This is a genomic window from Bradyrhizobium sp. BWA-3-5 (assembly GCF_032917985.1).
Lineage (GTDB): Bacteria > Pseudomonadota > Alphaproteobacteria > Rhizobiales > Xanthobacteraceae > Bradyrhizobium.
This window is the reverse complement of the sequence record NZ_CP136626.1, coordinates 1,391,564-1,613,742: the sequence shown is the minus strand read 5'-3', so window position 1 is coordinate 1,613,742 and position 222,179 is coordinate 1,391,564. Positions and strand designations below refer to the sequence as shown.

The 222,179-nt window shown below is 63.3% G+C and carries 226 protein-coding genes, 1 tRNA gene, 1 pseudogene and 1 riboswitch (2 of these 229 running past the window's edge); of the genes and pseudogenes, 100 read left to right on the top strand and 128 right to left on the bottom strand.

The features are described 5' to 3' along the window. Positions 1-124: the start of a glycosyltransferase family 1 protein gene (locus RX331_RS07865; protein WP_317256036.1), read on the bottom strand. 932 nt of this gene lie to the left of the window's left edge; 124 of the gene's 1,056 nt are visible here — the first part of the coding sequence; its start codon is at positions 122-124; its stop codon lies beyond the left edge, outside the window. 131 nt (positions 125-255) lie between these two features. Here RX331_RS07865 and RX331_RS07860 point away from each other — a divergent pair, with 131 nt between their 5' ends. Continuing rightward, complete coding sequence (locus tag RX331_RS07860; protein WP_317256035.1) at positions 256-1,653, top strand: TAXI family TRAP transporter solute-binding subunit; 1,398 nt, start codon at positions 256-258, stop codon at positions 1,651-1,653. A 117-nt stretch (positions 1,654-1,770) separates the two neighbouring features. On the opposite strand, the gene RX331_RS07855 is transcribed toward RX331_RS07860, so the two are convergent. Then, entirely contained in the window at positions 1,771-1,944 is a 174-nt protein-coding gene (locus RX331_RS07855; protein WP_317256034.1) for a hypothetical protein, read from the bottom strand. 458 nt (positions 1,945-2,402) lie between these two features. Between RX331_RS07855 and RX331_RS07850 the strand changes: the two genes are divergently transcribed. Further along, entirely contained in the window at positions 2,403-2,603 is a 201-nt protein-coding gene (locus RX331_RS07850; RefSeq protein ID WP_317258388.1) for a hypothetical protein, read from the top strand. 191 nt (positions 2,604-2,794) lie between these two features. Here RX331_RS07850 and RX331_RS07845 read toward each other — a convergent pair whose 3' ends face one another. The 4 genes from RX331_RS07845 to RX331_RS07830 form a co-directional block, all read right to left on the bottom strand. Further along, on the bottom strand, positions 2,795-3,007 hold the full coding sequence (locus RX331_RS07845) for a hypothetical protein (RefSeq protein WP_317256033.1): 213 nt from the start codon (positions 3,005-3,007) through the stop codon (positions 2,795-2,797). A gap of 1,635 nt (positions 3,008-4,642) precedes the next feature. Continuing rightward, positions 4,643-4,906, bottom strand: coding sequence for a GlsB/YeaQ/YmgE family stress response membrane protein (locus RX331_RS07840; protein ID WP_317256032.1), 264 nt, complete (start codon positions 4,904-4,906; stop codon positions 4,643-4,645). Positions 4,907-4,942: 36 nt separating this feature from the next. Then, the gene (locus RX331_RS07835) at positions 4,943-5,386 is read right to left on the bottom strand and encodes a YidB family protein (RefSeq protein ID WP_317256031.1); all 444 of its coding nucleotides are present in this window, start codon (positions 5,384-5,386) and stop codon (positions 4,943-4,945) included. Between the two features lie 155 nt (positions 5,387-5,541). Next, positions 5,542-5,796, bottom strand: a complete 255-nt coding sequence (locus tag RX331_RS07830; RefSeq protein ID WP_317256030.1) for a hypothetical protein — start codon at positions 5,794-5,796, stop codon at positions 5,542-5,544. A 315-nt stretch (positions 5,797-6,111) separates the two neighbouring features. On the opposite strand from RX331_RS07830, the gene RX331_RS07825 reads away from it, so the two are divergent. Both RX331_RS07825 and RX331_RS07820 read left to right on the top strand, forming a co-directional pair. After that, entirely contained in the window at positions 6,112-6,795 is a 684-nt protein-coding gene (locus RX331_RS07825) for a L,D-transpeptidase (RefSeq protein ID WP_317256029.1), read from the top strand. A 141-nt stretch (positions 6,796-6,936) separates the two neighbouring features. Then, complete coding sequence (locus RX331_RS07820; RefSeq protein ID WP_317256028.1) at positions 6,937-8,505, top strand: DUF4403 family protein; 1,569 nt, start codon at positions 6,937-6,939, stop codon at positions 8,503-8,505. Between the two features lie 139 nt (positions 8,506-8,644). On the opposite strand, the gene RX331_RS07815 is transcribed toward RX331_RS07820, so the two are convergent. From RX331_RS07815 to RX331_RS07800, 4 genes are all read right to left on the bottom strand, one after another. Next, positions 8,645-8,860 (bottom strand): dodecin family protein, encoded by a 216-nt coding sequence (locus RX331_RS07815; RefSeq protein ID WP_283032590.1) that lies wholly within the window; start codon positions 8,858-8,860, stop codon positions 8,645-8,647. 201 nt (positions 8,861-9,061) lie between these two features. Then, the gene (locus RX331_RS07810; protein ID WP_317256027.1) at positions 9,062-9,610 is read right to left on the bottom strand and encodes a PRC-barrel domain-containing protein; all 549 of its coding nucleotides are present in this window, start codon (positions 9,608-9,610) and stop codon (positions 9,062-9,064) included. 95 nt (positions 9,611-9,705) lie between these two features. After that, positions 9,706-10,083, bottom strand: coding sequence for a PRC-barrel domain-containing protein (locus tag RX331_RS07805; protein ID WP_283032588.1), 378 nt, complete (start codon positions 10,081-10,083; stop codon positions 9,706-9,708). Between the two features lie 234 nt (positions 10,084-10,317). Further along, on the bottom strand, positions 10,318-10,512 hold the full coding sequence (locus RX331_RS07800; protein WP_317256026.1) for a hypothetical protein: 195 nt from the start codon (positions 10,510-10,512) through the stop codon (positions 10,318-10,320). A 359-nt stretch (positions 10,513-10,871) separates the two neighbouring features. Here RX331_RS07800 and RX331_RS07795 point away from each other — a divergent pair, with 359 nt between their 5' ends. From RX331_RS07795 to RX331_RS07750, 10 genes are all read left to right on the top strand, one after another. After that, a complete protein-coding gene (locus RX331_RS07795; RefSeq protein WP_317256025.1) occupies positions 10,872-11,390 on the top strand; it encodes a transglycosylase SLT domain-containing protein in 519 nt (172 codons plus the stop codon). A gap of 184 nt (positions 11,391-11,574) precedes the next feature. Beyond that, a riboswitch (TPP riboswitch) is annotated at positions 11,575-11,718 on the top strand. Further along, the gene (locus tag RX331_RS07790; RefSeq protein WP_317256024.1) at positions 11,706-12,719 is read left to right on the top strand and encodes an FAD-dependent oxidoreductase; all 1,014 of its coding nucleotides are present in this window, start codon (positions 11,706-11,708) and stop codon (positions 12,717-12,719) included. (Overlaps the previous riboswitch by 13 nt.) Then, positions 12,710-12,907: a sulfur carrier protein ThiS gene (thiS, locus tag RX331_RS07785; RefSeq protein WP_317256023.1), complete on the top strand. Its 198-nt coding sequence runs from the start codon at positions 12,710-12,712 to the stop codon at positions 12,905-12,907. Before RX331_RS07790 ends, thiS begins: the two co-directional genes overlap by 10 nt. A gap of 320 nt (positions 12,908-13,227) precedes the next feature. Next, a complete protein-coding gene (locus RX331_RS07780; RefSeq protein ID WP_317256022.1) occupies positions 13,228-14,010 on the top strand; it encodes a thiazole synthase in 783 nt (260 codons plus the stop codon). Beyond that, positions 13,997-14,605, top strand: coding sequence for a thiamine phosphate synthase (locus RX331_RS07775; RefSeq protein ID WP_317256021.1), 609 nt, complete (start codon positions 13,997-13,999; stop codon positions 14,603-14,605). Before RX331_RS07780 ends, RX331_RS07775 begins: the two co-directional genes overlap by 14 nt. Positions 14,606-14,816: 211 nt before the next feature. Beyond that, positions 14,817-16,715, top strand: coding sequence for a phosphomethylpyrimidine synthase ThiC (gene thiC, locus RX331_RS07770; protein ID WP_317256020.1), 1,899 nt, complete (start codon positions 14,817-14,819; stop codon positions 16,713-16,715). Between the two features lie 383 nt (positions 16,716-17,098). Next, positions 17,099-17,332, top strand: coding sequence for a helix-turn-helix domain-containing protein (locus tag RX331_RS07765; RefSeq protein WP_317258055.1), 234 nt, complete (start codon positions 17,099-17,101; stop codon positions 17,330-17,332). A 26-nt stretch (positions 17,333-17,358) separates the two neighbouring features. Next, on the top strand, positions 17,359-17,673 hold the full coding sequence (locus RX331_RS07760) for a hypothetical protein (protein ID WP_317256019.1): 315 nt from the start codon (positions 17,359-17,361) through the stop codon (positions 17,671-17,673). A 239-nt stretch (positions 17,674-17,912) separates the two neighbouring features. Continuing rightward, positions 17,913-18,566: an SPFH domain-containing protein gene (locus tag RX331_RS07755; RefSeq protein ID WP_317256018.1), complete on the top strand. Its 654-nt coding sequence runs from the start codon at positions 17,913-17,915 to the stop codon at positions 18,564-18,566. Positions 18,567-18,851: 285 nt separating this feature from the next. Next, on the top strand, positions 18,852-19,952 hold the full coding sequence (locus RX331_RS07750; RefSeq protein WP_317256017.1) for an alkene reductase: 1,101 nt from the start codon (positions 18,852-18,854) through the stop codon (positions 19,950-19,952). A 229-nt stretch (positions 19,953-20,181) separates the two neighbouring features. On the opposite strand, the gene RX331_RS07745 is transcribed toward RX331_RS07750, so the two are convergent. The 9 genes from RX331_RS07745 to RX331_RS07705 form a co-directional block, all read right to left on the bottom strand. After that, a complete protein-coding gene (locus RX331_RS07745) occupies positions 20,182-21,924 on the bottom strand; it encodes an ABC transporter substrate-binding protein (protein WP_317258054.1) in 1,743 nt (580 codons plus the stop codon). A 127-nt stretch (positions 21,925-22,051) separates the two neighbouring features. Next, positions 22,052-22,378, bottom strand: a complete 327-nt coding sequence (locus RX331_RS07740) for a DUF2160 domain-containing protein (RefSeq protein ID WP_317256016.1) — start codon at positions 22,376-22,378, stop codon at positions 22,052-22,054. 9 nt (positions 22,379-22,387) lie between these two features. Further along, on the bottom strand, positions 22,388-23,194 hold the full coding sequence (locus RX331_RS07735; RefSeq protein WP_317256015.1) for a carbohydrate ABC transporter permease: 807 nt from the start codon (positions 23,192-23,194) through the stop codon (positions 22,388-22,390). Continuing rightward, positions 23,194-24,096 (bottom strand): sugar ABC transporter permease, encoded by a 903-nt coding sequence (locus tag RX331_RS07730; RefSeq protein WP_317256014.1) that lies wholly within the window; start codon positions 24,094-24,096, stop codon positions 23,194-23,196. The genes RX331_RS07735 and RX331_RS07730 overlap by 1 nt, the downstream gene beginning before the upstream one ends. Further along, positions 24,096-25,181: an ABC transporter ATP-binding protein gene (locus RX331_RS07725; protein ID WP_317256013.1), complete on the bottom strand. Its 1,086-nt coding sequence runs from the start codon at positions 25,179-25,181 to the stop codon at positions 24,096-24,098. The genes RX331_RS07730 and RX331_RS07725 overlap by 1 nt, the downstream gene beginning before the upstream one ends. A 12-nt stretch (positions 25,182-25,193) precedes the next feature. Beyond that, complete coding sequence (locus RX331_RS07720; RefSeq protein WP_317256012.1) at positions 25,194-26,324, bottom strand: ABC transporter ATP-binding protein; 1,131 nt, start codon at positions 26,322-26,324, stop codon at positions 25,194-25,196. After that, complete coding sequence (gene glpD, locus RX331_RS07715) at positions 26,321-27,865, bottom strand: glycerol-3-phosphate dehydrogenase (protein ID WP_317256011.1); 1,545 nt, start codon at positions 27,863-27,865, stop codon at positions 26,321-26,323. Before glpD ends, RX331_RS07720 begins: the two co-directional genes overlap by 4 nt. A gap of 203 nt (positions 27,866-28,068) precedes the next feature. After that, positions 28,069-28,452 (bottom strand): RidA family protein, encoded by a 384-nt coding sequence (locus RX331_RS07710; RefSeq protein WP_410708258.1) that lies wholly within the window; start codon positions 28,450-28,452, stop codon positions 28,069-28,071. 189 nt (positions 28,453-28,641) lie between these two features. Next, a complete protein-coding gene (locus RX331_RS07705; protein WP_317256009.1) occupies positions 28,642-29,472 on the bottom strand; it encodes a DeoR/GlpR family DNA-binding transcription regulator in 831 nt (276 codons plus the stop codon). A 251-nt stretch (positions 29,473-29,723) separates the two neighbouring features. Between RX331_RS07705 and RX331_RS07700 the strand changes: the two genes are divergently transcribed. After that, positions 29,724-30,176, top strand: coding sequence for a nuclear transport factor 2 family protein (locus tag RX331_RS07700; RefSeq protein WP_317256008.1), 453 nt, complete (start codon positions 29,724-29,726; stop codon positions 30,174-30,176). 40 nt (positions 30,177-30,216) lie between these two features. Here the strand turns inward: RX331_RS07700 and RX331_RS07695 are convergent, their stop codons facing one another. Next, complete coding sequence (locus tag RX331_RS07695; RefSeq protein ID WP_317258053.1) at positions 30,217-30,405, bottom strand: hypothetical protein; 189 nt, start codon at positions 30,403-30,405, stop codon at positions 30,217-30,219. A gap of 142 nt (positions 30,406-30,547) precedes the next feature. On the opposite strand from RX331_RS07695, the gene RX331_RS07690 reads away from it, so the two are divergent. Next, positions 30,548-30,982 (top strand): glycine zipper domain-containing protein, encoded by a 435-nt coding sequence (locus RX331_RS07690; RefSeq protein ID WP_317256007.1) that lies wholly within the window; start codon positions 30,548-30,550, stop codon positions 30,980-30,982. Between the two features lie 4 nt (positions 30,983-30,986). On the opposite strand, the gene RX331_RS07685 is transcribed toward RX331_RS07690, so the two are convergent. From RX331_RS07685 to RX331_RS07660, 6 genes are all read right to left on the bottom strand, one after another. Continuing rightward, positions 30,987-31,415, bottom strand: a complete 429-nt coding sequence (locus RX331_RS07685; RefSeq protein ID WP_317256006.1) for an acyl-CoA thioesterase — start codon at positions 31,413-31,415, stop codon at positions 30,987-30,989. Then, complete coding sequence (locus tag RX331_RS07680) at positions 31,412-33,505, bottom strand: 3-hydroxyacyl-CoA dehydrogenase NAD-binding domain-containing protein (RefSeq protein WP_317256005.1); 2,094 nt, start codon at positions 33,503-33,505, stop codon at positions 31,412-31,414. The genes RX331_RS07685 and RX331_RS07680 overlap by 4 nt, the downstream gene beginning before the upstream one ends. A gap of 2 nt (positions 33,506-33,507) precedes the next feature. Further along, entirely contained in the window at positions 33,508-34,791 is a 1,284-nt protein-coding gene (locus RX331_RS07675) for an acetyl-CoA C-acetyltransferase (protein WP_317256004.1), read from the bottom strand. Further along, positions 34,791-37,058, bottom strand: coding sequence for an acyl-CoA dehydrogenase (locus tag RX331_RS07670; protein ID WP_317256003.1), 2,268 nt, complete (start codon positions 37,056-37,058; stop codon positions 34,791-34,793). Before RX331_RS07670 ends, RX331_RS07675 begins: the two co-directional genes overlap by 1 nt. Positions 37,059-37,260: 202 nt before the next feature. Then, positions 37,261-37,527 carry a hypothetical protein gene (locus tag RX331_RS07665; RefSeq protein WP_317256002.1) on the bottom strand — a complete coding sequence of 89 codons (267 nt, stop codon included), beginning with the start codon at positions 37,525-37,527 and terminating at the stop codon, positions 37,261-37,263. 218 nt (positions 37,528-37,745) lie between these two features. Then, positions 37,746-38,996, bottom strand: a complete 1,251-nt coding sequence (locus tag RX331_RS07660; RefSeq protein ID WP_317256001.1) for an SMP-30/gluconolactonase/LRE family protein — start codon at positions 38,994-38,996, stop codon at positions 37,746-37,748. 253 nt (positions 38,997-39,249) lie between these two features. On the opposite strand from RX331_RS07660, the gene RX331_RS07655 reads away from it, so the two are divergent. Then, positions 39,250-40,560, top strand: coding sequence for a serine hydrolase domain-containing protein (locus RX331_RS07655; protein WP_317256000.1), 1,311 nt, complete (start codon positions 39,250-39,252; stop codon positions 40,558-40,560). Between the two features lie 23 nt (positions 40,561-40,583). Here the strand turns inward: RX331_RS07655 and RX331_RS07650 are convergent, their stop codons facing one another. From RX331_RS07650 to RX331_RS07610, 9 genes are all read right to left on the bottom strand, one after another. After that, the gene (locus tag RX331_RS07650) at positions 40,584-41,609 is read right to left on the bottom strand and encodes a L,D-transpeptidase family protein (RefSeq protein WP_317255999.1); all 1,026 of its coding nucleotides are present in this window, start codon (positions 41,607-41,609) and stop codon (positions 40,584-40,586) included. 111 nt (positions 41,610-41,720) lie between these two features. Continuing rightward, on the bottom strand, positions 41,721-42,341 hold the full coding sequence (locus RX331_RS07645; RefSeq protein ID WP_317255998.1) for a flavin reductase family protein: 621 nt from the start codon (positions 42,339-42,341) through the stop codon (positions 41,721-41,723). 120 nt (positions 42,342-42,461) lie between these two features. After that, positions 42,462-43,067: a TetR/AcrR family transcriptional regulator gene (locus tag RX331_RS07640; RefSeq protein ID WP_317255997.1), complete on the bottom strand. Its 606-nt coding sequence runs from the start codon at positions 43,065-43,067 to the stop codon at positions 42,462-42,464. Positions 43,068-43,086: 19 nt separating this feature from the next. Continuing rightward, positions 43,087-46,239: an efflux RND transporter permease subunit gene (locus RX331_RS07635; protein WP_317255996.1), complete on the bottom strand. Its 3,153-nt coding sequence runs from the start codon at positions 46,237-46,239 to the stop codon at positions 43,087-43,089. Positions 46,240-46,315: 76 nt separating this feature from the next. Continuing rightward, positions 46,316-47,422: an efflux RND transporter periplasmic adaptor subunit gene (locus tag RX331_RS07630; RefSeq protein WP_317255995.1), complete on the bottom strand. Its 1,107-nt coding sequence runs from the start codon at positions 47,420-47,422 to the stop codon at positions 46,316-46,318. 114 nt (positions 47,423-47,536) lie between these two features. After that, the gene (locus tag RX331_RS07625) at positions 47,537-48,847 is read right to left on the bottom strand and encodes an MFS transporter (RefSeq protein ID WP_317255994.1); all 1,311 of its coding nucleotides are present in this window, start codon (positions 48,845-48,847) and stop codon (positions 47,537-47,539) included. Between the two features lie 146 nt (positions 48,848-48,993). After that, a complete protein-coding gene (locus tag RX331_RS07620) occupies positions 48,994-49,512 on the bottom strand; it encodes a hypothetical protein (RefSeq protein WP_317255993.1) in 519 nt (172 codons plus the stop codon). A gap of 66 nt (positions 49,513-49,578) precedes the next feature. Next, on the bottom strand, positions 49,579-50,745 hold the full coding sequence (locus RX331_RS07615) for a winged helix-turn-helix domain-containing protein (protein ID WP_317255992.1): 1,167 nt from the start codon (positions 50,743-50,745) through the stop codon (positions 49,579-49,581). A 77-nt stretch (positions 50,746-50,822) separates the two neighbouring features. Beyond that, positions 50,823-51,053, bottom strand: a complete 231-nt coding sequence (locus tag RX331_RS07610; protein ID WP_317255991.1) for a hypothetical protein — start codon at positions 51,051-51,053, stop codon at positions 50,823-50,825. A 706-nt stretch (positions 51,054-51,759) separates the two neighbouring features. Here RX331_RS07610 and RX331_RS07605 point away from each other — a divergent pair. Next, positions 51,760-52,398 carry an OmpA family protein gene (locus RX331_RS07605; protein WP_317255990.1) on the top strand — a complete coding sequence of 213 codons (639 nt, stop codon included), beginning with the start codon at positions 51,760-51,762 and terminating at the stop codon, positions 52,396-52,398. A gap of 146 nt (positions 52,399-52,544) precedes the next feature. Here RX331_RS07605 and RX331_RS07600 read toward each other — a convergent pair whose 3' ends face one another. After that, a complete protein-coding gene (locus RX331_RS07600) occupies positions 52,545-53,804 on the bottom strand; it encodes a phospholipid carrier-dependent glycosyltransferase (protein WP_410708143.1) in 1,260 nt (419 codons plus the stop codon). 297 nt (positions 53,805-54,101) lie between these two features. Here RX331_RS07600 and RX331_RS07595 point away from each other — a divergent pair, with 297 nt between their 5' ends. Continuing rightward, entirely contained in the window at positions 54,102-54,776 is a 675-nt protein-coding gene (locus tag RX331_RS07595) for a FecR family protein (protein ID WP_317258051.1), read from the top strand. Between the two features lie 2 nt (positions 54,777-54,778). After that, entirely contained in the window at positions 54,779-55,885 is a 1,107-nt protein-coding gene (locus RX331_RS07590; protein ID WP_317255989.1) for a hypothetical protein, read from the top strand. 130 nt (positions 55,886-56,015) lie between these two features. Here the strand turns inward: RX331_RS07590 and RX331_RS07585 are convergent, their stop codons facing one another. The 9 genes from RX331_RS07585 to ggt form a co-directional block, all read right to left on the bottom strand. Continuing rightward, on the bottom strand, positions 56,016-56,504 hold the full coding sequence (locus RX331_RS07585) for a VOC family protein (RefSeq protein ID WP_317255988.1): 489 nt from the start codon (positions 56,502-56,504) through the stop codon (positions 56,016-56,018). Between the two features lie 33 nt (positions 56,505-56,537). Then, positions 56,538-56,969 carry a VOC family protein gene (locus RX331_RS07580; RefSeq protein WP_317255987.1) on the bottom strand — a complete coding sequence of 144 codons (432 nt, stop codon included), beginning with the start codon at positions 56,967-56,969 and terminating at the stop codon, positions 56,538-56,540. A 170-nt stretch (positions 56,970-57,139) separates the two neighbouring features. Next, entirely contained in the window at positions 57,140-57,559 is a 420-nt protein-coding gene (locus tag RX331_RS07575; RefSeq protein ID WP_317255986.1) for a VOC family protein, read from the bottom strand. Between the two features lie 210 nt (positions 57,560-57,769). Then, positions 57,770-58,789, bottom strand: coding sequence for an alpha/beta hydrolase (locus RX331_RS07570; protein ID WP_317255985.1), 1,020 nt, complete (start codon positions 58,787-58,789; stop codon positions 57,770-57,772). A gap of 153 nt (positions 58,790-58,942) precedes the next feature. Beyond that, positions 58,943-59,680 carry an enoyl-CoA hydratase/isomerase family protein gene (locus RX331_RS07565; protein WP_317255984.1) on the bottom strand — a complete coding sequence of 246 codons (738 nt, stop codon included), beginning with the start codon at positions 59,678-59,680 and terminating at the stop codon, positions 58,943-58,945. Positions 59,681-59,723: 43 nt separating this feature from the next. Continuing rightward, complete coding sequence (locus tag RX331_RS07560) at positions 59,724-60,239, bottom strand: cupin domain-containing protein (protein ID WP_317255983.1); 516 nt, start codon at positions 60,237-60,239, stop codon at positions 59,724-59,726. A gap of 126 nt (positions 60,240-60,365) precedes the next feature. Continuing rightward, complete coding sequence (locus tag RX331_RS07555; RefSeq protein ID WP_317255982.1) at positions 60,366-61,346, bottom strand: D-2-hydroxyacid dehydrogenase family protein; 981 nt, start codon at positions 61,344-61,346, stop codon at positions 60,366-60,368. 20 nt (positions 61,347-61,366) lie between these two features. Further along, the gene (locus tag RX331_RS07550) at positions 61,367-61,825 is read right to left on the bottom strand and encodes an FKBP-type peptidyl-prolyl cis-trans isomerase (protein WP_317255981.1); all 459 of its coding nucleotides are present in this window, start codon (positions 61,823-61,825) and stop codon (positions 61,367-61,369) included. A gap of 41 nt (positions 61,826-61,866) precedes the next feature. Next, on the bottom strand, positions 61,867-63,453 hold the full coding sequence (gene ggt / locus RX331_RS07545; RefSeq protein ID WP_317255980.1) for a gamma-glutamyltransferase: 1,587 nt from the start codon (positions 63,451-63,453) through the stop codon (positions 61,867-61,869). 205 nt (positions 63,454-63,658) lie between these two features. On the opposite strand from ggt, the gene RX331_RS07540 reads away from it, so the two are divergent. Both RX331_RS07540 and RX331_RS07535 read left to right on the top strand, forming a co-directional pair. After that, positions 63,659-64,411, top strand: a complete 753-nt coding sequence (locus RX331_RS07540; protein ID WP_317255979.1) for a rhodanese-related sulfurtransferase — start codon at positions 63,659-63,661, stop codon at positions 64,409-64,411. Next, a complete protein-coding gene (locus RX331_RS07535) occupies positions 64,404-64,619 on the top strand; it encodes a SlyX family protein (RefSeq protein ID WP_317255978.1) in 216 nt (71 codons plus the stop codon). The genes RX331_RS07540 and RX331_RS07535 overlap by 8 nt, the downstream gene beginning before the upstream one ends. 62 nt (positions 64,620-64,681) lie before the next feature. Here the strand turns inward: RX331_RS07535 and RX331_RS07530 are convergent, their stop codons facing one another. Beyond that, the gene (locus RX331_RS07530; protein WP_317255977.1) at positions 64,682-64,903 is read right to left on the bottom strand and encodes a hypothetical protein; all 222 of its coding nucleotides are present in this window, start codon (positions 64,901-64,903) and stop codon (positions 64,682-64,684) included. Positions 64,904-65,039: 136 nt separating this feature from the next. Between RX331_RS07530 and hemE the strand changes: the two genes are divergently transcribed. Further along, entirely contained in the window at positions 65,040-66,086 is a 1,047-nt protein-coding gene (hemE, locus tag RX331_RS07525) for a uroporphyrinogen decarboxylase (protein WP_317255976.1), read from the top strand. A gap of 131 nt (positions 66,087-66,217) precedes the next feature. Here the strand turns inward: hemE and RX331_RS07520 are convergent, their stop codons facing one another. Then, positions 66,218-67,831, bottom strand: a complete 1,614-nt coding sequence (locus tag RX331_RS07520; RefSeq protein ID WP_317255975.1) for a choline dehydrogenase — start codon at positions 67,829-67,831, stop codon at positions 66,218-66,220. Positions 67,832-67,991: 160 nt separating this feature from the next. Continuing rightward, positions 67,992-68,682 (bottom strand): annotated as a pseudogene (locus tag RX331_RS07515) (IS5 family transposase); the annotation flags it as partial. A 648-nt stretch (positions 68,683-69,330) separates the two neighbouring features. On the opposite strand from RX331_RS07515, the gene RX331_RS07510 reads away from it, so the two are divergent. After that, positions 69,331-70,527 (top strand): hypothetical protein, encoded by a 1,197-nt coding sequence (locus RX331_RS07510; protein ID WP_317255974.1) that lies wholly within the window; start codon positions 69,331-69,333, stop codon positions 70,525-70,527. 224 nt (positions 70,528-70,751) lie between these two features. Next, positions 70,752-71,138, top strand: a complete 387-nt coding sequence (locus RX331_RS07505; protein WP_317255973.1) for a tautomerase family protein — start codon at positions 70,752-70,754, stop codon at positions 71,136-71,138. Between the two features lie 73 nt (positions 71,139-71,211). Here the strand turns inward: RX331_RS07505 and RX331_RS38695 are convergent, their stop codons facing one another. The 3 genes from RX331_RS38695 to RX331_RS07490 all read right to left on the bottom strand — a co-directional run bounded on the left by RX331_RS38695 (position 71,212) and on the right by RX331_RS07490 (position 73,213). Beyond that, positions 71,212-71,547 carry a GNAT family N-acetyltransferase gene (locus RX331_RS38695; protein ID WP_410708257.1) on the bottom strand — a complete coding sequence of 112 codons (336 nt, stop codon included), beginning with the start codon at positions 71,545-71,547 and terminating at the stop codon, positions 71,212-71,214. Between the two features lie 452 nt (positions 71,548-71,999). Continuing rightward, entirely contained in the window at positions 72,000-72,776 is a 777-nt protein-coding gene (locus RX331_RS07495) for an enoyl-CoA hydratase (protein WP_317255971.1), read from the bottom strand. Further along, positions 72,773-73,213, bottom strand: coding sequence for a MarR family winged helix-turn-helix transcriptional regulator (locus RX331_RS07490; protein WP_317255970.1), 441 nt, complete (start codon positions 73,211-73,213; stop codon positions 72,773-72,775). The genes RX331_RS07495 and RX331_RS07490 overlap by 4 nt, the downstream gene beginning before the upstream one ends. A gap of 176 nt (positions 73,214-73,389) precedes the next feature. Here RX331_RS07490 and RX331_RS07485 point away from each other — a divergent pair, with 176 nt between their 5' ends. Genes RX331_RS07485 through RX331_RS07450 form a run of 8 tightly spaced genes read left to right on the top strand, consistent with a single transcriptional unit; the run spans position 73,390 to position 80,099 of the window. Beyond that, complete coding sequence (locus RX331_RS07485; RefSeq protein ID WP_317255969.1) at positions 73,390-74,115, top strand: GntR family transcriptional regulator; 726 nt, start codon at positions 73,390-73,392, stop codon at positions 74,113-74,115. Positions 74,116-74,163: 48 nt separating this feature from the next. Further along, positions 74,164-75,135 (top strand): ABC transporter substrate-binding protein, encoded by a 972-nt coding sequence (locus tag RX331_RS07480; protein WP_317255968.1) that lies wholly within the window; start codon positions 74,164-74,166, stop codon positions 75,133-75,135. 11 nt (positions 75,136-75,146) lie between these two features. Continuing rightward, positions 75,147-75,902, top strand: a complete 756-nt coding sequence (locus RX331_RS07475) for an ABC transporter permease (protein ID WP_317255967.1) — start codon at positions 75,147-75,149, stop codon at positions 75,900-75,902. Next, a complete protein-coding gene (locus RX331_RS07470; protein ID WP_317255966.1) occupies positions 75,881-76,678 on the top strand; it encodes an ABC transporter ATP-binding protein in 798 nt (265 codons plus the stop codon). The genes RX331_RS07475 and RX331_RS07470 overlap by 22 nt, the downstream gene beginning before the upstream one ends. 7 nt (positions 76,679-76,685) lie before the next feature. Next, positions 76,686-77,480 (top strand): ABC transporter permease, encoded by a 795-nt coding sequence (locus tag RX331_RS07465; protein WP_317255965.1) that lies wholly within the window; start codon positions 76,686-76,688, stop codon positions 77,478-77,480. An 11-nt stretch (positions 77,481-77,491) separates the two neighbouring features. Next, positions 77,492-78,157, top strand: a complete 666-nt coding sequence (locus RX331_RS07460) for a polysaccharide deacetylase family protein (RefSeq protein ID WP_317255964.1) — start codon at positions 77,492-77,494, stop codon at positions 78,155-78,157. Further along, entirely contained in the window at positions 78,154-79,023 is an 870-nt protein-coding gene (locus RX331_RS07455) for a fumarylacetoacetate hydrolase family protein (protein WP_317255963.1), read from the top strand. Before RX331_RS07460 ends, RX331_RS07455 begins: the two co-directional genes overlap by 4 nt. Before the next feature lie 35 nt (positions 79,024-79,058). Then, positions 79,059-80,099 (top strand): uroporphyrinogen decarboxylase family protein, encoded by a 1,041-nt coding sequence (locus RX331_RS07450; protein WP_317255962.1) that lies wholly within the window; start codon positions 79,059-79,061, stop codon positions 80,097-80,099. 122 nt (positions 80,100-80,221) lie between these two features. Here RX331_RS07450 and RX331_RS07445 read toward each other — a convergent pair whose 3' ends face one another. The 7 genes from RX331_RS07445 to RX331_RS07415 form a co-directional block, all read right to left on the bottom strand. Next, positions 80,222-80,827: a nuclear transport factor 2 family protein gene (locus tag RX331_RS07445; RefSeq protein ID WP_317255961.1), complete on the bottom strand. Its 606-nt coding sequence runs from the start codon at positions 80,825-80,827 to the stop codon at positions 80,222-80,224. Between the two features lie 6 nt (positions 80,828-80,833). Further along, positions 80,834-81,103, bottom strand: a complete 270-nt coding sequence (locus RX331_RS07440) for a hypothetical protein (RefSeq protein WP_317255960.1) — start codon at positions 81,101-81,103, stop codon at positions 80,834-80,836. Beyond that, positions 81,100-82,089, bottom strand: a complete 990-nt coding sequence (locus RX331_RS07435; RefSeq protein ID WP_317255959.1) for a DUF2778 domain-containing protein — start codon at positions 82,087-82,089, stop codon at positions 81,100-81,102. The genes RX331_RS07440 and RX331_RS07435 overlap by 4 nt, the downstream gene beginning before the upstream one ends. A 171-nt stretch (positions 82,090-82,260) precedes the next feature. Continuing rightward, the gene (locus RX331_RS07430) at positions 82,261-82,686 is read right to left on the bottom strand and encodes a DOPA 4,5-dioxygenase family protein (RefSeq protein ID WP_317255958.1); all 426 of its coding nucleotides are present in this window, start codon (positions 82,684-82,686) and stop codon (positions 82,261-82,263) included. A gap of 74 nt (positions 82,687-82,760) precedes the next feature. Continuing rightward, positions 82,761-83,321: a carboxymuconolactone decarboxylase family protein gene (locus RX331_RS07425; protein WP_317255957.1), complete on the bottom strand. Its 561-nt coding sequence runs from the start codon at positions 83,319-83,321 to the stop codon at positions 82,761-82,763. A gap of 25 nt (positions 83,322-83,346) precedes the next feature. Continuing rightward, positions 83,347-83,880, bottom strand: a complete 534-nt coding sequence (locus tag RX331_RS07420; protein WP_317255956.1) for a VOC family protein — start codon at positions 83,878-83,880, stop codon at positions 83,347-83,349. Positions 83,881-83,934: 54 nt separating this feature from the next. Further along, on the bottom strand, positions 83,935-84,732 hold the full coding sequence (locus RX331_RS07415) for a glucose 1-dehydrogenase (protein WP_317255955.1): 798 nt from the start codon (positions 84,730-84,732) through the stop codon (positions 83,935-83,937). 214 nt (positions 84,733-84,946) lie between these two features. On the opposite strand from RX331_RS07415, the gene RX331_RS07410 reads away from it, so the two are divergent. Further along, the gene (locus RX331_RS07410) at positions 84,947-85,978 is read left to right on the top strand and encodes a LacI family DNA-binding transcriptional regulator (protein ID WP_317255954.1); all 1,032 of its coding nucleotides are present in this window, start codon (positions 84,947-84,949) and stop codon (positions 85,976-85,978) included. Between the two features lie 57 nt (positions 85,979-86,035). Continuing rightward, a complete protein-coding gene (locus RX331_RS07405) occupies positions 86,036-87,004 on the top strand; it encodes a tripartite tricarboxylate transporter substrate binding protein (protein WP_317255953.1) in 969 nt (322 codons plus the stop codon). Between the two features lie 192 nt (positions 87,005-87,196). Here the strand turns inward: RX331_RS07405 and RX331_RS07400 are convergent, their stop codons facing one another. Then, positions 87,197-88,408, bottom strand: coding sequence for a cytochrome P450 (locus RX331_RS07400; RefSeq protein WP_317255952.1), 1,212 nt, complete (start codon positions 88,406-88,408; stop codon positions 87,197-87,199). A gap of 58 nt (positions 88,409-88,466) precedes the next feature. Continuing rightward, a complete protein-coding gene (locus RX331_RS07395; protein ID WP_283032512.1) occupies positions 88,467-88,676 on the bottom strand; it encodes a ferredoxin in 210 nt (69 codons plus the stop codon). Positions 88,677-88,829: 153 nt separating this feature from the next. Here RX331_RS07395 and RX331_RS07390 point away from each other — a divergent pair, with 153 nt between their 5' ends. Both RX331_RS07390 and nhaA read left to right on the top strand, forming a co-directional pair. Beyond that, complete coding sequence (locus RX331_RS07390; RefSeq protein ID WP_317255951.1) at positions 88,830-89,468, top strand: TetR/AcrR family transcriptional regulator; 639 nt, start codon at positions 88,830-88,832, stop codon at positions 89,466-89,468. Next, on the top strand, positions 89,465-90,649 hold the full coding sequence (gene nhaA / locus RX331_RS07385) for a Na+/H+ antiporter NhaA (RefSeq protein WP_317255950.1): 1,185 nt from the start codon (positions 89,465-89,467) through the stop codon (positions 90,647-90,649). The genes RX331_RS07390 and nhaA overlap by 4 nt, the downstream gene beginning before the upstream one ends. Before the next feature lie 29 nt (positions 90,650-90,678). Here nhaA and RX331_RS07380 read toward each other — a convergent pair whose 3' ends face one another. The 3 genes from RX331_RS07380 to nirB are packed head-to-tail and all read right to left on the bottom strand — an operon-like array spanning position 90,679 to position 96,143. Next, a complete protein-coding gene (locus tag RX331_RS07380; protein WP_317255949.1) occupies positions 90,679-93,339 on the bottom strand; it encodes a molybdopterin-dependent oxidoreductase in 2,661 nt (886 codons plus the stop codon). Positions 93,340-93,351: 12 nt separating this feature from the next. Then, positions 93,352-93,687: a nitrite reductase small subunit NirD gene (gene nirD / locus RX331_RS07375; RefSeq protein ID WP_317255948.1), complete on the bottom strand. Its 336-nt coding sequence runs from the start codon at positions 93,685-93,687 to the stop codon at positions 93,352-93,354. Then, entirely contained in the window at positions 93,684-96,143 is a 2,460-nt protein-coding gene (gene nirB / locus RX331_RS07370) for a nitrite reductase large subunit NirB (RefSeq protein WP_317255947.1), read from the bottom strand. Before nirB ends, nirD begins: the two co-directional genes overlap by 4 nt. Before the next feature lie 637 nt (positions 96,144-96,780). On the opposite strand from nirB, the gene RX331_RS07365 reads away from it, so the two are divergent. Then, positions 96,781-98,040, top strand: a complete 1,260-nt coding sequence (locus RX331_RS07365; protein ID WP_317255946.1) for an MFS transporter — start codon at positions 96,781-96,783, stop codon at positions 98,038-98,040. Between the two features lie 31 nt (positions 98,041-98,071). After that, positions 98,072-99,784, top strand: a complete 1,713-nt coding sequence (locus RX331_RS07360) for a protein kinase domain-containing protein (RefSeq protein ID WP_317255945.1) — start codon at positions 98,072-98,074, stop codon at positions 99,782-99,784. Between the two features lie 62 nt (positions 99,785-99,846). Here the strand turns inward: RX331_RS07360 and RX331_RS07355 are convergent, their stop codons facing one another. The 7 genes from RX331_RS07355 to RX331_RS07325 form a co-directional block, all read right to left on the bottom strand. Further along, entirely contained in the window at positions 99,847-101,283 is a 1,437-nt protein-coding gene (locus RX331_RS07355) for an NAD-dependent succinate-semialdehyde dehydrogenase (protein WP_317255944.1), read from the bottom strand. Positions 101,284-101,379: 96 nt separating this feature from the next. Further along, complete coding sequence (locus RX331_RS07350; RefSeq protein ID WP_317255943.1) at positions 101,380-101,943, bottom strand: ATP-binding cassette domain-containing protein; 564 nt, start codon at positions 101,941-101,943, stop codon at positions 101,380-101,382. A 92-nt stretch (positions 101,944-102,035) separates the two neighbouring features. Then, the gene (locus RX331_RS07345) at positions 102,036-102,737 is read right to left on the bottom strand and encodes an ABC transporter ATP-binding protein (protein WP_317255942.1); all 702 of its coding nucleotides are present in this window, start codon (positions 102,735-102,737) and stop codon (positions 102,036-102,038) included. Beyond that, positions 102,734-103,477: an ABC transporter ATP-binding protein gene (locus RX331_RS07340; protein WP_317255941.1), complete on the bottom strand. Its 744-nt coding sequence runs from the start codon at positions 103,475-103,477 to the stop codon at positions 102,734-102,736. Before RX331_RS07340 ends, RX331_RS07345 begins: the two co-directional genes overlap by 4 nt. Further along, complete coding sequence (locus RX331_RS07335) at positions 103,468-104,511, bottom strand: branched-chain amino acid ABC transporter permease (protein WP_317255940.1); 1,044 nt, start codon at positions 104,509-104,511, stop codon at positions 103,468-103,470. Before RX331_RS07335 ends, RX331_RS07340 begins: the two co-directional genes overlap by 10 nt. Positions 104,512-104,513: 2 nt before the next feature. Continuing rightward, complete coding sequence (locus RX331_RS07330) at positions 104,514-105,434, bottom strand: branched-chain amino acid ABC transporter permease (protein ID WP_317255939.1); 921 nt, start codon at positions 105,432-105,434, stop codon at positions 104,514-104,516. Between the two features lie 73 nt (positions 105,435-105,507). Next, complete coding sequence (locus tag RX331_RS07325) at positions 105,508-106,800, bottom strand: ABC transporter substrate-binding protein (RefSeq protein WP_317255938.1); 1,293 nt, start codon at positions 106,798-106,800, stop codon at positions 105,508-105,510. A 123-nt stretch (positions 106,801-106,923) separates the two neighbouring features. On the opposite strand from RX331_RS07325, the gene RX331_RS07320 reads away from it, so the two are divergent. Together RX331_RS07320 and RX331_RS07315 are read left to right on the top strand one after the other, a co-directional pair. Continuing rightward, a complete protein-coding gene (locus tag RX331_RS07320) occupies positions 106,924-107,760 on the top strand; it encodes a MurR/RpiR family transcriptional regulator (RefSeq protein WP_317255937.1) in 837 nt (278 codons plus the stop codon). 28 nt (positions 107,761-107,788) lie between these two features. After that, positions 107,789-108,613, top strand: a complete 825-nt coding sequence (locus tag RX331_RS07315; protein ID WP_317255936.1) for an SDR family NAD(P)-dependent oxidoreductase — start codon at positions 107,789-107,791, stop codon at positions 108,611-108,613. A gap of 14 nt (positions 108,614-108,627) precedes the next feature. On the opposite strand, the gene RX331_RS07310 is transcribed toward RX331_RS07315, so the two are convergent. Continuing rightward, on the bottom strand, positions 108,628-109,503 hold the full coding sequence (locus RX331_RS07310; RefSeq protein ID WP_317255935.1) for a phosphonopyruvate hydrolase: 876 nt from the start codon (positions 109,501-109,503) through the stop codon (positions 108,628-108,630). Positions 109,504-109,541: 38 nt separating this feature from the next. Next, positions 109,542-110,741, bottom strand: coding sequence for an adenylate/guanylate cyclase domain-containing protein (locus RX331_RS07305; protein ID WP_317255934.1), 1,200 nt, complete (start codon positions 110,739-110,741; stop codon positions 109,542-109,544). A 192-nt stretch (positions 110,742-110,933) separates the two neighbouring features. Here RX331_RS07305 and RX331_RS07300 point away from each other — a divergent pair, with 192 nt between their 5' ends. Further along, on the top strand, positions 110,934-111,905 hold the full coding sequence (locus RX331_RS07300; RefSeq protein ID WP_317255933.1) for a Bug family tripartite tricarboxylate transporter substrate binding protein: 972 nt from the start codon (positions 110,934-110,936) through the stop codon (positions 111,903-111,905). A gap of 28 nt (positions 111,906-111,933) precedes the next feature. Here RX331_RS07300 and RX331_RS07295 read toward each other — a convergent pair whose 3' ends face one another. The 3 genes from RX331_RS07295 to RX331_RS07285 are packed head-to-tail and all read right to left on the bottom strand — an operon-like array spanning position 111,934 to position 114,572. Continuing rightward, a complete protein-coding gene (locus RX331_RS07295) occupies positions 111,934-112,767 on the bottom strand; it encodes an N-acyl homoserine lactonase family protein (RefSeq protein ID WP_317255932.1) in 834 nt (277 codons plus the stop codon). Between the two features lie 41 nt (positions 112,768-112,808). Next, a complete protein-coding gene (locus RX331_RS07290; protein WP_317255931.1) occupies positions 112,809-113,192 on the bottom strand; it encodes a carboxymuconolactone decarboxylase family protein in 384 nt (127 codons plus the stop codon). Between the two features lie 27 nt (positions 113,193-113,219). Continuing rightward, complete coding sequence (locus RX331_RS07285; RefSeq protein WP_317255930.1) at positions 113,220-114,572, bottom strand: MmgE/PrpD family protein; 1,353 nt, start codon at positions 114,570-114,572, stop codon at positions 113,220-113,222. A 205-nt stretch (positions 114,573-114,777) separates the two neighbouring features. Here RX331_RS07285 and RX331_RS07280 point away from each other — a divergent pair, with 205 nt between their 5' ends. From RX331_RS07280 to RX331_RS07230, 11 genes are all read left to right on the top strand, one after another. Beyond that, entirely contained in the window at positions 114,778-115,671 is an 894-nt protein-coding gene (locus tag RX331_RS07280; protein WP_317255929.1) for an NAD(P)-dependent oxidoreductase, read from the top strand. 31 nt (positions 115,672-115,702) lie between these two features. Beyond that, entirely contained in the window at positions 115,703-117,100 is a 1,398-nt protein-coding gene (locus tag RX331_RS07275; protein WP_317255928.1) for an MmgE/PrpD family protein, read from the top strand. A gap of 62 nt (positions 117,101-117,162) precedes the next feature. Then, positions 117,163-118,098 (top strand): branched-chain amino acid ABC transporter permease, encoded by a 936-nt coding sequence (locus RX331_RS07270; RefSeq protein ID WP_283032487.1) that lies wholly within the window; start codon positions 117,163-117,165, stop codon positions 118,096-118,098. A gap of 2 nt (positions 118,099-118,100) precedes the next feature. Continuing rightward, positions 118,101-119,885 (top strand): branched-chain amino acid ABC transporter ATP-binding protein/permease, encoded by a 1,785-nt coding sequence (locus tag RX331_RS07265; RefSeq protein ID WP_317255927.1) that lies wholly within the window; start codon positions 118,101-118,103, stop codon positions 119,883-119,885. After that, complete coding sequence (locus tag RX331_RS07260; protein WP_317255926.1) at positions 119,872-120,579, top strand: ABC transporter ATP-binding protein; 708 nt, start codon at positions 119,872-119,874, stop codon at positions 120,577-120,579. The genes RX331_RS07265 and RX331_RS07260 overlap by 14 nt, the downstream gene beginning before the upstream one ends. Before the next feature lie 36 nt (positions 120,580-120,615). After that, positions 120,616-121,851, top strand: coding sequence for an ABC transporter substrate-binding protein (locus tag RX331_RS07255; protein ID WP_317255925.1), 1,236 nt, complete (start codon positions 120,616-120,618; stop codon positions 121,849-121,851). Positions 121,852-121,888: 37 nt separating this feature from the next. Continuing rightward, positions 121,889-123,124: an ABC transporter substrate-binding protein gene (locus RX331_RS07250; protein WP_317255924.1), complete on the top strand. Its 1,236-nt coding sequence runs from the start codon at positions 121,889-121,891 to the stop codon at positions 123,122-123,124. A 26-nt stretch (positions 123,125-123,150) separates the two neighbouring features. Further along, the gene (locus tag RX331_RS07245) at positions 123,151-123,531 is read left to right on the top strand and encodes a carboxymuconolactone decarboxylase family protein (protein WP_317255923.1); all 381 of its coding nucleotides are present in this window, start codon (positions 123,151-123,153) and stop codon (positions 123,529-123,531) included. A 12-nt stretch (positions 123,532-123,543) separates the two neighbouring features. Continuing rightward, positions 123,544-124,314, top strand: a complete 771-nt coding sequence (locus tag RX331_RS07240; protein WP_317255922.1) for an SDR family oxidoreductase — start codon at positions 123,544-123,546, stop codon at positions 124,312-124,314. 107 nt (positions 124,315-124,421) lie between these two features. Continuing rightward, on the top strand, positions 124,422-125,135 hold the full coding sequence (locus RX331_RS07235) for a GntR family transcriptional regulator (protein WP_317255921.1): 714 nt from the start codon (positions 124,422-124,424) through the stop codon (positions 125,133-125,135). Between the two features lie 27 nt (positions 125,136-125,162). Beyond that, positions 125,163-126,137 carry a tripartite tricarboxylate transporter substrate-binding protein gene (locus RX331_RS07230; protein ID WP_410708142.1) on the top strand — a complete coding sequence of 325 codons (975 nt, stop codon included), beginning with the start codon at positions 125,163-125,165 and terminating at the stop codon, positions 126,135-126,137. A gap of 296 nt (positions 126,138-126,433) precedes the next feature. Here the strand turns inward: RX331_RS07230 and RX331_RS07225 are convergent, their stop codons facing one another. Both RX331_RS07225 and RX331_RS07220 read right to left on the bottom strand, forming a co-directional pair. Beyond that, positions 126,434-126,658, bottom strand: a complete 225-nt coding sequence (locus RX331_RS07225) for a hypothetical protein (protein WP_317255919.1) — start codon at positions 126,656-126,658, stop codon at positions 126,434-126,436. A gap of 1,188 nt (positions 126,659-127,846) precedes the next feature. Continuing rightward, complete coding sequence (locus tag RX331_RS07220; protein WP_317255918.1) at positions 127,847-128,215, bottom strand: nuclear transport factor 2 family protein; 369 nt, start codon at positions 128,213-128,215, stop codon at positions 127,847-127,849. 183 nt (positions 128,216-128,398) lie between these two features. Here RX331_RS07220 and RX331_RS07215 point away from each other — a divergent pair, with 183 nt between their 5' ends. Beyond that, a complete protein-coding gene (locus RX331_RS07215; protein ID WP_317255917.1) occupies positions 128,399-129,286 on the top strand; it encodes a LysR substrate-binding domain-containing protein in 888 nt (295 codons plus the stop codon). A 174-nt stretch (positions 129,287-129,460) separates the two neighbouring features. Here the strand turns inward: RX331_RS07215 and RX331_RS07210 are convergent, their stop codons facing one another. From RX331_RS07210 to RX331_RS07200, 3 genes are read right to left on the bottom strand one after another with little or no spacing between them, the layout of a single operon-like run. Next, positions 129,461-131,722, bottom strand: a complete 2,262-nt coding sequence (locus RX331_RS07210; RefSeq protein WP_317255916.1) for a xanthine dehydrogenase family protein molybdopterin-binding subunit — start codon at positions 131,720-131,722, stop codon at positions 129,461-129,463. After that, positions 131,715-132,770, bottom strand: a complete 1,056-nt coding sequence (locus RX331_RS07205; protein WP_317255915.1) for a xanthine dehydrogenase family protein subunit M — start codon at positions 132,768-132,770, stop codon at positions 131,715-131,717. Before RX331_RS07205 ends, RX331_RS07210 begins: the two co-directional genes overlap by 8 nt. Next, entirely contained in the window at positions 132,767-133,264 is a 498-nt protein-coding gene (locus RX331_RS07200) for a (2Fe-2S)-binding protein (protein WP_317255914.1), read from the bottom strand. The genes RX331_RS07205 and RX331_RS07200 overlap by 4 nt, the downstream gene beginning before the upstream one ends. A gap of 237 nt (positions 133,265-133,501) precedes the next feature. On the opposite strand from RX331_RS07200, the gene RX331_RS07195 reads away from it, so the two are divergent. Beyond that, positions 133,502-134,152 (top strand): TetR/AcrR family transcriptional regulator, encoded by a 651-nt coding sequence (locus RX331_RS07195; RefSeq protein ID WP_317258050.1) that lies wholly within the window; start codon positions 133,502-133,504, stop codon positions 134,150-134,152. A gap of 112 nt (positions 134,153-134,264) precedes the next feature. Here the strand turns inward: RX331_RS07195 and RX331_RS07190 are convergent, their stop codons facing one another. Next, on the bottom strand, positions 134,265-135,239 hold the full coding sequence (locus RX331_RS07190) for a RelA/SpoT domain-containing protein (RefSeq protein WP_317255913.1): 975 nt from the start codon (positions 135,237-135,239) through the stop codon (positions 134,265-134,267). Between the two features lie 478 nt (positions 135,240-135,717). On the opposite strand from RX331_RS07190, the gene RX331_RS07185 reads away from it, so the two are divergent. Continuing rightward, complete coding sequence (locus RX331_RS07185) at positions 135,718-135,900, top strand: hypothetical protein (protein ID WP_317255912.1); 183 nt, start codon at positions 135,718-135,720, stop codon at positions 135,898-135,900. A gap of 160 nt (positions 135,901-136,060) precedes the next feature. Here the strand turns inward: RX331_RS07185 and RX331_RS07180 are convergent. From RX331_RS07180 to mnmA, 4 genes are all read right to left on the bottom strand, one after another. After that, positions 136,061-136,137 (bottom strand) — tRNA-Met (locus tag RX331_RS07180). Positions 136,138-136,249: 112 nt separating this feature from the next. After that, entirely contained in the window at positions 136,250-136,621 is a 372-nt protein-coding gene (locus RX331_RS07175) for a hypothetical protein (protein ID WP_317255911.1), read from the bottom strand. Between the two features lie 113 nt (positions 136,622-136,734). Beyond that, the gene (locus RX331_RS07170) at positions 136,735-137,373 is read right to left on the bottom strand and encodes a class I SAM-dependent methyltransferase (RefSeq protein WP_317255910.1); all 639 of its coding nucleotides are present in this window, start codon (positions 137,371-137,373) and stop codon (positions 136,735-136,737) included. A 22-nt stretch (positions 137,374-137,395) separates the two neighbouring features. Further along, complete coding sequence (gene mnmA / locus RX331_RS07165) at positions 137,396-138,598, bottom strand: tRNA 2-thiouridine(34) synthase MnmA (protein ID WP_317255909.1); 1,203 nt, start codon at positions 138,596-138,598, stop codon at positions 137,396-137,398. 365 nt (positions 138,599-138,963) lie between these two features. On the opposite strand from mnmA, the gene RX331_RS07160 reads away from it, so the two are divergent. From RX331_RS07160 to RX331_RS07125, 8 genes are all read left to right on the top strand, one after another. After that, on the top strand, positions 138,964-140,661 hold the full coding sequence (locus tag RX331_RS07160) for a flagellar hook-length control protein FliK (protein ID WP_317255908.1): 1,698 nt from the start codon (positions 138,964-138,966) through the stop codon (positions 140,659-140,661). Positions 140,662-140,672: 11 nt separating this feature from the next. Further along, positions 140,673-141,362, top strand: coding sequence for a flagellar hook assembly protein FlgD (locus RX331_RS07155; protein ID WP_317255907.1), 690 nt, complete (start codon positions 140,673-140,675; stop codon positions 141,360-141,362). A gap of 214 nt (positions 141,363-141,576) precedes the next feature. After that, positions 141,577-141,852 (top strand): DUF1153 domain-containing protein, encoded by a 276-nt coding sequence (locus RX331_RS07150; protein WP_002714638.1) that lies wholly within the window; start codon positions 141,577-141,579, stop codon positions 141,850-141,852. 168 nt (positions 141,853-142,020) lie between these two features. Then, positions 142,021-143,643, top strand: coding sequence for a flagellar basal-body MS-ring/collar protein FliF (fliF, locus tag RX331_RS07145; protein ID WP_317255906.1), 1,623 nt, complete (start codon positions 142,021-142,023; stop codon positions 143,641-143,643). A gap of 1 nt (position 143,644) precedes the next feature. Beyond that, a complete protein-coding gene (fliG, locus tag RX331_RS07140) occupies positions 143,645-144,736 on the top strand; it encodes a flagellar motor switch protein FliG (RefSeq protein WP_317255905.1) in 1,092 nt (363 codons plus the stop codon). Beyond that, a complete protein-coding gene (locus tag RX331_RS07135) occupies positions 144,736-145,362 on the top strand; it encodes a FliH/SctL family protein (protein ID WP_317255904.1) in 627 nt (208 codons plus the stop codon). Before fliG ends, RX331_RS07135 begins: the two co-directional genes overlap by 1 nt. A gap of 19 nt (positions 145,363-145,381) precedes the next feature. Next, positions 145,382-145,732 (top strand): flagellar motor switch protein FliN, encoded by a 351-nt coding sequence (fliN, locus tag RX331_RS07130; protein ID WP_065731301.1) that lies wholly within the window; start codon positions 145,382-145,384, stop codon positions 145,730-145,732. A 53-nt stretch (positions 145,733-145,785) separates the two neighbouring features. Further along, entirely contained in the window at positions 145,786-147,165 is a 1,380-nt protein-coding gene (locus RX331_RS07125; RefSeq protein ID WP_317255903.1) for a sigma-54 dependent transcriptional regulator, read from the top strand. A 76-nt stretch (positions 147,166-147,241) separates the two neighbouring features. Here RX331_RS07125 and RX331_RS07120 read toward each other — a convergent pair whose 3' ends face one another. The 8 genes from RX331_RS07120 to RX331_RS07085 form a co-directional block, all read right to left on the bottom strand. Next, positions 147,242-147,421 carry a hypothetical protein gene (locus tag RX331_RS07120; RefSeq protein ID WP_317255902.1) on the bottom strand — a complete coding sequence of 60 codons (180 nt, stop codon included), beginning with the start codon at positions 147,419-147,421 and terminating at the stop codon, positions 147,242-147,244. A gap of 70 nt (positions 147,422-147,491) precedes the next feature. Then, positions 147,492-148,082, bottom strand: a complete 591-nt coding sequence (locus RX331_RS07115; protein WP_317255901.1) for a flavin reductase family protein — start codon at positions 148,080-148,082, stop codon at positions 147,492-147,494. Positions 148,083-148,090: 8 nt separating this feature from the next. After that, entirely contained in the window at positions 148,091-148,936 is an 846-nt protein-coding gene (locus tag RX331_RS07110) for an ATP-binding cassette domain-containing protein (RefSeq protein ID WP_317255900.1), read from the bottom strand. Between the two features lie 9 nt (positions 148,937-148,945). Then, positions 148,946-149,752 (bottom strand): ABC transporter permease subunit, encoded by an 807-nt coding sequence (locus RX331_RS07105; protein ID WP_317255899.1) that lies wholly within the window; start codon positions 149,750-149,752, stop codon positions 148,946-148,948. After that, positions 149,749-150,912: an FMNH2-dependent alkanesulfonate monooxygenase gene (gene ssuD, locus RX331_RS07100; protein ID WP_317255898.1), complete on the bottom strand. Its 1,164-nt coding sequence runs from the start codon at positions 150,910-150,912 to the stop codon at positions 149,749-149,751. Before ssuD ends, RX331_RS07105 begins: the two co-directional genes overlap by 4 nt. Further along, positions 150,909-151,859, bottom strand: coding sequence for a sulfonate ABC transporter substrate-binding protein (locus tag RX331_RS07095; RefSeq protein ID WP_317255897.1), 951 nt, complete (start codon positions 151,857-151,859; stop codon positions 150,909-150,911). Before RX331_RS07095 ends, ssuD begins: the two co-directional genes overlap by 4 nt. Before the next feature lie 44 nt (positions 151,860-151,903). Next, positions 151,904-152,854, bottom strand: a complete 951-nt coding sequence (locus tag RX331_RS07090) for an aliphatic sulfonate ABC transporter substrate-binding protein (protein WP_317255896.1) — start codon at positions 152,852-152,854, stop codon at positions 151,904-151,906. A gap of 306 nt (positions 152,855-153,160) precedes the next feature. Continuing rightward, positions 153,161-154,366: an LLM class flavin-dependent oxidoreductase gene (locus tag RX331_RS07085; protein WP_317255895.1), complete on the bottom strand. Its 1,206-nt coding sequence runs from the start codon at positions 154,364-154,366 to the stop codon at positions 153,161-153,163. Positions 154,367-154,551: 185 nt separating this feature from the next. On the opposite strand from RX331_RS07085, the gene RX331_RS07080 reads away from it, so the two are divergent. Continuing rightward, complete coding sequence (locus RX331_RS07080) at positions 154,552-155,667, top strand: ATP-dependent RecD-like DNA helicase (protein ID WP_317255894.1); 1,116 nt, start codon at positions 154,552-154,554, stop codon at positions 155,665-155,667. A 97-nt stretch (positions 155,668-155,764) separates the two neighbouring features. Here RX331_RS07080 and RX331_RS07075 read toward each other — a convergent pair whose 3' ends face one another. Continuing rightward, a complete protein-coding gene (locus tag RX331_RS07075; RefSeq protein WP_317255893.1) occupies positions 155,765-157,468 on the bottom strand; it encodes a caspase family protein in 1,704 nt (567 codons plus the stop codon). Between the two features lie 265 nt (positions 157,469-157,733). On the opposite strand from RX331_RS07075, the gene msrA reads away from it, so the two are divergent. The 5 genes from msrA (at position 157,734) to RX331_RS07050 (ending at position 160,266) form a co-directional block, all read left to right on the top strand. Beyond that, positions 157,734-158,453: a peptide-methionine (S)-S-oxide reductase MsrA gene (gene msrA / locus RX331_RS07070; RefSeq protein ID WP_317255892.1), complete on the top strand. Its 720-nt coding sequence runs from the start codon at positions 157,734-157,736 to the stop codon at positions 158,451-158,453. A gap of 22 nt (positions 158,454-158,475) precedes the next feature. After that, a complete protein-coding gene (gene msrB, locus RX331_RS07065; protein WP_317255891.1) occupies positions 158,476-158,886 on the top strand; it encodes a peptide-methionine (R)-S-oxide reductase MsrB in 411 nt (136 codons plus the stop codon). Between the two features lie 114 nt (positions 158,887-159,000). Further along, complete coding sequence (locus RX331_RS07060) at positions 159,001-159,375, top strand: hypothetical protein (protein WP_317255890.1); 375 nt, start codon at positions 159,001-159,003, stop codon at positions 159,373-159,375. A gap of 217 nt (positions 159,376-159,592) precedes the next feature. Continuing rightward, a complete protein-coding gene (locus RX331_RS07055) occupies positions 159,593-159,757 on the top strand; it encodes a DUF3309 family protein (protein WP_317255889.1) in 165 nt (54 codons plus the stop codon). Between the two features lie 224 nt (positions 159,758-159,981). Continuing rightward, entirely contained in the window at positions 159,982-160,266 is a 285-nt protein-coding gene (locus RX331_RS07050) for a hypothetical protein (RefSeq protein ID WP_065731310.1), read from the top strand. 58 nt (positions 160,267-160,324) lie between these two features. Here RX331_RS07050 and RX331_RS07045 read toward each other — a convergent pair whose 3' ends face one another. Next, positions 160,325-160,864: a DUF4112 domain-containing protein gene (locus RX331_RS07045; RefSeq protein WP_317255888.1), complete on the bottom strand. Its 540-nt coding sequence runs from the start codon at positions 160,862-160,864 to the stop codon at positions 160,325-160,327. A gap of 585 nt (positions 160,865-161,449) precedes the next feature. Between RX331_RS07045 and RX331_RS07040 the strand changes: the two genes are divergently transcribed. The 5 genes from RX331_RS07040 (at position 161,450) to RX331_RS07020 (ending at position 163,187) form a co-directional block, all read left to right on the top strand. Continuing rightward, positions 161,450-161,644, top strand: coding sequence for a hypothetical protein (locus RX331_RS07040; RefSeq protein WP_317255887.1), 195 nt, complete (start codon positions 161,450-161,452; stop codon positions 161,642-161,644). A 6-nt stretch (positions 161,645-161,650) separates the two neighbouring features. Beyond that, complete coding sequence (locus RX331_RS07035) at positions 161,651-161,854, top strand: hypothetical protein (RefSeq protein ID WP_317255886.1); 204 nt, start codon at positions 161,651-161,653, stop codon at positions 161,852-161,854. Positions 161,855-162,191: 337 nt separating this feature from the next. Beyond that, the gene (locus RX331_RS07030) at positions 162,192-162,437 is read left to right on the top strand and encodes a hypothetical protein (RefSeq protein ID WP_317255885.1); all 246 of its coding nucleotides are present in this window, start codon (positions 162,192-162,194) and stop codon (positions 162,435-162,437) included. A 209-nt stretch (positions 162,438-162,646) separates the two neighbouring features. Then, complete coding sequence (locus tag RX331_RS07025) at positions 162,647-162,904, top strand: hypothetical protein (RefSeq protein ID WP_317255884.1); 258 nt, start codon at positions 162,647-162,649, stop codon at positions 162,902-162,904. A gap of 1 nt (position 162,905) precedes the next feature. Then, positions 162,906-163,187, top strand: a complete 282-nt coding sequence (locus tag RX331_RS07020) for a DUF6719 family protein (protein WP_317255883.1) — start codon at positions 162,906-162,908, stop codon at positions 163,185-163,187. A 62-nt stretch (positions 163,188-163,249) separates the two neighbouring features. Here RX331_RS07020 and RX331_RS07015 read toward each other — a convergent pair whose 3' ends face one another. The 4 genes from RX331_RS07015 to RX331_RS07000 all read right to left on the bottom strand — a co-directional run bounded on the left by RX331_RS07015 (position 163,250) and on the right by RX331_RS07000 (position 167,106). Next, complete coding sequence (locus RX331_RS07015; RefSeq protein ID WP_317255882.1) at positions 163,250-163,624, bottom strand: BA14K family protein; 375 nt, start codon at positions 163,622-163,624, stop codon at positions 163,250-163,252. A 149-nt stretch (positions 163,625-163,773) separates the two neighbouring features. After that, positions 163,774-164,427 (bottom strand): response regulator transcription factor, encoded by a 654-nt coding sequence (locus RX331_RS07010; RefSeq protein ID WP_317255881.1) that lies wholly within the window; start codon positions 164,425-164,427, stop codon positions 163,774-163,776. After that, positions 164,424-166,496, bottom strand: a complete 2,073-nt coding sequence (locus RX331_RS07005; RefSeq protein WP_317255880.1) for an ATP-binding protein — start codon at positions 166,494-166,496, stop codon at positions 164,424-164,426. The genes RX331_RS07010 and RX331_RS07005 overlap by 4 nt, the downstream gene beginning before the upstream one ends. Positions 166,497-166,683: 187 nt before the next feature. Further along, on the bottom strand, positions 166,684-167,106 hold the full coding sequence (locus RX331_RS07000; protein ID WP_317255879.1) for a DUF5413 family protein: 423 nt from the start codon (positions 167,104-167,106) through the stop codon (positions 166,684-166,686). A gap of 293 nt (positions 167,107-167,399) precedes the next feature. Between RX331_RS07000 and RX331_RS06995 the strand changes: the two genes are divergently transcribed. Further along, positions 167,400-168,641, top strand: coding sequence for a glycosyltransferase (locus RX331_RS06995; RefSeq protein WP_317255878.1), 1,242 nt, complete (start codon positions 167,400-167,402; stop codon positions 168,639-168,641). A 28-nt stretch (positions 168,642-168,669) separates the two neighbouring features. Further along, complete coding sequence (locus RX331_RS06990; protein WP_317255877.1) at positions 168,670-169,719, top strand: glycosyltransferase family 4 protein; 1,050 nt, start codon at positions 168,670-168,672, stop codon at positions 169,717-169,719. 77 nt (positions 169,720-169,796) lie between these two features. On the opposite strand, the gene RX331_RS06985 is transcribed toward RX331_RS06990, so the two are convergent. Continuing rightward, positions 169,797-170,915 carry a DUF2336 domain-containing protein gene (locus RX331_RS06985; RefSeq protein WP_317255876.1) on the bottom strand — a complete coding sequence of 373 codons (1,119 nt, stop codon included), beginning with the start codon at positions 170,913-170,915 and terminating at the stop codon, positions 169,797-169,799. A 652-nt stretch (positions 170,916-171,567) separates the two neighbouring features. Between RX331_RS06985 and RX331_RS06980 the strand changes: the two genes are divergently transcribed. Then, on the top strand, positions 171,568-171,843 hold the full coding sequence (locus RX331_RS06980; protein WP_317255875.1) for a hypothetical protein: 276 nt from the start codon (positions 171,568-171,570) through the stop codon (positions 171,841-171,843). Positions 171,844-171,943: 100 nt separating this feature from the next. On the opposite strand, the gene RX331_RS06975 is transcribed toward RX331_RS06980, so the two are convergent. After that, positions 171,944-173,551, bottom strand: coding sequence for a hypothetical protein (locus RX331_RS06975; RefSeq protein ID WP_317255874.1), 1,608 nt, complete (start codon positions 173,549-173,551; stop codon positions 171,944-171,946). A gap of 37 nt (positions 173,552-173,588) precedes the next feature. Then, positions 173,589-174,881, bottom strand: a complete 1,293-nt coding sequence (locus RX331_RS06970) for an adenylosuccinate synthase (protein WP_317255873.1) — start codon at positions 174,879-174,881, stop codon at positions 173,589-173,591. 457 nt (positions 174,882-175,338) lie between these two features. Between RX331_RS06970 and ybaK the strand changes: the two genes are divergently transcribed. After that, the gene (ybaK, locus tag RX331_RS06965) at positions 175,339-175,812 is read left to right on the top strand and encodes a Cys-tRNA(Pro) deacylase (RefSeq protein ID WP_317255872.1); all 474 of its coding nucleotides are present in this window, start codon (positions 175,339-175,341) and stop codon (positions 175,810-175,812) included. A 29-nt stretch (positions 175,813-175,841) separates the two neighbouring features. Here the strand turns inward: ybaK and RX331_RS06960 are convergent, their stop codons facing one another. Then, on the bottom strand, positions 175,842-176,033 hold the full coding sequence (locus RX331_RS06960) for a hypothetical protein (RefSeq protein ID WP_317255871.1): 192 nt from the start codon (positions 176,031-176,033) through the stop codon (positions 175,842-175,844). A gap of 366 nt (positions 176,034-176,399) precedes the next feature. Here RX331_RS06960 and RX331_RS06955 point away from each other — a divergent pair, with 366 nt between their 5' ends. The 3 genes from RX331_RS06955 (at position 176,400) to RX331_RS06945 (ending at position 179,645) form a co-directional block, all read left to right on the top strand. After that, positions 176,400-177,326 carry a DMT family transporter gene (locus RX331_RS06955; RefSeq protein WP_317255870.1) on the top strand — a complete coding sequence of 309 codons (927 nt, stop codon included), beginning with the start codon at positions 176,400-176,402 and terminating at the stop codon, positions 177,324-177,326. Between the two features lie 247 nt (positions 177,327-177,573). Continuing rightward, positions 177,574-178,389, top strand: a complete 816-nt coding sequence (locus tag RX331_RS06950; RefSeq protein WP_317255869.1) for an MlaD family protein — start codon at positions 177,574-177,576, stop codon at positions 178,387-178,389. 38 nt (positions 178,390-178,427) lie between these two features. Beyond that, on the top strand, positions 178,428-179,645 hold the full coding sequence (locus tag RX331_RS06945) for an alpha-hydroxy acid oxidase (protein WP_317255868.1): 1,218 nt from the start codon (positions 178,428-178,430) through the stop codon (positions 179,643-179,645). A gap of 3 nt (positions 179,646-179,648) precedes the next feature. Here RX331_RS06945 and RX331_RS06940 read toward each other — a convergent pair whose 3' ends face one another. From RX331_RS06940 to RX331_RS06930, 3 genes are all read right to left on the bottom strand, one after another. Next, positions 179,649-180,230 (bottom strand): amino acid synthesis family protein, encoded by a 582-nt coding sequence (locus tag RX331_RS06940; RefSeq protein ID WP_317255867.1) that lies wholly within the window; start codon positions 180,228-180,230, stop codon positions 179,649-179,651. Then, positions 180,227-181,093, bottom strand: a complete 867-nt coding sequence (locus tag RX331_RS06935) for a fumarylacetoacetate hydrolase family protein (RefSeq protein WP_317255866.1) — start codon at positions 181,091-181,093, stop codon at positions 180,227-180,229. The genes RX331_RS06940 and RX331_RS06935 overlap by 4 nt, the downstream gene beginning before the upstream one ends. 158 nt (positions 181,094-181,251) lie before the next feature. Further along, positions 181,252-181,953, bottom strand: coding sequence for a GntR family transcriptional regulator (locus tag RX331_RS06930; RefSeq protein ID WP_317255865.1), 702 nt, complete (start codon positions 181,951-181,953; stop codon positions 181,252-181,254). 112 nt (positions 181,954-182,065) lie between these two features. Here RX331_RS06930 and RX331_RS06925 point away from each other — a divergent pair, with 112 nt between their 5' ends. From RX331_RS06925 to RX331_RS06915, 3 genes are all read left to right on the top strand, one after another. Further along, complete coding sequence (locus tag RX331_RS06925) at positions 182,066-183,061, top strand: zinc-dependent alcohol dehydrogenase family protein (protein ID WP_317255864.1); 996 nt, start codon at positions 182,066-182,068, stop codon at positions 183,059-183,061. A 53-nt stretch (positions 183,062-183,114) separates the two neighbouring features. Then, positions 183,115-184,023, top strand: a complete 909-nt coding sequence (locus tag RX331_RS06920; RefSeq protein ID WP_317255863.1) for a VOC family protein — start codon at positions 183,115-183,117, stop codon at positions 184,021-184,023. A gap of 66 nt (positions 184,024-184,089) precedes the next feature. Beyond that, positions 184,090-185,100: a tripartite tricarboxylate transporter substrate binding protein gene (locus RX331_RS06915; protein ID WP_317255862.1), complete on the top strand. Its 1,011-nt coding sequence runs from the start codon at positions 184,090-184,092 to the stop codon at positions 185,098-185,100. 145 nt (positions 185,101-185,245) lie between these two features. Here RX331_RS06915 and RX331_RS06910 read toward each other — a convergent pair whose 3' ends face one another. Further along, positions 185,246-185,647: a DUF1330 domain-containing protein gene (locus tag RX331_RS06910; protein ID WP_317255861.1), complete on the bottom strand. Its 402-nt coding sequence runs from the start codon at positions 185,645-185,647 to the stop codon at positions 185,246-185,248. A gap of 284 nt (positions 185,648-185,931) precedes the next feature. On the opposite strand from RX331_RS06910, the gene RX331_RS06905 reads away from it, so the two are divergent. Next, complete coding sequence (locus tag RX331_RS06905) at positions 185,932-186,867, top strand: DMT family transporter (RefSeq protein ID WP_317255860.1); 936 nt, start codon at positions 185,932-185,934, stop codon at positions 186,865-186,867. A gap of 304 nt (positions 186,868-187,171) precedes the next feature. Further along, a complete protein-coding gene (locus RX331_RS06900; RefSeq protein WP_410708256.1) occupies positions 187,172-188,098 on the top strand; it encodes a Bug family tripartite tricarboxylate transporter substrate binding protein in 927 nt (308 codons plus the stop codon). Between the two features lie 143 nt (positions 188,099-188,241). Here the strand turns inward: RX331_RS06900 and RX331_RS06895 are convergent, their stop codons facing one another. Then, a complete protein-coding gene (locus RX331_RS06895) occupies positions 188,242-189,927 on the bottom strand; it encodes a methyl-accepting chemotaxis protein (RefSeq protein WP_317255858.1) in 1,686 nt (561 codons plus the stop codon). Positions 189,928-190,168: 241 nt separating this feature from the next. Here RX331_RS06895 and RX331_RS06890 point away from each other — a divergent pair, with 241 nt between their 5' ends. From RX331_RS06890 to RX331_RS06875, 4 genes are all read left to right on the top strand, one after another. Further along, entirely contained in the window at positions 190,169-191,212 is a 1,044-nt protein-coding gene (locus RX331_RS06890) for a C-terminal binding protein (protein ID WP_317255857.1), read from the top strand. 74 nt (positions 191,213-191,286) lie between these two features. Further along, positions 191,287-192,633: an ABC transporter substrate-binding protein gene (locus tag RX331_RS06885; protein WP_317255856.1), complete on the top strand. Its 1,347-nt coding sequence runs from the start codon at positions 191,287-191,289 to the stop codon at positions 192,631-192,633. 177 nt (positions 192,634-192,810) lie between these two features. Next, positions 192,811-193,767, top strand: coding sequence for a sugar ABC transporter permease (locus RX331_RS06880; protein ID WP_317255855.1), 957 nt, complete (start codon positions 192,811-192,813; stop codon positions 193,765-193,767). Next, positions 193,760-194,662, top strand: coding sequence for a carbohydrate ABC transporter permease (locus tag RX331_RS06875; protein ID WP_317255854.1), 903 nt, complete (start codon positions 193,760-193,762; stop codon positions 194,660-194,662). Before RX331_RS06880 ends, RX331_RS06875 begins: the two co-directional genes overlap by 8 nt. 131 nt (positions 194,663-194,793) lie before the next feature. Here RX331_RS06875 and RX331_RS06870 read toward each other — a convergent pair whose 3' ends face one another. The 6 genes from RX331_RS06870 to RX331_RS06845 form a co-directional block, all read right to left on the bottom strand. Next, positions 194,794-195,651, bottom strand: coding sequence for an energy transducer TonB (locus RX331_RS06870; protein WP_317255853.1), 858 nt, complete (start codon positions 195,649-195,651; stop codon positions 194,794-194,796). Further along, complete coding sequence (gene exbD, locus RX331_RS06865; RefSeq protein WP_317255852.1) at positions 195,626-196,069, bottom strand: TonB system transport protein ExbD; 444 nt, start codon at positions 196,067-196,069, stop codon at positions 195,626-195,628. Before exbD ends, RX331_RS06870 begins: the two co-directional genes overlap by 26 nt. A gap of 4 nt (positions 196,070-196,073) precedes the next feature. Then, positions 196,074-196,859, bottom strand: coding sequence for a tonB-system energizer ExbB (gene exbB, locus RX331_RS06860; RefSeq protein ID WP_317255851.1), 786 nt, complete (start codon positions 196,857-196,859; stop codon positions 196,074-196,076). 32 nt (positions 196,860-196,891) lie between these two features. Beyond that, entirely contained in the window at positions 196,892-197,404 is a 513-nt protein-coding gene (gene hutX, locus RX331_RS06855; RefSeq protein ID WP_317255850.1) for a heme utilization cystosolic carrier protein HutX, read from the bottom strand. 13 nt (positions 197,405-197,417) lie between these two features. After that, positions 197,418-197,753: an antibiotic biosynthesis monooxygenase gene (locus RX331_RS06850; protein WP_317255849.1), complete on the bottom strand. Its 336-nt coding sequence runs from the start codon at positions 197,751-197,753 to the stop codon at positions 197,418-197,420. Positions 197,754-197,886: 133 nt separating this feature from the next. Further along, positions 197,887-200,232, bottom strand: a complete 2,346-nt coding sequence (locus RX331_RS06845) for a TonB-dependent hemoglobin/transferrin/lactoferrin family receptor (RefSeq protein ID WP_317255848.1) — start codon at positions 200,230-200,232, stop codon at positions 197,887-197,889. Between the two features lie 280 nt (positions 200,233-200,512). Between RX331_RS06845 and RX331_RS06840 the strand changes: the two genes are divergently transcribed. Genes RX331_RS06840 through RX331_RS06825 form a run of 4 tightly spaced genes read left to right on the top strand, consistent with a single transcriptional unit; the run spans position 200,513 to position 203,568 of the window. Beyond that, entirely contained in the window at positions 200,513-200,707 is a 195-nt protein-coding gene (locus tag RX331_RS06840) for a hemin uptake protein HemP (protein ID WP_317255847.1), read from the top strand. A gap of 19 nt (positions 200,708-200,726) precedes the next feature. After that, the gene (locus RX331_RS06835) at positions 200,727-201,677 is read left to right on the top strand and encodes a hemin ABC transporter substrate-binding protein (RefSeq protein WP_317255846.1); all 951 of its coding nucleotides are present in this window, start codon (positions 200,727-200,729) and stop codon (positions 201,675-201,677) included. After that, positions 201,674-202,765, top strand: a complete 1,092-nt coding sequence (locus RX331_RS06830) for an iron ABC transporter permease (protein WP_317255845.1) — start codon at positions 201,674-201,676, stop codon at positions 202,763-202,765. Before RX331_RS06835 ends, RX331_RS06830 begins: the two co-directional genes overlap by 4 nt. Further along, positions 202,762-203,568, top strand: a complete 807-nt coding sequence (locus tag RX331_RS06825; protein ID WP_317255844.1) for a heme ABC transporter ATP-binding protein — start codon at positions 202,762-202,764, stop codon at positions 203,566-203,568. Before RX331_RS06830 ends, RX331_RS06825 begins: the two co-directional genes overlap by 4 nt. Before the next feature lie 281 nt (positions 203,569-203,849). On the opposite strand, the gene RX331_RS06820 is transcribed toward RX331_RS06825, so the two are convergent. After that, entirely contained in the window at positions 203,850-204,710 is an 861-nt protein-coding gene (locus tag RX331_RS06820; protein WP_317255843.1) for a hypothetical protein, read from the bottom strand. A 255-nt stretch (positions 204,711-204,965) separates the two neighbouring features. On the opposite strand from RX331_RS06820, the gene RX331_RS06815 reads away from it, so the two are divergent. Then, the gene (locus RX331_RS06815; RefSeq protein WP_410708141.1) at positions 204,966-205,637 is read left to right on the top strand and encodes an alpha-ketoglutarate-dependent dioxygenase AlkB; all 672 of its coding nucleotides are present in this window, start codon (positions 204,966-204,968) and stop codon (positions 205,635-205,637) included. Continuing rightward, the gene (locus RX331_RS06810; RefSeq protein ID WP_317255842.1) at positions 205,624-206,862 is read left to right on the top strand and encodes a DUF763 domain-containing protein; all 1,239 of its coding nucleotides are present in this window, start codon (positions 205,624-205,626) and stop codon (positions 206,860-206,862) included. The genes RX331_RS06815 and RX331_RS06810 overlap by 14 nt, the downstream gene beginning before the upstream one ends. A gap of 144 nt (positions 206,863-207,006) precedes the next feature. Here the strand turns inward: RX331_RS06810 and RX331_RS06805 are convergent, their stop codons facing one another. From RX331_RS06805 to RX331_RS06775, 7 genes are all read right to left on the bottom strand, one after another. Then, on the bottom strand, positions 207,007-208,686 hold the full coding sequence (locus RX331_RS06805; RefSeq protein ID WP_317255841.1) for a mucoidy inhibitor MuiA family protein: 1,680 nt from the start codon (positions 208,684-208,686) through the stop codon (positions 207,007-207,009). Between the two features lie 198 nt (positions 208,687-208,884). Further along, positions 208,885-210,474 carry a phosphoglycerate dehydrogenase gene (gene serA / locus RX331_RS06800; protein WP_317255840.1) on the bottom strand — a complete coding sequence of 530 codons (1,590 nt, stop codon included), beginning with the start codon at positions 210,472-210,474 and terminating at the stop codon, positions 208,885-208,887. 195 nt (positions 210,475-210,669) lie between these two features. Beyond that, positions 210,670-211,842, bottom strand: a complete 1,173-nt coding sequence (locus RX331_RS06795) for a phosphoserine transaminase (protein WP_317255839.1) — start codon at positions 211,840-211,842, stop codon at positions 210,670-210,672. 79 nt (positions 211,843-211,921) lie between these two features. After that, complete coding sequence (locus RX331_RS06790) at positions 211,922-212,116, bottom strand: hypothetical protein (protein ID WP_317255838.1); 195 nt, start codon at positions 212,114-212,116, stop codon at positions 211,922-211,924. Positions 212,117-212,414: 298 nt separating this feature from the next. Further along, positions 212,415-213,005, bottom strand: a complete 591-nt coding sequence (locus RX331_RS06785) for a glutathione S-transferase family protein (protein WP_317255837.1) — start codon at positions 213,003-213,005, stop codon at positions 212,415-212,417. Between the two features lie 82 nt (positions 213,006-213,087). Next, complete coding sequence (locus tag RX331_RS06780) at positions 213,088-213,912, bottom strand: outer membrane protein (protein ID WP_317258048.1); 825 nt, start codon at positions 213,910-213,912, stop codon at positions 213,088-213,090. Between the two features lie 192 nt (positions 213,913-214,104). Then, complete coding sequence (locus RX331_RS06775; RefSeq protein WP_317255836.1) at positions 214,105-214,962, bottom strand: outer membrane protein; 858 nt, start codon at positions 214,960-214,962, stop codon at positions 214,105-214,107. Between RX331_RS06775 and RX331_RS06770 the strand changes: the two genes are divergently transcribed. After that, a complete protein-coding gene (locus RX331_RS06770) occupies positions 214,883-215,098 on the top strand; it encodes a hypothetical protein (protein ID WP_317258387.1) in 216 nt (71 codons plus the stop codon). The genes RX331_RS06775 and RX331_RS06770 overlap by 80 nt on opposite strands. Before the next feature lie 191 nt (positions 215,099-215,289). On the opposite strand, the gene RX331_RS06765 is transcribed toward RX331_RS06770, so the two are convergent. The 3 genes from RX331_RS06765 to RX331_RS06755 form a co-directional block, all read right to left on the bottom strand. After that, on the bottom strand, positions 215,290-216,549 hold the full coding sequence (locus tag RX331_RS06765) for an MFS transporter (RefSeq protein WP_317255835.1): 1,260 nt from the start codon (positions 216,547-216,549) through the stop codon (positions 215,290-215,292). Positions 216,550-216,695: 146 nt separating this feature from the next. Then, positions 216,696-218,042, bottom strand: coding sequence for a phosphoglucosamine mutase (gene glmM, locus RX331_RS06760; protein ID WP_317255834.1), 1,347 nt, complete (start codon positions 218,040-218,042; stop codon positions 216,696-216,698). 214 nt (positions 218,043-218,256) lie between these two features. Then, entirely contained in the window at positions 218,257-218,454 is a 198-nt protein-coding gene (locus RX331_RS06755; protein WP_410708140.1) for a hypothetical protein, read from the bottom strand. A gap of 91 nt (positions 218,455-218,545) precedes the next feature. On the opposite strand from RX331_RS06755, the gene RX331_RS06750 reads away from it, so the two are divergent. Continuing rightward, the gene (locus RX331_RS06750) at positions 218,546-219,682 is read left to right on the top strand and encodes an alpha-hydroxy acid oxidase (RefSeq protein WP_317255833.1); all 1,137 of its coding nucleotides are present in this window, start codon (positions 218,546-218,548) and stop codon (positions 219,680-219,682) included. A gap of 177 nt (positions 219,683-219,859) precedes the next feature. Here RX331_RS06750 and RX331_RS06745 read toward each other — a convergent pair whose 3' ends face one another. Next, positions 219,860-220,486, bottom strand: a complete 627-nt coding sequence (locus tag RX331_RS06745; RefSeq protein ID WP_317255832.1) for a hypothetical protein — start codon at positions 220,484-220,486, stop codon at positions 219,860-219,862. Between the two features lie 314 nt (positions 220,487-220,800). Here RX331_RS06745 and RX331_RS06740 point away from each other — a divergent pair, with 314 nt between their 5' ends. After that, positions 220,801-221,127: a DUF3303 domain-containing protein gene (locus tag RX331_RS06740; protein ID WP_317255831.1), complete on the top strand. Its 327-nt coding sequence runs from the start codon at positions 220,801-220,803 to the stop codon at positions 221,125-221,127. 117 nt (positions 221,128-221,244) lie between these two features. Here the strand turns inward: RX331_RS06740 and RX331_RS06735 are convergent, their stop codons facing one another. Both RX331_RS06735 and RX331_RS06730 read right to left on the bottom strand, forming a co-directional pair. Continuing rightward, positions 221,245-221,871, bottom strand: coding sequence for a hypothetical protein (locus RX331_RS06735; protein WP_317255830.1), 627 nt, complete (start codon positions 221,869-221,871; stop codon positions 221,245-221,247). A gap of 86 nt (positions 221,872-221,957) precedes the next feature. Continuing rightward, positions 221,958-222,179, bottom strand: the 3' end of a protein-coding gene (locus tag RX331_RS06730; protein WP_317255829.1) for a shikimate dehydrogenase. 612 nt of this gene lie beyond the right edge of the window; 222 of the gene's 834 nt are visible here — the last part of the coding sequence; its start codon lies off the right edge, out of view — the gene reads right to left on this strand; the stop codon is at positions 221,958-221,960.

The following is a 222,179-nucleotide window of genomic DNA, read 5'->3' as shown; positions in this document are numbered from 1 at the left end:
CTTCAGGCGTAAGGAAGGTAATGTCGGCGCCGAGCGCCGCGGCGCTGCGCGAGAGCGAGGTCAGCGTGCGCACGACGCCGTTCACCTGCGGATGCCACGCATCCGTCGCAATCAAGATCTTCATGGCCCGAATCCAAGATTAACGATTCTCAAATCGGACGTTGGGACATGGATATTTCAGGCGTATGACGTCATCGTTCTGTAAGGTTGTTTTTTAAACCCGTCTCCACGCTTTTCGTGTAACGTGACAGTAAGATGTCAGAGCAAACCGACAGTTCCGCCAGGTTGCGCCGCCGGCGAAAGCAGCGGAGCTATGCGCTGCTGATCCTTGCCGCCGGCATGCTCGCGTTCGGCGCCGCCGCCGGCACGCTGTATTACGTGCTGCGGCCGACCACGCTGCGGATCGCCGTCGGCCCGGCGGGCAGCGAGGACCAGAAGCTGGTCCAGCTGATGGCGCAGACCTTTGCGCGCGAGGGCAGCTCGGTGCGGCTGTCGCTGGTCACCACCGAAGGAACGCAGGAAAGCATCAACCTGTTCAGCGCCGGCAAGGCCGACCTCGCCGTCGCGCGCGGCGACCTGAACCTGCCGGCGAATGCCGAGTCGGTCGCCATCCTGCGCAAGAATCTCGTTGTGCTGTGGGCGCCCTCCGGCCTTTCCGCCAAGGGCTCGAAGAAGCAGCCCGCGCCGAAGATCAAGACCCTCGACGAGCTCGCCGGCCACCGCATCGGCGTGATCGGACGGACCCAGGCCAATGTCACGCTTTTGCGCGCGATCCTGAAAGAGTCCGGCGTCAATCCCGACAAGGTCGCGATCAGCCAGTTCGCCACCAACCAGATCGGCGAGATGGCGAAGGATCAGTCGGTCGACGCCTTCATGGCGGTCGGCCCGCTCAAGAGCAAGATCACGGTGGATGCGATCGCCGCCACGGCAACCGCCCGCGGCGAGCCCAAGTTCCTCCCGATCGAGGTTGCCGATGCGATCGCGAAGAAGAACCCGATCTACGAATCCGAGGAAATTCCCGCCAGCATCTTTGGCTCCTCGCCGCAGCGGCCGGAAGACAAGGTCGACACGGTGGCGGTGAACCATCTGATCATCGCGCCAAAGTCATTGTCGGATACCGTGGTCGCCGCCCTCGCGCGACAGCTCTTCACCAACCGCCAGCAACTGGCGCGGGAAATGCCGACGGCGTCGCAGATCGAAAAGCCCGACACCGACAAGGACGCGGCGTTGCCCGCGCATGCGGGCGCCGCTGCCTATATCGACGGCAACGAGCGGACGTTCCTGGAAAAATACACCGACTACATCTGGTTCGCGGTGCTGATCCTCTCGGGCCTCGGCTCGGCCGGCGCCTGGTTCAGGCATTACTGGAACAAGGACGAGCGCGAGCAGTACATCGCCCATCGCGATCATCTGCTGGAGCTGATCGCGAAGGTGAGGAAGGCCGAAACGGCCGAAGAACTCGCCGGGATGCAGAATGCAGCCGACGGCATGTTGCGCGAAACCCTCGAATGCTATGACGACGGCACCGTCGAGGAAAGCGACCTGTCGGTGATTGCCCTCGCGCTCGAGCAATTCCACCACGCCGTCGCCGACCGCCGCACGGTGCTCGCCGGCTCCGGGACGACCGACACGCCGCGGATGCGCGTGGGGTAGCTATTCCTGTCATTGGATGGGCACCGCCACTGCCGGAAAGATCAATATGCAGTTGAAAGAAGAAGCGAGCGGGCGCGAACTTTGAGTGACGAGATAGACGGCGCGGTCTACCCACGCTTATTGATGCCGTGGCTCCCGCAGAAGCTCTCCGATTTTTTCCTGAAGGTCAGCCTCAAGTTCCAAGATGATGATGTGTAGCAGACCTGCGGCCAGGGGGTCGGTGACCTCCCGTTCGAGAAGCCGGTAGCGCGCAATTTGGACTTCTTGCTCTCTGAGGTTTCGCTCGGTCATCATATTCTCCCCTCCCGCCTGATCGACGCGGAGGCGAGCGAGTTGTTTCCCTCGGATTTTTGGAAAAGTTTTCATGGTTTGTAATTGGTGAACTTGCTCTGGCCAGATCGAAATCGCGGCTCTCGTGCTCTCGGACGCTCCTGGTCCGAACCTGACATTTGTTAGTCGGTCAAAGGTATCGCGTTCATCCATGGGTCAAGCTGCGCAAGAAGTTCGAGCTTGGCTTATCGCCTCGCCACGTTTCGGACATTCTGAGGCCGTTTCATTTCCGCGGGCCGACTCAGTGAGCGTATCGGTTGGCTCGGCACGGCGCCCGCCTCACCATGCCCCCAAGCCCCGGGCGGGGCCGTGCTCAGTACTCCGCTTATTTCAGTTAAAGTGAAAGGTTAACAAGAAGCATTCCGTCGCCGGCCTAACATTTGTTAGTCCGCTGTCTGTTGGACCGTGGCACTTTCTTGTTGGACAACGAAAGCGCACCGGCGATGAAAGATTATCAAAAGCATCTCGAGAAGCTGCGGAAGGACGCAGCCGAATGTGCGCTGGTCAGGGACCTGGCAACCGACAGAGCCAAGCGTGAAATGTTCGATCGACTGGCGCAGCATCTCGATCAACTTGCTGATGAAGTAGAGCGCGCCATGAGGACCCGAGAGGCAGGCTAGGCGTCGCAAGAACCAACGGTTTGGCGGTCGCGAAAAGCATCTGAGGCGCTCGCTCTAGGACGCCAGCCCCGCTCTCAGCCCGCAAATTACCCAGCCAGCGATCCAAAACGACAACGCAGCCAGAGTAAGGTCGGGCTGCGAACTGTGCGTCACGATCTCGTGCAACAATCTCCAGAAGAGCCGCCGGATGCTCACGAGCGCTCCGGTAGAACGTCGAGCCGCGACAGAAACGACAATCCCGCGCAGGTCAACTCATTGAGATCCGCTTCGCCGGCCTGCCAACGCCCGCGTATGAAGCGTTCCAGCGTGCAGCGGCGCTCGTCCGCCGGAGCCACCTTATTGTTCCGAGCCAGATAGATTGTCCACGCCTGTTCGGTCGCGCGGGCGCACAGAGAACGATCCATGCAGCAACCTCCTTTGCGCAAGTCTCGATGCTGTTTCCAACAGACCGCTTAAACTTTTGTTGCCAATTTTTCCCGACATACTTTAGTCGAACGTTCTGCAAACTTTGATAATCTTGTTTTTTCGCATGGACCGAGAGATCAGAGCCTTGCTTGATCACGCTGCTCTTTGCCGTGCACTCGCCGATGAAACGACTCACGAGCCACTGCCGGCAGACTAGAGCGTTAGCTGACGAATATGAGTGCCGTGCTCGGATTTTGCTTGGTGGCCGCAATCTGAGTAAATAGCCGAATTGACTAACTTGCATTCAGTGCCGGCTAGAGAATGAACCAGCGCCGTAATACTTCTAGCCTGAAGCATGGGCTGCTTGCAGGATTACTCAAATCGGCTCCGTGATTGTTCAAATTCGCAAGTCGAGGCCATCTATCAACCAAGGATCCACTCGGCAGTTCTGACCGCTGCCAGGGTGAGAAAATAGACCCACGCTGCCATCCCAGCACACGCGACGACGCCATAGGCAATCACAGCTGTGTACTGCTTTGTCGGTCGTCGAAGCTCGCTGCGGGTCGTCGCTGCCGGTGAGCCAGCGACGGCGCCTAGCCGGCCGTATGTCAAGGCGCCGAGATCGATGTCGGCTGTCCTGCACAACTTCTGGGGATCGCCCGATTTCCTGGTCGCAAGAAGCCGCGAAAATTGTTCTGGAGCAGATGGTCCGAACAGCGCCCTCATCGACGGGTATCCACCGCCGTCGAGCGGCTCCGCGCCGGCTCCTTCTTGCGGTATGGACTAGGTCGACCGTGCTTCTCCGCTTCGAACCTCGCTTCGATTGCCCTCGCCTTGTCGCGTAGGGCGAAAACCTCGTTCATCAGCAGATAAAGGTCTACTCGCGAACCTAGCCGGTTGGCTGGGGTTATTTGCTTTTTCATTGAATTGCCCCTCGGACGTGCACTGCAATCGTCGCGGACAAACAACCAAGGGCGGGGGCGGTTCCTATTTTTATGCCACTTTTTCCCGGTTTCCAACGACCGCATTGAGGCCTTGGCCAGCAGTGTCCGGCAGTCGCGCAGTAGCGCGCTCGCGCTCAATCGAATGCTGCTTGGCTCGCAATGCCTCCGAGGGGCAGTGCCCTCGTGCGAAGGAACCAGCCCGCAAGATACGGCGTTGGCGCTGGGTGGCAATCGAAGGGAAGCAATTGCGATGCGCTTCTGGGGTGCAGCCAGGGCCCGCCATGCTCGCCGGAGGCATGCTTGGACAGCGATCGTCTGCCTTTCGGGCGCACTCCTCTTTGTGTTCCTGCACTTGGCCGACAGAACCTGGAAGGCGACGCCACAGAATCCGGGCGCACCGGCTCCCGCGGGCGTTTCTCCACAAGGTGAACAGACAAGCCGGAGCGAATAGTCTTCCCGACGACCTTTGACCACAACCGCAGTGAGCGAAAGGCAGGCCCAAGCAGGATAGGCGAGCGACGTTCGAAAGAGCACGAACTCAAAACTAGCCAACCTTTTTGCCGGCTGGCCCGTGGCGGCACCACCGCAAGTCTACGAACTCACCCAAGCGATCAGCGCCTCCAGCGCAACAAGCGGCGCAGAGTTCCGACACCATGAACATCTCATGGTCTTCGAAGTGATAGCCCGTTGCTAGATCACCCGCCGTTGCCGGCCCGCGAACAGTCCATAGACAAAGAGCACAATAATGGCGCCCACCACCGCACCGATCAATCCAGCACCTTCGCCAGGCCGATACCAGCCCAAAGCTTGGCCTAAATAGGTGGCGACGAAAGCGCCGACGACACCGAGAATGGTCGTAAGGATGAAGCCTGACGGCTCGTTGTCGCCCGGCATGATGAACTTGGCAATTACACCTGCGATGAAGCCGATGATGATCGTCCAAAGGATGCTCATTTCAATATCCTTTCTAGTAGCAGTGTCTCCCGCAACTCAAGCGGCGGGCAAACGTCCGTCTGGCGTGTATTTGTCGACCGCCGTCGGTAGCTCGCGGGACAGCCTCGCAAGCAGTTCTTCCTGCGAAAGTCCGGTCTGCTGCTCGAGCCTTTCGAGAACGTCCGGCCCGATGGCTTGCTTGAGTTGCGGAGGCGAAATGTCTTTGTTCGGCCCCGAATTGATCCAGGACTGAGCCGTTTCACCATGGCCATTTTGGTTGAAACGCTCCAGCAACTCGTTGATGCCCCCGCTCAGCAGTCCGCCAACTCCCGCCCCACCGAGCATCCCGCCCAAATTACCAAGCAGACCACCTGGCTGTGCCCCCGACGAGCCGCCACCCCCGGCTCCCTTGAGCATTTCCGCCAGCTTGTCTCGGTTCTGGTATCCCGCAATCGCGAGGAGCCCGAGAAGTGCAGTCATCGAAGGCATGCCGCGGCTCATGTGCAGCTCCGCTATAGTTGTCAGGACCATGCAACGTTTGCAGCTCGGCCAAGTTCCAGTAGCCCGATGGCAACCGGCATCCTCCTTGACGGGGGCTGTCGCTACGGGATTCTGCTGATCAGTTCTTCTGGCAGCGCGGTGGCCGGGGGTGGGCGTCAATGCCAATGGCGACGGTGGTAGCGATGACCCCAGTGGTGAGGATAACCTCCATAGGCATACGAGCGGTATCCCCGCCGCCAGCCGTAGCTCGTATAGGGATTGCCAGGACCGTAGTTCTGGCAATTCGCATTCGGATAGAACTGGGCGCACCAGCCTGGATTGGTGATGACGTGCTGGGCCGTTGCCGGATTGGCAGGCAGGGTCAGGAATAAAAGGGCAACGGCACCAAGTAGGGTCACCAGTCTCGTCATGGCAGCCTCGCTCACGCCGGATTACTAGTCCAACGCTGATTGATAGGAACCGTTCCTATTGGCCCATGAAGCCGCGCGACGGCGGGCGGATTGCACCCTGGCACACGCGCGTCCGCGTCGCTGCCTGCCAAGTCGTCCTTTTCGCGAGGAGCGGCAGTCCGCGCCCGTCAACGAAACCTTAATGAAACAATTCCCTAACGCGACGAAACCATTTTGGCGATTTCGTGCAAATGTCCTGAAACGGTTCATCTGTACAGGTTTTTCCCAACGACGCGCTGGAATTGGCGCGACTGGGCGTAGAACAGGGGACGACCAATGTTTAATTCATTTCGACAGAAGATCCGCTTTGCCGTTGCCACCCTCGGTGCCATTGCGATGGGCGCTGCTTCCTATTCCGCACCCGCTACGGCAGCCCCGCTGCCGCTGTTTCCGTTCTTCCTGCCGCAGCCGCAGCTCGAAGCGGCTCCGCCGGTCGCCGTCGCGCCCCGCGAGGAGGGAGAACATTTCGAACTCCCTGCCCGCCTGCGCCGCCAGGTCGTGAACTACTATAGCCGCGAGGCGCCCGGCACGATCATCATCGATACGCCGAACACCTACCTCTATCTCGTGCTCGGCAACGGCCAGGCGATGCGCTACGGCATCGGCATCGGCCGCGACGGCTTCACCTGGTCGGGCACGCAGACCATCACCCGCAAGGCCGAGTGGCCGGATTGGACCCCGCCCCCGGAGATGATCGCGCGCCAGCCCTATCTGCCGCGCCACATGACCGGCGGCCCCGGCAACCCGCTCGGCGCCCGCGCGATGTATCTCGGCGGCACCATCTACCGCATCCACGGCACCAACGCGCCGGAGACCATCGGCACCCGCGTTTCCTCCGGCTGCCTGCGCCTCACCAATGAAGACGTCATCGACCTCTATTCGCGGGTCAGCGTCGGAACCAAGGTGATCGTGCTGCCGATGACCGATCGCCGCGCCGACCTCGGCCGCACCATCCGCTAGCCATAAGCGTTCAAGATGAAGGAACGGCTCCGACTCGTCGGGGCCGTTTTCCGATATTTGTGGGCGCGGCAATGTGCAGTGGCGCCCGCCTCGCCGCCCGTATAAAATATCGCGGGGCTTTATTTGGGGTCCGGGGGGACGATGCGTCGGCGGGTGCATCTCAAGACGGTCGCGATCGCGCTTGCGGTCCTCGTCGTCTCGTTTGGTATCAGTCTGAAGGTGATGGACTTCGTCGCGCCGCGCGCCACGAACCGGCCGCCGCCGCTCACTGAACTGCCGCCGCTGCCGCCGGCGGCGCGCGCCTCCACTGTGATGGCGCCGATCGCGGTTGCGCTGTCGGCGATCCGCGACGCTGCCGATCGCGGCGCGCCGCGCAATTTCGCCGGCAAGGCCGACAACCCGATCTCGCAGATCCTGCAGAACGCCGACATCGGCTGGACCGCGGCGCGGGGGCCGATTAGCGCAACCGGCGCGCAGGATGCGCTGTCGCTCACGACACCGCTGACCGGCACGCTGAATGTCACCGGATCGCTGTCGGCCAAGGCGACCGGCGCGGTTGGCGATGCCCTCGGCGGCCTGCTCGGCGGCAACGTCGCCAAGCAGATCGGCAGCGTGAACATCAAGAACCTGAACGCCAGCGCCGAGATCAGGGGCAACGTCGTCATTACCTCAAAACCGCGGATCGCTACGAGCTGGCGTATCGAGCCGAACCTCGCCGGCCAGGTCAATCTCGGCGATACCAGCCTCACGATGGCGGGTGCACGCGTCAACGTGCCCGCGCAGGTCAAGCCGCTGATCGATCAGAACGTCGCCGAGCAGATCGCGCTCGTGCAGGCGCGCATGAAGAACGATCCGACATTCGAGCGTAATGCGCGGGCGGAATGGGCGAAAGCCTGCCGCTCGATCCCGCTGCAGGGCACGACATCAGGCTCGACGATGCCGAAGCTGTGGCTGGAGCTCCGTCCGACGCGGGCGATTGCCGTCCAGCCGCGCGTCGATGCCGCGAACCTGATACTGACGCTCGGCATCGAGGCGGAAACCCGGATCACGCCTGCCGAGACAAAACCGTCCTGCCCGTTTCCCGCCACCATCGCCATCGTGCCGCCGACGCCGGGACGGGTCGCGATCGGCGTGCCGATCGACATGCCCTTTACCGAGATCACCGGGATCGTCGAGGCACAGTTCGCCGGAAAGACCTTTCCCGAGGACGGCTCGGGCGCGGTCGACGTTACGGTCAAGCGCGCCAGCGTCGCCGCGTCCGGTAACCGCCTCCTGATCTCGCTGCTGGTGAGCGCCAAGGAGAAGAAGAGTTTCTTCGGCCTCGGCGGCGAGGCCAATGTGCATATCTGGGGAAAGCCGGTGCTAAATCAGGCCGAGCAGACGCTGCGGCTGGCCGACATCGAGCTCGCGGTCGAATCCGAAGCCGCCTTCGGGCTGCTGGGGGCCGCCGCGCGCGCGGCGATCCCGCATCTGCAGAAGACGCTGGCGGAAAAGGCGACGATCGACCTCAAGCCGTTCGCCAGCAATGCGCAAAAGAAGATCGCCGCCGTGATCGCCGACTTCCAGAAGAACGAGGACGGGTTGCGCGTCTCGGCCGAGATCACGAGGCTGCAGCTCGCCGGAATTGTCTTCGATTCCAAGACGCTGCGCGTGATCGCGGAAGCCGAAGGCGCGATCAACGTCACCGTGACGGCGCTGCCGGCGCTTTGATGACGCGCATCTCCTCCCTCGCCGTCATTGCGAGCGAAGCGAAGCAATCCATCTATCCCCGCAGGGAAAGGTGGATTGCTTCGTCGCTTCGCTCCTCGCAATGACGGCTTGAATACCTACCTACGCACCCCAACCGCCGCTACGAACCCTCGAACTTGAACGACAGGCTGAGCTTGGCACGGTAGGCTTCGACCTTGCCGCTGCCGTCGAGTTGCAGGTCGAGCTTGACGACCTCCGCGACGCGCAGATCGCGCAAGGATTCTCCCGCGCGGCTGACCGCGCCGGCGGCGGCCTTCTCCCAGGATTCCGAGCTGGTGCCGATCACCTCGATAACCTTGTAGACGCTGTCAGCCATGTCGTCCTCCCGTTGATGCAGGGGTTGCAAGGGTTCAAGGCAGGAGGCAGGTGCTCCTGCCGCGCGCAACCTAACATCGCGACCGGCGCGCTGATAGGATGCGCTGCATCATTGCGCGGATCAGCCTCCCCAAAAGGAAAGGCCGGGCGGCCTCATGCCGTCCGGCCATTTCGAGAAAGCTCGACCTGAAGACGGTCAGCCTCAGTCCGTCGAGTACTTGAACTCCGGCATCGCCTTCAGTTGATCCTTGGTCGCACTGAACATGGCGTGATCCGGATACCAGGGGTTCTTCTTGGTGGCAGGCGCCGCCGGTGCGGTCGCAGCACCCGTCGTGGTCGTGCTCGTGCCAGTCGCAGGCCGTGCGCCGCCGGTCGCCGGCTGGGTCGAGGCACCGGTATAGGCAACGGGCTCATCGACGAACTTCACCTTGTCCATCGGCACGGCAACCAGATGCTCACCGACGCCGAGGAAGCCGCCGACGCCGATCACCACGGCTTTGATGTTGCCGCTCTTGTCGGTCAAGAGATCGTTGATCGATCCGAGGCTTTCGTTGCTGTCGTTGTACACGTTGAGGCCGACCAGCTTCGAGGTCCGCCAGTTACCCTTGAATGACGTATCGGACGCTGTCGCAGTGGTGGCGCGATCCGTATTGGCCGACGACGGGCTTTGCGCCGACGGACTTTGCGCGAACGCGACACTCGCCAGCATCGCGGAAGCCGCTAGGCCGGCCACGGCATATTTGGTCAACATATGGGTTCTCCTCAGTTCAGAAACACATTGAGAAAACCCGGCACTTCAACAAGTGTTCCGCGAGTTCCGCAGGGAACCCCCGCTCCGCGGTGCGGTCAGAAGCCGCCCCAGTAAGGCGGCATGCCGTAATAGCGATGCAGTTCGGCTTCCTTTGCGCGATCGCCCCAGTCGAAATCCTTGTCGGCGCGGAACGACGGTGCGCGCTTCAGCTCTTCATCGCCGATGTCGAGCTCATACGCCTCAAACTTCGTGCTGTAGCGCAGCCGTCCCCACGGCAGCGGAATCAGGTTGGCGCCGATGCCGAGAAACCCGCCAAAACTCAGGATTGCATAGGAAACCTTGCCGGTGACCTTATCGATCATCAACCGTTCGATGTGGCCAATCATGTCCCCGTTCGGCCGGCGCACCGCGGTCCCCTCGACACGGTCGCTCGCGATCAGCGGATGGGGCTTGGCCATGACCTCTGCTGCCATTGGTCCCTCCACACGTGAATGGGAACCAACGCTGCACTGCGTCACCTGTTCCATCATAGGAAATAAGACAACCATTCTTCCCTTTCAGGAAGAATCGTTGCAGGTCGCCAGCTTCGCAAAGCGGTCAGAGGAAAGTGTCAGCTCTAATGTCGACCAACGCGCGCGCTGCTGCTCGCGCACGGCCAGGTCGTTTGCAGGTCGGGCTGATCGCTTGCGTAGCTTTAGATCATCGCGTCAGGCGGCGAGCGCGTCGGGATCGGCTTCCTCGTAGATCGCGATCGCTTCGAAGCGATAATCGCAGGCGCGGCAGAACCACAGGAACGACGTGCGACCCTGGCTGCTCTCGACCCAGTCGGGTCTTGGAATCGGTTTGCCGCACTGTGCACAGGGAACGCCGCGAGGCAGATAGCTGGAGTCGAGTCGAGCCATTACGCATCTCCCTAGACCTCGGACGTCGTCAACTTCGAACGTCGTTGCGACGTCTCGCTGCTTGCTATGCTTTTGAATGAGACAGGTTTACTGTCAAAATGAACGCTTTAAGTCGCGGAAATCTTCTTTACACCTTGACTGCGACTTTTGCACGACATTCCTGCGCGTCCGCATGACGCAGATTCGCGTCTGCCGACGCGATGCATCGCACGCACAATTTCAGCGCGGCATTCGTTAACACACCCGCGCAGGGCAGCTCTTCGCCGCGATGTCGTCCGGTTTTTGCCACATCTTGGCCCGCTGGTGGAACTAACCGCAGGAACCTATCGTTCACGCGTCCATCCGCCGAGATCGTTTTTATGAAAAGTTTTGAAAAATTCGTCTGGCTCGCCGCCGGCGCCGCGCTGTTCGTCTCATCCGGCGCAAACGCTCAAAGCCGCGCGCAATATGAAAGCATGGTGGCAACCCATGCGCAGGCCAACAATGTGCCGGAAGCCCTGGTACACCGCGTGATCGTGCGCGAGAGCAAGTATCACGCTGGCCTCGTCGGCCGCGGCGGCACCATCGGCTTGATGCAGATCAAGCTGCCGACCGCGCGCGGCCTCGGCTACACCGGCGACGCCGCAGGCTTACGTGACCCCAACACCAATCTCGCCTGGGGCATCAAATATCTCGCCGGCGCCTATCGCGCGGCCAATGGCGATCACGGCCGCGCCATGCGTTATTATGCGAGCGGGTATTATTACGCCGCAAAGCGCCAGCGGCAGGACAAGCTGCAGGATAAGCCGATGCAGCTCGCGCCGGCGCTGGCGAGCGGTGCGCCGCCGAAGATCGTCGCCGCGCCGGCCGACGCCAACGCGCTGCAGACGGCGAAATAACTAATCCCATGTCCCGGACGCGGTGCGGCGCGAAGTGCCGCTCCGCAGAGCCGGGACCCATTATCGGCCTCCTGGGCCCCGGCTCTGCAGCGCATCGCTGCGCGCCGCGCTGCGTCCGGAGCACGAATGCAGTGCAGTTCCCCGCCCACCCGCGTTGACACGCCGACCTATCTGCCTACATTAGCCCTGTTCCGAGGGGTGCTCCGATGAGGAGCTGAGATACCGCACGCTTGGGCAATCGCCTTGAGAGGGTGAAAGCTGAGACCGCGGTGACCCTTTGAACCTGATCCGGGTCATGCCGGCGAAGGGACAGGGATGTACCAGAAGTCAGACTCGAGGGGGGATTCCCCCGTTTCCATCATCGGCGCGGGCATTGCCGGCGCTTGGCAGGCGCTATTGTTCGCCGAGGCCGGCCACGCCGTCACGCTGTACGAGCGCAGTGACGCCGAGATGACGCTCTCCACCAGCCATTGGGCCGGCGGCATGCTGGCGCCGTATTGCGAAGCCGAGACTTCCGAGCCGGTCATTGGCCGATTGGGGGTGCGCTCCCTCGATCTCTGGCGCGCGCATTTTCCCAAAACCCCGTTCAACGGCTCGCTCGTCGTCGCGCACGCCCGCGACCGCGCCGATTTCGAACGCTTTGCGAAGCTCACCACCGGCCACACCCGGCTCGATGCGCGGGCGTTGAGCGATCTCGAACCCTCGCTCGAGGGGCGTTTCCGTGACGCCCTGTTCTATGCCGAGGAGGCCCACGTCGAGCCGCGCAAGGTGCTGCCCGAGCTGCACGCGCGAATCAAGGCCGCCGGCGGCACCATCAAGTTCGACTGCGACACGCGCGCGGAGGATCTCGAAGGCATCGTAATCGACTGCCGCGGCCTTTCGGCGCGTGACGAGCAAGGCGAGCTGCGCGGCGTCAAGGGCGAGATGATCATCATCGAGACCGCGGAGGTCGAGCTGGCGCGCCCGGTGCGGCTGATCCATCCGCGCTGGCCGCTCTATGTGATCCCGCGCGGCGATGGCAAGTTCATGCTGGGCGCGACCTCGATCGAGGCCGAGGATACCGGCGTTAGCGTCCGCTCGGCGCTGGAGCTATTGGGCGCCGCCTATGCCGTGCATCCGGCCTTTGCCGAGGCGCGCATCGTCGAGTTCGGCTCCGGCCTTCGCCCCGCCTTCCCCGATAATTTGCCGCGCATCACGATTGGCAAGAACAGGATCGCCGTGAATGGCCTTTACCGCCACGGCTTCCTGCTGGCACCGGCGCTAGCCGAACTGACGCTCGCCTACGTGGAGCGCGGCGCGATCGACAATGAGGTGATGCGATGCGTGTGACTGTCAACGGCGAAGCACGGGATATCACTGCGAAGCGCGTCGACGCGCTGCTCACCGAGCTCGACTACGAGGGCACGCATTTCGCGATCGCGCTGAATTACGACGTCGTGCCGAAAAGCCGCTGGGCCGAGACGGCGCTGAAGGCCGGCGACGAGATCGAGATCATCACGCCGCGGCAGGGGGGGTGATGGATGATATCTGGCGCCGCCTCTCTCCATACGTCGTCCCCGCGAAAGCGGGGACCCATAACCACCGGCCTTCGTTTGGAAGGACGGTGTCTGCCACGGTGCCACAAGAGAAATCACGCGGTATGGGTCCCTGCCTTCGCAGGGACGACGGCGTGGGGCAATCCTGCGCCTCACACTCCGCTGTCATCGCCCGGCTTGACCGGGCGACCCAGTACGCCGCGGCTTCTCGGCTTGAACTCCAACGCCCCGGCGTACTGGATCCCCGCCTTCGCGGGGATGACGAGTTGTGATTGGGACGACGAGAAGGGAACATAACCGCAATGCTGAACTTCTACGGCAAGACCTTCTCCTCCCGCCTCTTGATCGGCACGGCGCTCTACCCCTCGCCGGCGATCATGCAGAACGCGATCCGCGCGTCGGGGGCTGGCATCGTCACGGTATCGCTGCGGCGCGAGGCGGCCGGCGGCAAGACCGGGGATGCATTCTGGTCGCTGATCCGCGAGCTCGGCGTCACCGTGCTGCCGAACACCGCGGGCTGCCGCAGCGTGCGCGAGGCGGTGACGACGGCCAAGCTGGCGCGTGAGCTGTTCTCCACGCCATGGATCAAGCTGGAGGTGATCGCCGACAACGACACGCTGCAGCCTGATGTCGTCGGCCTGGTCGAAGCCGCGTCCATCCTGATCAAGGACGGCTTTGAGGTGTTCCCCTATTGCACCGAGGATCTCTCGGTTGCGATGCGGCTGGTCGATGCAGGCTGCAAGGTGGTGATGCCGTGGGCCGCACCAATAGGAAGTGCAAAGGGCATCACCAACCGCGACGCGCTAAAGCTGATGCGCGAGCGCCTGCCCGATATCACGCTGGTGGTCGACGCCGGCCTGGGGGCGCCCTCGCATGCCGCCCACGCGCTCGAACTCGGCTACGACGCTGTGCTGCTCAACACCGCGGTGGCCAAAGCCGCCGATCCCGTCGCGATGGCCAAGGCCTTCCGCCTCGGCGTCGAAGCCGGCCGCACCGCTTACGAGTCCGGCCTGATGGAAGCCCGCGACTTCGCCTCGCCCTCAACCCCTGTGATCGGGACCCCGTTCTGGCATGCCGTATCCTGATAGATTTTACCCCGTGGTCGACAGTGTTGCCTGGGTGACGCGGCTAGCCAAGCTCGGCGCCGGCACCATCCAGTTGCGCGCCAAGGACCTCGACGACGCCGGGGCGCTGCAGATCGTCACCGACGCGCTCGAGGCCATCAAGGGCACCGACGCAAAACTCGTGGTCAATGATTACTGGCGCGCGGCAATCGTCGCCGGCGCCAAGCACCTGCATCTCGGCCAGGAAGACCTCGTTGGCGCCGACCTCGCTGAAATTCGCAAAGCCGGATTGAGCCTCGGCATTTCCACCCATGACGACGAGGAGCTCGCCACCGCGCTCGCCGCCAAACCTGATTACATCGCGCTCGGCCCGATCTTCCCGACCACGCTGAAGGCGATGCGCTTCGCCCCGCAAGGCATCGCAAAGATCACCGAGTGGAAGAAGCGCATCGGCGAAATTCCGCTGGTTGCGATCGGCGGCATCAAGTTCGAGCAGTCGGCCGAAATCTACGCCGCCGGCGCCGATTCCATCGCCGTTGTCAGCGATGTCACCCAGAACGCCGACCCCGACGCCCGGGTGCGGCAGTGGCTGGGCCGATGCGCGGAGGCGGCGTGATGCGATCTACTCGAACCCTTTTGCCATTCATTCCGCCGTCATCGCCCGGCCTTGTGCGCACTTGCGCACTGGGACCGGGCGATCCAGTACGCCGAGGCCTCTCCGTATCCCATCACCGCCTCTGGAATACTGGATCCCCGCCTTCGCGGGGATGACAGTGGTGACCGCTTCTCGCCCGCCGACGCCAACGAATTAGAACAAGGAGGATTCCATGAACATTCGCTCCAATCCCGACACCACGCTCCCCGCCGTCACCACCGGCCCCCTCGCCTCCTCGCGAAAGATCTTTGCGACACCCGACGCCGCGCCCGATCTGCGCGTGCCCTTGCGCGAGATCATCCTCTCCGAAGCCGCCGGTGAGCCGAACTTGCCGGTCTACGACACCTCCGGCCCCTACACCGACCCCAGCGTCACCATCGACGTCAACGCCGGCCTGCCGCGTAGCCGCATGGCCTGGGTCAAGGAGCGCGGCGGCGTCGAGGAATATGAGGGCCGCGCCATCAAGCCGGAGGATAACGGCAATGTCGGCGCCTCGCACGCCGCAAAAGCCTTCACCGCGCATCACAAGCCGATCCGCGGCCTCGATGGCCACAAGATCACCCAGCTCGAATTCGCCCGCGCCGGCATCATCACCAAGGAGATGATCTACGTCGCCGAGCGCGAGAATCTTGGACGGAAGGCACAGCTTGAGCGCGCCGAAGCCGCGCTGGCCGACGGCGAGAGCTTCGGCGCGTCGGTGCCCGCCTTCATCACGCCGGAGTTCGTGCGCAGCGAAATCGCGCGCGGCCGCGCCATCATCCCCTGCAACATCAACCACGCCGAGCTCGAGCCGATGATCATCGGCCGCAACTTCCTCACCAAGATCAACGCCAATATCGGCAACTCCGCTGTTACTTCCTCCGTGGAAGAGGAAGTCGACAAGATGGTGTGGGCGATCCGCTGGGGCGCGGACACTGTGATGGATCTCTCCACGGGCCGCAACATCCACACCACGCGCGAATGGATTTTGCGCAACTCGCCGGTGCCGATCGGCACCGTTCCGATCTACCAGGCGCTGGAGAAGTGCGAAGGCGATCCCGTCAAGCTGACCTGGGAGCTCTACAAGGACACGCTGATCGAGCAGTGCGAACAGGGCGTCGACTATTTCACGATCCATGCCGGCGTGCGCCTGCCCTACATTCACCTCACCGCAAACCGCGTCACCGGCATCGTGTCGCGCGGCGGCTCGATCATGGCGAAGTGGTGCCTGGCGCATCACAAGGAGAGCTTCCTGTACACCCATTTCGACGAGATCTGCGATCTCATGCGCAAGTATGACGTCTCGTTCTCGCTCGGTGACGGCCTGCGCCCCGGCTCGATCGCGGATGCCAACGACCGCGCGCAGTTCGCGGAACTGGAGACGCTCGGCGAGCTGACGAAGATCGCGTGGGACAAGGGCTGCCAGGTGATGATCGAAGGCCCCGGCCACGTGCCGATGCACAAGATCAAGATCAACATGGACAAGCAGCTCAGGGAATGCGGCGAAGCCCCGTTCTATACGCTCGGGCCGCTGACGACGGACATCGCGCCGGGCTACGATCACATCACCTCAGGCATCGGCGCCGCCATGATCGGCTGGTTCGGCTGCGCCATGCTCTGCTACGTCACGCCGAAGGAGCATCTCGGCCTGCCCGACCGCAACGACGTGAAGACCGGCGTCATCACCTACAAGATCGCCGCCCATGCCTCCGATCTCGCCAAGGGGCATCCGGCCGCGCAACTGCGCGACGACGCGCTCTCCCGCGCCCGCTTCGACTTCCGCTGGACCGACCAGTTCAACCTCGGCCTCGATCCGGACACGGCCAAGAACTTCCACGACGAGACGCTGCCGAAGGAAGCCCACAAGGTCGCGCATTTCTGCTCCATGTGTGGTCCAAAATTTTGCTCGATGAAGATCACACAGGACGTGCGCGATTACGCGGCGACGCTGAACGATCCGGCTGGAGTGGGCATGTCGGTGAGCGGCACCATCGAAGATGGGATGGCGGCGATGTCACAAAAGTTCAAGGAGATGGGCGGCAGCGTGTATCTGGATGCAGAGAAGGTTAAGGAGAGCAATCGGGTGTTGTGAGACCAGAGCGCGCACCCACCAGGCGACAGGCCGGGCGCTGAAGCGCCCGGCCTTTTTGTTTGCGGCAGTCGGCAATAGCTCGAAGAGCGAGTGCGGAATCGTGATTCGCTTTCTTCTCATTCACCTACGACTGGCTGCGAGGGGGCTGCGCGAGCTTCGATCCGCCTGCTGGACGACATATATCTATAGGTGTGACATCTCACTGACAAAACTTTTCCGTGCTTATTAACCTCCCGTTAACCATTCGCAGCCACGCTCTCCTGTGGCTGGGGGAATTGTGATTCCTGATGTTTCTGCTCTGCGTTCCGGAGCAGGCGTCGATCGGGAGGTGTAGAATGCCCCGCGAGTATAGCGACCAATACCTTGGCGTGGATTGTGTTCCCATGCCGGAGATTCCACCGTCGGTTTCTCAGACACCGTCACCCCATGAAATCATACCGATGCTGATCGGCTCGACAGTCGAGGCGATCGAGCGCGAGCTCGTGCTGCAGACGCTCGCGCGCTGCCACGGCAACCGCACGCATGCCGCGCGCGTGCTCGGGCTTTCGGTGCGCACAATGCGCAACAAAATCCGGCAGTACGGGAGCGATGGGACCGACATTCCCGCTCAAAACTAGCGGGCGAGCGCGACTTGCACTGTTCGATGGTTGACGGCACCTGCGGTGCCGCTGATTTGGTTACGCGCAAGCGCAAATGCTGGGCAGCGGTTGCGGCAAACTGGCGCGACGGCAAATCAGGCGAAGCACGTCGCGAGATCGGAAAGTCACACTCCGTTGTCATCGTCCGCCTTGTGGGCAATTGCGCACTGGGGCGGACGATCCAGTACTCAGAGACTGCAGTGATTGAACCGAAAAGCCGCGGCGTACTGGATCCTCGCTGGAGCCTGTCATCGGGCGCGCATTCGCGCGACCCGGTGGCGGGGATGACAACCGAATGTTGCATCGTGATCCGCGGGTGAGGTGGAGAAGCCAAGGCTTCCGATGGACCATCATAGGCACTGGCTATGTTCCTCCAATCCGGCGTCACGATGCGCCTATTTGGAATTCAAATAACGAAGTCACACTCCAAGTATTTTTTTGTTCACACGTTCTACTTGAGCGTGGGCTGACTTATTTTCGACGCACGAAACACCAAGAAATGAGAGCTGAGATCGCGGCGCTGCAACAAAGATAAAGTCCGTGGCGGGGAAGAAATAACGTGGGTGAACTTCTGGGGTCGATAGCCTTCGCTTTGATCGTCATTGCCGTGATCGCCGGCGCGTGGGCCTCGATTTCGACGCTGCTGCGAAAAGGCATGATGGCGCTGGTCGGGTTCGACCGCATCAGCGTTCACGAGTTCGAGACCCTGCTGCTGTACCGCAACGGCCGCTTCGAAAAGGCCCTCGGCCCCGGCCGCCACCGCATCCCGGCCGGCGGCCGGCAGCTGGCGCGGATCGACATGCGGCCCGAGGTGTTCAAGTTCACCCAAGGCACCGTCTCCGCCGACCGCTTCGCCCTCAACCTCGTCTATGTCGTGCGCACTCAGATCGTCGATCCGCGCGCCTCGTTCGAGAGCACGCAGAACTACCGCAACGAAGTCTGCATGCGCCTGCAATCGGTGGTGAAGGCGATGTGCAGCCGCAAGTCGCGGCTCGATATCCAGATGGACCACCAGACCTTCGGCAACAACGTCCAGAAGGCCGCCAGCCAGGTGTTTCGCTCGATCGGCTGCGAATGCCTGACGTTCGAGCTGATGCAGGTGGATGTCGTCGGGCTGGCGGCCGAGCTGGACAACCGGCGCATGGAAGCGGCGGCTCAGGCGCAAGGCGAAAGAGGCGCCACGGGCGAGCGAGGCACGTTCGCGGCGATGTGATCGCCCCTGGCGCGCCGGCCGATCGATCGCGCCGGCGACCCGTCAATTGGGCACGCGGAGCGGCTTCGGCTGTCCGTGTACCGAATCGGAGGCGGCTCATGCTGCCCCGCGCCTGATGTCGAACGGATCATCCTCCGCCGGACTGCCTGGGCGCACGTGCCACTTGCCCCAAGGCCAGGCCCGCGCGCAGCTCGTCTGCACAGGCCGAATGGCTGCCGGCATTGCGCAATCTTCCGCAATATCCAACTGTTCCCTTACCAATCATTGACCCGGACCCTTTCAGACATGAGCCAGACCAAACTGTTCGAGCCCTTCAAGCTCGGCCCGATCACCCTGCCGAACCGCCTCGTGATGGCGCCGTTGACCCGCAACCGCGCGGTGCCTCCCGACATGGTGCCGAGCCCGCTCGCGGTCGACTATTACGGCCAGCGCGCCTCCGCCGGACTCTTGATCACTGAAGCCAGCCAGGTCTCGCAGCAGGGCCAGGGCTATCAGGATACGCCCGGCATCTATTCGAAGGAGCAGGTCGAAGCCTGGCGCAAAATCACCGACCGCGTGCATGAAAAAGGCGGCCGCATCTTCATCCAGATCTGGCATGTCGGCCGCGTCTCGCACACCTCGCTGCAGCCGGGCGGCGGCAAGCCGGTGGCGCCGTCGGCGATCCGCGCCAAGGGCAAGACCTTCGTGAACGGCACCTTCACCGATATTTCCGAGCCGCGCGCGCTGGAGCTGTCGGAAATTCCGGACATCATCGACGACTTCAAGCGCGGCACCGAGAATGCGCTCGCCGCCGGTTTCGACGGCGTCGAAATCCACGGCGCCAACGGCTATCTGCTCGACCAGTTCGCCAAGGACGGCACCAACAAGCGCACCGACGCTTACGGCGGCGGAATCGAGAACCGCGCCAAGCTGATGCTCGAAGTCTCGAAGGCGGTGGCTGGGGTGGCCGGAGCCGATCGCACCGGCATCCGCATCTCGCCGGTGACGCCGGCCAACGACGTCTCCGATTCCAATCCGCAGCCGCTGTTCGATCACATTGTCGACGGCCTCAGCGCACTGAAGCTGAGCTATCTCCACGTCGTCGAGGGCGCCACCGGCGGCCCGCGCGACAACGCGCCGTTCGACTATGCGTCCTTGCGCAAGCGGTTCGGCGGCGCCTATGTCGCCAACAACGGCTACGACTTCGATCTCGCGACAAAAGTGCTGCAGGCCGGCGCGGCTGATCTGATCGCATTCGGAAAGCCGTTCATCTCCAATCCGGATCTCGTCGAGCGGTTGAAGAAGGGTGTGGCATTGAACGAGTGGGACAAGGCGACGTTCTACGGCGGCGGCGCCAAGGGATACACGGATTACCCAACGCTGGAAGCTGCGCAGGCGGCGGAGTGAAGCGCACTGTGCGCTCCCTCGCCCCGCTCTTCGTGGGGAGAGGGTTGGGGTGACGGGCTACCTCCGCAAGCTCTGAACGACGTGAGACCTGTGCCCCCTCACCCGGCGCTATGCGCCGACCTCTCCCCGCAAGCGGGGCGAGGTAAGAAAGAAAAAGGCCGGGATCGCTCCCGGCCTTCGTGTTCTCCGGCCGCATGCCCCGCCGGGGCGGGACGACGACGCCGGGGGCTTACTTCGCCTCGGCGCGCTTGGGCGGCGTGGCGGGCCACGACTTCACCAGCGTGTCGTAGTCGACGGTCTCGCCCTTCGGCTTCTCGTTCGCCAGCTTGCGCGCCGGCGCGATGTTGCCGTCCTTGGCAGATTTGGCGAACCAGAACTCGGCCGTCTCTTTCTTGTTCAGCTTCGGCCCGCACTCTTTCTGCACGCCGGACTTCTCAAGACGCTCGAGCACCGAGTCCTGCGCTGCGGCCAGCGCATCCATCGCCTGCTGCGGCGTCTTCGCACCGGACGACGCATCGCCGATGTTCTGCCACCACAATTGCGCCAGCTTCGGATAGTCGGGCACGTTGTTGCCGGTCGGGGTCCACTGCACGCGCGCGGGCGAGCGGTAGAACTCGATCAGGCCGCCGAGCTTCGGCGCACGCTCGGTGAAGGACTTGTCCCAGATGTCGGATTCACGCACGAAGGTGAGGCCGACATGGCTCTTCTTCAGAGACACCGTCTTGGAGTTGATGAACTGCAGATAGAGCCAGGCCGCCTTGCGGCGATCGGGCGGGGTCGACTTCAGAAGCGTCGCGGAGCCGGCGTCCTGGTAGCCGAGCTTCATGCCCTCTTTCCAGTACGAGCCGTGCGGCGACGGCGCCATGCGCCATTTCGGCGTACCGTCTGCGTTCACGACCGCGATGCCGGGCTTCACCATGTCGGCGGTGAAGGCGGTGTACCAGAAGATCTGCTGGGCGATGTTGCCTTGCGCCGGCACCGGGCCTGCTTCGGAGAAGGTCATGCCCTGCGCCTGCGGCGGGGCATACTTCTTCAGCCATTCGAGATATTTGGTGATGGCATACACCGCGGCCGGACCGTTGGTGTCGCCGCCGCGCTCGACCGAGGAGCCGACCGGACGGCAGCCTTCCATGCGGATGCCCCATTCGTCGACCGGCAGGCCGTTCGGGATGCCCTTGTCGCCGTTGCCGGCCATCGACAGCCAGGCGTCGGTGAACCGCCAGCCGAGCGAGGGATCCTTCTTGCCATAGTCCATGTGGCCATAGACCTTGACACCGTTGATCTCCTTGATGTCGTTGGTGAAGAACTCGGCGATGTCTTCATAGGCCGACCAGTTCACGGGAACGCCGAGCTCATAGCCGTACTTGGCCTTGAACTTGGCCTTGTATTCCGGATTGGAGAACCAGTCGTAGCGGAACCAGTAGAGGTTCGCGAACTGCTGATCGGGAAGCTGATAGAGCTTCTTGTCCGGTCCGGTCGTGAACGACTTGCCGATGAAATCGTCGACGTCGAGCTGCGGGTTGGTGACATCCTTGCCCTCGCCGGTCATGTAGTCCGACAGGATCACGGTCTGACCGTAGCGGAAGTGGGTCCCGATCAGGTCGGAGTCATTGATCCAGCCGTCGTAGACGTTCTTGCCGGACTGCATCTGGGTCTGCAGCTTTTCGACGACGTCGCCTTCCTGGATCAGGTCATGCTTGACCTTGATGCCGGTGATCTCGGTGAAGGCCTTCGCGAGCGTGCGCGATTCATATTCATGCGTCGTGATCGTTTCCGACACGACGTTGATTTCCATGCCCTTGAAGGGAGCGGCGGCCTTTTCGAACCACTGCAGCTCTTTCAGCTGGTCCGCCTTCGACAGCGTCGAGGGCTGGAATTCGCTGTCGATCCAGCGCTGGTTGACGGCGTCGTCCGCACGGGCGGGCACGGCAATGGTCACGGAAGCGGCGATCAGCGCGGCCGCGCTGGTCATCGTCAGGAAGCTCTCTTTGGTCAACGGACCGTTTCTCTCTCTCAAGCGTCGCATGTTGGATCCTCCGGTTGCAGCGACAAACACATTCCAGGCCCGGGTTGATCCCGGATCTGCTCTTTTTCGCTTCCTAGACGCTGCGGAAAATCGCAACGGCCGACAGAAGCGAAATCAGGGTTGCGAGCCACAGGCTCGAGATTTCAACGCCCTCCCCGATCGGCAAAGTTGCGATCGGTTCGGTGCCGACAAAGGCAATCCACAACAGATGAATGACGGCAGCGAGCACCAGCGAAATGAACAGCCGGTCGCCGCGCGTGGTCGGAATGCGCAGCACGCCGACACGCTCGGCCTCGGGATAAACGGCGGCGAGCCACGTCATCACGCCGAGCGTCAGCGCCAGCATCACGAAGAAGATCGCGGTCGGCAGCGTCCACGCCATCCATGCGATGTTTTCCATGAGAAGCCCCTACACTCTGCCGAGCGCAAAGCCGCGCGCGATGTAGTTGCGGACGAACCAGATGACGAGCGCGCCGGGGATGATGGTGAGCACGCCAGCCGCCGCAAGCAGGCCCCAGTCCATGCCGGCGGCCGAAACCGTGCGCGTCATGATCGCCGAGATCGGCTTGGCGTTGACCGACGTCAGCGTGCGCGCCAGCAACAGTTCCACCCACGAGAACATGAAGCAGAAGAACGCGGCGACCCCGATGCCGCTGGCGATCAACGGCACCAATATCTTGACGAAGAAGCGTGGGAACGAATAGCCGTCGAGGAACGCAGTCTCGTCGATCTCGCGTGGCACGCCGGAGACGAAGCCTTCGAGAATCCACACCGCCAAGGGGACATTGAAGATGCAGTGCGCCAGCGCGACCGCCCAGGGCGTATCGAACAAATTGATCGCCGAATAGAGGTTGAAGAACGGCAGCGCGAACACCGCGGCCGGCGCCATGCGGTTCGACAGCAGCCAGAAGAACAGGTGCTTGTCGCCGAGGAAGCGGTAGCGCGAGAAGCCGTACGCCGCCGGCAGCGCCACCGCGATCGAGATCACGGTGTTGATGATCACGTATTTCAGCGAGTTGATGTAGCCGGAATACCAGCTCTCGTCGGTGAAGATGCGCATGTAGTTCTCCAGCGTCGGCTGGTGCGGCCACAGCGTCATCGTGGTGACGATCTCGTTGTTGGTCTTGAAGCTCATATTGACGAGCCAGTAGATCGGCAACAGCAGGAAGATCAGGAACAGCGAGATGATGAGGCGGCGTCCGGGAATCGAATGCATCAGGCGCCTCCCTGCTTGACCGGCCGCTCGGCGCCGGCATTGGTCATCACGGTGTAGAACACCCAGCAGACGATCAGGATGATCAGATTGTAGACCAGCGACAGCGCCGCGGCCTTGCCGAGGTCGAACTGGCCGAGCGCGATCTTGACCAGCTCGATCGAAACGAAGGTGGTGGAGTTGCCGGGCCCGCCGCCGGTGACGACGAACGGCTCGGTGTAGATCATGAAACTGTCCATGAAGCGCAGCAGCACCGCGATCAGCAGCACGCGGTTCATCTTCGGCAGCTGGATCGCCTTGAACACCGCCCAGCGCGAGGCGCCGTCGATCTGCGCTGCCTGGTAATAGGCATCGGGAATGGACTTCAGCCCGGCATAGCAGAGCAGCGCAACGAGGCTGGTCCAGTGCCAGACATCCATCACGATCACGGTCGCCCAGGCGTCGAACTCGTTGGAGACGTAGTTGTAGTCAAAGCCGAGGCTGTTGAGCGTATAGCCGAGCAGGCCGATGTCGGGCCGGCCAAAGATCTGCCAGATCGTTCCGACCACGTTCCACGGAATCAAGAGCGGCAGCGCCAGGATGACGAGACAGGCGGCGACGGTCCACCCCTCGCGCGGCATCGACAGCGCCACGACGATGCCGAGCGGCACCTCGATCGCGAGGATGATCGCGGAGAACAGCAAGTTGCGGCCGAGCGAAGCGAGGAATCGACCGCCGAGATCGGTCGTGGGATCGAGCAGCTCCTTGAACCAGCCGACGCCATTCCAGAAGAACTGGTTGTTGCCGAACGTGTCCTGCATCGAATAGTTCACCACCGTCATCAGCGGCAGGATCGCGGAGAACGCGACCACCGCGAACACCGGCAGCACCAGGAACCAGGCCTTTTGGTTGACGGTCTTGTCCATCAGGCAACCCCCTCGACCAGGCAGCTGTCGGCATAGACGTGAACATGCGCGGGATCGAACACGAGCCCGACCGTATTGTCGGGCACCGAAAATCCCGGCGGCACGCGCGCGGCAAATTTGGCGTCGCCGACGCGAACGCGGGCGAAACGGGCGCGCCCGAGATCATCGATCCGCTCGATGCTGGCCGACAGCAGTCCCGATGCCGGCGCCGCGACATTGACGAATTCCGGCCGTACGCCGACTTCGATCTTCGCCCCTGCCGGCAGCACACCGTAATTGCGATGCAGGCCGATGACATGGCCGTCGATGCGCGCCTCGTGCCCGCTCACGGCAGCCGGCACGATGTTCATGCCGGGCGAACCGATGAAATAGCCGACGAAGGTATGCGCGGGCTTCTCGAACAGTTCGGCCGGCGTGCCACTCTGCACCACGCGGCCGTCATGCATCACGACGACGGTGTCGGCGAAAGTCAGCGCCTCGGTCTGGTCGTGGGTGACGTAGATCATCGTGAGATCGAGTTCGCGGTGCAGCGCCTTCAACTTCGAGCGTAGCTGCCACTTCAACTCGGGATCGATCACCGTCAGAGGCTCGTCGAACAGCACGGCGGCGACGTCGGAGCGGACGAGGCCGCGGCCGAGCGAAATCTTCTGCTTGGCATCGGCGGTCAACCGCGTCGCCTTGCGGTCGAGATAGAATGTGAGGTCGAGTAGATCAGCGATCTGCCTCACCCGCGCCTCGACCTCGGCCTTCGGCACGCCGCGGTTCTGCAGCGGGAATGCGAGGTTTTGTCCGACCGTCATGGTGTCGTAGATCACCGGAAACTGGAACACCTGCGCGATATTGCGCTTCTGGGTCGACAGCGGTGTGATGTCGGCGCCGTCGAACAGGATCTTGCCGCGCGAGGGCGTGACGATCCCGGAAATCAGGTTCAGCAGCGTGGTCTTGCCGCAGCCGGATGGACCAAGCAGCGCGTAGGCGCCGCCCTGCCGCCAGGTCATGGTGACCGGCTTCAACGCAAAGGATTCCGGCGGCGCGTCATTGCCGCTGTAGGAGTGCGCGAGATCGACGAGATCAATGCGGGCCATATCGCATCTCCCTCAGGCGCAGGATTTCTTTGCTTCGAACGAAGCGCGATGCGCTTCGCTCGAAAGCGCTTTGCCTGGTGCTGCAACCAGGCGGTCGGCGGCGTCGAACACGAAAACATTGTCGGGATCGAGCACGGCGTCGAGCGTCTGGCCGGGCTCGTATTCATGCACACCCTGCAGCACCGCGACCCAGTTGGAACCGTCGCGGGTGAGATGCACAAAGCTTTCCGAGCCGGTAATCTCGGTCACCGTGACGGTGGCATGAAACGCGTGACGCCCGGCGATGCCGCTCGCGACTTCAAGCTGATGGGCGCGGAAGCCGACGCGATAGGGGCCGTCGGCGAGCGACGCATAGAGCCCGGAGGCCGGCGCCTTGATGCCGCCAGCATAGGCGACCTGCCCGTTCTTCTTCTCGATACCAACGATATTGAGCGGCGGATCGGAAAATACCTGCGCCACCCGCAACGTATCGGGCTGGCGATAGACTCGCGACGTGTTGCCGGCCTGAAGCACCTGCCCTTCCCACATGCATACCGTGTCGCCGCCGAGCAGCAGGGCTTCCGAAGGCTCGGTGGTCGCATAGACGAAGATCGCGCCCGAGGCTTCGAAGATGCGCGGCAGTTCGGCGCGGAGTTCCTCGCGCAGCTTGTAATCGAGATTGGCCAGCGGCTCGTCGAGCAGCACGAGGTCGGCGCCCTTGACCAGCGCGCGGGCGATCGCGGTGCGCTGCTGCTGGCCGCCGGAAAGCTGCAGCGGGGTGCGCTTCAGATACGGCTCGAGCCGCAGAAGTCTTGCGGCCTCCTGAACGCGATGCTCGATCTCCTCGCGCGGCCGGCCCTGCACGCGAAGCGGCGAGGCGATGTTCTCATAGACCGTCAGCGCGGGATAATTGATGAACTGCTGATAGACCATCGCGACCGAGCGCTGCCGCACGTCGGCTCCGGTAACGTCCCTGCCATCGACCAGTACGCGGCCGGTCGCTGGCTTGTCGAGCCCGGCGAGCAGCCGCATGATCGAGGTCTTGCCGGAAAGCGTCGGCCCGAGCAGCACGCTCAGCGTGCCCCGTTCGAGCGTCAGCGAGACATCGCGAATGGTCGGGATGCCGTCGACGGTTCGCGTGACATGTTCGAGCGTGACGCTCATGGCCGTCCTCCTGCTTCACGCAAGGGACGTTCACCGGAGGCGCTATGGGCTTTGATCCATTCGTCGAGCGCGGCGATCTCATCCGCCGTGAGCCGCAAGCCGAGCTTGGATCGTCGCCACACCACGTCCTCAGCGGTGCAGGCCCATTCGTTCGACATCAGGTACCGGACCTCGCTCTCGGTCAGGCTAGCGCCAAACGACTGGCCCAGATCGTCAGATGATTTTGCATTGCCGAGCAATTTTGTCGCACGCGTGCCATAGGCGCGCGCCAGCCGGCCGGCATGCGCCGGGCTCAGGAAGGGATAGTTCCGCGTCAACTCGGCCGTCAACGCGGCCACCGCGGAGACATCCATGTCGCCGCCGGGCAGCGGCGCCTTGCCGGTCCAGCCTTCTTTCTCTTTCGCGCTGCGCAGATAGGGCGCCAGCCGTTCCAGCGCCTCTTCCGATAGGCGACGATAGGTCGTGATCTTGCCGCCATAGATCGACAAGAGCGGCGCGCCGCCGGGCGTATCGAGTTCGAACACGTAGTCGCGTGTCGCGGCCTTGGCCTCGCTGGCGCCATCGTCATAGAGCGGCCGCACGCCGGAATAGGTCCAAACGACGTCCTTGGGCAGCACCGGCTTTTTCAGGTACTCGCTGGCGGAGGCGCAGAGATATTGGATCTCCTCATCGGAGGCCTTCACCTTGGCCGGGTCGCCGTCGTAATCGCGATCGGTGGTGCCGATCAGCGTGAAGTCGTCCTGATAGGGAATAACGAAGATGATGCGGCCGTCGGCGTTCTGAAACATGTAGGCGCGGTCGTGCTCATAGAGCTTGCGCACCACGATGTGCGAGCCCTGGACCAGCCGCACCTTGGCGCGCGCATTGACGCCCGAACCTGCCGACAGCACCTGCTCGACCCAGGGACCGCCGGCATTGACCAGAGCACGGGCCTTTATGGCGGTGCGGGCACCACTGATCGTGTTCTCGACGGTGACGTGCCAGATGCCGCCCACCTGCCTGATTTCGACCGCGCGCGAGCGGGTCTGGATTTCGGCGCCGCGATCGGCGGCATCGCGCGCGGTCAGCACAACGAGCCGCGCATCATCGACGAAGCAGTCGGAATATTCGAAACCGCGCGTGTAGCGGTTGGCGATCAGGGGCTTGCCCACCTCGTCATGGACCAGGTCGACGGAGCGCGTCGGCGGCAGCAGGTGCCGGCCGCCAATATGGTCGTACAGGAACAGCCCCAGCCTGAGCAGCCACGCCGGTCGCAAGCCCGAATGGTGTGGCAAAACGAAACGCAGCGGCCGGATGATATGGGGGGCGATCTGCCAGAGGACTTCGCGCTCGATCAGCGCCTCGCGGACCAGCCGAAACTCATAATATTCGAGATAGCGCAGCCCGCCATGCACCAGTTTCGTCGACCAGGACGACGTTCCACTGGCCAAGTCATTCATCTCACAGAGGAAAACGGAATTCCCCCGGCCCGCCGCATCGCGCGCGATGCCGCAGCCATTGATGCCGCCTCCGATGATGGCGAGGTCGAATACCCTATCCAACGAAACGCATCCCCCGGCGATCGCCTCTTCATTTCGGCGACTTCGCTTTCGAGTGGGAGTTAAACACAACGAAAAACGAAAGCAAGTCGAAAGCGAAACGAAAGTGGAGATCCGGCTGAACCGATCCTTTGGACATATCAGGAGCAGTTATAGTTGCAATGAACAGAACTGCAACCACTGAGCGGAATGCTTGCCGTGATGTTCTAGCCTGCGGCCACCGCCTCGATTTCGAGAAGCCACGCCTCGTCAAAAATTCCGGCAATGACAACCGTCAGCGCCGTTTTCCGGTCACCAAGAACTTCATTCCGCACGGCGCGATTAATGGTCGTGTAGCCGCGATCCGCAAGATACGTCCGATGCATGACAAGATTATCAAGCGTCATGCTGGCCGCCTTGAGCTGCGCCTCGATATTGCTCCAGGCCAGCCTGCACTGCGCTTCAAAATCCTGGGGCACGGTGCCGTCGGCGGCGACCGGAATCTGGCCGCTGATGAAAAGCATCCGTGTGTGGCCACTGACTTCGAGCGCCTGGCTGTAGCCGGTCGTCGGCACCAGGGCGGTTTCGGCATTGATGCGCCGGATCTGCATCTGGCTCTCCTTTTCTTGAGGGATCACCTCGTGCATCGCCGCGCCACTCCTGTGCAAACCATTTTTCCTGCAGCATCGCGTTAGATTTTCTATTGCAAGCGCGGCAGGCCGTCCGTGATCGACGCGCTCGAACGCTGCTGGCGTGCGAACACCGCGGACAGAGATGTTGGCGTTTCTGCGAAGCGCGCGCTACTTCAGCCGCACCACGGTCGTGGCCGGCTCGCCGCCGGGATCATCGATATCGGCCGGCGGCTTCTCCATCGCCTCGACGATCTCGATGCCTCGATGGTGGCAGATATTGGCAAGCCCTGCCGGCAGCGGCGCATCGGTGACAAAGGTCTGGATCTGGCTGAGATGGGCGATGCGCACCGGCGCGCTGCGCCGGAGTTTTGTCGAGTCCGCAACCAGCATGACGCTGCGCGCGTTGGCGATGATCGCCTGCGCGGCCTGCACCTCGCGATAGTCGAAGTCGAGCAGCGCGCCCTCCTCGTCGATCGCGGATGCGCCGATGATAGCGTAGTCGACCTTGAACTGGCCGATCAGGCTGATCGCGGTGGAGCCGATCACGGCGCCGTCGGCGCGGCGCACCGCACCGCCGGCCACGATCACTTCGATGCGTGGGTGCCGGTAGAGTAGCATCGCGACGTTCAGATTGTTGGTGATGACGAGCAGGTCCTCATGTGAGGTCAGCGCGCTCGCGACCTCCTCCGTCGTGGTGCCGATATTGATGAACAGCGAGCAGCCGTTCGGAATCCTTTGTGCCGCCGCCAGGCCGATCGCCCGCTTCTCCTCCGCCGCCACGAAACGCCGCGCCTCATAGGCGAGATTTTCCACACCGGAGGCGATGATGGCGCCGCCGTGGATGCGGGTCAGCGAGCGCTGGTCGCAGAGGTCGTTGAGATCCTTGCGGATGGTCTGCGCCGAAACCTCGAAACGCTTGGCGAGGTCCTCCACCATCACCCGGCCAAAGGCGCGGGCGATATTGAGGATTTCAGTCTGACGGTGAGACAGTCCGGCCACGGCTGGCACCCTTGCGATAGACTTGGGGCACAAAGTTGCCTTTATGGTGCGGCTGATTAGGGTTGCGGTCAACGAGGGAGATCGGCCACCAGGACCGACAAAGGGGCGAAACGACGAATCCTGGTTAAAGTGGCCGCGCCCGAGCCGTTCGCCCCGGAAAGCCGTTAACCGCACCGCGCCGAAGGCCCCTCGACAGGGCAATGGGTGGCTGCAACACTGTCATCACAACCAGAAACGGAATGGAGGAAACCATGAACATCGATCGCCGTCAGCTCGCCTTGCCCGCACTCGCGCTTGGCCTCGCCCTGGGGCTCACGAGCGTCCCCGCTTTCGCCGGCGCGGACGAAGACGCCGTCGCGAAGAATGTCGAAGCCTTCCGTACCGCGCAGGCGGCCGGCAATGCCGAGGGGCTCGCCTCGCTCTTGGCCGACGATCTGAGCTACAGCCACTCGAACGCGAAGATCGACACCAAGGCGTCGCTGCTCGACGGCGTTGCCAAGGCCAACTACAAATGGACGTCGCTCGACTACAAGGATCCGACGATCAAGGTCGTCGGCCCGGCCGCCATCGTCCGCTTCACCTTCGTCGGCGAGCAGGAGTTCACTGATGGCAAGAAGACGCCGCAGAATTTGCACATCCTGATGAACTGGCAGAAGCAGGGCAACGACTGGAAGCTGTTGTCGCGGGCGGCCACCAAGCTGTGACATCACGACAACCGGCCGTAAGGGCATCAGGCGCTGGCGGTCATGCCGCCAGCGTCATCCCGCTGAGGAGCTGTCTGGCGGCTCGCTCGGCCTCGCGTGCATTGCGAAATATCTGCCCTTCGAGGCGGTTGAAACGGTGCGAGGCGGCGAAAAACCGGTAGCCGCCCTCCGAGCGCACGATGATCCCGGCCGGCTGCGAGCCGACTTCGATAATGTAGGTGTCCGACATGGCCCAGCCTTTGATTTCTTCCGGACCTACAACGGGTTGCACCGCAAATCGTTCCATGCTTCGACCGTTGCGCCGCACATCCAACCTATGTCAAAGCTGGTTCCGGAATACGGCGAATCGCTCAAATGGCTGGAGAACTGACATGATGTCGAAATTCGCGCTCTCGATGCTGGTCGCCCTTGCGGTTTGCGCACCGCTCCAGGAGGCGGCGGCGCAGGAAAGCACCCTCGGGGGCGCGCTGTTCGGCGGCGCCGCGGGCGCGATTGTCGGCGGTGCACTGGGCGGTGGCCGCGGGGCCGCGATCGGCGCAATCGTCGGCGCGGGCACTGGGGCTGCGATCGGCGCTCAAGGCGAGCCCCGACCGGGCGGCTATCGCTGGTATCAGGGCGGTTGCTATGTCGAACAGCCCGGCGGCTGGGCGGCGGTTTCCCCACGCTATTGCGGCGTCCAGGCGCAATATGCCCCTCCGCCGCCGCGCTACTATGACGACACGCCGCGCTGCATGCGCTCGCCGAGCTACGACCCGCGCCGCGGCACGTTCATCGGCCGCGACGGTTACGAGCATCCCTGCCCCTGATATCTCAGGTCTTGATCACGCCGTCCGGGGTCACCGGCTGCGGACGGCCGTTATCGTCGATCGAAACGTAGGTGAAATTGCCGTCGGTCACCAGGATCGACTGCAACTCCTTGCGACGCACCACCCAGGCTTCGAGATGGACTGTTATCGAGGTGCGCCCGACCCGCACCAGGTTGGCGTAAACAGACACGAGATCGCCGACATAGACCGCCTTTCGAAAATTCATCGCCTCGATCGCGACCGTCACGGTGCGCGACTTGGCGATCTTGGAAGCGAACACGCCGCCGCCGATATCCATCTGGCTCAAAAGCCAGCCGCCGAAGATGTCGCCGTTGGCGTTGGTGTCGGCCGGCATGGCCAGCGTGCGGATACAGAGGTCTCCCCGCGGTTCGGTCTCGGTCGAAACCGGCGCATGCACGTGCGTTTCGCTCACTTGAAAGTCTCCCAGCCGGCATCGGGCGTGAAGCGGCCGCCGAATTTGTCGGTCAGCGCATCCAGTGTCGAGACGACGTTGTCCACGCCGCGGGTGCGCGCATAGTTGAGCGGACCGCCGCGGAACGGCGCATAGCCGGTGCCGAAGATCATGGCGCCATCGACCACGTCGGCGTTGTCGACGATGCCCTCGCGCAGACAGGCGACGCAGACATTCGACATCGGCAGGATCAACCGGTCGATCATTTCCGCCGACGGCTCCGAGATCGCCGACATGCCTGAGGTGTCGGCCTTGCCGTCCTTCCAGGTATAAAAGCCCTTGCCGGTCTTGCGGCCAAGCTCGCCCTTGGCAACCTTGTCGCGCAACCAGGCCGGTGTCGATGGCAGCGCATTGCCGAATTTCGAGCGCAGCATGTCGCCGACGTCGAGGCAGATATCGAGGCCGACCTGATCGGCCAGTTCGATCGGGCCCACCGGCATGCCGAATTTTTTCGCGGCGGCGTCGATGACGGTCTTGTCGATCTTTTCGTCAAGCATCATCATCGCTTCCAGCATGTACGGCGTCAGCGCGCGATTGACGAGGAAGCCGGGCGAGGATTTTACCGGCAGCGGCAGGCGGTCGATGGCACCGACGAAGGCCAGCGCCTGCTTCAGGAGCTCGCTGTCGGTTCCGTCATGGCTGACAACCTCGACGAGCTGCAGCCGTGAGACCGGGTTGAAGAAATGCAAGCCGAGCAGCCGCTCCGGCTTTGCGAGCGTAGTGCGCAAATCCTGCAGCGGAATGCTTGAGGTGTTGGTGGCGAGGATCGCGCCGGGCTTCATCTTCGGCTCGAGCAAGGCATAGACCTTCTGCTTCAGCTCCAGCTTTTCCGGCACCGCCTCGATGATGAGATCGGCGTTCCGGACGCCTTCGGCCTGCATGTCAGGCATCAACCGGTCGAGTGCGTCGCGCACCGACGTGCGCTTGCGCAGGATCTTGCCATAGAGGTCGGCGGCGCGCTTGATCGCGCCGGCGATCGGCTCCGGCTTCATGTCGGCTAGCGTCACCCGCAAATCCTGGCCGGCGCACCAGGCGGCGATGTCGCCGCCCATCGCGCCCGCGCCGATGACGTGAATGTGCTCGATCTTGTTGCCGCTACCGGCGAGCTTCTTCATTTGCTCGCGCAGGAAGAACACGCGGATCAGGTTCTGCGCGGTCGGCGTCACCATCAGCCGCGCGAACGACGCCTTCTCGGCGCTCAGCATCGCGCGACGATCGCCGCCATGCTTTTCCCAGAGATCGATCAGGGCGTAAGGCGCGGGATAATTCGCTTCCGGTGCAGCCTTCGCCGCCTCGCTCCGCATCCGGCTCGCGAGAAAACTCCTGACCGGACCGAGACTCATGATGTTGTTGAGCAGCCCGGGCCGCGCACGCTGGAGCCGGCCGGACAGGGCATCCTTGACCGCACCCTGCACGTGGCGCTCTTGCGTCACGGCGTCGACCAGCCCGAGCGACTTTGCCCGGCGCGCATCGATGGTCTTGCCGGTCAGCATCAGCGGCATCGCCTGCATCGGATTGACCAGTTGCGTAAAGCGCACGGTGCCGCCGAGGCCGGGATGCAGGCCGAGCATCACCTCGGGGAAGCCAAACCGCGCATCCTCGATCGCGATCCGCATCTGGCAGGCCAATGCCACCTCCAGGCCGCCGCCGAGACAAAAGCCGTGGATCACGGCCACGCTCGGCACCCGCAAGCCCTCGAGGCGGTCGATCACCACATGGGCGCGGCCGATCTCGGTCTCCACCGCCGCCACATCGGTCGCGCCGCGAAAAGCGTTGACGTCGGCGCCGGCAATGAAGCCGGATCGTTTGGCGGAGCGGATCACGAGACCCGTCGGGCGCTGGCTTTCCAGCTCCGCCAGCACCTTGTCGAGCTCTTCGATCAGGTCGGCCGACAGCGTGTTGGCGCTGGTGCCCTCGCGGTCGAACAACAGCCAGGCGACGCCGTCGGCATCGCGGGTCAGCTTGAAATTCCTGTACGGACCATTGGCATCCGGCGTCGGCCCGCGTTCGAGCACGCGGTCGCCAAGAAGGTTCATGATCTGGCTATCCATGCTCACACCGTCTCTATCAGCATCGCGCCGCCCTGCCCGCCGCCGATACATTCGGTGGCGATGCCGCGCCTGGTGCCGAGTCGCTTCATGGCATTGACGAGGTGCAGCACGATGCGATTGCCGCTGCACCCTACAGGGTGACCGAGACTGATCGCGCCGCCGTCGACATTCAATTTGCTCTGCTCGAGCTCGCCGGCCGCGCCGTCGAGGCCGAGTATCTCCTTGCAGAACTTTTCGTCGTTCCAGGCGGCAAGGCAGCCGAGGACCTGCGTGGCAAAAGCCTCGTTCAATTCCCAGGTCTCGATGTCTGAAAGCGTCAATTCATTGCGCTTGAGCAGCTCCGTTGCCGACAACACCGGTCCGAGGCCCATGATGCCGGGATCGAGCGCCGACCATTGGCTGTCGAGGATGGCCGCCTTCGGCGTCAGGCCATGCCTGGCGACGGCCTCTTCGGAAGCGAGGATCACCCAGGATGCGCCGTCGGTGATCTGCGAGGAATTGCCGGCGGTGACCTTGCCCCAGGGGCGTTCGAACACCGGCCTTAGTTTTGCCAGCGACTCCGGCGTCGAGTCCGGCCGCACGCCGTCGTCATGATCGTAGAACTTTCCGTCGCGCGCGAAGGCGGTCTCGACTTCGTCCTTGAGCCAGCCTTCTACTTGCGCCTTCGCCAGCCGCCGATGGCTCTCGGCGGCATAGCCATCCGACTGCGCGCGCGTGATGCCGAAGAGATGTCCGACGACTTCGGCGGTCTGTCCCATGTTGAGCTCGGTGATGGGATCGGTCAGCCCGCGTTCCAGGCCGATGATCGGCTTGAGATAGCCCGGCTTCACCTTCAGCGCGGCCATGATCTTGGCGCCGATGCCCTTGGCGCCGGCAAGGCCGGCAAACCAGCGCACGCCCTGTTGCGGCCAGACCAGCGGCGCATGGCTCAGTGCCTCGGCCCCGCCGGCCAGGATCAGATCGGAAACCCCTTCGCGGATGTAACGATAGGCGGTGTCGATCGACTGCATGCCGGAGCCGCAATTGATCTGCACGGTGAAGGCAACCATTTTCTCGCCCATGCCGAGCCGCAGCGCGGCGACACGGGCCGGGTTCATCTCGTCGGCGATGACGTTGACGCAGCCGAGGATGACCTGATCGAAAGCCGATGGCGCAAACGGCTGCCGCGCCAAGAGCGGACGGCCGCATTGCACGGCGAGATCGACCGGCGTGAAAGGCCCGGGACCGGAGCGCGCTTTGAGGAACGGCGTCCGACTGCCGTCAACGATAAAGACCGGTCTTGCCATCAGCTTGCCGCCCTCTGCTCACCGAGTTCCTGGAAGAACTGATGCACGTCGGCGCCCTTCCTGTAAATCGGCGACAATGCCTCGGCTGCGAAGTCGTCGACCTCGATCACCTTGGCAACGGCCTCATGCGCAGCCTGAAGTCTTTCGCCGTCGGCCTGGGTGATGACGCCCTTCTTCACCGCTTCCTTCCAATCATGCAGCCGCGCCGCGCGCATCTGCTTTGCCGCGTCCTCCGCGGCCGTGACCAGAAGAAACGCCTTCTCCAGCCGCGCGATGCCGCCATCGTCGTCGACGGCGGCAAGATCCGGCGTCAGCCGGTCGCGGGCCGCCGACGGCGCCAGCACCAGCTCCGCGCATTGATGCACCACTCGGTCGGACGGGCCGGTTACCTTGGCGCCGAACGGCTGGATCAGGAATTTCAGGATCACAGCCACGAACCGGTTCGGCAGATTGGCGAGGATTTCGGCAAACCGATTTTCGATGGTGCGGAAGCCACTTGCCATGCACCATTCAAGCGCCGCGAAATCTTCGCGCTGCCGCCCCTCGTTCTGCCAGCGCTTCAGCGCCGCCGACAACAGATAGAGCTCCGACAAGATATCGCCGAACCGCGCCGAGAGCATTTCCTTGCGCTTGAGCGCGCCGCCGAGCGTCAGCAGCGCCATGTCGGCACAGAGCGCAAACGCCGAGGAATAGCGCGAGAGCTGGCGATAGAACCGCGTCGCCTCGCCGGCATCCGGTGCCGGCGCGAACAGGCCGCCGGTCCAGCTGCGGCCCCAGGCGCGGAACATGGTTTTAAAGCTGTGACCGACATGGGCCCAGAACGCTTTATCGAAGGCGTCCAGCCCCTTGGCATGGTCTGTTTCACCCAGCGCATTCATCTCCTTGAGCAGGAATGGATGCGCGCGGATCGCGCCCTGGCCGAACACGATCAGATTTCGCGTGAGGATGTTGGCGCCCTCGACCGTGATGCCGACCGGCACCGCGCGATAGAGGCTGCCCATGTAATTCTGCGGCCCGTCGATCACGGCCTTGCCGCCATGGATGTCCATGGCGTCGTCGATCACGATCCGCATCCGCTCGGTGGCATGCAGCTTCATGATACCGGAGATGACGGCGGGATGGTGCCCCTGATTGAGCGCCGCGCAGGTCAGCCGCCGCGCCGCGTCGAGCAGATAGGCGGTGCCGGCGATGCGGGCGAGCGGCTCCTCGATACCTTCGAACTTGCCGATGGAAATGCCGAATTGCTCGCGGATGCGGGCATAGGCGCCGGTGGTCCGCGCGGCATAGGCCGCCCCTGCCGCCGACAATGACGGCAGCGAAATACCGCGGCCAGCAGCGAGCGCCGTCATCAGCATCTTCCAGCCCTCACCTAGCCGCTCCTGCCCGCCGATGATGTAATCCATGGGAATGAAGACATCGCGGCCCCAGTTCGGACCGTTCTGAAACACCTGCATCGCCGGCAGATGCCGGCGGCCGATATCGACGCCGGGCAGATGAGTCGGGATCAATGCGACGGTGATGCCGAGTTCTTTCTGCTGGCCGACGAGATGATCGGGGTCATAGGCCTTGAAAGCGAGGCCGAGCAGCGTCGCCACGGGCCCAAGCGTGATGTAGCGCTTGTGCCAGTTCAGCCGCAGGCCCAGTACTTCGCGGCCTTCGAACTGGCCCTTGCAGATGATGCCGGTGTCGACCATCGAGGCGGCATCGGAGCCGGCTTCCGGGCTGGTCAGACCGAAGCAGGGAATGTCGCGGCCATCGGCAAGGCGCGGCAGCCATTGCTGTTGCTGCTCCTTGGTGCCGAAGCGCATCAGCAGCTCGCCGGGCCCGAGCGAGTTCGGCACCATCACGGTGACGGCGGCAGTCAGCGAGCGCGAGGAAAGCTTTCGCACCACTTCCGAATGTGCGTAGGGCGAGAAGCCGAGCCCGCCAAATTCCTTCGGGATGATCATGCCGAAGAATTTGTGGCGCTTGATGAAGGCCCAGGCTTCCGGCGGCAGATCGCGCCATTCCCAGTTGATCTTCCACTCGTCGAGCATGCCGCAGAGCTCATCGACCGGGCCGTTGAGAAAGGCCGTTTCTTCATCGGTCAAAATGGCCGGCGCGACCGCCAGCAGTTTCGACCAGTCGGGATTGCCGGTGAAGAGATCGGCGTCCCACCAGACGTCGCCCGCCTCCAGCGCCTCGCGCTCGGTGTCGGACATCGCAGGCATGGCGCCACGTGCGAACGCGAAGATCGGCTTGCTGATGAAATCGCGGCGGAAGCTCATGGCGAACCCTCCTGGTCTGCGGCGCGAGGTCGCGCCCTACCTGTGCCCAACGACGGCTTATTTTAGCTGAAAGCACCGGGATTTGGGGGCGTTTCGCCCCGGGAATGAAGCGAAATTGATAAACCGGAAGATAACGGAGGAGGCGCCGGGCCGTTCCCGCATGACAGTATTATCCGGCTGTTGGCGCCGGGGCCGCCGCTTCTCACGAATCGCGTTTGGTGCGGCGTCGTTCGTTGGGGACGAACACGGCAAACACTTCCCTAACGCGAAGGGCGGGCGTGACGTCGCGGGTGAAGCGAAGCTCTGTCGTCGTGCGGATTTCCTCCTGTCGCGGCGCATAGAGCGCGCTGTCGTACAGCGATCCGTCGAACCGAAAATCGCTTTCGTCGTGGGTCAAATAAGCATTTGAAACGAACAAAAGTGCGAGCAGCGCCGATCCAACGACGGTAAAATATTTGGAAATGGGCATTGATATTGCGAGCCTCCCTTCTTGCAGGGGAGGGTGGCGCCCTCGCCATAAAGGGCGGGTTTAAGCGCGCGCAGCTTTTGCCGTAGCGGTTTTTCGCAGGTTGTCAGTTTGCGACAAATTTTAATAAACGCCGGCAGGACCAGCAGCGGGCCTCAATGCGACGAAGCGCCGGCGGGTTATGCCGGCGCTTCCGATGGTTCGCACAGTACCAAGCGGCGTTAACCAGGCCCCGCCCCTTGCGTCGCCGTATACACGGCATAGAGCGACTGGCTCGCCGCCATGAACAGGCGGTTGCGCTTGGGGCCGCCAAAGGTGACGTTGCCGCACACCTCAGGCAGGCGAATGCGGCCAAGCAGCTTGCCCTCCGGCGACCATACCGTCACGCCGCTATAGCCGACGGCGCGGCCGGCATTGCTCGCGGCCCAGACGTTGCCGTTGACATCGCAGCGCATGCCGTCCGGTCCACACTTCACGCCGTCGACCATGAAATCGCTGAACCGCTTCTGGTTGCTGAGCTTGTTATCGGTGCCGACATCGAACACGAACATATCGCCCTTGCCGCCCGCGCCGGTGTCGCCCGGTCCCTTGCCGGTGGAGCTGACGTACAGCTTCTTGTAGTCAGGCGAGAAGCAGAGGCCGTTGGGATCGGGCACCTGCTCTTCCGTCGCCACGAGATCGATGCGGCCGGAGGGATCGATCCGATAGCAATTGGTCGGCAGCTCGCGCTTGCCCGGCACGAAGCCCGCCGGCTGGCCAATCCGCGGATTAAGCTTGCCATCGGCATTGGTCGGACCGCCCGCAACATCCGGCTCACCCTCATAAAGCTGGCCGCCATAGGGCGGATCGGTGAACCAGTAGCTGCCGTCGGGATGCGCGACGACATCGTTCGGAGAATTCAGCTTCTTGCCGTTGTAGGAATCGGCCAGCACAGTGGCGGTGCCATCATGCTCATAGCGCACCACGCGGCGGGTGAGATGCTCGCAGGAGAGCTGGCGTCCCTGGAAGTCGAACGAGTTGCCGTTCGAGTTGTTGGAGGGCGTGCGGAAGACGCTGACGTGGCCGTCGTCCTCCGACCACCGCATCTGCCGATTGTTCGGGATGTCGCTCCACAGGAGGTAACGTCCCTGCGCGCTCCAGGCCGGTCCCTCGGCCCACAACACGCCAGTATTGAGACGCTTGATTGCGGTATTGGGCTGGGCAAGATTGTTGAAGGACGGATCGACGGCGATGATGTCGGGGTCCCAGAAGTAGGTGGTCGGGGCGCCACGCGGACTGAAATCGCGCGGCGGATTTGTCACTGTGGACGGCGGCGCCACCGGACCGTTCGGAGGACCGCCTTGAGCACTGACCTGGGCCAGCGCGCCACCGGCTCCCGCCACAGTGGCGCCCGCGGCCACCGCAAGGCAGCGGACAAGGCTCCGTCGTGAAATCGCGCGTTCCGGATCGCGCTCCTGTTGTGGGCGTGTCATCGCTCCTCCCAATCTGTTCGCCGGCCGTTGATCCGGCCTGGCAACCCAAGGTTAATCTGGACGGCGTCCCGTTGCGAGAGCTGCTTTTGATTCACTCCCGCTTCAACGCTTGCAGTTGAAAATGGCGTGCCCTCGTCCCATGCATGGTGCCAGATTGGGGCGATTGCCCACATGGCGATGAGGTGAGCGACATGCTAAGCACCCGCCAGCCGTCAAATTCCTCGACAAATCAATCAGTCCGTGGGGCAAGCCAATGAAGACGCCGGCTCGGCAGACATTGCATCGCGCTGCGGGATTGCGCGCCGGAAAGGCTCTTGCCGCGGCGTTGTCATGGGCGATTTGGACCGGCGCGGCGGCGGCCAATCCGGCGGTCAACGTCCCCGCCCCTTCTCCACACAAGCTCGAACGCATCACCGAGTTTTTCAACAATGAGGTTGCGACCGGAAAACTGCCGGGCGCCGTCGTTTTGATCCAGCAGCACGGCAAGCCGGTCTATCTGAAGTGTTTCGGCGTGCAGGACGTCGCGACAAAGGCGCCGATGACATCAGACACGATCTTTGCGCTTCACTCGATGACGAAGCCGATCACCAGCGTCGCGGCGATGATGCTGATCGACGCCGGCAAGCTTTCGCTCACCGACACCGCCTCGAAATTCATTCCCGCGTTCGCCGACGTCAAGGTGGGGATACCCTCGACCATGGTTGACGGAATGCGCTATCTGAAACTTGTCCCGCCGGACCGGCCGGTGACGATAGAGGACCTGCTGCGCCATACGTCGGGCATCACCTATGATTACATCGGCGGCAAGCTGATCGACAAAGCCTACAAGGAGTCCGGCCTGTTCGACGGCATGTTCGACAACAAGAGGTTTGCAGAGCGCATTGCGAGGCTGCCGCTTTCAAGACAGCCCGGCACGCTTTGGCGCTACGGCCACTCTACCGACGTGATCGGCCGCATCATCGAGATCGTATCCGGACAGACGCTCTATCAATTCGAGAAGCAGCACATCCTGGACCCGCTTGGCATGACCAGCACCAAATACGTTCTGGGCAGCGCCGAAGAACGCGCGCGGATGGCGGAGCCGTTGCCGAACGATCCCATCCTGCTCGATGCGGAACGCGAACGGCGTGCCCATCCGGAATGGGAATCCGGCGGCGGCGGATTGGTCTCGACCCTGAACGACTATGCGCGCTTTGCCCAGATGCTCCTCAACCGCGGAGAATTCGACGGTAAACGCTATCTCAGCCCGGCGTCATTCGAGGCGATGACGACGGATCATGTCGGGCCGGGCTCCGGCGTTGGGCGGGACTATTACTACTTTCCCGGCGACGGTTTTGGCTATGGCTACGGCCTGGGCATACGCACCGATCCGGGCAACGCCAAACCACCACCGCCCGGCTCGATCGGCGAGCTCAAATGGGACAGCGGCAGCGGCACCTATTTCGGCGTCGATCACAGCCTGGACATGGTCTACATCATGCTGGAGCAAACCCAGAACGAGCGCGGTCGCATCCTGCCGGCCTTCAAGGCGCTGGTTTACGACGCGTTCACCGCGGACAAATGACCGGCCGGGATTTACGCAAGAAGTCACTTCCGGTTCGCCGCTTCGTGATCAATGAACGATACTTCCGAGCCCTTCTTCAGAAGCTTCGCCAGCTTGGCGACGTCCCAGTTCGTCAGCCGGACGCAACCGTGCGACTCCGCCTTGCTGACCTTCGATGGGTTCGGCGTCCCGTGGATGCCATATCCTTCCGCTGAAAGTCCGATCCAGTAGATGCCGGCGGGATTGTTAGGACCCGGATTGATGGTAAAGGCGGTCTTGGATTTGACGCCCTTGAACTTGTAATCCGGGTTGTAGCCGTAGTGGGGATTGGCATCGATCGAGGTCACCTTGAGCGTGCCGCTCGGGGTCGGCTTCTCCGCGCTGCCGACAGTCGCCGGGAAGAAAGCGATCAGTTGGGAATCCGCGAAGGCCTTGACCGTTTGGGCCGTCTTGTCGACCTCGACGCGCGTTACCGCCGGCTTCGCCTCGTTCGCCTTGGTATCGCCTTTTGCCTTCGTCTCGTTTACCGCGACGTTCACCACCGAGATCGTCTGGTCCACCTCGTCGAACTTCTTGCCCGGATTTAGCGCAGCAAGAAGTGCCTCGCTCATGTGAAATTTTTCGGCGATGGCTTCGCGCGGACTGGTGTAGCCGAGCGACTTCAAACCCTTCATGTCTTCCATCTTCGCCGGAAGCTTTTCCAGGAACGGACCCTTCGCGTCCTTTTCGGTGATCTTGTAGTCCACGATGACGGCATCCGAACTGGTCGCGACCAGTGCGCCCCAGATTTCCGGCGTCAGCGGCTGCTTGCCTGCGGCGAGGCCCTTGGCTTCGGTAAAGGCTTTCAAAGCCTTCCGGGCATTCTCGCCGAGCTTGCCGTCGATTTCTCCGGGAGAGAAATTGGCGCGGTCGAGTAAAACCTGCGCCTTGACGACGGCCGGATGTATCTTGTCGTCGGTCGGCGCCTTGCCTTTGAACTCCGCATTGTTGATCGCGGCCGCGTCAGGCCCTGCAGCGGCGGGGTGCGCCAAAGACACGAGCAGGATCACCCCGGCGAGCAAACGGATCATCGGCAATCTCCGAAACAACGCTCTGATAAAGGTTTGGACGGGGCGAAGTTCCTTGAGGGGGCGCAGCCGGATGTCGCTTCGCTCATCCGGGCAACCGCCTTGCTTGGCCGCTCAATCCGGCCGGATCATCTCGAACATGTTTTCCGGCTTGATCTCGAAATAATCGCCGCGGCGGCCCGCGCGGACGATCGGATGCGCCAGCCCGGTCTGGTAGACGCCGTCCTTGATGAAGGCCTTGTCGATATGGACGGCGACGACCTCGCCGAAGGTAACCCAGGCCTGCGCCTTCTTGCCGTCGGCGCCCTGCAATTGCAGGATCTGCGTCACCTTGCACTCGAAGGCAACCGGGCTTTCCGCCACGCGGGGCACGTTGACGAGCTTGCAGGGCGCGGCCGTGAGACCAGCGAGCTTGAACTCGTCGACGTCGCGGGCGACATGGGCTGCAGTCGCGTTCATCTGCTTGGCCAGATCCATGGTGGCGAGATTCCAGACGAACTCGCCGGTATCCTGGATGTTGCCGGCACTGTCCTTCCAGTTGGTCGAGGAGAAGCCGATGATCGGCGGCATGTAGGCGAAGGCGTTGAAGAAACTGTAGGGCGCCAGATTGACGTTGCCGTTGGCGTCGCGCGAGGAGATCCAGCCGATCGGGCGCGGCGCGATGATGGCGTTGAAGGGATCGTGTTTGAGGCCGTGGCCGTTCTTCGGCTCGTAGTAGTGCAGGTCTTGGGTCACGCGGGATTATTCCGTCATAGCGAGGAGCGAAAGCGACGAAGCAATCCATGCCGCGTCGCGCGGAGCCGATGGATTGCTTCGCTTCGCTCGCAATGGCGGCGGAGTCAAGTCATGAAGGGCTCAATTCCCCTTGCGCGGCTCGAGCGCCCGGAAAAGGAAATCGACCATCTGGTCGATCGTTGCGGTCGGCTTGTTGACGGCCTGCGCAATCATCTGCGGGTGGAAGAAGCGGATCATGCCGGTGCAGGTGCAGAGCGCGGCCAGCGGCAGGTCGGGGGCCTCGAACTCGCCGGACGCTACGCCCTGCGCGATCACCTCGCCGATCATGCGAGTGATGCATTCGATATGGGCGACGCAGACGTCCCAGTCCTCCTCCATCGCGATCGCGACCATCTCGTGCAGCTTGTTATCGCCGACATAGCGCTCCGAGTTCATGCGATTGATGGTCTTGAGCAGTTCACGCAGGCGCGGCTTCGCAGGTCCCGGCTGGGCCACGATCCGCCGCGCCTCGGTCTCGACCTCGCCCATCAGGGTGCGGGCCACGCCTTCGTGGATCGACTTCTTCGAATCGAAGAAGCGATAGACGTTGGCGGGGCTCATCCGCAGTTCCTTGGCGATGTCGGCCACCGTCGTCTTCTGGTAGCCCATCTGCCTGAACAGACGCTCCGCCACCACGAGAATCCTTTCCCGGGTATCGGTCTCGATGTGTTCTGAAACAAGCGTCATGTCAGCTCTCAATGTTCAATTATTCTGCAGCGTCGGCAAGCGGAATCGCGTGCGGTCCCTTGGGATGCAACTTGGCGTCATGCTGCGCCGCAAGATCAGCCTGCTCGGGCTGTCCGCTTTCTTCCAGGCTCTTCCTGAACCACAGGGCATAAAGACCCGGCAGGTATAGCAACGTCAGGAAGGTTGCAACAAACAGGCCGCCCATGATGGTGATCGCCATCGGGCCCCAGAAAGCGGAGCGGGACAGCGGGATCATGGCCAGGATCGCCGCCAGTGCGGTCAGCACCACCGGGCGGGCACGGCGAACGGTGGCTTCGACAATGGCCTCCCGGCGCGTCAGACCCTGCGAAACATCGGCCTCGATCTGATCGACCAGGATCACCGCGTTGCGCATGATCATACCGGCCAGCGCGATCAGGCCGAGCAGCGCCACGAAGCCGAACGGCTGGTTGGCGATATTGAGGCCGAGCGAAGCGCCGACGATGCCGAGCGGAGCGGTCAGGAAGACCAGGAACAGACGCGAGAAGCTGTGAAGCTGGATCATCAGCAGCGTCAGCATCACCATGACCATCAGCGGAAACAGCACGAAGATCGAGGCGTTGCCCTTGGCGGATTCCTCGAACGCCCCGCCGGGCTCGATCCGGTAGGCGGGCTCGAGATGGTCGCGAATCTCCTTCAGCTTCGGCCAGATCTGGTTGGTGACGTCAGGCGCCTGGACGCCGTCGACGACGTCAGTACGCACGGTGATCGCCATGTCGCGATTGCGCCGCCACATGATCGGCTCCTCATGGGAATATTCGATCTTGGCGATCTGCTGCAGCGGCACGGCAACGCCGTTGCGTGACGTCACAGTGAGGTCACCGACGCGGCCGAGATCGAGCCGCTCCGAGGGGATCGCACGGGCAACGACGGCGACCTTCTCGATGCCGTCGCGGATCGTCGTCACCTGCGCGCCCGAGATCAGCATGGCGAGCGACTGCGAGACGTCCTGCGGGGTGAGGCCGAGCGCCCGCGCGCGGTCCTGATCGACCACAAGCTTCAGGTAAGGCGACTGCTCATTCCAGTCGAGCTGCGGCTCCACGACGTTCGGGTTCTGCTTCATGACCTCGCGTACCTTGTAGGCGATGTCACGCACGGTGTTGGCATCGGGGCCGATCACGCGGAACTGGACCGGGAAGCCGACCGGCGGTCCGAAATTGAAACGATCGATGCGCACGCGGGCTTCGGACAATTCGCCTTCGCCGACGGCCTTCTCGAGCCGCGCCTTGATCCGCTCACGCGCATGGACGTCCTTCGACACGATGACGATCTCGGCAAAGGCCTCGTTCGGCAGTTGCGGATTGAGGCCGAGCCAGAAGCGCGGCGAGCCCTGACCGACATAGGAGGTATAGGTCGCGATGTCGTTGTCGTCCTTGAGCAGCGCCTCGGCCTTCTTGACCGACTTCTCTGTGACGTTGAAGGCGGTACCTTCCGGCAGACGAAGCTGCAGGAACAGTTCGGGCCGCTCGGACAGCGGGAAGAACTGCTGCTGGACATGGCCGAAGCCGACGATCGAGAGCACGAACACGCCGACCGTTGCCGCCACCACCTTGATCCGGTGATCGACGCACCACTGCACCACGGCGCGCAAGCCGCGATACATCCGCGTCTCATAGATCGCATGCGGATCGTGGTTGTGATGCACCTTGATGTTGGGCAAGAGCTTGACGCCGATATAGGGCGTAAAGATCACCGCCACGAACCAGGACGCGACCAGCGAGATCGCCACGATCCAGAAAATGCCGCCGGCATATTCGCCGACCGCCGAATTGGCAAAGCCGATGGGGAGGAAGCCAGCGGCCGTGACCAGCGTTCCCGTGAGCATCGGAAACGCAGTTGATTCCCAGGCAAAGGACGCCGCGCGCATACGGTCCCAGCCCTGTTCCATTTTCACCACCATCATTTCGACGGCGATGATGGCGTCGTCGACCAAAAGGCCGAGCGCGATGATCAGCGCGCCGAGCGTGATGCGGTGCAGGTCGATCGACATCGCGTTCATGACGATGAAGACAATAGCGAGCACCAGCGGCACCGACATCGCAACCACGATGCCGGTGCGCCAGCCCAGCGCCACGAAAGAGACGAACAGCACGATCGCCAAGGCTTCGACGAAGGAGTGGACGAACTCGCCGACCGCGCGCTCGACCACCTTCGGCTGGTCGGCGATCTGCTCGACCTCGATGCCCTGCGGCACGGCCTTCATGAAGTCGGCGGTCGCCTTCTCGACGTCCTTGCCGAGCTCGAGGATGTTGGCGCCCTTGGCGGTGACGACGCCGATGCCGATCGCCGGCTTGCCCTTCTGGCGGGCCGTAAAGGTCGGCGGATCGACGAAACCGTGGGTGACGGTGGCGATATCGCCGAGGCGGAACACGCGGCCGTTGCTCTCGACTGGGGTTTCGGCAACGGCCTTGGCGCCGTCAAGTGCACCGGTGACGCGCAGCGGCACGCGCTGCGAGGAGGTCTCCACCGTGCCGGCCGGCGTGACGTTGTTCTGCTTGGCGAGCGAATCAAACAGCGCCTGCGGCGTGATACCGAGCGTCGCCAGCTTGGCGTGGGAGAACTCGACGAAGATACGCTCGTCCTGGGTGCCGTAGAGATTAACCTTGGTGACTCCGGTGACCTTCAGGAGGCGCTGGCGCATGCCCTCGGCGGTCTTCTTCAACTGCGCATAATCGGCGCCGTCCCCGGTCATCATGTAAAGAATGGAATCGACGTCGGAAAATTCGTCATTGACGTTCGGGCCGAGCAGGCCGGCGGGGAGCTGGCCCTGCACGTCGGCGAGCTTCTTGCGCAAGAGATAGAACAGGTAAGGCACGTCCTTCGGCGGCGTGGAGTCCTTGAAGGTGACCTGCAGCGCCGTGAATGACGGCTTTGAATAGGTCTGCACCTTCTCGAAGAACGGCAGCTCCTGCAGCTTCTTCTCGATGGGGTCGGCGACCTGGGTCTGCATTTCCTGTGCGGTCGCGCCCGGCCAGATCGCCGAGACGTTGACCACCTTGACCGTGAAGAACGGATCCTCGGCGCGGCCGAGCCGCTGGTAGGAGAAGAAGCCGGCGGCGCCGAGCACAATCATCAGGAACAGGATCAGGGTCGGATGGCTCACCGCCCAGCCCGAGAGATTGAAGCGCTTCATGTCACTCTCCAACATCCATATTCGCTTCCGCCTTCGCTCTTCGAGCTACGGCGAGACAAGCCTCGCAATGACGGGACTAGAACGACAGCGCCGACACCACGCGCACCTTTTGCGCCGGATCGAGCTTCTGCACGCCGAGCGCGACGACCTTGGCGCCCTCGTTGACGCCGCCCGAGATCACGACGGCATTGCTCTCGTAGGACTTCACGGCGACCGGCTGCAGCTTCACCGCGCCAGCATCGTCGACGATATAGAGCGAGGGATTGCCGCCCTGGCTGAACAGTGCCGACAGCGGCAGCTTGGCCACGCGCTCGCTCGCCGCGTCGGCGAGCGTCAGGGTCGCCGTCATGCCGAGCGAGACCTTGTCGTCGGCTTCCGGCAGCGAGAATTTTGCGAGATAGGTGCGGGTCGCCGGATCGGCCGAGGGCGCGATCTCGCGCAGTCTTGCGGTGTACTTCTTCTCCGCATCTGACCACAGCGTCACCGAAGCCGTGCCGGACTTGGCCCGGCCAACCAGCGTCTCGGGGATCGCGACCACCGCTTCCTTTTCGGCAAAGCGCGCGACGCGCACCGCGGTCTGGCCGGAAGCGACGACCTGGCCGGGCTCGATCAGGGTCGCGGTGACGACGCCGCGGGTATCGGCCACCAGCGTTGCATATGAGAGAGAGTTCCTGGTCAGCTCGACCTGGCGCTCGGCGCGGTTATAGCGCGCCCGCGCTTCGTCGGCCGCGGCGCGGCTCTGGTCCATCTGCGCGTCGGTGGTCCAGCCCTTGGCGCGCAGATCCTTGGCGCGCTGCTCGGAGGCCGACGCCTGCGCCAGCACGCCGGTGGCGGCACGGAATTCAGCCTCGGCCTGCTCGGCCTGCAGCTTCAGATCGACCTCATCGAGGGTGGCGAGCGGCTGGCCGACATCGACGGTCTGGCCGACCTCGACCAGGCGCCGGGCGACCTTGCCGGGGACCCGGAAGCCCATGTCCGTCTCGATCCGGGGGCGGATGGTGCCGACGAAGCTGCGCTCGGGGGTTTCGGCCGCATAATGGACCGTGGCGACCAGGACGGGACGTCCGGGAGCAGGCGCTTCCGCCGCCTTTTCATTGCAGCCGGCCAGGGCGAACACCGCAAATGCCAACGATGCTCCTGTCAAGAGCCTGTAATAGCTGGCAAAAATAGAACGGGCGAACATCGAAGTCTCCATCGGCTGATGACTGATGAAGACTATCGATTTATCACTGACGATTGTCAATATTCGTCAGAAGACACTAATTCGTGAGTTCCGGCGTGATTAACCGGAGGCAAGCTACTTCGCTCCCGCGAACTCCGTCTTGGTCTCGTGGCCGCCGAGGAACACGAGCAGGCCAGCGACCAGCGGCAACAGCGACAGCACCAGAAGCCCCGCCGAGGTGGAGCCGGTGGTTTCCTTGGCCCAGCCGATCAGATAGGGTCCGCCGAAGCCGGCGAGGTTGCCGATCGAATTGATCAGCGCGATGCCGCCGGCGGCGGCCGTGCCTGACAGCCATGCCGTCGGCAGCGTCCAGAACACGGCGAAGGTGCAGAAGATGCCGATCGCCGCCACCGTCAGCAGGATCATCGTCAGCGTGGGATCGGCAATGTAGCTGCTGGTGCCGAGCGCGACCGCCGTGAGCAGCAGCGGCCCGCCGACATGGGCGACGCGTTCGCGCGCCGCATCGGAGTGGCGCGCCCACAGGATCATGGCGATGGTGCCGAACAGATAGGGGATCGCGGTGACGAAGCCGGTCTGCGCATTGGTCAGGCCGAAAGCCTTCACGATCTGCGGCAGCCAGAACTGCATGCCATAAAGCGCGCCGACGAAGCCGAAATAGATCAGGCTGAGCGCGATCACCTTCGGCGACGACAGCGCCTCGCCGAGTGTCAAATGGCGCACGGCCTGCTTGGTCGCGATCTCCGCCTGCAGCTTGGCTGAAAGCCAGGCCTTCTGTTCGGCGGTGAGCCAATTGGCCTTCTCCGGTTTGTCGGTCAAATAGAACCAGGTGACGATGCCGAGCAGCACCGACGGGATGCCCTCGATGATGAACAACCACTGCCATCCCCTCAGGCCCATCATGCCGTCGAGCCCGAGCAGCAGTCCCGAGACCGGCGCGCCGATCACGGTGGAAACGGGGACCGCGATGGCAAAGGCGGCGAGAAACCGGGCGCGATATTCGGCCGGATACCAGTAGGTGAGATAAAGAATGATGCCGGGAAAGAAGCCAGCCTCCGCCACGCCGAGCAGGAAGCGCAGGATGTAAAAGCTCAGCTCGCCGCTCACCGTCGCCATCAATGCCGAGATGATCCCCCACGTCACCATGATGCGGGCGATCCAGCGGCTGGCGCCGAATTTTTCCAGCGCCAGATTGCTCGGCACTTCGAAGAGGAAATAGCCGATGAAGAAGATTCCGGCGCCCCAGGCGAAAACCAGCGGGGTGAACTTCAGGTCCGCATTCATGGTCAGCGCGGCAAAGCCGAGATTGACGCGGTCGAGATAGGAAAAGAAATAGGCCAGCACCAGGAACGGGATCAGCCGCCACGAGATGGTGCGAATAGTGGATGTTTCGATCTCGCTGGCAGCAGGCGCGGCGGGCTGGCTCATGGGGTTTCCCTTCGAGGATTGTTGTTGTTCCCGGAATTACCGAGCGCCGTCACGGCTGGCAACGCATGATGCCCGCGCTGGCGTAACGCGGGCATTCCAAAGATGGGGGGCTGGCCGGCGGCCTGGCGTCGCCGCGGAGAAGACTGTCAGCTACGCCGTGCCTTCGCACGAGATTTCTTCGCCGTCTTCCTGCCGGTAGCTCTCGTTTTCCTTGCGGTTTTCTTGGCGGTCTTGCTGACGCTTGCGGCCGATTTTGCTGCGGTCTTTCTCGCCGCCCGCCCCGCCGGTTTCTTTGCGCTCGATCTCCGGCCAGCGGAATGGCTCGCCGCTTTCTTTGAGCGCCCGGCTCCCGCTGTCGCGGCCTTCCCGGCCTTTGACTTCGCGGCTTTCGCCTTTCGAGGCCTGCCGGCGGTTGCGGCTTGGCGCGCCTTTGCTGCGCGTTTGCGACGCGGCGCGGCGGCTGCAGCCGGCGGCACCATCAGCGGATCGGAGACGAGGCCGTCGGCGGCGAGCGGCACATAGGCCGCCGCGCGTTCATCCGCCTTCAGGGCGGATTCGTCCGTCTTCAGCGCCTGGCTTGCAGCCTCGGTCGCGGTGCTCGCGATCTCCTTCACCGTGTCGGTGAATTTCTCCAGAATCGATTTGTCCTTGTTGGTGTCGTCCATGCTGCCCTCCCGGGATTTGCAACATGGAACCAACCAGCGCAGCGGCGCACAGTTCCAGGGAGGAACCTATTCCGCCAGCTGAAAACGCTCGAAGCGGTGCAGCTCTTCCTCGATGCGGCGCTTGTACTCTTTGCGGGCCGCCCGCGCCGCGCCCTTACCGACCCAGCTCCATTTCTGCATCAGCAGTTTTTTGTTCTGGCGGTCGGTCTTCAGGTCGATCGCGGCCACGATGTCCTCTCCGACCAGCACCGGCAGCGCGAAATAGCCGAACACGCGCTTTTCCTTCGGTACGTAGGCCTCGAAGCGGTGGCCATAGCCGAAGAACAATTCGGTGCGCTTGCGCTGAATGATCAGGGGATCGAACGGCGAGAGGATGTGCACCGGGCCGTCGCCCGCCTCCGAGGCCGCCTCCAGCACCTCGGCCCTCGCCCAATGCTCCTGCTTGCCGGCCCCATCAAGTGCGACCGGCACCAACTCCCCACGCCGCACCCGCGCCTCGATCAGCCGCCGAACCGCCGGCTTGCTCGGCGCGTCGAGATGGCAGATCGAATCAAGGCTGACGATGCCTTGCGAGCGCACCGCGCGGTCGAGCAGGTAGGCGGTGATGTCGGCCGAGCTCGCCGGCTTCGGCGGCTTGTCCCAGCCGAAATGCCGCGTCATCAGCTCATAAGTCTTGAGCATGCCGGTACGCTCGGAGATCGTCACCTCGCCGGTGTAGAAGGCAAGCTGCAGCGCCCGTTTCGAAGGTTTGCGGCTCTGCCAGAGATGTTCCTTCTCGGTCAGGACGTCGTCCTCGATGTCGCGGATGGTCAGCGCGCCATCGCGGCGCAACAGCCGCATCACCTTGCGCGTGTCCTCGGGCTTGACCGAGGCAAACCATTTGTGGCCGTTGCGCCGGTGTTCCCGCATCGCCGGAACGAAGAAGCGGAAATCCTTAGCCGGCACATAGGACAGCGCGTGGGTCCAATATTCGAACACGGTCTTGTCGACGCTCTGGGCCTGCCGCAGGTCGGCGCGGGCATAGGCCGGGATGCGGCTATAGAGAATGTGGTGGTGACAGCGCTCGATGACGTGGATGGTGTCGATCTGGACGTAGCCGAGATGATCGACCGCCGCCGCCACGGCCGCGGGTCCGGCGCCGAACGGCTCGCTGGTGTCGAGCCGCTGGGCCCGCAGCCAGAGGCGGCGGGCTTCAGGCTTGGTCAGGGGATGGGGTTTGGTCGCGCGGGGCATCGCACGGCAATGTAGCGGGATTCGCGCGTGGGGGGAGTCCCGGGTTCCGCGATTGCCGGCTTGCGGCGGGCCTCACCTCACCGCTTCTGCCGGTCTCCGACGCTGCCGGTTGCAAGCTCGGCCTCGCAAGAGGCGCGGCCCGGCTGCGGCGCATGGCATTTGTAGACCTGGCCGGTGAGCCGATCGACCAGCCACGCGCTCTCCTCCGTCGGGCTCTCGAGCCCGACGTAGCGGCTGCCGATCGCGTTGATCAGCGTCGACAGCAGGATTGCAGCGGCGATCAGCGCCGCGCCGATCAGTGTTGGCATCGAGTTTCCGGAACCGGCTGGTTCCGATGCACTGGCGCGATAGCCCAGATATTCGCGCTGACGTTTGACTGACTGTAACACTGCCCCGCCCGTTTGGTTGCCCCGAACGATTTCTTCTTCAGATTTTTTTGTGAACGATTCTGCTAGTGACGCATCTAGCCGATTTGTTGTTCACACGTCGGCGTTCGCGCGACGTGTGAACTTTTTTTGTGAAATGAAGAGTCGATCGCAGCGCAAGCAGCCCTTGAGACCGGTCCGCGAACACCGGGTCTCGAACAAGCTCACTGCGTCTGCTGCACAACATTGAGATAGCAGAAAGTTCGATTCGCTGGACACCGCAACTGCGTCCGTAAAATTCCGGATGACGATATCGGACATGATCAGGCGACGCTGAGGATCGCTGCGCTGACTCCACTCGGGGCAGTTCCGAAAGCCGCAGCATTCCGAAAGGTCGTTTAGTCGAGCTGCGTCGAACACTACTCGTGATTCAGATCACGCGGCCAAGGACGGGCGATCGATCCGCCGAACGTGCCGCGTGCCCATCAACCCTCTGTAGCGGCGATCGAAAGTCCGTCTCTAGGGAAGGCCCGGTCCCTGCTACTGTGATTTGAGTCACATTGCTGGCTTTGAACCCGTCCTATCCTCGCAGCATCAAAACGTCATGCACGCCAGTTTTTGCAGGGCGTTAACACTGAGGATCAGGACAATGACTCGCTATCTTGGACTTTCAATCATGACGATCGGCGCCGCGCTGTCGATGACGGCGGGCCTGGCTGCCGCCAGCGACACCATCTCGGCCGACAAAATCCTGGACGCCCTGAAGCCGAAGCCCGGCGCAACCCGTGGCCTCTCGACCGGCCCACAGCAGCCGGTGGATGCCACCGCAAAGGCCAAGGAAACCAGCTTCGTCGACACTTTGCGCAACCGCAAGACGCGGTCGCTGTCGCTCGGCGAACGCCAGGAGATTGCGGAACTTGCCGCGACCAAGCCGAAGATCGATCTCGAAATCCAGTTCGACTACAACTCGGCCGACATCAGCAAGAACTCGGTTTCCGCGGTGCAGGAACTCGGCAAGGCGCTGTCCGATGCGAGCCTGAAGGGTTCGACCTTTGTGGTCGCCGGCCATACCGATGCGATCGGCGGCGAGGCCTACAACCAGGATCTTTCCGAGCGCCGCGCCGATACGATCAAGAAGTACCTGACCGAGAAGTACGGCATCGTCGGTTCCAACCTCGTGACCGTCGGCTACGGCAAGACCAAGCCGAAGGATCCGAACGCGCCGATGGATCCGACCAACCGCCGCGTCCAGGTCGTCAACATGGATACCAAGACCGCCGCGAAATGATGGTTTGAAATGCCGATCCGCCTGCTGCTTGCGGCAGGCGGATTTTGTTCGCGCCTATGTAAGCCAAGCCGCGCAGCCTTACGCATTGTGGGGCGTTCTCCAGATCTTGTCGCCGGCAGTGCCTGCGCGGCAGGATTTTCTCGAAATCAAATCCAGTTCTGGAAGATCATCAGGCGACTGAACGTCGCCATCGACGTGCCTATGAACGCGGCCGATATCGGCACCATTGCGGCGAAACCGGCAAAGCCGATTGCGACATAGGCCCATAACAACCACACAGGCGTGCTGCCGCGTTTTAAGGCATAGACCAGAGCGAAGCTCGCCGTGGTCGCCGCCGGCAGATAGTAATAGATGAAGCCGAGCGTTCGCGGCAGCAATGCCCACGCGACATAGGGGCCGAGATAGAACGCCAGGATCAGGAAGGCGTCGACCCGCCGCGTCACGATAAAGTCGCGCAGGCAGATCGCGACCGCCAGCAGTGCCGGCCACAGGATCAGGGGATTGCCGAGCAAGACCACGGCGGCGATATGGTCTTCGTCGACCTTGTCGAAGAGATACCAGACCGGTCGCACCAGGAACGGCCATGACGGCCATGAACTCATATAGGTGTGGCCCGCGATCGCGGTGGTCGTGTTGTCGCTGAAGATCCGCCGTTGCGCTTGCCAGATATCCGGAACCGAAAATCCGTAGAGCGGAATGAATGTCGCGAGATAGACGGCGGCCGGAATCAAAATGAAGCACGCCGCGAAGTGCCAGGCCTTGAAGTCCGGCCAGAGATCGGGCCAGTACCAATCCTCCGGCCTCGCGTCGGCGAACTGCGTGCGCCAGTTCTGCATCAGGCGGATCACCGCGATGATAACGATGCAGACCGCGAGCACGAACAGGCCGCTCCATTTGCACGCGGCTGATAGCCCAAGGCCGATCCCGGCAAGCGCGAACCAAAGATGCGGGCGCTCTCTGCGAAAGCCATGCACGAACGCTGCAATGGCCAAGAGGCTGAAGGCCAGCCCGAAAATATCCAGCATCGCGATCCGCGACTGCACGAACAGCATCTGATTAAAGAACGCGAGCAGGCTCGCCGCAACGGCCGGGCCCCGCGCCGCGAACAGCGCCAGGCCGCACAGATACACCGCGACGACGGCGAGCGATCCGAACAACACGCCGGGATAGCGCCAGCCCAGCGGCGTGTCGCCGAGCGAATGGATCGACAGCGCGATGAACTGCTTGGCGAGCGGCGGATGCATCGGATTGAGCATCGGCTCGCGCATCACCGGCTCGAGCATCTGCCGCGCCGCCGGGACGTAGTGAACCTCGTCGAAATAGAACTTCTCCGGCGTCGTGATGCCGATCAGCAAGGCGAAATGCGCGAGAATAAAGAGGACGCCTGCGACGAGGCCCGTGCGCATCATCGAACCAGGTGGAACGGAAAATGACTGGGTTACTGGCTTCACGAACGATCTGTACTGAATCGGGGGCTAAACGACATTGCGGCGAAATTGAGTGTGGCGGCTCCAGATTTTTGTGTCCATCGCGTTGAACGCGTTTCGAACTCGCAATCACTAACCGGCGGGCGAGTAGACCGCACGAGTGATAATTCTGCCACATCGCATGCACGCGCGATCTGGCGCGATTGTCGGGATTAATCGATCGGCTTTGAAATGAAGTTTTGCAATTGCTTTGGTTCGCTGCCCGCCATCGGCTTGATGGTGGTGCTGATGACGACTACCGCCTCGGCGCAAACGCGCGTCGGCGAAGCGGCCGTCGTCAAGAATGAAGTGCTCCGCGTGTCCGGGCCTACAACCAGCCAGATCAAGGTCGGCGACGGCCTGCTGCGCGATGAGACCGTGCGCACCGGGATCGACAGCGCCACGCGGCTGGTGATGGCCGACAGCACCAACCTCTCGCTCGGACCCAACGCGATACTCAAACTCGACCGCACCGTGTTCGACGACGAGCACCATTATCGCGACGTCGCGGTGCGCATGACGATCGGCGCGTTTCGCTTCGTCACCGGCCATTCGGACAAGGCCGCCTACAAGATCACGACGCCGCTGGCGACCATCGGCGTGCGCGGCACCACGCTCGATATCCTGTCACAACGCGGCCAGACCATCGTCAACCTGCAGGACGGCGCGGCCTCGGTCTGCACGGTCAGCTTCGAATGCATCCAGCTCACCCAGCCCGGCGATACCGCCATCATCACCGCCGCAGGCGCCGGCGGCAGATCGACGATCAAGAAGACCAAGACCCCGCCCTGGACATTTGCCGCCACCTGCAGCAAGGCGGCGGGGCTTTGCAGCACCACGCAGTATGCGGATGCGACCCCGGTCATCGTGGATGACGGCAGCGATCCGACCGGCATGCTGTGCGGGCGCTGATCATGGTATTGCGTATCGGCAGCTTCGCTCGATTGGCCGTGCTCGCAATCGCGACGCTTCTTGCGCCTTTGCCAACACCATTGTCTTCGGCCTGGGCGCAGTCACCATCGCCCTCTCCTACGCCGAGCCCAAGTCCAAGCCCAAGTCCGAGCCCCACGCCTACTCCGACACCGAATCCGACGCCCACACCCGGTACCAACGCGCCGCCGGTGGCCACGCCCGGTTCGAACGCCGCCTCGGTCAACGACCTCGCCGGCCAGCGCTTCAACCAGATGATCACCAACCGCGTGCTCGGCAACGTGCTGCTCGGGGTCAACGAGCAGGTCAATTGCAACGATTGCCTCAGCGCGTTCGGCTCAGCCGGCTCATTCTCGGCAGGCATCCACGGCCGCAAGAATTTGACACCGAACCTGTCGCTGCTCGCCGGCATCGCTTACGCCCAGTTCAACGAAGGCGGCTACCGCGTCACCAGCGCACCGATCGGCGCGTTCGCGCTGCGTTACGATTTCGCCGACTGGGGATCATCGCGGCCGTTTTTCGATATCGGCACCGTCCTGTCGCCGTTCCAGAAGGTGCGGTATTCACGCAGCTACACGACAAGCCTTGGTGCGGTCTCGCTCGAAAGCGCGACATCCAGCCAAAATTACGCCGTCTACGGCCGCGCCGGCTGGATCAGCCGGCTGTCGCCGCGCGATGAGGTGGCGGCGTCCGTCGAGGTCTGGCAGCTATGGCAGCGGGTGAAGGGCTACATGGAACCTTCAGCCGCCTTCAATCCATTCAGTGCCTCGATCGCCGACGGCACCGACCGCACCAACCTCGTCAAGGTCGGCGGACAGTGGACGCATCTGTTCGGCTCGCGCATCGAGGCCAATATCAATGGCGGATGGGTGCAATCCTTCGGAACGCGCTCCGGCATGGTCGCCGCCGTGAACGGCGACGGCGCCATCGTGCCAACAATCGGCAATCAAGGGTGGTTCGAATATGGCGGCCGGCTCGGCTTTCGCATCAGCAAGGGCTGGGTCGCGGATCTCTTTCTCAACGGCACCGCCGGGCCGCAGCCGGTGGGCAACACACTGCACGGCGGCGTCGGGCTGCGGGTTAGTTATTAGAGAAGAATTTCCATCTATCGTACGCCCCCTGTCATGCCCCGCTTCAAACGGGGCATCCAGTACTCCGCGGCGCCAGTTGCTTCACAACAATCCACCACACGGCGTACTGGATCGCCCGGTCAGGCTGGGACTACGCCGCGTTCTTTCCTTCATATGCGCGCTTCAGCTCTGCGATGTCGAGCTTGACCATGCCCAGCATCGCCTGCATCGCGCGCGTGGCGCCGGCGCTATCCGCGCCGCCGAGATATTTCGGCAGCGCGCTTGGTATGATCTGCCACGATACGCCGAAGCGATCCTTCAGCCAGCCACATTTGCTGGGCTGGCCGCCATTCGCGAGCAGGGCATCCCAGAGCCGGTCGACTTCGGCCTGGTCGGCGCAATCGATCATGAAGGAGACGGCGTGCGTATATTCCATCTTCATGCCGCCGTTTAGCGCCATGAAGCGCTGTCCGGCCACCGTGAACTCCACCATCAGCACGGTGCCGGCCTTTCCGCCAGGGCCGTCGACGGTATTGCGCTGGATCTTGTCGATGCGGGAATCCGGCAGCAGCGAAACATAGAGATTTGCAGCCTCCTCGGCCTCGCCGTTGAACCACAGGCAGGGGGAAATCTTCGACATGGATAGACTCCGGTTGCTGACGAGTGCGAATGATCAGGCCCCGGCGGTGGAGGACTGTGCAGCAGTTGCGGCTGCGAAATCCATCCAATTCACTCCCCAAAGGTGACCGTCGGGATCTTCGAAGCTGCGGCCGTACATGAAGTCGTACTCATCCACTGGGCTCGGATCGGGAGCGCCGCCCGCGGCCTGCGCCTTGGCGATGGTCTCGTCCACCGCGTCGCGGCTATCGGCGGAAATGCAGATCAGGACCTGGCTGGTGTTTTTGGCGTCGGCGATCTTCTTCGACGTGAACTGGCGATATTTGTCGTGCGTCATCAGCATGACGTGGATGGTGTCCGACAAAACCATGCAGGACGCGGTATCGTCCGAGAATTGCGCATTCTTCTCGGCGCCGATCGCCTGATAGAACGCGGTCGAACGGGCGAGATCGCTGACCGGAAGGCTGAGGAAGATCATTTTGGCCATATTGAGCTCCTTTGGCGGGGTTCCACTCGGAGGACGAGCGAGGGGCTCGGGGGCCGACATGCGGTTTGAAATTTCCCCGACAATTCCGGCGCCGCATGCCCGGCCGCGCGCCGGCGCAGCCGTCACGTCACGATCCGGGTGGCTTTGCCCACCTCACGCATCTCGATATTTCAGGCAGGCTGCGCGGCGGTGGCGGCCGCGACGTCCATCCACACCACTTCCCAATGATGGGCATCGGGGTCTTCGAAACTGCGGCCATACATGAAGCCGTGATCCTGCTTCGGCCCGGGATCGGCACTCCCGCCCGCGCCTTGCGCCTTGGCAACGATATCATCCACCGCCCCGCGGCTGTCGGCGGAAAGGCAGAGCAGGACCTGGCTGGTGGCCCTGGCGTCGGCGATCTTCTTCGAGGTGAACTGGCGATACTTCTCGTGGGTGAGCAGCATGACGTAGATGGTATCGGACACCACCATGCAGGCCCCCTCGTCATTGGAGAATTGCGGGTTCTTTTCCGCGCCGATCGCCTGGTAGAAGGCGGTGGAGCGGGCGAGATCGCTGACGGGCAGGTTCACGAAGATCATTTTAGCCATAATGGGTTCCTTTTCGGCGGGTTCGACCCAAGGACGAGCGGGCGCCGGCCGATCCGACATCCGTTTTCGAATTTTTTGGAATGGCTACCTCGGTTATCGTGGCCGAACGGCCAGCCCATCCCGGCGGAATGGAAGCCCGGCACTTCCCATGTAAAGACAGGCTTGACGCCCTTGTGCTCAGAAGCGCGTGCCCTGGCTTCCGGAAACAAGCTAGCCCAATGGCATCGGCGTCGGCATGGTGAGAAACGCGCGCGTCACGTGCCAGAACAAGTGCCGGTTGATCGCCAGTGCCACCGAATGGGCCGTGTTTGGCAGGATGATGAGCTGCCGGTCGCCGTTCGGCAGCTTGTTATAGAATTCCTCGAGATCGGCAACGGTCGCGATGCCATCATATACGCCGCTCACCAACAACACCGGCGCCAATACCTTCTCCGGATGAACCACCGGTAGATTGGCGGTCATGTCGAGGTAGGTGCCGGTCGGGACATGGTCGCCGAACTGCATCTCGACATCCGCCAGCGCCTCCATCACAGCCGGATCGGAAGTGCCGGGCTTGTCGCGCGTGGCGATCGAGCGGATCATGTCGCGGTCGCGCTTGCGCATATTGTGGGAGCGGAAGTAGGCGAGTTGCTCGGCCCGCTTGGTCAGCGTCGGTGACCCCTCGCCCTTGTAGGTGAAGGCCCCGAACACCAAGCGGTCGACCCGCTCGGGCGCCGCCATGGCGTAAGCGCCGGCGCGCAATGCGCCTGAGGATTCGCCGACGAAATGGACCTTGCTTTGGCCGGTCTCGCGGGCGATCAGTTCGACCGCGACCTTCAAATCCTCGACGCCGCTGGCGATATCGGAATTGCCCGACGTACGGCCGGATTTTCCGTAATTCTCGTGGTCCATGGTCCAGCAATCGAACCCGTAGCGGGCGAACTCGTTCATTGCGGAATATTCGCCCTTGCCCGGCACGTTGAGATCGAACACCCGCGATGTCACCGACGAACCGTGGACAAAGAAGACGACCGGCCGTGCCGGCTCGCCGGGCTTGGGCGCACCGATCCGCTTGCGAAACATCCACAGGGGCGTGTTGCCCTTTTTGGTCCAGTATTCGCTGCTCCAGATCTCGCCGCTCTCGGTAGGTGCCACCGTCGCAGCCTGCGCCGGCATCGCGGCAATCGCCGCGCCAAGACCGAGGCCGGTGAGAACAGTGCGCCGTGCCAGCGGATTGTCGGAATTCGTCATTGCGCGATTCCTGCGTCACATACTTTCTCTGAGCGAAGCAAGCTTAACAGGGAACATGCTTTGGAGAGCAGGCACGCACGCCATTGTACGAACACGATCGCGCGATCACGCGAGTAACCGCGCGGGCACAACCGGTACGAGACCGGGCGTTTCCTATCTGCCCTTGAAGTCGGGCTTGCGCTTTTCGGCGAAGGCCTTGACGCCTTCCTTGAGGTCGTCGCTGTCCCTGATGACGTCCAGCAGCCGGCGCACCTCGGCGACGCCTTCCAGCGGCCCCTTGGGCATCGCGTCGCGGGCGAGCTTCTTCAGCGCACGGACCACCAACGGCGCATTGGCGGCGATCTTGGCCGCCATCTCCTGGGCAGTCGCGACATGCTGCCCCTTTGGCGCGACCTTGTTGACGAAGCCGATCTGGTAGGCGCGTTCCGCCGACATCTCCTCGCCGACCAGGAGAAATTCCATCGCGATCTTGTGGGGCATCCGCGCCATCACCGAGGAGATGCCGCCGGCAGTGGTACCGATCTTGCCCTCGGGGTAAATGAAGCGCGTCGTCTCGGACGCCACGCACATGTCGGCCATCTGCACCAGCACGAACGCGCCACCGACAACCCAGCCTGACGTCGCGGCGATCACCGGCTTGTCCAGCTCGACGCCAAGACCCGGCACCGCGTGCCACATGTTGACCGGGAGATCCCTGACGTCGGCGCCGACCGAAAAATACTTCTCTTCTGATGATGCGAGCACCGCGACGCGATCATCGCTCTCGTGAAAGCGCTGCCAGGCCTCGCGCAGCTCATCGCACAGCGCGTTGTTGAGCGCATTATGTGCGGAGGCACGGTCCATCGTGATGGTGGCGACGTGGCCTGCGCTCTCGTAGCGAACAAGCTTCATGGCATTCCCCCGCGACGCAGCCAATGGCGGCGATCGTTGTTCTTTATTTCTTTTCGGCGGGATCGCGGTGCACCGAATCGATCCACAGAACCGTCTCCGGCTTTTCCACCGGCTCGATATCCAGATTGATCGCAACCGCCTCGCCATCAGAGCGCACCAGCACGCATTCCAGCACTTCGTCCGGGCTGGCGTTGATCTCCTGGTGCGGCACATAGGGCGGCACGAAGATGAAATCGCCGGGGCCGGCTTCCGCGGTGAACTGCAGGTGCTCGCCCCAGCGCATCCGCGCCTTGCCCTTCACGACATAGATGATGCTTTCGAGGTGACCGTGATGATGTGCGCCGGTCTTGGCATCGGGCCTGATCGTCACCGTGCCCGCCCACAATTTCTGCGCACCGACGCGGGCGAAATTGATCGCGGCCTTGCGGTCCATGCCGGCGGTCGAGGGCACGTTGGGATCGAGCTGATTGCCGGGAATGACGCGGACGCCGTCATGCTTCCAGCGCTCGTCGTGATCGTGGTGGTGGTGCGAATGGCTGTGGTCGTGCGTGCCGGTCATGGGTTGCCTTTTCGAAGGATCGCTTGTCCTGAAAGTATCGAAAAGCGCGGCGGCAAACCAGAAGATAAAGGGAGCCTGCGGCGCATGGGCGCCTCGGATTTCGTCATGGCCCCGGCCGCCGCCCTTTCAGCGCCGGCGGGACATCACATCCGGATTGACGACGTTGGTCGGCGTTCCCGCTTCATAGGCCAGGATCTGATCGAAAATATCGGTGAACTGCAGCTCGTATTCGTCGCGCGAGACATAGCCGAGATGCGGCGTGCAGACCACGTTGTCCATGGACAGCAGGGGATCGTTGACGTCGCGCAGCGGTTCCTTCTCGTAGACATCGACCGCCGCCATGCCGGGGCGTCCGGCACGTAGTGCGTTGACGAGCGCGTTCGGCTCGATCAGCGGCGCGCGGCTGGTGTTGACCAGCAGCGCCGTCGGTTTCATGCGCGCGAGGTCTTCTGCTTTCACGATGCCGCGCGTGGCGTCGACCAGCCGCATGTGCAGCGAGAGCACGTCGCATCGTTCGAAGAAGTCGGCCTTGCTCGCGGCGGTCGCATGGCCGTCGGTGCGGGCCTTCGCCATCGCCGGCTGGCGCGCCCATACCAGGATGTTCATGCCGAACGCTTTGCCATAGCCGGCGACGACGGCGCCGATCCGGCCATAGCCATAAATACCCAGCGTCTTGCCGCGCAGCGTATGGCCGACGCCGATCTGCCATTTGCCGGCCTTAAGCGCCGCCATCTGCTGCGGAATGGCGCGCATTGCGGCGAGGATCAGGCCCCATGTGAACTCGGCGGTCGCGTAAGACGGTGTATCGGCGTGCTGGCTCGACGACACGATGATGCCGAGCCGGGTGCAGGTGTCGATATCGATGTGCGGATAGACGCTGCGCTGGCTGATCAGCTTCAGCTTTGGCAGGCGCTCCAGCAGGGCGGTGCGGATCTGCGTGCGCTCGCGGATCAGGATCAGCGCCTCGGTATCCTTCAGGCGCTCCGCCAGCACGTCGACATCCTGGACGTGATCGTTCCAGACCGTGACGTCGTGCCCGGCGAGCTTGCGGAAACAATCGAGGGTGCGCAGCGTGTCGAAATAATCGTCGAGGATCGAGACCTTCACGATGCGCCCCCGTTTGCGCGTTATTTCACCGCCAGCAGTTCGACGTCGAACATCAGCGTCGCATTCGGCGGGATGACGCCGCCGGCGCCGCGCGCGCCATAGCCGAGCGCGGGCGGAATGATCAGCGTGCGCTTGCCGCCGACCTTCATCGAGGCAACGCCCTCGTCCCAGCCGGCAATCACCTGGCGCTGGCCGATCTTGAACTCGAACGGCTCGTTGCGGTCGACAGAGGAATCGAATTTCTTGCCCTTCTGGCCGTTCTCGTAGAGCCATCCGGTGTAATGCATGACGCAGGTCTGGCCTGATGCCGGCGAGGCGCCGGTGCCAACCTTGCTGTCGATGATCTGCAAGCCTGAAGCTGTGGTCATGGGTTTTCCTGCAGTCTGGGCCGATGCCGAGCGGATGGCAGCGGGCGTGGCGACCGCGGCTGCCACGGCGGCAAAGGCGGTCCGGAAGATCGTGCGTCGCGAGAAGCGCATCTGTTGTACCTCTTCTTGGAGAGACGGGAGAATCTACACGCTCAGTAACCCAGCGCGCAGCCGTCCTTTCGCGGATCGGAGCCGCCGGTGAGCGTGCCCTTTTCCCAGTCGATCCAGATCGCCTGGCCGCCGCCGAGCGGACCGACCACGCTGGTGGTCTTGTGGCCGATCTGCTTGAGGCCCTCGACGATTTCGGCCGGCACGCTGTCTTCGAGCTGGTAGACGCCCTCATAATGCAGGCCGCGCGGCATATCGATGGCTTCCTGCACGTCGCAGCCATAGTCGAGGATGTTGGTCAGCACGTGGGTCTGCCCGACCGGCTGGTACTGGCCGCCCATCACGCCGAACGGCATCACCGCGCGGCCGTTCCTGGTGGCAAGGCTCGGAATGATCGTATGCAGCGGCCGCTTGCCCGGCGCGATGCAGTTCGGATGGCCGGGCTGGATGCGGAAGCCGCCGGCGCGGTTCTGCAACAGAATGCCGGTCTTGGTGGAGACGATCGCCGAGCCGAACGAATGCGCGATCGAGTTGATGAAGGAGCAGACGTTGCGATCCTTGTCGACCACCGTGATGTAGACGGTGGACGGGTTCATCGGCGGCGCGACGTTCGGCAGTTCGAGCAGCCGGTCCATCCGGATGTTCTTGATGTGCTCCTCGGCAAACTCCTTGGCGAGGATGCCGGCGACGTCGACATGGACATGCTGCGGATCGGCAACATGCTGCTCACGCATCATGTAGGCGATGCGGGCGGCCTCCGCCTCAAGATGGAAGCGCTCGATGCTGAGCGGCGCGAACTTGGTCAAATCGAAGCGGGAGAGGATGTTCAGCATCACCAGCATGGTGATGCCCGGGCCGTTCGGCGGGCATTGCCAGACGTCGTGGCCCTTGTACATGGTGCCGATCGGCGACGTCGTCTCGGTCGAGTGCGCGGCGAAATCCTCCAGCGTGTGCAGGCCGCCGATGCTACGCAAGGTATCGACCATGTCGGCGGCGATCTCGCCGGTATAGAACGCATCGCGGCCGTTCTTGGCGATGGCGCGCAGCGTCTTGCCGAGCTCCGGCTGATGGATCACATCGCCGGCCACCGCCGGCTTGCCGTGCGGCAAGAGATAGCGCTCGGTATTGGTGCCGTTCTTCAGCTTCTCGAACTGGTTCTTCCAATCGAAGGCGATGCGCGGCGCGACGACATAGCCTTCCTCGGCGGCCTTGATCGCGGGCTGCAGCAGGGTATCGAGCCCCATCTTGCCATGGTCGCGCAGGATCGTATCCCAGGCGTCGATCGCGCCGGGGATGCTCACCGCATGGGCCGAGGTCAGCGGCACCGAGCGAATCTTGCGCTCGAGGTACCATTCGGCGGTCGCCGCCATCGGCGCGCGGCCGGAGCCGTTATAGGCGACGATCTTGCCCTCGCCCCTTGGCTGGATCAGCGCAAAGCAGTCGCCGCCGATGCCGGTCGATTGCGGCTCGATTACGCCGAGCAAGGCGCAGGCTGCCACCGCGGCATCCGCCGCCGTGCCGCCGGCCCGCATCACCTCGATCGCGGTCAGCGCGGCCGCCGGGTGCGACGTCGCCACCATCGCGTTCTGGGCATGGACCGTGGAGCGGCCGGCGAAATGGAAATTCCTCATCGCGAGAGCTTTCTTTCAGCGTTCTTTTGCAGCGTTTATGGGCATCCCGCATGGGACCATCAGGGGCGGGCTATCGACGTTCTTGGCATATTCATCCCCGCCAGGGCAATGGCTGGCATGCCAATGAATCGGGCGGCAGCAATGCAGGGAATGCGCTGGGGGATACGGGGTTTCCCCTCCCCGGCCGGCCTGATAAACGGTCGCCATGCCGCTCAAGGTCGCCGCCCTCTATCAGTTCGCCGCGCTGCCGGATTTCCGGGAGCTGCGCGAGCCGCTGCGCGCGCTGGCCGCCGGCCTTCGCATCAAGGGCAGTGTGCTTTTGGCGCATGAGGGCATCAACGGCACGGTCGCGGGCAGCGATGAGGGCATCGATGCGTTCGTCCGGGAGTTGCAGCATGGCGAACTCTTCGGCGGCCGGCTCGACAATCTCGAGCTCAAGTTTTCGGCCGCGGCCGAAATGCCGTTCGGTCGGCTCAAGGTGCGCCTGAAGAAGGAGATCGTCACGCTGGGCGATGTCACTGTGGATCCAACGCGGCAGGTCGGCACCTATGTCGAGCCGTCGGACTGGAACGACTTGATCGCAGCGCCCGATACGCTTGTCATCGACACCCGCAACGCCTTCGAGGTGGCGATGGGGACGTTCGAGGGTGCGGTCGATCCCGGCATCAAGAGTTTTGGCCAGTTCAAGGATTTCGCCGCGGAAAAACTCGACCCGGCCAGGCACAAGAAGATCGCGATGTTCTGCACCGGCGGGATCCGCTGCGAGAAGGCCAGCGCCTATCTGCTGGCCCGCGGGTTTGCCGAGGTCTATCACCTCAAGGGCGGCATCCTGCGTTATCTCGAAGGCATCCCGGAAAGCGAAAGCCGCTGGCGCGGCGCGTGCTTCGTCTTCGACGATCGCGTGGCGCTCGGGCATGGTCTGCGCGAGCACAAGATGGACGGTGGGTCCGATGGCTGATCTCAGCGGCCTTACCGAACGGATCGACGCGCTGGAGATACGGCTGTCCTACCAGGACGTGACCATCGAAACGCTCAACCAGACGATCACGGCGCAATGGGCCGAGATCGACAGGCTGACGCGCCAGATCGCCGAGTTGAAGGAGCGCGTGCGGGAAGCCGAGAGCCATGCGCCGGGTCCTACGAACGAGCGACCGCCGCATTATTAAATCCCGACCAAACAAAAGCGGCCCCACCAAGGGAGCCGCTGCTCGCGCATCTTTATACGCAGTTACCTGAACACCGCGCGGACCTTATCCCACAGCGACAGGTTCTCCTGTTCGTGATCGACCTTCGACGGCGCCGGCTGCGCGGCGCTTACGGGATCGGATGCCGGAAACGTATCGACCAGCCCGGCCTCCAGCTTTTCATGCGTTTCCCGGTCGGCCTTCAGCGCTTCGCGGGGATCTTCTGCGTGCTTGTCATGGGCAGCAGGATTGAATTTCTGAGCCATAGCGTACCTCCGTGACCGGGATAACGGCTCGGTTTTGCGCCGGTTCCGCCATCGCACCACGGATCGCTTCTTGGCCAATCCGGAACCTGCGTGTATCAGAGGCCCCATACCAGCCCTGCCGCAGGAACCTCGCGTTTTGACCCAGAAATCCGTCGTGAAACCTTTTATCGAAGTGCTCGAAGGCCGCCGGCAGAACGTGCCGCCGGCATGGATGATGCGCCAGGCCGGTCGCTATCTGCCGGAGTACCGTGAGCTGCGCGCCAAGGCGGGGAGCTTTCTCGATCTCTGTTTCACGCCGGAATATGCCGCCGAGGTCACGCTGCAGCCGATCCGCCGCTTCGACTTCGATGCCGCGATCATCTTCTCCGACATTCTCGTCATTCCCTACGCGCTCGGCCGCTCCGTGCGTTTCGAAGCCGGCGAAGGCCCGCGGCTCGACCCGCTGGATACACCGGAGAAGGTGGCGACGCTGGCGCGCACCGCCGATTTCGCAAAGCTTGAGCCGGTCTATGAAGCGTTGCGCCGCGTGCGGCGTGAACTTGCGCCGCAAATCGCGCTGATCGGCTTCTGCGGCGCGCCGTGGACGGTTGCGACCTACATGGTCGCCGGACAGGGCACGCCGGATCAGGCGCCGGCGCGGCTGATGGCCTATCGCCATCCCCAGGCGTTCGCCGCCATCATCGACGTGCTGGTGGAGAATTCGATCCAGTATCTGCTCGGTCAGCTCAAAGCCGGCGCGGATTGCTTGCAGATCTTCGATACCTGGGCCGGCGTGCTGCCGCCGCGCGAATTCGAGCGCTGGTCGATCGAGCCGGCGAAACGCATCGTCGCCGGCGTGCGCGCGAAAGTGCCCGATGCAAAGATCATCGGCTTTCCGCGCGGCGCCGGCGCATTGCTGCCGGCCTATGTGGAAGCAACTGATGTCAACGCCGTCAGCATCGACTGGGCGGCCGAGCCGTCATTGATCCGCCAGCGCGTGCAGACCCGTGTCGCCGTGCAGGGCAATCTCGACCCGCTGGCGCTGATCGCCGGCGGCGCCGCGCTGGACCGTGCTGTCGACGACGTGCTGGCCAACTATGCGCAGGGCCGGCTGATTTTCAACCTCGGCCACGGCATCCAGCCGGAAACCCCGATCGCGCATGTCGAGCAGATGCTGAAGCGGGTAAGGGACTACAAGGGTTAACACCGGCCGTCATCCCCGCGAAGGCGGGGATCCAGTAATCGCCGGCCCCGGTTTGAATCGAGACTTCACGGCGTACTGGATCATCCGCCTTCGCGGATGATTACGGCGGAATTTGTGGCCCGCGTTATTGTCTACCGCCCATCCTCCAGAATCATGTCCGACGCCTTCTCGGCGATCATGATGGTCGGCGCGTTGGTATTGCCGGACATCAGGTCCGGCATGATGGACGCATCGACCACGCGCAGGCCCTCGATGCCGCGCACGCGGAGGCGCTGGTCGACGACGGCGAGATCGTCGCTGCCCATGCGGCAGGTCGAGGTCGGGTGATAGACCGTGCTGCCGGTACGGCGGCAGAAATCCAGCAGCTCGTCATCGCTCTGCACCTTTGAGCCGGGATCGACTTCCGCGACTGCGTAGGCCTTCAGCGCGGGCGCTGCGAGAATCCTGCGCAGGATGCGGATGCCGTCGATGAAGGCCCGGCGATCGGTTTCGGTTGCGAGATAATTGATCCGAATTTCTGGCGGCTCGGAGGGATCTGCACTCCTGATGCGCAGCGAGCCGCGGCTCTCGGGCCGTAACTGGCAGACCGATGCGGTGAAGCCAGACAGCGAGTGCAGCTTCTCGCCCATCTTGTCGGTTGAGAACGGCAGGAAGTGGATCTGGATATCGGGCGACGCCAGCCGCGGATTGGTCTTGAAGAAGGCGCCGGAAGTGCCGGCCGCGATCGTCAGCGGCCCCTTGCGCAAGGCGGCATACTGAATGCCCGCCATCACCCGGCGAACCGGATTGTTGACGACGTCGTTCAGCGTCACCTTCTTCGCGCAGCGCGTGATCAGGCGAACCTGCATGTGGTCCTGCAAATCATGGCCGACACCGGGCGCATCGAGCACGATCTCAATGCCGTGCTGCTTCAGAAGATCCGCCGGGCCGACGCCGGAGAGCTGCAGCAATTGCGGCGAGTTATATGCGCCGCTGGAGACGAGGATCTCCTTTCGCGCCCGCGCGGTGCGCACGCGGCCATTCTGCTTGTACTCGACCGCCCTGGCGCGGCGTCCCTCGAACAGGATGCGCTGCGCCAGCGCAGACGTCTCGATATGCAGATTGCCGCGGCTTTTCGCCGGACGCAGATAAGAGAATGCCGTGCTGGCGCGGCGGCCGCGCCGTGTGGTGGTCTGGAAAAACCCCGCGCCTTCCTGGGTCGCGCCGTTGAAATCGGGGTTGGTCGGAATGCCGGTTTCGGCGGCGGCGACCACGAAGGCCTCCGACAGGGGATCATGATGCCGCCAGTCGGAGACCGGCAGCGGGCCGCCGGTGCCGTGATATTTGTCGGCGCCGCGCTGCTGGTTCTCGGCCTTCTTGAAATAGGGCAGCACGTCGTCATAGCCCCAGCCGGCATTGCCGCGCTGGCGCCAGCGGTCGTAATCCTCGTGCTGGCCGCGCACATAGAGCAGACCGTTGATCGAACTCGAGCCGCCCAGCACTTTTCCGCGCGGCTGGAACACCTGCCGGCCATTCAAGCCCGGCTCCGGTTCGGTCTGGTACATCCAGTTGACGGATTTTTCCTTGAACAGCTTGCCGTAGCCGAGCGGCACGTGAATCCAGAGATTGCTGTCCTTCGGTCCGGCCTCTAGCAGCAACACGGAATGTTTGCCGTCGGCCGTCAATCGATTGGCGAGCACGCATCCGGCCGAGCCGGCGCCGACGATGACATAGTCGAATTCGGAAGCTTCATTGTTCTTGTTCATTTTGTTTCCCCCGCAGGCGAACAGAAGAAGTAGCGGGGCTGCCACAGGCGGTCAATTCCCTCCCGGTCGCAGGCATGGCAACAGACGACTTCGGAACGTGAGGCGGCAACTGCACCGGACAATATGCCGCGTCCCGCAATGACGGATGCGCTCGCATCGCCGCGAGCTTGTCATATCGGGTCGCGACGCGCCGACATTGCTTGATCTTGTTGAAGAACCGTTCGATCAAGTTGCGCGCGCGATACAGAAACGGGCTGAAGCAGATCGGGTCTTTGCGATTGCATTTCGGCGGAATATTGGCCCACGCGCCTTGCTGGCGGGCAAGCTCCCTGATCCAATCCGCGTCGTATCCGCGATCCGCGAGTAACATCGTTTGTGGAAGCAAGCCGCTGAGGAGAACCGAACACAGCCGATTGTCGTGCGCCTCACCGGGCGTGAGCGCGAGATGGACCGGCAGGCCATTGGTGTCCACCACCGCGTGAATCTTGCTCGTCAGGCCCCCTCGTGAGCGACCCATATTTTGATGATTGTTGTCCGCAATGCAGGCTCCGTGCTGGTGTACGCGGATGACGGTGGTATCGATCATTTGCACCGCCGCGCCACGACCTGCGGCCAGTGTATCCATAATCCGGCCCCAGACGCCGGCCCGCCGCCACCGAACGAAGCGATTGTAACAAGTGGTGCGGGGACCATAGTTCTCCGGCAGATCGCGCCATGGCGCACCTGATCGCAGGAGCCAAAAGATGCCATTGAGCACGCGGCGGTCACTTACGCGCCGAACGCCGCGCGGCTTGTTCGGGCAGCATCGGTTTGATGGCGGTCCATTCGTAATCGCTGAGTTCGTAGCGCATGAGTCGAGGCTCCGGTTTCGGAGCTTGAATCACGTCTCAGGCGGTGCCATCAACCGGCGACGCCCCGTGACCGTGCCGCTAATGCTCTGAATATACTTCCGCTTTCGGCGGCATAGCGGACTTGGCCGGACTTGCTACTGGCTCGACACGGTCGCGAATGACCCTCAGCGGACCTCAACTAGCGTCTGAGCGGAGTCCGCTTTTGGGCTAAAAAGCGGACGCCTTCGGGCTGATGTGTATCCATTACGATCAACCGGACGGCGCTCCGCCGCAGCGTGAGCGTTACCGCGGTCGGCACAGCGCCGGCTCTGGGGGGCTTGGCAAAGCGCATGACCGTGATTCATCTCACGGATTTGCCCTGATAGCGGCGCTAGGTTGCAGTCGCAGATTGCTTCCGCCTTGAGAAAAGGCTTTTCGCCACTATTGGAACTTGCGTCACCTAGTCGAAAACTTCGTGAGCCGATTGGGACCGCGCGAGCAAACAAGCTCCGCGGGCTGCGAGAGTCGGTCGAAGCGAGTGCCTCGCCGCAGCGCTTCAGCAGCAGGCTTAAGCGTGAGGAAAGCGCGACGAAGATCACGTACGTCTCAATAGTTTTGATCAATCGCCCGATAAGATCGGGATAGACAAGCCACAGAAAGGAAACGGAAATGGGAGACGGAGTAACCGGTTCGACGAACACCCCCGCCCAGCCGACCAATGCCGGCCGCAGCGGCAGCACGTCCCAAGCAGACCCTGCAGTCCATTCAAAGTTTGACAAGGCTCTAGAGCAAGAACGCTCGTCGAGCCAAAAGGCGCCGGGTTCACCCACTGCCATCAACACGCACGAACATGCCGCCAGCACTCAAGGGACTCAACAACTAGCTCCAACCTATCAAAATGGGTGGACGTATGCGTCGATGCCGGGCGTCACTTTCTTCGAGTACGAAAAAGGCGTCTACGCTTACACGGAAAACGGCGGCAAGACCCTTCATGAAGTTGATAACAAACAGATGTCGATAATGCTGAAGAATGGGCATCCTGTTCTCAGTAAGTTGACCTGCTCGGTCTACGAGGTTCCTGCAAACCTGCTTGATCCCAATCCAGGCCAGATGTCGAGCGCTGGAACAAGATGGAATGCCCAAGGGCCGAGACAGACTTACCAAAATCCGAAAGCGTTGGATTTGGCGATGGCCGGCTATTGGAAGGAGGCTGAAATATGGGAGGCCGGGCATGGGTGTGCGGGCTGCCACATCGAACGGCCGACCAACGGACCGGTGCCAAATGAGATGCTCGACCTAAATCGATACAATCGAGTAGCGCTAACCATGAAGGTTGTGTCGGATGTTGCCGGGGCGAAATACGATCCCAGAAATCCTTTGACGATAGCCCACATGGGAGTCTCGCACGCGATGAATACACCGATCGCGCCGCGCCCGGCTCCCGTCGAGAAGGCGGCCGCCTCACCGCCCCCTTCCGGAGGGGGACCTCTATTTCCCGGTCTTGCTAAAGAAGAAGTTGAGTCGGCAGTGAACAGTTCGACAAGTGGCACTCCTGCAAGGCTCCCCGGCCAGAATCCGAAGACAGGAGAGGGTTTGGTCAAACATGTAACGAAAGGGGATGAGACAAAGGCGATTGCGCATCATGACAATATGACGTTCAAGGGAATCAAGGATGCGCCCGGAGGCAAAGTGGAGGTGCGACGTCACTCTGCGAATCCGAATGCTCCGGAAGGCTCATACTCGAAGAACAATCCGACCACGCAAGTAAATACCGTTAAACCAAAGTTATACATGCTACCGGATGGGACATTTAAGCCTCTGTCGGCAATGACTGAGGCGGAAAAAGCTGCCGCCCATTTTCCGTGACCGGACCTACGCGCAGGGCGGCGGGATTTCCGATAATGGCCCTTAGCCGCACTGCCTTTGAGCGGCCGCAAAGGCCGCTCTCAGAGGAAAACCGGACCTGACGAGATGAGCGGCCGGACCGCCGCTTGTGACCCCATAGCGGAAGTTGCGAGAGCTTATCTTGCGGCAAACGATCGTGTCCGCTTACTATCACTTTGTGTCGGAACTGCCGCTAGAGGAGCGAGATGCCAAGCACCCGTATTACGACAGGAACCTGGGCACGTGGTAGCGAGCTGAAGATCATCGAAGCTGTTCAAGCAGCTTTGTTGTCGTCCCTGAAGCTGCCGGATTATGACCGTGACGTCGTGCTCGATGTCCACGAGTCGACCGCGAGGATCGTCCCGACGGGCCGATCGGAGCGCTTCACGCGGATCGAGGTCATCCTTTTCTCCGGGCGTTCGATGGACGCCAAGCGCTCGATCTACAGATCACTAGTTGCGAACCTGTCCGAACTGGGAGTGCCGACGAACGAGATCAAGATTTTGCTGATCGAGGTGCCGCCTGAGAACTGGGGCCTGCGGGGCGGCCTCCCGGCGTCCGAGATTGACCTCGGGTTCAAAGTCGACGTGTAGCTGAGAGGCACGTAAACGACCAACGTTTATCAATAGAGCACGACATCGTACCGGGCGAGTTGGTAGCTTATGTTCACCGCAACGATCGAAAATCGTCCCACACGATCCTTGTCTCCCAGACCATCGTTCCACCAAGTGCGATTCGTCGACGGTCTGACACGCGACCGCCGAGCCTTACATAGAATCGAAGTGCGTGTTCGTTCCCATCGAGTACCCAGAGGTATGTTTTGATGCTCCCATGGGAAAGCTGTCGTCTAGACAGCTCCTGCATCAAGGCCAAACCGAGACCTTGCCCTCGCAGGTCAGGCCTGACGTGCAGATTGTCAACATGCAAGTCGAAGCCAAGATCGCAATCGGTCGCTGTGGTTGTCCACCCGGAAATAAAACCTGCCAGCCCATTCCCCAGCATAGCGATAAGAAGCCGATCGCTCGGAGCCATCCGATCAAGTGTGCCATTCCACCGTCCTGCGCGATTGTCTTCGAGATCATTGTCAAGAAAAATATCGGGCAGAAAACCTCGGTAAGCCGCTCTCCAGCTCGCTGCGTGCAATTTCGCGATGGCTTGCAAGTCGCCGATAGCGGCATCTCGAATGCTGCAGTTCATCACTTCCGCACCGGGTCGCCCAGCAACTAGAATGAAGTCGCGAGCCCGAATGAGTGCCGGGGTCGCCTCGTTCTTCGTGGCTTAAACGACGTCCGCTTACAACTCAACCAGCTTCATTCAGCACGATCCTTGTCATGTATTGACGTAGGACCAATTGGCCCATCGACGTCATTTCGTTGCGCTGCGGAATTTGGTCGCTATCGGGGTAAGGCGGACGCTGGCAAGCCGTCCGCCTGGCAGATTTATGGGTTCACGGCCTAGCTGGCGGCAAGCTTCAGGAAGTCCGGCGGCCGGCGCTCGGCAAACGCCTGGAAAGCCTCGCGCGCTTCCATCGTCTTCAGGCGCGCCGCAAACTGCTCGCTCTCCACCTTGATCTGGGCCATCAAAACTTCCGGATTGCGCATCAGCCGCTTGGTGGTGCTGACGGCGCCCGCCGGCTGTTTCGCCAGCCGTGCCGCGAGCGCCTTCGCTTCTGCATCGAGCTTGTCCAGCGGCACCACGCGGTTGGCAAGTCCCCAGGCGTGGGCGGACTTCGCATCCACAGGCTCGCCGAGCGCGAACATCTCATAGGCGCGCGCATAGCCGATGCGCAGCGGCATCAACAGGCTGGAGGCGGCCTCCGGCACCAATGCGAGATTGACGAACGGCGTCGACAGCAGCGCATTCTCGGCCAGCACGACCAGGTCGCAATGCAGGAGCATCGTGGTGCCGATGCCGACCGCACGTCCCTGCACGGCGGCGACCAGCGGACGGCTCGCCTTGGCCAGCGCCTGCAGGAAACGGCCGACGTGACGTTCACCCTTGAACGCGCCGGTCGCGATCGCGGCGAACTCGCCGACGTCGTTGCCGGCGGTGAACATGTCACCCTCGCCCCGGATCAGCAGCACGCGCACGGTAGGATCGGTCTCGGCCGCTTCCATGGCATCGGCCAGCGCGCCGTACATCGCATTGGTCAGCGCGTTCTTCTTGTCGGGCCGCGCCATCGTCAGCGTCAGAATCCCGTCGTTCTTCTCGATCTTGATATGTTCGGTCATTCGCCTTCTCCTTTGGGAAATTTGCTCTGCAGGCTGGTGAGCCAGCGTGCGACGACATCGAGCTCCGCCTCGGTAAATCCTTCCGTCAGCCGCGCGTTGATCTCGGTGAGCCCCGCTTTCGACTGCGCCAGCGCGGCCCGGCCGGTTGGCGTCAGCCACAGCCGCCATGCCCTTCCATCGTCCGGATCGGCGCGCCGCCTGATCAAATTCGCCGCCGTCATCCGATCGACCAGCCCGCTGATGCCGGGCGGGCCAAGATCGAGTGCCGCGCCCGCCTCACCCATCAACACGCCGTCGCGTTCGCCCAGAACGAACAACAGTCCCGACTGGGCGGCCGTAACCCCGCTCCGCTCGGTCTGCGCCGCGATCCAGCGCTGCAGCCGCCGCTGCGCGACGCTGAGCAGGAACACCAGGCGATGTTCGCGGCGCTGGGTCATGTCGGCAGCATCGATTTATTTCGCATGCGAACTATCTAGGCCTGCGGCTGCGGATTGTCACGCGAAAATCAGGCCGCCACGCCGCCTAATCCGGAAATCTCCGCCAAATCACCAACTTATCAAGAAAATCGATTTTCGATTGACGATTCCGGATTCCCTCGCCAGTCTGCGCCGCCATGAGCAGCATCGGATTGAGTTTTGGTGATCGCGCCGAGGAACGGCCTCGAAGCCTGACATCCGCCGTTCAGGAGCGGCTGCGCGCCGATATTCTCTCGACCCGCCTGTTGCCCGGCCAGAAGCTGCACATCGCCGGGCTAGCCAAGCAGTTCTCCGTCAGCCTCGCCGCAGTCCGCGAAGCGCTGTCGCGCCTGGTCGCCGACGGCCTGGTGCAGGCCTCCGATCAGCGCGGCTTTCGCGTCAGCCCGGTATCGCCGGCCGACCTTCGCGACGTGACGCAAACCCGCGTCGATATCGAGGGGCTGGCGCTGCGCCGCTCGATCGAGCGCGGCGATGCCGCCTGGCTTGCGTCGGTCGAAAAATCTTTTGCAGCGCTCTGCGCCGTTCCCCATACCTATCCGGACGATCCGACCCATCACTACGAAGAGTGGGTCACGCGCCACCGGATCTTCCATCGCACGCTGGTAAACGCCTGCGGTTCGCCATGGCTGCTCGGTTTCCGCGATGTCCTGCACGAGCAGAGCGAGCGCTATCGCCGGCTCGCGATCCGGCGCAACACCGAAAAATCCCGTGACGTCGAAGCGGAGCACGCCGCCATCGTGCACGCCACACTGAAGCGCGACGCCGATGCCGCGATCGCGGCGCTCTCGACGCATTTCACGACGACGATGCACCTCGTCGAACTCGCGACACCGATGGCTGCCGGAGGTGGCGCCGTCGTCTGACCGTTCGAGCAGACAAGTCAATCAAGAAAAGCAAAGGGAAACGTCACAATGAACATCACACGACGCCACATGGTGGCAACGATCACGCTGGCTGCCGCACTCGGCCTGCCTGCCATGGCGCAGGCCGCCGACACGGTCCGCATCGGCCTTCCCACCAAGACCTACTGGCCGACCACGATCGCGGAAACCGCGGTGCGGCAAAAGCTGTTCGAGAAGGAAGGCATCACAGCCGAGCTGACGATCTATCGCGGCGGTGCCGAGACGTTCGAGGCGATGGCGGCCGGCGCCGCCGACGTCATTCTCGACGCCACCTCGCTGGTCTCGGCGGGGCGCAAGAAGGGCGTGAACTCCAAGGTGCTGGCCAGCGCCGCGACGGGCTATTACGGCTGGCAATTGATGACGCTTTCGAAATCGACGCTCAGCGTTGGCGATCTCAAGGGCAAGAAGGTTGCCATCACCTCCGCGGGTTCGGGCTCCGACCTGCTGGCACTGTGGACCCAGCAGGACAGGAAGATCGAGTTTACCCGCGTGCCGGTCGGCGGCGGCGGCCTGGTGCCGAACCTGCTCGCCGGCAATGTCGACGCGGCCGTCGTCTATTCGCCGCTGAGCTTCCAGATTTCCAAATCGGGCGAAGCGCGCACCATCCTCGATTTCTCCAAGGAGGTACCGCCGAACCTCGCCGCGGGATGGATCGCGCTCGACAAATACGTGCAGGATAAGCCGCAGCTGGTGCAGAAGACGCTGAACGCGCTCTACGGCGCGCTGATGTACATGCGCGCCAACAAGGATGCCTCTGTCAAGCTGATCACCGAGCTCTACGAAATTCCCGCCGAGATCGCGGCGCTGGAATATGAGAATACGATTCTGAAGCTGGAGACCGACGGCAGCATGGAGGGTGCGAAGATTCCTGAGCAGCTGCAGCTCGCGCTCGACATGGCCAAGGCCGGCGGCATGAAGGACCTCGGGCCGGCGGCCGAGATCATCTCGACCCAGTTCAAGCCGGTTCCGACCAAGTTCTAAAGGCCGATGCAATGCAAAGCGGGCTCGGCGTAAAGGCGGCACGGATCGCCATCGTGGTGACGCTGTTCGCGATATGGGAAATCCTGTCGCGGACCGGCATCGTCAACCCGCGCCTCCTCCCCTCCGCTTCCGATACGCTGGCAACGCTCGGCGACCTCCTGCAGCGGGCCAGCGTACGCAAGGATCTGGCGGTAACCGCCACGGAAGTGGTAACGGCCTTCGCGCTCGCCGTTCCCGTCGGCGCGCTGATCGGCTTCCTGATTGCCGAGAACCGCTACTTTGCCGACGTGGCAAAGCCGCTGCTGTTCTTCGCCTTCAGCACTCCGAAATCGATCTTCCTGCCGATGTTCATCCTGGTGTTCGGCGTCGGCTTCTCGCAAAAGGTCGGCTTCGGCTTCTTCTCGACCATCTTCATCGTGATCATGTCGACCACGACGGCGGTGGAGTCGGTCAAGGTCGAGCATCTCACCGTTGCCCGCTCCTATGGTGCGACGCCTGTTCAGACCGCATTCCGCGTCTACTTGCCGAGCATGCTTCCCGTGCTGCTGGAAGCGCTGCGGATCTCGATGATCTTCAATCTCACCGGCGTCATCCTCGCGGAAATGTACGCCTCGCGCGACGGTATCGGTCATCAGATCGCGACCTGGGGCGAGAATTTCCAGATGAAGCAGTTGCTCGCCGGCGTGGTCATGATCGCCGCGATCGCCATTGCCTTCAACGAACTGGTCAGATGGGTGGAAACACGATGCAGCCATTGGCGAACATAACCCCGCTGAAGCCAGCCGGCGCGATCGAGGTTCGCAACGTCGGCCAGATCTTCAAGACCACGACGCAGGACGTGGTCGCCCTGGAGAACGTCTCGCTCGACGTCAAACCGGGCCGCTTCGTCGTGCTGGTCGGCCCGAGCGGCTGCGGCAAGTCCACGCTTTTGATGATGATGGCCGGCCTGCGCCAGCAGACCTCGGGCACTATCATGATCAGCGGCGCGCCGATCCCCGAACCGGATCCGAATAGAGTGGGCGTGGTGTTTCAGGAAGCCAGCCTGTTTCCCTGGCTGACGGCGGAAGAGAATGTCGAATTTCCGCTGGCGCTGCGCGGCGTTGCGAAAAGCGACCGGCGCGCCCGGGCGCAGGACGCGCTAAAACTCGTCGGCCTCGACGGCTTCGGCAAGCGCCATCCGCATGAACTGTCCGGCGGCATGAAGCAGCGCGTCTCCATCGCGCGCGGCCTGGTGCAGGATCCGCCGGTACTGTTGATGGACGAGCCGTTCGCCGCGCTCGACGAGCAAACCCGCATGACCATGGGCGACGAGTTGCTGCGCATTTGGGCCGCGACCGGCAAGACCGTGGTGTTCGTCACCCATAGCCTGACGGAAGCGGTCTATCTCGCCGACGAGGTGATCGTGATGTCGCCGCGGCCCGGCCGCATCGTCGATCATCTGCAGGTCTCGCTGCCCCGCCCGCGCACCTACGAGATGCTGAGCGGCGACGCCTTCGGCAGCCTGCGCGACCGCATCTGGCGGCATATCCGAAAAAGCGCGTGAGGCTGAGATGAGCGCGGCAACGCTTCGCAGATTGATCGTGATCGGCCTGATCGTGCTGTGGGAAGTGCTGCCGCGCGCCGGCTTCATTCCCGAGTTGTTCCTGCCATCGCTGTCCTCCACCCTCGCGGCCGGCTGGAACGAGGCCGGCGAATACGGCCATGCCCTTGCGGTCACGCTTTACGAGGTCGCGATCTCGATGGCGTTCGCGTGCGGCGGTGGCATTTTGCTCGGCGCCATCGTCGGCAGCCTGCCGCGGCCGCGCATCCTGATCATGCCGATGGTGTCGAGCCTTTACGCGGTGCCGCTGGTCATCCTCTATCCGGTATTTACGGTGTGGCTCGGCATCGGCTCGGAATCCAAGATCGCGTTCGCCTCGATCTACGGCTTCCTGCCGACGATGCTGGCGACGGCCGCCGGAATCCAGACCATCGATCCGCAACTGCTGCTCGCCGCCCGCAGCATGGGCGCGACGCTGAGTCAGCGCCTGGCGCGCGTCATCATTCCGGCCGCGATCCCGACCGTGCTGTCGGGGCTTCGTGTCGGCGGCGCGCTCGTCATCGTCGGCGTCGTCGTCTCGGAGATGCTGATTTCGTCCGCCGGCATCGGCTATCTGATTTCGCGCTACCGCACCATTCTCGATAGCCCGCACGTGTTCGCCGGCGTGCTGCTGGTGCTGGCGATGGCGATCGCCTTCAACGCCGCGATCAAATGGATCGAGCGCAAGGCCGCGATCTGGCAGACCGGTACCCGCGCCGGGCAGGAGGCTGAAATCGCGCCCACGGCCCTGCAGCCGGCGACCTAGATGGAGCTTACGTGTTCGACCTGACGCTGACATTCGACAATGGTCCCGAGCCCGGCGTGACGCCGCGCGTGCTCGATGCCTTGCGCGAACGCGGCATCAGGGCGACGTTTTTCGTGATCGGCGAAAAGCTCGGCGATGCCGAACGCCGCAGACTGGCGGAACGCGCCCACGACGAAGGCCACTGGATCGGCAATCACACCTTTACCCACTCGGTGCCGCTCGGGCAGCAACGCGATCCCGACGCCGGCGCGAACGAGATCGGACGAACGCAGGCTGCGATCGGTGAACTCGCCCACGCTAATCGATGGTTCCGGCCGTTCGGCGACGGCGGCAATCTCGACGAACGGCTGCTGAAGCCGTCCGTGGTCGACTACCTCACGCGCAACAAGCATAGTTGCGTGCTCTGGAACGCGATTCCGCGCGACTGGGCCGATCCGGACGGCTGGGCTGATCGGGCCCTGGCGCAATGCCGGTCGCAACCATGGAGCCTGATGGTCCTGCACGATCTTCCAAGCGGCGCGATGGACCATCTCGACAGCTTTATCGACCGCGCTGCGAAGGCGGGCGCGCGGTTCCGGCAGGACTTTCCGCCCGATTGCGTTCCGATTCGCTCGGGCGAAATCGTCCGTCCCATCGAATCCTATGTCTCCTCCATCGAAGAAAGTGTCAGACAATGAAGATCGCGAGCTTCAAGGCCGGCCCGACGGCAACTTATGGCGTGGTGACGAACGCCGGCATCATCGACGCCGGCAAGCGGCTGAAGCAGTACCCGACCCTGAAATCGCTGCTCACGAACGGATCGCTGGACGCACTGACGGCGATGCAGGGTGAGCGCCCCGACTACGCGCTGGCCGAGATCGAGTTGCTGCCGACCGTGCCGGACCCGGACAAGATCTTCTGCATCGGGGTCAACTACGCCACACACCTCGCCGAGAGCGGTCATCCGACGCCGCCGCATCCGATGATCTTCACCCGTTTTGCCAACAGCCAGGTCGGCGGCGGCCAGCCGATGATCCGGCCGCTGGAGTCCGAGCGGTTCGATTATGAAGGCGAGATGGCCGTCATTATCGGCAAGGCCGGCCGCCGCATCTCGCGCGAGGCGGCGCTGGCGCATGTCGCCGGCTACGCCTGCTACAATGACGGCAGCATCCGCGACTGGCAGCGCCACACCTCGCAATTCGCGCCGGGCAAGAATTTTGTCGGCACCGGCGGTTTCGGGCCGTGGATGGTCACGACCGACGAACTTGCCGATATCAGCCAACAGACGATTGCGACCCGACTCAATGGCGTCGAGGTGCAGGCGGCGCCGATTTCGGATCTCGTGTTCGACGTCCCCGCCCTGATCGCCTATTGCTCGACCTTCACCGAACTCGTCCCGGGCGACGTCATCGTCACCGGCACCACCGGCGGCGTCGGCGCCTATCGCACCCCGCCGCTGTGGATGAAGGATGGCGATGTGGTCGAAGTCGAGATTTCCGGCATCGGCGTGCTGCGCAATCCGGTCAAGGACGAAGCAGCAGTAGCCGCAACGCGCGCCGCCTGAGAATTGAGAAGAATAACAAGAGCACGGAGACGATCATGAACCTGCCAAAACACCTGCTGCCGACCACCGTCGTCGGCAGCTATCCGCAGCCGGAATGGCTGGTCGATCGCGCGATGCTGTCGAAGGTGGTGCCGCGCACCCGCATGCATGCGATGTGGCGGCTGCCGGCCGAGCACCTGGAAGAAGCGCAGGACGACGCCACCATCGTTGCGATCAGGGACATGGAGCGCGCCGGAATCGACATCGTCACCGACGGCGAAATCCGCCGTGAGAGCTATTCCAACCGCTTTGCGACTGCGCTGGAGGGCGTCGACGACGAAAACCCGGCGATGATCACCTCGCGCAGCGGACACGCGACGCCGGTGCCGCGCGTCGTCGGCCCGGTGAAGCGCCGCGGCCCGGTCGAGCTGCACGACATGGAGTTTCTGCGAGAGAATACCGATCGCGCGGCCAAGATCACTTTGCCCGGCCCGTTCACGATGAGCCAGCAGGCCAAGAACGAGTTTTACAAGGACGATGAGGAGCTGGCGATGGCGTTCGCCGAAGCGGTCAACGCCGAAGCGCGCGACCTGCAGAAGGCGGGCGCCGACGTGATCCAGCTCGACGAGCCCTGGGTGCGCAACAACCCCGATCTCGCCCGCCGTTATGCGGTGAAGGCGATCAACCGCGCCCTCGAAGGCATCACGGTGCCAACCGTGGTGCATCTATGCTTCGGCTATGCCGCGGTCGTATCAGGCTCGACCAAGCCGGCCGGCTATTCCTTTCTCGCCGAACTCGCCGACACCAGGGCCGAGCAGATCTCGATCGAGGCGGCGCAGCCGAAGCTCGACCTCGGCGTGCTCAAGGATCTCTCTTCGAAGAAGATCATGCTCGGCGTACTCGACCTCGGCAACCCGGAGATCGAGCCGGCCGAAATCGTCGCGGACCGCATTCGCAACGGCTTGAAGCATGTCGCCGCCGACCGCCTTGTCGTCGCGCCCGACTGCGGCATGAAATACATGCCGCGCCATGTCGCATTCGGAAAGCTGAAGGCGATGTGCGATGCGGCCGCGACCGTCCGCAAGGAGATCAGCTAGGTTCGGGAACCCGACCGATCAGGCCGAAAAGGCCCGAAACGGTCCCAATCCTACTGTGCATGGGGTTGTTTTCAAGATTTGTGTATGGGCCCTGCCGTGCGCGGGGTCTCGAGATCGTCCACCTATATCGAATTACCTTTCAGCCATGCCGCGCCTCGCGCATACAGGGCCTCGATCTCGGGCCCCTTCAGGCCCGGCATATCGCGCTTCACGGTGTAACCGATGCGGGTCTGCAAATAGGCGAGGTGCCGATAGCCTGGCGGAAACTGCTCGAGCAGCGCCTTGTCTAGATTGGGCACGGCGCCGGGCGTGACGGGGTCCATGCGGTCCTTCTCGTAAATCGGCTGGCGCAGCACGATGCCCCAGCGTCCGGCGCGCTTTTCGAGGAAATCGTAGAACCGCCCGGTGCAGAGCACGTCGCACAGCACGCCTTCGACCTCGGCGCGCTGCGAGATCGTCATCTTGGTCTGCGAGATAGCGCGGTCGCCCGCGAGGTCGACCGAGATGCCGCCGAGGAAATGCAGGATGCTGACCCCCTTGGCCCAGGCCTTCTTGCTGATCTCGATGAACTCGTCGCCGGTGCCTTGCGTCCAGGTCGCCATCATGCGGCCGTCCGGATGCCAGACGGTGCGGAAGCGCTCCCAGTCGCCGGCATCGCGCCAGATCGCCCAGTTCTGCAACAATTCACGGATCAGGCGATCGTCTTCAATTTCGGTGCTTGCAGACATAGGGGCTCACAACAGTTTGGCGCGGATGAACAGCGTGCGCAGCGCGTCGGTCGCCTGCACGCTCAGCATGGCGTTATCGGCGGCTCGCTTCAGCGTACGAACGGCATCGGCGTGCAGCGCGCGGAATTCGATCCATTCGATCGAGCTGAGATTGGTGATGAAGCGATAGGCCTGGCCGACCGTCGTGATCGACACGGTCTGGCCGTTCAGGCTGATCTTGAACACGGCACGCAGGGGCGTATCGGATTGGGCCACGTCATCCGCAATCGCGGTCATGACGGAGATGGCGAGCGCCGCGACGCAGTGAGGCCTTCGCGCATGCTCGGCACCACGACGAGGCGCTTGACCTCGCCGTTCCGGTAAGCCTGCAAGAAGCGGTCGTAGTCCTTGATCGAGACGCAGCCGTTGGAATCGCCGTTCGGCCCGAGCAGGTAGCTGTGGACGAGCAGGCCGTTGCGGCCGTGCATTTCGTTGTCGCCCACCGGGGTCATGCGCAATGCCGCAACGCCGTGAAACAGTTTTTCGCGCGGCTTCAAGTCGTAGACGTTCGGCGGCGTGGCGCCGACCATGCGCTGGTCGACATGCGCCGGATTGTCCATCAGGGTGCCGAGGCCCGAATGCGCCTCGAGCCGGGTGCCGCTCGGCAGGTACACGGTGCGCGCCGAAATATCGTAGACCGCGGTCTGGCCGTCATAACCCAGCTTCGACAGATCCTGGCGCTCGCCGAGCAGCCCGTCGCCCGGCGTCAGCGACGCCAGCGAGAACTTCATCGGCACGAGATCGGCCAGCTTCTCGAACATGCTGCGGTTGTCGGATGAGACGGACGGGGGATCGACCCGCATCGCCTGCAGATTGGCCAGGACCGGACGCGACCTCGGCAGCGGGATCGCGGTCTCCACGGTCGGGGCAGGCGATGCGGCCGCCACGTCTTGCGTCTCGCGCAACTGCCAGCCGAGCTGATTTTCGATATGGCCGAACTCCGCCTCGAAATCCGAGCGCTGCACGCGGGGGGTGGGACGCGACGGATAGCTGACGGCCAGCGAGCGGCGCACCGAACTCGGCCCGAAGCGCTCCTCGAACGAGGGGCCATTGGCGACATTTGCAGATGCGGGATTGATCCAGCCGGCCAGATCGAAATCAGTCACCCAGACCGCGAGCCCCGCGGCCATGACGAGCGCTGCGGTACCGAATGCCGCGTCGCGGAGCAATCGGCTACCGCGGCTCGAAGCAAGCCCGGCTGCGCTGGTCTTCGCCCTGTTCATCCGACCCCAACTCGGCGCTTTGGAATCACGTCTGATTCCCCCTAATACGCCGAATAACCCCACCATAATGCAAACCAAAGTAAGGCATAATCGAGACAAGCGGAAGCCGCCATCGTGGGTGCCCCCTTCAACTTTTGCGCTCCTTGTCATTCCGCATAGCGAAAGGATTTGTCAGGGCCGCAGGACCGGATTGGTATTGGGCACCGGCGCGTGCTCGATCTCGGCATCTTCAGGCAATTTGTCGCCATGGACGGCCAGCGCCGGCCCGATCCAGATCGGATCGGCCAGATGGTCCCGGCGCGGGTTGGTCGTGTTCGGATGAACCAGAACGCTCAACTTTCCATGGTTGAGCATCAGCCAAGGCACCAGCTCTGCGAATATCTCGCGGGCAAAGGCCACCTGATACATCGCCTGGTCGTGCGGGCCGACCTTGACGTCGTGCCACCGGCCCAACGTGACCGAGAAGCGCTCGCCGATCCAGGTGCGCAACTGCTCGGCCTCGGCCCGGGTCGTCGCCGGGTCATAGTAGATATGGGCGTGATAGCTGGCGATCTCCCGCAATGGTCGCGGTCCGTCCGTTCCCGGCTCACCCGTCATTGCTTCGCTCCACACGATTGTTGCTGGGGACCACGAGATGATCGCCACAACCGGCTGTGTGGTCAATGCGAACGTCAACCCGATCGCTTCTTGCCGCCCTCGAACACGGTCATTCCGGCGGCGGGATCGAGGTCCACCTCGGTCGCTTCGGTCAGGCGGGCTATCGTCATGTAGAATCCGATCGCAAGGATCGATTCGACGATCTCCTGCTCGCTGAAATGCTGGCGCATCGCAGCAAAGACCGGCGCGGAAACTCGCACGTTCTCGATCACCTCCCGGCCGAATGCCAGCAGCGCCTTTTCGGCGGCATTGAACGCGGCATCCTCGTATCTGCCCTGCTCGATGCAATCGATCTGCCGCTGCGTGACGCCGACGCCGAGCGCGATCGGCACATGCTGCCGCCACTCATACTCGCCATGCTCCCACTGCGCGACCTGCAAGATCAACAGTTCGCGATTGACGTGGCTGAGCTTCTGGCGGTGCAGGATCGAATTGGCGAACCGCATCGCCGGAATGAAATTGGCCTCGGCATGCGCCAGCATCCGGAAGATATTCAGGACCACCGGCATCCTGTCAAAGGACGCACGGACATCGCCGCTGGTTGCCGCCGGATCGATCAAGGGAAGTCTTGCCATCTGCTTATTCCTTACGTTGTTATTTTCAGCGGCCGCCGACTTCGCGGATAGGATCGGAGCCGTCCCAACCGGCGGCCGCTTTGCGGATGTGCTCGAAAAAGCTTCCCTTGCTGCCGCTAATATCCGAAATCTCCACCAACGTGCCGGGATGAGCCTCGGTGTCGAAATAAGCGAAGCGGCCCTTCTCGCCGCCGATCTGTCCCTCATGGCCCACCTTGTAACCGAGCGAAAGCGCGCGGTCGTAGAGGGCCTGATAGTCACGCGTCCAGTACGACATGTGCTGCAGGCCTTCGTGTCCTGAGTCCAGAAACTCCTTGTACATCGAGGGCGCGTCGTTGCGCTGCTGGATCAGTTCGATTTGCAGATCGCCGGAATTGGCCAGCGCCACGCTCATCTCCATCGCGGAGTCCTGGCCGCGGTGGCGGAAGTAGTCGGTCTTGATCTTGGGAATGTAATACCAGGGCCCGACGCCCATCACATTGACCCAGTGATCCATCGCGGCGCGGATATCCCGCACGACGTAACCGTTCTGACAGACTGCACCAAAGATACGACTCATTATGACCTCCCCTCTCGTTGCCGGCGCAGTCCGCCCGTTGTTCTTCTTGATCTCTCAGCCGATCGACCTGCCGCCATCGATCACGAGTTCGGTGCCGGTGACGTAACGGCTTTCGTCACTGGCGAGCCACAAAATGCCGTTGGCGATATCCTCGGGTGCCGCCTTGTAGCCGAGCGGGACGGCACGTTCGGTGAGCTTGTCCAGCGTCGGCCCGCGCTCCCGTCCACCGTTCGAGCCATCCTCGACGGTGCCGATCAACGTGTCCCAGATCGCGGTTTCGGTGATACCGGGGTGCAGCGAGTTGACGCGCACCCCGTCTTTGGCGGCCGCGCATTCCAGCGCCACCGATTTCGTGAACAGCCGGACGCCGCCCTTGGTTGCGCAATAGCCCGAGACATTTGGCGAAGCCTTGATCCCGGCAATCGAGGAAACATTGATGATGCTGCCGCTTCCGCCTTCGCGCATCAGCGGCAGGGAATATTTTACGCCGAGGAAAACGCCGTCGAGATTGACGGCGACCTGCCGCTTCCAGTCGGCAAAGGCCATATCGACGACTGAACCGGACAGGCCGATCCCGGCATTGTTGACGAGAATATCCAGCCTGCCGAAACGTGCACGGGTCTCGGCAACAACCGCCTGCCAATCTTCCTCACGCGTCACGTCGAGGTGGCGATATTCAGCCTCGCCTCCCATGGCGCGCAACTCGCGCAGCAGGCGCTCACCCTTCTGGTCCTGCAGATCGGTTGCGACGATCTTCGCGCCTTCGCGCGCCAGCACCATGGCTGCGCTGCGCCCGATGCCATTGGCAGCACCAGTCACCAGGGCGACTTTTCCTTCGACACGTCGCGTCATGGTTGATCCGCCTCCCCGCCTGCGGCCGTTTGCCCGTCTTGTTATCGAGCGGAAGCAACGGTTGGCCACTTCGCTCGGAGCATTCTTGGAAACGTTTCCATACTTTATTCCAAAGGCCTAAACAAGATACATGTTTAGGGGCAGCGTAACTTGAATATCGTTTCCAGATTGCGCTAGGCTCCACCCCGCCTTGTTTTCAACCGGGAGCCCAGCAATGCGCCGAGCGCAGCCCGCGCGCGCCACCATTCGCGACGTCGCCGCCCAGGCCGGCGTGTCGGTCAGCAGCGTCAGCCGGGTCATGAACGGCGAGCCCCATATCAGCCCGGAATTGCACGCGAAGATCATGCGCGCGGTGAACCGCCTGCGCTTCGAGCCGCATTCGGCGGCGCAGGCGCTGCGCTCGCGCGAGAGCAAGACGATCGGCTGCATGGTCTCCGATCTGTCAAACCCGCTCTACAGCGAGATGATCAACGGTGCGGAAGAGGAGTTTCAGCGCGCAGGCTATGTGCTGATGCTCGCCGCGACCCGGCACGAGGAAGACCGCGAAACAGCCTTTATCTCGGCGGTGCGACGCCGGCGCATGGACGGACTGCTGCTGTTTGCCGGCGACAACGCCCACAAGGATTTTACCGGCGCACTGGCAAACCTCGATCTGCCCTGCGTCGCCATCGACCGGGAGGTGCCGGGCGCTCCCTCAGTACGCGCAGATCATCGCGGCGGCGGCCTCGAGATCACGCGCTATCTCATCGGGCTTGGCCACCGCCGCATCGCGCTGCTCACGGGACGTGCGGCATTGCTGCCGAGCTCGGAACGCCTTGCCGGCTATCGCCAAGCCCATACCGAAGCGAAGCTCGAGGTCGATCCCGAGCTGATCCTGCCGCAGACGCAAGGCTCTAGCATTGCGTTCAGCGACGTCTGCCAGTTGCTGCGCGGCCCCAATCGCCCGACAGCGATCATCACGCTGGGCACGCATATGCTGGCCGGCGTGATGGACGCGCTGTCCAGCAGTGGGCTGCGCTATCCCGACGATGTCTCGCTGGTGTGCATCGGCGACACCGACCTGGCGCGACATGCAACGCCGGGCATATCGGCGCTCACCTGGAACCTCGACCAGATGGGCCGGCTTGCGGCCAACATTCTGCTCGACCGCATCCGCGGTGGAGAAGCGGCCAGGAAGATACGGCCGGTTTACCTGCCGATACGATTCATTCTTCGACACTCAGGCGCCAAGCCCCGCGCGCCCTGATGGTGCCGCCGATCCAAACGACCAAAGACAAAAACAGAAAACCCAGGGAGTGAGTAAATGAAGTTGCGTGCGATCATGCTTTCGCTGCTTGCACTGTCGTCGATGACAGCTTCAGTTCACGCGGAGGAGGCAGCTGACTACCCTTCGAAGAAGATCAAGATGCTGCTGCCGTTCGGGGCCGGTGGCGGCGGCGATGTGCTCGGCCGTCTCCTGGCGGACCGGATGGGCAAACGGCTCGGACAAACCATCTATGTCGAAAACCGCACCGGCGCTGCCGGCACCATCGGCGCGCAGCAGGCGGCGACCTCGCCACCTGATGGTTACACCATCACGATCGGCGGCATGACCACGCATGTGCTGGCGCCCGCGGTCTATCCGAGCCTGCCCTATGATCCGCTCAAGGATTTCACCACCATCGGCCGCATCGGCACGTCATCGATTCTGCTGATCGCGACCAAGGATTTTCCCGCCAGCGATCTGCGCGGCCTGACCGAGCTCTCGAAGAAGGGAGAGCCGATCCAGTACGGAAGCTGGGGCGTCGGCTCGACCGGACATTTCTGCGGCGAAATCCTCTCCCAGAAGGCGGGCATCCGACTGCAGCACGTCCCGTTCAGCGGCGCGGCCAAGCTCGCCAACGATCTCATGGGTGGGCACATCTCGGTCGGGCTGGTCGACATGGCGACCGGAACGCCGCTGGTGAGGGATGGGAGGCTGAAGGCGCTTGCGGTATGCGGGGGGCGTTCGCCGAGCCTGCCGGAGGTTGCGAGCTACAAGGATCAAGGCGTCGATTTCGAGCGGAGCCTTTCCTGGGTGATGTATGCGCCGGCCGGCGTTCCCGATCCCATCGCGCAGAAAATCGCCGGTGCGTTGAAGGAGTCGCTGACCGAGGCTGATATTGCCGAGAAGCTGCTGGCGCTCGGCATCTCCGCGGAATTCATCGCCGGAAACCAGCAGCGCGATATCAACGCGCGGGACATCGAGGCCTGGAAGAAGGTCGCCAGCGACGCGAAGATCGAGGTGAAGTAATGGCACTCGCGTCCCGGACGCGGTGCGGCGTTCCTACGCCGCTCCGCAGAGCCGGGACCCAGGGCTCTGCTGGGTCCCCGCTCTGCGTCGCGTCACTTCGTGCCGCGCCGCGTCCGGGACACGATGTCCGAACGAAAAGGAGGGGCGAGCAAATCGCTCCTCTTCGCTTGGTGTATCTCCCTCTCAGTCCGTCTAGCCGAACAGCAGCGGCAACTGGCGCGGGCCGCGAACGGTGCCCTCCGACCAGGTCACCTTGCCGGCCGGATCGAGCCTGAAATCCGGAATCCGCTTCAGCCATTCCTCGATCGCAACGGTCATTTCCATGCGCGCCAGATTGGAGCCAACGCAACGGTGGATACCGAGGCCGAACGCAGCGTGACGGTTTTCCTTGCGGTCGATCACCACCTTGTCGGCGTCGGGGAACATCGCGGGATCGCGGTTCGCGGCGGGGAATGACAGCAGCACCATGTTGCCGGGCTTGATCGGGCAACCGCTGACGGTGGTCTCCTTCATCACCTCGCGCGCCATCGTCACCGGCGAATAGGCGCGCAGCAGTTCCTCCACCGCGAGCGGCATCAATTCCGGCTCCTTGACGAGACGCTCGCGGTCCTCGGGCGTCTTCGCCAGATGCCAGAGCGAGGAGCCGATCGCGCTCCAGGTGGTGTCGATGCCGGCGATCAGCAGTAGCCGCAGCGAACCGAGCACGTGCTCGTCCGCCAGCGGATTGCCTTCCTTGTCCCTCGCCTGCATCAACGTGGAGATCAGGTCGTCGGTCGGGTTCGTCTTGCGTTGCTCGAGATGCACGGCGAAATAGCCAGTCATCTCCCTCACCGCCTCCATCAGCGAATTCTCGTTCTTGATGCCGAGTTCGAGGATGCCGTGGATCCACTTGATGAAGAGGTCACCGTCCTTTTCCGGAATCCCGAGCATGTGCGCGATCGCGCGCACCGGGATGTGCTTGGTATAACGCGCAGCGGCGTCGCATTTGCCGTCGGCAATGAACTCGTCGATCAACTCGTTGCAGATCGCGCGCACCCGCGGCTCGAGCTTCTTCATCGCATCCGGCGTGAAAGGCGGCAGCAGCAACTGCTTGGCCGGCTTGTGCTCGGGCGGGTCGGAGGTGATCGGCGGCGCCCTCGCCGTGATCTCGGGCCGCACATCGCGCACGATGACGCGCCGCGATGAGAAGTGCTCGGTGTCGTAGGCGATCTCCTTCACCGCCTGGTAGGTCGTCGGCATGTAGCAGCCGAGGAACCGCTCGGTGTGCACGACGGGCGACGCTGCGCGCAACTCGTCCCAGATCGGAAACGGGTTCTCCGTCCATTTCGGATCGGTGTGGTCGAAATCATTGACCCAATCGGTGACCGGCGGATGTTCGGGCATGATGCTGGCGGAATCGGACATCGGAGCAAATCCTCTGCTTGGTTCGTTCAGATCGTGATGGATGAAAGATCGCGGCCGGCTATTCCTCGGTCACCTCGATCGCTATTTCCGGACAGTTGCTCTGGGCAAGGTAGGCCTTGTCTTCGAGGCCCGCAGGCACGGTGCCATCGCCCACTTCGTGCGCGTTGCCGAATTCATCGAGATCGAACAATTCGGGTGCCAGTGACTTGCAGCGCGCGTGTCCCTGGCATTTGTCCTGGTCGACGCGGATCTTCAGCGTTCCAGCCATCGCAGCGCTCCCCTATTTGTGGCGCGCATTGTCTCGCGCGGCCTTATCTTCGGCACGACGGTACCGACCCGCCGGCGTACCGCGAAGTTATATCATATTACATTCGCGTTGGCGTTGTGCTGTCAAGGCAAAAGTTATAGATCATGGAACTGAATGCCGCTTCGACCTGCACGCAAAGCGCTGAACGCCTATCACCATGGGGATCTCCGTGATGCCCTGGTTCAGGCTGCGTTGCACGAAGTCGAACTTGGTGGCCCCGAAGCGATCAGCATCAGCGCCCTTGCTAAGAAACTCGGCGTCTCGCAGCCGGCCCCTTACAAGCATTTTGCCGATCGCGAAACGCTGCTGAGCGCCGTCACGGCCGAAGCTTTCCGTCAGTTCAGCGCCATGATGCGCACGGCGATCGAAAAGCCATCGAAACAGTCGAAGCTGTCGCGCTTCGCACAGCTCACGCTCGATTTCGGCCTGCGGCGCAATGGCATCTACCGGCTCATGTTCGCGTCGCGTACCATGGCATGTGCGCCAAAAGGCAGTGAGCTGCACAGTGCGGCCATGGAGACTTTCGAATTGCTGGTGGAAGCGCTGGAAGCACCGGCGGTGGGCCTGTTGCGCGAGCGTAGCGCCCTGAAGATCTGGGCCTCGCTGCACGGAATGGTGATGCTCGCCGAGCAGGGATTGCTCACCGGCCAGGCTGCCCAGGTCAGTCGGGAAGAGTTGGTCGAAGATATCGTTGCGGAAACCAAGCTCGCGCTGTCGATCGCGATCGAGGCGAGCGGCAAGACCGGCCGATGACTGCCAAGGTTCCTGCATCAGACGTTTCAGACAATACGGGTCTCTATGGCGGCGCGGTGCTCGGCTTGTCGGCCGTCGCAGCGCTCGTCGTTGCCAACTCGCCATTTGGCGCGGACTACGAGGCCCTGCTCCGGATGACGGGCGAAGTCCGTATCGGGTCGATTGGGCTGAGCAAGACCATCGATCACTGGATCAACGACGGCTTGATGGCGGTGTTCTTTCTGCTGGTCGGCCTCGAAATCAAGCGCGAGGTCATGGAGGGCGCGCTGGCGAGCGCCAAGCAGGCGGCACTGCCGGTGATCGCCGCTTTCGGCGGCTTTGTCACGCCGGCCGCGATCTATGCCGCGGTGAACTGGGGCGATGCCGCCGCCTTGCGCGGCTGGGCCATACCGGCGGCCACCGACATCGCCTTTGCGCTCGGCGTCTGCGCCATGCTGGGACGCAAGGTGCCGGCCTCGCTGAAGGCGTTTCTGTTGGCGCTCGCGATCATCGACGACCTGATGGCCATCGTGGTGATCGCGATCTTCTACACCGCCGATCTGTCGGTTCTGGCGCTCGCGCTCGGCGGGCTTGGTGTTGCGGCGCTCGCACTCCTGAACTTCTTGGATGTTCGTCGGCCATCGTTCTATCTGATCGCCGGCCTGTTCACCTGGGTCTGCGTGCTCAAATCCGGCGTGCACGCGACGCTCGCGGGCGTTGCTGTCGGGCTGGCGATGCCGCTTAGCCGACATAACGGCCACCGCCTGCTCGAGGATACCGAACACGCGCTCCGGCCGTGGGTCATCTTCGCGATCGTGCCGATCTTCGCGTTCGCCAATGCCGGCGTATCGCTTCACGGCCTGTCGATCTCGAATCTGACGGCGCCGATTCCGCTCGGAATCATCGCAGGGCTTTTCATCGGCAAGCAACTCGGCGTCTTCACCGCTTCGATGATCGCAATCCGGCTCGGCCTGGCGGCGATGCCGGAAGGCACGACAACGGCGAAGCTTTATGCGATGGCCATCCTGACCGGCATCGGTTTCACCATGAGCCTGTTCATTGGAACCCTCGCCTTCGATGACGAAACCGTGCTGAAGCAGGTGCGGCTCGGCGTTCTCGCCGCTTCGCTGCTATCAGGCATCGCGGCCGCCGTGATGTTCTCGGTTATCGCGAAGTCCGGCGAAGCCCCAGCTTCGCCGTAACGAACGCTGCTTGAAGCGATCAGGATTGCTCATGCCGGATGCGGGTCGCGCACGGCTGCGCCGCGCAATAATTTGCCGATCTCCGGCTTGCAGGCGCCGCAATTGGTGCCGGCCTTAAGGCACCGGCCGATATCTTCAACGCTCGCTGCCCCTTTGCGGATTTCGGCCGAGATCTGATGCTGCCCGACGCCGAAGCACGAGCAGACGATCGGGCCAACGTCCTGACCGGCGTCCAGCGGCTGCCCGGTCAGCAGCGACATCCGCGCATTCGGCGACAAAGCCGGTTCCGCGAACAGACCCGTCAGCCACGACCGCGAGACCAGTCTGTGATCGGGGGCGATGAACACGCAACCTTCCAGCCGGCCGTCGCGGACGGCGGCGTAACGGAAGCGGCCGGCTTTCGGATCGCGATAGGCGATCCACTCGATGTCGTCATGTCCAACGCGGAGCTGCGCCCGCGCCCAGTCGCGCCAGCTCGGCTGCCGCTCGTCGAGGGCCAGCTCCATCCGCCAGCACGGCCCCGAAAGACCGCTGACCCAATAGCCTGCGACAGGACGTTCGATCTCTCGGCGGCTAAGGATGAAGGCATGCCATTTCGGCAAGTACGCCGCCGCCTTCACCGGCGTGTGCTTGGATTCGGGCTGTCCGGAGATCGGGTCGGTCGCCGGATTGACCAGCGCATTGACCCGGCCGTCGCCCGCATACTCGCCATTCCAGTGCATCGGCACGAACACGCAGCCGCGCCGCTGCTCGGCAGTGACGACAACGCGGGCCACCATTTCGCCCCAGGGGCTGGTCAGCCGCGTCAGGCCGCCATTCTCGACATCGGCCATGCGCGCATCGTCGGGATGGAATTCGGCATAGGGCTCGAAGACATGCGCGAGCAGCCGCGGCGATTTTCCGGTGCGCGTCATCGTATGCCATTGATCACGGACCCGGCCGGTATTGAGCACCAGGGGATAATCGCGGCTCGTTGCGTTCGCTGCGGCGCGCGGCGTCACCGGCACGAAACGCGCCTTGCGATCGGGCGTAAAGAACTCGCGCGTCTCGAACATCCGCGGCGTGCCGGTCGGATATTCCCGCGTCACCGGCCACTGGATCGGGGTCAACGCATCATAGGCTCGATCGTCGATCGTCCTTAGCGCAGAAAGATCGAAATCGCGCGTTCCATCATTCTCAAAGCTGGAAAGTCCGGCGTGCTCGCGGAAGATCGCAGCCGCGTTCGGATAGTCAAATCCGGCAAAGCCCATACGCTTCGCGACATCACAGACCACCTGCCAATCCGCCCTCGCCTCTCCGGGCGCCGGCATAAAACGACGCTGCCGGGAGATGCGGCGCTCGGAATTGGTGACAGTGCCGTCCTTTTCGCCCCAGGTAAGCGCGGGCAGCAACACATGGGCATGGCGCGTGGTGTCGGTATGGCGCATGCAATCGGAGACGACGACGAGTTCGCAGGCGTCGAGCCCGCGGCGGACGCGATCGGCATCGGGCAGGCTGACCAGCGGATTGGTCGACATGATCCAGACCGCCTTAATGCGCCCATCGGCGATCGCATCGAACATGTCGATCGCCTTGAGGCCCTGCTTGTCGGCGATGACCGGCGACTGCCAGAAGCGCTTGACGATATCGCGATGCCGCGGGTTCTCGATCTCCATGTGGGCGGCGAGCTGATTGGCGAGGCCACCCACTTCGCGTCCGCCCATAGCATTGGGCTGCCCGGTGAGCGAGAACGGGCCCATGCCAGGCCGCCCGATCCGGCCGGTCAACAGATGACAATTGATGATCGAATTGACCTTGTCGACACCGCTGCTCGACTGGTTGATGCCCTGCGAATAGAGCGTGACGACCCGCTCGTTTCTGGCAAACCAGTCGAAGAACAGCGCCACAGCGCCTTCCGACAGTCCGCAGATATCGGCGGTCTGCGCGAGCGTCTGGCCGGCGACCTGCCGAAGGGCTGCTTCAGCGCCGGTAGTGCAGCCGTCCACGAACGCACGGTCGATCGCGCCTTGCGATGCAAGATGCGCGAGCAGCCCGTTGAACAGGACGGAATCGCTGCCCGAGCGAAGCGGCAAGTGCAGGTCGGCGCCGTCGCATGTCGCGGTCCGACGCGGGTCGATGACCACCACACGGCACGCTGGGTTGTTGGCCTTGGCGGCCATGATGCGCTGGTAAAGAATCGGATGGCACCAGGCGGCGTTGGAGCCGACCAGAACGAGAAGATCTGCGGTTTCGAGATCCTCATAGCAGCCCGGAACAGTATCGCTGCCGAACGCGCGCTTGTGGCCCGCCACGCTCGACGCCATGCAGAGCCGGGAATTGGTGTCGATGTTGGCGGTGCCGATGAAGCCCTTGGCAAGCTTATTGATGACGTAATAGTCCTCGGTGAGGATCTGGCCGGAGACATAGAACGCGACGGCGTCAGTACCATGCTCGCGGATGATCCTGCCAAATCCCTCCGCGACTTGATCGAGCGCGGCATCCCAGCCCGCTTCCTGCCCGTTGACCATGGGCGAGAGCAGCCGCCCCTCGAGGCCAACGGTCTCGGCGAGCGCCGAGCCCTTTCCGCACAGCTTTCCGAAATTGGCGGGATGAAGCTGATCGCCCCGGACGGTCACCGTGCCAGCCGCATCCCTGTCAGCGATGACGCCGCAGCCGACGCCGCAATACGGACAGGTTGTCTTCACTGGCACGGGCGATCACCCTCACTCGGCAGGTACGGTTGCTGCCGCCTGGACGCTAAGCCAGACGATGCCGTTCTCCACTTTGGTCGGGTGCGCCCGCGTGCATCCCTCATCCGGCGCGACGGCCGTGCCGGTTTTGAGCTCGATGACGAAATTGTGCAGCGGACAGGTGACGCGCTTATTGTGGACGATGCCTTGCGACAGCGGCCCGCCCTTGTGCGGGCAACGATCGTCAAGCGCGAACACCTCGTCGTCGCTGGTCCGGAACACCGCAATGTTGCCGGAAGCCGTCCGCACCACGCGCGAGCCGAGAACGGGAATATCGTTCAGCGTCCCGATTTCGATCCATTTGGTCATGCCAGTTCCAGCTCCGCGAGCGGGGTGAATTCGTTGCGATCGACGCCGCGCTCGGCGCGCGCCGCCCAGGGATCGCTCTGCGAGAATTGCTGCGAATGGGCGAAGCGGCTGAACAGCGCCTTGCGGTTGGCGATGTCATCGACCACCTGCTTGCGGATCGCATCGAGACCGACCCGATCGCACCATTTGTACATGCGCTCCAGGTACCAGCCCTGCTCGCGATAAAGCTGGGTCAGCGCGGCGATGATTTCGAGCGTCTCTTCCTCGGTCGCAACCTTGGTCAGGAACTCGGTGCCCTTGATATGAAGACCCGCGGCGCCGGCGAAATGGATCTCGTAACCGGAATCGACGCAGACGACGCCGACATCCTTGCAGGTCGCCTCCGCGCAGTTGCGCGGACAGCCGGAGACCGCGAGCTTGACCTTGGCCGGGGTCCACGAACCCCACATGAACTTTTCGAGCTTGACGCCGAGGCCAGTCGAATCCTGGGTGCCGAAGCGGCACCATTCCGAGCCGACGCAGGTCTTCACCGTGCGCAATCCCTTGGCGTAGGCGTGGCCCGAGACCATGCCGGCTTTGTTGAGGTCGGCCCAGACCGCGGGCAGATCCTCCTTCTTGACACCGAGCAGGTCGATGCGTTGGCCGCCGGTCACCTTGACCGTCGGAATGTTGAACTTGTCCGCAACATCGGCGATGGCGCGCAGTTCGTCCGGCGTCGTGACGCCGCCCCACATCCGCGGCACCACCGAATAGGTCCCGTCCTTCTGGATGTTGGCATGAACGCGCTCGTTGATGTAGCGCGACTGCTGATCGTCGCGATACTCGCCCGGCCAGGTGGCGAGCAGGTAATAGTTCAGCGCGGGCCGGCAGGAGTGACAGCCGTTCGGTGTCTTCCAATCCATGAATTTCATGACATCGGGAATGGTTTTCAATCCGTTCTCGATAATGACGCGGCGCGCATCGTCATGGCTGTGATCGGTGCAAGCGCAGATAGGCTTGACCTTCGGGGCCGCCGAATAGTCGCCGCCGAGCGTGAAAGCGAGAACCTGCTCGACGAGACCGGTGCATGACCCGCACGAGGACGACGCCTTGGTATGGGCGCGCACGTCGTCGATCGTGAACAGCTTCTTTTCGCTGATCGCCTTGACGATCGTGCCCTTGCAGACGCCGTTGCATCCGCAGATTTCGGTATCGTCGCTCATCGCGGCGACCGAGTTGTTGCCGCTATGGCCGCCGTCGCCGAGATTGGCGGCGCCGAACACCAGCCGCTCGCGCATATGCGAGACGTCGGTGCCGTCGCGCAGATGCTGGAAGTACCAGGGGCCGTCGATAGTATCGCCATAGAGCACGGCGCCGACGATCTTCTTGTCCCGCAGGATGATCCGCTTGTAGACGCCGCGGGAAGCGTCCTGCATCACGATCTCTTCCTTGTCCGCACCCGGCGCGAAGTCGCCGGCGGAGAACAGGTCGATCCCGGTCACCTTCAGCTTGGTCGAAACGACCGAGCCGTCATAGGTGGCAAAACCCTTCATCGCGAGATGGTTGGCGCAGACCTTGGCCTGGTCGAACAGGGGGGCCACGAGACCATAGGTCTGGCGGCGGTGCTGCACGCATTCGCCGACCGCGTAGATGCGCCCGTCATAGGTCTGCATGGTGTCGGAGACGACGATGCCGCGCTCGCAATAGAGGCCGGCCTTGCGTGCCAGCTCGACATTCGGGCGGATGCCGACCGCCATCACGACGAGATCCGCCGGGATCTCCTCGCCGTCGGCAAAGCGCACGCCGGTGACGCGATCGGCACCGAGGATCGCTTCCGTCTGCGCCGGCATCTTGAACACCATGCCGCGCTCCTCCAGCGACTTGCGCAATAGTCCACCCGCGACCTGATCGAGTTGGCGCTCCATCAGCGTGTCGAGCAAATGCACGACGGTGACGTTCATGCCGCGCTTCATCAGGCCGTTGGCGGCTTCGAGGCCGAGCAGGCCGCCGCCGATCACGACGGCATTCCTGTAATTCGTCGACGCATGGACCATGCGCTCGACGTCCTGGATGTCGCGGAAGCCGATCACGCCGGGCAGATCCTTGCCCGGCAGCGGCAGCATGATCGGGTTGGAGCCGGTGGCGATCAGCAGGCGATCGTAGGGCACTCGCGCGCCTTCCACGGTGACGACCTCGCAGGTGCGCCGATCGATCATCTCGATCATTTCGCCCTTGCGCAGCGTGATCCCGTTATCCTCGTACCACTGTTCGGTGTTGAGCATGATATCGTCGACGGTCTTCTCGCCGGCGAGCACGGGCGACAGGAGAATGCGGTTGTAGTTGCCGTACGGCTCGGAGCCGAACACGGTGATCTCGTAGAGATCGGGCGCCCGGTCCAGCAGCACTTCTACCGTGCGAATGCCGGCCATGCCGTTACCGATCACCACCAACTTTTGCTTAGTCACTTTATCGAGCATGCTCGCTGATCCCGTTTCCGACGGCCCCGTTCGGCGACGCAGCCCTGCATCGACGATCGGCAAATGATATTGATTGATTGGGAGCGCCCATCGGCGGGCAGAGACTCGTCGGCTATGACGATCGAGATCTCAGGTATTCAAGAGGCGTGCCAACACGGGATCCGTAATTTTTCGGGCACCGCGGCCAACTTCGGCTGATGAAATCGCAGGTTAGCTGCACCCGCACGTGCACGGCTGCCCAAAAAATCGCCCATGCGGACTATCCATTGTGCACAGCACCAATGCTCAACCACGGTTGCGCGCCAACCTGCCTGGGAGACCGGCACAGCAGCGGAAATCGGCCCTTCGAGCGCGCATCCTCCGCAAAGCATAATAAAACACCAATCTGCACGTTCGAGGGCTGCGTTTGCCAACAAACGGAGCAACAGCGGTATTCGCGGCGACTTGTCCGCGGCCGGGAACACCCTGCAAACGCTCGCGAACTGGTACGCGTGTTGTTCTGGCACACGAATTGCTGAAGGCAGAGCGAGAGTGCGCCTCAACGACGAGACGACTCGCTTCCCAACATTAAACTCCTCTGTGCCGAGATGACCGCGCTTCTTGCGCGACATCACGCGCCGATGTTCGAGGCTTTCAGATGAAGTTTGCTGAATTCAAGAAGGCCGGCCATTGGCCCACGCTGCTCGCCGCCTTTCTCTACTTCGACATAAGCTTCATGGCTTGGGTCGCGCTCGGTCCGTTGATCGTCTACATCGTGCGCGACATGAACCTTGCCGTCGATGAGAAGTTCACCCTCGTCGCCATTCCAGTTCTCGCCGGAGCGCTGCTGCGGGTGCCGATGGGACTGCTCGCCGACCAGTTCGGCGCCAAGAAAACAGGAATTATCGCACAGCTTATCGTCATCGCCGCGACGGCCTGGGTCTGCTATTTCGGACTTCCCAGCAAGCTGTCGATCGAGCTGTTCGGCCTCGCGCTAGGCGTCGGCGGCGCCTCGTTCGCGGTGGCGTTGCCGCAGGCGAGCCGCTGGTACCCGCCGCAGTATCAGGGCGTCGTGATGGGCATTGCCGGCGCCGGCAATATGGGCGTCGTGCTCGACACCATGTTCGCGCCATCGATCGCCGAGCATTGGGGCTGGCAGGCCGTGTTCGGTGTGCTGCTGGTTCCGATGCTGCTGATCCTCGCCTACTATATCTACGCCGCCAAGGACGCGCCCGGCGAGCGGAAGCCGGTTTCGCTGAAGGCCTATGGCACGCTGCTGCGCGATCCCGACAGCCGCTGGTTCATGTTCTTCTACTTCATCACCTTCGGCGGCTTCGTCGGCCTCGCCAATGCGCTGCCGCTGTACTTCACCGTGCAGTATCACGTCTCCGGCGTCGCGGCGGGTCTGCTGGTTTCCCTGATCGTCATGTTCGGTTCGGGCTTCCGCCCGGTCGGCGGCCTGATCGCCGACCGCATCGGCGGCATCCGCTCGCTGTCGATGTTCTTCGGCGTCGTCGTCGCGGCGTATCTCGTCATCGCCTTCATGCCGGAGGGACCGGCTGCGCCGGTGCCGGCGGGCTGGGCGCTCACCGAAATGCCGAAGATCGCCTGGATGTCGGTGCTGCTGTTCTCGGTCGGCGTGCTCGCGCTCGGCATGGGCAACGGCGCCGTATTCCAGCTCATCCCGCTCCGCTTCCGTCAGGAGATCGGCCTGATGACCGGCATGGTCGGCTGCGCCGGCGGCATCGGCGGTTTCTTCCTCGCCAAGACGCTCGGCCTCGCGAAGGGAATGACCGGCGGCTTCGGCGCGGGTTTTCTATTTTTCGGCCTGCTGGCGTTGCTTGGTTTCATCGGACTTGCCATGGTCAAGGTGCGCTGGCGCACCACCTGGGGCGCCGCATCGGGAGCGCGGGTCTGAGGATCCGCGCTGCTAATTTGAGGCCGCGCGGGTGACGATCGGTTCGCAACGTAATCTCGGGGTTCGCGTCGGCTTCGTCAGCGAAACCGGCAAGCGCTCCGCCAATGAGGATTACGTCGGCACCTGCCTCGGCCAATCCGGCCTGAACAATCGCGACATCGTCGCCGCCGTTGCTGACGGCGTCGGCGGACACAAGGGCGGACGCGAAGCCGCCGAGCTCGCGGTCCGCTGCTTCATCGACGCCTATTATTCTTTGCCGGAAACGCTCGGCGTGCGCCGCCGGGCATCGCGCTCGCTGGAAGCCGCCAACAGCTGGATCTATACGCAGGGCCGCACCGATCCCCGGCTCAGCGGCATGAGCTGCGCCTTCTCGTCAATCATCCTGTCGCGGCGGCTCTGCCACGTCATCCATATCGGCGACACCCGCGCCTATCGTCTGAGCGAGGGGCGGCTGGAGCGGCTGACCAAGGATCATATCGCTGGCCGCGGCGACCTCGCGCACCTGCTCAACCGCGCCATCGGCTTCGAAGATTTCGCCCGCTTCGATTATGCGACCGTGGGATTGCGCCAGCACGACAGGCTGCTAGTCTGCAGCGACGGCGTTCATGGCACACTCGCCGATCACCGGTTGCAGCTACTGCTAAGCGAGCGCACCTCGCCGGAAGAATCCGCACGCGCCCTGGTCGATGCGGCGCTCGATGCCGGCTCGACCGACAACATGACCGCCTTGGTGCTCGACGTCGTCGACCTACCGCCGGCGGACCGCGACGAACTCACCCACTCGATCGCCACGCTGCCGATCCTGGATCTGCCCGAAACCGGTGATGTGGTCGACGATTTCGCGCTCGGCGAAATCCTGTCCGACGGCCGCTACAGCCGGCTGTTCAAGGCCATCGACAAGCGGCAAGGCCGCGAGGTCGTGCTCAAATTTCCGCATCCGCGCGTCGCCAGCGAGGGCTCGTATCGTCTCGCCTTCGTCCGCGAAGCCTGGGTCGCGGCGCGCGTGCGGAGCCTGTGGATCGGCGAAATCATCGAGCTGCCCGCCGAACGGCAGACGCGTCTTTATTCTGTTATGCCGCTCTACGAAGGTGAGACGCTGGAGCAGCGGCTCAACCGCTCGCCGCAGCTTTCGCTGGCCGAAGGCATCGGGATCGCAACCAAGCTGGCGCGCGCGGTGGCGACGCTGCACCGGGCCGGCATCATCCATCGCGACATCAAGCCCGATAATGTCATCCTGCTGAAGGGCGGCGGATTGCGGCTGGTCGACCTTGGCGTCGCCCGCGTCCCGCTGCTCGAGGATTTTCCGGCCGAGGATATTCCGGGGACGCCGAGCTACATGGCGCCCGAGCTGTTCGGCGGCCGGCCGGGCGATGAGTTTTCCGATCTCTATGCCCTCGGCGTCACCGTGTACCGGATGTTCACCGCCGCCTATCCCTATGGCGAGATCGAACCGTTCTCGCGGCCGCGCTTCGGCAAGCCCGCCAATCTCGCGCGCTATCGCCCGGACCTGCCGGCCTGGCTCGACGCGGTGATCGGCAAGGCGCTCCACGTCGACCCGGCACAGCGCTATGGCGACGTCATCGAATTCTCGCACGAACTGGAGAACGGCGCGACATGGGCGAAACCCGCTGTTACGTCGCGGCGCTCGCTCTATGAGCGCGATCCGCTGGTGTTCTGGAAAAGCCTGTCCGCAAGCCTCGTCGTGCTCGTCATCCTGCTGCTCGCATGGATCGTAAAAAATTAGCCCGATGCTCGCAGGAGCATCGGGCCATATTGTGAGCGAAGCAGGCGGCTTCGCCGTCTGCGTCACACCCCGGTCTGGGTGATGAACTTGGTGTTGAAATAGCCTTCCATCGCCTCAGTGCCGCCTTCCGAGCCGTAGCCGGAATCCTTGACGCCGCCGAACGGCACTTCAGGCAGCGCAAGACCAAAACTATTGATCGAGACCATGCCGGCTTCAATCGCCGCGCCAATCGCGGTTGCCGTCTTAGTCGAGCTGGTGAAGGCGTAAGACGCAAGGCCGAACGGCAAGCGGTTGGCTTCCTCGGCGACCTCGTCGAAGGTCGAGAAGCGCGAGATCAGCGCGAGCGGCCCGAACGGCTCCTCGTTCATGGCGCGGGCATCCTTCGGCACGTCGCTGACGACCGTCGGCTCGAAGAAGTAGCCCTTGTTGCCGACGCGGTGGCCGCCAGTCTCGAGCTTGGCGCCCTTGCCGACGGCATCCTGCACCATGCCCTCGATCGCGGTGACGCGGCGCGGATTGGCGAGCGAGCCCATCTTCGAGTCGGGATCGAGGCCGTTGCCGACCTTCATCGACTTGGCGCCCTCGACGAACTTGTCGACGAACTCCTTGAACACGTCGTCCTGCACCAGCATGCGGGTCGGCGAGATGCAGACCTGACCGGCATTGCGGTACTTCGCCGCCGCCAGGATTTTAGCTGCCGAGGTGACATCCGCGTCCTTGAACACGATGGCCGGTGCGTGACCGCCGAGCTCCATGGTGGCGCGCTTCATGTGCAGGCCCGCCAGTGCCGAGAGCTGCTTGCCGACGACGGTCGAGCCGGTGAAAGAGATCTTACGGATCACCGGGTGCGGAATCAGATATTCCGAAATCTCCGACGGCACGCCGTAGACGAGGTTGATGACGCCATCGGGCACGCCGGCATCGACGAACGCCTTGATCAGTTGTGCCGGGGATGCCGGGGTTTCCTCGGGCGCCTTGACGATGATCGAGCAGCCGGCGGCGAGACCCGCAGAGAGCTTGCGGACGACCTGGTTGATCGGGAAATTCCAGGGCGTGAAGGCGGCGACCGGGCCAACCGGCTCCTTGACGGCGATCTGATAGATGCCGGGGCCGCGGGCCGGGATCACCCGGCCATAGGCGCGCTTGGCTTCCTCTGCGAACCATTCGATCACGTCGGCCGCCGCCATCGCCTCCATCTTGGCTTCCGCGAGGGTCTTGCCCTGCTCCATGGTCAGTAGCGGCGCGATCTCGTCGTTGCGCTCGCGCATGATCTGAGCCGCCTTGCGCATGATCCGACAACGCTCGAACGGCGCCACCGCGCGCCACACTTTAAAACCCTTGGCGGCCGCTTCCAGCGCCTCGTCGAGATCGGCGCGATCAGCATGGGCCACCGTGCCGATTTCCTCCTCGGTCGCCGGGTTGAGCACGGCAATCGTCTTGCCCGACTGGCTCGGACGCCATTTGCCGTTGATGAAGAGTTGGGTATTCGAATATGCCACGAGACTTTTCTCCCTGAGCTTACTAGTCGCCAAATGGCGGGCGGCGGAAATTCAGGCGCGTATATGATGGAAGCCTTATCAAATTGCAAAGCCGATTCAGTGGTGCGCGTCCGCGCGAATTGCGCATAGCGCCTCCGCGGCCCGCGTCATTCCCGCACCCAGATAGCTCCGGAACCGCGGCTGGCTGGTCAGCGTCGCAAAATCCGGCAGACGGGTCACGCCGCCATCGGCCACCAGCAGATATTGCTCGGCGATCTCGGCCAAAATTTCCAGGTGCCAGGCCGCGGTCGGATGCAGGCACAGCACGACCAGCCGGCCCTCGGCCCGCAGCTTGCGAAAGAAATCGAGCATGAAGCCGACATAGCCGTCCTGCAAATTGAACTGCGGCTCATCGAACAGATGCACCATCGGCGCGGCCGTTGGCGACTTTTCGAGCAGCACGGAAGGTACAAGCTTGCGAAACCTGCGGACCTGATAGGACTGGTGATAGTGGATCGCCAGCCGGTCGCGTTCGCGGTATTTGACCCGGTGAATGTCAGTGCCGGCAACATAGACCCGGCCGGACGACGGCGCGTTGGAGCCGGTCATCATTTCGAACAGCGTGGTCTTGCCGGCTCCGTTCGGCCCGACCACACCGATGATCGAGGGCTGGTCGATCACGAGATCCGCCTCAAGAGTGAAAGTTGCGCGCCGAACTATCCGCCCACGCGTATAGATCTTGCGGACAGCGTCAAGAGCAAGCAACGGTGCCATCAGTGCACTCCAAGCAGTCGCTGGCGCAGCGCGCGGTCATCACGCAGCGTGGCAGCCTCGCCTGTCCACGCGATCCGGCCGCGATCGATCACCGCAGCCTGATCGGCGACCGACAACGCGATCTCGGAGTTCTGTTCAACCACGAGCGATGCCACGCCTTCGCTTCGCAGCCTGCGGATGGTCGCCAACACGTCACCGACAACCTTCGGCGCGAGACCCTGGCTCGGTTCGTCGAACAGGATCAACCCGGGCGCTCCGACCAGCGCGCGGGCGATCGCCACCATCTGCATTTCGCCGCCCGAGAGATTTTCGCAATCGCGCTCCATCAGATATTCAAGGGGCGAGAAAATCTCGCAGGTTTCCTTGATCGTCCAGCTGCGGAACGGCGTGCGCTTCTGCGCGATGCCGAGATTGCGGGCGACTGAGAGGGTCGGACATAGCCGGCGGTCGTCCGGCACCCAGCCAATGCCGGACCGGGCGATTTCGTGCGTCGCGCGATGGGTGACGTCGCGTCCGTCGAACCTGATCACGCCGCGCCGCGGCCGCGTCAATCCCAGGATCGAGCGAAGCATCGTGGTCTTGCCGGCGCCATTCGGGCCGAGCAAGGCGAATACCTTGCCGCGCTCGACGGCCACCGACGCGCCGAACAATGCCTGGGTCTCGCCATAGAAGGTATCGACGGCTTCGACTTCGAGGATCATGCGAACCGCCCCAGGTTGGACCGTTTGACCCATTCGTTCTGCTGCAGTTCCTGCGGCGCGCCGCGCGCGACCACCTGACCCCAATGGATCACGGAGATGCGGTCCGCCAGCGAGAATAGGAATTCCATGTCGTGCTCGATTGCCACGATCGTGAGCTTGCGCTTGAGCTGGCTGACCAACTGGCCGAGCCGCTGCACGCCATCGGTGCCGAGGCCGGATGTCGGCTCGTCCAGACATAGCACGCGCGGCTTCTGCCCGAGCGCAACGGCAATTTCGAGCGCGCGGCGGTCGCCATAGGAAAGATCCTTTGCGCGGACGTCGGCCTTGTCGGCCAGACCGACCATCACGAGAATGTCTGACGCCTGCGCCGCAAGTCCGCCATCCGCCGCGGCCGCGCGATGCAGGTCGAAGCCACGTGCGCGAAAGCCCGGCAAGCCGACCATGATGTTGTCACGGGCGCTGAAGTCGTCGAACAGCGTCATGATCTGAAATGAGCGGGCGATGCCCCTGTCGGCGATACGGTGCGGGCTGAGGCCGGTGACATCCTCACCGGCGAGCCGGACCGACCCGCGGCTCGGCTTGACGCGTCCGGTAAGCACATTGAAGAACGTGGTCTTGCCGGCGCCATTCGGGCCCATCAAGCCATGGAATTCACCCTCCGGCACCGCAAGATCGATGCTTTCCAGCACGACCCGGTCGCCAAAACGAACGTGGACTCCCTCGACCTCGATCAGCGCCATCTCCCGCCTCCGAACAACAGGCGCAACGCCGAGCCACCCTGCTGCCGCACCAGATGCAACGACCTGTTCTGCCAGGCAGCAGCCACGGCTCCGGCGACACCCTCGGGCCGGAACAGCACGACGGCCATGAATAAGAGGCCGAAATACAGCATCCACGCGTTGGTCAGCGCACCGATCACGTCGCGTGCGATCAAGAACAGGAAGACGCCGACCACCGGCCCCCAGAAGCTGACGAGACCGCCGCCGACAAGCGTCATCATCACCACATAGCCGGATTGATGCAGGCTCATGACATCAGGGAAAGCTGCGAGTTGCGCCATCGCGAACAGGCCGCCGGCAAATCCCGATATGGCCGCCGACAACGTGAAGATCGAGGCCTTGTAGAGCCAAACATTGTAGCCGAGATGCGACGCTCGCGTTTCGCTCTGCTTGATCGCCGCAATCACGCGGCCATAGGGCGAATGCACCAGCCGCCACATCGCAATGACCGCAACGGCGAACACGATAAGGACGAAATAGTAGAACGCGACATTGCCGGAGAGATCGAACGATGCAAACCCAAAATCGGCCGGCAGACGTGCGATCTTCAACAGCCCGTCCTCACCGCCGGTGACCTTGTGCGACTTGATCGCCAGCGTCCAGAAGATTTGACCGAACGCAATCGTCATGAAGGCATAGTAGATGCCGCGCCGGTGCGAGATGAACAGCGCCACCAGCGCACCGGCGAGCCCAGCAACGGCGAACGCAGCCGCCATGCAGACCCAGAGATTGGCGGCGACGTTGAACTGACAGAGACCAAAGGCGTAGGCGCCGATTCCGAAATAGGCGCCATGGCCGAACGATGGCAGGCCAGCCATCCCCAGCACCAGGTTGAACGCCAGGGCATAGATCGACCAGATCAGGATCTCGATGCCGAGATAGGGATAAAGGCCGGCATGCGCGATCCATACTGGCACGGTCGATAACGCCAGGAACAGGACTAGCATGGTGGGCGTGATCAGCCGCAGGGAATCCGATTGGTGTGTCGCAATCATCTTCAGGCCTCAAGCACGCTTTTCTTGCCCCAGAGGCCCCTCGCCCTGAAGGTTACGACCGCGACCAGCAGTACGTACATCGATAGCAGCGACCATTCGGACGCATAGGCCCCGGAGAGACCGACGGCGAGACCGACCAGGAGCCCGGCCACCACGGCGCCCCAGAAGCTGCCGACGCCGCCGAGCACGATCACCAGGAATGCTGGAATGACGGCATCGACCCCCATATGCGGACGAATCCCCCAAATCGGCGCCACGATGATGCCGGCGATCGCCGCCAGCGTGGTGCCGAATACGAAGACCAATAGCCGCAGTCGCGTCAGGTTGATCCCGAGCGCGCGCACGATCTCGCTGTCATGCGCGCCGGCCTTGACGGTCGCGCCAAACGGCGTCTTTTCGATCAGCAGCCAGACCAGTCCGATGATGACGGCCGCAGTGCCCGCAGCATAGAAGCGATAGGTCGACCAGATCAGATCGCCGAACAGGAAGCCGCCATTGATCGCCTGCGGCACCTGCAGGACGTAATCACGCGTGCCCCAGGTCAGGCGGATCGTTTCCTCGATCACCATCGCCGCGCCGAACGTCAGCAGAAGACCGTACATCGGATCCTTGCCATAGGTCCGCCGCATGCAGAATTCGATCACGATCCCGACGAGGCCCGCCGCCAAAGGCGCAAGGATTAGCGTCGCGGCATAGCGCCAGCCAAGCGGCAGCGCGAGCCAGGCACTCGCGATGCCGGGCGGCAGAGGCGGACGCGGCCCCATCAGTTGCATCGCGAAGTAAGCGCCAAGCGCGAACAGCGAGCCATGCGCCAGGTTGATCTGCTCCATCAAGCCGACGATCAGCATGAAGCCGAGCGCAATCAGCGCGAACAACAGGCCGAGCGTAAGGCCGTTGAGAATATGCGGAAGAAGATCGAACAAAATCGCTCTCGTAGCTGGATTGCAAGGCAGCGGGCGCAGCCGCGTCCGCTGCTGGTTCATTCAAGCCCGAGACTCAGGAATCCACGGTCGGGACCCGCTCGTAGGGAACGAGCTTGCATTTGGCAGCGGCATCGCTATCGGCGACCGCCTTGGGCTCCGTCCAACTGATGATCTCGTAAAGATCAGTGCTGTCGGACGGCTTGGCGTTTCGCCGCGCCAGATAGATCGTCTGCTGCATCTGGTGCGTGACCGGATCCATATAGGCATCGAAATGCTGCATGCGGTCGGTCGCCGACACCTTGAGGTTTTCCAGTTCCTTGATGATCTTGACGTTGTTGGTCGAGCCCGCGCGCTCGATCGCACGCAGCAATTCACGCGTCGCCATGTAGCCGTTGTAGGAGACGTTCCCGGGCACCGGTATCGCCCCCTCCTTGTTCGTGGCCTGCCATTTCTTCACAAATTCGGCGACGCCGGGTAGCGCCAGCTTGTGATACCAGGTGGTGCCGAACACGCCGAACAGGCTGTTGGGCGCGCCCCAGACATCGGGCCAGTCCTGCTGGTTGTTGATCCAGGCCGGCTTGCCATCGAGCTTGAGCTGGGCGACCTGCTCGCGCAGCGCCTTGATATCGTCGCCGCCAATCGCGGTTGCCACCACGTCAGGTTTCGCCTGCTGAATCTTCAGGAGATAGGCGGTGAAGTCGCGGGTATTCTGCGGCACCAGCAGATTGTCGATGATCTTTCCGCCGGCTGCTTCGATCTGTGCTTTGGTCGCCGCCGACGTGGTGTGGCCCCACACATAGTCGTTGGTGAGTAGCATCCAGTTCTTGCCGATCGAAGTGACCGCGTTGTGCACCGAGGCCTTGGAAAAATTTGTGCCATTGCCGTCCCAGACGAATTTGATACGCGAACAGTTTTCGCCGGCCTCGCTCGGCGCCGAGGAATTGGTGTTGAGGTAGATGACGCCATTCTTGGCGGCGACTTGCGTGATGGCGTTGGCAACGCCGGAATGCACCGCGCCGATCAGGATGGTACAGTCCTCCCGCGTGATGAAACGTTCGGCGATGCGGCTGCCGGTGGCCGGCGTCGTTTCGGTATCGGCCGTGATCCATGTGATCTTGCGCCCGAGCACGCCGCCCTTGGCGTTGGCTTCATCGATGGCCATCTGGATGCCGCGCAGATCGTCCTGCCCGCTATTACCGTATTGGCCGCTGGCGTCGCAGGTCAGGCCAAGCTTGATCGGCTTGGCACCCTGCGCCCAGGCCCGGTTCTCCTTCCACGGCCCGAAATAACTTGCTGTGCCGGCCAGGGCGCTGGCCATCAGGCTGCCCTGCAAAACGCTTCGCCGCGAGATCTCACGCTTTTTCATGGCTCCCTCCCGAGCAGGTTCGTTTTCTTGTTGCGGCACTTAGAATGAACGTTCTATTCTTACCTGTAAAGTGGAATGTTTGAACCAGTCGGCGAAATGGCCGCGATGGGATAAAGCTGGCGCATGAACAAGCCTGTCGACACGGCGATGACGTATGACGAACTGCGCGGGGCGATCGCCCAGCGGCATCGCGCGCTGTCGGGCCGACTGCAGCAGATCGCCGAGTTTGTGCTGGATCACCCGATCGACGTGGCGTTGGGCACCGTGGCTGAGATCGCCGAACGATCCGGCGTGCCGCCATCGGCCATTGTTCGCTTCGCCCATGCCCTGGGGTTCGGCGGCTTCACCCAGATGCAGCAGGTGTTTCGAACGCGCCTCGTCGCCGGTGTGGCGCCGAGCTACAAGGCGCGGCTCGCACGCATGAAGAGCGAGGAGAAGTCGGTGCTCGGCCGCAAGCCCGCGGCGGTGCTGGGCCGTTTCGTCGCCGAAGCCCAATCGAGCCTGGTGACGCTAAGTCAGTCGGCCCATGAGCGCCAGCTCGAAGCTGCCATCATGATTTTGGCCAAGGCGCGCGACATTTATCTGCTCGGCCTCGGCGGCTCGTTTCCGGTGGCGACGCATCTGGCCTATGTGCTGCGCAAACTCGGGCGGCGCGTGGTGCTGCTGGACGGCACCGGCGGCAGCATCCACGAGCAATCGCACCCGGCGACGTCCGAGGATGCCTTGGTCGCGATCAGCTTCCGCAACTACTATCCGGACACGGCTCGGCTGTTTCCCGAACTGGTGGCGCGCAATGTGCCGGCGATATCGATCACCGACAGCCTTTTGAGCCCGATCGTGGAGGGCGCGTCGGTCGTGTTCGAGATTCAGGACATGCCCGAGCCGGCCTTGCGCACGCTGGTCGCGCCGATGTGCTTGGTACAGGCACTCGCGATCGGTCTGGATCTGGCTGCAGACTAACCCTTTTGCACTCAGGAGAACCAATATCATGCCACAACACGACGCCGCGCGGGCGCTGCAGGGCAAGGTTGCGCTGGTGACTGGCTCAGGCCGCGGGCTCGGCCGCGCCTTTGCCGAACGGCTGGCGGCAATGGGCGCCGCTGTCGCGATGCATGGCATGCGCGAAAATGGACCCGCGGAGTATGGCGAGGGATCGACGTTGACGGCGGTGGCTGAACAGGTGGCCGCGGCGAACGGCGTGCGCACCATCCGCGTGCTCGGCGATCTCACTGATGGTGCCGATATCGCACGCGTGGTCGAAACCACGGCGAGGGAATTGGGCCCGATCGACATTCTCGTCCACAATGCCGGCGGCGACATCGCGGCCAAGGGCGGCAAGCCCGATCCGAACGACGCCGTCAACATTCGCGAGGAGGACGTGCGCGCTGTGCTCGATCGCAACCTGCTCTCGACCATCCTGACCTGCCAGGCGGTTGCGAAGGAAATGATGCCGCGGCGTCAGGGCCGCATCGTCACCATCGGCTCGGTCGCCGCTTTCAAGGGCCGCACCAACGGCTCGATCTATGCGGTCGCAAAGGCCGGCATGACGCATTACACCCGCTGCCTCGCCGATCAGCTTCGCGCCTACGACATCACCGTGAACTGCATCGCGCCGGGCGACACCCGCACCGGCCGCTTCATGGGCACGCGTGCGGTCGACCAGAACCGGATGGTCGAATCAGGCACACTCGACCGCATCGCCACCGTCGACGAAGTGGCGCGCGTCGTCGAGGTGTTCGCCGGCCCGCTCGGCGCGTTCGTCTCGGGCCAGGTGCTGCGTGTCGACGGCGGCGGACAGTGCTGGGCGGCGTGAGATCCTGTCGCTGCTCATCTGAGGTAGCGCTGCTCGTTGACCTTCACCAGGTCCATGTCCTGCAGGCGGAAGATCTCTTCGACCGAGACGATCTTCTTGTCGACATTCTGGATGCCGCCATCCTTCAGGATGGATGCGAACACATCCTTCATCGCCGTGACGGCGGCGCGGATCGCGTGATTGCCATAGATCACCATCCTGATCTTCTCCAGCGCGCGGATGCGATCCGCCGTCATCTCGGGATAGGCAGTCGGGACGATGACGATCGGCGCCCTGCCCTTCCATGCGCGCACAAAACTTTCCACCTCGTCAGGCGTCTTTTGTTTGGAGTGGATCAGGATCATATCCGCGCCGGCCTCCTCATAGGCTGCGGCGCGTTGCAGCGCTTCGTGCTGCCCCAATCCCGCGATCAGCGCTTCATCCCGCGCGATCACCAGGAAAGCTGCGTCGTCCCGCGTTTGACACGCGGCTTCGATCTTGCCCTGAAACTCCTCGATCCGCAGCAGGTCTTGGCGGCCGTCGGCAACGAGGCTGGTGACCTTCGGAAACGACTTGTCTTCGATAACGACAGCAGAGGCGCCGGCGCGTTCGTATTGCTGGACGGCATGGATCACGTTGATGGCGTTGCCGAAACCGGTATCGATGTCGGCTACGATCGGCAGATCCACCCTATCAGCCATGGCGCGCATCATCTCGATATGCTGCGTCATCGAAACCAGGCTGACGTCGGGCAGGCCGTATAGCGCCGAGAGCTCGAAGCCCGAGGCCCAGATGCCGTCGAACCCAGCCTCCTTCGCCAGCCGCGCCGAGAGCGGACTATGCGCCGCCATGATATGGACGAGACCGGAATCGGCCATCTTGTCCCTCAGCAGACGTCCTTTGCCGGTCATGCTACATTTCCCCTGGCTCTGCCGACGATAAACCCCATTCAGCCGTGATATGCAAACAGCTCAATCGGCTCGCTGAAGCCCCGCACCGGGTGTTCGCCGACGCGTTCGAGATCGAATTCGCCCTGGACCAGATCGGCGAACGCGCGGGATAGCAGCACCTTCCTACCCAATTGCTTGGTCAGCGCTTCGAGACGCGAAGCCATGTTGACGGCGGGACCGATGACGGTGAAATCGAGCCGGGTGCGCGATCCGATATTGCCGTACATGACGTCGCCGACATGGACGCCGATGCCGTAATCCAGCGGCGCACGGCCGGTTGCACCGTTGTTTTCGCTGAGAGCAGCCAGGGCCTCACGGGCCTCGGTCACGGCATGCAGCAGGTCCGCGCACGCCGACGGGTGGGTAAGCGGAAAAATGGCGAGCAGGCCGTCGCCGATGAATTTCAATATTTCACCGCCATGTCGCGCGATCGGCTCCGACAGCGCGTCAAAATAGCTGTTCAGGAGATCAATGACGTCGTCGCGCGGCCAGTTATCGGAGATTCTGGTGAAGTCGCGCAGATCGCAGATCATGATGGCGGCGCGCACCGTCGTCCCGCTGCCCCGCCTGGTGGCGCCGGCCAGCACCATTTCGCCGGCATGCGACCCGACATAGGTTTCCAATAATGTTCGCGCCAGCCGGTTCTTGACGCGGATTTCGCTGACCAGCGCCAGAACAGGCACCAGCTTTTGTAAACGCGCGAGATGCGCGTCGTCAAAGCCGCCGGGGCGGTCGGTCGCAAAGGTCACGAGGTGCCGCTTGCCGAGCGTATGGTACAAGGGCCAGGCGACATAATCGGTCAACCCCTTGGCCCGCATCTCGTCATAAACGGCGTGCTTTCGGCCCAGCGACGGATCACGCTCGAGGCGTTCGCGCACCTCGGTGGCGCCCTCGTGAATTTCGTTGGCGGGACTGCCGATGTATTCCGAGCGCCCCCTGACATCGTAGTCGACCCTTTCAATCGTAGCTTCGCGCGTTCCATCGGTCCATAGCATCCGGGCGCCGAGCCATTGCGGATGATGGATCAGAAAATGAAGTGTCGCCCGCTTGACGGGAATGCCCGCTCGCTGAAGGCGTAAGCACAATTCGGCGAAAATATTGTCGATGAAGCGTTCCTCGCGCGTACCGTTCGTCAGCCAGTGCACGATGTCGTCGTCGGAATATACGGGGGCAGGATCGACGTTTGGCAGCGGGTTCATGTCTTGCTCTCAGGGGTAGAGTGGATCGCCATGCACCATATGTGGTGTCCGGCAGCCTGTTGCAAACGCCCCCCGCGCCGTAGCGGACATGGCCGGCGCACTGGCTGCGCAGGCGAAAATGCCCAATCACCTTGCCCGGCGGCGAAACCAGCATAAGATTGTAGAAAAGAACAACGATAAGGGAGGCGACAGTTGGCGAAGCAGTTGATCTCTGCGGCCGTGCTCTTGGCGATGGCCGGAATAAACGGCGCTTGGGCCGAAGACTATCCCGCAAGAACGGCGACAATTATCGTCCCATTCGCCGCCGGCGGGCCGGCTGACATCACAGGGCGGATCGTCGCTGACATCCTCTCCCGCTATCTCGGTCAGAAATTCGTGGTGGAGAACGTCGTGGGCGCCGGCGGCACGACGGGAGCGATACGCGCCGCCCGCGCGCCGGCGGATGGCTATACGATCCTGTCCGGCCATCTCGGCACCAATGCGCTGGCGCCAGCGTTCTATCCGAATCTCGGCTACGATCCGCAAAGGGATTTTGAACCAATTGGATTGACCGCCGAATATCCGGAATTGCTGGTCGCCCGGAAGGATTTCCCAGCCAACAACCTCAAGGAATTTGTTGCCTACACAAAGGCTAACCCGGAAAAGCTCAATGTCGGGCACGCCGGGCTCGGCTCGGTATCCTATATCGGCTGTCTGCTTCTTCACTCGGCGATCGGCATCAAGCCAACGATGGTTCCCTTCACCGGGACCGCTCCGGTGCTGAATGCCATGCTAGCGGGTCAGGTCGACTATGAGTGCGATCCTGTACTGGGGACGTTGGGCCAGATACAGGCAGGAAGCGTCAAGGCGCTGGCGATCGCCTCAAGAAAGCGCAGCCCCTTGCTGCCCGACGTACCGACTTCCCACGAGCAGGGCCTGCCCCAATTCGACATGGCGCCGTTCTACGGCGTGTTCGTGCCCACAGGCACGCCGCAGGCCATCGTCGACAAGCTCGCGGACGCTCTGAGCAAGGGGCTGAACGAGGAAGCTGTACAAAAGCGGCTGGCAGAACTTGGCGCCGAAAGCGTGGAGCCAAGCCGCCGTGGACCAAAGGCCCTAGCCGATCTCGTCAAAAGCGAAGCCGCGCGGCTGCTGCCGATCCTAAAGGCCGCAGGAGAAAAATAGAACGCGCCTGCTTGGGCGAATTCGCCTGCTAATGCACTGGCAAATAGTCCGCACGAACCGGCGCGGCGCCGGATGGCGGGACGTCGAGCCGCACCGCAATCCCCTCCAACTCCTGGCTTGGGGCCGGATAAAGCTTCATGACGAGCGGATCGTGCCCCGGAACGATATGGCTCTCGTCCGGTGCAAGCGCGAGCAATTTTTCGAAGCCTTCGAGCATCTCGCCGATATGCAGAGCTGTGGTGAACGGCCGCTCGCTCGCCATGTTTTCGTAGAAATGGCTGACATCGGAGGCGAGTACGACGAAGCCCCGGCGGGTCCTGACGCGAACGAATTGCAGCCCGGCCGAGTGGCCTCCGGCCGCGTGGATCGTAATGCCAGGGGCAATTTCGGCATCGCCATCATAAAACAAGACCCTGCGGGCGTAATTGAGCCGCACAATCCCGCAGATATCTTCGACCTCGAAGGAATGCGACAGCCTCGGATAGCGCATGTAGCGGCCCGTGGCATAGGCCAGCTCGCGCTCCTGAAGATGGAAACGTGCATTCGGAAAGCGGTCGAAATTGCCGGCATGATCGTAGTGCAGATGGGTGAGGATCACATCCTCCACCGCATTCACATCGATATTGAGTGCGCCGAGCGTTTGCACCGGGCAGCGCAAAAAAGTCCGGTTCCGCCTCGCGCATACCTCCGCATTGAACCCGGTGTCGATGACGAAGGCACGCCCGCCTCCTCGCGCCACCCACATGAAATAATCCATCGGCATCGGCCCGTCATGCGGATCGCCGCCGATGAAATGATCGCTGCGGCGCGCATCGCGGGTCGCATAGCGGATGGCGAACAGTTCGTATTCCGGCTCGGCCATGCGATCCCCCGATGCTCCGGCGCTCGATTACTTGGTCTCGCCTACTTGGCCTCTACCTCGTTGAACGCCTCACGCGCGTTGCGGAAGGCATCGATGCCGGCGGGCACGCCGCAATAGACCGCCACTTGAAGCAGGATTTCCTTGATCTCGTCCTTGGTGAGTCCGTTCTTCAACGCGCCCTTGACATGCAATTTCAGTTCATGCGGCCGATTCAGCGCACCGAGCATCGCCAGATTGACGATGCTGCGGGTTCGCTTGTCCATGCCCGGCCGGGTCCACAGCGCGCCCCAGCAGAACTCCGTCGACCATTCGGCCATCGTGCGGGTAAACTCATCGGCGCCCGCAATCGACTTGTTGACGTAGTCCTCGCCGAGAACCTCTTTACGGACCTTGAGGCCCTTTTCGAACAGCTCGCTTTTGCTCATGGATCGTCCTTTCAGGTTTGCAGAGCACTATTGTTTGACCGATGACGCACATTGCATCATGCCGGCGATGTCGCCGCACTTGTCGAGTTTCCACACCGCTTCGATGATAAGCTCGGCGTCCCAATCGCTGCCGCCGCGCGATACACCATCGCGTAGTTTGGCTTCGATATCACGATCATCCAGCGGATCGGCAAGGCTGCCGCGCGGAGACATCACGGTTTCGGTGATGGTCTCACCCGATGCCAGGCGAATGCTAACGCGCGCAGCGCCGTCGGGCATGGAGCTGTCGAGCTCCGCCCGCACCTTTTCGCGGAAATTTGCAATATCCGGCCGGAACACGGTTTCGCGCGCAAACTCGGAGACGCCGGCGGCGCCGAGCAAGAGCCCGCAGGCAACGCAATGATGAATGCTCACCCGAGCGTCACGCTCGTTCCTGACCGGCCGGTCCCCGCGTGCAAGCAGCAGCGCAGACCCCTGCACCGTGACGGCCTCGATCTGGTCGATCCGCCCGATGCGGTCGCGCAACCTGAAACAAGCGTCGATCACCGCATGAAACACGATGCCCGCCGGATAGGGCTTGTAGGTGTTCTTCGATATCTCCCAGGTCCGGCCAAGGTCGCCAAGCAGGCGCTCAAGATCGGGATCATCGCCCATGGCGCGCGCCCAGCCGAGCGGGCCCTCGATGGCCCGTGGCGCCGCTTCATAGCCCTGCTGCGCGAGTAACGCCGCGAACAGCCCGTTTCGCGCGGCGTTGCCGACGCTGACATTTTTTGCCGCGGTCGGAAGGTTCTCGACATTTCCAGCAGATTGGCTTGCGGCGATACCGATCGCATTGGCGATGCCGTCCACCGACAATCCGAGCAGTCTCGCACAGGCCGCCGCCGCGCCGAATATTCCGCAGGTCGAGGTGATGTGCCAGCCGCGCGCGTAATGGTGCGGAGAAACGGCATTGCCGATCCGGCACTCGACCTCCACGCCGAGGATGAACGCCGTCAGCACCTCCGGGCCGGACAGCTTGCGGGCTTCCGCCAGCGCCAGCACGGGAGCCGCGACCGGCGCCGCGGTATGAATGATCGTCTCGGGGTGGGTGTCGTCGAAATCGAGAAGGTTCGCCGAGATGGCGTTGACGAACGCCGTCCCTATCATATCGAGCCGTTCGGTCCGGCCGATGATGGTCGAGTTCGCCGTACCGCTGAACGGCAACAATGTCCGCACGGCGATCGTGACCGCCGGATCATGGGCCGAGCCGAGCGCGGTGGCGAAGAAATTGAGGATCGACCGCTTGGCCTCATGCTGCTGCGCCGCGACATCCGCCCATGATGTGGCGGCAACCAACTCAGCCAATGTCCGGCTGACGCCTGAAATTTCGCTTTGCGGCACCGGGGCACATTCCTCGCTTTCTGCGAACCTTAAGCCGACCTGCGGCCAACTGTCGACCCCAAAACGTTCAGCTTGACATATTGACTGACAATCTGAACAAATGCGGCGCGGCCACGAGAACCGGGGCCCCGACAATCGAACAACGACGACAAGTCGAACAACAACAGCGCGCTCGCCTTTCGAGACGCGCGACAGGGAGCAGACGATGGCGGGAGAGACGCTCGGCGTAATCGGTACGGGCCGGATGGGCGGACCTATGGCAGGGCGATTGCTGGACGCCGGCTATTCCCTTGTCATCTATGACACCCAGAACGAAGCGATGCAGCCGCTGTTGAGGCGCGGCGCACAGCAAGCCAAATCGCCGGCCGATGTCGCCTCCCGCGCAGAGATCGTACTCGCCAGCCTGCCGACGCCCGATATCGTCAAGGCGGTCGCGCTCGGCTCCGACGGCATCAGCAGCGGCAGTCGCGCGCGCATCGTGGTCGATCTGTCGACCACGGGCCCCGGCGCCGCCAAGATGGTAGCTGAGGGCCTGAAAGCCAAGGGCATGACGCTCGTGGATGCCCCCGTCAGCGGCGGCATCAAGGGCGCCGTCAACGGCACGCTGGCCGTGATGGTGTCGTGCCCGCAAGCGACCTACGAGACCGTGAAGCCAATCCTGAAGAATTTCGGCAAGCTGTTCTACACCGGCGACAAGCCCGGCGTGGCCCAGACGGCAAAACTCGCCAACAATCTGATGGCGGCCGCGGCGCTGGTGATCACATCGGAAGCGGTGGCGATGGGCGTCAAGGGCGGCGTCAACGCCAAAGTCCTGATCGACATCATCAATGCCAGCAGCGGCCGCAACAGCGCGTCCGAGGACAAGTTCCCGCGCGCCGTGCTGCCCGGCACATTCGATTTCGGGTTTGCGACCGGCCTTTCCTATAAGGACGTGCGGCTCTGCATCGATGAAGCCGAAGCCATGGGCGTGCCGATGGTCTGCGGCGCGGTGGTGCGGCAGATGCTGGCGATCACCAACGCCAAATTTGGCGCGGCATCGGATTTCACGTCGATCGCCAAAGTCGTAGAGGAGTGGGCCGGCGTGCAGATGCGGGGCTGATCGGCAAACTAATCAGGGAATGGTGAGTGCCATGGCGATCGGCGCGACCGTGTCAGGTAATGAACCGCTGGCGCGTCGAATGGCGCGATCGGCGCTTGTCGTCGAGTTCGCGGATTTCAGTTCGGAGATCGTCGCAAAGGCGAAACTCTGTCTGATCGACTTCCTTTCCTGCGCGTTCGAGGCCGGCGGTCACCCGTGGAGCCGTCAGGCCATTGCAGCGACCCATTCCGCCAGCAGTGGCGCGACGATTATCGGAACCTCCCGGCTTGCATCTCCCACGGATGCGGCCTTTGCCAATGCAGTGATGGGCCATGGCCTGGTGCGCGAGGACATGCATGCGGCCAGCATCTCGCATCATGGCGTCGTGATCTGGCCGGCCCTGCTCGCGCTCTCCGAACGGGCGCCCTTGCGCGGCACTACCCTGCTCGCCGCCGCCATCATCGGCTATGAGGCTGGCGCACGGATCGGCCGTGCGTTATTCAACGCCTACCTCGCCCGCCTGTACCGGCCGACCGGTCTGGTCGCGCCGCTCGGCGCCGCCTTGGCCGGCAGCTTTGCACTTGGCCTTTCCGAGCAAGCTGCGACGAGCGCCATCGCGATCGCTGCCAACACGTCCAGCGGCCTCAACGAGTGGCCACGCGTCGGCGGCTCCGAAATGTATTTTCACCCCGGCTTCGCGGCTTCCAACGCGCTCAAGGCCATCGCGCTTGCCGAAGCCGGCGCGCTTGCCTCCGAGACCATTCTGGAAGGCGAAGCCGGCTTGTTCGCCGCCTACCGGCGACAACCCGCACCTGACGAAATCCCGCTATTTGCAGGTGGCGAGGCGGAGATCATGGCCGTCTACAACAAGCCGGCGCCGGCCTGCAATTTCGCGCAGACCGCATCGCAGGCCGCGCTCCGCGTCTCGCACGAGCTCGCCGAAACCGAATCGATCGAGCGGATCGTCATTCGCGCGCCTGAAGCCGCGGTCCGCTATCCCGGCTGCGATGCCAAGGGGCCTTTCCGGAATGCGCTGCAGACAAAGATGAGCATTCCGTTCAGTGTGGCGGCCACACTCACCCGGGGTGAGATCGACGAGGAGAACTATGCGTCCCTCGACGATGCGGAAATCCTCCGCCTCATCGCCGCAACCGATCTTCAGAGCGATACCGCCTTCACAGCCGCTTTCCCCGCGAAACAAGGCGCCGATGTCACTGTCCACCTGCGCGGTGGCAAGACGATCCGGCATAGCCTTTCCGACGTCGTCGCCGCGACCCCGGCGGAAATCCGCAGCCGCTTTCGCGCCGCCGCTGCGCGCGTGATCGGCGAGGATCGCGCACGCCGGCTGGAAGAGACCATCGATGGCTGCGAACGGCTTGGCGATGCCGGAATCATCGCCGCTTCATGCCGGCTCGAGCCGCCCGGACAGATATTGCGAACAGCGTCTTAAGCGAGTGTCGGGGGAATCGTGAACCAGAAAACCAGCATCGCCATATCGGGGAGCCGCCGCTGATGGAGGGCTTTCTGCAAGCGCTCGCCGCCGGCCTGTTGATCGGCGCCGTCTACGGTCTGATGTGCGTCGGCCTCGGACTGATCTTCGGCGTCATGCGCGTGATCAACTTCGCCCATGGCGACTTCATGATGCTCGGCATGTATGTCGCCTTCTATCTCTTCACCGCTGCAGGCGTTCAGGCCGTCTTCGGCAACGCTGTGGGGCCGTTCGTCGCGATATTGCTCGCCGGCCCCGTACTCGCGGTCTTCGGCTATTTCGTTCACCGCACCCTGATCTCGCATGTATCGGGCACCCGTACCGCCTCGCTCGAGGGCGAAGGTCACTATGCCCAGCTCATCCTCACGCTCGGCATCGCGCTGATCCTGCAGAACGGTGGCCTCATCGTGTTCGGATCGGTGCTCGCCTCGATCCGTACGCCGCTCTCGAGTTCGGCCTGGGAGCTCGGTCTCACCTCCGACATCAGCGTCTTCATCAACAAGGCGCGCGGCATCGATGCCATCGTCTCGCTGGTGACCATGACGTTGCTCAGCCTGCTGATCACGCGCTCGCGGATCGGCAAGTCGCTGCGCGCCGCCGCCGACAACCCGACCGCGGCCACCTATATGGGCATCGATGTCGACCGTGCGCACCGCGTCGCCTTTGCGCTCGGCTGCGGCATCACCGCCATCGCCGGCGGCCTGCTCGCCACTAATTACCCGTTCCACCCCTTCGTCGGCCTCGAATATGTCATCGTGATGTATGCTGGCGTCGTGCTCGGTGGCATGGGCAGCATCATCGGCGCCTTCTGGGGCGGCATGACCATCGGCCTGGTCCAGCAGATGTCGACGCTGATCCTGCCGACGCAGCTGCAGAACGCGGCGATCTTCGTCGTCTTCCTCCTGATCATCTTCTTCCGTCCGCAGGGCTTCTTCGGGCGCATGGTCGAGAGGACGTGACCATGCCCCAGCTCCGCTCGCTGCTGCCGGCGATTATCTTCACAATCGCCTATGCGGTCGTCTCGCTCAGCGTCACCAACTCCTATTATCAATTGGTGTTGACGCTGGTTCCGGTATGGGCCGTGTTCGGCCTGTCCTGGAATCTGCTCAGCGGCTACACGGGTTTGATCTCGTTCGGTCACGCCGCCTTCTTCGGGATCGGCGCCTATACAACCGCGCTCGGCCAGATCTATTTCGACCTGTCCCCCTGGCTGCTGATCCCGGTCGCGGCGATGCTCGGCGGCGTTGCCGGGCTCCTCATCGGCTTTCCGACCTTCCGTCTGCAGGGCCATTATTTCGCGCTGGCCATGCTCGCCTACCCACTCGCCATTCTCTACGTCTTCGAGTGGCTCGGCTTTCAGGAAGTCACGTTGCCGATGAAGCGCGAGGCACCGATCGCCTATATGCAGTTTGGCGATCCCCGGATCTACACGCTGCTGGCGCTGGCGATCATGCTGGCCACGATCATTCTGACGCGGATCATCGAGCAATCCCGCTTCGGCATGGCACTGCTCGCCATCAAGCAGAACGAGGCTGCGGCCGAGGCGGCCGGCATCAATACGCTGGCCTGGAAGCTACGCGCGATCACGCTCAGCGGCGCCATCGCCGCCGCGATCGGCGCCTTCTATGCGCAGGTCCTTCTGGTCGTTACCCCTCAATCCGTATTCGGTATGCTGGTGTCGGCGCAGGCGCTCACCGTTGCCATGTTCGGCGGCGTCGGCACGGTATGGGGACCGGTGATCGGCTCGGTCATCCTGATTCCGCTGGCCGAGATACTGCATGCCGAAGCCGGCGATCGCTTCCCGGGCATCCAGGGCGTGATCTTCGGCTTCGCCATCATCTGCGTGATCCTGGTTGCCCCGGAAGGGCTGTTCTGGAAGCTGCGCGATCTCCTGCGCAAGCGATTTGCAAGAACGAGCACCGTTCAGAGGCCTGCTACGCCGAGCGCATTGCAGGCGGCCGCCGCTACTGTGACACCGTTACCCTTGGCTCGGAAGCGCGCCGCCACCTCCGAAGTCGTGCTCGAAGTACGCAACCTCTCGCGATCCTTCGGCGGCCTGAAGGCCGTTCAGAATGTCAGCTTCCGGCTGCACAAGAACGAGATCCTCGGCATCATCGGCCCGAACGGCGCCGGCAAGACCACGCTGTTCAATCTCTTGAACGGCTTCCTGCGCCCCGATGAAGGCGAAGTCCTGATCGACGGCCGCAACATGTCCGGCGAACGGCCGCATACGATCTGCGAGGCCGGAATCGGTCGCACCTTCCAGGTCATGCGCCCGTTCCTGCGCATGTCGATAACAGACAACGTCGTGGTCGGCGCCTATGTGCGCGCAAAGACGGAGGACGAAGCACGAAAGCTCGCGGCCGAGGCCATCGCGCGCGTCGGCCTGTCCGGTGTGGCCGACCGCGTCGCCGGCGAACTCTCGACCAAGGAATTGCGCCTGATGGAGCTCGCGCGGGCGCTTGCCGGCCAGCCGCGAATTCTGCTGCTCGACGAGACCCTCGCCGGGCTCGGCCACGGCGAAGCGGACGAGGTCGTCGCCGTCATCCAGCAACTCGCCCGCGACGGCATCACTATTGCGATCATCGAGCACACGATGCAGGCGATGGTCCGCCTGGTCGACAGCTTCGTCGTCCTCGACCATGGCGCCGTCATCACCGAAGGCGAGCCGGAAATTGTCACGCGCGACAACCGCGTGATCGAGGCCTATCTCGGCAAGAAGTGGGTGGCCCATGCTCCGCATTGAGGGATTGAGCGCGGGCTATTCGGCCAAGCCCGTTCTGAACGGCGTGTCGATCAATGTCGCCGCAGGCCAGTTCGTCGCAATCGTCGGGCCGAACGGTGCCGGCAAGACCACGCTGTTCAAGACCATCTCCGGTATCCTGCAGCCGAGCGCCGGCCGGATCATGTTCGGTGATGCCGACCTCCTGACCGTGCCGCCGGCGCAGCGCGCCCATCTCGGCATCGCGCACGTGCCCGAGGGACGCCAGGTCTTTCCGTCGCTCACCGTGATGGAGAACCTCGAAATGGGCGCGATGACCGAGAGCGGACGGCGCGACTGGAAGCAGAATATCGAGCGCATCTTCGAATGGCTGCCGGTGCTTGCCGAGCGCCGCGGTCAGTTCGCCGGCACGCTGTCGGGCGGTCAGCAGCAGATGCTGGCGATCGGCCGCGGCCTCGCCTCCTCGCCGAAGCTGTTGATGCTGGACGAGCCGTCGATGGGCCTCGCGCCGTCAACCGCGGATTTCATCTTCGAGCGGCTGATCGATATCCGCAAGCAGTCCGGCCTGACCATGCTGCTGGTCGAGCAGCGCGTGGCGGAAGCGCTGGAATCGGCCGACCACGGCTACGTCCTCGAAGCCGGGCGCGTCGTGCTCGAAGGCAACAACGAGACGCTGCGCGCCGACGACCGGGTCCGCAAGGCCTATCTCGGCATGTGACAAGTTCTGACAAAAAAGAAAACAGGGAGAAACAAGATGAACAAGACCCCCCAAGAGCTGACGCGCCGCACTGTTCTTTCCGGCGCCGCCGCTGTCGGCTTCTCGGGGCTGGCGCGGGCGCAGCAGCCGGCCGAGGTCAAGGTCGGCCTGATCGTGCCGCTGTCCGGCATCTACACCCGTCCCGGCCAGGTGATGAAGATGGGCGCCGAGATGGGCATCGATCACATCAACAAGCAGGGCGGCATCAAGGCGCTCGGCGGCGCCAAGATGAAGCTGGTGGTGATCGATTGCGGCGACACCACTGAAAAGGCCAAGAACGCGGCGCAGCGCATGGTGGCGCAGGAGACCGACCTCGTCGCTGCCACCGGCGCCTATCTCTCCTCCTTCACACTGGCGGTGACTGAAGTCACCGAGCGCGCCGAATTGCCGGTGCTGACGCTTTCCTATTCGGATCTCCTCACCGAGCGCGGCTTCAAATACATCTTCCAGACTGCGGCTCCCGCCAGCCGGCAGTCCGAGCTCGGCCTGCCGACCCTGATGAAGCTCGCCGAATCCGCAGCCGGCAAGCGACCGAAGACGGTGGCGATGCTGATGGACAACACGGCGACTTCGATCGCGACCGCGAAGGCACTGAAGGAAAAGCTGTTCGCGCAGGAAGGCCTGCAGCTCGTCGTCGAAGAAATCTGGACGCCGCCGCTCTCCGACGCGACCCCGCTGATCCAGAAAGTCCGCTCCGCACGTCCCGACCTCCTGCTGTTCATGCCGAACGCCGTGTCGGACGCCAAGCTCGGGCTGGAGAAGATCAACGAGTTCGGCCTCGGCCAGGGCAAAATCCCGACCGTGTCCTTCAGCATCACGATCGCCGAGCCCGACATGCTGCAAAGCGTCAGCACCGAGGCCGTGCAGGGCATCATGACCATCGTCGCCAATTGGGGCTCGAAGGGCCAGGAAGAGCTGATCGCGGAGTTGAAGGCGAAATACAAGGAGCCATGGGCGACGCAGAACGTCGTCTCGACCTATGGCGACATGTGGCTGATGAAGGAGGCGCTGGAAAAGGCCGGCAAGGCCGACCGCCAATCCGTCGCGCAGGCCTTCCGCACCATGGATGCCGGGCCGTCGAAATATTATCCGGGCGGCCAGCTCAAGTTCGACGAGAAGGGCCGCCGCGTCGGTGCGGGCGTCGTCATCGTGCAATGGCAGAATGGCGTGCCGGTCACCGTCTACCCGCCCGAGCTCGCGCAAGCCACGCCGTTCTGGCCGAAAAAATCCTGACAAAAAACTTTTTCACCATTGAGGGAGGAGGATCGTCATGAGTGGGAATACCCCGACCAAAGTGACCCGGCGAACATTGCTCGCCGGCGCATCCAGCGCACTGATTGCATCCCGCGCCTGGGCACAGCAGCCGTCTGAAGTGAAGGTCGGCCTGCTGGTGCCGATCTCAGGCATGTATGCACGCCCGGGAACGGTGATGCGCCAGGGCGCCGAGATGGCAATCGACCACATCAACGCCCAGGGCGGCATCAAGGCGCTCGGCGGCGCAAAAATGAAACTGGTTGTGCTCGACTCCGGCGACAGCACGGAAAAGGCCAAGAACGCCGCGCAGCGCATGGTGGCGCAGGAGACCGATCTGGTGGCGGCGAGCGGCGCCTATCTCTCTTCCTTCACGCTCGCGGTCACCGAGGTTACCGAGCGAGCCAACCTGCCCGTCCTCACCCTCTCCTATTCCGACCTCATCACCGACCGCGGCTTCAAATACGTCTTCCAGACCTCGGCGACCGCGGGGTCGCAGGCCAAACAGGCGCTGCCGCAGATCATCAAGCTGGCGGAAACCGCCTCCGGCAAGCGGCCCAAGACGGTCGCGATCCTGACCGACAACACCGCGGCTTCCGTCGCCTCGGCCAAGTCGATGCGCGAAGGCCTGCTGGCGGAGAACCAGTTGCAACTCATCGTCGACGAAACGTTCACGCCGCCGCTCGCCGACGCCACGTCCCTGGTGCAGAAGGTCCGTTCGGCCAAGCCGGACCTGCTGTTCTTCCTGCCGACCGTGATATCCGACGCAAAACTGCTGCTGGAGAAGATGAACGAGTTCGGCCTCGGCCAGGGCAAGATTCCCACGATCTCGTTCGGCATCGCGATTGCCGAGCCTGATATGCTGCAGACCGTCAGCCCGGAGCTGCTGCAGGGCGTGTTGACCTGCGTCGCAAGCTGGGGCGCCAAGGGACATGAAGCGCTGATCGCGGAACTGAAGACCCGCTACAAGGAGCCGTGGATGACGCAGAACGCGATCTCCACCTATGGCGACATGTGGGTGATCAAGGACGCGCTCGAGAAGGCCGGCAAGGCCGATCGTGTCGCGGTTGCCGAGGCGTTGCGCAGCATGGATGCCGGCCCGTCCAAATATTACCCGCTGGGCGAAATCAAATTCGACGAGAAGGGCCGCCGCGTCGGCGCCGGCATGACCATCGTGCAGTGGCAAAAGGGCGTGCCGGTCACGGTGTTCCCGCCGCAGCTGGCGCTGGCGGAGCCATTCTGGCCGAAGAGCTGACATCGCCATCAGAAACGGAGAACAACATGGACAAGGCGACCTACGACCGCGGTCTCGAAATCCGCAAGAGCGTGCTTGGTAGCGAGTTCGTCGACAAGGCATTGGCGTCAGCAGATGACTTCAACCGCCCGATGCAGGACCTGACGACGGAATATTGCTGGGGTTATGTCTGGGGCCGCGACGGTCTTGAGCGAAAGACCCGCAGCTTCCTTAACCTCGCAATGCTGTGCGCGCTCAACCGCCCGCACGAGCTGAAGACGCATGTCCGTGGCGCACTGGCGAACGGCGCCACGCGCGAGGAAATCCGCGAGGTCTTCATGCAGGTAGCGATCTATTGCGGCGTGCCCGCCGGTGTCGACGCGTTCCGCAACGCCAAGGAAGTGTTTGCCGAGCTCGACAACAAATAGGAACCGCCGAAGATGAAGGACAAATGGGCCCTCGTCACCGGAGCGACCGCCGGCCTCGGCCTGGCGGTGGCGGAAAGCCTTGCCGGCGCGGGGGCCAATATTGTCCTGCATGATCTCATCGCCCCCCGGGAAGCCGCCGATCGTCTCAAAACCCGCTTCGGTGTCACGGTCATCGCCGCCGAAGCCGATCTGTCTGAGCGTGCCGCCATCGAGACCATGATGGCTGATATGCTTGGCCGCTGTGGCGCGATCGACGTCCTCGTCAACAATGCCGTCGTCAGGCATTTCGCCGCCGTGGAACATTTTCCGCCGGAGGAATGGGACCGAGCGCTGGCGGTGAACCTGTCGGCGCCGTTTCACCTGATCCGCCTGGCGCTCCCGGCCATGAAGCAGCGCGGCTGGGGCCGCATCATCAACATGGCCTCGATCTACTCGACACGCGCGGTCGAGGACCGCATCGACTATGTGACCACCAAGACCGCGATCCTCGGCATCACCCGCGCCGTGGCGCTGGAAACCGCGCGCACGGGCATCACCTGCAACGCGGTCGCCCCCGGCACGCTGCCGACATCAGCCATCAGGGGCAAGATCGCGGCCATCGCCGCGCAGGCCGGCAAGGCGATAGAAGGCGCCACGGAAGACTATCTGGCCGAACGGCAGCCATCGCGCCGGTTCGTCGCCATGGAAGGCGTCGGCGCTCTGGTGGCCTTCCTCTGCAGCGACGCCGCGCAGGACATCACGGGGGCCACCCTGCCGATCGACGGAGGCTGGTCGATCGCATGAGCAAAACCGGTTTTCCGGGGCAAACGGCTCCATCTTCAAATTGCGGAAATGCTGATTCTGCCGGTAAATCGCTGATGAACCCGGGATAGAACGAAGGCACATCGCAAATGGACCGACGCGCTGAACTGCAGTCTACGCTTCGCATCGAGGACGTCCCGACCGTCCGGGCGATGGTTGCCCAGAAGCTGCGCGAAGCAATCATGTCCGGCAGGCTGAAGCCCGGCCAGCGGCTGGTCGAGCGCGAGCTCTGCGAAATGATGGGGGTCAGCCGCCCCTCGATCCGCGAAGCCCTGCGGCTGCTCGAAGCCGACGGGCTCGTCAACACGGTCCCGCACCGTGGCCCGGTGGTGAGCACCATCAGCCTCGAGGAAGCCAAACAGCTCTACGACGCAAGGGCGGTTCTGGAAGGGTTTGCCGGCCGCGAATGCGCGCGCCTGCGCGATCCCGACGTGGTGCACCGAATCGGCGATGCATTGACCCGGCTGAAGGCGGCTGCGGCCAAGCAGGATCTGGTCGGATGCCTGGAGGCAAAGACCGACTTCTACGGCGCCTTGATCGGCGGTTGCCGCAACAGCTTCGTCGAACGGATGCTCAAGCCGCTGCATGACCGGATTACGCTGCTGCGCATCACGTCGATGTCGCAGCCGAAACGGATCAACAAGAGTCTGCGCGAGGTCACCGCTATCTGGCGAGCGATCCAGAGCGGTGATGAAGAACTCGCCGAGCGGTGCTGCGTCGATCACGTCAAGGCAGCGGCGGTCGCCGCGCTCGACATGATCGAGCGGACATCGGCCAAGGAGAATTTGCTTCCCGGAAAATAGGTGAAGCGCATCGGAGGAGTATTTGTGATGTTTTGGGTACGAACGCTGGCTTTGCTGCTGCTCCTGTCGCTTCCCTGCATTCCGGCGTTCGCACAGGACTATCCCTCCCGTCCCATCACGATGATCGTCCCCTTCTCTGCCGGCGGCCCCGGCGACGTGATCGCGCGCATTCTCGGCACCGCCATGAGCGCAACGCTCAAGCAGTCGTTCGTCATCGAAAACGTCGTCGGCGCCGGCGGCACCCTCGGCACCAATCGCGTCGCGAAAGCGCCGGCCGACGGCTATACGCTGCTGTTGATGCATGTCGGCCAGGCGACGGCGCCGGCGCTCTATGCCAAGCTGCCATTCGATCCGGTCGGCGATTTTTCAATGATCGGGCTCGTCACGGATGTGCCGATGATCCTGGTGACACGGCCGAACTTTCCCGCGAAGGACCTGAAGGAACTGGTTGCCCGCATCCGCACCGAGGGCGACAAGATGACGTTCGGCAATGTCGGGCTCGGCTCCGCCTCGCAGCTCTGCGGACTGATGTTCATGAGCACGACCGACACCAAGCTGACGCCGGTCTATTACAAGGGTGGCGGGCCGGCACTGAACGATGTCATCGCCGGCCATATCGACGTCTACTGCGATCCGGCCACCGGGCCGACGCCGCACATCCAGTCAGGCACGATCAAGGGTTATGCGATCACGAGCAAGCAGCGTATTTCGACATTGCCCGATGTGCCGACGGCAGCCGAAGCCGGCTTCCCCGCATTCGACGTCACCACGTGGTACGGGCTCTATGCGCCCCGCGGCACGCCAAAACCGATCATCACCGCGCTCGTCGCCGCCCTGCAGACCGCCCTCAAAGATCCGGCGCTGGTCAGCCGCTTTGCCGAACTCAGCATGGCCCCCGTGGAGGAGGACCGTGCGAGGCCGGAAGCGCTCGAGGCTTTCCTGAAGGCGGAGATCAGCAAATGGGGAAGCATCATCAAGGCTGCAGGAATCGAGCCGCAGTAGGACTTGATTGGCGCGGCTCGCGCTCCGAATCCAAAATATGGAAAACAACCCCATGCACAGTAGGAGTTGGCCGCACGCATGACGCAATGAGTAGTTGACACGTCGGGCAAATCAGCGGCACGATTCCATCGTCGAGCAATCCTTGAGACGCCCGTGGCCTGCCCGGCAACAGACCCTTTGATCGCGTCGGGATCAAACGTGCCCGATCCCGGAGCGACCCTGAGGCGCATGCACTACCCGAAGCGACACATTAAGGCCGAGAAGGGTCTCGCGCACTGTCCAGAGTCTTCTCGGTTCTACGTGGCGAAGCCAATTTCCTTGATCGCTTGAGCAGAAATGTCCGCAGGCTCTTTAATGCCGGTCTGCGCGACCTCGATGATTTTCCTGGCCAGTAGTTCAGCTAACGGGTCCCCTCGGTCAACGATGCCAATGCTGCGCAGTGCGTGCTCATAAGCAGTCGTCAAGCGCGCGATGTCCTCCGGTCCCATTGGCATATTCTGGAGTAGGCGATAGATGGGCATCGGCGTCCCCTTTTGCTTGAGATAACATAGGGGACTCCCGGCTGGCTCGCCATCGGTCTTCTGTTCAGTACTGAACAGACATTGCCGGTTTTTCCCGCTATTATTAAGGTGCCAGATGGTACCCACTACCTGTCTGGTCTTTGAAATGTGAATACTTCAATGGCCTCAGCGCTCTACTCGCGCTGGGGCCATCTTTATTCCTCGCCTTCCCACCAGCAAATTCCGCCGGCAGCAAGCAAGCCAATGTTGGTGCAGCCATTGCTTCCGACGGCCGACTTGCAATTAACTTTTGTTGTAGCGAGGAAAGATCATCTGGTGCTGTGATTCAGCGTGGCCCTTTGTGGGTGAAGGGCGGCCTCGAGGAGTCCCAGCTTCGACGCCCGAAGCTGGGACTTCTGATGCTCGGATAGTGTCAGCCGACCGAGCGCCCTCCAGCAGCACCCCGACGCAATCTGTCAGCGCATCCCATGGACAGCAATTGCCGGACTGAGGACAGAGGGTCGGCTGTCAATGAATCGATAACTGCCCAGCGTGAGAACCGCAGTAAACAGCAGAGCGATCGAGGCGGTAGCGATTTGTGTCGGCATTTGTCCCTCTATGCAGAGCCGAGCGCAGCAAGCAGCAGGCAAACATAGACGGCTGTAATGCCCAGTCCGAAAATCTTGGCTTCCCGACGCCCGTCCATTCGAGCCCTCCAGTTCGCTGCTCCTGAATGAAAACCGACAAATCCACCGCATGTTCCAATCGGGAATATGCGGCAATCAACGCTACTACTCCGCAATAAGCCCGCTCCACGAGCCCAACCGACGACCTGATGACCGGGAACAAGTGGCAAAACTGGAGCGTTACTCCCGTCGGCGATTATGGAGGAGAGACGCGAATGCCAGTATTCATCGTGTGGGCCGTTCCTGCCGTCATCGTGCTGGGCGGCGTCAGCTATTATTTAATTCGGGTGGTTCACTAAGCGATATGGAATGCGGCCGGAGGCCGCCCCTGGTGGGTGCTGTTGAGCGGCCTCTTGCCCCTTTAGCAGGCCGGTTCGACATCTTCGTCGCGAGCAATGTGCGCTTGCGGTCAGAAGCTGGCATCGACATCCGTTGTAAGTTCACGCCCCTGGCAAAATGGATCAGCGGCGTTCTGCGTTAGTCTGACCCTTCCGTGCAGGTCCAAGCCTCGGACGGTCCATTGTTACGTTTTCGAAGTCATCACCTTCTGAACGATCTTCCAGGCCCCATCGACCTTTAAGCATGACAGCATGTCGGTGAAGTAACGGGGCGGAACCTGCAATTTCAACTTCAGCAGCGCGAGCTCTCTCTCGACGTCTATCGACACGATCTGGTCGTCGCGCTCGAAGCCCTGTTCTTTCGGCGCTTTCAGGTTGCGGACCGCTGCGAGCCAGGCGGCAATCGGCGTCACGGCCACATTGCCATCGTCGCCGACCTTTGTGACGGAACACGAGGGATGGAATATGGATGCAAATTTCTCAGCATCCATTTCATAGGCCGCATCGAAATAGGTCTGCGCCAGGGAGCGCAAGGCGTGAAGATCGATGTCCATCAGTCATCCTCCAAACGGTTACAACGGACGGGCTCTCGCGGCCCGCCGGGCGTGCCGAGCGCCGAAGCACCCGAAATGTGCCGAGGGGAGCCTCGCGCCCCTTGTTGGCCGAACCTAGGGCCAGGCCGCTTATGAAGATAGACCTATTGAATGGGACAGAGTCATGAGCGATATTCATAAATCATGGGAAACGAACTGAACGAGCTGACCGCCTTTGCAGCCGTCGCGAGTGAACGAAGCTTTACGCGGGCTGCGGTAAAGCTCGGGGTGTCACAGTCTGCCCTCAGCCACACGATCCGAAGACTTGAGCAAAGACTTGAGCTGCAGCTTCTTGCTCGAACAACCAAGAGCGTCGCGCCAACCGCTGCAGGCGCAGCTCTTTTGAAGGACTTGTCTCCGGCACTTGAGCAAATTGATCGTGCGCTGGACAAGGCCCGAATCGTTCGTCACCGGCCTGCCGGCCGCCTTCGCATTGTCATGTCCCGCTCAGCCGCGGTGATGGTATTGATGCCAAGGCTGAGGGCATTCGCCGAGGCCTATCCTGACATCGTTCTCGATGTTGTCACGGTCACCGGCCCCGTTGACCTTGTTGCGGGCGAGTTCGATGCCGGCATTCAGCTCGGCGAGTACATTCAAAAAGACATGATCGCCGTGCGTGTCACGCCGCAATTGCGGCTGGCCGTGGTGGGATCGCCTCGTTATTTCGCACTACGACGGATGCCGCAAAAGCCAAAGGATCTCAGGGATCATCGATGCATAACGCTGCGTCTTCCCAGCGGCCCATATCGATGGGAGTTCGAGCAGGGACGAAAGTCGGTCACAATCGGCGTGAACGGCCCACTCATCATCGACGATACGCACCTGGTGATCCAGGCCGCCCTCGCTGGAGCTGGCCTCGGACTGGCATATGAAGATCAGGTCGCTGAGTACATCGCGAAACGCCGGCTTATCCGCGTCCTGGAGGACTGGACGCCGCCTATTCCCGGCTTCTTCATGTACTATCCCAGTCGTCGGCACCAACCTGCTGCGCTGTCTGCGCTTGTGAACGCGCTGCGACGCTCTCAACAATAGTCTGCGCGCGACCGCCGCCGGCGCACTTAACCGCGCGCCCAGGAAAGTCAGCAGACCAAGTCGGAGTCCGTCTACAGCTACCTGACCGGCCCGCGCAGCGCCGCAGGCCCAATGGTTGAAGCGACCGCGGACGAATTCCCTCTCGCTGGCGCGAGAGGGAGCGCAGGCCCGGCGCTATAGCTGCGTCAGCAGTTCCTCGATCCGGATCGGGAAACGGCGGACCCGCACGCCGGTCGCGTGCCAGACGGCATTCGCGACCGCCCCGGCGCTGCCGGTGATACCGATCTCGCCGACACCCTTGATGCCGAGCGCGTTGACATGCGGATCGTGCTCCTCGACGGTCAGCACGTCGAGCTCGGGCACGTCGGCGTTCACCGGGACATGATATTCGGCAAGGTTGGCATTCATGATCCGGCCACTACGGCGATCGGTGATCGCCTCCTCATGCAGCGCAAAGGACTGGCCCCAGATCATGCCGCCGAACAACTGGCTTCTCACCAGATGCGGATTGATGATGCGCCCCGCGGCGAATGCACCGACCATGCGCGAAACACGGATTTGGCCGAGCTCGGGATCGACCTTGACCTCGGCAAACACGGCGCCATGCGCATGCATCGCATACTCCGCCTGCGCCGCCGGGTTGGCACCGCCCATGCCGCGCGCCTCGATCTCGGCAAGACCCGCGCGCGCGAGGATGTCAGGATAGGCCTCGCTACGGCTCTCGTCGTCGCGGCGAAACAGCCTTCCATCGCGCGCGATCACGCCGGCATTGCCGGCCCCGAACAATGGCGATCGTTCATCTGATGTCGCGAGATCGGCGAGCCTGGCAATCACGGCCGCGCCGGCATTGTGGACTGCATTGCCCGCGGTCGCGGTATGCGCCGAGCCGCCGGCGATGCCGCCATCCGGCAGATCTGATGTGCCGGACCTGAATTCGACGCGATCGACGTCGAGACCGAGACCATCGGCCGCGATCTGGGCGAGCGCCGTCCAGGCGCCCTGCCCCATGTCGTGGGCGCCAATTTCCATCACGCCGGAGCCGTCGCGGCGGATCACCGCTCGAGCTTCAGCCTGGAACATCATCGCCGGGAATGTCGCGGTGCCGAGGCCCCAGCCGACCAGCAAACCCGTCGCATCGCGCATCTGCCGCGGCGCGAGCGGACGCTTCGCCCAGCCGAAGCGCGCGGCGCCCTGCTCATAGCAGGCCCGCAGCGCCTTGGAGGAAAACGGCTTGCCTGTGATCGGTTCGACCTCGGCGTAGTTCTTCAGACGGAACGCGAGCGGGTCCATGCCGCAGGCCGCCGCCATCTCGTCGATCGTGCTCTCCAGCGCGATCGATCCGGTTGCCTCCCCGGGCGCGCGCATGAACAAGGGCGTGCCGGTATCGACCCGCACCGCGTCATGCGTGGTGCGGATCGCGGGGCTGGCGTAGAGGGTATGGGACGCGCCCGCCGCCGGCTCGTAGAAGTCGTCATAGCTGCTCGACACCGTCCTGGCATGATGGTCGATCGCGGTGAGACGCCCTTCGCCGTCGGCCCCCATCCGCAGCCGCTGCCGCGTCGGTGCACGATGGCCGACCGGGCCGTACATCTGCTCGCGGCGGAGCACGAGCTTGACCGGCTTGCCGACCAGTTTGGCCGCCATGACGCCAAGGATCTGCGGGCCGGTCAAAAATCCCTTCGAGCCGAAGCCGCCGCCGAGGAACGGGCTGCGGATCATGATATTTTCCGGCGCGATGCCGAACAGCTCGGCGACGCGTGCGCGCGCCATCACCATCGCCTGGCTCGGCGTATCGACCACGAGCCTGTCGCCGTCCCAGGCCGCGACGACCGCATGCGGCTCCATCGCGTTGTGATATTGCGGCGCCGTCTCATAGGTCACCTCGACCGTCTTCGACGCCGCGCCAAGCCCTGCTTCGATGTCGCCGTGCACGTTCTCGGTCGGATTGCCGACGCCGACGACGGGCGGCACGAAGCTCTCGCCGGCATCGAGTCCGACACGGGCGGGATGCGTCTCGTAGCTCGGCGCCAACAGGGTCGCGCCTTCAGTGGCAGCCTCCAGGGTATTTGCGATCACCACCGCGATCGGCTGGTTGGCATAGCGCACCTCGTCGCTCTGCAGCACCTCCATCCGGAACACGAACGGATTGGTCTTGATGTCGGGATCGATCGCCAGCGGCGGCTTGTGCGCGGTCGTCATGACGTCGACCACGCCTGGATGGGCTTTCGCCGCCGCTACATCGAGCGAGGTGACGCGGCCGCGGGCGATGCTCGCCGTGGCAATCACGGCGTAGAGCATATCAGGCAGATGACGATCGGCGGCGTAGCCGGCCTGTCCCTTGACCTTCAAAATGCCGTCGCGGCGGGTCAGCGGCTGGCCGATGCTCGAACCATGCCGCATGTGCGCGGGAATCTGCGTCGGATTGATCTCAAGCATGCAAGGCTCCGGAATTCGATGCGAAGACGGACGCCGGCAGCGCGGGCATGCGCGCGGGCGTCCCGGCCGCGGCAAGGCTCAGCGCACGCACGATCACGCGGCGCGCCAGCTCGATCTTGAAGGCGTTGTCGCCGGATGGCTTCGCCTCAGCGAGAGCCGACTGCGCGGCCTCGCGGAAAGTGGCTGCATCGGGCGCGACTCCCTTCAGCACTTGCTCTGCCGCACGGGCACGCCACGGCTTGGCCGCGACGCCGCCGAGCGCCAGCCGTGCCTCGGCAATCCTGCCGTTCTCGATCTGCAGCGCGGCAGCCGCCGATACCACGGCAAAGGCGTAGGAGGTGCGCTCGCGAACCTTGAGATAGCGGGCATGCGCGGCAAAGTTTCGCGATGCCGACGGCATCCGCACCGCGACAATCAAATCGCCGGGCAGAAGCACATTGTCGCGCTCGGGCGCGTCGCCCGGCAGGCGGTACAATTCGTCGAGCGGCAGCTCGCGACGACCATTCTTGCCTTCGATCTCGACGACGGCGTCGAGCGCCACCAGCGGCACGCAAAAATCGGAAGGGTGCGTGGCGATGCAGCCCGCGCTCCAGCCGAGCACGGCGTGCAGGCGGTTTTCGCCCTCGCGGGCATCGCAGCCACTGCCTGCCTCGCGCTTGTTGCAGCGGCTGGCGGTGTCGTAGAAATAGGCGCAACGCGTCCGTTGCAGCAGATTGCCGCCGACCGTCGCGGCATTGCGCAGTTGCGCCGAGGCGCCTGACAGCAAGGCTTCGGCTACCGCCGGATAGGCTTTTGCGAAATCGGTATCATGCGCGAGGCCGGCATTGGAGACGAGCGCACCGATGCGGACGCCACCATCGGGCAAGTGCTCGATACGGTCGAGGCCCGGAAGATGGGTGACATCGACCAGGCGATCCGGACGGCTGACGCCGCCCTTCATGAGATCGAGCAGATTGGTGCCGGCGGCAAGATAGGCGGCGCCCGGCTGGCTAGCAGCCGCAACCGCCTCAGCCAGCGTCGCTGGCTTCACATAGTCGAACATTTTCATGCGGAGCGCCTCTGGCCTGCTTCGGTCTGGCTCGACTGCGCTTCCAGCACGGCATCGACGATGCCAGCATAGGCACTGCAGCGGCAGAGATTCCCGCTCATGCCTTCACGGATCCGCTCGCGATCGGTGCCGGCTTGGCCCTCGCTCATCAGCCCGATCGCGCTCATGATCTGGCCCGGCGTGCAAAAGCCGCATTGAAAGCCGTCGCAGGCGATGAAGGCGGCCTGCACCGGATGCAGCTGATCGCCGCGTGCAATGCCTTCGATGGTGACGATCTCAGCGCCGTCATGGCTGATGGCGAGCGCGAGGCACGAATTGATGCGCTTGCCGTCGACGAGGATAGTGCAGGCGCCGCATTGGCCGCGGTCGCATCCCTTCTTGGTTCCGGTGAGTTGGAGGCGCTCACGCAGGAGATCGAGCAGCGTGACGCGCGGATCGTTCAATTCGATCTCGCGCCGCGCACCGTTCACGGTGAGGCCGATGGAGTGGGTCATCGAGGGCTCCGATCAGGTATGGGCATGGGTTATCGCTGCGCGCCACCGTAGTGGCCGCCAACGATTCATGCGGCTCGAAGATAGATCGAACCGTAGCGGAGCGGATATACGGAGGCACCCTCCGTTTAACAAGGGGCCTCTGAAAGATTTCAGAATCGGTCAAAAGCGCATGTGCAAACAACGCGATGCAGCCATGGCGGGGTTCAATCTAACCAGATCGTGATCTACATTCGGGGTATGGATGATCAGGCCGACAAGATCCGAAAACCTCGCGCTGACGGCGTGCGCAATCGCGAGCGCGTGCTCGAAGCCGCGAAGGCCGTGTTCAGTGGCGGAGGACCGGAAGCGAGCCTCGAAGCGGTGGCAAAGCGCGCCGGCGTCGGCATCGGCACGCTCTATCGGCATTTTCCGACGCGTGAGGCATTGTTCGAGGCGGTGTACCGGCGCGAGGTGGAGCAGCTCGGCGAACTCGCCGAGCTATTGAAGAGCGCCAAGGACCCGGTCGAAGCGCTGCGACGCTGGCTGCATTCCAATGTCGAATTCGTCGCAACCAAGAAGGGCATGCTGGCCGCGCTGGCGCTCGCGGTGCAGAACCAGACCGAGTTGCACGCGTTTTCGTTCGACCGCCTGACCCGGGCCATCGGCCTGTTGCTCGACCGTGCGGTCGCCGCCGGGAAATTGCGCGCCGACATCAGCCCGGAGGACCTGCTGCGGGCGCTGATCGGCATGTGCTACATGCACGATCAGCCGGATTGGCAGGCCACGGCGCTGCGGCTGCTCGACGTATTCATCGACGGGCTTCGAATTCAGCCGAAAGCGAAAACGGCGCCCACTGCCACCAAGCCGCCGACCAGCAAGCGAGCGACGAAGCGTACGAAGAGACGCTGATCGTCATGGGCCACAGTTCGTCGCGATTATTCGCGACTTCCCGAACGAAGCCGTCATTTTTTTCGAGATACGGCATGGCGAAGTGAGGTGGCTTGTCCGCTCGCCGCTGCAATCAGATTTGGATTCGCTTAAAAAGGTCCAGTTGCTGTGAGGACTTCTTCGGGCGTCGAGTCGATTTTAGGGTCTCTTCCATCAGGGAGACGAAAACACGTGTGTCTAGGAAGTAGTTCGGATAGGCTCGGCGCAAGGCATCCATGGAATCGACCGACACGAGAACGGCGTCCGAGTTTGGCCTGTCTTTGAGTTTCTTCTCGGTCTCTAGATATTTGGCAGTCGCAAGTTCGGACTCGCTGTGTTTAAAACTTGTCACGTTCACTAGCTTCTGTGCGTTATCCACCTCGATCAGATAGTAATGATTGTCTCTCGAAGCCGAGCTCTCATAGACTTGCAGCGCAGTGCCGAACGCCCGCAACCTGTTAGCCACGTCCAGTGACTGCGCATGCTCGCGCAACTCGCTCACCAATGACGCGTAATCCTGCGGGGTATCGGGCACAAGTGCGGTGTCCTCCCGGATCGCAATGGTCGACCCCATCAGGGCAAAGAACCGCAGCCACTCTTGTTCCCCTAAGCTTGACTTCAATGCCTGCTGGACGAGGGCTCCGACCAGTTCCACAGGGGTGGCCCATGCGTGCTGCAATTGGGACCGTAACTGCATCTCGATCTTCAAGGTGTTGTAGTCTGACTTCTTGTCCGAGAAGTACCGGTAAACGAGGTGTACCCCACGGTAGCCGGATTCTTTGGGGTTCGCGATGTAGTCATCTCTCTGATGCAGTGAGTGCTTGATGTCGCTTGCAAAGTAGCTGTCGCATAAACGATAGACTTGCGATGCATTCGATACGATCGCTCTGCACCCTCCGATATCCTGCATCTGCGATAGCGTCATCGTTGGGAAGCGCACGAGCTTCAACTCAATCGACGCAAGCCGCTTGATTCGTTGCGCGGTAATAGAGCCCGCATCGATCGCTTTCGCTCGTCTGCGCAGGCCGACGTGGAAGGTGTTGAGAGGAAATTGTGAGACGATCGCCAATTGTTCACGACTTCAAGGGCATGGAGATACTCTTGAATATCGTCTCCCACGATGACTTCGCGGCCAGATAGCTCGACGATTTTCTTCCCGGCGCGATTCACGACGTTCTTCGAGTACTTTGGACCGTCCATGCCATCGCGATCACCTTCGATAGAGATCTGCGACTCCCTGCCATCAGCCGGCCCCGAGAGTAGTCAAGACAGCGCCGCAATGGCACGCCGCCTTTTGCGGGGATTGGAGCCTGTGGATAACCGCGATTGCGGAACAAAGCGAGACTCGGAGTCACGTCTCGTCGTAAGATTGAAAATGGGCGGACACCGATTCGGTGACATGTCGAAGAAAACCGGGCTCACACCTCCCCAGGCGGCCCGGCTTTCATGTTCACACCTGAGGCCGCGTGCCTTTCAGTGTCACTTAAGAAGTAACAGTGCGTCCGTGATTCGGAAAGTCAAGCGGTCCATACAGAAGGACCACGGACTTGAACAAGACGAAGTTTACCGACGACGAAGCAGTCGATGTTTGGTTGCGTTACTGGAGTGGTCAGTACCAGCACCAGATTGCCGCCGCGTACGAGATAAATGCTCGCGCGGTCAATCACGTGCTGAAGGAGAAGACCCACTTGGGAAGCAAGCAGATCGCGGCTTCGAAGCGTTCCGCGTAAGCTGAGTTGAGGGACTCCGGGCGGTCTTCGTGCCGCCCGGTTTCACTTGGTGCGGCCCGACCTATCCCCCACATTTTTCGGCGAGAGCCAGCGGCCGTTACCGAGCGAGAATCTGCGGGTAGACGACCAGAACGCGAGCAGTAAGATATCGAGAGAGGTGTGGTAGCGGGAGAGGGACTCGAACCCCCGACCCCAGGATTATGATTCCCGTGCTCTAACCAGCTGAGCTACCCCGCCACGGCGTCGCGGTGGCGGCAGGCAATGCCGCGGTCGCGAACGCGCGGCATATAAGGAGTGGCTCAAGCCGCTGTCAAGCAAAGCGAGCCGACTTCGCCACTCTCCGCAAAACTCACTGTTTCGGCCGGATTGTCGGGTCGCCGCCGGGGCTGCCGGGCGGCGGAATCACCGGGGTCTTGCCGACATCCGGCGGCGCCGGCGCGTGCATTTCGGGATCGACGCCCGCAGGCGGACATAATACGCCGTCGGAGCGGGCCAGCTTGTCGCCGAGCGGCTCGGCCCGCTGGCCAGTGGTCGTTCCCTCCGGAACCTTCTCGCCGGTATCGGGCTTCGGCTGCATCGGTGCACAATCGGCGGCGCGTTGCGGCGATGGCGGCGCGGTCGGGGCCGGCGGTGTGGTCGGACCGGGCGGAGCCTGCGCCGCCGCCACGCCGGCGGCCACCATCATCACGCATGAGAGAAGCAGTGCGCGTTTCATTGCCATGCAGGAAAACGGCCTGCGCTGGCGGAGGTTCCGCCGTCAGACTGTCGCTTTTTTATTTGACGCGTTTTCTTAAGGCGAATCGGGCCTCCACTTCGCTTGAAAACGCTATGCCTTCACGATTTCCGATAGCGGATCAGCGAAAAATGTCCCATCGGCGGCATCGGCCGCCGCTCGGTCAAGGTGACGCCGCCATGTTTGGCGGCCCAGTTGGTCAGGCGCTCCCAGGGAAATTCAGGCCGCCAGCCCAGCCGCCGCGCAATCGGGGCGAAGGCCAGCTCGAAGGCGCGCCGTGGACCGCTCTCCGCGCCGATGTGATTGACCAGGATGAGTTCGCCGCCCGGCTTCAGCACGCGGATGAAATCGTCCAGCGTGGCCTCAGGATCGGGCACGGCCGTGATGACGTATTGCGCCACCACCGCATCGAAAAACGAATCCGGAAACGCCAGGTTCTTGGCGTCCATCACCGCGAGCGTTTCGACATTGGTCAGCCCGAACTCGCGCACGCGCCTCAGCGCCCGCCGCAGCATCGGCTCGGAAATATCGACGCCGCATAATTTCGTATTACGCGAATATTCCGACAGCGACAGCCCGGTGCCGACACCGACGTCGAGAACGCGTCCGCCGATCTTGTCGGCTTCCGCGATGGTCGACCGGCGGCCCTCGTCAAACACCTTGCCGAACACCAGATCGTAGACCGGCGCCCAGCGCCCATAAGCCTTTTCGACCCCCTCGCGGTCGATGTCCGCAGCCATTTCCCCTGCCCCGATTTTTTCTTTACGTGCGCATCGCCTCGGCAAGTGGCGGCGTTATCGCTTGCTGCGCCCCTGCCCCCGTCACCGCACGGCGCGCGGTCGCGCTCTTGATAAATCCGCCGCCGAGCACGCGCGCCTGTCCGGAAGGCGCATCGTAGAACACGCAGGCCTGGCCGGGCGACACGCCCTCCTCGCCAGCAACGAGTTCGACTTCATAACCGCCATCGACCGCGCGCAGAAAGGCCGGCTGCGGCGCACGGGTCGAGCGCACGCGAACGAACATTTCGATGCCCTCGCCGATGACACGGTCGAGCGCGCCGTCTCCGATCCAGTTGACGTCGCGCAGCAGGATGCGATCCATCCGCAGCGCGTCGCGCGGGCCGACCACGACGCGGCGTGTGCCAGCGTCGAGCTTGACGACATAGAGCGGTGCGCCGGCGGCAATGCCGAGGCCCTTGCGCTGGCCGACGGTGTAATGAACGATGCCCTGGTGCCGGCCGATCACCCGTCCCTCGAGATCGACGATGTCGCCGGGCTCGATCGCGCCGGGCTTCAGCCGCCCGATGATGTCGGTATAGCGGCCCGTCGGCACGAAGCAGATGTCCTGACTGTCCTGTTTGTCGGCGACTTCGAGCCCGAAGCGCCGCGCCAGCTCGCGCGTCTGCGGCTTGGTCATGTCGCCGAGCGGAAAGCGCAAATAGTCGAGCTGCTCGCGCGTGGTCGCGAACAGGAAATAGCTCTGGTCGCGATCGGCGTCCGCCGCGCAGACCAGCGCGCGCGATCCGTCGGCGAGGCGGCGCGAGGCAACATAGTGCCCGGTCGCGAGCGCCTGCGCGCCGAGTTCGCGCGCCGTCGAAAGCAGGTCGCGAAACTTGATCGAGCGGTTGCACTCGATGCAGGGCACCGGCGTCTCGCCCTGCGAGTAGCTGTCGGCAAAATTGTCGATCACGGACTCGCGGAAGCGGCTTTCATAATCCAGCACGTAATGCGGGACGCCGATCCGTTCGGCGACGTTGCGGGCGTCGTGGATGTCGCGCCCGGCGCAGCAGGCGCCCTTGCGATGGGTGGCCGCGCCATGGTCGTAGAGCTGCAGCGTGATCCCGACCACGTCGTAGCCCTCGGACTTCAGTAGGGCAGCCGTCACCGAGGAATCGACGCCGCCGGACATGGCGACCACGACCCGCGTGTCCTGCGGGCGGCCCTCGAAATCCAGACTGTTTCGCATGCCAGGGGTCATCGACTTCAATCGCGGGCGCCGGGCGGCCCGCTTGGGTTAAACGGCCTTTATTTCCAAGACCTTACGACATCATTTGGTCCATTCCGGCCCGGATTGGACGCCGCTCTTTAATATAGGCCGTATTCCCGCGAAGCAATCAGCCGCCCGCCATTTTGGAGCGGGTCCGGGACGGCAAATCTTGCCGCCGGGCAGAAAAGGCGGCGGAAACCCTGCCGCGCCGCCCGACCGTCTTCCTCACAAGGCATTGAAACAACTTAATAATATTTTTCGAACCCGGGTGGCCCGGTCCTTGCTGAAGGGTAGCCGAGAGCTCAGCGCGAGGGTCGCCCGTGGTTAGTGTCACGTCAGAAGTATTGGCAAACGCATCTTTCCAGAGCGCGGCGGCGAAATCCGCCCGGCCGGATTCCGATCCCCCTGCCGGAAACGACAGCTTCGCCGCGCTGGTCGACAGCAACACCGCGGCAAGCCGCAACGACAATCGCGCGCAGGACCATGCGCCTGCCCCGCGCCGCTCCGACGATACACCGGCATCCGGCAGCCGCGCGCGCGACAACGCCGCCGCGTCCGACAAGGCCGCGCGCAATGATTCGAATGATCGCAACGCAGCCGCCAAGGCCCGCAACGACAAGGCCCGTAACGACGACAACGTGCGTGACGACGGCAAGGCCGACGCCAAGGCCGACACCGACACGACCGTCGATGCCGACACCAAGGCGACGACAACGCGCCGCACCAAATCGAAATCCGACGCGCCGAAATCAGACAAGGTCAATTCCGACGAAACCACACAGGCAACCTCCGGCGATATCTCCGCCGCCGATCAGACCGAGATGACGCAGAATGGAACGACCGTCACGACGGCCGATGCCATAGCCGCCGCAATCCCTGCTGCTGCAACGCCGACGCAATCGACCTCTGCGGCGCCGGCAAACGACAAGGCGGCCGCCCCGCTCGCCATCGCAGCAGCCGCGATCGCAGCTTCCGCTTCGGTGGCCGCCGAAACCGCTCCGGCGACGCCCTCCGCCGAAGCGACGGACGGCGACACCGGAGCCACTTCCCCGGCGGCCGCGAACGGCGCACCGGCGGAGACCACGGTGAAGACCGCCGCGCAAGCTGGCGTCGGCCAGGCTGTCAGCGCCCAGGCGACGTCCGGCGATCCATCCGTTATCGGAGGCATCGCTCAGGCCGCTGCAGTGGTCGCGGCGACGCCGGCCGCGACCAAATCCGCCGTGCCGTCCAAGGGTGCCGATCTCGCCAAGAAGGGCGCGACAGCGGCGGTCGAGCAGCAGCCCGGCACGATCGACAGCACCGATACCGCCGCACCGACGGCACCTGCTGCCGATACCATCGTGTCGGCCGTCACGCCGCCGACCGAAGCCGCCGCCAAGCCGAAGACCGACGGCCTCGCTGAAGCCGTGAAGGCCGACACGTCAGGCAATGCCATCACGCCGCCTGCCGCGCCCGCCAATGCCAGCGCGCAGCTTGCCGGGAATGTTGGCCAGACGCCGGTCAATGCCTCGGTCAACGGCTTGCAGGCTGTCGGCGCGGTCCCGACACAACAACCAAACGCTCACGCCGCGGCGCCGGCAGCCGCGTCCCAGCTCACCGCGACTGCCGCTACCGATGCCGCCGTGCCAGTCAGCGGGCTCGCGATGGAAATCGCCGCATCGGCCAGAAGCGGCAAGACCCGCTTCGAGATCCGGCTCGATCCCGCCGAACTCGGCCGCATCGACGTTCGCATCGATGTCGACCGTCATGGCCAGGTGATGTCGCACCTCACCGTCGAGCGGCCGGAGACGCTCTCGATGCTGCGCCAGGATGCCAACCAGCTGCAGCGCGCACTCGATAATGCCGGGCTCTCGACCGGCAATGGCGGGTTGCAGTTCAGCCTGCGCGACCAGTCCTCGCAGGGCCAGAACGACGGCAACCAGGGAAATCCGAACGCGCACCGCATCGTCGTCAGCGAGGAAGACAGCGTGCCGGCCGTCGTTGCCGGACGCAGCTATGGCCGCATGCTCGGTGCGAGCGGCGGCGTCGACATTAGCGTGTAAAGGAGATCGCCATGGCAGTTGATGCAACCATGCCGACGCCGGTCGTTTCGGCTCCCGGGACCGGTAGCGCGACGGGTAACAAGACCGCGTCGGACAAGACGACCGGGATCGCGGATAATTTCCAGACCTTTCTCACTTTGCTGACCACGCAGCTCCAGAATCAGAATCCGCTGGATCCGCTCGACACCAACCAGTTCACCCAACAGCTCGTGCAGTTCGCCGGCATTGAGCAGCAGCTCAAGTCGAACGAGCAGTTGAAGTCGCTGGTCGAGATCGAAAAGGGCGCCCAGGCGACGCAGGCGCTCGTCTATGTCGGCAACACCGTTGCCATCGACGGCAGCAAGGCGCAGTTCGACAAGTCGGCGACCTGGAATTTCAATTCCGAGCAAGACACGACCGCGAAGATCACGATCACCAATTCGGCAGGACAGACCGCCTACAGCGGCAACTTCAACCTGAAGAAGGGCGGCTCCTCCTTCGTCTGGGATGGCAAGGGCAATGACGGCGTGCAGTGGCCGCCCGGAACCTACACCCTGACCGCTACCGGCACGGACAGCAAAGGCAACAACGTGGCTATTTCCACCGAAGTCCAGGGCGTCGTCGATTCCGTCGACCTGACCTCTTCGCCGCCGCTGCTGTCGATCGGCGGGCAGAGCTACACCACCGACAAGATCAAGCGGGTGATGCGCTCGAAATCCTAAGAGCCGGCCCCCGGTCGACCGCTCATCCCGGCATCAGGCGGTTCCCGGCCCGGACCCCCAGCGGACGCACAGGCGTTCCAGGGGGCCGGGCCGTGGCCATTTCTGGTCATTTTCAAGGAGATTCGTATTGAAGCCGTAGGCTTAGGCAAATTTTAAGCCGCGGGGCGTAGATTTACCACCGTGAGTTCAGTGGTTGAGAGTTTGTGAGTACGCCATGACAGAACCCCATCGCCCGAGGGTAAAATACGTCATCGGGCCTGACGGCAGTCCGTTAACAATTGCTGACCTGCCCGCGCCCGGCACCAAACGTTGGGTGATCCGTCGCAAGGCGGAAGTCGTCGCCGCGGTCCGTGGCGGCCTGCTTTCCCTCGAAGAGGCCTGCAGCCGCTATACCTTGACCGTCGACGAATTTCTTTCCTGGCAGTTCTCAATCGATCAGCATGGGCTGGCAGGCCTCCGGACGACCCGGATCCAGCAGTATCGGCAGTAAGCCCTCCCGACCGAAACATTTGATGAAAACCGGCTTCGTTCTGCGAAGCCGGTTTTTTGCATGCTCGAACTAATAGCGACGCTTTAACGGTCGTTAACCATATGGAAACCATCCCCTAGGCAATAATTGCCCAGTCGGTCCCTGGGGCCGAATCCCTGGGGGCGGTTGGTGCAAAGTCTCGTTGCTTTTCTGAAAGGCCTGGGCGCTGGGCGGCTGATGGCCATGGTCGCCGTGACGACCGCCCTGATTGCCTTTTTCGCCTTCGTCATCATGCGCGTCACCACGCCGCAGATGACCACCCTGTTCACTGACCTCTCCTACGAAGATTCCTCTAGCATCATCAAGGATCTGGAACGCCAGGCGATTCCCTTCGAGCTGCGCAATGAAGGCGCGGTCATCATGGTGCCGAAGGACAAGGTCACGCGGTTGCGGATGAAGCTTGCCGAAAGCAACCTGCCCAAGGGCGGCGGCGTCGGCTACGAGATCTTTGACAAGTCCGACGCCCTCGGCACCACGAGCTTCGTCCAGAACATCAATCATCTGCGCGCATTGGAGGGCGAGCTCGCCCGCACCATCCGCGCCATCGATCGCATCCAGGCGGCCCGCGTCCATCTCGTGCTGCCGGAGCGCCCGTTGTTCGCGCGCGAGGCGCCGGAGCCATCTGCTTCGATCGTGGTGCGGGTGCGCGGCAGCCTCGAGGCCCAGCAGATTCGCGCCATCCGCCATGTCGTTGCCTCCGCCGTCAACGGGCTGAAGCCGCAGCGCGTATCGATCGTCGATGAAGGTGGCCGCCTGCTCGCCGACGGCGCCAGCAAGGATCCCGATATCGCCGTTGGCGACGAGCGCCGCACCGCCTTCGAGAAGCGCATGCGCAACGAAGTCGAGGCGATCGTCTCCTCGGTGGTCGGCCAGGGCCGCGCCCGAGTCCAGCTCACCGCCGATTTCGACTACAACAAGGTTACCCAGACCTCGGACAAGTTCGATCCCGAGGGCCGCGTGCTGCGCTCGAGCCAGACCCGCGAGGAATCTTCCGCCAGCGCCGGCGACGGCGGCCAGGTCACCGTCAACAACGAGCTGCCCGGCAACCAGGCCGGCGCCACCACGGCCGCCCGCGACCAGAGCAAGAAGAGCGAAGAAACCAACAATTACGAGATTTCGCGCACCACCAAGACCGAAGTCACCGAGGCCGGACGCGTCAACCGGATCTCGGTCGCAGTGCTGGTCGACGGCGCCTATGCCAAGAACGAAAAAGGCGAGATGGTCTACCAGGACCGCAGCAAGGAGCAGCTCGACCGCATCGCCGCGCTGGTGCGCTCGGCGATCGGTTTCGACCAGAAGCGCGGGGACCAGGTCGAAGTCGTCAACCTGCGCTTTGCCGAGGCGCCGACCGTGCCGCCCGTCGTCGAGCCCGGCGGCCTGCTCGGCTTCCTGCAGTTCACCAAGGACGACGTCATGCACGTCATCGAACTCGGCGTCATGATGCTGCTCGGCCTTGTCGTGCTGTTCCTGGTGATCCGGCCGCTGGTCAAGCGCATCCTAGCCGCCGAAGTCGTCCCCGCGGCCGAGCCTTCGCCCGCGCTGATCGAGGGCAGCGGGCCCAACGGTGAGCTCGGGCCCAATCAGGCCCTGATCGCCGGCACCAGCGGCACCGCGCAGTTGATCGACGTCGCCCAGGTGCAGGGCCAGGTCCACGCCCAGGCCGTGCACCGCGTCGGGGAACTGGCCGAACGCAATCCCAACGAGACCGCCTCCATTGTTCGGCAATGGCTGAGCGAACCTGCCGAGAGCTGACATGGCCGCCGTACCGCAACAACAAAACATCAACGCCAACGACATCACCACCGTCATCTCGGCGCTGGCGAGCCGTCAGAGCAATCGTCCCAAGAGCAAGCCGCTGAGCGGGCCGAAGCGCGCCGCGATCCTGATGCTGGCGCTTGGCGAACAATATGGCGGCAAGGTGTGGTCGCTGCTCGATGACGACGAAGTGCGCGAGCTTTCGATCCACATGTCGACGCTCGGCACCGTCGAAGCCGAAGTGGTCGAGGACCTCCTGCTCGAATTCGTCTCGCGCATGTCGGCATCCGGCGCGCTGATGGGCACCTTCGACGCCACCGAACGGCTGCTGCAGCAATACCTGCCGTCCGAGCGCGTCACCGGCATCATGGACGAAATCCGCGGCCCCGCCGGCCGCAACATGTGGGAGAAGCTCTCCAACGTGCAGGAAGAGGTGCTCGCCAACTACCTCAAGAACGAATATCCGCAGACCATTGCGGTGGTGCTGTCGAAGCTGAAGCCGGAGCATGCCGCGCGCGTGCTGGCGATCCTGCCCGAGGATCTCGCCCTGGACGTCGTCGGCCGCATGCTGAAGATGGAAGCGGTACAGAAGGAAGTCATCGAGCGCGTCGAGCAGACGCTGCGCACCGAATTCATGTCCAATTTGTCGCAGACCCGCCGCCGCGACGCCCACGAGGTGATGGCCGAAATCTTCAACAATTTCGACCGCCAGACCGAAACCCGCTTCATCACCTCGCTGGAAGAGGAAAACCGCGAATCCGCCGAGCGCATCAAGGCGCTGATGTTCACCTTCGACGACCTGATCAAGCTGGATTCCGCTTCGGCGCAGACGTTGATGCGCAACGTCGACAAGGACAAGCTCGGCATCGCACTCAAGAGCGCCAATGAGGAGGTGCGCGGCTTCTTCCTCGGCAACATGTCCTCGCGCGCCGGCAAGATGCTGATGGACGACATGGCCGCGATGGGCCCGGTGCGGCTGCGCGACGTCGACGAGGCGCAGGCGCTGCTCGTCAACCTCGCCAAGGACATGGCCGCGCGCGGCGAAATCACCCTGACCAAGAACCGCGCCGACGACGAGCTGGTGTATTGATGGCCGCGCCCGCAAAATTCCTGTTCGATACCGACTTCGCCGCACCCAACAAGGCGCGCGAAAAGGCGGCCACCGATGCCGAGATCGCGCAGAAGGTCGCGGAGGCCGAGGCGCGCGCCTATCGCGCCGGTTATGAGGCGGCACAGCATGAGGCGAAGGTCGAAAGCGACCGCCGCTCGGCGCTGGCGCTGGAGGAGATCGGCATCGCCATCAAGGCCATCGCGACGCGCTATTCCGGCATCGAGGCCAAGATGGAGACCGAGGCGGTGGACGTTGCGGTCGCGGTGGCGCGCAAGCTGTGCAGTGAGCTGGTCGCGCGCGAGCCGCTCGGCGAGATCATGGCGCTGGTCAGCGACTGCTTCTCGCATCTGGTCGCGACCCCGCATCTCGTCGTTCGCATCAACGACCAGCTCTATGAGGCGGCCCGCGCGAAGATCGAACGACAGGCCGCGCAAAGCGGTTTCGAGGGACGGCTGGTGATCCTGGCCGAGCCCGGCATCGCCACCGGCGACTGCCGGATCGAATGGGCGGATGGCGGCGTCGTGCTGGAGCGCGCGGCCATCGAGGCGAAAATCAGCGAACTCGTCGGACGCTATCTGGCGTCGCGCGATCCGGCCTGCGCGTAAAGGCCATGAGGACTGAACCATGAGTGACACCGACGCACAGGTACCGCTTCCCGACCTCAACGCCGCGGACGCACCGCCGGTCGACGACCTCGCCTACAACGAGGACGAACAGGCCTCGCGCATCGCAGCCGACCTCGAGGCCGTGTTCGACGTACCGGTACAGGTTTCGGCCGTGCTCGGCCGCTCCAAGATGGATGTCGGCGAGCTGCTCAAGCTCGGTCCCGGCACCGTGCTCGAACTCGACCGCCGCGTCGGTGAGGCCATCGACATTTACGTCAACAACCGCCTGGTGGCGCGTGGCGAAGTCGTGCTGGTGGAAGACAAGCTGGGCGTGACCATGACGGAAATCATCAAGGCTGAACGCAGCTAGCAATTTTGGCGATACGCGCCTGCAAGGCGCGAACAGACGGACAGGAGACAGACATGCGGCTTCTTATCGTTGGCACCTTGAAGGGCCAGCTCACGACAGCCACCAAGATCGCGATGGAAAACGGAGCATCCGTGACCCATGCCGAGGCGATCGAACAGGCGATGGGCGTGTTGCGCGGCGGCAAGGGCGCCGACCTCCTGCTGGTTGACGTCGCCCTCGACATCCGCGACCTCGTGATGCGGCTGGAAGCCGAGCATATCCATGTGCCGATCGTAGCCTGCGGCATCTCCAACGACGCCCGCGCCGCGGTCGCCGCGATCCATGCCGGCGCCAAGGAATACATCCCGCTGCCGCCCGATCCCGAACTGATCGCCGCCGTGCTCGCCGCCGTCGCCAATGATTCCCGCGATCTCGTCTATCGCGACGAAGCCATGGGCAAGGTGATCAAGCTGGCGCAGCAGATCGCGGGCTCGGACGCTTCCGTGATGATCACCGGCGAATCCGGCACCGGCAAGGAAGTGCTGGCGCGCTACGTCCACTCGCGCTCGAACCGCGCCAAGCGTCCCTTCATCTCGATCAATTGCGCGGCGATCCCCGAGCACCTCCTGGAATCCGAATTGTTCGGTCATGAGAAGGGCGCCTTCACCGGTGCGGTGGCCCGCCGCATCGGCAAATTCGAGGAAGCCTCCGGCGGCACCCTGCTGCTCGATGAAATTTCTGAAATGGACGTCCGCCTGCAATCCAAACTGTTGCGCGCGATTCAGGAGCGCGTGATCGACCGCGTCGGCGGCACCAAGCCGGTCGCCGTCGATATCCGCATCATCGCGACATCGAACCGCAACCTCGCAGACGCCGTGCGCGAAGGCACCTTCCGCGAGGACCTGCTGTTCCGCCTCAACGTCGTCAACCTGAAGATCCCGCCGCTGCGCGACCGCCCGGCCGACATCCTCGAACTGGCGCAGCATTTCGCCAAGAAATACGCCGAGGCCAACGGCGTGCCGCTGCGGCCGATCTCGGCCGAGGCGCGCCGCGTGCTGACCTCGAATCGCTGGCAGGGCAACGTCCGCGAGCTGGAAAACACCATCCACCGTTCGGTGTTGATGGCGCAGGGCGACGAGATCGGCCCCGACGCGATCGTCACCCCCGACGGCGATCGCCTCGACCTCGCCAAGACCGCGCCCGCGGTCGCGCATGCGACCTTTGCCGCCGAGCAGGTCACCCGTGCGCTGGTCGGCCGCACCGTCGCCGATGTCGAGCGCGACCTGATCCTGGAGACGCTCAAGCACTGCCTCGGCAATCGCACCCACGCCGCCAACATCCTCGGCATCTCGATCCGCACGCTGCGCAACAAGCTGAATGAATACGCCGACGGCGGCATCCCGATCACGCCGGCGGGTGCGGGCGAGCAGCAGCGGTTCATGACGGCGGGGTAGCAGCCGCCGTCATTGCGAGGAGCGCAAGCGACGAAGCAATCCATCTATCCGTTATGCCGAAGCATGGATTGCTTCGCTACGCTCGCAATGACGTTGAGAGAGCGGAATAACTCGGCGCATCCGGCTTGCGGAAAATGTGGATGGGATCGCCCGGTTTGAAATCGGGCTGCGTGAAAAGGGCATAGGCATACAGCGCGAGATAGGCGATCGCGATTGCGCCCACGCCGTAGAATGCCCAAGCCGCAATCCGCTTCATCGCGGATATCTAGAACGACTGATGGCAAATGGCCAGCCCGCCGAACGGCGGAAATCCGGAACTTCGGCGTCTATCGTCTGGCGCTTCGCGTGGCGTGCGGCTTGGGCACGCTGACTTCCGCCAGCCGCAGCGCATCTTCATCGCGATCGATGGCGACATACTGGCCCTGCCAGTAGGCCAGCGCCGCCGTGCGCGGCGAGACCGTCACGTCAAGCACGCGGCCGATGACGATCGCATGCGAATGGCGCTCGACGACATCCTCGACTTCGCAATCGATCGCCGCCAGCGCGCCTGTCAGCAGCGGCACGCCTGATACGCGCGTCGTCCAGTGCGCGCCGGCGAAGCGTTCGGCGCCCTTCAGACCGTCCTTGCCGGTAAAGCGTTCGGCGATGTCAATCTGGTCCGCCGTCAGGATGTTGACGCCGAAGAAGCCATACCGCCTCACAAGCGGCCATGACGAAGCTTCCCGGTTGATGCTGACGATCAGGGACGGTGGATCGACCGACAGTGACGACACCGCAGTGACCGTCATGCCGGAGATGTCCCAGCCTATGCCCGCGGTGACGATGCTGACGCCGCCCGTCAACTGGCGCATGGCGTTGCGGAAGTCGCCCGGAGTGATTTCGCTTTCGACCGAGACGGAACGCAGGATCGAGTTCATGGAGCACCTCACAGGTCGGAAGTATCTTCCGTGCCTTCCAGCAGATTCTTCAAGATCGCGCCTTCCAGGGCCGCCAGCTCGGCCGAGCCGCGCTGCCGCGGGCGCGGGACATCGACGCTGAAATCCTGGGCGATGCGGCCGTCCTCGATCACCAGCACGCGGTCGGCCAGCGCCACCGCCTCAGTGACATCATGCGTCACCAGGATCGCGGTAAAACCCTGGTCATGCCAGACCCGCTCGAGCAGCCGCTGCATCGAAATGCGCGTCAATGCATCCAGCGCGCCGAGCGGCTCGTCGAAGGCGAGGACGCGCGGCTGGCTGACCAGCGCACGGGCAAGCGCCACACGCTGCTTCTGTCCGCCTGATAGGACCGCCGGCCATTGCGTCCGCTTGTCGGCGAGACCAACCTCGCCCAGCGCGCTTTCGGCGCGCGCCTGCGCGTCAGGCGAATGCCGCTCGCGTCCGAGACCGACTTCGACATTCGACAGCACGCGTGCCCATGGCAGCAGCCGCGGCTCCTGGAACATGACGCGGACATCTTCCGGGCGTGCGTCTTCACCAAGGCTGATCGTGCCGGCGGTGGCGCTTTCCAGGCCGGCAATCAGCCGCAATAGCGTGCTCTTGCCGCAGCCGCTGCGGCCGACGATGGCGACCGACTGGCCGGCAGGGATATGCAGATCGATGCCGCGCAGCACCTCATTGTCCCCGAAGGATTTGCGCAGGCCCCGGATGGTCAGCGACAGGCCGCGGGAAGGTACGTCCGGCGCGAGCCGGAGCTGTCGCGCCTGTTCGACATAATCAGCGCGCTTAACCAGTTCGGCGTCCAGGGAACGAAAGCGAAGGGCTTCTTGCATTTCTTGTCCTCAGTGTTTCTGGAAGGCCGGGTGCCAGGATAGCGTCAGCCGCTCCAATGCCCGCGAGGCGCTGTCGGCGAGCTTGCCAAGCAGCGCATAGATCAGGATCGAGAGCACCACGACATCGATCAGCATGAACTCGCGCGCCTGCATCGCCATGTAGCCAAGGCCCGATGACGCGGCGATGGTTTCCGCCACGATCAGCGTCAGCCACATGATGCCGAGCGCGAAGCGCAGGCCGACGAAGATCGACGGCAGCGCGCCGGGGAAAATCACCCGGCGGAACAACTCTCCGTCGGTCATGCCGTAGATGCGGCCCATCTCAACCAATTGCGGATCGACGGTGCGGATGCCGTGCAGTGTATTGAGATAGATCGGGAAGAACACGCCGAGCGCGACGAGGAATAATTTCGCTGACTCGTCGATGCCGAACCACAGGATGACCAGCGGAATCAGCGCCAGATGCGGAATGTTGCGCGCCATCTGCAGCGTCGTATCGGTCAGCTTGCTGGAAAGCTGCGACAGGCCATTGGCGAGGCCGAAGGAGAAGCCGATGCTGCCGCCGATCAAGAAGCCAACGCTGGCACGCCAGAAGCTGACCCAGATGTTGCGCGCGAGCTCACCTGACTGCAGGAGTTTCCATCCCGCCAGCGCCACATCGGTGGGCGCCGGCAGCACCCGCGCCGCGACGAAGCCGGTGACGCAGGCCACCTGCCAGATCAGGATGATGGCGAGCGGCACGATCCACGGGATCAGACCATCGACCCTCGGCAATTTCGGTGCGCCTGTGCGGGGAAGACTGTCGATCAAGCTCATGACTGCGACGCTTGTTTGTGGGGCCGATACTCATAGCCGATGGTTTCGCCGAACGGGCCGGTGTTGACGCGGATCGGCGTGACGTTGCTGTGCGCCAACGACAGCAGCGGGAACACCAGTTCGGCGAACCGATAGGCTTCCTCCAGGTGCGGGTAACCCGACATGATGAAGGTATCGATGCCGATATCCTGATATTCCCTGATCCGCGCCGCCACCGTTTGGGGATCGCCGACCAGCGCGGTGCCTGCGCCGCCGCGCACCAGGCCGACGCCGGCCCAGAGGTTGGGGCTGATTTCAAGCTTGTCGCGGCGGCCGCCATGAAGCTGCGCCATGCGCTGCTGGCCGACCGAATCCATCCGCGAGAAGATTTTCTGTGCCGAGGCGATCGTCTCGTCGGTGACGTGCTGGATCAATTCATCGGCGGCCTTCCATGCCTCCGCATTGGTCTGGCGCACGATGACATGCAGGCGGATGCCGAACGACAGCTTGCGGCCGCGCGCGGCGGCCACGGCCTTCACGCGGTTGACCTTCTCGGCGACCTGCGCCGGCGGCTCGCCCCAGGTCAGATATTTGTCGACGGTGTCGACGGCGACGTCGATGCCCGCATCCGACGATCCGCCGAAATAGAGCGGCGGCCGCGGCGACTGCACCGGCTGGAACAGCAGACGGCCATCCTCGATACGGATGTGCTTGCCCTCGACGTTCACGGTCTCGCCGGCGAGCAGATCGCTATAGACGTTGAGGAACTCACGCGTCACCGCGTAGCGCTCGTCATGCGGCAGGAATATGCCGTCACCCTTGTTCTCGGTCGGGTCGCCGCCGGTCACGACGTTGACCAGCAGCCGCCCGTTTGAAACGCGATCCAGCGTTGCGGTCATGCGCGCGGCAACGCTCGGCGATTGCAGGCCGGGCCGCACCGCCACCAGATAGCGCAGCCGTTCGGTCCACGGCGCCACGGCCGAGGCGACCACCCAGGAGTCCTCGCAGCTTCGCCCCGTCGGCAGCAGCACGCCGAAATAGCCGAGCTGATCGGCGGCTTGCGCGATCTGGCGCAGATAGTTGAAGTTCACCTCGCGCCCGCCGATGGTGGTGCCGAGATAACGGCCGTCGCCGTGGGTCGGCAGGAACCAGAGGATGTTAGCGTTCTGTTGCGTGCTCACGATCCGGACCTCCGGGCCACGTCAGAAATCTTGATTTGCTTGGGGATAAGGCCGAGCGCGAAGAAGGTGTCGGCGACCTGCTGCTGGTCGGCAACCACGCTTTCGGTGATCGGCTTGATGCCGTAGGACTGCCGCTTAAGTGCAACTTCGACGACCGGAACGGAAAGCCCGATCGCCGGCGCCAGTTGCTCGGCGACGGCATGGATGTCGCCCTTGGCCCAGTCGTCGACTTCGCCGAGTTGAGCGAGCACGAGGTCGACGATCTTCGGATCGCCTTCCAGGAACTTCTTCGATGAGAAATAGAACTGGTAGTTCGAGACGATGCCGGTGCCGTCAGACAGCGTGCGCGCGCCGGTCGCAGCCTCCGCTGCCGCCTGGAACGGATCCCAGATCACCCAGGCATCTACCGCGCCGCGTTCGAACGCCGCGCGCGCGTCGGCCGGCGCAAGAAACACCGGTTCGATCTCGGAATATTTGACGCCCGCCTTCTCCAGCGCCTTTACGAGGAGATAGTGAACGTTGGAGCCCTTGTTCAGCGCGACCTTCTTGCCCTTCAGGTCGGCCACCGCGTTCAGCTTGCTGTTCTTCGGCACCAGGATCGCCTCGCCTTTCGGCGCTGGCGGCTCATAGGCGACGTACTGGATCGGCGCACCCGCGGCCTGCGCGAAGATCGGCGGCGCCTCGCCGGTGTTGCCGAAATCGATCGCGCCGACATTGAGCGCTTCGAGTAGCGGAGGGCCGGACGGAAATTCGGTCCACACCACCTTGTAGCCCTCGGCCTTCAGCTTCTCTTCCAGTGTGTCTTTGCTCTTGAGCAGCACCAGCTTGCCGTATTTCTGGAAGCCGATGCGAACCACCTTGTCCTGCCCGTAGGAGGCGCCGACAGTTGCGGCGACCGTGACCGCGGATAGGATGGCAGCCGCCATCATTCGTTGAAACCAACGCATGCAGTTCTCCTGAAAGATGAAATGAGGAAGTGACGGCGATCAGGTCAGGTTTGCACCGACCTCCAGACCGCATCCCGCACCACGACCGGTTTCGGGATCAGGCCAAGCTTGTGAAACCGATCTGCGACGGCCTGCTGCGTCGTTATGATCTCGTCGGTGAGCGGTCCGATCAGGAACGATGCCCGGTTGGCTGCGACCGTCTGGACTTCCGGCGGCACGCCGGTGACAGCGGCGAGCGCGGCAGCGACTTCAGCCCGATTGGCCTCGGCCCAGCGCGCCGCGTCCGCAAGGCCGTCGATCACGTCGCGCGTTTCGCGTCCACGGCTGTTCGCAAAATCCTTGTTCGCGAGATAGAACGAATTGGTCTTGGCGACCTCATGGGCATTGACAAGAATGCGGCCACTCTGGCGCTTTTCTCCGATCGCAAAATAGGGATCCCAAACAGCCCACGCCTCGATGCTGCCGTTGGCGAAGGCCGGCACCGCGTCGGGCGGCGTCAGATAGACGGGAGTGATATCGCTCCACGTCAGCCCGGCTTTTTCCAATGTCGCAATCACCACATTGTGCGCGCTGCTACCCTTGGTGAAGCCGATACGCTTGCCCTTCAAATCGGCGATTGTCTGAATGCTGGAATTGGCAGGAACCAGGATGCCCTGCCCGTTGGTAATCGCCGATCCCGCAACGTAGACAACATTAGCATTTGCAGCCTGCGCGAAGATCGGCGGGGTGTCGCCGACCGAACCAAGGTCTACGCTTCCGGCGCTCATGGCTTCGAGCAAGGGCGGGCCCGACGTGAACTCGATCCACTTGATTCCGATTTGCCTGGCGGCAAACTTTTTTTCCAAAATCGCCTGCTGACGCGCGATGACCAGCACGCCCGTCTTCTGGTAACCGATACGAATTTCCTTCAACGGCGTATTTGCGCGCGCCCTCGGCACAAGCGCGCCGGCAGCCGCGACGCTCACAGACAGTTTAAGAAAGTCCCGACGCTTCATCGGTTTCTCCTGACGATCGCGGCATGCGCGATCAAGCGATGTCAGGATGATGGTGCGATGCGATGGGGCTGTCGAGCGGCTACGAAAAATAACGATGCGTACACTGCGTTGGCCAAGCGAAGCGCTGCGTTTGTTTCAACGAGCGGAGTGCGTGCAGGGAATTTCTTTCCAGCACGCAATCGTGAGGTTCCGTCCCAAGACAATCAGCTGTCGTCGCACGGAAAACGACGTGCAAGGGCAGCGACAATCATATCGGCACAACGAGACGGCTCGGTCGACGGTGACTCGTGCCGGCCATGCCGCCCGCTACCCCGCCGCCACTTTCGCCGGCGCGACATTGACCGCCAGCTTGCCGTAACGGTCACCGAACGCCTTGGTGTCGATCTCCTCGAGCTGGATTGCTCCGCTCAGCACGCCCTTCTTCCATTCGTCGTGCTCGGGATCGTTCTGAAACTCCGGCATCACCTCCTTGGCGAATAGTTCGAGCGACTCGCAGATATGTTCGTGGGTGTTCTTGCCGGCCTGGTTGAGCAGGATCACCTGGTCGATATGCGAGGTGCGGAAACGCCGCAGCTTTTTACGGATGGTTTCCGGCGAGCCGATCAGGCCGCCGCGCAGCGCCGCCTCCTGCGCGTCCGGATTCTCGCGCTTCCACTTGTTGTATTCGTCCCACATGTTGACGGTGCCGGGATCGGGACGCTGGCGGTTCTGCGATTGGCCGTAATAGCGCAGCGCGAACTGGAAGAAGGTAGCGCCGTCGGCGCGTCGGCGCGCCTCCTCGTCCGTCTCGGCGCACATGAAGAACGACACCAGCGCCATGTTCGGGTTGATCTCGTAGTCGGCCAGCTTCTTCAGCCGCTTGGTGATCGCGTTGTAATAGGCATGCACCCAGGCGTGCGCCGCGTCGGCGCTGACGAACTGGAAGCCGAGCGCCCCAAAGCCGTTCTCGCCGGCGCGCTCGATGGTCGGCAGCTGCGAGCACGCCATCCAGAGCGGCGGATGCGGCTTTTGCACCGGTTTCGGCACCACGTTGCGCAGGGGGATATCGAAATACTTGCCGTGATGCTCGGTGCCCACCTTGGTGAACATCGGGAAGATCGCCTGCACCGCTTCCTCGAACACCTCGCGCTTGGTTTCCATGTCGCGGCCGAACGGCGTCAGCTCCGTGATGGAGGCGCTTTCGCCCATGCCGAATTCGCAGCGGCCGCTCGAGAGCAGATCAAGCACCGCGACGCGCTCGGCGACGCGCGCCGGATGGTTAGTGGTGAGCTGAAAAATGCCGTGGCCGAGCCGGATCTGCTTGGTGCGCTGGCTCGCGGCGGCGAGGAACGATTCCGGCGCCGGCGAATGCGAGTATTCCTCGAGGAAATGATGCTCCACAACCCAGGCGTAGTCATAGCCGAGCCGGTCGGCAGTCTCGAGCTGCGTCAGCGCGTTCTGGTAGAGCCGGAGCTCGTCGCAGTCCTGCCAGGGACGCGGCAGTTGCAGCTCGTAAAAGATGCCGAATTTCATGACGCGCCTCCCAAGGACTGCTTGTTGTTTTCAATCAGTGTATTCGTCGCAAGGCGCAAGTCCAGCCTTGGCCGCGCGAGCGCAATTCCGCGGCGCGGAAGCTGCTTGCATGGAACGCGCGAATGGTTAGCTTTACGCTGCCATTGAGTCGCGGCCCAACGCCCGCCTCCTCTCCATCCGGACCCATGACTACGTTCACGCCGCATCAGGATTCCGCGCTGAAGGCCGTTGCCGACTGGCTCAAGGCCAAGCCCGGCAGAGGCGGCACGCCGCCGGTCTTCCGCCTGTTCGGCTATGCCGGCACCGGCAAGACCACGCTGGCGCGGCACATCGCCGAGGGCGTCGACGGCGAGGTGAAGTTTGCCGCATTCACCGGCAAGGCCGCGCTGGTGATGCGCAACAAGGGATGCGACAACGCCTCCACCATCCACTCGCTGATCTATCGCGCCAAGGAATCCGGCGTCGAGCAGCCGAGCTTTGAACTGTGGGACGATGCGCCCGCCTCCAAGGCCAAGCTGATCGTGATCGACGAATGCTCGATGGTCGATGCCGAGCTCGGCCGCGACCTGATGTCGTTCGACTGCCCGCTGCTCGTGCTCGGCGATCCCGCGCAATTGCCGCCGATCCAGGGCGGCGGCTTCTTCACCAATTGCGAGCCCGACGCGATGCTGACGGAAGTGCATCGCCAGGCTCAGGACGATCCGATCGTGCGGATGTCGATGGATATCCGCGAGGGCCGCGAGCTTGAGATCGGCCGCCATGGCGAGAGCGAGGTGGTGTCGCGCAGCGAGCTCGATCCGGAGCGCGTGATGGGCGCCGACCAGGTGCTGGTCGGCCGCAACAATACCCGCCGCGCCTACAACATGCGTATCCGCCAGAAACAGAGCATCGAGGATCCCTTGCCGGTTGCCGGCGACAAGCTGGTCTGCCTGCGCAACAACCGCAAGAAGGGCCTGTTCAATGGCGGGTTGTGGCGCGTGAAGTCGCGCACCCAGCCGCGGGCGAAATCAAAGATCCTGACGATGCGGCTCTCGCCCGACGAGGAGTTCGGCCACAAGGTCACAAAAGTCTCGGTGCGCCACGACTGTTTCGAAGGCGGCATCGAGGCGATCCCGTGGGAGCAGCGCAAGCCCTATGACGAGTTCGACTACGGCTATGTGCTCACCGTGCACAAGTCGCAGGGCTCGCAATGGGACGACGTGGTGCTGTTCGACGAGAGCTTTGCGTTCCAGGACAGCCGCGCAAGGTGGCTCTACACGGGGATCACGCGGGCGGCGAAGCGGCTGAGCGTGGTGGTGTGAAGCGTAACCGTCATTCCGGGATGGTGCGGAGCACCAGACCCGGAATCTCGAGATTCCGGGTTCGACGCTTCGCATCGCCCCGGAATGACGGTGGATATTACCTCTCCGCCACGAAATAAAAATCCTCGCGGCCCGGCAACGAGCCGTAGGTGAACGGCTGCTGCGTCCGGTTGGTCACCTTCCAGACGTCGTCGCGAACGATGTCGAACAGCTTGCGAACCTCGATCTTCGGCTCCTTGATGACGCGCGCCAGCACGGTGGCGAACGGGCTGTTGACGGAATTGCCGTCCAGCGCGGTCTCGCCGTGCTTGGCGGCGTAAACCACCATGAAGCCGGCTTCCGGCTCGATATTGGAAAAGCCGCGGTTGACCAGCTTCAGCGCGATCGTCCGCTGCATGGTCTTTTCAAAGGGATTATCGCGGCAGGCGTCGAGCATCACCAGCCGCAGCTTGCGCGCGCCGGCGACAGAGGCGATCACCTGTTCGAGCGCCACCGCCTGCGTCTCCGCGTCGCTGTCGACCTTCAGCCTGGCATCGACCGGGATCAGATAGTTCACGCCGCCGATTTCCATGCCGTGACCGGCATAATAGACCACGGCCCAGTCCGCCTTTTCGGACTCCAGGCCGAATTCGTGAAGGGCGGCGAAGAATTTGTCGCGAGTCAGGTCGGACGACAGTGTCACCGTGGCAAAGCCGAGCTCGCGAAAAGTCGACGCGATCAGCTTGGCATCGCGCGGCGGATTATCCAGCGGCGCGACGTTCTTGTAGGCGCCGTTGCCGATGATCAGCGCGACCTTGCGCGGGCCCGTCGGCTGCGGCGCCTTGCTCGCCGGCGCCGGGGTCGCGGTGCCCAGCAAGGCCTCGAGCCGCTCCTTGGCAACGCCGCGCGCCAGCGCGGTGTCGATGTCCTCGCGCTTTGCCGCCACGGCATTGGCCACGGCGCGATAATCGGTGCGCGCGGCGGCGAGGTTGCGGCGCCTTTCATACAGCTGGCCGCGGCCCACATAGGCGCGAACATAGTTCGGATTGACCTTGAGCACCTGGTTGTAATCGTTCAGTGCAGCGTCGAGATTGCCCTTGCCGAGATAGGCGTTGGCGCGGTTGGTCAGCGCATAGAGATTGTTCGGCGATTTCGCCAGCACCGCATTGCAATCGGTGAGCGCGTCGTCGAATCTGCCCATGCCGATATAGGTGAGGCACCGGTAGCCTGGCACTTGCGGGCCGTCGGGATTGACCCTTTGCGCCTCGGCGAAGTCGGCGAGCGATTCCTCATATCGTTTCATCAATCCCTGGAGGCGGCCCCGATTATAGTGGTGCAGATAGCGGCTCTGATCATTGCCGATATATTTGACCGCCAGGTTGAACTCGTCGAGCGCGCGCTGCAGCTCTCCCCGGCGCATGAAGACCAGGCCGCGGTTGTTGTAGGCGCTGCCGAAGGTCGGACGCAGCTGCAGGCAGAGGTCGTAATCGGCAAGCGCATGCTCGTCGTCGCCCTTGTAGCTGTAGGCGATGCCGCGCGCATTGATGACCATGACGTTCTGCGGCGCGATCTCGTGCGAGGTGGTGAACGCCGCGATCGCGCCGTCGTAATCGCGCTTCTTCATCAGGCTGTCGCCGCGATACCAGAAAGCGGCGGCGCGGGAGGGGCCGGTGATGCTTTCGTCAGCGATCACGCTTTCGCACGCGACAAGACGCGCCGCGGGTTCCGCGGTGGAGTTCCGGCAGGTATCGATATCCCCCGCGGCCCGCACAGGGCCTGCGGCGGCGAGCATGACGAGAGCCAGCAACAAGGCCCGTAACATCGGCGAAACGCTCCGGTACATGGATTTTGGTCGCGGCTGATGACCCCCGGTTCATTGTGAAAAGACAGGGCGGCAGCGGTCAAGCCTGGCCGATCGCCCTCCCCTTAAGGCCTTGCACGGGCGCCATTTTATTCACGAACTCGTGTGGCACACGCCGTAACAATCCCCCTCCCGCGCCGTATCTTGGGCATCGGACAGAATTGCGCCGATTGCGAAACGCCGGTCCCGCTCTAGACTGCCCCCAACCATTGCCAAAGAGGAAGCCATGTCCCCTCGCCATCTCAGCCGCCTGTCGCTCGGCGCCGCCGCCATCGGCGCGCTGGCCCTCGCCGCCGTCGCCATCAGCCCGTCGCGTGCCGCGGAGGAAGCGGTCGTCATTCCGGCCCCGGCCGTCGACGTTCAGGCCGCCGACGGCATCCAGACCGCGGTGATCGCGGGCGGCTGCTTCTGGGGCGTCCAGGGCGTCTACCAGCACACGGCCGGCGTGCTCAACGCGGTGTCCGGCTATTCGGGCGGCAGCAAGATGACCGCGAACTACACCATGATCGGCACCGGCACCACAGGCCATGCCGAGGCGGTCGAGATCAAGTACGACCCGAAGAAGATCAGCTACGGCAAGATCCTGCAGATCTTTTTCTCCGTCGTGCACGACCCGACGCAGTTGAACCGCCAGGGCCCTGACGTCGGCACGCAATATCGCTCGGCGATCTTTACGGCCAATGACGAGCAGAAAAAGGTCGCGGAGGCTTATATCGCCCAGCTCAACGCGGCCAAGGTCTACAAGCAGCCGATCGTGACCAAGGTCGGCCCGCTGCAGGCGTTCTTTCCGGCGGAAGACTATCACCAGGACTACCTGACGCTGCACCCGAACCAACCCTATATTGTCTTCAACGACATTCCCAAGATCCACAATCTGAAGAAGATTTTTGCGGACAACTACATCGAAAAGCCGACGCTGGTGAGCAGCGCAAAGGCCACCAACTAAGGCGACGGATTAAGGAGGCTAAATGTCCGACACCAAAACATCCGGCAAGGTCGTCAAGAGCGAGGCCGAGTGGCGCAAGGAATTGACGCCGATGCAGTATGCCGTGCTGCGCGAAAAGGCGACCGAGCGGCCCTTCACCGGCGAATATGAGCACGAGCACCGCAAGGGCACCTATACCTGCGCCGGTTGCGGCCAGACCCTGTTCGAATCCGATGCCAAGTTCGATTCCGGCTGCGGCTGGCCGAGCTTCAGTACCCCTGCCGTGGAGAGCCATATCGACGAGGAGCGCGATTTCAGCCACGGCATGATCCGCACCGAGGTGTTGTGCTCGAAATGCAATGGCCATCTCGGCCACGTCTTCAATGACGGGCCCGGTCCGACCGGCTTGCGCTACTGCATCAATTCCGCGGCGCTCAAGCTGCAGCCGAAATAGTTCGCCTAACGCTCGAACCTCGTCTTCGCCCCGCGCGACCAAGGGCTGGTCGCGCGGGGTTAGTTTTTGGGACGCTTTCCGCCCCTCCGGCGCGCAGACAGGATGAATTTCAACATGCGCATTTCGAAACGTCAGTTGCTCGGTCTCGGGCTAGCCAGCTTTCTCATGGAGAGCCTTGTGATTCAGCCCGCCCTCGCCGCCGACAAGGTTTCCCTGTTCAAGGTCATCACCAGCAAGGACGAGATCGTGATCGGGATCGGCGAGACCGAGCTCGCCCAAATGGAGGGCCAGAACGCCGGCGGCGTCGCCAAGGCGCTGGTCGCCAAGGGCTCGATGAGCGTGTGGCAATACGCGGTGCGCAAATCCACCAGCGGCGATCTCGAACAGTCGCCTCTGCACAAGATCGGCCTGATCGCCAGCGATTCGCTGCGCGTCGAACCCTATGCGACGCCGCTCAAGGTGCTGCCGATCGATGAGACGAAGAAATGACGGCGTAGTCGTCATTCCGGGATGGTCCAAAGGACCAGACCTCAGCTGTGCAATTGCACACCGCGGAATCTCGAGATTGCGGGCTCGATGCTGCGCATCGCCCCGGAACGACAGTGCCTCACTCTGATCAACCCAACGACTTCCGCTTCAGAATGTGCTTTGATCCGGGCCGTGGGCGCGTCTGGGCCACGCGCCGCCAGCCTCTGGGGAGCGCGTCATGACGCTTGGCACGGTACTCGTCATCATCCTGATCATAATCCTGCTGGGCGGCTTTTCCGGCCGCGTCAGGGGCTATGGCTATGGTTATGGCCATTCCGGCATGGGCCTGGTCGGGGTGATTTTGATCGTGCTCCTGATCCTGCTTCTGCTCGGCAAGATTTGAGCCATATAAACCATTGAAAAAACTTGATTAAATTTTGGTTCCACGCAGCCATGCGTGGATTCATCATCACCCCCGATGGCGGACTTCAGGGGTCGCATTTCTGTCAGAGAAGCTTATATTAGGGCCTTGAAATGACGTGCACGGCGCGCCGCCTCTCAAGGCCCACCGTCATCCAATCCCCATTGCTCGCCAACAAGAGCCGAAAAAGATTGAGGTCACCGACCATGCGTCCCTTCAGCTACAACACCGCCGCCGAACTCTTTCCCGCTGCGATCCGCAAGAAGAAGCGTGCCGGGTTTGCCTATCGGCGTTTCGGCACCGCGGCGGAAGCGGTTCGCTTCGCGATCGAGGAGTTGCCGGCGGATTCGCTGAACGGCGCCTATCTCCAGGTCGAGGAAGCCCGCTTCGACCAGAGCGGCATCCGCTCGCTCTATGAAAGCGAAGCCTTCCCGCTGCCGCGCCGTCCGCGTCCGGCCGCCAGCACCGACGACAAGGCCGACGCGGCCTAACGCCTCCAACTGTCAAGCAGCCCGCCTCCGGGAAATCTTCCGGAGGCGTTTTTTCTTTTTATTGGCGCGGCTGCCGTTCGAGCCAGCGCCTGAGCATGCGCACGTTGCGGACGTTGGCGCGGAACATGACGTCGAAGGCGTCGCCCGCCACCGGCACCAGGCCGACCGCGCCGTCAACTGCGACATTGGCGAGCATCCGCGCCGTGAGGTGCCAGGGCGCACCCAGCGCGCGCGCTTCGCGCACGATCCACAGCGAAATCGCCGTCGTGATGATGTCGCCGACCACGGGAATCAACCCGATCAGCCCGTCGATGCCGTAGCGGAAATTGGTGCCGGGCACGATGAAGGCGACGTCGAGAAGCTTTGCGATGGCGTCCAGCCGCGCGATCCGCTGCTCGCGCGTCAGATTGCCGAACGGGTTGGCAGTGGAATGACCGAAATCGATCCGCAGCCCTTCGAACTGGCTGTGCAGGTTCGGCTCGGGGATCTCGCGCCCCTCCTGGTCGATGACGGGTCCACGCCCGGCCGCCCGCCGGCGGGAGGACTGCTCATTGCGCGCGCGCGGCGGCATATAAATATCGTCGTTTGTCATGGTCATCACATGGTAACGCGAATACAAGGTGCAAGTTGCGTCAAATTATCATGATGCATCCCTGAGCCCTTGATATCTCAGACGGAACGCTCTTTCCCGCCTGAAGAGATTGCGAGCGAAACAATCCACGTCTCGGTTCGGGGGTAGATGGATTTGCTTCCCGGAGCCTGTCATTCGGCGGCGCTTCGCGCCGACCGGGTAACTTGCAATGACACGGGAGACGTCGCCGCATCCACCGCTGTCAGGCGGAGGATCCAGTACGCCGCGGCTTATCGGTTCGATCATTGCCGTGTCTGGAATACTGGATCCCCGCCTTCGCGGCGATGACAACTGAATATGAGGCGACGTTCTCGCGACATGAATTGCCCGAGGCTTGCGTTCTGTTGTTCTCATCGAGATCAGAGGGCATGCGCGTTGCGGGAGCATCCCGGCCATCCTGCATAACGGCTTTTACCCTGACGGGGATTTCCTGACATTTCCCGATCGGGCGCCATTCTATTATGCCGCATGCCTGCGCCGGGCACGGGGGCGCAAACGGGCAGATGGTCATCGCGGGCGTCTTCGGGCAGTGGAAGCACGAGGTGAGGATAAGTGAAAAGATTTGCCAACCACGCAGTTACATTTTCTCTTGCAATGGCGAGCGCGGCCCCCGTGGCGTACGCGCTCGCACACATCGCGCATGACGGTCTTGGCGTTCCTGCCACGGCCCTTCGGGAGCAATCGCTGATCTGCGCCGCACTTATCTGCGGCCTCGTCACGATCGAATTTATCGTCAGCAAGGAGTGAAAAAAGATGAGCCGACAATCTGGGATCTTCGATCTGGCTGTCGCGCTCATTTTGTTCATTGCGAGCGCCAGCGTGGCTGCCTTCCTGATGGCGGTTTTCATCCACTGCGGCCTGGGCGTTCCTCCCGCGGCTCTGAGGGTCGACGCGCTCGTTTCCGCCGGCATTCTCGGCCTGCTTCTGATCGTGACGGCGGCGATCGGCAAGAATTAGAGGACGGCGATTGGGGATGGCCGGCAAGACAGGGGCTCGAAATGTTAATCAACAAGGCAGTCAGCAAACGGCCTTTGGCCTATTGCGCACCATGCTCTGAACGGACGCCGCACCGTTATGAAAGGGTGGGTGTCAACGGCAGGCTTACGTCGAGAGCCATTTGCCTGATCTGCAACAACGACTCGCGCCAAGTCCCAACAGCCCAAAAGGCGTCCAATTCCTCTCCGTAAACGGTGCGGATAACAAATTGACAGGTTTTTCCTGACGGGCCTCCGCGGGGTTGATCTTTAGGATGGCGATTGACTGAAAAAGGCGTGTAGCTTCCGGGAGGTGCGCGGTGAATACAAAGAACGACAAGCCGCTCCAACACCGCCGGAGCAAACAACTGCGCGAGCGGGCCTTTTTCTTCAAACGTCTGGCGATCGGCGCGGCCGATCCAAAGTTTTCGGCCAAGCTTCAGGTATTGGTCGATGAGTACGAACGCGAGGCCGCCCGAGCAACGCTCGAACTGGAGCAGTCCACAAATCCGCTGCAGACCGCGCCTCCCGGCGACACGCCGGAGCACCGCACCGGCCGAGGATAGACCCAGCGCGCATCATTTCGTTCTCTTCATGATATGAGCATCGCGGCTCCAGGCATCCGGCATTGCTCCAACCCGCAACATCAACCGACGGCATGGCAACGCAACACGTCCCCGACAACATCAGGGATTTCATCGTGAGGCACATCGCTTCGGTTGCCCAGATCGAAGCGCTGCTTCTGATCTGGTCGAATCCGGAGAAGCGCTGGAGCGTGTCGAAGGTCGCGGCGCGCATCTACGCCGGTGAAGCCGAAACGGCAAGAGCGCTCGAGGGACTTTGCGACAACGGCCTTTTGGCCCGCAAGGACGATGGCTTTGGCTTGAATGCATCGGACGAAAACGTCGAAATGATTGGAAAACTCAAGGAAGCCTATGCTCGCCATCTCATCCCCGTGACGGATGTCATCCACGGCAAATCCCGAGACCCCCGCCCAGCGGCAGCAGCGCATGGGCGTCAAGGGGATCGATGATATGGCCACGATCATCCGACGTCCGGGCCCCGGGAGTATTGCAAGCTTCTTCGCAGCGCTGCTGGCGGCCGTGCTTATGGCGCAGCCATCGTTCGGCCAGAAGATCTACTCCTATGAACCATTGATGATGGACCCATACTCGACGATCTATGTTGACGACGGCTCCTGTTCCGCAGGCAAGGTTCTGAGGGTGCAAGGCGCCCAGCGGAATCAACGCCGCAAGAAGAGCTGCGTGCCGATGGGCGAGCTGAAGATCGCCCCCGGGCCAGGCGCCACCAAATAGCGGGCGTCCGGACGCCGATGCGGGCCGCGGCTAATATTCCGCGGCCCAGCCGGCGTTCGCCTTCATGGGCAGGGGTGGCGGTTGCCGTCATGTCCGAGATAGGTGCCGGATGCAGGATCGTAGGACCGGTAGCGCTGCGCGCAATAGGCCACCGCGTCGTTGGCCCGGGCCTGGCTGTTGGCGATCGCTCCGCCAATGATGGCGCCGGCGGCAAGGCCGCCGAGCACAGCCGCACCTGCTCCGTGATGGTGACGATGACGCCAGCCGTAATGGTGATGCCGGTGATGCCATCGGCGATACTGCACATTGACCAGCCCCGACCCGGAGAGCCGTTCGGCCCCCGCGGCCATCATCGGCGCGGCCGCGGCCGGCGCCGCAGAGATCGGGGACAACGTCCCAAGCACGAGGGCGCACGTTACGATTTTCCATGACTTCATCAGAACACTCCTGTTGCGTTGCCGGATAGTGATCAGCGGGGCGACACGCGCAGCATTCGCCGGGCAGCTCATCTCGCGAGCCTGACCGTCAACGCGTCTTTGGATGGATCGTTCTGACAGGTTAAGCCTGACGCGCCGCTTGGCGCATGTCAGTTCGGCGCGGCGAGCCACCCCTGCCTGATACCATAGCGAACAATGTCCGCGCGGCTGCGAAGCCCCTTCTTTTCGGACGCCCGCGCCTTGTAGGTCTCCACGCTCTTGACGCTCACGTCGAGCTGCCCGGCAATCTGCTTGTTGCTGAACCCCTGCGCCACGAGCTTGAGCACGTCCTCTTCGCGCCGGCTGAGTTCGGTGCCATTGCTCTCTTCCGACAGGGCGAAGGTCGGCGCGCTCAGCGCCGCCTTCTCGGCTATTGCAGGATCGAGATAGATGTCACCCTGGTTGACCGCCCGTATGGCGCGCAGCAACTCGTCTCCGGCCGATCGCTTCAACAAATATCCCCTCGCGCCCGCTTCAAGCACGGGATTGATGTACGCGCGGTCTTCGTGAACCGTCAGGGCGATGATTTTTACCCGAGGGCATTGCCGGCTGACCTGGCGCGCCAGCTCCATCCCGCTGATGTCGGGCAGTGAAAGATCGATGACTGCGATATCCGGCGAGGAATCGCAAATGGCCTTTAGCCCGGTGGCGCCCGTACTGGCTTCCCCGACAAGCTCGACTTCAGGCGCATCCTGCAGCAGCGCGCGGATGCCGGCGAGCACCACGGGGTGATCGTCAACAAGTGTAATGCGGACGGGACTCATGCGACGGCCTCCGGCGCACCCAGCGGGATCTGAACAAAGATCGTACTTCCCTTTCCGCGCGAAGACTCGATGGCGATCGTGCCGCCGAGCAGGGCAACGCGCTCCTTCATGCCTGAGAGACCCAATCCCGGGGTCCGGCCGGCGCCTCGCGCGAGCGGGCCCACGGTCTCCGGCTCGAAACCGACGCCATCGTCCTCGAGAACCAGTGCCAGCCCGTCCGGCTTCGTCTCGAGCACGATGCTCACTTTGCCGGCGCAGGCATGCTTCAGGACGTTGGTCAGCCCCTCCTGGACCAGCCGGTACAACACCGCCGCGACGTCGACAGGCAGCGCATCGTCGCGCCCAAAGGTCTGGATATCGGCCCGGACGCCGTAACGTTCCTGCCATTCGGCGACGTAGGCTTCGATTGCCCTGAAGATGCCGAGGTCATCGATCGCCGTCGGCCGCAGGTCTGAAGCCGTGCGATGAATGTCGCGGCCGATCTGCCCGGCGAGTTGTTCCAGCCAGCGTACCTGCTCCGTTATCGCGTCGTCCTGGCTGCCTTTGGCTATTCCCTGCTCCAGGGCTTTCAATCCAAGCGACAGCCCGGTCACCGTCTGCCCAATCTGGTCATGCAGCTCCCGTGAAATCCGGCGCTGCTCCTCTTCCTGCGCGGATGCAAGCCGTCGAAGCAGATGCGACCGTTCTGCCTCTGCACGCTTGAGAATATCGATGTCGGCCAGCACGCCGTGAATCACATGTCGCCGGTTGGGCGGACCTTCGGCCCTTCCCGCTGCGCGCAACCAATGTTCACCGCGATTGTCCGACTGAATCGGAAACTCGACGCTGTTCGACCGGCCGCTTTCAATGCAATCGGTCGCAAACGATGTCAGCGCAGCGCGGTGTGGTGGTTGGAGCAGTGCGAAAATCCTGTCGGCGGACCAGCGCGTTTCCCCCGACCGCGCTCCGGCTAGCCCGAGAAGCGCGCAGAACCGGCTGCAGCCGCTGAATTCGTTTGCCGAGAGGTCCCACCGCCATGTGCCGAGCTCGGCCGCATCAATCGCGAGTGCGCCGCGCTTTTCGCTGTCCAGCAGCGCCGCCGCCGACTGCAGCGCCTCCATGCGCCGCCGCTGGGCGATCTCGCGGCCGATCACCAACCCGAGTGCAATGGCAAGGCCGACGCTCACTGCCGTACCGCCGAACAACAGCCGCAACGAGCGGGAGACGGGCGCGTTCAATTCGGAGACCGGCACGCCGACATGAACCGACCAGCCGTCGGTGCCGGCCAGCGTGCGGTGAACGGTTTCAACGTCGACCCCCTCGCGCGTCTGCGCTCGCGGCGAGTTCGAGCCGTTGCGCGCCATGGCTTCCTGTACGGCAGGGGTCGTCGTTGCTGACCTGACAGCCCTCGTATCGGGCGTGCGCGCAACGATCTTTTCATTGGCGTCAATGACCGTGCCGGCCCATCCGGCGGGCAATCCCGCCTGCGCGAGAATGGTACCGATCTGGTCGGGCAACAGGCCGATCGTCAGGATATAGCGGAGCTCACCATCCCTGATAACGGGAACACGCAGCGATACCAGCTGCTTTCCGATCGCCGCCTGGTAGGGACCGAGGCCGCCGAGAACCGGCTTTCGTGCACGAAGAACGGCGTTGAAGCTTTCAGTGTCGGTTACCGGACCGAGCGGCGTGCCGAGCGGCCGGAGCACGTTCAGGACCTGCTCCTTGTCAGGCTTGGTCAGCGCCGCAGTCTCCCATAACGGACGGGCCGCCACGATACGCGTAGCCTCAAGGTAGAAATCCTGCAAACCATCGCGATCGAGTGCGGCCGAACTCGCGAGGGTTTCGGCCACCTGTACTTCGTGGGAGATCTCGCCCTCAATCCGGTGTGCGACCTGCGTCAATGCCTGTGTTGCGGCCTCGCGGGCGTAGCTGCGCTCCTGATCGGCGGTGATATAGGCCATCCATCCCCCGAGAAGCAGGACTGGAATGGCGGCCGTGAGGACGAGGGCCGTGAAAAGCCAGACGCCCTCCTTCGGCCGGCTCGAAGCCGACGAAAGCCTGCTCCCCAACTCGGCGATCACAGCCACGCGCATATTTTCTTGCCGGCAATAACAGACAACGCGATGCTCCCTTGCGCTGAATTCTCCGATCGGACCAGCTCACTCTGGCTGTGCCAAGCATCATATGGACGGCCATGGGTCAGGAAATTCCTGACGCCCGCGGCTATTTGCAGTTCCGGCGAAAAGGAACGCCAAGCCGCGTGCCAGCGGACGCTCACGTCGAATGCACGGCCTGCGGCTCGTCGGCGTATTTGTGCGCCAGCCATGACGACATCGTCGCCGGCACCATGCCGACGAGGCCGTAGAGCACGAACTGCATCGCGCCGGTATCTGGCCCGCGCGAGCCATAGAGCAAGGAGGACGCGACAAAGCCGATAGCGGCGATAATTACGGTCCGCACGACAGGGTTAATGCGCTTGACGTGACAGAGAATGTCGTCGATGGCGCCGACCATCAGCGCCGGCACGATGCCGAACAGGTAGCTGTATTGCAGCGTCTTGAAGAACGCGCCGAGGAATTTGCTGATTTCGGTCCAGTTGGTCTCCGTCCAGTAGCCCGAAGCCACCGTGGTCGCGAGCAGCATCAGGAACCCGGCGACGAACGGGCCGATCGCTCCGAAGATCAGATAGCGTTTCATGGAACTGCCTCCTGACGCTGCTCCCTCCAATACAGCAGCGCCGGGGCCAAGTAAATTTATCGGTAAATTTATCGCCCCTCGGCGACGAGCCCGCAGTCCGCATCTACATTGGATCGCGTCGAGGTCCATGAACGGTCGTTCAGCAAGATTAAGCATTCTTAGGCTTATCCGACGCTGAGGCGAGGCAACTTCCGTACGTCTCCGGACTTATCGCTGACGGGAAAAACTGGCATGGCCCAAGAGCTATCGGGGCCATGGAAGCGGCATTTGCCGCGACGCAAAAGGTGACCTCGATGTCCATGCTTGCTCCTGCCGTGGAACGATCCACTCTCGGGCTACATACGCTCGAACAATACGAGCCGCTGATCGGTGCGGCGGCGGTCGAGCGCATCGCTGCGAAAGCGAAGCGGGTGCGCACGATGCGCGTCGCCCACGTCAGTTCGACGTTCTATGGCGGCGGCGTCACCGAACTGCTGACGCCGCTCACGCTGATGATGAACGCGAGCGGCATCGAAACCGACTGGCATTTGATTCAGGGAACGCCGGGCTTTTTCGGCTGCACCAAGAAGCTGCATAATACGTTGCAGGGCGAGAGCGTCGATTTCTCCGACGCCGAGAGGACGATCTACGAACAGGTCGTGTTCGAAAACGCCACCCGGCTTCATCTGGAGGATTGCGACGCCGTCATCGTGCATGATCCGCAACCGCTGCCGCTGATCGCGCATTTTCCTGATCGCGACATGCCGTGGCTGTGGCAATGCCATGTTGATCTTTCCTCGCCCTACCCGCCGGTATGGGCTTATTTGCGCCGCTTCATCGAGCAGTATGACGCGGCGATCTTCTCGCTTTCCGAATACGGACAGCCTCTTCCGGTCGACCAGAACTTCGTCACGCCGGCGATCGATCCGTTTGCGGCGAAGAACCGCGAACTGTCGGCGCACGAGATCAGTGAATTTCTCGGCAACTACAAGATACCGAACGATCGTCCGCTGGTGACGCAAATTTCGCGGTTCGACCGCTGGAAGGACCCGATGGGTGTCATCGAGGCGTTCCGCAAGGCAAGGCAGCAGGTCGATTGCACGCTCGTGCTGGTCGGCAACAACGCATCCGACGATCCGGAAGGCGGCAAGATCCTGGAACAGATCCAGAGCGCTGCCGACGAAGGCATCGTCATCCTTAGCGTCGACGATCCGACACTGGTGAACGCGCTGCAGCGCGCCGCCGCCGTCGTGCTGCAGAAGTCGCTGCGCGAAGGTTTTGGCCTGACCGTCACCGAGGCGATGTGGAAAGGCGCCGCCGTGATCGGCGGCAACGTCGGCGGCATCCGCCACCAGATCAAGGATGGCTGGAACGGATTCCTGGTTGCTACGCCCGACGAGGCCGCTGACAGAATTGTTCAGCTCCTGAAGGATGCAAAGCTCCGGCAGCAGATCGGCTCGCGCGCCAGGGAAAGCGTGCGGCAGAACTTTCTGATGAGCCGGCTGTTAGAGGACTGGCTCGACCTCTTGGCCAGATACGAGCGGCCGGTGGCCTGATTGTATGCTTGTGGACGGTGCGAAGCCGATGCGAATTGCCCAGATGGCGCCGTTGATGGAAAGCGTTCCGCCCAGGCTCTACGGCGGTACCGAGCGGGTGGTTGCGTGGCTGGTCGATGAGCTGGTGCGCCTCGGGCACGAGGTGACACTGTTCGCCAGCGGAGATTCCGGGACATCAGCCCGGCTTCACGCAGTTTGGCCGCGGGCGCTCCGGCTTGGACGACCGAAGACGGACCCTCTGGTGACGCAGGCGGCGCTGCTGGAGGCGGTCGCGCAGCACGCCAGCGAGTTCGACGTCATTCACGCCCATATCGATTGGCTGCATCTGCCGCTGTTCACTAGGCTCGGCGTGCCGTTTTTGACCACCTGCCATGGCCGCATGGATTTACCGGGCTTTCCCGACGTCGTCAGGCGCTTTCCCGAGGCGCCTTTCGTGTCGATATCGGATAACCAGCGCGTTCCCTTGAGCGAAGCCAGGTGGATCGGCACCATCTATCATGGCTTGCCGGCCGACCTGTTCCGGCCGTCGTTCGAGGCCGGCTCCTATCTCGCCTTTCTCGGCCGGTTGACAAAGGAGAAAGGACCGGAGGAAGCGATCCGGATCGCGCGTGCTGCGAAGATGCCGCTGCGTATCGCCGCAAAAGTGCCGCGCGGCGAACGGGGCTATTTCAAGGAGCAGCTCGAGCCGCAGATCGACGGCAAACAGGTCCAGCTCAGCGGCGAGGTCAATGACGCGACGAAGTGGCAGTTTCTCGCTGGTGCCGCGGCGCTGCTGTTTCCGATCGACTGGCCGGAACCGTTCGGCCTCGTCATGATCGAGGCGATGGCGTGCGGCACGCCCGTCATCGCCTTCAGATCAGGCTCGGTGCCTGAAGTCGTCGACGACGGCATCACCGGCTTTGTCGTTGCCGACGAGGCCGAGGCCATCGCGGCGATCAAACGGCTTCCCGAACTCGACCGCAAGAAAGTGCGTGCGCAGTTCGAGAAGCGCTTCACCTCAAAGCGGATGGCTGAAGAGTATCTGCGCTGCTACGCAGCGCTGGCGCGCCGCCGCGCCGACGAGGTCGTACCGGCGTGAGTTGGGCAAGCGGCGTCCATAATCTCGTCATGGCGGGCTCGTCCCAGCCATGACGACGCGGAACGTGAGGGATTGGCCTATCTCTTTCCGGAAACCGCAACGGCCGGAACGGGCTCGCTCTTCTTTCCGAGAATCCGGTCCGAGCCGAAGCGGATGGTCCATTGCGCAACCGACAGCAGCAGCGATTCATAGATCGCCACGCATTGCTCGAGCTCGCGGTCGGTGGATGGCGGGCAGTTGGGCCGCATGCGGACGATCATCGTGGTTGTCGACCAGCTCAGCCGCGCCGCCTTGCAGGCAACGATCAGGCCATAGACCCGCTCGGGCTCGAGGAACGGCTCGATCGCTTCGACCTTGACGTCGGCCTTCAGGGCAAGGGCGGCGACCACGAGGTCATATTCGCCGCGCACCGCGAACCGGTTCACGGTGGAATCGTTGAGCTTGCCGGTGCGGTTGAGCGCGACGACCTCGTTATACGCCTTGGTGTAGTCGATCGCCTTGCGGGGCGCGGCTGCCGGTGCGGCCGCCGCCGCAGCGCCCGGAGCCTTCTTCCGCGCGACCGGCCGCGAGGCCGTCAGGAAGCGGGCGCGGACCACGTCGGCCACCTTGCCGATCAGCTCGCGCAGCAGGTTGCCGGGAATATCCAGGCGAAGGCCGAGCTTCTCGGCAAGCGCCTCGTCGCGCTCCGCGCGGCCGACCAGCGTCGCGTAACCGCATTCGGAGAAGCGCGCGCCGGCGTTGCGGGCCAGCGCGTTGGAGACGTTAACGTCGCCAAACCGCATCAAGGCGTCGGTCAGCGCCTCGTTCAACGCCTTGCGGTCGGAGATCGCGAGCCGATGCTGCTGGCTGCGGCTGCGGGCGATCTCAAGCAGGTCCTGGTCAGACAGGCAGACGGAGTGCCTGAGCACGGGCCCGGCGACCTGGACGTCGTCGTGAAAGGCAAGGTTGCGGACGGTCTGGCGCGGCGCCTGCTCGATCGTCGCCAACTCTTCGCTGAGCTCGATCAGGCTTTCCGCCGCCACCCGCGCGATCAGCTGGGCGAGGACGCCGTCGACGGCCGCGATCTGGGATTCGCTGAGCCGGTCGAAGTTCGACAGGAACAGGTCCGTCACTTCGCCGAAAACCTGGGCGTCGTGCTCCGGCCCGCCCTTCTCGGCGCCGTTCAGCTCCTCGCGCAGGCTCGTTGCGGCAGCCATGGCTATGCCGCCTCCGGCCGGATCGTTCCGGCGCGCCGCATCACCGCCCTCGCCACCGTGCGGATGGCCGGCATGTCAGGGGATCCATCGGCATCAACGCGCATTCGAGTGCCATTCGACGGGCCGGTTTCGGCAAGCCTTTTACTTCCACGAAAGCAATGAGGCGGGTGCGAGCAACAGCCGCTGATCGTACCCAGCCTTCCCTAACGGGTGGTTGTTCCGGACCCCGGATTTTCCGCATTTTTACTGAGTTTTGCGGCGCCGCACGGCGTGCCAGGCGGCTCGCCCGAACCGGATGCCTCCTCCGATTAGGCGACCCGGCGTTGCGCCGCTTCGGCAGCGGCATCCGCGAATGACATTGCGGCGCGGGAAAGACTCTCGCCGTCCCGCCCGGTGGACTCATATTCGTGGCGCGCTCGCAACAGTCCAGGGAAGTGTTGACGCGAGCATTGCAGCTTCACAGCGTTGGCGCATAATTCACGCGGGGCGGCGCAGCACTTTTGATTCGGACACCGATCGATTCGAGCAACCACACGCGGGTGACATTCCGCGTGAAGGATGACGCGTGCGGCAGCGCAAGCCGCCTGCAGCGCCCCCAATGAAATGAACAGCGGCCCTGGCGCCGCGCGCAACTTTTTGGGGAACCGGTCAAATGTTGTCCTGTCGAACAAGCAAGATCGCAGCTCTCTTCGCCTTCGCCACTGCGGCAATGGCGCTTTCCATAAGCCCGAGCCTCGCCTTCTCGTCGGAGGCACAGCAGATGTGCACCGGCGACGCGATGCGGCTATGCGGCCATGAGGTCCCCAACATCCAGCGAATCACCGCCTGCATGGCCAGGAACCGCGCGCATGTCAGCGCGGGTTGCCGCGCCGTGATGGACCGCGAGCACACTGCCCGGCGGCGCGCCGCAGCAACAGCCGACGAGTAACGCCTTCACGCGATCACGAAACCAGAACGGCTTTGGCGGCGGGATGAGCGCTGCCGGGGCCGCTTTTCTTCCAAGACGCTTCCGGCGTGCTTCGCTTTAGCTATTCGCCCCAGGCCGCAAAGGCGTCGTTGAAGGCGCGCTCGCCCGGCGAGCCCTTTTCGATCGCGATGATGGCGCGGCGCTGGTTGACATAGACCAACGGCACGTCGAACCAGGAGCGCTCCTTCAGGAGCTGCAAATTGCGCGAGCGGTCGGAATCGACGTTGGAGAGGCCGACCAGGAAGAAGCCGTCGGTGACCTTGACGGCAAGGCCGGCCAGCGGCGTGCCGCGCGCCTGCTCGTTCGACTTCATCAGGATGCCCGGCACGTTGCCGACGCCGCCGCCGGTGAAATCCTGCGGCAGGATGAAGGTCAGTTCCGCGGTGTGACTCGCCGGCAGCGAGGAGTCGGTATTGCGGCGGAACGACATCGTCATCTTGAACTTGCGGTCGGGAATCTCGATGTCGGCCCGCACGGCAACGTCAGGCTTCTGGTTGCCGCTCGCCTTGATCGGTTCGGTGCGCCAGATCACCGAGCCGACATACTGCTTGCCCTTGGGATCGGACGGGTCCTCGTCATAGAGCACGACGCGCTGCGCCACCGGCGCGACGTTCTCGCCCGGCGCGGGCTGGCCGACACGATCGGGAATCTTCGGGCGCGACTGCGGCGCGGCCGGATCCTTCGGCGCTTCCGCCACTTGCGACGATTTGAACAGGCCGCTGAAGGCAGACACCACCGACTTGCCCCACAGGATGCCGGCGCCGACCAGGATCAGCACGATGCCGACGGCGATCGCGCTCTTGAACGGAAACACGGCGCCGGTGCGCGCGCGCTTCTTCGGCGGCTCGCGATCGCGATCCTGCGAGAGCCGCGGGCGGTCGCGCAGCGGCGGTGGCGGATAGCGGTCGGCCTCCGCCAACTGCTCGTCGTACGAATACGGCGCCTCTGGATCGGCGCCGCGGTTCTCCATGCTCGGCTCGAGCCGGTCGAACTCCGGCGAGGGCGACGGCACGTTGGCATAGGTCTTTCGCGCGGCGCGATTGGCCTGCGCGGCGGCGCGGCCGAGATCGTCGGCGTCGGCGGCGATGTCGCGGAAGCCGCGCATGCCCGGCGGCTGCGGCGGCGTCGGTGGACCGCCATTGGTGTCCGGACCGCGGCGGGGACCGGCCCCGCGCGGCGGCGGTGGCGGCAGGCCGGCATCCTGCATCGGAATCGGCGGCGCCTGCGGGCGCGGCGCTCCGTTGGGCGGCGCATCGGGACGCAGATTGCGCGGCGGACGCGGCTCCTCCTGGCCAAGCGGTGGACGGCCCTCGCGCGCAGGACCCTGCGGCGGACGCGGGCGCGGAGCGCCCGGCGGTGGCGGCGCGGCCCCGTCCTCCGGCGGACGGGCGTTGGCGCGGCGGAAATTGTCACCCGACCGGGGGGCACCGCCCGGACGCGAGGCTTCGCGGGCGCGCTGGGCTGCTTCCGATTCGACCTTGCGCACGGCTTCTTCCAGCGACAGCCGCTCGCGGGTGATCTCCGATTCGGAGAGCGGCGGTTGAACGCTGCGCAACTGCGCGATCAGCGCGGTGCGGGCCCGCTCATAGAGCGCGCGGCGGCTCTCGCCTGGAGCATTGGGATCCAGGCCGGCAATAGCGCGTGCGATCAGCGGGTAATAATCAGCCATTTCTCATCAATACTGCTGGAGCGGCCGCAACATCCCGTTAAGCCTCGAACGGGTTCTGCACCAGGATAGTATCCTCGCGTTCGGGGCTGGTGGAAAGCAATGCAATGGGGCAACCCACGAGTTCCTCGACCCGGCGCACATATTTAATGGCCTGGGCCGGCAGATCCGCCCAAGAGCGGGCATTGGCGGTCGGCTCCTTCCAGCCTTCGATCGTCTCATAGATCGGCACCACCCGGGCCTGGGCGCCCTCGCCCGCCGGCAGATGGTCGATCTCCTTGCCGTCGAGCATATAGCCGGTGCAGACCTCGATGGTGTCGAAGCCATCGAGAATGTCGAGCTTGGTCAGCGCCAGGCCGTTGATGCCGCAGGTGCGGACCGTCTGCCGCACCAGCACCGCATCGAACCAGCCGCAGCGGCGCTTGCGGCCGGTGTTGACGCCGAACTCCTTGCCGCGGCGACCGATCTCCTCGCCGATCTCATCGTTGAGCTCGGTCGGGAACGGGCCTTGGCCGACGCGGGTCGTGTAGGCCTTGCAGATGCCGAGCACATACCCGACGGCGCTGGGGCCGAGGCCGGAACCGGTAGCCGCCTGCGCCGCCACCGTGTTGGATGAGGTGACGTAGGGATAGGTGCCGTGGTCGACGTCGAGCAGCGCGCCCTGCGCGCCTTCGAACAGCATCCGCTTGCCCTCGCGCCGCTTGGCGTCGAGCAGCCGCCACACCGTCTCCGCATAGGGCAGTAGCTTTGGCGCCAGCGCGGTGAGTTCGTTCAGGATTTCCTTGCCGTCGATCTCTTCCAGATTGAGGCCACGGCGCAGCGCGTTGTGATGCGCCAGCAGGCGGTCGATCTTGTGCGGCAGGGTGTCGAGGTCGGCGAGGTCCATCAAACGGATGGCGCGGCGGCCGGCCTTATCCTCATAGGCCGGGCCGATGCCGCGGCGCGTGGTGCCGATCGCGGTGACAGCATTCGAGGATTCCCGCAGCGCGTCGAGATCGCGGTGCAGCGGCAGGATCAGCGTCACATTCTCGGCGATGCGCAAATTGTCCGGGCCGACGGCGACGCCCTGCCCCTTCAGCCGCGCGACCTCGTCGAGGAAGGCCTGGGGATCGAACACGACACCATTGCCGATCACGGCCAGCTTGGACGGCCGCAGCACGCCGGAGGGCAGCAGCGCCAGCTTGTAGGTCTCACCATTGATGACGAGCGTATGGCCGGCATTATGGCCGCCCTGGAAGCGCACGACGATATCGGCCTGCTCCGACAACCAGTCGACGATCTTGCCCTTCCCTTCGTCGCCCCACTGGGCGCCGACGACGACAACATTGGCCATATCTATGGTTTTCCCTGCAAATCTCTTGGTTCCAGCATGACTTCACCGGAAAACCGGCACTCCAACTGTCCGGACCATGCTTCTGTCTCGCCCAGCCAAAATCACGGCCGGGGCCGTTCGATGCAGGGCGCCCCACCGGATAAAGGAAGCAGGTGATCTAGGCAAGCAAGAAGGCGGCTTTATGGGGGCCTTAGAACCGCTCCAACCCATTGATATACCCATAATATTTGAGAGCTCCCAGAGCACTTGGGATGACAGAATATTAATATGACGGGGTGGTTTGCGTGCCCCGGACGCAGCGCACCGCTCTTGCGGTGCGCTGCTGAGCCGAGACCTATCGCGCCGACACGCGATGATGGGTCCCGGCTCTGCGGAGCAGCGTTGCCGGACGATGCTACGCATCGCCTAGGCTGCGCCCCGTCCGGGATAAGAGAGCAGGAGCAATGACGGAAAGGCCATGTCGAAAACCACCCGTGCGACCCAGGCGCTGGAAAGACTGGGTGTGAAATTCACCGTGCATGCCTACAACTACGATCCGGATGCGAGCAGCATCGGGCTGCAGGCGGCACAGGCGCTCGACGTGCCGCCACAGCGCGTGCTCAAGACGCTGATGGCCGAGGCCGACGGCAAGCCGGTCTGCGCCATGGTGCCGTCGGATTGCGAGGTCAGCATGAAAAAGCTCGCCGCCGCGTTCGGCGCCAAGACGGCAAAGATGATGCGGCCGGCCGACGCCGAACGGCTGACCGGCTACCATGTCGGCGGCATCTCGCCGTTCGGGCAGAAGAAGCGCGTGCCGGTCGCGATCGAGGAAGCCGCGCTCGGTCATGCCAGCGTGTTCCTCAACGGCGGCCAGCGCGGCCTGCAGGTCGAGCTCGATCCGAACGACGCATTGAAAGCCGCGGGCGCGATCGCGCGGTCGCTCGTCGCATGAACGGCTGAGACAAGCCTCCTCTTTGAGCCCTATTTGGTAAGTTTCGGTTGCGTCTGCGCCCATAGCATCGCCTCGATGATCGCCTCGCGCAGTTTCGGGCGCTGCTCCTCATCACACTCGATGAATGCCAGAATCGAGTTCGCTCGAATGGCAAACTGGTGACGCGTTTCGGCTTCGGCTTCTTCGGCCGGTGTCGGCTTTTTCAAGGGAATGCCCATCATCTGTAGAATTCGACCTCACGGATCAGGGGTAAGCCGCGCCAAGGCGATCGCCCTCAATCCCTGGTCCCGACGATCGAACGAACTTTCGCTAATCAAATAGTCCGGAAATAATCGCATGTGACCCCTCAAAATCAAACAAAGGTTGGGTCGCATGAATCAATCGTCTTTTGATTGCATACCCGCCGACCTCTTGGCAACCCCAAATACCGTGCAGAAACAAATGGAGCTGCCTGCATGGTCGGGATGCATCCGGCACCATTGATGCGCGGGGCAAATCCGTGTCTGTGACAAGGGCCGGGCCACATTTCCGGCCCGGCGATGCCCGCCGGGCGGGCCGCGGTGTCATGAACCGGGCCTTGTTCTCGAATGTCGGCTTCCGAACAGATTTCATCCGCAGCATCCGGGAACTGGCTCGCCAACCAGCCCTATCTGCTGCTCAGCATCACTGCGCTGTGCTGGGCCGGCAACGCGATCGTCGGGCGGCTCGCCGCAGGCCATATCCCGCCGGTGACGCTGTCGTTCCTGCGGTGGTCGCTCGCCTTCCTGGTCATCCTGCCGTTTGCCTTGAAGCACCTCAGGCGCGACTGGGAGGCGATCCGGGGCCGGCTCGGCATCATGGTCGTGCTCTCCATCACGGGCATCGGCGCCTTCAACACGCTGCAATATTGGGCGCTCGAACATACCCAGGCGCTGAACACGCTGCTGTTGCAGTCGGCCGGCCCGCTGGTGGTCGCGGTGTGGTCGCTGCTGCTACTCGGCGTGCGGCTGACGCTGGCGCAGGCCGCGGGCATTCTATTGTCGATGGCCGGCGTCGTGATCATCCTGATGCATGGCGACCTTACCAAGCTTTCCAATATCGAGTTCAACCGCGGCGACCTGATCTTCCTCGTGGCGCTCGTGATCTTCGGGCTCTATTCGGTGCTGTCGCTGAAGCGGCCGGCGATCCATGCGCTGTCGTTCGTCGCCTTCACCTTCGGCGCGGGCGCGGCCTGCCTGATCCCGCTGCTGATCTGGGAATTTTTCGCGCGGCCGCTGATGCAGATCAATGCGGCGAACCTGCTCTCCCTCGCCTATGTCGCGCTGTTTCCCTCGACGCTCGCCTATCTCTGCTTCAACCGCGGCGTCCAGCTGATCGGCGCCAACCGCGCCGCGCCGTTCTTCCACGTGGTGCCGGTGTTCGGAACCATCATGTCCATCGTCTTCCTCGGCGAGCATCCGCAGGTGTTTCACTTCATCGGATTTGCGCTGGTGCTGACCGGGGTGTTCGTAGCGTCGCGGAAGCCGGCGGCCTGACGTTTTGATTTTCTCCCTGCCGCGGGCGAGGTAGCGTTCCCTCTCCCCGCCCTTCGCGGGGGAGAGGGTTAGGGTGAGGGGCTCTCTCCACGAGCCGCAAACTATGTGAGACCTGTACCCCCTCACCCGAAATTCGCGCTCCTCGCAAATTTCGACCTCTCTCCGCAAGCGGGGAGAGGTTGAGGACCGCACGCGGTGACTCGGCTCGGCAAATCCGCTATTTCTTGAGCCCGGTTCGGAAAGTTCGATGAAGGTTCGCGCCAGCAATCTGATGATCGGCACTTTGACCCTGGCCCTGATCGCCGGGTCGCTCGGGGCGTGGCTGAGCTACCAGAAGCTCGCCGGGATCAAGCAGAAGGTGCCGTTCCGCGTGGTCTTCGAAGGTTCGGCATCGGGCCTGCGCAAGGGCGGCAGCGTGAATTTCGCCGGCATCCGGGTCGGCGAGGTGGTGTCGCTGAAGCTCGACCATCCGCGCCGCGTGGTCGCGCTCACGATGATCGACGGCAGCACGCCGGTCAGAAGCGACACCCAGGTCGGCCTCGAGTTCCAGGGCCTCACCGGCATCGCCGCGATCTCCTTCACCGGCGGCTCGGACGAGGCGCCGCCGCCGCCCAAGGGCGCCGACGGCATTCCCGAACTGACCGCCGACCGCGAGGGCACGCTCAACACCCAGGAGAAGATCCGCGCCGCGCTGCGCAACGTCGACCGCGTGATCGCCGACAATGAAGTCGGGATCAAGGATACGCTGCGGAATTTCGAGAGCTTCACCGCCTCGCTGTCGGACAATGGCGAGAAGATCTCCTCCGTCATCGCAACAGCCGAATCCGGCGTTGCCGCCGTCGACGGCGCGATGGACAAGACCAAGGATTTTCTCGGTCGTCTCGCCAGCGACAAATATGGCGGCGAATTGCTGCCGACCGTGATCTCGATGCGCGAACTGATCGAAAGCTTCGACAAGAAATCCGGACAGGTGCTCGCCGACGCGCGAAAGATGCTCGGCGAGGTCTCTGCCGCCATCAACAAGTCTGGCCCCGCACCTGCCGCCCCGCCCCGCCGCCGCTGAGCTCTGCCGCATAACAATCAACAAGATGGAACGCCGACGTGCTCGACAAATCCGCCAGCCTGACTGCGCCGCCCGCGACCGTGACCCGGCCCGAAAGCGCGGTGCCGCGGCATTTGCAAAAATATCTCGCGCTCGACGATTTCGAGGCGACGGCGCGGCGGCGGATTCCAAAATTCCTCTACGGCTATATTTCCGGCGGCGCCGAGACCGACGCTGCGCTGCGCGACAACCGCAACGCCTTTGATGAATACGGCTTCGTGCCGCGCGTGCTCAACGACGTCTCCGGCCGCGACCAGACGACGACCTTGTTCGGCAAGGCCTATGCCGCCCCGTTCGGCATTCCGCCGATGGGCTCGTCCGCGCTCGCGGCCTATCGCGGCGACATCGTGCTGACGCAGGCCGCGAAAGCCGAGGACGTGCCGATGATTCTGAGCGCCTCCTCGCTGATCACGCTGGAGGACGTGGGCGCCGCCAACCACGCCGCGTGGTATCAGGCCTATCTCGCCGGGCTCCCTGAAAGGATCGAGCCGCTGATCGATCGCGTGGCCGCGGCCGGCTACGACACCTTCGTCGTCACCGCCGACGTGCCGGTGCCGCCGAACCGCGAGAACAACATCCGCAACGGCTTTCAGGTGCCGCTCGCGATCACCCCGCGCGTGTTCTGGGACACGGTGACCCATCCGCACTGGCTGTTCGGCACCTGGGCACGCACCATCATGAATCATGGCATGCCGCATTTCGAGAACATGGATGCGCAGCGCGGCCCGCCGGTGCTGGCGAAGAACCTGATGCGCAACATCGGCGCCCGCGACCAGCTCGCCTGGAAGCATGTCGAAATGATCCGCAAGCGATGGAAGGGCAAGCTCGTGGTCAAGGGCCTGGTCTCGCCGGCGGATGCACGCATCGCGCGTGAGAGCGGCGTCGACGGCGTCATGCTGTCCAACCATGGCGGCCGCCAGCTCGACTTCACGATGTCAGGCCTGCGCACGCTGCCAGAGATCGCCGCCGAGGCCAAGGGCATGACGGTCATGGTCGATGGCGGCATCCGCCGCGGCACCGATGTGATCAAGGCGCTGGCGTTAGGTGCGCATTTCGTCTGGATCGGCCGCCCGTTCCTCTATGCCGCGATCGCCGGCGGCCAGGCCGGCGTGCAGCGCGCGATCTCGCTCTTGAAAGCCGAGATCGACCGCGACCTCGCGCTGCTCGGCATCCGCAAGCTCAGCGAGATCACGCCGGACCTGGTGCGGAAGTTCTAAATGCTACCGCTGCCCGTCGTGGACCGAGATCTGGTCTACCGAGAGGCCGCCGATGCGCGCGTGCGTCCGCCCGCCGGTGGCCATGACGAGGCCGAACACGATCTCGTCGCGCCGCGGCGCGTCCCAGATCGTCATCTCGGCGGTGCCGAAATGGCTGCGCACGTAAGCCGCCTCGATGTGGCCGAGCGGGACCATGATCCGCGTGCCGATCGCGCCGACGGTCTTGGCCGCCGGCACGATCGCCTTGGCCTGCGAGATCACCTCGCGGATCGCCGCTCCGCCCGCTTCGTGCCAGACCGCGCCATGCTCCAGCTCGCCGTCGCCACCGACGATCGCGCCCTTGCCATAGGCTTCGACGACGTCCGTGCCGCCCAGCCGCTCGGAAAGCGTCCGCGCCAGTTGCCGGCCAAGATCGCGCAAGGCTGCCTGAAATCCCATCAGGTCAGGCTCGAAGCGGCCGGCATAGGGATTGTTGATGACAGCGAGCGAGGTGCCGACCAGTAGCGGCTGCGCGCGGCGCGGCCCGCGCTCGTGCCAGACTTCTTCTATGGAGAGCTGCGTCTTCCTGATGTCGTAGACCGTCACTGTGCAGCCTCGTCGATCACAGGGTTACGCAGCACGCCGATTTTCTCCACCTCGACCTCGACGACATCGCCCGGCACCAGAAACATCGGCGGCTTGCGGGTGAAGCCGACGCCGGCCGGCGTGCCGGTCGCGATGACGTCGCCCGGCACAAGATCGAAGATCTCGGAGGCGTAGTTGATCAGCCGCGGGATCGAGAAGATCAGGAACGAGGTGTCCGACTTCTGGACGACGTTGCCGTTGACGCGGGTCTCGAGCTTCAGCTTGGTCGGATCAGGCAATTCATCCGTCGTCACCATCCAGGGGCCAAACGGCCCGGTGCCGACGAAATTCTTGCCGGCCGCAATCTGCTGCGCGTGCCGCTGATAGTCGCGCACGCTGACATCGTTGTAGATCGAATAGCCGGCGACATGGTTCATGGCGTCGGCCTCGGGGATATGGCGGCCGCCCTTGCCGATGATGACGGCAAGCTCGCCCTCCCAATCCAGATGCGTCGACACTTTGGGACGGACCACCGGCGCGTCATGGCCGACCTGGGAGCGCCAGACCCGCAGGAAGATCGGCGGAAACGCCGTGATCTCGCGCTGCATGCCGAAGGCAACCGCCTCATTGTGATGGTCGAGATAGTTGCGCACGGCGCACACGATTTTTTCCGGGCGCGGGATCACCGGAAGGTATTTGACGTCGGCGAGTTTCAGGTCCGGCGCGTGGCCGGCGACGATGCTGTCACGCTTCTCGAAATCGGGGCTGGCGATGAAGTCCTGCAACGTGGCGTGCGGCAGTTTGCTGCCGAGATCGACGACGCCGTCGCCGAGCGCCACGCCCCAAGTCTCCTTGCCCTTGTGCAGAAATGAGAGCAGCCGCATGCGACTTGTATCCTTCTCGGTGGTAAGGGGCTGAGGGATTGAATTTCGTCAAAACTGACTATTTTCGAAAATCGTGCCGGACGCAACAAGAATCTGCCGCTCACAGGCGTATCGGTCCAGTTTTGCGAGAAAGTACCGGCGCGCGCCGCCGCCGGCGATCAGGTCGCGCTGATCACGCCGGCGGCGTATTTGGCGACATTGTCGGACGTGGTCTGGATATGGCTGGCGATCAGATCGCAGGCCTGATCGGCATTGCGGCCGATCGCGGCCTGCATCAGCGCGCGGTGTTCGCCGGCCTTGTCGCGGGGCCGCGGCCGGTACATGGCCGACAGGTTGCGATAGCGCTCGGCACGGTCGAACAGCGAGTTGCGCACAGCGAGCAGCGTCGGCGATCCCGAGGCGGAGACCAGGGCTTCATGGAACTGGCGGTGCGCCGTCTTCCATTCGACGTTGGCCGCATAGTCTTCCGGCGCCCGCTCCTCGATCTTGGCGAGGCGGTGGAGTGACGAAATGACCCTGATTTCCCAGTCGTCATCGCCCTTTTCGATCGAGCGGCGCATCAGGTCGACCTCGATCAGGATGCGGGCATGGGTCAGGTCGTGCAGATCTTCCAGTGTCACCGGCGCGACCTTGTAGCCGCGCTGCTCCTCGGCGACGACCAGCCCCTCTGCCACCAGCAGCGTCAGCGCTTCGCGAAGCGTCGTGAAGCTGGCGCCGAACGCCAGCCGCAGCGCGTCGAACTTCAGCGACTCGTTCGGCTTGAGCTGGCAGGTGACGATCTCGTTACGCAGCCGGTGGGCGATGTCGGAGGCCAGCGTCTTGCCGAATTCCTTGCGCGCCTTGAGGGCTGTCGTTGTCATTGATTCTTCTCGCGATCCGGAGCCGCGATCCTACCCAAAAAGAATCCCGTTGCAATAATTTTCGCAATAGGCGATATTTTCGAAAATAATACGATTTGGGGAGACCGGCCGCATGAAGGCTGTACTGGTGCATCGTCCTGGGGGGCCGGAGGCGCTCGACTATGCCGAGGTGCCGATGCCCGATCTGGGCGCGCGGGACGTTATGATCCGGGCGCAAGCCTTCGGCGTCGGCCAACCGGACAGGCTGATCCGCAGCGGCATCTATAAATGGATGCCGCCGCTGCCGGCCAACCCCGGGAACGATGTCGCCGGCATCCTCGAGGCTGTCGGTGCGGAGGTGAGCGGGCTGGCCGTGGGCCAGCGGGTGTTGCTGAGCGCGCGCGACCTGGCCCAGCGCGGCGGCTGCTACGCCGAATATGTCGCCGCGCCCGCCGACGCCGTGCACCTGCTGCCCGACAACGTCGCGTTCGAGGACGCGGTTTGCCTACCGAACTACCAGGTCGCCTGGGCGCTGCTGCACCGATGCGGCGCAAGCACGCTGCCGCACTCCGCCCTCATCGTTGGCGCCGCCGGCGGCGTCGGAACCTCGCTGGTGCAACTGGCAAAACTCGCCGGCATGAAGGCGATCGGGACGGTCTCGACGCACGAGAAGGCTACCTTCGCCAAGAACATGGGTGCCGACGAGATCATCTTCTATCGCGACGAGGACGTGGTCGTCCGCACAAGGGCGCTGACCGGCGGGCGCGGCGTCAGTCTCGTGCTCGACCACGTCTGCGGCGCGGAATTCTATTCCTATCTCGGCGCGCTCGATAAATGGGGCACGCTCGTCTCCTACAACGCGTTCGCCGGCCTGCCGACGGAAAACGCGATGGGCGAGATGCGGAAATATCTCGATATCTGCCCCGCGATCCGCTGCTTTTCCTTTCACATCTACGATCACGACCGCGAAGGCCGGCGCGAGATCATGCGGACGGTGATCGGCCATCTCGCCGACGGCGCCATCCGCCCCTCGATCTTCAGGCGCTTCAAGCTCTCGGAGGTGCGCGCCGCGCATGAACTGCTCGATTCCGGCGCGGCGTTCGGCAAGATCGTGATGACCCCGGGTTGAGCGGCGCGTGATGCCTTCGACCCGGCCGATACACGAATTCACGAGGTCATGAGATGATCAAGGTCAAGCGGCTGCGACACGCCACCTTCACCACGGCTGACATCGAGGCGAAGCTCGACTATTACCAGTCCATCATCGGGCTCGGAATCATCGCACGCGATGGCGGCCGCATCCTGCTTGGCACCGAATCCGACGAGCTGACGCTGGTGCTCGAACGCGGCACCGCCTCGCTACTGACCTCGATCGCCTATGAGGTGGCGCCTGGCCTCGAGCCGGGCGATTTGCAGAAATCGCTGACGGGCCACGGCATCAAATCGGAGATCAGGAGCGACACCGCGCCCGGCATCGCGAAATCGCTGCTGTTCGACGATGCGGACGGGCACCGGATCGAGCTGTTCTCCCGATGGGAGTTTTGCAAGGCCGTCGAGCCGATCCGCGGCCTGGCGGTGGCAAAGCTCGGCCACGTCGCGCTGCATTCGCCCGATCCGGAGCGAACCGCAAAGTTCTTCGGCGACGTGCTTGGCTTCCGCGTCTCCGACCGCATTGAGGAAAATTTCGTCTTCATGCGCTGCGGGCCCGAGCACCACGCGATGAATTTTGCCCGCGGCAGCGACGGCCGCCTGCACCATATCGCGTTCGAGCTGCGCGACGCCTCGCACATGCACCAGGCCTGCGATCTCCTGGGCCGCAACCGCGTTCAGATTCTCTGGGGCCCGGTTCGCCATGGGCCCGGCCACAACGTGGCGGTCTATCACTACGATCCGGATCGCCATCTGGTCGAACTCTATTACAGCATGGACGTGATGCTCGACGAGGAGCTCGGCTATTTCGAGCCGCGCCCCTGGCACCGCGACCGGCCGCAGCGGCCGAAGACCTGGGTCGGCCTGCCGCGCGACATCTGGGGCGTCGGCCCGGCTAAGGAAGCCAGCGAATTTTCTCCGGCGATGCGCGGCGTGGAGTAACCACGCCGCGTCATCGGAAGGCGGAGCTGACGTTCAAGAAAAGTAAAACATTTAGGGATGAAACAGATGGTTCGATTGTTGAACGTCCTGCGCGGACGATGGCTCGCCATGCGTTGCTGTATCGCTGTTGCAGCGCTCAGCCTGACCTGCCTGATGCCCTCCGTTGCGGATGCGCAAACCTATCCCAACCGCCCGATCCGGCTGCTGCACGGTTTTGCGGCCGGCGGCGCCGCCGACACCATGGCGCGCATCGTCTCGGAGGGGCTGTCCAAGCGGCTCGGGCAGCCAGTGATCGTGGAGGCCAAGCCGGGCGCCGGCGGCAACCTTGCCGCGGACGCCGTCGCCAAATCCGCGCCGGATGGTTATACGATCGGGCTCGTGACGGGCGCGCACGCGATCTCGGGCGCGCTCTACAAGCAGCTCGCCTATAGCCCGACCGACAGCTTCGATATGCTCTCGACGATGGTCTATTACGCGCTGGTGGTCGCGGTGCGCGCCGACCATCAGGCGAAGACGCTGGCGGAGCTGATTGCGATGGCCAAGGCCAAGCCTGACGCGCTGAGCTACGGCTCGGTCGGTTTCGGCAGCACGCATCACCTCGCTGGCGAGCTCTTGAACATCACCGCCGGCACCAGGATGGTGCACGTCCCCTATCGCGGCGACTCGCTGACCGTGACTTCCCTGCTCGCCGGAGACGTTCCCGTGATCGTCGGAACGACCGTGTTGCTCGCCAGCCAGATCGAAGGCGGCACCATCCGCGGTCTCGCCGTCACCTCGCCCACGCGCACGAAACTGCTGCCCAACGTGCCTACGGTGCAGGAGGCCGGCATCGCCGATTTCGACGTCCGAACCTGGGCAGGGCTGGTGGCGCCGAAGGGCACGCCGCCCGAGATCCTCGCGCGGCTGCAGACGGAGATCCTGTCGATGCTGGCTGATCCCGCGGTAAGGACCGCGCTGGAAACGGCGACCGGCGGCGAGGTGCGTGGCAGCACGCCGGAGGAGATGCGGGCGCTGGTCAGCTCCGAGATCGGCAAATGGACGAAGGTGATCAATGACGCGGGGATACCGCGGATTTGAGGAGCAGCTCGCGCCGCGTCATTGCGAGGAGCTCGCGACAAACTTGCAAGGCAATTTTGCGCTGAAGCGACGAAGCAATCCATTTCTCCGCTCGGCATGCTTGGAGAGATGGATTGCTTCGCTTCGCTCGCAATGACGGCCGCTGTCACCCCACCTTGAACTTGCTGTAGGCCTCCCTCGTCGCGATGATGACGTGCTCGGCGCAGCCATTGGTACGGTGCGGGTCGCAGCGCTGCTCGTAATCTTCCGACGTCATCATGTCGATGAACGCGGCCACCGTCGGATAGTACACCAGCGCCAGATAGTCCCACTGGTTGCCGTCCTGCTCTCCGAGCGCAACCGTCTTCGCATCGCCGGTCCACAGCAACGTGCCGCCGCGGGCCTTGATCATCGGCACGGTGAGCGCGCTGTAGCGCAAGTATGCGTCCCGGCCCGAGCCGTCGCCATCGAGCGAGCGCTCGCGGAACCGCATCAGGTTCAGCATCACCACCGGCGCCTGCGGGTCCAGTTCGGCAAGGCCCCTGACATTCAACAACTCCACGCCCATGATCGGCTCCTGCAGCATTCGGCGAGATCGGAATGTTTGTTCATCATCCATCCGCACAAAAACTGTCATCACCCGCCTTGTGCGCAATTGCGCACTGGAGCGGGTGATCCAGTATTCCAGAGACGTTCGCGGTCAATCGAGAAGCCGCGGCGTACTGGATACCCCGCTTCCGCGGGGTATGACAGCGTGGGGTGATGGCGCCAGGGAATGCACAGGGCATTGTAGCATTGCGCACGCGGGACTTGTCGCGTGGTGGAAAATCCGGCCCTATTCCGCTCCGCGACATGACCAAGCCCACACCAGCGCCACCTGCCTTCCAACCGGTCCGGTGGCTGACCAACCAGCCTTATCTCTTGCTGAGCCTGACCTCGCTGTTCTGGGCCGGCAACATCGTGCTGGCACGCCATGTCGCCGGCCATGTGCCGCCGCTGACGTTGTCCTGCGTACGCTGGATCGGCACCTTCCTGATCCTGCTGCCATTCGCCTGGCCGCATCTCAAGAAGGACTGGCCGGTACTGCGCGCCCATTTGCCGATGATGCTGTTTCTGTCGTTCGTCGGCTTCGCCTATAACAATGCGATCTCCTACTGGGCTTTGCAATATACCGAGGCGCTGAACGCCCTTCTGATCCAGTCGGCAGGGCCGCTGTTCGTCGCGCTGTGGTCGCTGGCGCTGTTCGGGGTGCGCCTGACCGGCGCGCAGCTTGCCGGCATCACCATCTCGCTTCTCGGCGTGCTCACCATCATCCTGCGCGGCGATTTCAGCGCGCTGGCGAGCATCAGCTTCAACCGCGGCGACCTGATGTTTGCGAGCTCGCTGGTGTCGTTCGGACTCTATTCTGCGCTGATCCCGCGCCGGCCGGTAACGCACGCGCTGTCGCTGATCTCGTTCACCACCTGCTGCGGGGCGCTGATGCTGGTGCCGTTCTCGATCTGGGAATATTCGACCGGCGCCACGCTGAAATTCGACCTGATCTCGATGGCAACGCTCGGCTATGCCGTCATCTTCCCCTCGACGCTGGCCTACCTGTTCTTCAACCGCGGGCTGGCGCTGATCGGGCCCAATCGCGCTGCGCCGTTCTTCCATCTGGTGCCGGTATTCGGCTCGGCGATGGCGATCCTGTTGCTTGGCGAGCAGTTGCGGTTATTCCATCTGATGGGCTATGCGCTGGTGCTGGCCGGCGTCGTGATCGCCTCGCGGCGAGCTTCGTCGAAGACGTGAACTGTCGTGTCCCGGACGCGGTGCAGCGCGACTTCGCGCTCCTCCGCAGAGCCGGGACCCAGCGAATGGGCCCCGGTTCAGCAGCGCACCGCTTCGCGATGCGCTGCGCCCGGGGCACGAGTGGGCGTTAGCGCCGCTGCGCCCAGGGCACGCGTCCAGCATGCGGCGTGGTGTCCTGCGGGCTTCCACTTTCTCCGGCGCCGGGCTAGCTTGCCGGCCAATTCAACATAAGAACAAACGAGGAAACGACTACATGTTTGCGTTATTGAAGCGGTCCCGGCATGTCGCCACAGCGGCCTCCCTGATGCTGGCGATGATCGCCACCGCCGCCGCGCAGGCGCCCTATCCGAGCCGCAACATCACGCTGGTGCTGCCCTTCGCGGCCGGCAGCGGCACCGACACCACCACGCGCATCATCTCGAAGGAGCTCGGCATTGCGCTCGGCTCCGGCATGGTGATCGAGAACAAGGCCGGCGCCAACGGCTCGATCGCGGCGAACTTTGTCGCGCGTTCCGCGCCCGACGGCTACACGCTGTTCGTGACCACCAACACGTCGCATTCGGCCAATCCGTATCTGCTCAAGAATATGACCTACGATCCGGTGAAGGATTTCACGCCGATCGCGCGGACCGGCGATCTGCCCTTCATGCTGGTGATCCACCCGGACATTCCGGCCAACTCGGTGGCCGAGCTGATCGCGCTCGCCAAGAAGGAGCCGGGCAAATACTCCTATGCCAGCGGCTCTTCGGCGGCGATCGTCGCGGGCGCGACCTTCGCGCGGCTTGCCGGCATCGATCTCCTGCACGTTCCCTACAAGAGCTCGCCGCCGGCGCTGACCGACCTGATCGCCGGCCGCGTCTCCATGATGTTCATCGACGTGCCGACCGGCCTGCCGCACGTCAACGCCAAGGCGCTGAAAGCGCTGGCGGTGACGACCAAGAAGCGCTCGGCGCTGCTGCCGGAGCTTCCGACCATGGACGACACGGTAAAGGGTTTTGATATCACCTCGTGGCAGGGCTATTTCGGCCCGGCGAATATGCCCAAGGATATCGTCACCAAGCTCAACGCGGAAATCCGCAAGGTGGTCGAGCGGCCCGACATCAAGAGCCAGCTCGCCGAACGCGGCATGGAAGCGTTCTCCGGCACGCCGGAAGAGTTCGACGCCTTCGTGAAGGAACAGCTCAAGGTGTGGGAAAAGCTGATCACGGAAGCGGGGATCGAGAAGCAGTAGGGCAGGCTTACTACTGTGCTTCCGCTTGCGAGGTCGTCATCGTCCGCGAAGGCGGACGATCCAGTACGCCGTGCTGTCTGCAATTCATCATTGACGTCACGGCGTACTGGATGCCCCGCCTTCGCGGGGCATGACAGCTGCGGCTAAGCCACTCGTACCTTCCCTAAAAACTCATCCACGGCGCTGCGCAGCATGCCGGATTGCGTGTCGAGCTCGCGGGCGCTGGCCAAGACGTCGGTGGCCGCCTTGCCGGTGGCCTCGGCCGCGGTGGTGACACCGCCGATATGGGCGGAGATCTCGTTCGATCCGGCCGCCACCGACTGGATGTTGCGGGCGATCTCGCGCGTCGCGCCGCCTTGCTGTTCGACGGCGCTCGAGATCGAGACCGTGATCTCGCTCATCTGCGCGATGGTCTGGGTGATGCCGCCGATCGAGGCCACTGCCTCGCTAGTGGACGACTGCATCGCAGCGACCTGCGCGGAGATTTCCTCGGTCGCCTTCGCGGTCTGGTTGGCGAGTGCCTTCACTTCGGAGGCGACGACCGCAAAGCCGCGGCCGGAATCGCCGGCGCGCGCCGCCTCGATGGTGGCGTTGAGCGCCAGCAGGTTGGTTTGCGCCGCGATCGAATGGATCAGCTTGACCACTTCGCCGATCTTCTCGGCGCCGGTCGAGAGCGCGCCGACGGTGGCGTTGGTGCGCTCGGCATCGCTGACCGCCTTGGCGGCGATCTCGCTGGAGCGCGCCACCTGGCGGGAAATTTCCGTCACCGAGCTCGACAGCTCTTCCGCGGCCGAGGCCACCGTGCCGACATTGTCGGATGACCGCTGCGAGGCCGCACCGACGGTGGCCGCCCGCGCGCTGGCGTCGCTGGCGGTCGAGGTCATCGACTGCGCGGTAGTCTGCATGCCCGCGGCCGCGGTCGAAACCGAGCGGACGATGCCGGTGACGCTGCGCTCGAAATCGCTGGCGATGCTTGCCATCGCCGCCCGCCGTTCGGCCTCGGCGCGCGCCTGCACCTCGGCTTCCTTCTGTTCGAGCCCGCGCATGCGCACTGCATTGTCCTTGAAGATCTGGACAGTGGCGGCCATCGCGCCGATCTCGTCGCCGCGGCCGATGCCGGGAATTTCGCCGTCGAGCCGGCCCTCGGCGAGGTCCTGCATGCGGGCGCCGAGCTGGCCGAGCGGCTTGGAAATGCTGCGGCCGATCATCCAAGCGATGCTGCCTGAAATCAGCGCGATGCCGAGAATGGCGAGCCCGAGCACCCAGGCGATCGGCCTCATCTTGGTGTCGAGATCGTCGAGATAGGCGCCGGTGCCGACGAACATGTTCCAGCCGGGCACCGCGACCGCGTAGGAAATCTTGCGGCTCAGTTCCTCCTTGCCGGGTTTCTTGAATTCGTACGTCAGGGTCACCTCCCCTTTCGCCGCGACGCCGTCGCGGAGCTCGCGCGCGAGCTTTCTGCCGTTGGTCTCGACATCGAGGCGGTTCTGACCGATCTGCTTGGGATCTGAGTTCAGGACTGTGATTCCATCCATCATATAGGCGAACACGTAGCCGGAGCCGTTGTCGAAAGTCAGCGTATTGCCTCGCTTGCTGAATTCGGCAATTGCCGCTTCCTTGGTCAGCTGGCCCGCCTCAACCTGCTTCTGCAGCCCGAGCGCCATGTTGCGCGCCATGTCGACGATCGCCCTGGTCTGATCAATCCGCGCGTTCAGCATCTCCCGCTGCATCAAATAACCCGCAAGCACGCCGGCGGCGCAGAGGCCGAGCAGGGTCACGCCCACCAGAATGCCGAGCTTGGGGGTGATCTTGAGGTTGGTGAGCTTCACGGGGATCTCCGGAAAATGGACGCGTGGCACGCGAATTGGCCGATTGATTTGCGGCACATTATCGTGAGACCCTTTAGCGCTTTGTTACGACGGCCGGCGGAAGACGGCGCTTTACGTTCGGGAAGCAACCGGCGATTGTAGCCGGATCGCGTCAGGTCGCGTAAAAGGTGAAGTTGCGTAAGAAAGTGGCGGCGCCCGCCGCCTGAAATCAACACCGAAGATCAAATCGGGAGAGCAGGAAATGCCGAAATTCAGGGTGGTCACGCCGAAGGGCGCGAGCTTCACGGTCGCCGGCGGCGGCTATGACTTCGAGAAGGAGGCGCTCGATCCGATCGGCGCCGAAATCATCGAAGCGCCGGCCAACGAGGCCGAATTCATCGCCGCCGCGAAAAACGCCGACGCGATCTACGCCAAGGGCATGCCGATCACGAAAGCGATCATCGATAGCTTGCAAAACTGCAAGGTGATCACGCTCGGCAGCGTCGGCGTCGACAGTGTCGATGTCAAGGCCGCCACCGCCCGCGGCATTCCCGTCACCAACATCCCCGACACCTTCATCGAGGAAGTCGCCGATCACGCCATGATGCTGCTGCTGGCGGGCTTCCGGCGCCTCGTCGAGCAGGACAAGATGGTGCGCACCGGGCGCTGGTCGGAAGGCCGCCCCGCGCTGTTGAAGATCCCTCGACTGATGGGCCAGACGCTCGGCTTCATCTCGTTCGGGCGCGTCGCCCGCGCGGTCGCCAAGCGCGCCGCCCCGTTCGGGCTACGCATGATGGCCTATGACCCCTTCATCCAGGAAACGCTGATGTACGACCACGGCGTCATTCCGGCGACGCTGAACGAGGTGCTGCAGCAGTCGGATTTCGTCTCGATGCACGCGCCGGCGCGGCCCGAGGTGCATCACATGCTCACCGAGAAGCATTTCCGTCAGATGAAAAATTCCGCCGTCTTCATCAATACCGGCCGCGGCGCCACCGTCGACGAGGAATCGCTGATCAAGGCGCTGCAGGAGGGCTGGATCGCCCATGCCGCGCTCGACGTACTGGAAAAGGAACCGCCATCCCACAACAATCCGCTGCTCTCCATGGAAAACGTCACGCTGACCGCCCATGTGGCGTCGGCCTCGGCACGTTTTGACGAGGCGCGCAAGCGCCGCGTGGGCTACGAATTGTCACTGGTCCTGCAGGGGATGTGGCCGGTAAGCTGCGTCAACCCGTCGGTGCTGCAAACGACTTCGCTCCGCCGCTGGCAACCTGTCAGCATGGACCGCGGTCCGAACAGTTAATACCGCCGAAGCGTTTTCGAACGACAGGGTTCACCGGCGATTCAACGCCGGGAACCGATTTAGGGAGTGAAATAATGAAGAACGACATCACCCGTCGTGAGGCGCTGGTATTGGGAGCATCCGCCGCCGCATTGGCTGCGACCGGCGCATCGGCCCAGACCGCGTCCGCCATCAAGGCTGCCGACGTTCCCGCCCCCAAGCTTGAGATCGAGAAGGGCGCGAGTCTTCGCATGCTGCGCCCGGTGCGCTTCGTGCAGGCCGACGAGGACGTGTTCCGCGCCAATGCAAAAGCGTTCAGCGACAAGACCGGCGTCGAGGTCAAGGTCGACTTCGTCGGCTGGGAGGACATCAACCAGCAGACCGCGGTGACCTCGAACTCCGGCGCCGGCCCCGACATCATCATCGGCTTTTCCGACGCCCCGCACATCTATGTCGACAAGCTGATCGAGCTGACAGACGTCGCCGACTATGTCGGCAAGCGCTATGGCGGCTGGCTGCCGCTGGCGCAGAAATACGGCAAGCGCAACAAGAGCGACGCCTGGATCGGACTGCCGTTCGGCGCCTCCGCCGGTCCGCTGATCTACCGCAAATCCGTGCTGCAATCGGTCGGCTACGATAAGGTTCCGGAAGACCACGCCGGGATTCTCGAGCTCTGCCAGAAACTGCACAAGGCCGGAAAGCCGGCCGGCTTCGCACTCGGCAACGCCAGGGGCGACGGCAACGGTTTTGCCAACTGGGCGCTGTGGTCGCACAACGCTTCCCTGCTCGATGAGGAGGGCAACGTCGTCATCAACAGCAAGGAAACTATCGCTGCGCTGAAATGGGTCAAGGAGATCTACCCGACCTTCATCGCCGGCACGCCGTCCTGGAACGACGTCAGCAACAACCGCGCCTATTCCTCGCAGGAAATCTCGCTGACCGCCAACGGCGTCTCGCTGTACTTCTCGCTGAAAAACGATCCGGCGACCCGCGCGATCGCCGAGGACAGCGAGCATCAGCTGCTGCCCAAGGGCCTCGCCAAGGTTTCGCCGATGGCGGGCCTGACGCTGAACGCGATGGTGTTCAAGCACAGTCAGTATCCCAATGCGGCAAAGGCCTTCCTGCAGTTCATGCTGGAAAAGGAACAGTATGAGCCGTGGCTCAACGCCAACTCCGGCTACTGGTCGCAGCCGCTCGCCGCCTATGCCGAAGCCGCCGTCTGGTCCAGCGATCCCAAGGTCAAGATCTTCAAGGATACGATGCTCAGCACCTATTACGACGGCTACAAGGGCCCGATCTCGACCGCCACCGGCGCGGTCAGCGCCGACTACGTGCTGATCCAGATGTGCGCTGCGGTGGCGACCGGTACGCAGACGCCGGAGGCCGCCGCCGCGGAAGCCGAGCAGCGCTGCAAGCGGTATTTCCGGCGGCAGGGACGGTAGAACGTCATTGCCGGCGTTGAATTCCGTTATTCCGGGATGGCGCGCCAGCGCCAGACCTCAGGTGCGCAAGTTGCGCACCGGGAAATCTCAAGATTCTCAGGTGCGCAATCGCACCATAGTTCGATGCTGCGCATCGCCCCAGAATTACGTTGAAAATCAGACCGGGAAAAGGATCTGATGTCTGTAACTACACTACCCGCCCGAGAAATGGCCCTCCGGCAACCCGGCTGGATCGCGCGCCTCTTCGACTACAAGCCATTCCTGATCGTGATGTGCCTGGCGCCCGCGATCGGGCTGCTCACGGTATTCCTCACCTACCCGCTCGGCCTCGGCGTCTGGCTTGCCTTCACCGACACCACGATCGGCCAGCGCGGCATCTACATTGGCCTGGAGAACTTCCAGTACCTGCTCAAGGATCCCTTGTGGTGGAACGCGGTATTCTACAGCATCTTCTACACGGGAATCGCGACAATCGGGAAATTCGCGCTCGGCTTCTGGCTGGCGCTCCTGCTCAACAATCATTTTCCGTTCAAGAGCCTCTTGCGTGCCATCGTGCTGTTGCCGTGGATCGTGCCGACGGTGCTGTCGGCGCTGGCGTTCTGGTGGATCTATGATCCGCAGTTCTCGATCATCTCCTATCTCCTGGTCGACGTGCTGGGCGTGCGTCCCACCAACATCGACTTCCTCGGCACGCCCTGGCCGGCGCGCTTCTCGCTGATCGCCGCCAACATCTGGCGCGGCATTCCCTTTGTCGCGATCTCGCTGCTGGCGGGCCTGCAGACCATCTCGCCCTCGCTCTATGAGGCGGCGATGCTGGACGGCGCCACCGCCTGGCAGCGCTTCCGCTACATCACCTTGCCGATGATGATGCCGATCCTCGCTATCGTCATGACGTTCTCGATCATCTTCACCTTTACCGACTTCCAGCTCGTCTACGCCATCACCCGCGGCGGGCCGGTCAACTCCACGCATTTGCTGGCAACGCTCGCCTTCCAGCGCGGCATCGCCGGCGGCGAGCTCGGCGAAGGCGCGGCGATCGCAGTATCGATGATCCCTTTCCTGGTGTTCGCAACGTTGTTCAGCTACTTCGGCCTTGCGCGCCGCAAATGGCAGCAGGGGGAAGCCAATGACTGACGTCGCCGCCTCACCCGGCAACAGCAATGTTGCCAGCGCCACGCCCGACACCATGTCGTGGGATTCCCGCGCGCGGCGCATGATGATGATCTATTTGCCGCTGTCCTGTTTCGTGCTGATCCTGCTGTTTCCGTTTTACTGGATGGCGATCACCTCGTTCAAACCGAACGCGGAGCTTCTGAACTACAAGGAGCACAACCCGTTCTGGATCACCTCGCCGACACTGGCGCACATCAAGCACCTGCTGTTCAACACGGCCTATCCGACCTGGCTGAAGACCACGATGTTTGTGGCGATCGGATCGACCTTCCTGTCGCTGTTCGCCTCGACGCTCGCGGCCTACGCGATCGAGCGCCTGCGCTTCCGCGGCAGCCCCTATGTCGGGCTCGGCATCTACCTCGCCTATCTGGTGCCGCCGTCGATCCTGTTCATTCCGCTGGCGACCGTAATCGTGCAGTTCGGTCTGTTCGATTCGCCGATGGCGCTGATCCTGGTCTATCCGACCTTCCTGGTACCGTTCTGCACCTGGCTCCTGATCGGCTATTTCAAGTCGATCCCCTATGAGCTGGAGGAATGCGCGCTGGTCGACGGCGCTACAAGGCTGCAGATCCTGCGGCGGATCACGCTGCCGCTCGCCGTGCCCGGCCTGATCTCGGCCGGCATCTTCTCGTTCACCCTGTCATGGAACGAGTTCATCTACGCGCTCGCCTTCATCCAGAGCGGCGCTAACAAGACCGTGCCGGTCGCGATCCTGACCGAACTCGTCACCGGCGACGTCTACCAGTGGGGCGCGCTGATGGCAGGCTCCCTGCTCGGCTCGCTACCGGTCGCGCTGTTCTACTCGCTGTTCGTGGATTACTACGTCTCGTCGCTGACCGGCGCAGTGAAGGAGTAAGAGCACGGGGAGAGGGTCGGGGTGAGGGGCTGTCTCCGCAAATTCGATAGAGGTAAGTGCGCGGAGAGTCCCCCTCACCCGAATTGCTGCGCAATTCGACCTCTCTCCGCAAGCGGAGCAAGGTTGAAGAGCTACCTGATATAAAACGCCACCGGCGCGCTAAATGGCATCGACGACTGCTTCACATCGGCAGGGAAAGCAGGAAACGGCTGGGCACGGCGCACCATCGAGAGCGTCTCGGCGTCCAGCGCGGCATGCCCGGACGAGGCGCCGAGGCTGACCGAGGTCAGGCCGCCGCTCCGGTTCAGCGTAAAGCTCACCCGCGCGGTACCCTGCTGGCCCGCCGCCTTGGCGGTGGGCGGATACTGCTTGAAGCGCTGCAGATGGGCGGCGATCATCTGCCGGTAGGAAGCCAGCGCCGCAGCAGATGCGCCGGCGGCGGACTCGGCCGGGGCCTGGTGCTCGGCCTTTGGCGAGGCCGTCGTGCGCGGCGCAGGCGGCGCGTCGGTCGGCTTCTTCGCCTCCGCACGAACCACCTTCGGCTTCACCGGCGACGGCCTTTTCTCCGGCTCGACCTTGGCCGGCTCCGGCTTCGGCGGCGTCGGCTCGTTCTTCTGCTCCGGCGGCGCGACGACGTCAGGCTTTTCCTGCGGCGGGGTCGGCGCGATCTGTTCCTGCACGACCTCCTGCTGTGCGGTCTCAAGCGGCCGCGAGGCATCGGCCTGCTGCATCACAGGCCCCGGCGCCAGATCCATCTGCGTGGGCTGCGGCGCGGCCGAGACCGGCGCCATATCGACCATGATCGCCGGCATCGAGGCGCCGGGCATCGGCCGCTGCGTCGTCCAGTTGATGGTCAGGGCGATCAGCGCAGCATGCGCAGCGACAATCGCAAGCGCCGACGCACCCCAGCGCCGGACGGCGGCTTGGTCGGGAACGTCGTGGAGCGCGAACGCGTTCATGGTGTCAGCTTCGGCCGTCGAGGCCGACAAGCGCAATCTTCAGGTAGCCGGCGTTACGTAGCAAGTTCATTACCTCCATGAGATCGCCATAGCTCACCGCCTTGTCGGCGCGCAGAAAGATGCGCTCCTCCTTCTTGCCACGCGTGGCGGCATCGAGGGTCGTGGTCAGCGCGTCGCGCGCGATCACATCGTCGCCGACCGCGACCGACAGATCCGGCTTTACCGTGACGAATACCGGCTGGTCCGGCCGTGGTGACGGCTCGACCGCGCTCGCCGGCAGATCGACGCCGAGATCGACGGTGGCGAGCGGGGCGGCGACCATGAAGATGATCAGGAGCACCAGCATCACGTCGATGAACGGCGTGACATTGATCTCATGCGCCTCGACAAGGTCGTCGCCGCCGCTGCGCGATCGTCCGCCGATCGATTGCCCGAGCTTCACGCCCATGGCTTCACTCCGCAGCGCGAGAGAGCCGGAACACGCCGCGGTCGCCCTCACGGCTGATCAGCAGCAGCACCAGCGCTGAAGCGTCGCCGAGCAGCGCGCGATGGCCCGCGATGGTGCGGGTCAGATGGTTGTAGATCACGACCGCGGGGATCGCCGCGACGAGGCCGAGCGCGGTTGCCAGCAACGCCTCGGCAATGCCGGGCGCGACCACGGCAAGGTTGGTGGTCTTGGCTTCGGAAATGCCGATGAACGCGTTCATGATGCCCCAGACCGTGCCGAACAGGCCGACAAACGGCGCGGTGGCGCCGATCGTCGCCAGTGCACCGGTGCCGCGGGCGATCTGCCGCGACATCGCCGCTTCCACCCGCTCCAGCCGCAGGGCCACACGTTCTTTCAGGCCGTCGTCGAAGTGACCGCCGGACAGGCTGGCCTCATGCGCGGCGGACTGGACGATCTGCGCCACCGCGTCATTGCCGCCACGGGTCTCCTGCTCGGCCTTGGCCAGCCCCGTATCGGTTTCCAGCATGCCGAGGCGCCGCTTTGCCATGGTTGTCTCGCGGCGGATTTCGATGGTTTTGGCGAGCCAGATCGTCCACGTCACCAACGAGGCGAAGGCCAAGCCTACCATCACTGCCTGCACCACCATGTCGGCATTCACGAACATGTTCCAGGGCGACAGATTGCGCGGCAGCAGCGCGACGTCAGGAGCGGCGAGCGCCGCCTCCGGCAATGCGGCAAAGCTAATTGCGCCACACCAACGGATATTAACATCGCGCGTTTCCCGCCGCATGATCGTCTCCCGGGCTGACAATACGGGACCGGTTACGCCGCGCGGGCGGCTCCGATCCTCTCGCCAAGCGCATGAAAGCGCTGCAGCTGATCGCCGCGCAGCGCGCGCGTCTCGTCGCGTCCAACGAACACCAACATGATGCCGCCGTCGACATTGACGAACGCGATGAAAGCCGACGACTTGCCCATGAAGGGCCGCTCGACGAAGGCGATCGCCGCGCAACGCTCATGGCGAAGGTGGCCGTGCAATCCCTTCGGCTGCATCAGGTTGAAGTAACCGCGGCCGACTTCGCCCGCCGGCACGCTGCCGGTGAACTCGAAGATCGCATCGTCGGTGTGGACGATTAGCGTCACCTCGCCCCATTGCGCGATGTCGTTCATCGCAGCAGCGAACTCGCTGCCAGGGCCAAGGCGCACCATCGGTTCGGGCAGCGCCTCCAGCACCGCACGCGGCGTGACTTTCCGCTCCCGCGCGACGTCCTCGATGATGGCGCCGGGGTTCTCCGCCATATATGCCTTGAGGTCGGCAGCGTCCGTGCTCAACATCGCACCCTCCCCGTCAGGCGGCGGCGCTGGACTTGCGCTCGCTCAGGATCACTTCAAAACCTTCGAACTTGGGATGGCCGAGGTAGAGGCTCTCGCCGGTCTTGTTGTCGGCGCGGGCATGCGCGCGGCGGAATTCTTCCGATCTGGTCCACGCTTCGAACGCGGCCTTGTCGACCCAAACGGTGTGCGATGAATACAGCGTGTGATCCTCGGCGACCGGCCCCTTGAGCAGGTGAAATTCGAGAAAGCCGGCCATGTTGCTGAGATAGGACTCGCGCGAGCGCCAGACATTCTCGAAGGCCGCTTCAGCGCCAATCTTTACCTGGAACCGGTTCATCGCGATAAACATTTGAAATCTCCTTAGCTGAGGTTGCTAGGTGCGCCTGGCGTACCGTTTTTGATTGGGAACATGAATGCACCGAAACCGCGCTGGAGCATCAGCACGGCCCGGTGCAACTTCGATGGTTTGTCAGCTCGTCGAACTACGCTCCGCCAAAGTGAATCTTCAAGCCGGCCTTGTAGACCCTGCCCGGACCGGGGCTCGACCACAACACGTCATTCTGCGAGGTGCCGTCGGAGGAACTGCCAGGGATCGCATAGGGCCGGTAGTATTGGTTCAAGAGATTGTCGATTGAGGCCGAGAAAACAACATCCTTGGTCGCATTCCAGGTCAAATAGAGGTTGACCAGTTCATAGCCGGTGGCAGGCAGATAGTTCACCGGCACGTCGTTGTTGGCGCCGAACGAAGACCACTGCGCCGCCAGGATCAGCCTGCGGTCGAGCAGACGAACACCGCCGGTCGTCGTGATCTTGCGCGGCGTGATGGTCGCCAGTCCGACATTGGTGTCGACGTTCTTGCCCTGCATCAGGTGGCCGGAGAAACCAATGTACCACAGACCGGCGTCGTACGCCGTCTCCCACTCAAAACCTTCGATCCGCGCATGCGCGATATTCTGGTACCGGAAGAATTGGCTGAACAGGCCGGGGACCGGGACCAGGATGGCTGAGCGCGGCGTCGAAGCGACGAGGTCGATATAGCCATCGACGTCATTGCGGAAGACATTGAACTTGCCGCGGAAGCTGTCGCCAGCCGCGAACACGTCATTGTACTTCAGATTAACACCGACTTCCTTGTTCTTGCCGACCTCCGGCCTCAGGTTCGGGTTGGGCAGGAAACAGAACAGGCCGGCCGTGCCGTCCGGGCACGGGAACAGCGGAGGCCCGCCGCCGGTGGCGTGCGCGCCGGCGATCAACGTTTCGGTAATCGCGGGCGCACGATAACCTTCGGCATAGCTGGCGTACGGCGTGAAGCCGGGGACCGGCGTTACGCCGACCGTGAACTTCGGCGAGAACCGGTCGCCGCCACCGCCGGTCGAAACAAACGGCGAATGAAGATCGTAGCGGTCGTAACGGATCGCGCTGACGGCTTCGAACCAGGTCGAGTAATTCTGCTTCAACTGCGCGAACCCGCCTGAAACGGTGCGCAGGCCGCCGGGCGTGGTGACGTTGGAATTGCCACGGCTATCGAAGGTCGACACGTCGTCCTGGAAGGCGTCGAGGCCGAGCGTCACCGCGTTGCGCCAGTCGCCGACATTGAACCGCGTCGTGTTGTTGACGTCGATGCCCAGCGTATCGAGCAAATAGCCGCGCCTGTCGCCAACGCAACCCGAAATGTTGTTGCCCGGATTAGCCAGCGTACATGTACCACCGCCGGTGGTGATGCGGTTGTTATAGGTCTTGACCTGATCGTTGTCGGTCCGGTTGCCGTAGAGCGACAGATTCCAATCCCACAGATTGTCATCGGGCCTGGCGTACTTCCAGGTCAGCGTTCCCGTGTAGTTCTTGGCATCCGATGCATAGACCGAGGAGCCCGCGATGGCCGCCGGAGGCGCCGAGGTCGTCGTCGGCCCGCGATTGAACTGGCCGATATTGTACTGATAGTCCTGGAAGATACCGCCGAGCTTGATCTCGTGGCCTTCTGCAGGACGAACGGTGACCTTCATCAGGCCGGCGGCGATCTCGTTGCCGGTGTTGCCGATCTCGGTGCCGTTGCCGTCCTTGTAATTGCCCTGCGTGCGGTAGACCGCGCCACCGAACACATCGACATTGGGTGTGGCGCGCACGCCGCCGAAGATCGAGCCCATGCCGCGCGCATTGTTGGTGCCGCCGGAGCCGGTCATGTCGACGCCCCAGCGCTCTCCCGGACGCACGACGTCGTCGATGTCCTTGGTGCGGAACGAGACCACGCCGCCGATCGCACCGGAGCCGTAGATATTGGCGGTCGGACCGCGAACCACGTCGACGCCGCCGACCAGCTCGGGATCGAGGAAGAACGAGCCGTTGGCGTTGTGCCCGCTGCGCTGGTAGTTCTGCCGTGCGCCGTCGACGACAACAGCGACGCGGCCGAAATCCTGCAGGCCGCGAATGTTGATGACTGTCGAGGGATCGTCGCCACGCTCCTGGAACGATACGCCCGGCACATTATAGAAGACATCCGACAGCCGGTTCGGCTGCAGGCCCTGGATCTGTTCGAGCGTCACCACGCTGACCGGGGCCAGCGCTTCGATGGCGCGCTCCTCGGTCTTCGACGTCACGACTGTGAGAGTATCCAGCGATTGCGCCGGCGCGGCTCCAATCTGCGCCCGCGCATTCATCACGGCCGCCGCCTCTCGATCCTGCGGCGGCTTTGCCGATTGGCGCCGCGACTGCTTCTGGCGCTCGGACGCGCCGCTCGCGGCCTGCGTATCCGCCGTCTGCGCATTGCCGGCTTCCCCGCCCAGCAACGCAATTGAAAACACCGACGCGCCCAACAAGAGGGCGCGCGACATCCTAGCCCCGTCAGCCATAAAACCCCGACCCCGATATCTGCTCTTGGGTTTGGCTGGCGGGCGCTGCGCGTAACTTGCGAGCTGCTTGCTGGCTACCACTTTCTCGATGCGGGCCTTTTGCCGGCATCGTTTCATGCTTGGTTACGTGGCGGGTTCCGGGTGGTCAAGAACCGCATCCGGCAGTTTATATCAATTGTAAATTGCCACAGTTGGATTGCAGCACATCGCAACTGTACAAACATGGGGCATCACTTAGAATTTTCGGGGCGCCACAGACGACATGTCCGCGACATCTGGAGACAACGCCCGGACACAAGCCGGCCCCGCTTCCACCACGAGATCGCTTGCGATCAGCGGCAACCGGGTCGACAGCCGCGAACTGTTCGCGACCGAGCGCGAGATCATCATCGCGCATGGCGAGGACAATTATCGCCTGCGGCTGACGTCGCAGAACAAGCTGATCCTGACCAAGTGACCGATCAGGTGAACCTTCCATGACAATTTGTCGCACGCTCGCATGGACGACCACCGCCAGTTTCCTGCTCGGCGGCGCGGCGCTCGGTGAGGGCATCACGGTGCATGACGCGCGCAACCGCGATGTCATCATCAGCGATCCGGCGCGGATCGTTTCGATCGGCGGCGCGATCACCGAAATTCTCTATGCGCTGGGGTTCGAGGACCGCCTCGCCGGCGTCGACTCGACCAGCCTCTTCCCGGCCGCGGCGCTACGCGACAAGCCGAATGTCGGCTACATGCGCCAGCTTTCGGCCGAGGGCGTGCTCGGGCTCAATCCCTCGCTGGTGCTCGCGGTGCAGGGCTCCGGACCGAAGGAAACCATGGACGTGCTGGAATCGGCCAAGGTGCCGCTGGTGCTGGTGCCCGAAACCTTCTCCGAAGCCGGCCTGGTCGAGAAGATCAGGCTGGTCGGCCACGCCATGGGCGCGGACAAGCGCGCCGAATGCCTGACGGCAGCGGTCACCGACGATCTGGCGCAACTGCGCGAGCTCAGGGCCAAGGTGACGAAGCCGGTCCGCGTCATGTTCGTGATGTCGCTGCTCAACGGCCGCACCATGGCTGCGGGCCAGAAGACGGCCGCCAACGAGATCATCGCCCTCGCCGGCGGCGTCAACGCCATCGACGGCTATGACGGCTACAAGATCATCAACGACGAGGCGATCATCGCGGCCAAGCCCGACGTGGTGCTTTCGATCCAGCGCGGCAAGGATTCGGTGGATGCGGAAGCCGTCTACGGTCATCCGGCCTTCGCGCTGACGCCGGTCGCGGCCAACAAGGCCTTCATTTCGATGGAAGGCCTCTATCTGCTCGGCTTCGGGCCGCGTACGGCCGCCGCGGCGCGCGATCTTTCGATCAAGCTTTACCCGGCGCTGGCGCCGCAGGCAGAGAAGTTCACGCCGTCGGCATTGACGGCCAATTGCCGAACATGACGGTCCTGACCGGCGCCGGGCCGAAGCGGCCGAGCGGCTATGCGTTCCGTCCGGCGGCCTCATTGACGCTGATCTGCCTGCTGATCGCGCTTGCCGGCACCGTGCTGATCGCCCTCACATTGGGCGCGGCCGGAATCCCGCTCGCACGGTTGCCCGCAGCGCTCGGCCTGTGGGCGGACGCCTCGCCGGCGCCAACGCTCGCACGCGACCAGCTCGTATTGTGGTCGATTCGCATTCCGCGGATTGCGGCCGCTGCGATGGTCGGCGCCCTGCTCGCCGCATCCGGCGCGATCATGCAGGGGCTGTTTCGCAATCCGCTCGCCGACCCCGCCCTGGTCGGCGTGTCCTCCGGCGGTGCATTCGCCGCCGCCGCGGCGATTGTGTTTACCGATAGCCGGTTCGGCCAAAGCCTGCAGTTCATGCAGCATCAGTTACTGCCGCTCGCCGCCTTCGTCGGGTCGCTGGCGACAACCATCATCCTCTATTCGATCGCAAGCCGTTCGGGCCGGACGTCGATCGCGATTTTCCTGCTGGCCGGCATTGCCATCGCGGCCATTGCTGGTGCCGGCATCGGGCTGCTTGTATTCATCGCCGACGATCGCCAGCTCCGCGATATCACGTTCTGGATGCTCGGCTCGCTCAGCGGCGCGACCTGGCCCAAGCTCGCCGCGCTGGCGCCGGTGCTGGCGCTGGCCGCAATCGCCTGCCTCTCGATCGCGCGCGGGCTCGATGTCCTGGTGCTCGGCGAAGCCGAAGCGTTTCACAGCGGCGTCGATGTCGAACGGCTGAAGCGGATTTCGATCGTGCTGGTGTCGGCGATGACGGGCGTGGCCGTCTCGGTCTGCGGCGTCGTCGGCTTCGTCGGCATCGTGGTGCCGCATCTGCTGCGCCTGGTCATCGGACCGGCTCACCGGCTGCTGCTGCCGGCGTCCATGCTGTTTGGCGCAGTGCTGATGACGGGCGCCGATACGTTGGCCCGCACCATCGTGGCGCCGGCGGAAATACCGATCGGTATTTTGACGGCCGCGGTCGGCGCACCGTTCTTTCTCTTCATACTGCTGCGGCAGCGCACCCTGGTGTCGCTATGACCGCCATGCTCGACGCGCAATCGCTCTCGATGGCCGTCGGCGGCGCCACGCTGGTCGATGGCATCGACCTGCGCGTCCAGGCCGGCGAGATGATCGCCATCGTCGGCCCCAATGGCGCCGGCAAGTCGACGCTGCTGCGCATGCTGTCCGGCGACATCCGTCCGACCAAGGGCCGCGTCGCGCTGAAGCAGCGCGACATCCGCCTCTATCCGGCGCGGCTCCTCGCCCATCACCGCGCGATGCTGTCGCAGCATGTCAGCGTCACCTTCCCATTCGCGGTCGAAGAGATCGTCCATATGGGCGCCGGCGATGCCGGCCGCGCCGCCGCGCAGCGCCTGGTCGATACGGCGCTCGACGAGGTTGGATTGGCGCATTTGGGCGCCCGGCAATTGCCGACGCTCTCGGGCGGCGAACAGCAACGCGCCCATTTCGCCCGTGTGCTGGTGCAGCTCGCCTGCGGCGAGGCGCAGCATGGCCCGGGCCTCCTCTTGCTGGACGAGCCGACCTCCAGCCTCGACATGCGCCACCAGATTGACCTCGTCGAAATTGCCAGGCGGCGCGCGCGGAACGGCACGGCTGTCATCGCGGTGCTGCACGATCTCAATCTCGCGATGCGCTTTGCGAGCCGCATCGTGCTGCTGCATCGCGGCCGGCTCGCAGTCGATGGCGGCTGCAGCGAGGCCATCACGGCCGATACCATCCGCCGGATATTCGAGGTCGATGTCGATATCGACTACACTGACCAGGGCGTGCCGTTCCTGCTGCCGCAGACCATGCGGCCGGCCGGTGCGCCGACGGCATAACGCCGCCTTATCCAACGGCGTCACCGGTTGTTCACGGAACTGTCAGGTGATTGTAACAGCCGCTCCGCCAGACAGACGCATCGTCATCCACAGGAGATCCGCCATGCGCGTGTCGTTGCTCTGCTCTGTCGCGTCAGTCTTTCCGGCCGGCGCCGCCTTCGCCCAGGGCGAAGGCCCTACGACAACGAGTTCGTGCTGCCAGAAGTCGGTGAGTTCCTGAAGGCGAAGTGGTTGCTCCTCCCCCTCCCCGCCCTTTCGCGGGGACAGGGAGAAGAATGCCGCTACCGGTACACCGCCTCGTGCCGCCTTGCGATCGCGTTCGATCGCACCATCCATTCCGGCAAGGCGGCGCCGTCGCGATGACGGCCGCCGGCGACGGCGGCGGCCCAGGCGGCCACGGCGCCAAGCAGAATGGCGGTCGCAACCGAGAACGCCAGAATAATGCTGCTGCGCCGCGAGCGCGCAATTGCGGTCTTGGCGGCGCCAGCAACGCTGTCGACGCGCTTCTCGGCATCGCCTGCCGAAAGGCCCGTGAGCGCAGCAACCTGCTGAATCAGATAGGTGCGATCGTCAGCGCTCAGGCCGCTATGGCTCGAGGTGGTGAGCAGGATGCGGCCCGCCTCGGCGCGCTCGGCGCTGAGGTCAACATTGGGCGCGCGGCGGCCGGCGCGAAACAGCCGGTCCAGCTCGTAGCTCAGTAGCGGCTCGGCCGCGCTGGCCTGCGCAGGACCGCGCATCGAGGCCGTCCGGTTGACTGTCGCCGCGCCGATCAGCGCCGCGAGGATGGCGCCCATCACCACAGCGAGCGCCCAGCTACCGAGGCCATGGGCGCCGTCAACATGCTCTGTTTCCGCTACGGCAGCCGGGCCGGTCGAGGTACGGGCATGTCCGGCGATGTAACCGCCAAGGCCGAACGACAGCACCGCCTGGATGATCAGATAAAGGCCCGATAGAATCGCCAGCGCCGCGGACGCGTCGCGCCATGTCGGCGCGGTCGAGGTCACGCCAAGGCCGATCGTCACCGCGAATGTCAGCAGCACCGAAGACAGCGCGGTGGCCGCGAACGCGCCGAGCACGATCGGCGACCACTGCAGGAAACGCGACGCGACATCACTGCGCGCCGCCGGCGTGATGTTTTCCATCGATTTCTCCATTGCCCTAGCGAAGGCCGAAGAACGACAGAACCGCCAGAATAACGACGATCAGGCCGACCAGATAGATAAGTCCGTGCATGGTTTCCTCCTCCAAATGTCCCGCCGCCATGTCGAACCGACAATTTTTGCAAACCGGCAAAGTTCCTCACGATGGCAGGAAAAACATGCAACGAAGCGACCTCGCGTGCGGCTTTAACCAGTTGAGGGCGCATCTTTATTTGTGCGGACCGATCCCCATATTGGGTGGACGCCGACATTGCCGAGGACATCAGCTTGACCGAGCAGTTCGCGCTTTTTCCGCAGGAGAAAGCCTCGCCGGAGGGACTGCGCTACGCCCCGGAGTTCATCACGCCGGCGCTCGAGCGCGAGCTTATTGGACGGGTCTCGGCATTGCCACTGCAGCCTTTCCAGTTCGGCGCGTTCGAAGGCAAGCGCCGCGTCGCTTCCTTCGGGTTCCGCTACGATTACAGCCTACAGAAGCTGCAGCCGGCCGAACCGATTCCCGCCTGGCTGCTGCCGCTGATCGAGAAGGTCGAAGTCTTTGGCGGGCCGTCGACGCAAATCGCGCAAGTGCTCTGCACCGAATACGACGTCGGCGTTGGCATCGGCTGGCACCGCGATAAGCCGCATTTCGACCGCATCTTCGGCCTCTCGCTGGGATCACCGTGCAAGTTCCGCTTTCGCCGCGCAGTCGGCGAAAAATGGCAGCGCTATACGCTTGAGGCCGCGCCGCGCTCGCTCTACATGATGTCGGGTGAATCGCGCCGCGTCTGGGAGCACAGCATTCCCGCCGTTGAGGCGCCGCGCCATTCGATCACTTTCCGTACGATGGCCGACAGAAAGGCCTGGCGGCGCGCGCCCTTGGCTCTGCTAGACTGCCGTTCAGAATCGCTGGGAACCGATGGCAAGACGTAGCGGCAGTGCCGATCTGCCCCTTCATGGCGGCCGCGTACCGCCGTGGCTGGCGACGCGCATGTCCTCGCTCGGCGCCATCATCACGCAAGCGATCGTGCATCATTACGGCCGCGATGAATTCTTGCGGCGACTATCGCATCCTTTCTGGTTCCAGTCGTTCGGCGCCGTGATGGGGATGGACTGGCATTCCTCGGGGATCACCACCAGCGTGATCGGTGCGCTGAAGCGCGGCCTTAAACCGATGGAGCATGAGCTCGGCATCCGCGTCTGCGGCGGCCGCGGGCAGCACTCGCGGAAGACGCCGGATGAGCTTCGGCTGCTTGGCGAGCATCTCGGCTTCGACAGCGCGCCATTGATCCGCGCCAGCCGCCTCGTCGCCAAGGTCGACAGTGCCGCGGTGCAGGATGGCTTTGATCTCTATCTGCACGGCTTCTTCGTCACCGATGACGGCAAGTGGACCGTCGTGCAACAGGGCATGAATGGCGACAAGCGGCAGGCGCGGCGCTACCATTGGCATTCCGAGCAGCTCGAAAGTTTCGTCGACGAGCCGCACAGCGCCATCGACGGCCCGGCGCAGGGCCAGATCGTCAATCTCACCGATCATCGTGCCGAGCGCTCACGCGCCGCACAGCTCGAACTGTTGAGCGAGCTGGGGCCGGATCGCATCGTCAGCGAACTTGCCGCCATGGAGGGCAAGGCCCCGGCGCAGGCGATGCTGCCGCATCTCGTGATGCCCGCACATCATGATGTCAGGTCGAGCGACGTGTTCAGCCGCCGCCTCCATGGCACGCTGGCCGCGGCGGCCGAGCGGGGGCCGGTCGATTTTCCGGAATTGCTGCTGACGCCCGGCGTCGGGCTGCGCACGGTGCGTTCGCTCGCCATGGTCGCCGAGGTCGTCCATGGGGCGCCGTACCGGTTCACCGATCCAGCCCGCTTCTCGCTGGCGCATGGCGGCAAGGACCGACATCCCTATCCGGTGCCGATCAAGGTCTATGACGAAACCATCCGCGTGCTGAAGTCGGCGGTACAGAACGCAAAGCTTGGGCGCGACGAGGAGATGCAGGCGTTGAGGCGTCTCGACGACCAGTCTCGGCAGCTTGAACGTTCGGCCAAAGGGCCATCGCTCGATGCCTTCATTGCCGGTGAACGCGCGGCATCGCCGGCGCTCGATGGCCGCTCGGTGTTCGGATGGGAAGCCGAGTTGCAGGCGCGGAAGAGCGAGTAGCTCAACCAGCCTTCAGTGTCCCGGACGCGATGCAGTGCGCAGCGCTGCTCCGCAGAGCCGGGACCCATTGCAGATGGACCCCGGCCCAGCGGTGCATCACGCCGCGGCGCGGCGTGCTGCACCGCAGCCGGGGAACGATGGCTACTACCCCGCCGGCACCATCACGACGCCCTTGTCCTTGGGCCAGCGAATCCGCCAGGCGAAGTTGATGTCCCTGACCTCGCCCGCCTTGGCTTCGAAGGCCCATTCCAGCACGCCGCGGCGGTCGCGGATGTTGCTCGCCGTCGGCGGCGTCGTGGAGGGCAGCATCTCGACCTGGATTTCCTCGTTCTCGCTGACCGGCAACTGATCCTCGATCGCGATCCGGATCGGGAAGTCGTGGCCGTTGCGCACGGTGGTCTTGAACGCGCGTTCGTCGGTCTTCGACGTCGTCACGATCAGACCGGCCGAGCCCTCGTTGCGCTTGAGCACGTTGCGCTCGATCTTGATCTTGTCGTCGGCGCCGAAGCCGAGCCGCACGGTCTCGTCCTTGCTTGCAGCGGCCATCAGGGCGCGCCCGACAAAGACGCCATCGCGGTAGATCGAGACCCGGCCCGGCAAGAGAGGCGCGTCCTCATTCTGCTTGAAGCTCGCTTCGAGGAACGCCGTCGGGTCCCTCACCGGCGCGGCGCGGACCGAAAGGTCCGGGGCGATCGCCGCAGAGGAGACGCGCAGGCTCTTGGCGCCCTCGCTCGCGCTGAGGCTGACGCGGCCAGGAATCCTGAATACCACCTGGAAGCCGCTGACATCGGCCGTGGCCTGCTGTTCATCGGCCACCCGGAACCGATCCCCAGCCACCGCCTCCTCCATCTTGGCCATCGGCGCAGGCGCCGCGCGTAGCAACTGCCTGTTGGTGTCCACCGCGCCGCTGGCCGACGCCTGCGGCCTCGGCGGCTGCGGATATTGCACGACAAGCGAGCTCAGCTCCGGCGCGCTGCCGCCGCGCGCCGTGCGCACGGTGGAGACGCTGAGCGCGACATTGGACCAGTCCTCGCCGGACGATTGGGTAATTTCGGCACGGCGCACCAGTTCGAGCGCCGGCTTGCGATCCCTGGCGCCGGCGTCGAGCCGGGCGTCGTAGAGCGGCGTCCAGCGCGCGTTGCGCACGGCATAGGTTACCCGCAGCGTCGCCCTGGTCGGAGCGGCGGCGGCGAGCTCGATCCGCACCTCCAGCTTGTTCGGCGGCTTCTGGGCGCGATCCTGTTCGAGGCGTGCGATCTCGCGGTCGATTTCGCGCTGCTTGCGCTGCGCATCGCGGATTGCGGCGTCGGCGCCGGCGATCTCATCGCCGACCGCGGCAAAGGCCGCGCGCCATTCGGCAATCGGCCGCGCCTCGCCCTTCTCGCCGATTCCGGTCGGCGAAGTATCGGCGAAGCGCTCGGCGAATTTGCGCCGTGCATTGGCCGCGTCGATCGCGCCCTGCAGATTGGTTCGCTCGTCCTTCAACACCTCGATGCGCTTGTCGAGTTCGGGCAGGTTGGCTGGCGGCGCCGCACGCGGCGACTTGGCGTCGATCGCGCCAATCGTGAGCTTGGCCGCCGCCTCGCCTTCGACCCGGAGCGACGACGGATCGAGCGCCAGCGGAAAATCCTTGAGCACGGCGGCGTTCTCGCCGGCGGGAAGATCCAACTCGACGATGCGCGTCACGCTGGCGCCGTCGGGATAGACGGTGACGGCATCGACCGCCGAACTGGCCGGCAGGTCGGCCGCCCGCGCCCGGCCGGCGAGAAACGCCGTCAGCACGACGAGGCTCGTCGTTAAAAAGCTGTTCGCATTCAATCGCATGGAGTTTCTCCTGAACTGTTCGCCTGACGGCGGCGCACCAAAAAGGGCCCACCATCCCCAGTCGTGAGACGCAGCGAAGGAGAAACGGGTTCGATCAGGATTTAGGGCAAGATTGCGGCGCATACGTCGCCGGCGAGCCTCGACTCCCATCGGGGCTCGCTCGGCGTTTTTACGCGACAGCGTTAAACCGCCAGCGCCTTAAAACGCCAATGCCTTGGCCTGCTTCACCTGGGGCAGCGCCTGCACCTTGCTGAGCACGTCAGCGGGCACGGGGCCGTCGATCTCGACCAGCGCGATGGCGTCACCGCCCTGCTTGACGCGGCCGAGATGGAAGGTGGCGATGTTGATCTTGGCATCGCCGAGCAGGCCGGCGAAGCTGCCGATGAAGCCGGGCTTGTCTTCGTTGGTCACATAGATCATCGACTTGCCGAATTCGGCGTCGACGCGGATGCCCTTGATGTCGACCAGCCGCGGCTTGCCGTCGTGATAGACGGTGCCGGATACCGAGCGTTCCTGCCGTTCGGTGATGACGGTGACCGTGATCAGGCTCTCATAGTCGCTCTGCGCCGCGCGCACGATCTCGTCGACCACCATGCCGCGCTCTTTGGCGACGACAGGCGCGGAGACCACATTGACCTCGCCCAGCATCGGCCGCAGCAGGCCCGACAGCACCGCCGAGGTGATCGCCTTGATCTTCATCTCGGCAACATGGCCCTCATAGGTGATCTGGGTCTTGATGATGCCGCTCTCGGTGAGCTGGCCGGCGAACGAGCCGAGCTTTTCGGCGAGCTCGATGAACGGCTTCAGCTTCGGCGCCTCTTCCGCCGTGATCGACGGAAAATTCACCGCGTTCGAGATCGCGCCCGTGAGTAGATAATCCGACATCTGCTCGGCGACCTGCAGCGCGACGTTCTCCTGCGCTTCCGTGGTGGCGGCGCCGAGGTGCGGGGTGCAGATCACGTTGGGATGGCCGAACAGAACGTTCTTGGTCGCGGGCTCCTCGACGAACACGTCGAAGGCTGCGCCGGCGACGTGCTTGGAGTTCAACGCGTCGACCAGCGCCTGCTCGTCGACCAGGCCGCCGCGGGCGCAGTTGATGAGGCGCACGCCCTTCTTCATCTTGGCGATCGCCGCCGCGTCGATGATGTTCTTCGTCTTCTCGGTCAGCGGCGTGTGCAACGTGATGAAGTCGGCGCGCTTGAACAATTCGTCGAGCTCGACCTTCTCGACGCCAATATCCTTGGCGCGCTCCGGCGACAGGAACGGATCGAACCCGATCACCTTCATCTTGAGTCCCTGCGCGCGGTCGGCCACGATCGAGCCGATATTGCCGCAGCCGACGACGCCGAGCGTCTTGCCGGTGATCTCGACGCCCATGAAGCGGTTCTTCTCCCACTTGCCGGCCTGCGTCGAGACGTCGGCCTGCGGAATTTCGCGCGCCAGCGCCAGCATCAGCGTGATCGCGTGCTCGGCGGTCGTGATCGAATTGCCGAACGGCGTGTTCATTACGATGATGCCCTTGGCGGTGGCCGCGGGGATTTCGACATTGTCGACACCGATGCCGGCGCGGCCGATCACCTTCAGCTTCTTGGCCTTGTCGATGATCTTGGCAGTTGCCTTCGTCGCGGAGCGGATCGCAAGGCCGTCATAGTCGCCGATGATCTCGGCGAGCTTGTCCTTGTCCTTGCCGAGATTGGGCTGGAAGTCGACCTCAATGCCGCGGTCTTTGAAGATCTGAACAGCGGCCGGAGACAGCGCGTCGGAAATGAGAACTTTGGGTTTGGACATTGGAGTGATCCTTCACACCTTCCCCTGGAGGGGGAGGTCGGCGCGAAGCGCCGGGATGGGGGTGAAACTGTGGCTGCGAATTCTACGTGCGTCGGGTGCGGAGAGAGCCCCTCACCCAGATCGCTCAGGCGCGCGATTGCGCTGCCGAGCGATCCGACCTCTCCCCGTAAGAACGGGGAGGGGCTAAGAAAGAAATCAAGCCGCCTTCGGCAACGCGGCCTTGGTTTCGGCGAACGCCCAGTCGATCCACTGCGTCAGTAGCGCGACATCGGACGCTTCCACGGTCGCGCCACACCAGATCCGCAGACCCGCCGGCGCATCGCGGTAATAGGCGAAGTCGTAACCGGCGGCCTCCTTCTCGACTAGCGCAACCAGCTTTTTGGAGAACTCCGCCTGTGCGTCAGGAGTAAGTGAGGTGATCGCGGGATCGGTGAACTTCAGGCACACCGAGGTGTTGGAGCGGATCGCCGGATCCTTCGCCAGGAAGTCGATCCACGGCGTCTTCGCCTTCCAGTCCGACAGCACCTTGGTGTTGGCGTCGGCGCGCGCGATCAGGGCTTTGAGGCCGCCGATCGACTTCGCCCAGTTCAGCGCATCGAGGTAATCCTCGACACACAGCATCGACGGCGTGTTGATGGTCTCGCCCTCGAAGATGCCCTGGTTGAGCTTGCCGCCCTTGGTGAGGCGGAAGATCTTCGGCAGCGGCCAGGCCGGCTTGTAAGTCTCGAGCCGCTCCACGGCGCGCGGCGAGAGGATCAGCATGCCATGCGCAGCCTCGCCGCCCAGCGCCTTCTGCCAGGAGAACGTCACGACATCGAGCTTGGCGAAATCGAGCGGTTGCGCGAAGGCGGCCGAGGTGGCGTCGCAGATCGTCAGACCCTGACGATCTGCGCTGATCCAGTCGGCGTTCGGCACGCGCACGCCTGATGTCGTGCCGTTCCAGGTGAAAACGACGTCGGAGGCCTGGTCGACCTTGGAGAGATCGGGAAGCTCGCCATAGCCGGCGTGCAGCTTGGTGACGTCCTTGAGCTTCAATTCCTTGACGATGTCGCTGACCCAGCCCTCGCCAAAGGATTCCCAGGCGATCGTGGTGACCGGGCGGGTGCCAAGCAGCGACCACAGCGCCATCTCGACCGCGCCGGTATCGGACGCCGGCACGATGCCGATCTTGTAATCGGCGGGCACTTCAAGCACTTCGCGCGTCAGTTCGATCGCGAGCTTGAGCTTGGCCTTGCCGAGCTTGGCGCGGTGCGAACGGCCGAGGGCTGCGTCTTTGAGATTTTGGGGATTCCAGCCGGGGCGCTTGGCACAGGGGCCGGAGGAGAAATGCGGCACGTTCGGCCGCGAAGCGGGCTTCGCTACGGTCATGATCTATCCTTCCAGATAGTAAGCCTCCCGTTGGGGGGAGGTGTCCCGCGGCGGTGATTAAGGGAATCGCGCCCAATCGTCAAGAAACATCGGGCCTATCACGCCCGATTGATAAGCCTTCCTCCGCTGCCGGCGCCGGCTCCTCCTGCAGCAATTCGGCGGCATCGGTGACCAGCTTGGCCGCCTCCCGGCGGCTTGAGACCTTCAAAACACGAGCCTCACCAGCCTGCACCACATATTCGCTTCCGATACGAACGATCGAATATTTCTTCATCGGAAAATCCCCAAAGCTGCCCAAGCCCCATGGGAGACGTCGCAATAGCGGAGACGTTCCTGTCCGTAAAATCACGGACGCATGCGTAGTTTATCGGTTGTTAACCCGATCTCACAGCGACGACTACCTGAGGGCTTTGTCGGAAACTCCACTCAACCAGCATGCAAAGCGCCTCTCGTCTCATCATGCGCGGCGTGCCACCATCAAGCAGCGCGCAAGGTGATGGATGGTGGGCACGTCGCTTGCGCTCCTTGGCCCACCCTACGCTTGTGCAATGCTTCTGCGAACGTTTTGAAATTCAGCGCGTCGGCGGGAGCTCGAGGAATTTTTCGGTCGCGGCGATCCAGCGGCGCACCGCAGCGTAGCCGTCGAGATCAAAGCCGCCTTCATGCGCCACGCGCGTATACGCAAGCAGCGACACGTCGGCGAGCGTGGCGGCGCCGCCGACAAGAAATGGAGTTGCGGCGAGTTGCTGCTCCATTCGCGCCAGCGCAGCATAGCCGCGCTTGACCTTCTCGGGATCGAGGTCGGAGGCGGGCTTCTTCAGATAAAACATCTGGAAGCGGCACACCGCGATATAGGGCTCGTGGCTGTACTGTTCCCAGAACAGCCATTCGTCCATCTTGCCTTGGGCGAAGGCATCCGAGGGGATCAGGCCGGAGCCGCGGGCAAGGTAGCGGATGATCGCGTTGGACTGCGACAGCGTGCGGCCGTCATCAAGCTCGACCGTCGGCACCTGGCCGGCACCGTTGAGCTTCAGAAACTCCGCGGTGCGCGTCTCGCCCTTGAGCGTATCGATGGCGATCCAGGTGTAGGGCAGCGCGAGATGATCGCACACCCATTTCACCTTCAGACAATTGCCGGAATTGATATCGCCGTAGATTTTCATGTGCCGCCCCTGTCAGGGCGACAGTGCAACAGGCGGCGGCTCAACTGTCAACGGCGCCTGGATAGATGCGACGGCAGCAGAATCAGAATTTGTAGCCGACACCGGCACGTACGGTATTGATGTTGGTGTCGATCTGGGAGGTGAAGCGAATATACTCCCACTCCGCACGCATGAAGAGACCGGCGACCAGATTGATGTCGACGCCAAGGCCCGCCGTGTAACCGTAGATCAGGTGATTGTGCACAACATCCGTGGCGTTCAGCGTTGCCAGTGGCGTGAAAGGCCCGTTTATCGTGGGGCTGACAGCATCGTAGACGGTGACCGAACGCGCGATATCGGCTTTGCCGAGCGCGAATCCGCCGAACATGTAGGGCAGAAAGCAGCCCCACGCGTAAGCGGCGCGCCCTCGGAAGGTCGCTATATCTGAAATCGAAATCGATGCCGATGAAGCAACGGCAACGTCGTGGAAGAAGCCATCGGACAACGCCGAGCCGCTGACTAGTTCCTTGGTTGCACGGGACGCTCCCCCGAACGAGCCGTGCATGTAACTTACTTCGAGGCCGATGACGACGTCGTCCCATTGCGAGTTATATCCGGCGAAGGCGCCGAAGGCCGACGAGCGCGCCGATTGCCCCGCGAGGCCGAGATTCCATTGCGAAACCTGCATCTGCTGGATGACGTTATGGTCCAGCAGGGTGGCAAGCATGTTCGCGTTCGAGCCGGAGAACTTTGCGTCGGACGAACCATAACCGGCCTGACCGCCGACATAGAAGCCATCCCAATTGGTCCTGGCAGCGCTCAGCCCCTCGCTGAAGCTCCCTCGCAGAAACGGCAGGTCCGGCATGTCGGCGGCTTGCGCCCCCGTCACCCCTCCGCACACCATCGTCACCAGCAAGAATCGACGCATCGCAACGCTCCATCCGACATACTGAACTTGAGCGTGATCATCGCCTGTTAACCTTAACCAATCGTTTTCGTGGGCTTCGAATGGCGCAATCTTGTCGGAAAGCTGACGCGCATTTTTCGCGCGCGGCACAAAGGCAAACGGCGCGGGAATGATCCGCGCCGCTCGCCAATCGTTAACGAATGGAAGTCGCGATTAACCTTTGCGGATCAGCGGCGGCGCGTAGACCTGCGGAGATTCCAGATTCCAGCGCACGCCGAGCTTCAGATCATGCGAGGTGATGTCCTTGAAGGTCATCGGGTTGTTGACAAGGTTGCCACCCTGATAGGTCTTGACGTCACCGGTAACGCCATCGCCGAGATCGACATAGCGATACGCGAGCTCAAGCGTGACGTTCGGCGAAATCTGATAGGCAAGTCCGGCATACACCGCCCAGGCGAAATTCCATTTTGACGCCTTGTCAGCATAGGCTGCGCTCGGCGACGCGCCGTATGTCGCCGGGAAGCCAACAACAGCATCCGAGAGGCCCTGATCGGTGAAACCCGAAATCGTCACTCTCGAGGTACCGACACCGGCGCCGATAAATGGAGTCACGCACCACCACGTTCCCAGATCGACGTAGGCATTGGCGAGAAATAGCAACTCGGATTTGTTCGCCGTATATTTATTCGAGCCATTGTGGACGAATCCACCGAAGTTGAATGTGTTTAGGTCGAGACCAGAGAAGCTGGACTTGCCCCGATATTCTCCCGTGACGTCAGCGCGGAACCATCTATTCACCTGATAGCCGACACCGAGCCCGAAGATTCCCGCAGTGGCGAAATCGAGCTGCTGGTTCTGAGTGAGAAGAGTCGAATCGAGCGCGTTGTTCAAACGTTTGACGCTCTGATTGGAAAAGCCGATGTCGCCGCGCAGATACCAGCCGCCGAAATCCTCGACCACGGGAGGAGGCGCATAAGCGGGCGGAGGCGCGATGGCCATGTCGGCAGCAAACGCCGCCGAGGACAACAATGTGGCCGCACCGGCGGCAATGAAAGACTTTACGCTACGCATGGGCTCCGTCCTTTTGTCCGGTGAGGCTGACTACAAAAAGGCCCCACTTCAAAACTCACGGACGGGACGATGGCATCAAATGTTTAAGCGGCGCTTAACCCTAATTTTTAAGGTTGACAATCTCTCACTTTCTTAGCGACGCGTTTTTCACGCGAATCTCGCGCGCAATTGCACCGAAAAAAATGGCGAAATCGCCCCACATCCTAACGAGAGATGCGCGCATGGCCGCGTCGTTAAGCTTTTGTTGACGCGGCCGGCCGCCCCTCACCCACGCTTATCTTGCAAGCGTGCGTAGCGTAGACGCTGCGTTGTTGGCGCATCTGGTCTTCAATGTATCTGTCTCGGCATCTTCGGCAGGAACACCGCAAGCAGGCCAAGCGCGGGCAGGAACGCGCAAAGGTGATAGACGAAGGCGATGCCGGTGTGGTCGGCGACCTTGCCGAGTACGGCAGCGCCAAGTCCGCCGATGCCGAAGGCGACACCGAAGAACACGCCCGAGATCATGCCGAAGCGGTGCGGCATCAATTCCTGCGCGAACACGATGATCGACGACGTCGCCGACGAGAGGATCAGGCCGATGAAGACCGTCAGCACGGCGCTGCCGACGAGACCTGCATAGGGCAGCGCCAGCGTGAACGGCAGCGCGCCCAGGATCGAGAACCAGAGAACGTATTTGCGTCCGTAGCGATCGCCGAGCGGCCCGCCGAAGAACGCGCCCGCCGCATTGGCGGCGAGGAAGATGAAGAGATAGAGCTGGGCCGCCTGGGTCGAGACCTGAAACTTGTCGATCAGGTAGAAGATGTAATAGCTCGACAGACTCGACACGTAGAGCTGTTTCGAGAACAGGAGCGCGACCAGCACCGCGAGCGCGATTTTCACGCGCCGGGGATCCGGATGGTCCGGATGCCGTGCCACAGCGGCCGTCTTCTTGGTCGTGATCTGCGGCCTGTACCAGACGCCGATCCGCCACAGGATCACGATCGCCAGAAATGCGATCGACGAGAACCAGGCGATCGACGGCTGGCCGAACGGCACCACGATCAGCGCCGCCAGCACTGGCCCCATCGAGGTGCCGAAACTGCCGCCGAGCTGAAACACCGATTGCGCCATGCCGTAGCGACCGCCGGACGCCAGCCGCGCAATGCGCGCCGATTCCGGATGGAACACCGCCGAGCCTAATCCAACCAGCGCCGCAGCGATCAGGATGATCGGATAGAGATGCGCGACGCTGAGCAGCAAGAGACCAATGAAAGTAAAGCCCATGCCGATCGCGAGCGAGAACGGCTGCGCCTTCTTGTCGGTGAAGTGCCCGACCACGGGCTGCAGCAGCGACGCGGTGAACTGGAACGCCAGCGTGATCATGCCGATCTGCGCGTAGTCGAGCGCGTAGGTGTCTTTCAGGATCGGATAGACGGAGGCGATCAACGACTGCATGGTGTCATTGAGAAAATGCGAGAAGCTGATGCCGGCGAGCACGACATAGGCCGGCCCGGCAGCGGCCGCCTTGGCGGCAAGGCCGGGCGCTGCGTCCGCCACCACGACCGGCGCGGTCGCGGTTTCCTCTGATACGATGACGGGCTTGTTCAACGGCGCATTCCCAAAAATGCCGGCGGGCGCAATACCGTCTTTCTACGCCGCATCGCAGCGCGGCGACCAGCACCAATAGACGATGGCTGCGATGCGCTGCTGCGCACCGCCGATCAGCGATTCCATGTTGTCAGGATAAAGCCGGCTTATGCCGCCGCGGCGTGGCCAAGCGCGCTGACGATCTGGTCGACGACGTCCTCGACCAGGTCTCGGTCGTCGCCCTCACCCATCACGCGGATGACCGGCTCGGTGCCGGACGAGCGGACCAGAAGGCGACCGTGGCCGTTGAGGCGGTTCTCGCCGTCCGTGATCGCCGATTTCACTTCGTCATTGTCGAGCGGCTTTCCGCTGCGATAGCGCACGTTCTTCAGGATCTGCGGCAGCGGGTCGAAGCGGTGGCAGACCTCCGACACCGGGCGGCGCAGCTTCTGCACCACGGCGAGCACCTGCAGCGCGGCGACGAAGCCGTCGCCGGTCGTGGCGTAGTCGGAAAGAATGATATGGCCCGAGGGCTCGCCGCCGAGATTATAGCCCTGGCTCAGCATCTGCTCGAGCACGTAGCGGTCGCCGACCGGCGTGCGCACCATGCCGAGACCCTGGCCTTCGAGAAAGCGCTCGAGGCCTAGATTCGACATCACGGTGGCGACGATGCCGGGCTTGGCGAGGCGGCCGTCTTCCTTCCAGCTTTGCGCGATCACCGCGAGCAGCTGGTCGCCATCGACGACATGGCCGCGCTCGTCGACCAGGATGACGCGATCGGCGTCGCCGTCGAGCGCGATGCCGATATCGGCGCGCATCTCGCGCACCTTCTTGGCCAGCATCTCGGGCGAGGTCGAACCGCATTCCTTGTTGATGTTGAAACCATCAGGATCGACGCCGATCGCGATGACGTCGGCGCCCAGCTCCCACAGCGCTTCCGGCACCACCTTGTAGGCCGCGCCGTGCGCGCAGTCGACCACGACGCGCAGGCCGTCGAGCGACAGCTCGCGCGGCAGCGTGCGCTTGGCGAATTCGATGTAGCGGTCATGGACGCCGTCGATACGGCGGGCGCGCCCGAGGCTGGCGCTCTGCGCCAGGCGGCGGTCGATCGGCTCGTCGAGCAGCTGCTCGATCTGCTTCTCGACGTCGTCGGAAAGCTTGAAGCCCTGCGGGCCGAACAGCTTGATGCCGTTGTCCTCGAACAAATTGTGCGAGGCCGAGATCATCACGCCGAGGTCGGCGCGCATCGACTTGGTCAGCATCGCGACCGCCGGCGTCGGCATCGGGCCGAGCAGCAGCACGTCCATGCCAACCGAGGTGAAGCCGGCCACCATGGCGTATTCGATCATATAGCCGGAGAGCCGCGTATCCTTGCCGATGACGACGCGGTGGCGATGCTCGCCGCGCTGAAACACCAGGCCGGCCGCCTGCCCCACCTTGAGCGCGAGCTCCGGCGTAATCAGGCCGTTGGCGCGACCCCTGATGCCGTCGGTACCGAAATATTTGCGGCTCATAAAACCCCCAAGCCATTTCGGGACGTGGACCCATCACGCCACGAATCGCCGAACGCCCTCGATCGGGGCGTGCAGCGGTTATAGTCTCTCGGCCACTAAAATGGCTTCAAAAAATATGATGAATCATTACGGCCAGAAGCGCCCGCGATTGTCACCTAACCATTTGGTATTAATGCATATTTCCCCTGGAGAGACGAGCGCCTGCTCGGGCGCGCTAGTTCCCCCGCTTGATGCGGCGGTCCGCCCTTGAGGGCGGCGGCTGGGTGACATTGACCGGATCGGACGCCGGAAAGGTCTTCTTCAGCCCCTCTTCTAGGGCATCGTCGAGCCGGCGCCTGTCCTCGGAGGTGGCCGGGCCGGCCTTGTCAGATGCAGCTTTGCGCGGATGGGTCATGGGATGTTTTCCCGTCATGAATGGCGCTTCCCGAGATGCGATTTGGCTGGCCATCCAACCATGCTAGATGACGGCGGACTTACGAAATTCAAGAAGGGCGGGACGTCCAATGAAGCACATCACCTGCATTGAGGATCTGCGCCAGTTGCACAAGCGCAGGGTCCCCAAGGCATTTTTCGACTATGCCGACCGCGGCTCCTACACCGAGGACACGCTGCGCGCCAATCTCGAGGATATGCAGCAGATCAAGTTCCGCCAGCGCATCCTGGTCGACGTCTCCAAGCGCAATCTCTCCACTACGATCCTCGGCGAGCCCGCCGCGATGCCGCTGGTGCTCGCGCCGGTCGGCCTGCTCGGCATGCAGCATGGCGACGGCGAGATTCACGCCTGCCGCGCGGCGCAGGCCGCCGGCATTCCCTTTACCCAGAGCACGATGTCGATCTGCTCGATCGAAGACATCGCCGCCGCCGTCGACAAGCCGTTCTGGTTCCAGCTCTACGTCATGAAGGACCGCGGCTTCATCAAGGCGCTGATCGAGCGCGCCATCGCGGCAAAGTGCTCGGCGCTGGTATTGACCGTCGACCTGCAGGTGATCGGCCAGCGCCACCAAGACATCAAGAACGGCATGTCGGTGCCGCCGGAATGGACGCTGGCAAAACTGCTCGACTTTGCCAGCAAGCCTTCATGGGTCGCGGGCGTCTTGCGCGGCAAGCGCCGCAGCTTCGGCAACATCGTCGGCCACGTCAAAGGCACCGAGGATCTCAATAAACTGGCGGAATGGACCGCCTCGCAGTTCGACACCTCGCTGAACTGGAAGGACCTCGACTGGATCCGCTCGATCTGGCCGGGCAAGCTGATCCTGAAGGGCATTCTCGACGTCGAGGACGCCGAACTCGCGGCCAAAACCGGTGCGCAGGCGATCGTCGTCTCCAACCACGGCGGCCGCCAGCTCGACGGCGCGCCGTCCTCGATCGAGGTACTGCCGGAGATCGTCGATGCCGTAGGCTCGCGGATGGAGATCATGTTCGACGGCGGCATCCGCACCGGCATGGACGTGGTGCGCGCGCTCGCACTCGGCGCAAAATCCTGCATGATCGGCCGTGCCTATGCCTACGGCCTGGGTGCCGGCGGCGAGGCCGGCGTCGCGAAGGCGATCGACATCCTCGCCAAGGAAATGCTCACGACCATGGGCCTGTGCGGCGTCAACACGGTGGCCGAGATCAACGACGACGTACTGGCGGTTTGAGGAAGCGGCGAGACAAGTTCATCGTCGTCCCCGCGAACCGCGGGGACCCATACGCCGCGGCCGTTCGGTAAAGCGATGTGGTAGCCGCCTTCGATCCACAACAAGCAACGGTGGCTATGGATCCCCGCGTTCGCGGGGACGACCCGTTGAGAGAGCTCGCTAGCCGTCCTATAGCCGTCACATCGGCGGTGTGATCCCGTCGCGACCGACATTGACGCGGTTCGCTTCGAGCGTGCCGTCGTCCTTCTTCACCGCGCCGAAGATGATGATCTTCGCGCCCGGCTTGATCTCGGACTTGTCACTGGCGACGAAAGTGACGACGGGCGTATCCGGCGGCACCACGACTTTCTTCTCGCCGTCCTTGTACTTGACCAGAATGTTCTGGCCGTCGGTGCCCTTCACCGTCTGCGCGACGGTGGCGTTGGTCATGGTCGAGTTCGGCCGCTGGTCCCAGGGACGAAAGCCTTCGGCGGCGCCGCGCTGATTTTCGGGGAAGATATGCACCGCGACCGCTTTCTGGGTGCCGTCAGGCTCGGGCATGCCGGTGACGCCGATATAGGAGCCTTCCTTGATTTCGGAAAGCTCGGTCTTCACGACGGCGAACACAGCGACGTTGTCGGTCATCTTCACCTTCATGTCGGTGCCCTCGCGCGACTTGATCGACAGCACGGGGCCGTCCACCGCCTCGATGGTGCCGCGGATGCGGACCGTCGGCGGCTGCTGTGCGGAGGCTTCCACCGCAACCAGGGTGGCAAGGCCAAGCGTGGCCGCGAGCAGGCGCGGCCATGAAGAAGATTTTTGCATGATAGTCCTCCAAGATGGAATAGGCGCCCAACTCAACGCAAACCCCGGAACTGACCGGGTATTCCGCAGCGCCGGTTCTTCGTTTCCAGCCTCCCTTTATGGTGGAATGATACAACTATCGCCTTAAACGTGCGGGATCGGTATGCCCGGCGAGGGGCCGCGGCGACTACTTCCGTTGATTTGAATCAACGTCCGAGCATTGCAGTGCATGCCATTGGCAAGGTGCGAGGTATTTTCTCGCCCAGGTCTTCGTTTCTCCCCAAGTGCTCGTTTCTCCCCACGTCTTCCTTTCTACCCAAGTCTTCGGAGGGATCATGAAATACATGCTCGAGTACACGGTTCGCACAGCAGGCCTTTCGTTTGATCAGAATTTTGCAGGGTCGCACTCGCTCCTGACGGCGTTCAGCAAATGGAAAGCGGAAGAAGAGAAGGGTTTGACGATCCACGCGTTCGTCTCAGATCTCACCGGAAGAGGCGGCTACGTCTTGGCAGAGGCCAACGACCCCAAGGTCATCACTGCCTTCGTCTCGAAGTACAATTACTGGAATGACATCAATGTCGTTCCCGTAATCGATGTTGGCGAGGCCATTCCGATAAATGCCAGTTCACTGGACTGGGCGAGAAGGGCAGCGAGTGTCTAGCGACTCGTCGCAACTTGTCGCTAGGCGGCTGGGAGTTCCTGCTGCTACCTTCCCTGCAGCAGCAAGGACCGGCTTTTGGAAGGTCGCCCCTCTCCCGCAAAGGGAGAGGGAAGCGCGTCACATCGGCGGGGTCAGGCCGTCGCGGCCGACGCTGACGCGGCTGGTCTCGAGCGAGCCGTCCGGCAGTTTCTTCATGAAGGCGATTACTTTGGCGCCCGGCTTAAGGTCGGACTTGTCGGCCGGAACATAGGTCACGACAGGCGTCTCTGGCGAGACCACGACCTTCTTCTCGCCGCCCCGATACTTGATCGTCAGGGTATGGCCGTCATTGCCGACCACGGCGTCCGCCACCGTGGCGTTGGTCATGGTGGAGTTGGGCCGCAGATCGTAGGGCCGCGAGCCCTCGCCGGTGCCGCGCATGTTTTCCGGAAACACATGCACCTCGACCGCGTTCTGGCTGCCGTCGGGGCCCGGCACCGTGGTGGTGCCGATGAAGGAGCCGACCTTGATGTCCGACAGTGCAATTTTTGTGATCCCGACGACGTTGACGTCGCCGGTCATGTTCAGCTTGACATCCTCGCCGCCGCGCGACTTGACCGCGAGCACATTGCCGTCGACGGCCTCGATGGTGCCGCGGACGCGCGTCGGCGTCGGCGGCTGCTGGGCGATCGCGTAAAGCGTGGAACCGGTCACCATCGCGACGGCGACAAGCGGGCGAACGAACTGAAAGCGGTGAACGGGCATGCTGGGATCTCCGGTGGCGGCACTGACGTAGCCATTGACCCCGGCTGATCAAAAAAATTCCGGCTCAACTGTCCGCGAGCGGCCGATCATGTATTCGTGAGATCGGCTTCGACCAGCGCGCGAAGCTCCGCGGTTACCTCGGGCCGCCGGCCGAACCACAATTCGAAGCCGCGCACCGCCTGATGCAGCAGCATGCCGAGCCCGTCGGCCGTCTTGAGGCCGCGCGCCCGGGCCGCCGCCAATAGCGGCGTGTCGAGCGGCACGTAAACGAGATCGGCGACGACGGCCTCGCCCGGCAACAGCGCGAC

What these genes read in the sequence shown, in the direction of transcription:
- RX331_RS07860 (WP_317256035.1), top strand. Translation starts at nt 256, where the DNA reads ATGTCAGAGCAAACCGACAGTTCCGCCAGGTTGCGCCGCCGGCGAAAG.
- RX331_RS07855 (WP_317256034.1), bottom strand. Translation starts at nt 1,944, where the DNA reads ATGACCGAGCGAAACCTCAGAGAGCAAGAAGTCCAAATTGCGCGCTAC.
- RX331_RS07845 (WP_317256033.1), bottom strand. Translation starts at nt 3,007, where the DNA reads ATGGATCGTTCTCTGTGCGCCCGCGCGACCGAACAGGCGTGGACAATC.
- RX331_RS07840 (WP_317256032.1), bottom strand. Translation starts at nt 4,906, where the DNA reads ATGAGCATCCTTTGGACGATCATCATCGGCTTCATCGCAGGTGTAATT.
- RX331_RS07835 (WP_317256031.1), bottom strand. Translation starts at nt 5,386, where the DNA reads ATGAGCCGCGGCATGCCTTCGATGACTGCACTTCTCGGGCTCCTCGCG.
- RX331_RS07830 (WP_317256030.1), bottom strand. Translation starts at nt 5,796, where the DNA reads ATGACGAGACTGGTGACCCTACTTGGTGCCGTTGCCCTTTTATTCCTG.
- RX331_RS07825 (WP_317256029.1), top strand. Translation starts at nt 6,112, where the DNA reads ATGTTTAATTCATTTCGACAGAAGATCCGCTTTGCCGTTGCCACCCTC.
- RX331_RS07820 (WP_317256028.1), top strand. Translation starts at nt 6,937, where the DNA reads ATGCGTCGGCGGGTGCATCTCAAGACGGTCGCGATCGCGCTTGCGGTC.
- RX331_RS07815 (WP_283032590.1), bottom strand. Translation starts at nt 8,860, where the DNA reads ATGGCTGACAGCGTCTACAAGGTTATCGAGGTGATCGGCACCAGCTCG.
- RX331_RS07810 (WP_317256027.1), bottom strand. Translation starts at nt 9,610, where the DNA reads ATGTTGACCAAATATGCCGTGGCCGGCCTAGCGGCTTCCGCGATGCTG.
- RX331_RS07805 (WP_283032588.1), bottom strand. Translation starts at nt 10,083, where the DNA reads ATGGCAGCAGAGGTCATGGCCAAGCCCCATCCGCTGATCGCGAGCGAC.
- RX331_RS07800 (WP_317256026.1), bottom strand. Translation starts at nt 10,512, where the DNA reads ATGGCTCGACTCGACTCCAGCTATCTGCCTCGCGGCGTTCCCTGTGCA.
- RX331_RS07795 (WP_317256025.1), top strand. Translation starts at nt 10,872, where the DNA reads ATGAAAAGTTTTGAAAAATTCGTCTGGCTCGCCGCCGGCGCCGCGCTG.
- RX331_RS07790 (WP_317256024.1), top strand. Translation starts at nt 11,706, where the DNA reads ATGTACCAGAAGTCAGACTCGAGGGGGGATTCCCCCGTTTCCATCATC.
- thiS (WP_317256023.1), top strand. Translation starts at nt 12,710, where the DNA reads ATGCGTGTGACTGTCAACGGCGAAGCACGGGATATCACTGCGAAGCGC.
- RX331_RS07780 (WP_317256022.1), top strand. Translation starts at nt 13,228, where the DNA reads ATGCTGAACTTCTACGGCAAGACCTTCTCCTCCCGCCTCTTGATCGGC.
- RX331_RS07775 (WP_317256021.1), top strand. Translation starts at nt 13,997, where the DNA reads ATGCCGTATCCTGATAGATTTTACCCCGTGGTCGACAGTGTTGCCTGG.
- thiC (WP_317256020.1), top strand. Translation starts at nt 14,817, where the DNA reads ATGAACATTCGCTCCAATCCCGACACCACGCTCCCCGCCGTCACCACC.
- RX331_RS07765 (WP_317258055.1), top strand. Translation starts at nt 17,099, where the DNA reads ATGCCGGAGATTCCACCGTCGGTTTCTCAGACACCGTCACCCCATGAA.
- RX331_RS07760 (WP_317256019.1), top strand. Translation starts at nt 17,359, where the DNA reads ATGGTTGACGGCACCTGCGGTGCCGCTGATTTGGTTACGCGCAAGCGC.
- RX331_RS07750 (WP_317256017.1), top strand. Translation starts at nt 18,852, where the DNA reads ATGAGCCAGACCAAACTGTTCGAGCCCTTCAAGCTCGGCCCGATCACC.
- RX331_RS07745 (WP_317258054.1), bottom strand. Translation starts at nt 21,924, where the DNA reads ATGACCAGCGCGGCCGCGCTGATCGCCGCTTCCGTGACCATTGCCGTG.
- RX331_RS07740 (WP_317256016.1), bottom strand. Translation starts at nt 22,378, where the DNA reads ATGGAAAACATCGCATGGATGGCGTGGACGCTGCCGACCGCGATCTTC.
- RX331_RS07735 (WP_317256015.1), bottom strand. Translation starts at nt 23,194, where the DNA reads ATGCATTCGATTCCCGGACGCCGCCTCATCATCTCGCTGTTCCTGATC.
- RX331_RS07730 (WP_317256014.1), bottom strand. Translation starts at nt 24,096, where the DNA reads ATGGACAAGACCGTCAACCAAAAGGCCTGGTTCCTGGTGCTGCCGGTG.
- RX331_RS07725 (WP_317256013.1), bottom strand. Translation starts at nt 25,181, where the DNA reads ATGGCCCGCATTGATCTCGTCGATCTCGCGCACTCCTACAGCGGCAAT.
- RX331_RS07720 (WP_317256012.1), bottom strand. Translation starts at nt 26,324, where the DNA reads ATGAGCGTCACGCTCGAACATGTCACGCGAACCGTCGACGGCATCCCG.
- RX331_RS07710 (WP_410708258.1), bottom strand. Translation starts at nt 28,452, where the DNA reads ATGCAGATCCGGCGCATCAATGCCGAAACCGCCCTGGTGCCGACGACC.
- RX331_RS07700 (WP_317256008.1), top strand. Translation starts at nt 29,724, where the DNA reads ATGAACATCGATCGCCGTCAGCTCGCCTTGCCCGCACTCGCGCTTGGC.
- RX331_RS07695 (WP_317258053.1), bottom strand. Translation starts at nt 30,405, where the DNA reads ATGTCGGACACCTACATTATCGAAGTCGGCTCGCAGCCGGCCGGGATC.
- RX331_RS07690 (WP_317256007.1), top strand. Translation starts at nt 30,548, where the DNA reads ATGATGTCGAAATTCGCGCTCTCGATGCTGGTCGCCCTTGCGGTTTGC.
- RX331_RS07680 (WP_317256005.1), bottom strand. Translation starts at nt 33,505, where the DNA reads ATGGATAGCCAGATCATGAACCTTCTTGGCGACCGCGTGCTCGAACGC.
- RX331_RS07675 (WP_317256004.1), bottom strand. Translation starts at nt 34,791, where the DNA reads ATGGCAAGACCGGTCTTTATCGTTGACGGCAGTCGGACGCCGTTCCTC.
- RX331_RS07670 (WP_317256003.1), bottom strand. Translation starts at nt 37,058, where the DNA reads ATGAGCTTCCGCCGCGATTTCATCAGCAAGCCGATCTTCGCGTTCGCA.
- RX331_RS07665 (WP_317256002.1), bottom strand. Translation starts at nt 37,527, where the DNA reads ATGCCCATTTCCAAATATTTTACCGTCGTTGGATCGGCGCTGCTCGCA.
- RX331_RS07660 (WP_317256001.1), bottom strand. Translation starts at nt 38,996, where the DNA reads ATGACACGCCCACAACAGGAGCGCGATCCGGAACGCGCGATTTCACGA.
- RX331_RS07655 (WP_317256000.1), top strand. Translation starts at nt 39,250, where the DNA reads ATGAAGACGCCGGCTCGGCAGACATTGCATCGCGCTGCGGGATTGCGC.
- RX331_RS07650 (WP_317255999.1), bottom strand. Translation starts at nt 41,609, where the DNA reads ATGATCCGTTTGCTCGCCGGGGTGATCCTGCTCGTGTCTTTGGCGCAC.
- RX331_RS07640 (WP_317255997.1), bottom strand. Translation starts at nt 43,067, where the DNA reads ATGACGCTTGTTTCAGAACACATCGAGACCGATACCCGGGAAAGGATT.
- RX331_RS07635 (WP_317255996.1), bottom strand. Translation starts at nt 46,239, where the DNA reads ATGAAGCGCTTCAATCTCTCGGGCTGGGCGGTGAGCCATCCGACCCTG.
- RX331_RS07630 (WP_317255995.1), bottom strand. Translation starts at nt 47,422, where the DNA reads ATGTTCGCCCGTTCTATTTTTGCCAGCTATTACAGGCTCTTGACAGGA.
- RX331_RS07625 (WP_317255994.1), bottom strand. Translation starts at nt 48,847, where the DNA reads ATGAGCCAGCCCGCCGCGCCTGCTGCCAGCGAGATCGAAACATCCACT.
- RX331_RS07620 (WP_317255993.1), bottom strand. Translation starts at nt 49,512, where the DNA reads ATGGACGACACCAACAAGGACAAATCGATTCTGGAGAAATTCACCGAC.
- RX331_RS07615 (WP_317255992.1), bottom strand. Translation starts at nt 50,745, where the DNA reads ATGCCCCGCGCGACCAAACCCCATCCCCTGACCAAGCCTGAAGCCCGC.
- RX331_RS07610 (WP_317255991.1), bottom strand. Translation starts at nt 51,053, where the DNA reads ATGCCAACACTGATCGGCGCGGCGCTGATCGCCGCTGCAATCCTGCTG.
- RX331_RS07605 (WP_317255990.1), top strand. Translation starts at nt 51,760, where the DNA reads ATGACTCGCTATCTTGGACTTTCAATCATGACGATCGGCGCCGCGCTG.
- RX331_RS07600 (WP_410708143.1), bottom strand. Translation starts at nt 53,804, where the DNA reads ATGCGCACGGGCCTCGTCGCAGGCGTCCTCTTTATTCTCGCGCATTTC.
- RX331_RS07595 (WP_317258051.1), top strand. Translation starts at nt 54,102, where the DNA reads ATGGTGGTGCTGATGACGACTACCGCCTCGGCGCAAACGCGCGTCGGC.
- RX331_RS07590 (WP_317255989.1), top strand. Translation starts at nt 54,779, where the DNA reads ATGGTATTGCGTATCGGCAGCTTCGCTCGATTGGCCGTGCTCGCAATC.
- RX331_RS07585 (WP_317255988.1), bottom strand. Translation starts at nt 56,504, where the DNA reads ATGTCGAAGATTTCCCCCTGCCTGTGGTTCAACGGCGAGGCCGAGGAG.
- RX331_RS07580 (WP_317255987.1), bottom strand. Translation starts at nt 56,969, where the DNA reads ATGGCCAAAATGATCTTCCTCAGCCTTCCGGTCAGCGATCTCGCCCGT.
- RX331_RS07575 (WP_317255986.1), bottom strand. Translation starts at nt 57,559, where the DNA reads ATGGCTAAAATGATCTTCGTGAACCTGCCCGTCAGCGATCTCGCCCGC.
- RX331_RS07570 (WP_317255985.1), bottom strand. Translation starts at nt 58,789, where the DNA reads ATGACGAATTCCGACAATCCGCTGGCACGGCGCACTGTTCTCACCGGC.
- RX331_RS07565 (WP_317255984.1), bottom strand. Translation starts at nt 59,680, where the DNA reads ATGAAGCTTGTTCGCTACGAGAGCGCAGGCCACGTCGCCACCATCACG.
- RX331_RS07560 (WP_317255983.1), bottom strand. Translation starts at nt 60,239, where the DNA reads ATGACCGGCACGCACGACCACAGCCATTCGCACCACCACCACGATCAC.
- RX331_RS07550 (WP_317255981.1), bottom strand. Translation starts at nt 61,825, where the DNA reads ATGCGCTTCTCGCGACGCACGATCTTCCGGACCGCCTTTGCCGCCGTG.
- ggt (WP_317255980.1), bottom strand. Translation starts at nt 63,453, where the DNA reads ATGAGGAATTTCCATTTCGCCGGCCGCTCCACGGTCCATGCCCAGAAC.
- RX331_RS07540 (WP_317255979.1), top strand. Translation starts at nt 63,659, where the DNA reads ATGCCGCTCAAGGTCGCCGCCCTCTATCAGTTCGCCGCGCTGCCGGAT.
- RX331_RS07535 (WP_317255978.1), top strand. Translation starts at nt 64,404, where the DNA reads ATGGCTGATCTCAGCGGCCTTACCGAACGGATCGACGCGCTGGAGATA.
- RX331_RS07530 (WP_317255977.1), bottom strand. Translation starts at nt 64,903, where the DNA reads ATGGCTCAGAAATTCAATCCTGCTGCCCATGACAAGCACGCAGAAGAT.
- RX331_RS07520 (WP_317255975.1), bottom strand. Translation starts at nt 67,831, where the DNA reads ATGAACAAGAACAATGAAGCTTCCGAATTCGACTATGTCATCGTCGGC.
- RX331_RS07510 (WP_317255974.1), top strand. Translation starts at nt 69,331, where the DNA reads ATGGGAGACGGAGTAACCGGTTCGACGAACACCCCCGCCCAGCCGACC.
- RX331_RS07505 (WP_317255973.1), top strand. Translation starts at nt 70,752, where the DNA reads ATGCCAAGCACCCGTATTACGACAGGAACCTGGGCACGTGGTAGCGAG.
- RX331_RS38695 (WP_410708257.1), bottom strand. Translation starts at nt 71,547, where the DNA reads ATGCTGGGGAATGGGCTGGCAGGTTTTATTTCCGGGTGGACAACCACA.
- RX331_RS07495 (WP_317255971.1), bottom strand. Translation starts at nt 72,776, where the DNA reads ATGACCGAACATATCAAGATCGAGAAGAACGACGGGATTCTGACGCTG.
- RX331_RS07490 (WP_317255970.1), bottom strand. Translation starts at nt 73,213, where the DNA reads ATGACCCAGCGCCGCGAACATCGCCTGGTGTTCCTGCTCAGCGTCGCG.
- RX331_RS07485 (WP_317255969.1), top strand. Translation starts at nt 73,390, where the DNA reads ATGAGCAGCATCGGATTGAGTTTTGGTGATCGCGCCGAGGAACGGCCT.
- RX331_RS07480 (WP_317255968.1), top strand. Translation starts at nt 74,164, where the DNA reads ATGAACATCACACGACGCCACATGGTGGCAACGATCACGCTGGCTGCC.
- RX331_RS07475 (WP_317255967.1), top strand. Translation starts at nt 75,147, where the DNA reads ATGCAAAGCGGGCTCGGCGTAAAGGCGGCACGGATCGCCATCGTGGTG.
- RX331_RS07470 (WP_317255966.1), top strand. Translation starts at nt 75,881, where the DNA reads ATGCAGCCATTGGCGAACATAACCCCGCTGAAGCCAGCCGGCGCGATC.
- RX331_RS07465 (WP_317255965.1), top strand. Translation starts at nt 76,686, where the DNA reads ATGAGCGCGGCAACGCTTCGCAGATTGATCGTGATCGGCCTGATCGTG.
- RX331_RS07455 (WP_317255963.1), top strand. Translation starts at nt 78,154, where the DNA reads ATGAAGATCGCGAGCTTCAAGGCCGGCCCGACGGCAACTTATGGCGTG.
- RX331_RS07450 (WP_317255962.1), top strand. Translation starts at nt 79,059, where the DNA reads ATGAACCTGCCAAAACACCTGCTGCCGACCACCGTCGTCGGCAGCTAT.
- RX331_RS07445 (WP_317255961.1), bottom strand. Translation starts at nt 80,827, where the DNA reads ATGTCTGCAAGCACCGAAATTGAAGACGATCGCCTGATCCGTGAATTG.
- RX331_RS07440 (WP_317255960.1), bottom strand. Translation starts at nt 81,103, where the DNA reads ATGACCGCGATTGCGGATGACGTGGCCCAATCCGATACGCCCCTGCGT.
- RX331_RS07435 (WP_317255959.1), bottom strand. Translation starts at nt 82,089, where the DNA reads ATGAACAGGGCGAAGACCAGCGCAGCCGGGCTTGCTTCGAGCCGCGGT.
- RX331_RS07430 (WP_317255958.1), bottom strand. Translation starts at nt 82,686, where the DNA reads ATGACGGGTGAGCCGGGAACGGACGGACCGCGACCATTGCGGGAGATC.
- RX331_RS07425 (WP_317255957.1), bottom strand. Translation starts at nt 83,321, where the DNA reads ATGGCAAGACTTCCCTTGATCGATCCGGCGGCAACCAGCGGCGATGTC.
- RX331_RS07420 (WP_317255956.1), bottom strand. Translation starts at nt 83,880, where the DNA reads ATGAGTCGTATCTTTGGTGCAGTCTGTCAGAACGGTTACGTCGTGCGG.
- RX331_RS07415 (WP_317255955.1), bottom strand. Translation starts at nt 84,732, where the DNA reads ATGACGCGACGTGTCGAAGGAAAAGTCGCCCTGGTGACTGGTGCTGCC.
- RX331_RS07410 (WP_317255954.1), top strand. Translation starts at nt 84,947, where the DNA reads ATGCGCCGAGCGCAGCCCGCGCGCGCCACCATTCGCGACGTCGCCGCC.
- RX331_RS07405 (WP_317255953.1), top strand. Translation starts at nt 86,036, where the DNA reads ATGAAGTTGCGTGCGATCATGCTTTCGCTGCTTGCACTGTCGTCGATG.
- RX331_RS07400 (WP_317255952.1), bottom strand. Translation starts at nt 88,408, where the DNA reads ATGTCCGATTCCGCCAGCATCATGCCCGAACATCCGCCGGTCACCGAT.
- RX331_RS07395 (WP_283032512.1), bottom strand. Translation starts at nt 88,676, where the DNA reads ATGGCTGGAACGCTGAAGATCCGCGTCGACCAGGACAAATGCCAGGGA.
- RX331_RS07390 (WP_317255951.1), top strand. Translation starts at nt 88,830, where the DNA reads ATGCCGCTTCGACCTGCACGCAAAGCGCTGAACGCCTATCACCATGGG.
- nhaA (WP_317255950.1), top strand. Translation starts at nt 89,465, where the DNA reads ATGACTGCCAAGGTTCCTGCATCAGACGTTTCAGACAATACGGGTCTC.
- nirD (WP_317255948.1), bottom strand. Translation starts at nt 93,687, where the DNA reads ATGACCAAATGGATCGAAATCGGGACGCTGAACGATATTCCCGTTCTC.
- nirB (WP_317255947.1), bottom strand. Translation starts at nt 96,143, where the DNA reads ATGCTCGATAAAGTGACTAAGCAAAAGTTGGTGGTGATCGGTAACGGC.
- RX331_RS07365 (WP_317255946.1), top strand. Translation starts at nt 96,781, where the DNA reads ATGAAGTTTGCTGAATTCAAGAAGGCCGGCCATTGGCCCACGCTGCTC.
- RX331_RS07345 (WP_317255942.1), bottom strand. Translation starts at nt 102,737, where the DNA reads ATGATCCTCGAAGTCGAAGCCGTCGATACCTTCTATGGCGAGACCCAG.
- RX331_RS07340 (WP_317255941.1), bottom strand. Translation starts at nt 103,477, where the DNA reads ATGGCGCTGATCGAGGTCGAGGGAGTCCACGTTCGTTTTGGCGACCGG.
- RX331_RS07335 (WP_317255940.1), bottom strand. Translation starts at nt 104,511, where the DNA reads ATGATTGCGACACACCAATCGGATTCCCTGCGGCTGATCACGCCCACC.
- RX331_RS07325 (WP_317255938.1), bottom strand. Translation starts at nt 106,800, where the DNA reads ATGAAAAAGCGTGAGATCTCGCGGCGAAGCGTTTTGCAGGGCAGCCTG.
- RX331_RS07320 (WP_317255937.1), top strand. Translation starts at nt 106,924, where the DNA reads ATGAACAAGCCTGTCGACACGGCGATGACGTATGACGAACTGCGCGGG.
- RX331_RS07315 (WP_317255936.1), top strand. Translation starts at nt 107,789, where the DNA reads ATGCCACAACACGACGCCGCGCGGGCGCTGCAGGGCAAGGTTGCGCTG.
- RX331_RS07310 (WP_317255935.1), bottom strand. Translation starts at nt 109,503, where the DNA reads ATGACCGGCAAAGGACGTCTGCTGAGGGACAAGATGGCCGATTCCGGT.
- RX331_RS07305 (WP_317255934.1), bottom strand. Translation starts at nt 110,741, where the DNA reads ATGAACCCGCTGCCAAACGTCGATCCTGCCCCCGTATATTCCGACGAC.
- RX331_RS07295 (WP_317255932.1), bottom strand. Translation starts at nt 112,767, where the DNA reads ATGGCCGAGCCGGAATACGAACTGTTCGCCATCCGCTATGCGACCCGC.
- RX331_RS07290 (WP_317255931.1), bottom strand. Translation starts at nt 113,192, where the DNA reads ATGAGCAAAAGCGAGCTGTTCGAAAAGGGCCTCAAGGTCCGTAAAGAG.
- RX331_RS07280 (WP_317255929.1), top strand. Translation starts at nt 114,778, where the DNA reads ATGGCGGGAGAGACGCTCGGCGTAATCGGTACGGGCCGGATGGGCGGA.
- RX331_RS07275 (WP_317255928.1), top strand. Translation starts at nt 115,703, where the DNA reads ATGGCGATCGGCGCGACCGTGTCAGGTAATGAACCGCTGGCGCGTCGA.
- RX331_RS07270 (WP_283032487.1), top strand. Translation starts at nt 117,163, where the DNA reads ATGGAGGGCTTTCTGCAAGCGCTCGCCGCCGGCCTGTTGATCGGCGCC.
- RX331_RS07265 (WP_317255927.1), top strand. Translation starts at nt 118,101, where the DNA reads ATGCCCCAGCTCCGCTCGCTGCTGCCGGCGATTATCTTCACAATCGCC.
- RX331_RS07260 (WP_317255926.1), top strand. Translation starts at nt 119,872, where the DNA reads ATGCTCCGCATTGAGGGATTGAGCGCGGGCTATTCGGCCAAGCCCGTT.
- RX331_RS07255 (WP_317255925.1), top strand. Translation starts at nt 120,616, where the DNA reads ATGAACAAGACCCCCCAAGAGCTGACGCGCCGCACTGTTCTTTCCGGC.
- RX331_RS07250 (WP_317255924.1), top strand. Translation starts at nt 121,889, where the DNA reads ATGAGTGGGAATACCCCGACCAAAGTGACCCGGCGAACATTGCTCGCC.
- RX331_RS07245 (WP_317255923.1), top strand. Translation starts at nt 123,151, where the DNA reads ATGGACAAGGCGACCTACGACCGCGGTCTCGAAATCCGCAAGAGCGTG.
- RX331_RS07240 (WP_317255922.1), top strand. Translation starts at nt 123,544, where the DNA reads ATGAAGGACAAATGGGCCCTCGTCACCGGAGCGACCGCCGGCCTCGGC.
- RX331_RS07235 (WP_317255921.1), top strand. Translation starts at nt 124,422, where the DNA reads ATGGACCGACGCGCTGAACTGCAGTCTACGCTTCGCATCGAGGACGTC.
- RX331_RS07230 (WP_410708142.1), top strand. Translation starts at nt 125,163, where the DNA reads ATGTTTTGGGTACGAACGCTGGCTTTGCTGCTGCTCCTGTCGCTTCCC.
- RX331_RS07225 (WP_317255919.1), bottom strand. Translation starts at nt 126,658, where the DNA reads ATGCCCATCTATCGCCTACTCCAGAATATGCCAATGGGACCGGAGGAC.
- RX331_RS07220 (WP_317255918.1), bottom strand. Translation starts at nt 128,215, where the DNA reads ATGGACATCGATCTTCACGCCTTGCGCTCCCTGGCGCAGACCTATTTC.
- RX331_RS07215 (WP_317255917.1), top strand. Translation starts at nt 128,399, where the DNA reads ATGGGAAACGAACTGAACGAGCTGACCGCCTTTGCAGCCGTCGCGAGT.
- RX331_RS07210 (WP_317255916.1), bottom strand. Translation starts at nt 131,722, where the DNA reads ATGCTTGAGATCAATCCGACGCAGATTCCCGCGCACATGCGGCATGGT.
- RX331_RS07205 (WP_317255915.1), bottom strand. Translation starts at nt 132,770, where the DNA reads ATGAAAATGTTCGACTATGTGAAGCCAGCGACGCTGGCTGAGGCGGTT.
- RX331_RS07200 (WP_317255914.1), bottom strand. Translation starts at nt 133,264, where the DNA reads ATGACCCACTCCATCGGCCTCACCGTGAACGGTGCGCGGCGCGAGATC.
- RX331_RS07195 (WP_317258050.1), top strand. Translation starts at nt 133,502, where the DNA reads ATGGATGATCAGGCCGACAAGATCCGAAAACCTCGCGCTGACGGCGTG.
- RX331_RS07175 (WP_317255911.1), bottom strand. Translation starts at nt 136,621, where the DNA reads ATGGCAATGAAACGCGCACTGCTTCTCTCATGCGTGATGATGGTGGCC.
- RX331_RS07170 (WP_317255910.1), bottom strand. Translation starts at nt 137,373, where the DNA reads ATGGCTGCGGACATCGACCGCGAGGGGGTCGAAAAGGCTTATGGGCGC.
- mnmA (WP_317255909.1), bottom strand. Translation starts at nt 138,598, where the DNA reads ATGCGAAACAGTCTGGATTTCGAGGGCCGCCCGCAGGACACGCGGGTC.
- RX331_RS07155 (WP_317255907.1), top strand. Translation starts at nt 140,673, where the DNA reads ATGGCAGTTGATGCAACCATGCCGACGCCGGTCGTTTCGGCTCCCGGG.
- RX331_RS07150 (WP_002714638.1), top strand. Translation starts at nt 141,577, where the DNA reads ATGACAGAACCCCATCGCCCGAGGGTAAAATACGTCATCGGGCCTGAC.
- fliG (WP_317255905.1), top strand. Translation starts at nt 143,645, where the DNA reads ATGGCCGCCGTACCGCAACAACAAAACATCAACGCCAACGACATCACC.
- RX331_RS07135 (WP_317255904.1), top strand. Translation starts at nt 144,736, where the DNA reads ATGGCCGCGCCCGCAAAATTCCTGTTCGATACCGACTTCGCCGCACCC.
- fliN (WP_065731301.1), top strand. Translation starts at nt 145,382, where the DNA reads ATGAGTGACACCGACGCACAGGTACCGCTTCCCGACCTCAACGCCGCG.
- RX331_RS07125 (WP_317255903.1), top strand. Translation starts at nt 145,786, where the DNA reads ATGCGGCTTCTTATCGTTGGCACCTTGAAGGGCCAGCTCACGACAGCC.
- RX331_RS07120 (WP_317255902.1), bottom strand. Translation starts at nt 147,421, where the DNA reads ATGAAGCGGATTGCGGCTTGGGCATTCTACGGCGTGGGCGCAATCGCG.
- RX331_RS07115 (WP_317255901.1), bottom strand. Translation starts at nt 148,082, where the DNA reads ATGAACTCGATCCTGCGTTCCGTCTCGGTCGAAAGCGAAATCACTCCG.
- RX331_RS07110 (WP_317255900.1), bottom strand. Translation starts at nt 148,936, where the DNA reads ATGCAAGAAGCCCTTCGCTTTCGTTCCCTGGACGCCGAACTGGTTAAG.
- RX331_RS07105 (WP_317255899.1), bottom strand. Translation starts at nt 149,752, where the DNA reads ATGAGCTTGATCGACAGTCTTCCCCGCACAGGCGCACCGAAATTGCCG.
- RX331_RS07095 (WP_317255897.1), bottom strand. Translation starts at nt 151,859, where the DNA reads ATGCGTTGGTTTCAACGAATGATGGCGGCTGCCATCCTATCCGCGGTC.
- RX331_RS07090 (WP_317255896.1), bottom strand. Translation starts at nt 152,854, where the DNA reads ATGAAGCGTCGGGACTTTCTTAAACTGTCTGTGAGCGTCGCGGCTGCC.
- RX331_RS07085 (WP_317255895.1), bottom strand. Translation starts at nt 154,366, where the DNA reads ATGAAATTCGGCATCTTTTACGAGCTGCAACTGCCGCGTCCCTGGCAG.
- RX331_RS07080 (WP_317255894.1), top strand. Translation starts at nt 154,552, where the DNA reads ATGACTACGTTCACGCCGCATCAGGATTCCGCGCTGAAGGCCGTTGCC.
- RX331_RS07075 (WP_317255893.1), bottom strand. Translation starts at nt 157,468, where the DNA reads ATGTTACGGGCCTTGTTGCTGGCTCTCGTCATGCTCGCCGCCGCAGGC.
- msrA (WP_317255892.1), top strand. Translation starts at nt 157,734, where the DNA reads ATGTCCCCTCGCCATCTCAGCCGCCTGTCGCTCGGCGCCGCCGCCATC.
- msrB (WP_317255891.1), top strand. Translation starts at nt 158,476, where the DNA reads ATGTCCGACACCAAAACATCCGGCAAGGTCGTCAAGAGCGAGGCCGAG.
- RX331_RS07060 (WP_317255890.1), top strand. Translation starts at nt 159,001, where the DNA reads ATGCGCATTTCGAAACGTCAGTTGCTCGGTCTCGGGCTAGCCAGCTTT.
- RX331_RS07055 (WP_317255889.1), top strand. Translation starts at nt 159,593, where the DNA reads ATGACGCTTGGCACGGTACTCGTCATCATCCTGATCATAATCCTGCTG.
- RX331_RS07050 (WP_065731310.1), top strand. Translation starts at nt 159,982, where the DNA reads ATGCGTCCCTTCAGCTACAACACCGCCGCCGAACTCTTTCCCGCTGCG.
- RX331_RS07045 (WP_317255888.1), bottom strand. Translation starts at nt 160,864, where the DNA reads ATGACCATGACAAACGACGATATTTATATGCCGCCGCGCGCGCGCAAT.
- RX331_RS07035 (WP_317255886.1), top strand. Translation starts at nt 161,651, where the DNA reads ATGAGCCGACAATCTGGGATCTTCGATCTGGCTGTCGCGCTCATTTTG.
- RX331_RS07020 (WP_317255883.1), top strand. Translation starts at nt 162,906, where the DNA reads ATGGCCACGATCATCCGACGTCCGGGCCCCGGGAGTATTGCAAGCTTC.
- RX331_RS07015 (WP_317255882.1), bottom strand. Translation starts at nt 163,624, where the DNA reads ATGAAGTCATGGAAAATCGTAACGTGCGCCCTCGTGCTTGGGACGTTG.
- RX331_RS07010 (WP_317255881.1), bottom strand. Translation starts at nt 164,427, where the DNA reads ATGAGTCCCGTCCGCATTACACTTGTTGACGATCACCCCGTGGTGCTC.
- RX331_RS07000 (WP_317255879.1), bottom strand. Translation starts at nt 167,106, where the DNA reads ATGAAACGCTATCTGATCTTCGGAGCGATCGGCCCGTTCGTCGCCGGG.
- RX331_RS06995 (WP_317255878.1), top strand. Translation starts at nt 167,400, where the DNA reads ATGTCCATGCTTGCTCCTGCCGTGGAACGATCCACTCTCGGGCTACAT.
- RX331_RS06990 (WP_317255877.1), top strand. Translation starts at nt 168,670, where the DNA reads ATGCGAATTGCCCAGATGGCGCCGTTGATGGAAAGCGTTCCGCCCAGG.
- RX331_RS06985 (WP_317255876.1), bottom strand. Translation starts at nt 170,915, where the DNA reads ATGGCTGCCGCAACGAGCCTGCGCGAGGAGCTGAACGGCGCCGAGAAG.
- RX331_RS06980 (WP_317255875.1), top strand. Translation starts at nt 171,568, where the DNA reads ATGTTGTCCTGTCGAACAAGCAAGATCGCAGCTCTCTTCGCCTTCGCC.
- RX331_RS06975 (WP_317255874.1), bottom strand. Translation starts at nt 173,551, where the DNA reads ATGGCTGATTATTACCCGCTGATCGCACGCGCTATTGCCGGCCTGGAT.
- RX331_RS06970 (WP_317255873.1), bottom strand. Translation starts at nt 174,881, where the DNA reads ATGGCCAATGTTGTCGTCGTCGGCGCCCAGTGGGGCGACGAAGGGAAG.
- ybaK (WP_317255872.1), top strand. Translation starts at nt 175,339, where the DNA reads ATGTCGAAAACCACCCGTGCGACCCAGGCGCTGGAAAGACTGGGTGTG.
- RX331_RS06960 (WP_317255871.1), bottom strand. Translation starts at nt 176,033, where the DNA reads ATGATGGGCATTCCCTTGAAAAAGCCGACACCGGCCGAAGAAGCCGAA.
- RX331_RS06955 (WP_317255870.1), top strand. Translation starts at nt 176,400, where the DNA reads ATGTCGGCTTCCGAACAGATTTCATCCGCAGCATCCGGGAACTGGCTC.
- RX331_RS06950 (WP_317255869.1), top strand. Translation starts at nt 177,574, where the DNA reads ATGAAGGTTCGCGCCAGCAATCTGATGATCGGCACTTTGACCCTGGCC.
- RX331_RS06935 (WP_317255866.1), bottom strand. Translation starts at nt 181,093, where the DNA reads ATGCGGCTGCTCTCATTTCTGCACAAGGGCAAGGAGACTTGGGGCGTG.
- RX331_RS06930 (WP_317255865.1), bottom strand. Translation starts at nt 181,953, where the DNA reads ATGACAACGACAGCCCTCAAGGCGCGCAAGGAATTCGGCAAGACGCTG.
- RX331_RS06925 (WP_317255864.1), top strand. Translation starts at nt 182,066, where the DNA reads ATGAAGGCTGTACTGGTGCATCGTCCTGGGGGGCCGGAGGCGCTCGAC.
- RX331_RS06920 (WP_317255863.1), top strand. Translation starts at nt 183,115, where the DNA reads ATGATCAAGGTCAAGCGGCTGCGACACGCCACCTTCACCACGGCTGAC.
- RX331_RS06915 (WP_317255862.1), top strand. Translation starts at nt 184,090, where the DNA reads ATGGTTCGATTGTTGAACGTCCTGCGCGGACGATGGCTCGCCATGCGT.
- RX331_RS06910 (WP_317255861.1), bottom strand. Translation starts at nt 185,647, where the DNA reads ATGGGCGTGGAGTTGTTGAATGTCAGGGGCCTTGCCGAACTGGACCCG.
- RX331_RS06905 (WP_317255860.1), top strand. Translation starts at nt 185,932, where the DNA reads ATGACCAAGCCCACACCAGCGCCACCTGCCTTCCAACCGGTCCGGTGG.
- RX331_RS06900 (WP_410708256.1), top strand. Translation starts at nt 187,172, where the DNA reads ATGCTGGCGATGATCGCCACCGCCGCCGCGCAGGCGCCCTATCCGAGC.
- RX331_RS06890 (WP_317255857.1), top strand. Translation starts at nt 190,169, where the DNA reads ATGCCGAAATTCAGGGTGGTCACGCCGAAGGGCGCGAGCTTCACGGTC.
- RX331_RS06885 (WP_317255856.1), top strand. Translation starts at nt 191,287, where the DNA reads ATGAAGAACGACATCACCCGTCGTGAGGCGCTGGTATTGGGAGCATCC.
- RX331_RS06880 (WP_317255855.1), top strand. Translation starts at nt 192,811, where the DNA reads ATGTCTGTAACTACACTACCCGCCCGAGAAATGGCCCTCCGGCAACCC.
- RX331_RS06875 (WP_317255854.1), top strand. Translation starts at nt 193,760, where the DNA reads ATGACTGACGTCGCCGCCTCACCCGGCAACAGCAATGTTGCCAGCGCC.
- exbD (WP_317255852.1), bottom strand. Translation starts at nt 196,069, where the DNA reads ATGGGCGTGAAGCTCGGGCAATCGATCGGCGGACGATCGCGCAGCGGC.
- exbB (WP_317255851.1), bottom strand. Translation starts at nt 196,859, where the DNA reads ATGCGGCGGGAAACGCGCGATGTTAATATCCGTTGGTGTGGCGCAATT.
- hutX (WP_317255850.1), bottom strand. Translation starts at nt 197,404, where the DNA reads ATGTTGAGCACGGACGCTGCCGACCTCAAGGCATATATGGCGGAGAAC.
- RX331_RS06850 (WP_317255849.1), bottom strand. Translation starts at nt 197,753, where the DNA reads ATGTTTATCGCGATGAACCGGTTCCAGGTAAAGATTGGCGCTGAAGCG.
- RX331_RS06845 (WP_317255848.1), bottom strand. Translation starts at nt 200,232, where the DNA reads ATGTCGCGCGCCCTCTTGTTGGGCGCGTCGGTGTTTTCAATTGCGTTG.
- RX331_RS06840 (WP_317255847.1), top strand. Translation starts at nt 200,513, where the DNA reads ATGTCCGCGACATCTGGAGACAACGCCCGGACACAAGCCGGCCCCGCT.
- RX331_RS06835 (WP_317255846.1), top strand. Translation starts at nt 200,727, where the DNA reads ATGACAATTTGTCGCACGCTCGCATGGACGACCACCGCCAGTTTCCTG.
- RX331_RS06830 (WP_317255845.1), top strand. Translation starts at nt 201,674, where the DNA reads ATGACGGTCCTGACCGGCGCCGGGCCGAAGCGGCCGAGCGGCTATGCG.
- RX331_RS06825 (WP_317255844.1), top strand. Translation starts at nt 202,762, where the DNA reads ATGACCGCCATGCTCGACGCGCAATCGCTCTCGATGGCCGTCGGCGGC.
- RX331_RS06820 (WP_317255843.1), bottom strand. Translation starts at nt 204,710, where the DNA reads ATGGAAAACATCACGCCGGCGGCGCGCAGTGATGTCGCGTCGCGTTTC.
- RX331_RS06810 (WP_317255842.1), top strand. Translation starts at nt 205,624, where the DNA reads ATGGCAAGACGTAGCGGCAGTGCCGATCTGCCCCTTCATGGCGGCCGC.
- RX331_RS06805 (WP_317255841.1), bottom strand. Translation starts at nt 208,686, where the DNA reads ATGCGATTGAATGCGAACAGCTTTTTAACGACGAGCCTCGTCGTGCTG.
- serA (WP_317255840.1), bottom strand. Translation starts at nt 210,474, where the DNA reads ATGTCCAAACCCAAAGTTCTCATTTCCGACGCGCTGTCTCCGGCCGCT.
- RX331_RS06795 (WP_317255839.1), bottom strand. Translation starts at nt 211,842, where the DNA reads ATGACCGTAGCGAAGCCCGCTTCGCGGCCGAACGTGCCGCATTTCTCC.
- RX331_RS06790 (WP_317255838.1), bottom strand. Translation starts at nt 212,116, where the DNA reads ATGAAGAAATATTCGATCGTTCGTATCGGAAGCGAATATGTGGTGCAG.
- RX331_RS06785 (WP_317255837.1), bottom strand. Translation starts at nt 213,005, where the DNA reads ATGAAAATCTACGGCGATATCAATTCCGGCAATTGTCTGAAGGTGAAA.
- RX331_RS06780 (WP_317258048.1), bottom strand. Translation starts at nt 213,912, where the DNA reads ATGCGTCGATTCTTGCTGGTGACGATGGTGTGCGGAGGGGTGACGGGG.
- RX331_RS06770 (WP_317258387.1), top strand. Translation starts at nt 214,883, where the DNA reads ATGGCCATGTCGGCAGCAAACGCCGCCGAGGACAACAATGTGGCCGCA.
- RX331_RS06775 (WP_317255836.1), bottom strand. Translation starts at nt 214,962, where the DNA reads ATGCGTAGCGTAAAGTCTTTCATTGCCGCCGGTGCGGCCACATTGTTG.
- glmM (WP_317255834.1), bottom strand. Translation starts at nt 218,042, where the DNA reads ATGAGCCGCAAATATTTCGGTACCGACGGCATCAGGGGTCGCGCCAAC.
- RX331_RS06755 (WP_410708140.1), bottom strand. Translation starts at nt 218,454, where the DNA reads ATGACGGGAAAACATCCCATGACCCATCCGCGCAAAGCTGCATCTGAC.
- RX331_RS06750 (WP_317255833.1), top strand. Translation starts at nt 218,546, where the DNA reads ATGAAGCACATCACCTGCATTGAGGATCTGCGCCAGTTGCACAAGCGC.
- RX331_RS06745 (WP_317255832.1), bottom strand. Translation starts at nt 220,486, where the DNA reads ATGCAAAAATCTTCTTCATGGCCGCGCCTGCTCGCGGCCACGCTTGGC.
- RX331_RS06740 (WP_317255831.1), top strand. Translation starts at nt 220,801, where the DNA reads ATGAAATACATGCTCGAGTACACGGTTCGCACAGCAGGCCTTTCGTTT.
- RX331_RS06735 (WP_317255830.1), bottom strand. Translation starts at nt 221,871, where the DNA reads ATGCCCGTTCACCGCTTTCAGTTCGTTCGCCCGCTTGTCGCCGTCGCG.